Source organism: Burkholderia sp. PAMC 26561, assembly GCF_001557535.2.
Taxonomy (GTDB): Bacteria; Pseudomonadota; Gammaproteobacteria; order Burkholderiales; family Burkholderiaceae; genus Caballeronia.
Map to the genome: position 1 here is coordinate 575,252 of NZ_CP014307.1, position 227,346 is coordinate 802,597.

The 227,346-nt window shown below is 60.9% G+C and carries 215 protein-coding genes and 1 riboswitch (2 of these 216 only partly in view); of the genes, 96 read left to right on the top strand and 119 right to left on the bottom strand.

Annotated features, from left to right (window positions below; all coding sequences use genetic code 11):
- The 3 genes from AXG89_RS18250 to AXG89_RS18260 all read right to left on the bottom strand — a co-directional run.
- A protein-coding gene (locus AXG89_RS18250; protein WP_062171433.1) for an alkene reductase crosses the window boundary here: on the bottom strand, positions 1-391 show its start. Its footprint begins 671 nt before the window's first position; only the first 391 of its 1,062 coding nucleotides appear in the window; it begins with the start codon at positions 389-391; the stop codon falls past the left edge of the window.
- Positions 392-447: 56 nt separating this feature from the next.
- Positions 448-744: an ArsR/SmtB family transcription factor gene (locus AXG89_RS18255; RefSeq protein WP_062003273.1), complete on the bottom strand. Its 297-nt coding sequence runs from the start codon at positions 742-744 to the stop codon at positions 448-450.
- Between the two features lie 111 nt (positions 745-855).
- Positions 856-1,539 (bottom strand): dihydrofolate reductase family protein, encoded by a 684-nt coding sequence (locus tag AXG89_RS18260; RefSeq protein WP_062003274.1) that lies wholly within the window; start codon positions 1,537-1,539, stop codon positions 856-858.
- A gap of 218 nt (positions 1,540-1,757) precedes the next feature.
- On the opposite strand from AXG89_RS18260, the gene AXG89_RS18265 reads away from it, so the two are divergent.
- Together AXG89_RS18265 and AXG89_RS18270 are read left to right on the top strand one after the other, a co-directional pair.
- The gene (locus AXG89_RS18265; protein WP_062171435.1) at positions 1,758-2,240 is read left to right on the top strand and encodes an alpha/beta hydrolase fold domain-containing protein; all 483 of its coding nucleotides are present in this window, start codon (positions 1,758-1,760) and stop codon (positions 2,238-2,240) included.
- On the top strand, positions 2,200-3,102 hold the full coding sequence (locus AXG89_RS18270) for a LysR family transcriptional regulator (protein WP_062171437.1): 903 nt from the start codon (positions 2,200-2,202) through the stop codon (positions 3,100-3,102). Before AXG89_RS18265 ends, AXG89_RS18270 begins: the two co-directional genes overlap by 41 nt.
- A gap of 3 nt (positions 3,103-3,105) precedes the next feature.
- Here AXG89_RS18270 and AXG89_RS18275 read toward each other — a convergent pair whose 3' ends face one another.
- The 9 genes from AXG89_RS18275 to AXG89_RS18315 form a co-directional block, all read right to left on the bottom strand.
- Positions 3,106-4,479, bottom strand: coding sequence for an MFS transporter (locus AXG89_RS18275; protein ID WP_062003277.1), 1,374 nt, complete (start codon positions 4,477-4,479; stop codon positions 3,106-3,108).
- 85 nt (positions 4,480-4,564) lie between these two features.
- The gene (locus AXG89_RS18280) at positions 4,565-6,301 is read right to left on the bottom strand and encodes a GMC family oxidoreductase (protein ID WP_062171439.1); all 1,737 of its coding nucleotides are present in this window, start codon (positions 6,299-6,301) and stop codon (positions 4,565-4,567) included.
- A gap of 29 nt (positions 6,302-6,330) precedes the next feature.
- Positions 6,331-7,137: an enoyl-CoA hydratase/isomerase family protein gene (locus AXG89_RS18285; protein WP_062171441.1), complete on the bottom strand. Its 807-nt coding sequence runs from the start codon at positions 7,135-7,137 to the stop codon at positions 6,331-6,333.
- 3 nt (positions 7,138-7,140) lie between these two features.
- A complete protein-coding gene (locus tag AXG89_RS18290) occupies positions 7,141-8,691 on the bottom strand; it encodes an AMP-binding protein (RefSeq protein WP_062171443.1) in 1,551 nt (516 codons plus the stop codon).
- Complete coding sequence (locus tag AXG89_RS18295) at positions 8,684-9,214, bottom strand: (2Fe-2S)-binding protein (protein WP_062171446.1); 531 nt, start codon at positions 9,212-9,214, stop codon at positions 8,684-8,686. The genes AXG89_RS18290 and AXG89_RS18295 overlap by 8 nt, the downstream gene beginning before the upstream one ends.
- Positions 9,211-10,026 (bottom strand): FAD binding domain-containing protein, encoded by an 816-nt coding sequence (locus tag AXG89_RS18300; RefSeq protein WP_062171448.1) that lies wholly within the window; start codon positions 10,024-10,026, stop codon positions 9,211-9,213. The genes AXG89_RS18295 and AXG89_RS18300 overlap by 4 nt, the downstream gene beginning before the upstream one ends.
- Complete coding sequence (locus AXG89_RS18305; RefSeq protein ID WP_062171449.1) at positions 10,023-13,085, bottom strand: xanthine dehydrogenase family protein molybdopterin-binding subunit; 3,063 nt, start codon at positions 13,083-13,085, stop codon at positions 10,023-10,025. Before AXG89_RS18305 ends, AXG89_RS18300 begins: the two co-directional genes overlap by 4 nt.
- A complete protein-coding gene (locus AXG89_RS18310; RefSeq protein WP_062003284.1) occupies positions 13,082-13,705 on the bottom strand; it encodes a UbiX family flavin prenyltransferase in 624 nt (207 codons plus the stop codon). Before AXG89_RS18310 ends, AXG89_RS18305 begins: the two co-directional genes overlap by 4 nt.
- Positions 13,702-15,186: a UbiD family decarboxylase gene (locus AXG89_RS18315; RefSeq protein ID WP_062171451.1), complete on the bottom strand. Its 1,485-nt coding sequence runs from the start codon at positions 15,184-15,186 to the stop codon at positions 13,702-13,704. Before AXG89_RS18315 ends, AXG89_RS18310 begins: the two co-directional genes overlap by 4 nt.
- 248 nt (positions 15,187-15,434) lie before the next feature.
- On the opposite strand from AXG89_RS18315, the gene AXG89_RS18320 reads away from it, so the two are divergent.
- Complete coding sequence (locus AXG89_RS18320) at positions 15,435-16,349, top strand: LysR family transcriptional regulator (RefSeq protein ID WP_062003286.1); 915 nt, start codon at positions 15,435-15,437, stop codon at positions 16,347-16,349.
- Between the two features lie 17 nt (positions 16,350-16,366).
- Here AXG89_RS18320 and AXG89_RS18325 read toward each other — a convergent pair whose 3' ends face one another.
- Entirely contained in the window at positions 16,367-16,762 is a 396-nt protein-coding gene (locus AXG89_RS18325; protein ID WP_062171453.1) for a VOC family protein, read from the bottom strand.
- A gap of 192 nt (positions 16,763-16,954) precedes the next feature.
- Here AXG89_RS18325 and AXG89_RS18330 point away from each other — a divergent pair, with 192 nt between their 5' ends.
- Both AXG89_RS18330 and AXG89_RS18335 read left to right on the top strand, forming a co-directional pair.
- Positions 16,955-17,395, top strand: a complete 441-nt coding sequence (locus AXG89_RS18330; protein ID WP_062171455.1) for a DUF6232 family protein — start codon at positions 16,955-16,957, stop codon at positions 17,393-17,395.
- Positions 17,396-17,501: 106 nt separating this feature from the next.
- Entirely contained in the window at positions 17,502-17,858 is a 357-nt protein-coding gene (locus AXG89_RS18335) for a hypothetical protein (protein ID WP_062171457.1), read from the top strand.
- A gap of 5 nt (positions 17,859-17,863) precedes the next feature.
- Here the strand turns inward: AXG89_RS18335 and AXG89_RS18340 are convergent, their stop codons facing one another.
- From AXG89_RS18340 to phnS, 8 genes are all read right to left on the bottom strand, one after another.
- Entirely contained in the window at positions 17,864-20,320 is a 2,457-nt protein-coding gene (locus tag AXG89_RS18340; RefSeq protein WP_062171460.1) for a glycogen/starch/alpha-glucan phosphorylase, read from the bottom strand.
- Positions 20,321-20,575: 255 nt separating this feature from the next.
- The gene (locus AXG89_RS18345; protein ID WP_062171461.1) at positions 20,576-21,151 is read right to left on the bottom strand and encodes a phosphonate degradation HD-domain oxygenase; all 576 of its coding nucleotides are present in this window, start codon (positions 21,149-21,151) and stop codon (positions 20,576-20,578) included.
- Between the two features lies 1 nt (position 21,152).
- On the bottom strand, positions 21,153-22,607 hold the full coding sequence (gene phnY, locus AXG89_RS18350; RefSeq protein WP_062171464.1) for a phosphonoacetaldehyde dehydrogenase: 1,455 nt from the start codon (positions 22,605-22,607) through the stop codon (positions 21,153-21,155).
- A complete protein-coding gene (gene phnA, locus AXG89_RS18355; protein WP_062171466.1) occupies positions 22,604-23,872 on the bottom strand; it encodes a phosphonoacetate hydrolase in 1,269 nt (422 codons plus the stop codon). Before phnA ends, phnY begins: the two co-directional genes overlap by 4 nt.
- A 141-nt stretch (positions 23,873-24,013) precedes the next feature.
- Positions 24,014-24,853: a 2-aminoethylphosphonate ABC transport system, membrane component PhnV gene (gene phnV / locus AXG89_RS18360; protein WP_062171468.1), complete on the bottom strand. Its 840-nt coding sequence runs from the start codon at positions 24,851-24,853 to the stop codon at positions 24,014-24,016.
- A complete protein-coding gene (locus AXG89_RS18365) occupies positions 24,843-25,742 on the bottom strand; it encodes a 2-aminoethylphosphonate ABC transporter permease subunit (RefSeq protein ID WP_062003295.1) in 900 nt (299 codons plus the stop codon). Before AXG89_RS18365 ends, phnV begins: the two co-directional genes overlap by 11 nt.
- A complete protein-coding gene (gene phnT, locus AXG89_RS18370; RefSeq protein ID WP_062172580.1) occupies positions 25,720-26,808 on the bottom strand; it encodes a 2-aminoethylphosphonate ABC transport system ATP-binding subunit PhnT in 1,089 nt (362 codons plus the stop codon). Before phnT ends, AXG89_RS18365 begins: the two co-directional genes overlap by 23 nt.
- Before the next feature lie 39 nt (positions 26,809-26,847).
- A complete protein-coding gene (phnS, locus tag AXG89_RS18375) occupies positions 26,848-27,924 on the bottom strand; it encodes a 2-aminoethylphosphonate ABC transporter substrate-binding protein (RefSeq protein WP_062003296.1) in 1,077 nt (358 codons plus the stop codon).
- A gap of 252 nt (positions 27,925-28,176) precedes the next feature.
- Between phnS and AXG89_RS18380 the strand changes: the two genes are divergently transcribed.
- Positions 28,177-29,292, top strand: a complete 1,116-nt coding sequence (locus AXG89_RS18380; protein WP_062172581.1) for a 2-aminoethylphosphonate--pyruvate transaminase — start codon at positions 28,177-28,179, stop codon at positions 29,290-29,292.
- A gap of 18 nt (positions 29,293-29,310) precedes the next feature.
- On the opposite strand, the gene AXG89_RS18385 is transcribed toward AXG89_RS18380, so the two are convergent.
- The gene (locus AXG89_RS18385) at positions 29,311-30,066 is read right to left on the bottom strand and encodes a DeoR/GlpR family DNA-binding transcription regulator (RefSeq protein ID WP_062171470.1); all 756 of its coding nucleotides are present in this window, start codon (positions 30,064-30,066) and stop codon (positions 29,311-29,313) included.
- Positions 30,067-30,159: 93 nt separating this feature from the next.
- Between AXG89_RS18385 and AXG89_RS18390 the strand changes: the two genes are divergently transcribed.
- Both AXG89_RS18390 and AXG89_RS18395 read left to right on the top strand, forming a co-directional pair.
- Entirely contained in the window at positions 30,160-31,323 is a 1,164-nt protein-coding gene (locus AXG89_RS18390) for a TIGR03364 family FAD-dependent oxidoreductase (RefSeq protein WP_062171472.1), read from the top strand.
- A 128-nt stretch (positions 31,324-31,451) separates the two neighbouring features.
- Complete coding sequence (locus AXG89_RS18395) at positions 31,452-31,640, top strand: hypothetical protein (protein ID WP_062172582.1); 189 nt, start codon at positions 31,452-31,454, stop codon at positions 31,638-31,640.
- A gap of 9 nt (positions 31,641-31,649) precedes the next feature.
- On the opposite strand, the gene AXG89_RS18400 is transcribed toward AXG89_RS18395, so the two are convergent.
- Together AXG89_RS18400 and AXG89_RS18405 are read right to left on the bottom strand one after the other, a co-directional pair.
- The gene (locus tag AXG89_RS18400; RefSeq protein WP_062171474.1) at positions 31,650-32,150 is read right to left on the bottom strand and encodes a hypothetical protein; all 501 of its coding nucleotides are present in this window, start codon (positions 32,148-32,150) and stop codon (positions 31,650-31,652) included.
- A 136-nt stretch (positions 32,151-32,286) separates the two neighbouring features.
- Positions 32,287-35,718 carry an ATP-binding protein gene (locus tag AXG89_RS18405; RefSeq protein WP_082771541.1) on the bottom strand — a complete coding sequence of 1,144 codons (3,432 nt, stop codon included), beginning with the start codon at positions 35,716-35,718 and terminating at the stop codon, positions 32,287-32,289.
- A gap of 315 nt (positions 35,719-36,033) precedes the next feature.
- Between AXG89_RS18405 and AXG89_RS18410 the strand changes: the two genes are divergently transcribed.
- The gene (locus tag AXG89_RS18410) at positions 36,034-36,357 is read left to right on the top strand and encodes a DUF4148 domain-containing protein (RefSeq protein ID WP_062171476.1); all 324 of its coding nucleotides are present in this window, start codon (positions 36,034-36,036) and stop codon (positions 36,355-36,357) included.
- Between the two features lie 68 nt (positions 36,358-36,425).
- Here the strand turns inward: AXG89_RS18410 and katE are convergent, their stop codons facing one another.
- The 4 genes from katE to AXG89_RS18430 all read right to left on the bottom strand — a co-directional run bounded on the left by katE (position 36,426) and on the right by AXG89_RS18430 (position 42,594).
- On the bottom strand, positions 36,426-38,576 hold the full coding sequence (gene katE / locus AXG89_RS18415; protein WP_062171478.1) for a catalase HPII: 2,151 nt from the start codon (positions 38,574-38,576) through the stop codon (positions 36,426-36,428).
- A 100-nt stretch (positions 38,577-38,676) separates the two neighbouring features.
- A complete protein-coding gene (locus AXG89_RS18420; protein ID WP_062171480.1) occupies positions 38,677-40,293 on the bottom strand; it encodes a S10 family peptidase in 1,617 nt (538 codons plus the stop codon).
- Positions 40,294-40,355: 62 nt separating this feature from the next.
- The gene (locus AXG89_RS18425; RefSeq protein WP_062171482.1) at positions 40,356-41,939 is read right to left on the bottom strand and encodes a S53 family peptidase; all 1,584 of its coding nucleotides are present in this window, start codon (positions 41,937-41,939) and stop codon (positions 40,356-40,358) included.
- Between the two features lie 208 nt (positions 41,940-42,147).
- Positions 42,148-42,594 carry a GFA family protein gene (locus AXG89_RS18430; RefSeq protein ID WP_082771542.1) on the bottom strand — a complete coding sequence of 149 codons (447 nt, stop codon included), beginning with the start codon at positions 42,592-42,594 and terminating at the stop codon, positions 42,148-42,150.
- A gap of 172 nt (positions 42,595-42,766) precedes the next feature.
- On the opposite strand from AXG89_RS18430, the gene AXG89_RS18435 reads away from it, so the two are divergent.
- The 3 genes from AXG89_RS18435 (at position 42,767) to AXG89_RS18445 (ending at position 45,544) form a co-directional block, all read left to right on the top strand.
- A complete protein-coding gene (locus AXG89_RS18435; RefSeq protein ID WP_236873463.1) occupies positions 42,767-44,077 on the top strand; it encodes an inositol monophosphatase in 1,311 nt (436 codons plus the stop codon).
- A complete protein-coding gene (locus AXG89_RS18440) occupies positions 44,067-44,603 on the top strand; it encodes an isochorismatase family protein (protein WP_236873464.1) in 537 nt (178 codons plus the stop codon). Before AXG89_RS18435 ends, AXG89_RS18440 begins: the two co-directional genes overlap by 11 nt.
- Positions 44,604-44,746: 143 nt before the next feature.
- Positions 44,747-45,544 carry a transporter substrate-binding domain-containing protein gene (locus AXG89_RS18445; protein ID WP_062171486.1) on the top strand — a complete coding sequence of 266 codons (798 nt, stop codon included), beginning with the start codon at positions 44,747-44,749 and terminating at the stop codon, positions 45,542-45,544.
- 74 nt (positions 45,545-45,618) lie between these two features.
- Here AXG89_RS18445 and AXG89_RS18450 read toward each other — a convergent pair whose 3' ends face one another.
- Together AXG89_RS18450 and AXG89_RS18455 are read right to left on the bottom strand one after the other, a co-directional pair.
- Complete coding sequence (locus AXG89_RS18450; RefSeq protein ID WP_062003305.1) at positions 45,619-46,020, bottom strand: type II toxin-antitoxin system MqsA family antitoxin; 402 nt, start codon at positions 46,018-46,020, stop codon at positions 45,619-45,621.
- A gap of 2 nt (positions 46,021-46,022) precedes the next feature.
- Positions 46,023-46,319: a type II toxin-antitoxin system MqsR family toxin gene (locus AXG89_RS18455; RefSeq protein ID WP_062171488.1), complete on the bottom strand. Its 297-nt coding sequence runs from the start codon at positions 46,317-46,319 to the stop codon at positions 46,023-46,025.
- Positions 46,320-46,624: 305 nt separating this feature from the next.
- Here AXG89_RS18455 and AXG89_RS18460 point away from each other — a divergent pair, with 305 nt between their 5' ends.
- The 4 genes from AXG89_RS18460 to AXG89_RS18475 all read left to right on the top strand — a co-directional run bounded on the left by AXG89_RS18460 (position 46,625) and on the right by AXG89_RS18475 (position 51,260).
- Positions 46,625-47,323 carry a 2Fe-2S iron-sulfur cluster-binding protein gene (locus AXG89_RS18460; RefSeq protein WP_062003306.1) on the top strand — a complete coding sequence of 233 codons (699 nt, stop codon included), beginning with the start codon at positions 46,625-46,627 and terminating at the stop codon, positions 47,321-47,323.
- 9 nt (positions 47,324-47,332) lie between these two features.
- Positions 47,333-48,322 carry an FAD binding domain-containing protein gene (locus AXG89_RS18465; RefSeq protein ID WP_062171490.1) on the top strand — a complete coding sequence of 330 codons (990 nt, stop codon included), beginning with the start codon at positions 47,333-47,335 and terminating at the stop codon, positions 48,320-48,322.
- Positions 48,319-50,547, top strand: a complete 2,229-nt coding sequence (locus AXG89_RS18470; RefSeq protein ID WP_062171492.1) for a xanthine dehydrogenase family protein molybdopterin-binding subunit — start codon at positions 48,319-48,321, stop codon at positions 50,545-50,547. The genes AXG89_RS18465 and AXG89_RS18470 overlap by 4 nt, the downstream gene beginning before the upstream one ends.
- A 125-nt stretch (positions 50,548-50,672) precedes the next feature.
- Complete coding sequence (locus tag AXG89_RS18475) at positions 50,673-51,260, top strand: nucleotidyltransferase family protein (RefSeq protein WP_062171493.1); 588 nt, start codon at positions 50,673-50,675, stop codon at positions 51,258-51,260.
- A 10-nt stretch (positions 51,261-51,270) separates the two neighbouring features.
- On the opposite strand, the gene AXG89_RS18480 is transcribed toward AXG89_RS18475, so the two are convergent.
- Complete coding sequence (locus tag AXG89_RS18480; protein WP_062171495.1) at positions 51,271-51,966, bottom strand: glycosyltransferase; 696 nt, start codon at positions 51,964-51,966, stop codon at positions 51,271-51,273.
- Between the two features lie 320 nt (positions 51,967-52,286).
- On the opposite strand from AXG89_RS18480, the gene AXG89_RS18485 reads away from it, so the two are divergent.
- The 4 genes from AXG89_RS18485 (at position 52,287) to AXG89_RS42185 (ending at position 56,173) form a co-directional block, all read left to right on the top strand.
- The gene (locus AXG89_RS18485) at positions 52,287-52,784 is read left to right on the top strand and encodes a hypothetical protein (protein WP_062171497.1); all 498 of its coding nucleotides are present in this window, start codon (positions 52,287-52,289) and stop codon (positions 52,782-52,784) included.
- A gap of 189 nt (positions 52,785-52,973) precedes the next feature.
- The gene (locus tag AXG89_RS18490; RefSeq protein ID WP_062171499.1) at positions 52,974-55,265 is read left to right on the top strand and encodes an FdhF/YdeP family oxidoreductase; all 2,292 of its coding nucleotides are present in this window, start codon (positions 52,974-52,976) and stop codon (positions 55,263-55,265) included.
- A gap of 113 nt (positions 55,266-55,378) precedes the next feature.
- A complete protein-coding gene (locus AXG89_RS18495; RefSeq protein ID WP_062171501.1) occupies positions 55,379-55,963 on the top strand; it encodes a hypothetical protein in 585 nt (194 codons plus the stop codon).
- A 33-nt stretch (positions 55,964-55,996) separates the two neighbouring features.
- A complete protein-coding gene (locus AXG89_RS42185) occupies positions 55,997-56,173 on the top strand; it encodes a hypothetical protein (RefSeq protein WP_162916083.1) in 177 nt (58 codons plus the stop codon).
- 3 nt (positions 56,174-56,176) lie between these two features.
- Here the strand turns inward: AXG89_RS42185 and AXG89_RS18500 are convergent, their stop codons facing one another.
- Positions 56,177-57,478, bottom strand: a complete 1,302-nt coding sequence (locus AXG89_RS18500) for a sugar efflux transporter (protein ID WP_062171503.1) — start codon at positions 57,476-57,478, stop codon at positions 56,177-56,179.
- Between the two features lie 174 nt (positions 57,479-57,652).
- The gene (locus AXG89_RS42190; RefSeq protein ID WP_143325543.1) at positions 57,653-57,976 is read right to left on the bottom strand and encodes a hypothetical protein; all 324 of its coding nucleotides are present in this window, start codon (positions 57,974-57,976) and stop codon (positions 57,653-57,655) included.
- 5 nt (positions 57,977-57,981) lie between these two features.
- On the opposite strand from AXG89_RS42190, the gene AXG89_RS18510 reads away from it, so the two are divergent.
- Together AXG89_RS18510 and AXG89_RS18515 are read left to right on the top strand one after the other, a co-directional pair.
- On the top strand, positions 57,982-58,380 hold the full coding sequence (locus AXG89_RS18510; RefSeq protein ID WP_236873473.1) for a DUF2000 domain-containing protein: 399 nt from the start codon (positions 57,982-57,984) through the stop codon (positions 58,378-58,380).
- A 99-nt stretch (positions 58,381-58,479) separates the two neighbouring features.
- Positions 58,480-59,313: an AraC family transcriptional regulator gene (locus AXG89_RS18515; RefSeq protein ID WP_062171508.1), complete on the top strand. Its 834-nt coding sequence runs from the start codon at positions 58,480-58,482 to the stop codon at positions 59,311-59,313.
- 90 nt (positions 59,314-59,403) lie between these two features.
- On the opposite strand, the gene AXG89_RS18520 is transcribed toward AXG89_RS18515, so the two are convergent.
- The gene (locus AXG89_RS18520; RefSeq protein ID WP_062171510.1) at positions 59,404-60,576 is read right to left on the bottom strand and encodes an NAD(P)/FAD-dependent oxidoreductase; all 1,173 of its coding nucleotides are present in this window, start codon (positions 60,574-60,576) and stop codon (positions 59,404-59,406) included.
- A gap of 268 nt (positions 60,577-60,844) precedes the next feature.
- Between AXG89_RS18520 and AXG89_RS18525 the strand changes: the two genes are divergently transcribed.
- The 4 genes from AXG89_RS18525 (at position 60,845) to AXG89_RS18545 (ending at position 65,178) form a co-directional block, all read left to right on the top strand.
- The gene (locus tag AXG89_RS18525; RefSeq protein WP_062171512.1) at positions 60,845-61,453 is read left to right on the top strand and encodes a helix-turn-helix domain-containing protein; all 609 of its coding nucleotides are present in this window, start codon (positions 60,845-60,847) and stop codon (positions 61,451-61,453) included.
- Between the two features lie 27 nt (positions 61,454-61,480).
- Entirely contained in the window at positions 61,481-63,583 is a 2,103-nt protein-coding gene (locus tag AXG89_RS18530) for an FUSC family protein (RefSeq protein ID WP_082771501.1), read from the top strand.
- A gap of 405 nt (positions 63,584-63,988) precedes the next feature.
- Complete coding sequence (locus AXG89_RS18535) at positions 63,989-64,204, top strand: hypothetical protein (RefSeq protein WP_236873465.1); 216 nt, start codon at positions 63,989-63,991, stop codon at positions 64,202-64,204.
- A gap of 551 nt (positions 64,205-64,755) precedes the next feature.
- Positions 64,756-65,178: a phasin family protein gene (locus tag AXG89_RS18545; RefSeq protein WP_062003319.1), complete on the top strand. Its 423-nt coding sequence runs from the start codon at positions 64,756-64,758 to the stop codon at positions 65,176-65,178.
- A 96-nt stretch (positions 65,179-65,274) separates the two neighbouring features.
- Here AXG89_RS18545 and AXG89_RS18550 read toward each other — a convergent pair whose 3' ends face one another.
- Positions 65,275-65,748 carry an HU family DNA-binding protein gene (locus tag AXG89_RS18550; protein ID WP_062003320.1) on the bottom strand — a complete coding sequence of 158 codons (474 nt, stop codon included), beginning with the start codon at positions 65,746-65,748 and terminating at the stop codon, positions 65,275-65,277.
- Between the two features lie 392 nt (positions 65,749-66,140).
- Here AXG89_RS18550 and AXG89_RS18555 point away from each other — a divergent pair, with 392 nt between their 5' ends.
- Positions 66,141-66,764 (top strand): H-NS histone family protein, encoded by a 624-nt coding sequence (locus AXG89_RS18555; RefSeq protein WP_069638393.1) that lies wholly within the window; start codon positions 66,141-66,143, stop codon positions 66,762-66,764.
- Positions 66,765-66,894: 130 nt separating this feature from the next.
- Positions 66,895-68,151 carry an MFS transporter gene (locus tag AXG89_RS18560; RefSeq protein ID WP_062171515.1) on the top strand — a complete coding sequence of 419 codons (1,257 nt, stop codon included), beginning with the start codon at positions 66,895-66,897 and terminating at the stop codon, positions 68,149-68,151.
- Positions 68,152-68,172: 21 nt separating this feature from the next.
- Here AXG89_RS18560 and AXG89_RS18565 read toward each other — a convergent pair whose 3' ends face one another.
- Both AXG89_RS18565 and AXG89_RS18570 read right to left on the bottom strand, forming a co-directional pair.
- Entirely contained in the window at positions 68,173-69,003 is an 831-nt protein-coding gene (locus AXG89_RS18565; RefSeq protein ID WP_236873466.1) for a MipA/OmpV family protein, read from the bottom strand.
- Between the two features lie 665 nt (positions 69,004-69,668).
- On the bottom strand, positions 69,669-69,932 hold the full coding sequence (locus AXG89_RS18570; RefSeq protein ID WP_062171520.1) for a hypothetical protein: 264 nt from the start codon (positions 69,930-69,932) through the stop codon (positions 69,669-69,671).
- A gap of 599 nt (positions 69,933-70,531) precedes the next feature.
- Between AXG89_RS18570 and AXG89_RS18575 the strand changes: the two genes are divergently transcribed.
- On the top strand, positions 70,532-72,076 hold the full coding sequence (locus AXG89_RS18575) for a methyl-accepting chemotaxis protein (RefSeq protein ID WP_062003737.1): 1,545 nt from the start codon (positions 70,532-70,534) through the stop codon (positions 72,074-72,076).
- A gap of 31 nt (positions 72,077-72,107) precedes the next feature.
- Here the strand turns inward: AXG89_RS18575 and AXG89_RS18580 are convergent, their stop codons facing one another.
- Genes AXG89_RS18580 through AXG89_RS18590 form a run of 3 tightly spaced genes read right to left on the bottom strand, consistent with a single transcriptional unit; the run spans position 72,108 to position 74,073 of the window.
- Positions 72,108-72,608 carry a nucleoside deaminase gene (locus AXG89_RS18580; protein WP_062171522.1) on the bottom strand — a complete coding sequence of 167 codons (501 nt, stop codon included), beginning with the start codon at positions 72,606-72,608 and terminating at the stop codon, positions 72,108-72,110.
- Positions 72,609-72,622: 14 nt separating this feature from the next.
- Positions 72,623-73,627, bottom strand: a complete 1,005-nt coding sequence (locus AXG89_RS18585; protein WP_062171523.1) for an extracellular catalytic domain type 1 short-chain-length polyhydroxyalkanoate depolymerase — start codon at positions 73,625-73,627, stop codon at positions 72,623-72,625.
- Between the two features lie 29 nt (positions 73,628-73,656).
- Positions 73,657-74,073: a hypothetical protein gene (locus tag AXG89_RS18590; protein WP_062003328.1), complete on the bottom strand. Its 417-nt coding sequence runs from the start codon at positions 74,071-74,073 to the stop codon at positions 73,657-73,659.
- A gap of 369 nt (positions 74,074-74,442) precedes the next feature.
- Here AXG89_RS18590 and AXG89_RS18595 point away from each other — a divergent pair, with 369 nt between their 5' ends.
- Positions 74,443-75,324, top strand: a complete 882-nt coding sequence (locus tag AXG89_RS18595) for a manganese catalase family protein (protein WP_062003329.1) — start codon at positions 74,443-74,445, stop codon at positions 75,322-75,324.
- 45 nt (positions 75,325-75,369) lie between these two features.
- Here AXG89_RS18595 and AXG89_RS18600 read toward each other — a convergent pair whose 3' ends face one another.
- Entirely contained in the window at positions 75,370-76,680 is a 1,311-nt protein-coding gene (locus tag AXG89_RS18600; protein WP_236873467.1) for an MFS transporter, read from the bottom strand.
- A 167-nt stretch (positions 76,681-76,847) separates the two neighbouring features.
- On the opposite strand from AXG89_RS18600, the gene AXG89_RS18605 reads away from it, so the two are divergent.
- Both AXG89_RS18605 and AXG89_RS18610 read left to right on the top strand, forming a co-directional pair.
- The gene (locus tag AXG89_RS18605; RefSeq protein ID WP_062171524.1) at positions 76,848-77,966 is read left to right on the top strand and encodes a 3-deoxy-7-phosphoheptulonate synthase; all 1,119 of its coding nucleotides are present in this window, start codon (positions 76,848-76,850) and stop codon (positions 77,964-77,966) included.
- 284 nt (positions 77,967-78,250) lie between these two features.
- Positions 78,251-79,714 (top strand): amino acid permease, encoded by a 1,464-nt coding sequence (locus AXG89_RS18610; RefSeq protein ID WP_062171525.1) that lies wholly within the window; start codon positions 78,251-78,253, stop codon positions 79,712-79,714.
- 21 nt (positions 79,715-79,735) lie between these two features.
- Here the strand turns inward: AXG89_RS18610 and AXG89_RS18615 are convergent, their stop codons facing one another.
- Together AXG89_RS18615 and AXG89_RS18620 are read right to left on the bottom strand one after the other, a co-directional pair.
- Positions 79,736-79,939: a cold-shock protein gene (locus AXG89_RS18615; protein ID WP_060818122.1), complete on the bottom strand. Its 204-nt coding sequence runs from the start codon at positions 79,937-79,939 to the stop codon at positions 79,736-79,738.
- A gap of 192 nt (positions 79,940-80,131) precedes the next feature.
- Positions 80,132-80,818, bottom strand: a complete 687-nt coding sequence (locus tag AXG89_RS18620) for a TetR/AcrR family transcriptional regulator (RefSeq protein ID WP_062171526.1) — start codon at positions 80,816-80,818, stop codon at positions 80,132-80,134.
- 69 nt (positions 80,819-80,887) lie between these two features.
- On the opposite strand from AXG89_RS18620, the gene AXG89_RS18625 reads away from it, so the two are divergent.
- From AXG89_RS18625 to AXG89_RS18690, 14 genes are all read left to right on the top strand, one after another.
- Positions 80,888-82,387: an MDR family MFS transporter gene (locus AXG89_RS18625; RefSeq protein ID WP_062171527.1), complete on the top strand. Its 1,500-nt coding sequence runs from the start codon at positions 80,888-80,890 to the stop codon at positions 82,385-82,387.
- Between the two features lie 90 nt (positions 82,388-82,477).
- Positions 82,478-82,663 (top strand): hypothetical protein, encoded by a 186-nt coding sequence (locus AXG89_RS18630; protein ID WP_062171529.1) that lies wholly within the window; start codon positions 82,478-82,480, stop codon positions 82,661-82,663.
- A gap of 342 nt (positions 82,664-83,005) precedes the next feature.
- A complete protein-coding gene (locus AXG89_RS18635; protein ID WP_062171531.1) occupies positions 83,006-83,992 on the top strand; it encodes a CobW family GTP-binding protein in 987 nt (328 codons plus the stop codon).
- A 24-nt stretch (positions 83,993-84,016) separates the two neighbouring features.
- A complete protein-coding gene (locus AXG89_RS18640) occupies positions 84,017-84,520 on the top strand; it encodes a DUF1097 domain-containing protein (RefSeq protein ID WP_062003336.1) in 504 nt (167 codons plus the stop codon).
- A gap of 23 nt (positions 84,521-84,543) precedes the next feature.
- The gene (gene nthB, locus AXG89_RS18645; RefSeq protein ID WP_062003337.1) at positions 84,544-85,287 is read left to right on the top strand and encodes a nitrile hydratase subunit beta; all 744 of its coding nucleotides are present in this window, start codon (positions 84,544-84,546) and stop codon (positions 85,285-85,287) included.
- A gap of 30 nt (positions 85,288-85,317) precedes the next feature.
- The gene (gene nthA, locus AXG89_RS18650; RefSeq protein ID WP_062171533.1) at positions 85,318-85,959 is read left to right on the top strand and encodes a nitrile hydratase subunit alpha; all 642 of its coding nucleotides are present in this window, start codon (positions 85,318-85,320) and stop codon (positions 85,957-85,959) included.
- 2 nt (positions 85,960-85,961) lie between these two features.
- Positions 85,962-86,306 carry a nitrile hydratase accessory protein gene (locus tag AXG89_RS18655; protein WP_062003339.1) on the top strand — a complete coding sequence of 115 codons (345 nt, stop codon included), beginning with the start codon at positions 85,962-85,964 and terminating at the stop codon, positions 86,304-86,306.
- Positions 86,307-86,354: 48 nt separating this feature from the next.
- Positions 86,355-86,564 (top strand): CbtB domain-containing protein, encoded by a 210-nt coding sequence (locus AXG89_RS18660; protein WP_062003739.1) that lies wholly within the window; start codon positions 86,355-86,357, stop codon positions 86,562-86,564.
- Positions 86,565-86,577: 13 nt separating this feature from the next.
- A complete protein-coding gene (locus tag AXG89_RS18665; RefSeq protein ID WP_062003340.1) occupies positions 86,578-87,327 on the top strand; it encodes a CbtA family protein in 750 nt (249 codons plus the stop codon).
- Positions 87,328-87,349: 22 nt separating this feature from the next.
- Positions 87,350-88,369, top strand: a complete 1,020-nt coding sequence (locus AXG89_RS18670) for a GlxA family transcriptional regulator (RefSeq protein WP_062171535.1) — start codon at positions 87,350-87,352, stop codon at positions 88,367-88,369.
- Between the two features lie 96 nt (positions 88,370-88,465).
- Complete coding sequence (locus AXG89_RS18675) at positions 88,466-89,392, top strand: LysR family transcriptional regulator (RefSeq protein WP_062171536.1); 927 nt, start codon at positions 88,466-88,468, stop codon at positions 89,390-89,392.
- Positions 89,393-89,743: 351 nt separating this feature from the next.
- Complete coding sequence (locus tag AXG89_RS18680) at positions 89,744-90,841, top strand: TIGR03118 family protein (RefSeq protein ID WP_062171538.1); 1,098 nt, start codon at positions 89,744-89,746, stop codon at positions 90,839-90,841.
- Between the two features lie 288 nt (positions 90,842-91,129).
- Complete coding sequence (locus tag AXG89_RS18685) at positions 91,130-91,921, top strand: ABC transporter substrate-binding protein (RefSeq protein ID WP_062003344.1); 792 nt, start codon at positions 91,130-91,132, stop codon at positions 91,919-91,921.
- Positions 91,922-92,180: 259 nt separating this feature from the next.
- Complete coding sequence (locus AXG89_RS18690) at positions 92,181-93,296, top strand: succinylglutamate desuccinylase/aspartoacylase family protein (protein WP_062171540.1); 1,116 nt, start codon at positions 92,181-92,183, stop codon at positions 93,294-93,296.
- 144 nt (positions 93,297-93,440) lie between these two features.
- Here AXG89_RS18690 and AXG89_RS18695 read toward each other — a convergent pair whose 3' ends face one another.
- Complete coding sequence (locus AXG89_RS18695) at positions 93,441-93,800, bottom strand: hypothetical protein (protein ID WP_062003346.1); 360 nt, start codon at positions 93,798-93,800, stop codon at positions 93,441-93,443.
- A 162-nt stretch (positions 93,801-93,962) separates the two neighbouring features.
- Between AXG89_RS18695 and AXG89_RS18700 the strand changes: the two genes are divergently transcribed.
- Entirely contained in the window at positions 93,963-94,184 is a 222-nt protein-coding gene (locus AXG89_RS18700; protein ID WP_062003347.1) for a hypothetical protein, read from the top strand.
- A gap of 90 nt (positions 94,185-94,274) precedes the next feature.
- Positions 94,275-94,934 carry a GTP cyclohydrolase I FolE gene (gene folE, locus AXG89_RS18705; protein ID WP_062171542.1) on the top strand — a complete coding sequence of 220 codons (660 nt, stop codon included), beginning with the start codon at positions 94,275-94,277 and terminating at the stop codon, positions 94,932-94,934.
- A 16-nt stretch (positions 94,935-94,950) separates the two neighbouring features.
- Here the strand turns inward: folE and epsC are convergent, their stop codons facing one another.
- Positions 94,951-95,904, bottom strand: a complete 954-nt coding sequence (epsC, locus tag AXG89_RS18710) for a serine O-acetyltransferase EpsC (protein ID WP_062171544.1) — start codon at positions 95,902-95,904, stop codon at positions 94,951-94,953.
- A gap of 133 nt (positions 95,905-96,037) precedes the next feature.
- Positions 96,038-96,283: a hypothetical protein gene (locus AXG89_RS18715; protein ID WP_056363872.1), complete on the bottom strand. Its 246-nt coding sequence runs from the start codon at positions 96,281-96,283 to the stop codon at positions 96,038-96,040.
- Between the two features lie 295 nt (positions 96,284-96,578).
- On the opposite strand from AXG89_RS18715, the gene AXG89_RS18720 reads away from it, so the two are divergent.
- A complete protein-coding gene (locus AXG89_RS18720) occupies positions 96,579-97,193 on the top strand; it encodes a DUF3005 domain-containing protein (RefSeq protein ID WP_062171546.1) in 615 nt (204 codons plus the stop codon).
- A gap of 54 nt (positions 97,194-97,247) precedes the next feature.
- Here the strand turns inward: AXG89_RS18720 and AXG89_RS42195 are convergent, their stop codons facing one another.
- On the bottom strand, positions 97,248-97,421 hold the full coding sequence (locus AXG89_RS42195; protein WP_162916084.1) for a hypothetical protein: 174 nt from the start codon (positions 97,419-97,421) through the stop codon (positions 97,248-97,250).
- Between the two features lie 296 nt (positions 97,422-97,717).
- Here AXG89_RS42195 and AXG89_RS18725 point away from each other — a divergent pair, with 296 nt between their 5' ends.
- Entirely contained in the window at positions 97,718-98,146 is a 429-nt protein-coding gene (locus tag AXG89_RS18725) for a hypothetical protein (protein WP_062171548.1), read from the top strand.
- Between the two features lie 80 nt (positions 98,147-98,226).
- Positions 98,227-98,826: a short chain dehydrogenase gene (locus AXG89_RS18730; RefSeq protein WP_062171550.1), complete on the top strand. Its 600-nt coding sequence runs from the start codon at positions 98,227-98,229 to the stop codon at positions 98,824-98,826.
- 112 nt (positions 98,827-98,938) lie between these two features.
- Here AXG89_RS18730 and AXG89_RS18740 read toward each other — a convergent pair whose 3' ends face one another.
- The 5 genes from AXG89_RS18740 to AXG89_RS42200 form a co-directional block, all read right to left on the bottom strand.
- Entirely contained in the window at positions 98,939-99,868 is a 930-nt protein-coding gene (locus AXG89_RS18740) for an SMP-30/gluconolactonase/LRE family protein (protein ID WP_062171552.1), read from the bottom strand.
- A gap of 17 nt (positions 99,869-99,885) precedes the next feature.
- On the bottom strand, positions 99,886-101,463 hold the full coding sequence (locus tag AXG89_RS18745) for an aldehyde dehydrogenase (NADP(+)) (protein ID WP_062171554.1): 1,578 nt from the start codon (positions 101,461-101,463) through the stop codon (positions 99,886-99,888).
- Positions 101,464-101,554: 91 nt separating this feature from the next.
- Positions 101,555-102,367 (bottom strand): 2-oxo-tetronate isomerase, encoded by an 813-nt coding sequence (gene otnI / locus AXG89_RS18750; RefSeq protein ID WP_062003356.1) that lies wholly within the window; start codon positions 102,365-102,367, stop codon positions 101,555-101,557.
- 124 nt (positions 102,368-102,491) lie between these two features.
- Positions 102,492-102,830 (bottom strand): thioredoxin family protein, encoded by a 339-nt coding sequence (locus AXG89_RS18755; RefSeq protein WP_062171556.1) that lies wholly within the window; start codon positions 102,828-102,830, stop codon positions 102,492-102,494.
- Between the two features lie 22 nt (positions 102,831-102,852).
- Positions 102,853-103,038 carry a hypothetical protein gene (locus tag AXG89_RS42200; RefSeq protein ID WP_162916077.1) on the bottom strand — a complete coding sequence of 62 codons (186 nt, stop codon included), beginning with the start codon at positions 103,036-103,038 and terminating at the stop codon, positions 102,853-102,855.
- Between AXG89_RS42200 and AXG89_RS18760 the strand changes: the two genes are divergently transcribed.
- From AXG89_RS18760 to AXG89_RS18775, 4 genes are all read left to right on the top strand, one after another.
- The gene (locus AXG89_RS18760) at positions 103,037-104,485 is read left to right on the top strand and encodes a sensor histidine kinase (RefSeq protein WP_236873468.1); all 1,449 of its coding nucleotides are present in this window, start codon (positions 103,037-103,039) and stop codon (positions 104,483-104,485) included. The genes AXG89_RS42200 and AXG89_RS18760 overlap by 2 nt on opposite strands.
- Positions 104,470-105,888: a sigma-54-dependent transcriptional regulator gene (locus tag AXG89_RS18765; RefSeq protein WP_062171561.1), complete on the top strand. Its 1,419-nt coding sequence runs from the start codon at positions 104,470-104,472 to the stop codon at positions 105,886-105,888. The genes AXG89_RS18760 and AXG89_RS18765 overlap by 16 nt, the downstream gene beginning before the upstream one ends.
- Before the next feature lie 155 nt (positions 105,889-106,043).
- The gene (locus AXG89_RS18770) at positions 106,044-106,766 is read left to right on the top strand and encodes a hypothetical protein (protein WP_069638394.1); all 723 of its coding nucleotides are present in this window, start codon (positions 106,044-106,046) and stop codon (positions 106,764-106,766) included.
- A 28-nt stretch (positions 106,767-106,794) separates the two neighbouring features.
- Entirely contained in the window at positions 106,795-107,343 is a 549-nt protein-coding gene (locus AXG89_RS18775) for a hypothetical protein (RefSeq protein WP_062171563.1), read from the top strand.
- A 157-nt stretch (positions 107,344-107,500) separates the two neighbouring features.
- On the opposite strand, the gene AXG89_RS18780 is transcribed toward AXG89_RS18775, so the two are convergent.
- The 4 genes from AXG89_RS18780 to AXG89_RS18795 all read right to left on the bottom strand — a co-directional run bounded on the left by AXG89_RS18780 (position 107,501) and on the right by AXG89_RS18795 (position 110,055).
- Positions 107,501-108,031, bottom strand: coding sequence for a chromate transporter (locus AXG89_RS18780; RefSeq protein WP_062003361.1), 531 nt, complete (start codon positions 108,029-108,031; stop codon positions 107,501-107,503).
- Positions 108,028-108,600, bottom strand: coding sequence for a chromate transporter (locus AXG89_RS18785; RefSeq protein WP_062171565.1), 573 nt, complete (start codon positions 108,598-108,600; stop codon positions 108,028-108,030). The genes AXG89_RS18780 and AXG89_RS18785 overlap by 4 nt, the downstream gene beginning before the upstream one ends.
- A gap of 97 nt (positions 108,601-108,697) precedes the next feature.
- Positions 108,698-109,645 carry a 2-dehydropantoate 2-reductase gene (gene panE, locus AXG89_RS18790; RefSeq protein WP_062171567.1) on the bottom strand — a complete coding sequence of 316 codons (948 nt, stop codon included), beginning with the start codon at positions 109,643-109,645 and terminating at the stop codon, positions 108,698-108,700.
- A 74-nt stretch (positions 109,646-109,719) separates the two neighbouring features.
- Positions 109,720-110,055, bottom strand: coding sequence for a hypothetical protein (locus AXG89_RS18795; protein WP_062171569.1), 336 nt, complete (start codon positions 110,053-110,055; stop codon positions 109,720-109,722).
- 388 nt (positions 110,056-110,443) lie between these two features.
- Here AXG89_RS18795 and gndA point away from each other — a divergent pair, with 388 nt between their 5' ends.
- From gndA to AXG89_RS18815, 4 genes are all read left to right on the top strand, one after another.
- Complete coding sequence (gene gndA, locus AXG89_RS18800) at positions 110,444-111,850, top strand: NADP-dependent phosphogluconate dehydrogenase (RefSeq protein ID WP_062172588.1); 1,407 nt, start codon at positions 110,444-110,446, stop codon at positions 111,848-111,850.
- Between the two features lie 172 nt (positions 111,851-112,022).
- The gene (locus AXG89_RS42205; protein ID WP_062171571.1) at positions 112,023-112,295 is read left to right on the top strand and encodes a DUF4365 domain-containing protein; all 273 of its coding nucleotides are present in this window, start codon (positions 112,023-112,025) and stop codon (positions 112,293-112,295) included.
- 78 nt (positions 112,296-112,373) lie between these two features.
- Positions 112,374-112,592 carry a DUF4365 domain-containing protein gene (locus AXG89_RS18810; protein WP_236873474.1) on the top strand — a complete coding sequence of 73 codons (219 nt, stop codon included), beginning with the start codon at positions 112,374-112,376 and terminating at the stop codon, positions 112,590-112,592.
- The gene (locus tag AXG89_RS18815; RefSeq protein WP_062171575.1) at positions 112,582-113,718 is read left to right on the top strand and encodes a hypothetical protein; all 1,137 of its coding nucleotides are present in this window, start codon (positions 112,582-112,584) and stop codon (positions 113,716-113,718) included. Before AXG89_RS18810 ends, AXG89_RS18815 begins: the two co-directional genes overlap by 11 nt.
- A gap of 41 nt (positions 113,719-113,759) precedes the next feature.
- Here AXG89_RS18815 and AXG89_RS18820 read toward each other — a convergent pair whose 3' ends face one another.
- The 7 genes from AXG89_RS18820 to AXG89_RS18850 all read right to left on the bottom strand — a co-directional run bounded on the left by AXG89_RS18820 (position 113,760) and on the right by AXG89_RS18850 (position 122,550).
- Positions 113,760-114,815, bottom strand: coding sequence for a sugar phosphate isomerase/epimerase family protein (locus AXG89_RS18820; RefSeq protein WP_062171576.1), 1,056 nt, complete (start codon positions 114,813-114,815; stop codon positions 113,760-113,762).
- Between the two features lie 40 nt (positions 114,816-114,855).
- Positions 114,856-115,806 (bottom strand): substrate-binding domain-containing protein, encoded by a 951-nt coding sequence (locus tag AXG89_RS18825; RefSeq protein ID WP_062171577.1) that lies wholly within the window; start codon positions 115,804-115,806, stop codon positions 114,856-114,858.
- A gap of 62 nt (positions 115,807-115,868) precedes the next feature.
- Positions 115,869-116,891 carry an ABC transporter permease gene (locus AXG89_RS18830; RefSeq protein ID WP_062171578.1) on the bottom strand — a complete coding sequence of 341 codons (1,023 nt, stop codon included), beginning with the start codon at positions 116,889-116,891 and terminating at the stop codon, positions 115,869-115,871.
- Entirely contained in the window at positions 116,872-118,359 is a 1,488-nt protein-coding gene (locus tag AXG89_RS18835) for a sugar ABC transporter ATP-binding protein (RefSeq protein ID WP_062171579.1), read from the bottom strand. Before AXG89_RS18835 ends, AXG89_RS18830 begins: the two co-directional genes overlap by 20 nt.
- A gap of 1 nt (position 118,360) precedes the next feature.
- A complete protein-coding gene (locus AXG89_RS18840) occupies positions 118,361-119,380 on the bottom strand; it encodes a LacI family DNA-binding transcriptional regulator (protein ID WP_062171580.1) in 1,020 nt (339 codons plus the stop codon).
- 543 nt (positions 119,381-119,923) lie between these two features.
- Positions 119,924-121,273: a glucarate dehydratase gene (gene gudD / locus AXG89_RS18845; RefSeq protein ID WP_062171581.1), complete on the bottom strand. Its 1,350-nt coding sequence runs from the start codon at positions 121,271-121,273 to the stop codon at positions 119,924-119,926.
- A gap of 29 nt (positions 121,274-121,302) precedes the next feature.
- The gene (locus AXG89_RS18850) at positions 121,303-122,550 is read right to left on the bottom strand and encodes an MFS transporter (protein ID WP_236873475.1); all 1,248 of its coding nucleotides are present in this window, start codon (positions 122,548-122,550) and stop codon (positions 121,303-121,305) included.
- 360 nt (positions 122,551-122,910) lie between these two features.
- Here AXG89_RS18850 and AXG89_RS18855 point away from each other — a divergent pair, with 360 nt between their 5' ends.
- The 3 genes from AXG89_RS18855 to AXG89_RS18865 all read left to right on the top strand — a co-directional run bounded on the left by AXG89_RS18855 (position 122,911) and on the right by AXG89_RS18865 (position 125,757).
- The gene (locus AXG89_RS18855) at positions 122,911-124,239 is read left to right on the top strand and encodes an MFS transporter (RefSeq protein WP_062171585.1); all 1,329 of its coding nucleotides are present in this window, start codon (positions 122,911-122,913) and stop codon (positions 124,237-124,239) included.
- 45 nt (positions 124,240-124,284) lie between these two features.
- On the top strand, positions 124,285-124,983 hold the full coding sequence (locus AXG89_RS18860) for a FadR/GntR family transcriptional regulator (RefSeq protein ID WP_062171587.1): 699 nt from the start codon (positions 124,285-124,287) through the stop codon (positions 124,981-124,983).
- Between the two features lie 69 nt (positions 124,984-125,052).
- Positions 125,053-125,757 carry a class I SAM-dependent methyltransferase gene (locus tag AXG89_RS18865; protein WP_062003377.1) on the top strand — a complete coding sequence of 235 codons (705 nt, stop codon included), beginning with the start codon at positions 125,053-125,055 and terminating at the stop codon, positions 125,755-125,757.
- A gap of 20 nt (positions 125,758-125,777) precedes the next feature.
- On the opposite strand, the gene AXG89_RS18870 is transcribed toward AXG89_RS18865, so the two are convergent.
- The 4 genes from AXG89_RS18870 to AXG89_RS18885 form a co-directional block, all read right to left on the bottom strand.
- Positions 125,778-127,556, bottom strand: coding sequence for a cytochrome c biogenesis protein DipZ (locus tag AXG89_RS18870; protein WP_062171589.1), 1,779 nt, complete (start codon positions 127,554-127,556; stop codon positions 125,778-125,780).
- Positions 127,557-127,592: 36 nt separating this feature from the next.
- Positions 127,593-128,108 (bottom strand): peptide-methionine (R)-S-oxide reductase MsrB, encoded by a 516-nt coding sequence (gene msrB / locus AXG89_RS18875; protein ID WP_062171591.1) that lies wholly within the window; start codon positions 128,106-128,108, stop codon positions 127,593-127,595.
- A gap of 331 nt (positions 128,109-128,439) precedes the next feature.
- Entirely contained in the window at positions 128,440-128,961 is a 522-nt protein-coding gene (locus AXG89_RS18880; protein ID WP_062171594.1) for a hypothetical protein, read from the bottom strand.
- 223 nt (positions 128,962-129,184) lie between these two features.
- Entirely contained in the window at positions 129,185-130,006 is an 822-nt protein-coding gene (locus AXG89_RS18885) for an SDR family oxidoreductase (protein ID WP_062172589.1), read from the bottom strand.
- A 117-nt stretch (positions 130,007-130,123) separates the two neighbouring features.
- Here AXG89_RS18885 and AXG89_RS18890 point away from each other — a divergent pair, with 117 nt between their 5' ends.
- Positions 130,124-131,038, top strand: a complete 915-nt coding sequence (locus tag AXG89_RS18890; RefSeq protein ID WP_062171596.1) for a LysR family transcriptional regulator — start codon at positions 130,124-130,126, stop codon at positions 131,036-131,038.
- Between the two features lies 1 nt (position 131,039).
- On the opposite strand, the gene AXG89_RS18895 is transcribed toward AXG89_RS18890, so the two are convergent.
- From AXG89_RS18895 to AXG89_RS18935, 9 genes are all read right to left on the bottom strand, one after another.
- A complete protein-coding gene (locus AXG89_RS18895; protein WP_062171598.1) occupies positions 131,040-132,236 on the bottom strand; it encodes a thiolase family protein in 1,197 nt (398 codons plus the stop codon).
- Positions 132,237-132,251: 15 nt separating this feature from the next.
- Positions 132,252-132,956 carry an SDR family oxidoreductase gene (locus AXG89_RS18900; protein WP_062171600.1) on the bottom strand — a complete coding sequence of 235 codons (705 nt, stop codon included), beginning with the start codon at positions 132,954-132,956 and terminating at the stop codon, positions 132,252-132,254.
- 70 nt (positions 132,957-133,026) lie between these two features.
- On the bottom strand, positions 133,027-133,458 hold the full coding sequence (locus AXG89_RS18905) for a MarR family winged helix-turn-helix transcriptional regulator (RefSeq protein WP_062003384.1): 432 nt from the start codon (positions 133,456-133,458) through the stop codon (positions 133,027-133,029).
- Between the two features lie 69 nt (positions 133,459-133,527).
- Positions 133,528-134,568: an ABC transporter ATP-binding protein gene (locus AXG89_RS18910; protein WP_062171602.1), complete on the bottom strand. Its 1,041-nt coding sequence runs from the start codon at positions 134,566-134,568 to the stop codon at positions 133,528-133,530.
- Between the two features lie 6 nt (positions 134,569-134,574).
- Positions 134,575-136,230, bottom strand: coding sequence for an ABC transporter permease (locus AXG89_RS18915; protein ID WP_062171604.1), 1,656 nt, complete (start codon positions 136,228-136,230; stop codon positions 134,575-134,577).
- 4 nt (positions 136,231-136,234) lie between these two features.
- Positions 136,235-137,260 carry an iron ABC transporter substrate-binding protein gene (locus AXG89_RS18920; RefSeq protein WP_062003742.1) on the bottom strand — a complete coding sequence of 342 codons (1,026 nt, stop codon included), beginning with the start codon at positions 137,258-137,260 and terminating at the stop codon, positions 136,235-136,237.
- Positions 137,261-137,309: 49 nt separating this feature from the next.
- The gene (gene efeB, locus AXG89_RS18925; protein WP_062171606.1) at positions 137,310-138,581 is read right to left on the bottom strand and encodes an iron uptake transporter deferrochelatase/peroxidase subunit; all 1,272 of its coding nucleotides are present in this window, start codon (positions 138,579-138,581) and stop codon (positions 137,310-137,312) included.
- Positions 138,582-138,612: 31 nt separating this feature from the next.
- Positions 138,613-139,725: a hypothetical protein gene (locus AXG89_RS18930; RefSeq protein ID WP_086381217.1), complete on the bottom strand. Its 1,113-nt coding sequence runs from the start codon at positions 139,723-139,725 to the stop codon at positions 138,613-138,615.
- A gap of 51 nt (positions 139,726-139,776) precedes the next feature.
- A complete protein-coding gene (locus AXG89_RS18935; RefSeq protein ID WP_372237045.1) occupies positions 139,777-141,225 on the bottom strand; it encodes a carbohydrate porin in 1,449 nt (482 codons plus the stop codon).
- A gap of 787 nt (positions 141,226-142,012) precedes the next feature.
- Here AXG89_RS18935 and AXG89_RS18940 point away from each other — a divergent pair.
- A complete protein-coding gene (locus AXG89_RS18940) occupies positions 142,013-143,170 on the top strand; it encodes a branched-chain amino acid ABC transporter substrate-binding protein (RefSeq protein WP_062171610.1) in 1,158 nt (385 codons plus the stop codon).
- Positions 143,171-143,212: 42 nt separating this feature from the next.
- On the opposite strand, the gene AXG89_RS18945 is transcribed toward AXG89_RS18940, so the two are convergent.
- From AXG89_RS18945 to AXG89_RS18955, 3 genes are read right to left on the bottom strand one after another with little or no spacing between them, the layout of a single operon-like run.
- A complete protein-coding gene (locus AXG89_RS18945) occupies positions 143,213-143,692 on the bottom strand; it encodes an LEA type 2 family protein (RefSeq protein WP_062171612.1) in 480 nt (159 codons plus the stop codon).
- 55 nt (positions 143,693-143,747) lie between these two features.
- Positions 143,748-144,071 (bottom strand): HNH endonuclease, encoded by a 324-nt coding sequence (locus tag AXG89_RS18950; RefSeq protein ID WP_062171614.1) that lies wholly within the window; start codon positions 144,069-144,071, stop codon positions 143,748-143,750.
- 13 nt (positions 144,072-144,084) lie between these two features.
- Complete coding sequence (locus AXG89_RS18955; protein ID WP_062171616.1) at positions 144,085-144,999, bottom strand: LysR substrate-binding domain-containing protein; 915 nt, start codon at positions 144,997-144,999, stop codon at positions 144,085-144,087.
- A 123-nt stretch (positions 145,000-145,122) separates the two neighbouring features.
- On the opposite strand from AXG89_RS18955, the gene AXG89_RS18960 reads away from it, so the two are divergent.
- The 3 genes from AXG89_RS18960 to AXG89_RS18970 all read left to right on the top strand — a co-directional run bounded on the left by AXG89_RS18960 (position 145,123) and on the right by AXG89_RS18970 (position 148,847).
- A complete protein-coding gene (locus AXG89_RS18960) occupies positions 145,123-146,277 on the top strand; it encodes a methionine aminotransferase (RefSeq protein ID WP_062171618.1) in 1,155 nt (384 codons plus the stop codon).
- 64 nt (positions 146,278-146,341) lie between these two features.
- Positions 146,342-147,106, top strand: a complete 765-nt coding sequence (locus tag AXG89_RS18965; protein WP_062172590.1) for an ABC transporter substrate-binding protein — start codon at positions 146,342-146,344, stop codon at positions 147,104-147,106.
- Positions 147,107-147,272: 166 nt separating this feature from the next.
- A complete protein-coding gene (locus AXG89_RS18970; RefSeq protein ID WP_062003396.1) occupies positions 147,273-148,847 on the top strand; it encodes a DHA2 family efflux MFS transporter permease subunit in 1,575 nt (524 codons plus the stop codon).
- A gap of 38 nt (positions 148,848-148,885) precedes the next feature.
- Here the strand turns inward: AXG89_RS18970 and AXG89_RS18975 are convergent, their stop codons facing one another.
- Positions 148,886-150,391, bottom strand: coding sequence for an MFS transporter (locus tag AXG89_RS18975; RefSeq protein WP_062171619.1), 1,506 nt, complete (start codon positions 150,389-150,391; stop codon positions 148,886-148,888).
- Between the two features lie 236 nt (positions 150,392-150,627).
- Between AXG89_RS18975 and AXG89_RS18980 the strand changes: the two genes are divergently transcribed.
- The 3 genes from AXG89_RS18980 to AXG89_RS18990 all read left to right on the top strand — a co-directional run bounded on the left by AXG89_RS18980 (position 150,628) and on the right by AXG89_RS18990 (position 153,417).
- Complete coding sequence (locus AXG89_RS18980; RefSeq protein ID WP_062171621.1) at positions 150,628-151,107, top strand: universal stress protein; 480 nt, start codon at positions 150,628-150,630, stop codon at positions 151,105-151,107.
- A gap of 248 nt (positions 151,108-151,355) precedes the next feature.
- The gene (locus AXG89_RS18985) at positions 151,356-151,997 is read left to right on the top strand and encodes a helix-turn-helix domain-containing protein (RefSeq protein WP_236873469.1); all 642 of its coding nucleotides are present in this window, start codon (positions 151,356-151,358) and stop codon (positions 151,995-151,997) included.
- A gap of 100 nt (positions 151,998-152,097) precedes the next feature.
- On the top strand, positions 152,098-153,417 hold the full coding sequence (locus AXG89_RS18990) for an SUMF1/EgtB/PvdO family nonheme iron enzyme (protein WP_062171625.1): 1,320 nt from the start codon (positions 152,098-152,100) through the stop codon (positions 153,415-153,417).
- Positions 153,418-153,437: 20 nt separating this feature from the next.
- On the opposite strand, the gene AXG89_RS18995 is transcribed toward AXG89_RS18990, so the two are convergent.
- Positions 153,438-153,980, bottom strand: coding sequence for a glycine zipper family protein (locus AXG89_RS18995; protein WP_062003401.1), 543 nt, complete (start codon positions 153,978-153,980; stop codon positions 153,438-153,440).
- Between the two features lie 321 nt (positions 153,981-154,301).
- Here AXG89_RS18995 and AXG89_RS19000 point away from each other — a divergent pair, with 321 nt between their 5' ends.
- The 5 genes from AXG89_RS19000 to AXG89_RS19020 all read left to right on the top strand — a co-directional run bounded on the left by AXG89_RS19000 (position 154,302) and on the right by AXG89_RS19020 (position 161,277).
- Positions 154,302-155,879: a sugar ABC transporter ATP-binding protein gene (locus tag AXG89_RS19000; protein WP_062172591.1), complete on the top strand. Its 1,578-nt coding sequence runs from the start codon at positions 154,302-154,304 to the stop codon at positions 155,877-155,879.
- Complete coding sequence (locus AXG89_RS19005) at positions 155,876-156,874, top strand: ABC transporter permease (RefSeq protein WP_062003402.1); 999 nt, start codon at positions 155,876-155,878, stop codon at positions 156,872-156,874. The genes AXG89_RS19000 and AXG89_RS19005 overlap by 4 nt, the downstream gene beginning before the upstream one ends.
- A 104-nt stretch (positions 156,875-156,978) precedes the next feature.
- Complete coding sequence (locus AXG89_RS19010; RefSeq protein WP_062003403.1) at positions 156,979-158,115, top strand: substrate-binding domain-containing protein; 1,137 nt, start codon at positions 156,979-156,981, stop codon at positions 158,113-158,115.
- Positions 158,116-158,234: 119 nt separating this feature from the next.
- Positions 158,235-158,963 carry a DeoR/GlpR family DNA-binding transcription regulator gene (locus tag AXG89_RS19015; RefSeq protein ID WP_062171627.1) on the top strand — a complete coding sequence of 243 codons (729 nt, stop codon included), beginning with the start codon at positions 158,235-158,237 and terminating at the stop codon, positions 158,961-158,963.
- Between the two features lie 325 nt (positions 158,964-159,288).
- Entirely contained in the window at positions 159,289-161,277 is a 1,989-nt protein-coding gene (locus tag AXG89_RS19020) for a gamma-glutamyltransferase family protein (protein WP_062171629.1), read from the top strand.
- A gap of 61 nt (positions 161,278-161,338) precedes the next feature.
- Here AXG89_RS19020 and AXG89_RS19025 read toward each other — a convergent pair whose 3' ends face one another.
- Complete coding sequence (locus tag AXG89_RS19025) at positions 161,339-161,905, bottom strand: TetR/AcrR family transcriptional regulator (RefSeq protein WP_086386549.1); 567 nt, start codon at positions 161,903-161,905, stop codon at positions 161,339-161,341.
- Positions 161,906-162,063: 158 nt separating this feature from the next.
- Here AXG89_RS19025 and AXG89_RS19030 point away from each other — a divergent pair, with 158 nt between their 5' ends.
- Positions 162,064-162,717, top strand: coding sequence for a glutathione S-transferase family protein (locus tag AXG89_RS19030; RefSeq protein WP_062171631.1), 654 nt, complete (start codon positions 162,064-162,066; stop codon positions 162,715-162,717).
- A gap of 107 nt (positions 162,718-162,824) precedes the next feature.
- Here the strand turns inward: AXG89_RS19030 and AXG89_RS19035 are convergent, their stop codons facing one another.
- Complete coding sequence (locus tag AXG89_RS19035; protein ID WP_062003408.1) at positions 162,825-163,133, bottom strand: putative quinol monooxygenase; 309 nt, start codon at positions 163,131-163,133, stop codon at positions 162,825-162,827.
- An 80-nt stretch (positions 163,134-163,213) separates the two neighbouring features.
- Positions 163,214-163,864 carry an arylformamidase gene (gene kynB, locus AXG89_RS19040; RefSeq protein WP_062171632.1) on the bottom strand — a complete coding sequence of 217 codons (651 nt, stop codon included), beginning with the start codon at positions 163,862-163,864 and terminating at the stop codon, positions 163,214-163,216.
- 264 nt (positions 163,865-164,128) lie between these two features.
- On the opposite strand from kynB, the gene AXG89_RS19045 reads away from it, so the two are divergent.
- The gene (locus AXG89_RS19045) at positions 164,129-164,413 is read left to right on the top strand and encodes a hypothetical protein (protein WP_062003410.1); all 285 of its coding nucleotides are present in this window, start codon (positions 164,129-164,131) and stop codon (positions 164,411-164,413) included.
- 52 nt (positions 164,414-164,465) lie between these two features.
- Positions 164,466-164,936, top strand: a complete 471-nt coding sequence (locus AXG89_RS19050) for an AraC family transcriptional regulator (RefSeq protein WP_062171633.1) — start codon at positions 164,466-164,468, stop codon at positions 164,934-164,936.
- Here the strand turns inward: AXG89_RS19050 and AXG89_RS19055 are convergent.
- Entirely contained in the window at positions 164,933-165,847 is a 915-nt protein-coding gene (locus tag AXG89_RS19055; protein ID WP_062171634.1) for a LysR family transcriptional regulator, read from the bottom strand. The two genes, AXG89_RS19050 and AXG89_RS19055, sit on opposite strands and share 4 nt — an antisense overlap.
- Positions 165,848-165,988: 141 nt before the next feature.
- Here AXG89_RS19055 and AXG89_RS19060 point away from each other — a divergent pair, with 141 nt between their 5' ends.
- Both AXG89_RS19060 and AXG89_RS19065 read left to right on the top strand, forming a co-directional pair.
- Positions 165,989-167,083: a tartrate dehydrogenase gene (locus tag AXG89_RS19060; protein ID WP_062172592.1), complete on the top strand. Its 1,095-nt coding sequence runs from the start codon at positions 165,989-165,991 to the stop codon at positions 167,081-167,083.
- A gap of 150 nt (positions 167,084-167,233) precedes the next feature.
- Positions 167,234-168,019, top strand: a complete 786-nt coding sequence (locus AXG89_RS19065) for a Crp/Fnr family transcriptional regulator (protein ID WP_062171635.1) — start codon at positions 167,234-167,236, stop codon at positions 168,017-168,019.
- On the opposite strand, the gene AXG89_RS19070 is transcribed toward AXG89_RS19065, so the two are convergent.
- The 4 genes from AXG89_RS19070 to AXG89_RS19085 form a co-directional block, all read right to left on the bottom strand.
- Complete coding sequence (locus tag AXG89_RS19070) at positions 167,994-168,650, bottom strand: aspartate/glutamate racemase family protein (protein WP_062003414.1); 657 nt, start codon at positions 168,648-168,650, stop codon at positions 167,994-167,996. The genes AXG89_RS19065 and AXG89_RS19070 overlap by 26 nt on opposite strands.
- A gap of 31 nt (positions 168,651-168,681) precedes the next feature.
- Positions 168,682-170,190, bottom strand: coding sequence for a sugar ABC transporter ATP-binding protein (locus AXG89_RS19075; protein WP_062171637.1), 1,509 nt, complete (start codon positions 170,188-170,190; stop codon positions 168,682-168,684).
- Positions 170,191-170,204: 14 nt separating this feature from the next.
- A complete protein-coding gene (locus AXG89_RS19080) occupies positions 170,205-171,125 on the bottom strand; it encodes a sugar-binding protein (RefSeq protein ID WP_372237046.1) in 921 nt (306 codons plus the stop codon).
- Positions 171,126-171,206: 81 nt separating this feature from the next.
- A complete protein-coding gene (locus tag AXG89_RS19085) occupies positions 171,207-172,208 on the bottom strand; it encodes an ABC transporter permease (RefSeq protein WP_062003745.1) in 1,002 nt (333 codons plus the stop codon).
- Between the two features lie 210 nt (positions 172,209-172,418).
- Here AXG89_RS19085 and AXG89_RS19090 point away from each other — a divergent pair, with 210 nt between their 5' ends.
- Complete coding sequence (locus AXG89_RS19090) at positions 172,419-173,312, top strand: NAD-dependent epimerase/dehydratase family protein (RefSeq protein WP_062171641.1); 894 nt, start codon at positions 172,419-172,421, stop codon at positions 173,310-173,312.
- Positions 173,313-173,363: 51 nt separating this feature from the next.
- On the opposite strand, the gene denD is transcribed toward AXG89_RS19090, so the two are convergent.
- From denD to AXG89_RS44250, 9 genes are all read right to left on the bottom strand, one after another.
- A complete protein-coding gene (gene denD, locus AXG89_RS19095; protein WP_062171643.1) occupies positions 173,364-174,311 on the bottom strand; it encodes a D-erythronate dehydrogenase in 948 nt (315 codons plus the stop codon).
- An 8-nt stretch (positions 174,312-174,319) separates the two neighbouring features.
- The gene (gene otnI / locus AXG89_RS19100) at positions 174,320-175,117 is read right to left on the bottom strand and encodes a 2-oxo-tetronate isomerase (protein ID WP_062171644.1); all 798 of its coding nucleotides are present in this window, start codon (positions 175,115-175,117) and stop codon (positions 174,320-174,322) included.
- A gap of 21 nt (positions 175,118-175,138) precedes the next feature.
- Positions 175,139-176,479 carry an MFS transporter gene (locus AXG89_RS19105; RefSeq protein WP_062171646.1) on the bottom strand — a complete coding sequence of 447 codons (1,341 nt, stop codon included), beginning with the start codon at positions 176,477-176,479 and terminating at the stop codon, positions 175,139-175,141.
- Between the two features lie 42 nt (positions 176,480-176,521).
- Positions 176,522-177,175 carry a 3-oxo-tetronate 4-phosphate decarboxylase gene (gene otnC, locus AXG89_RS19110; protein WP_062171648.1) on the bottom strand — a complete coding sequence of 218 codons (654 nt, stop codon included), beginning with the start codon at positions 177,173-177,175 and terminating at the stop codon, positions 176,522-176,524.
- Positions 177,175-178,449, bottom strand: a complete 1,275-nt coding sequence (gene otnK / locus AXG89_RS19115) for a 3-oxo-tetronate kinase (RefSeq protein WP_062171650.1) — start codon at positions 178,447-178,449, stop codon at positions 177,175-177,177. The genes otnC and otnK overlap by 1 nt, the downstream gene beginning before the upstream one ends.
- The gene (gene ltnD / locus AXG89_RS19120; protein WP_062003423.1) at positions 178,449-179,351 is read right to left on the bottom strand and encodes an L-threonate dehydrogenase; all 903 of its coding nucleotides are present in this window, start codon (positions 179,349-179,351) and stop codon (positions 178,449-178,451) included. Before ltnD ends, otnK begins: the two co-directional genes overlap by 1 nt.
- A 24-nt stretch (positions 179,352-179,375) precedes the next feature.
- A complete protein-coding gene (locus AXG89_RS19125; RefSeq protein WP_062003424.1) occupies positions 179,376-180,080 on the bottom strand; it encodes a FadR/GntR family transcriptional regulator in 705 nt (234 codons plus the stop codon).
- A gap of 180 nt (positions 180,081-180,260) precedes the next feature.
- On the bottom strand, positions 180,261-180,533 hold the full coding sequence (locus tag AXG89_RS19130; RefSeq protein ID WP_062171652.1) for a DUF4148 domain-containing protein: 273 nt from the start codon (positions 180,531-180,533) through the stop codon (positions 180,261-180,263).
- Positions 180,534-180,699: 166 nt separating this feature from the next.
- Complete coding sequence (locus AXG89_RS44250) at positions 180,700-182,298, bottom strand: methyl-accepting chemotaxis protein (RefSeq protein WP_162916085.1); 1,599 nt, start codon at positions 182,296-182,298, stop codon at positions 180,700-180,702.
- A gap of 433 nt (positions 182,299-182,731) precedes the next feature.
- On the opposite strand from AXG89_RS44250, the gene AXG89_RS19140 reads away from it, so the two are divergent.
- Positions 182,732-183,580 (top strand): alpha/beta hydrolase, encoded by an 849-nt coding sequence (locus tag AXG89_RS19140; RefSeq protein WP_372237043.1) that lies wholly within the window; start codon positions 182,732-182,734, stop codon positions 183,578-183,580.
- Positions 183,581-184,016: 436 nt separating this feature from the next.
- Positions 184,017-184,205: a hypothetical protein gene (locus AXG89_RS19145; protein WP_062003427.1), complete on the top strand. Its 189-nt coding sequence runs from the start codon at positions 184,017-184,019 to the stop codon at positions 184,203-184,205.
- Positions 184,206-184,235: 30 nt separating this feature from the next.
- Here the strand turns inward: AXG89_RS19145 and AXG89_RS19150 are convergent, their stop codons facing one another.
- Positions 184,236-184,676 carry a GNAT family N-acetyltransferase gene (locus AXG89_RS19150; RefSeq protein WP_062171656.1) on the bottom strand — a complete coding sequence of 147 codons (441 nt, stop codon included), beginning with the start codon at positions 184,674-184,676 and terminating at the stop codon, positions 184,236-184,238.
- Positions 184,677-184,731: 55 nt separating this feature from the next.
- Between AXG89_RS19150 and AXG89_RS19155 the strand changes: the two genes are divergently transcribed.
- Positions 184,732-185,646 (top strand): recombination-associated protein RdgC, encoded by a 915-nt coding sequence (locus AXG89_RS19155; protein ID WP_062171658.1) that lies wholly within the window; start codon positions 184,732-184,734, stop codon positions 185,644-185,646.
- Positions 185,647-185,652: 6 nt separating this feature from the next.
- Here AXG89_RS19155 and AXG89_RS19160 read toward each other — a convergent pair whose 3' ends face one another.
- From AXG89_RS19160 to AXG89_RS19195, 8 genes are all read right to left on the bottom strand, one after another.
- Entirely contained in the window at positions 185,653-187,545 is a 1,893-nt protein-coding gene (locus AXG89_RS19160) for a DUF3857 domain-containing transglutaminase family protein (protein WP_062171660.1), read from the bottom strand.
- A 158-nt stretch (positions 187,546-187,703) separates the two neighbouring features.
- Positions 187,704-196,964 (bottom strand): autotransporter-associated beta strand repeat-containing protein, encoded by a 9,261-nt coding sequence (locus AXG89_RS19165; protein WP_062171662.1) that lies wholly within the window; start codon positions 196,962-196,964, stop codon positions 187,704-187,706.
- 742 nt (positions 196,965-197,706) lie between these two features.
- Positions 197,707-199,185, bottom strand: a complete 1,479-nt coding sequence (locus tag AXG89_RS19170) for a M81 family metallopeptidase (protein ID WP_062171664.1) — start codon at positions 199,183-199,185, stop codon at positions 197,707-197,709.
- A gap of 36 nt (positions 199,186-199,221) precedes the next feature.
- Positions 199,222-199,923, bottom strand: a complete 702-nt coding sequence (locus AXG89_RS19175; protein WP_062172594.1) for an ABC transporter ATP-binding protein — start codon at positions 199,921-199,923, stop codon at positions 199,222-199,224.
- 2 nt (positions 199,924-199,925) lie between these two features.
- Positions 199,926-200,693, bottom strand: coding sequence for an ABC transporter ATP-binding protein (locus AXG89_RS19180; protein WP_062171666.1), 768 nt, complete (start codon positions 200,691-200,693; stop codon positions 199,926-199,928).
- Complete coding sequence (locus AXG89_RS19185; RefSeq protein WP_062171668.1) at positions 200,690-201,712, bottom strand: branched-chain amino acid ABC transporter permease; 1,023 nt, start codon at positions 201,710-201,712, stop codon at positions 200,690-200,692. The genes AXG89_RS19180 and AXG89_RS19185 overlap by 4 nt, the downstream gene beginning before the upstream one ends.
- Entirely contained in the window at positions 201,709-202,569 is an 861-nt protein-coding gene (locus tag AXG89_RS19190; protein ID WP_062003435.1) for a branched-chain amino acid ABC transporter permease, read from the bottom strand. Before AXG89_RS19190 ends, AXG89_RS19185 begins: the two co-directional genes overlap by 4 nt.
- A gap of 61 nt (positions 202,570-202,630) precedes the next feature.
- Positions 202,631-203,839: an ABC transporter substrate-binding protein gene (locus tag AXG89_RS19195; protein WP_062171670.1), complete on the bottom strand. Its 1,209-nt coding sequence runs from the start codon at positions 203,837-203,839 to the stop codon at positions 202,631-202,633.
- 263 nt (positions 203,840-204,102) lie between these two features.
- Between AXG89_RS19195 and AXG89_RS19200 the strand changes: the two genes are divergently transcribed.
- On the top strand, positions 204,103-204,915 hold the full coding sequence (locus tag AXG89_RS19200; protein WP_062003437.1) for a FadR/GntR family transcriptional regulator: 813 nt from the start codon (positions 204,103-204,105) through the stop codon (positions 204,913-204,915).
- A gap of 11 nt (positions 204,916-204,926) precedes the next feature.
- Here AXG89_RS19200 and AXG89_RS19205 read toward each other — a convergent pair whose 3' ends face one another.
- Positions 204,927-205,814 carry a DUF72 domain-containing protein gene (locus AXG89_RS19205; RefSeq protein ID WP_082771504.1) on the bottom strand — a complete coding sequence of 296 codons (888 nt, stop codon included), beginning with the start codon at positions 205,812-205,814 and terminating at the stop codon, positions 204,927-204,929.
- Positions 205,815-206,150: 336 nt separating this feature from the next.
- On the opposite strand from AXG89_RS19205, the gene pqqA reads away from it, so the two are divergent.
- From pqqA to pqqE, 5 genes are all read left to right on the top strand, one after another.
- Entirely contained in the window at positions 206,151-206,225 is a 75-nt protein-coding gene (pqqA, locus tag AXG89_RS19210; RefSeq protein WP_062172596.1) for a pyrroloquinoline quinone precursor peptide PqqA, read from the top strand.
- A 198-nt stretch (positions 206,226-206,423) separates the two neighbouring features.
- Positions 206,424-207,344, top strand: a complete 921-nt coding sequence (gene pqqB, locus AXG89_RS19215) for a pyrroloquinoline quinone biosynthesis protein PqqB (protein ID WP_062171672.1) — start codon at positions 206,424-206,426, stop codon at positions 207,342-207,344.
- Between the two features lie 30 nt (positions 207,345-207,374).
- Positions 207,375-208,100: a pyrroloquinoline-quinone synthase PqqC gene (pqqC, locus tag AXG89_RS19220; RefSeq protein WP_086386328.1), complete on the top strand. Its 726-nt coding sequence runs from the start codon at positions 207,375-207,377 to the stop codon at positions 208,098-208,100.
- Entirely contained in the window at positions 208,097-208,369 is a 273-nt protein-coding gene (gene pqqD, locus AXG89_RS19225) for a pyrroloquinoline quinone biosynthesis peptide chaperone PqqD (RefSeq protein WP_062003440.1), read from the top strand. Before pqqC ends, pqqD begins: the two co-directional genes overlap by 4 nt.
- Positions 208,366-209,490 (top strand): pyrroloquinoline quinone biosynthesis protein PqqE, encoded by a 1,125-nt coding sequence (gene pqqE, locus AXG89_RS19230; RefSeq protein ID WP_236873471.1) that lies wholly within the window; start codon positions 208,366-208,368, stop codon positions 209,488-209,490. Before pqqD ends, pqqE begins: the two co-directional genes overlap by 4 nt.
- A gap of 11 nt (positions 209,491-209,501) precedes the next feature.
- Here the strand turns inward: pqqE and mntP are convergent, their stop codons facing one another.
- Positions 209,502-210,071 carry a manganese efflux pump MntP gene (gene mntP, locus AXG89_RS19235; protein WP_062003750.1) on the bottom strand — a complete coding sequence of 190 codons (570 nt, stop codon included), beginning with the start codon at positions 210,069-210,071 and terminating at the stop codon, positions 209,502-209,504.
- A gap of 15 nt (positions 210,072-210,086) precedes the next feature.
- A riboswitch (yybP-ykoY riboswitch) is annotated at positions 210,087-210,266 on the bottom strand.
- A 328-nt stretch (positions 210,267-210,594) separates the two neighbouring features.
- On the opposite strand from mntP, the gene AXG89_RS19240 reads away from it, so the two are divergent.
- The 3 genes from AXG89_RS19240 (at position 210,595) to AXG89_RS19250 (ending at position 213,456) form a co-directional block, all read left to right on the top strand.
- Positions 210,595-212,088 carry a sensor domain-containing diguanylate cyclase gene (locus AXG89_RS19240; protein ID WP_062171678.1) on the top strand — a complete coding sequence of 498 codons (1,494 nt, stop codon included), beginning with the start codon at positions 210,595-210,597 and terminating at the stop codon, positions 212,086-212,088.
- 125 nt (positions 212,089-212,213) lie between these two features.
- The gene (locus tag AXG89_RS19245; RefSeq protein WP_062171680.1) at positions 212,214-212,801 is read left to right on the top strand and encodes a transglycosylase SLT domain-containing protein; all 588 of its coding nucleotides are present in this window, start codon (positions 212,214-212,216) and stop codon (positions 212,799-212,801) included.
- Positions 212,802-213,111: 310 nt separating this feature from the next.
- The gene (locus AXG89_RS19250; RefSeq protein WP_062171682.1) at positions 213,112-213,456 is read left to right on the top strand and encodes a hypothetical protein; all 345 of its coding nucleotides are present in this window, start codon (positions 213,112-213,114) and stop codon (positions 213,454-213,456) included.
- A 9-nt stretch (positions 213,457-213,465) separates the two neighbouring features.
- On the opposite strand, the gene AXG89_RS19255 is transcribed toward AXG89_RS19250, so the two are convergent.
- From AXG89_RS19255 to AXG89_RS19270, 4 genes are all read right to left on the bottom strand, one after another.
- Positions 213,466-215,631: a hybrid sensor histidine kinase/response regulator gene (locus tag AXG89_RS19255; RefSeq protein ID WP_062171685.1), complete on the bottom strand. Its 2,166-nt coding sequence runs from the start codon at positions 215,629-215,631 to the stop codon at positions 213,466-213,468.
- 281 nt (positions 215,632-215,912) lie between these two features.
- Positions 215,913-216,266, bottom strand: coding sequence for a hypothetical protein (locus tag AXG89_RS42770; RefSeq protein WP_062171687.1), 354 nt, complete (start codon positions 216,264-216,266; stop codon positions 215,913-215,915).
- 265 nt (positions 216,267-216,531) lie between these two features.
- Positions 216,532-216,882, bottom strand: a complete 351-nt coding sequence (locus tag AXG89_RS19265; protein WP_062003447.1) for a hypothetical protein — start codon at positions 216,880-216,882, stop codon at positions 216,532-216,534.
- A 143-nt stretch (positions 216,883-217,025) separates the two neighbouring features.
- Positions 217,026-217,775 carry a response regulator gene (locus tag AXG89_RS19270; RefSeq protein WP_062171690.1) on the bottom strand — a complete coding sequence of 250 codons (750 nt, stop codon included), beginning with the start codon at positions 217,773-217,775 and terminating at the stop codon, positions 217,026-217,028.
- Between the two features lie 247 nt (positions 217,776-218,022).
- Here AXG89_RS19270 and AXG89_RS19275 point away from each other — a divergent pair, with 247 nt between their 5' ends.
- Positions 218,023-218,763, top strand: coding sequence for a response regulator (locus AXG89_RS19275; RefSeq protein ID WP_062003449.1), 741 nt, complete (start codon positions 218,023-218,025; stop codon positions 218,761-218,763).
- Between the two features lie 98 nt (positions 218,764-218,861).
- Positions 218,862-220,166 carry an ATP-binding protein gene (locus AXG89_RS19280; RefSeq protein ID WP_075358210.1) on the top strand — a complete coding sequence of 435 codons (1,305 nt, stop codon included), beginning with the start codon at positions 218,862-218,864 and terminating at the stop codon, positions 220,164-220,166.
- On the opposite strand, the gene AXG89_RS19285 is transcribed toward AXG89_RS19280, so the two are convergent.
- Positions 220,153-222,378 carry a hybrid sensor histidine kinase/response regulator gene (locus AXG89_RS19285; RefSeq protein WP_062171692.1) on the bottom strand — a complete coding sequence of 742 codons (2,226 nt, stop codon included), beginning with the start codon at positions 222,376-222,378 and terminating at the stop codon, positions 220,153-220,155. The genes AXG89_RS19280 and AXG89_RS19285 overlap by 14 nt on opposite strands.
- A gap of 503 nt (positions 222,379-222,881) precedes the next feature.
- Here AXG89_RS19285 and egtD point away from each other — a divergent pair.
- A complete protein-coding gene (gene egtD / locus AXG89_RS19290; protein ID WP_062171695.1) occupies positions 222,882-223,871 on the top strand; it encodes an L-histidine N(alpha)-methyltransferase in 990 nt (329 codons plus the stop codon).
- A 158-nt stretch (positions 223,872-224,029) separates the two neighbouring features.
- Here the strand turns inward: egtD and AXG89_RS19295 are convergent, their stop codons facing one another.
- The 5 genes from AXG89_RS19295 to AXG89_RS19315 all read right to left on the bottom strand — a co-directional run.
- Positions 224,030-224,326, bottom strand: coding sequence for an acylphosphatase (locus AXG89_RS19295; protein ID WP_062171697.1), 297 nt, complete (start codon positions 224,324-224,326; stop codon positions 224,030-224,032).
- A gap of 136 nt (positions 224,327-224,462) precedes the next feature.
- The gene (locus tag AXG89_RS19300) at positions 224,463-225,620 is read right to left on the bottom strand and encodes a hybrid sensor histidine kinase/response regulator (RefSeq protein ID WP_062171706.1); all 1,158 of its coding nucleotides are present in this window, start codon (positions 225,618-225,620) and stop codon (positions 224,463-224,465) included.
- 43 nt (positions 225,621-225,663) lie between these two features.
- On the bottom strand, positions 225,664-226,272 hold the full coding sequence (locus AXG89_RS19305; RefSeq protein ID WP_062171709.1) for a chemotaxis protein CheB: 609 nt from the start codon (positions 226,270-226,272) through the stop codon (positions 225,664-225,666).
- 3 nt (positions 226,273-226,275) lie between these two features.
- Complete coding sequence (locus AXG89_RS19310) at positions 226,276-227,118, bottom strand: CheR family methyltransferase (RefSeq protein ID WP_062171713.1); 843 nt, start codon at positions 227,116-227,118, stop codon at positions 226,276-226,278.
- 9 nt (positions 227,119-227,127) lie between these two features.
- Positions 227,128-227,346, bottom strand: partial view of a response regulator gene (locus tag AXG89_RS19315; protein ID WP_062172597.1) — the final stretch only. Its footprint extends 2,928 nt past the window's final position; only the last 219 of its 3,147 coding nucleotides appear in the window; the start codon falls outside the window, past its right edge; it ends in the stop codon at positions 227,128-227,130.

Sequence of the window (227,346 nt, forward strand, 5' to 3'; positions counted from 1 at the left end):
CGAGGCTCACGTGCCCCTTCGCGGCGATTGCGCTTGGTGCAACGGGCAGGTCGCCATTCAGGAAGATTGGGTCCGAGATACGGCCGACGTGCCAGAGTTGCAGCAGGATCGTGCCGCCTGCGTCATGCACGGCTTTCGTGACCAGCTTCCAGCCTTCGACCTGCTCGTCCGACCAGATTCCCGGCGTTTCAGCGTAACCCACGCCTTGCGGCGTGACCGAGGTCGCTTCGCTCAGGATCAGGCCGGCTGCGGCGCGATCAGCGTAGTACCGTGCCATCAACGCGTTCGGCACGCGTTCTTCACCAGCGCGCTGCCGCGTGAGCGGCGCCATCACAATACGATTGCGAAGATTGAAAGCGCCTGCTTTGAGCGGATCGAGGAGATTTGGCATTTTGAAAGCAATCCTAAATAGAGTACGGTGAATGTTCGTTGATCGACGTGTCGCGTTTAGAGCGTGCGGTGCAACTGTTCGAGAAACGCGTTGATTACCGCGTCGTCGCGCTTGAAAAAGATCCACTGGCCAACTTTTTTCGACGTGACCAGACCCGCCTTGTGAAGCGTTGCCAGATGAGCCGATACCGTGGATTGCGACATATTGCAGCGTGCATAGATCTGCCCCGCACACACGCCATTCTCCAGCAGCATGTCCTGCTCGCTGAAATAAACCCCGGGTTCGTTGAGCCACGCGAGGATCTCGCGGCGCACCGGATTGGCCAGGGCTTTGTGAATAGCGTCGATGTCCATGAGACGGCAGTAAGTACGTTAGGTCCAGCGGATGAATTCGCGATGAACCGAATTATATTTCGTAAAAACCCGAAATACAATAAAACCACTTACGCCATTAGGGGTAATCCCTTACTTCGTTTTTTGCGTGTAGCGCAGCCACACGCCATCGTTGGCCGTCTGTTCAACTGACGTCAGCGTGAGGTACGCCGGCTGTTTCCATGCGTCCATCGAAACTTCGAACGACGACGGATGTTCGGTGCGGCCATCGACGAGCGGCAAGATCAGCACGCTGACCTCATCGACAAGACCGGCATTCACGAACGCACCGCTTACATGGGAACCGCCCTCCACGATCAGCTTTTTTACGCCGAGCTCATCTGCGAGCGTTTCGATCACATGACCCAGGTCGATGTCCGTCTTGCCACCGAAAACATACGACACACCAATGGACTGAAGGTACGCAAGATAGTCGTCCGCGACCTGCTCGGTCACGACTTCGATGATGTGCGATTTGAGCGCGGTGTCCGATTTCCACTCGACCAGTCCCTTCGGATCAATAGAAATGGCGTACTGGTCGGCACCGCGTTTGGCGAAATGATTCGTGCGCGGAACGGGTTCCTCGGCGAGGCCCTTCGGATAACCGTCGCCATGCGCGATTTCCTGCATCGTGACGCGTCCGCAAATCCAGCCGTCGGCCTCGAACGTGGCAGCGGTGCTTTCGTACAAGTCGGAAGCATAGTCGAGGTGCCAGCCGTCAGTGAGACTGCGACCATCGACGGAAGACATCATGTGGCAAACAATATAGGGCTTCATGGGAGGTCCATGGTTGGGTTAGGACAATCGCATTGCAGCAAATAGTATTCCGCAGCGCTCAAAGACAAAAATACCGCATCATGCTGCTGGTCGGAAAGCGAGGATCGATGGGCATAACGCTTGCACTTCAAGTGTAAGGAACCGCCATTCGTGGAGCGGTTTCCATCAATTCTGGAGATGACATAAGCCTCGCCGATACGATCAAGGGTGTCGTGGGAATGGACCCGACCGAGCATGCCGACGCCGACATGAAGGACGTGCTCAACGCATTCGAGAGCCTGAACCCGAAGCCAATCGAAGATTGCACTCCAGACGAAGCGCGTCAGCAACCTACCGTCACCGACGCCGTGATGAAGCTGATGCAGGAACGCGGCATCACGCCACCGCCAGCCGTACAGCAGGTGCAGACACAGGACATCATGATTCCGGGCGCGGCAGGCGAAAACCCCGCACGTGTCTACAAGCCTGCGGGCGAAGGCCCGTTCCCCGTGATCCTGTATTTCCACGGCGGCGGCTTCGTGTTTGCCGACATCGACGTCTACAATGCAACGCCGCGTTCCATCGCCGCGCAGACGAATGCGTTACCTGGGGTAGATAGTCTGCTGGTATCGGGCGGCCGGTTGTGGTTTCATCGTGCTTCGACTCACTCGCCGCCCGCCCATGGACCTGAAGCAGATTCAATATTTCATCGCGCTGTTTGAAGATGGTTCGGTCACGCGCGCTGCGAGGCGGCTCAATATCGTTCAGCCCGCATTGAGCATGCAGATTTCGAAGCTCGAGGCGGAATTGAATCAGCCGCTCTTCGAACGAGGCCCGCATGGCATGACGCCGACCGACGCGGCGCGCCTCATGTACCGGCTGTATGTGCCGATCATTCGTGACATCGACCACGCGCGCGAGCAGCTCAGCAGCACGGACGTGATCGTCACGGGACGCGTGTCGCTGGGCATGGTGGCATCGGAAGCGGAAAGCGTATTGCCCGAGTCGCTCGCGACCTTCAATGCACTGTTTCCGCAAGTCGAGGTATCGGTGGCGGACGGCTTTAGCGCACAACTGATCGATGCCGTGGAAGCCGGACGGCTCGACGCCGCGGTCATCAACAAGCCGCGCGGACGTCTCACGCTCGATACCCGCGCGTTACTCGACGAAGAAATGGTTCTCGTGGTCAGTGCAACCCACGGTCGCGTTCTGCCCGACGAGATCGACCTGTCCAGGCTCGGCGACCTCGAGCTAGTGCTGCCGACGCGGCGCAACGGCTTGCGCGGCGCACTCGACGCCGCGCTTCTCAACGCGGATATCGTGATCAAGCCGAAGTTCGAGATCGACCTGTTGACCACGATCGTGCAGTTCGTGGAACAGAGCAGCGTGGCGACCATCATGCCGCGCGTGGTCGTGCAGCGCAAAGTGGACGACGGCGTGCTGCGGATTCACCGGATTGCGAACCCGGTTATCGTGCGGCAGATCGTGTGCGTCAGTCACCCGAAGCGGCCGCTTGGGTCTGCGGCGAGCGCCCTCATCGATATCATCACGGAAGACATTCGCCGCGTGACTACCGCACCCTGACGTTCAATGTACGGCTCGCGCGTTGTTCTCCAGCTTGCCGAGCGTTTCCGGAACAATGAAAGCGCCAACTAGAAAGATCACGCTGATCACACCGACAAAAATAGCCAGCGTCATGGGCAATTCACTCGGGTCCTTCGCGACGAGCGACACGGCCGTCGGCATCATCCCGCCGATTGCAAAGCCGATGTTCCACGAGAGGCCCGTTCCCGTTGCGCGGATCGCGGTGGGAAATCGTTCATTCAGGAAGATCAGGATAGGCGCATAACCCGCGCTGCCGAGCGCACTCAGTATCACGGCGTAGAGGCCGATCATCGTGATGCTTTGCGCAGTAGGCAACAACAGGAACAACGCGGGTAACGCGACGAGACGCACGAGTCCGATCCAGATGAACGCACTCTTGCGTCCAATGAAGGTGCTCAGATGGCCCGCTGCGACCGAGGCCAGCAGCACTCCCACGCTTGCGATCATCAGGATGGCCGCGGCCGCTCCGTTGGGTGCGTGGCTGACCACCTTTAGAAAGGTAGGAAGGTAGCCCGACGTGAGGTAATAGCCGCTGCCGCCGCCAATCGTGAGCAGCAGGTTCACGAAAAGAATGCCGCGATATTCGCGGGAAAACAGCGTCTTGATCGGCGATCGAATCACTTCGACCGGCACCGACGGATCACGATTCGCGGCCTTGGCCGCCTTCTCTGCCGCAAGCTTCTGCCAGAGCGGCGACTCCTCGAGCGTATTGAAAACGAACAGGCCGAGCACCGAGCTGATGATGCCGGTGAAGAACATGCAGCGCCATCCCCAGACATCGAACAGTTCGCCGGGGAAGATTGCGGACATGGTCAGGAACACAATGGACGCGAGCAGCGCACCGAGCCCTGCACCGCCGCCGCCGATCAATCCCGAGACCGCGCCTCGATACTTGGGCGCAACGGACTCCGTGCCGATGGTATGCGTGGACGCCACCACGCCACCTACGAACACGCCCTGCACGAGGCGCAACAGAAGAAAGAGGATTGGCGCGGCGAGTCCGGCTTGCGCGACCGTTGGCAACACCCCGAAAAGCGCCGTCGATATCCCCACGCCAACGACTGCGAGAATCATCGCGCCCTTGCGTCCATGACGGTCCGCATAAGAGCCGAACCATGCCGAACCGAGCGGCCGCATCAACAGGGTCACGGCAAACGACGCATATACTGCCGCCAGCGAAAGCATGGCGTGTTCGGACGGGAAGAACAGCCGGCCGACCACCGGCGCGACATACAGGAGCACGAACAGATCGAAAAGATCGAGTGCCCAACCCAGGCACGAGGCTACCACTGCACCCATGACCTGCCGCGAGTTGACCTCGGGCACGGCGGTGCTTTCCTGAGCTGCAACGGACATTTTTATCTCCTTGAAGGTCGCGGCACCGCCTTATGGAAGGCGCCGTGTACGTGGCACGTATATTGGTTCGTGCTCTTGTTGGCGTTTATGAAATCGTTGCATGCAAATAGATAGTTTTGCTGCCTGCAGCACTGGGCGGCCGTTCGCGCAGCATCGTGTCCGCGATTTTTTCCGCGATCATGATGGTCGGGATATTCGTGTTGGCCGAAGGCAGGCGCGGCATGAGCGATGCATCGACCACGCGCAGGCCTCGCGCGCCGTGCACGCGGCCCTGTGTATCCACGACAGCCTGGCGATTGCCTGCCACGCCCATCCGGCATGTTCCGCTCGCGTGCCATACGCCGAATACGTTCGCGCGAATGAACGCGTTCAGCGCGTCGTCGCTCGCAAGCATTGAGGCCATGCCCTGACCACGCGTAAAGAAACGTTCGATCAGCAATCGACGCAAGGGCGCAGGCGTATCGAGCAATGCGCCAAGCAGCGATGTCAAGATTGCATTGACCTTGCCCACGCGGCTCAACGCCTTCACGCGCGGCGAAAATGCGGCTGGGAAAAAATCACGCCTGTCTTCACCCAGGCCCGATGCTTCGACCACTTTGGCGAGCAGGCGAACGCCGATGGCAAGGCGTGCGATATCGCGTTCGTCGTCAAGCAGGTTCAGGTCCACGCGTGGTGCGATGTCGGAGTCTGCGGACACGAGTTGCACACGGCCGCGCGAATATGGCCGGTTGCACCACAAGAAAAACAAACCGAGGCGATTGCCCAGCGCATGCCATGCGGCGCGCGTTGCACTCGATAAATACAGGTCCGAGACGTCGCACCCTTCCAGGCCAGATGTGAATCGCGCGGCCGTCATGCTCGCGCGACGACGCGTGAGCGGCATGCGGAACTGCGGTTCGAGGAAATGGCAAAACGTCAGCGACGGATGGTCCTGAAGATTCCTTCCGACGCCGGGTAAATCGATCGCGCAGCGAATACCAAGTTGATCGAGCTCCTTCGAATTCCCGATACCCGCCCGCAGCAACATGGCGGGCGACTGCAGCGCGCCCGCTGCCAGGATCACTTCTCGCGCTTCGAACGTGATCTTTTCGCCATTCGCCGCTACTGCTAGAACACCATGCGCGGTCACGCCGTTCATCAGGATGCGTTCAACGCGAAGGTTCGCGAAGATCGACAGGTTCGGACGCTTGCGCGTGGCGGCATCGAGGTAAGCCGTCGCTGTCGTCACACGCCGGTCGTTGAAGTTTGAAAACGCCCCGGGAAACAGACCGTCGCCGAATTCGGCATTCTGGTCTTGCAGTGTTGCGAATCCATTGCTCTTCAAACCCTTCGCAAACGCGTGGCAAAACGGCGGCCACTCATCAGGCATGATGCGGCGAATCGCAACGGGACCGTCCTTGCCGTGCAGCGGGTCAGCGGGGAAATCTGTGTCGCTTTCCAGCTTGCGGAAGTACGGCAGGACATCGTCCCACGCCCAGCCCGGCGCGCCGTTCTCGGCCCACTCATCGTAGTCGCGCGGCAAGCCGCGATTAGCCGATTGCACGTTGATACTCGAACCGCCGCCCATTACACGGCCTTGCTCGTACACACGTTCAGCAGCTTGCCTTGTAGCCCGGGCTTTCAGTCCAGGCCAGATGTAGGTATCACCGCAAAACACAGGCATGGGATAGCTGTCTAGGATCGCTGCGGGCACGTTGCCCGGCGGCGTGTCCGCGCCCGCTTCGATCAACGCGACACGCAGCGACGGCACGGCCGATAGCCGATGCGCAAGCACGCATCCCGCCGACCCGCCGCCCACGATCACGTAGTCGAACGCCTCCATGCAAGTCCCCTGTTTGTTATGGCTAAAGGTCAGCTGCCGCGAAACACCGGCTTGCGTTTGCTATGAAACGCCTCAACGCCTTCACGGAAGTCATCCGACGTACGCAGCCGGCTGTAGGAATGCCCTTCAAGTTCGATGGCAATCGAGAGCGGCGCATCTTCCGTATCGTTGAGCAGCTTTTTTGCCGTGCGCTGTGCCAACGGCGAAAACGCGCGCAGCTCATCGACCAGCGCATCGGTCGTGGCTTCGAGTTGCGCGTCGGCCACGCACTCCACGGCGATGCCCCACTCGTATGCCTGCTTGCCTGGAATGCGGCGCGAGCGCATCACGATGTCCTTGGTCCTGCCAACGCCCACCATCTGCTGCAACCGAGCCGAGCCGCCCGAGCCGGGAATCTGCCCGAGTTTCTGTTCCGGCAGCGCGTAGAACGTGGTGTCCGTCGCGATACGGAAGTCGCACGCGAGCGACAACTCGAAGCCCACACCAAAACAAAACCCGCGATTCGCCGCGATAACAGGCTTGGAGCAGCGCGCCGGCGCCGCGATGTTCCACGCGAGTTTCGACACATGTTCCGGCGATGCTTCGAGAAAGCCCTTGATGTCGCCGCCGCTCGAGAAATGCTCACCGTTCGCGCGCACGACGATCACGCGCACGCGGTCGTCTTCATCGAGTGCTTCGAAGGCCGCGCGCAACTGGTCGCGTGCGTGCATGGAAATGACGTTCAACGGCGGACGATGCAGGATGATGTCGGCGCGCTCGCGTTGTTCATCGACTTCGATCGAGAAGCCGTCCAGGTCCTGCAACAGCGTCTGGCCGCGATGGGTCAGTTCGGTCATCGGTTACTCCTTCGTTGTTTCTTTCGGGTTGATTGATGTGTCGACTTCGTATTCGCCGGCCGAGAGCTTGCGGCGCAGGATTTTTCCGACGGGAGATTTCGGAATGTCATCGACGAAAACATAGTCGCGCGGCCGCTTGAAATTCACGAGGTCCGACTCGCGGCACCAGCCGTCGAGGATCTCGGCGTTCACGTAATCGCGGCGCTTGATGAAGGCCACCACGCGTTGGCCCCAGCGTTCGTCCTTCACGCCGGCCACCGCCACTTCGTCCACTGCGGGATGTAATGACAGGACCGATTCGATGTCGACCGGCGAGATGTTTTCACCCCCGCTGATGATCATGTCGTCAACGCGGCCGCTCACGAAGAGGTCGCCGTCCTTGTCGAAGAAGCCAGTGTCGCCGGTGAAGTACCAGCCGTCGCGCAGGGACTTCGCGTTCGCGTCCGGACGGTTCCAGTAGCCTTCGAACGCTTCGTCGCCCAGCAGGTCCGCGATGATCTGGCCTTCCTCGTTGACCGCCGCGAAGTCCGTTGGCGAGGAGGCGTCGAGCTTGACCACTCGCAATCGCGTATTGATGCCTGCGCGCCCGGCACTGCCCGGCTTGCGCATGGCATCCTGATCGATGCTGACCGTGTACACCTCGGATGATCCATAGTGGTTCACGAAGAGCTCGGGTTGGAATGCGGCGAAGAGACGTTTGAGCAAGCCGTCGCTCATGGGAGCGCCTGCAAAACCCAGCTTCGTGACCGATCTCGTCGTAGCGTCCGCAAAACCTGGCGCTGCCAGGAGATCGTGATAGAGCGTCGGCACGAGGTACAGGCACGTGAGTTCGAATTCACTGATCGATGCAAGCGCCTGCGCCGCATTCCAGCGGCGCACGCAGACGAACAAGCCGTCGACCAGTGCCATGGCGAGCAATGAACGCACGCCCATGGTGTGATAAAGCGGCATGACGCCGAGCGTGCGTTCGTTGTATCGATACAAGTTTTGCGCAACATGTGCGAGCGCTGCGGCACGTTCGTGTCGATGGCGCCGTGGCACACCCTTCGCCTTGCCGGTCGTGCCGGATGTGTAAAGGATCAGAGAGACATCGTCGGCGGAGGCTTCGGCCGTAGTGTTCGCTGCGTTTGCGTTGAGGAGCGTGTCGAAGGAGAGCGTGCCGCGCGCTTCGTCCAGTGCAATGCGCGGGATCTCCTGCGCTGCTGCGCTGCCCTGCACGGCGTCGGCGGAAACAGGCTCGAATACGATTGCTTTCGCGCCGGAATCCGTCACGCAATAATCCAGTTCTTCCGGCTTTGCACGCCAGTTCAGCGGCGTCATGACGATGCCCTCGAACTGGCAGGCCCAGTGCAGCGTCGCCATCTCCCATCGGTTTTGCAGCACGACGAGCAAACGGTCGCCGCGCTCGATGCCCACCTCGCGCAGGCCACCGGCTACACGCAGAATGACTTCGTGCCATTGCGCATAGGTCAGGCGTTTGTCGCCATCCACAAGTGCGAGCGTGTTCGGACTGCGCTCCACACTCTGCAAGAAGGTTCGGCCGAGATCAAGCATGTTCCGGCTCCTTCCTGCCCGCATTTCTTCGCGCCGCCACGTCGAGCACGGCGGCGACTATCGGCGTATAGCCAGTACATCGGCACAGATGGCCAGAGAGCATTTCGCGTACTTCGGTTTCGCTGGGGTCGGGCACGCGTTTGAGAAAGTCCGCGCACGACATCAGGATTCCTGCCGTGCAGAAGCCGCACTGCAACGCATGATGGCGTTGGAACGCTTGCTGCAAGTCCCCCAGTGTCTGATCCGCCGCAAGACCTTCGACGGTATCCACGCGGCGCCCTTCCACCTGGACCGCAAGCATCAGGCACGACCGCCCGGCGACGCCGTCCACGTGCACCGTGCACGCGCCGCATACGCCGTGCTCGCAGCCCACGTGCGTTCCGGTTGCGCCCAGTTCGTGCCGCACGAAGTCCGACAGCAAGTCGCGCGACTCGCAATATCCGCTGCGTTCACGTCCGTTTAACGTCAGCGTGATCTTCCGACGCTCGCCGCGATCCAGCCTGACCGATAACGTGTTGCTCACTTCGCCTCCTCAATGACGCGCCATCCAAGTTGCCGCACAAGATGGCGTCTGTATGTTGCGCTGACGTGCGCGTCGTCCTGCGCGTTCAGCTTCCAGCTCAGGTCGTTCAGGGCGCCGCGCAAGTCGTCGCCTTGCAGACGGGGCCACTGTTCGACCACGGGTCTGTCTGCAACGCCGCCAACCGCGATGCGGATGGCGGTGTCGGTCACGACCGTGGCGCAGCCGACCATCGCAAAGTCGCCGTGCCGTACAGAGAATTCCTCGAAGCCGTATCGTTCGCCGGGTTTCTTCAGCGGGAAGCGCACGGCTTCGAGGAGCTCATCGGGTTCGCGTGCGGTCATCAACATGCCTTGGAAGAAGTCTTCCGCCTTGAGCGTGCGTTTGCGCTTCTTCGAACGCAGCATCACATCGCCGCCCAGCAGAGACAGCACGAGCGGCAACTCCGCACTGGGATCGGCGTGCGCGATCGAGCCGCAAACCGTGCCGCGGTTGCGGATCTGAAAGTGAGAGATGTTCGGAAAAGCGAGTGCGAGCAGCGGCACTTCATCACGCAAGGATGCGCGCCATTCCACGCTGCCTTGCGTTGCTGCCGCACCCACGACCAGATGGTTCTTCTCGATGCGCACCGCTTCCAGATCGGCCGTACGCGAGATGTCGATCAACACGCGCGGTTGCGCAAGCCGCATGTTGAGCACCGCCATGAGTGACTGGCCGCCGGCGAGGATGCGCGCGTCTTCGCCTGATTGCGCGAGGGCGTCGAGCGCATCGTGCGTGTTCGCGGCGCGCAGATAATCGAATGGTGCGGGTTTCATGAACGCCTCCCGAACCGGCCGAGGATGCGGCCAAGCCACGACCCGCCATTCGACTTCACGGGCTTGCCTGCGGCCTGACGTCCCAGCGATTCGAACAGTTGCCGCAACACGACCTTCGCCGCGCCTTCGAGCATGCGGCCACCGACCGCCGCGACCTTCCCTGAGACCTGCGCCTCGTAGTCGTACGTCAGGCGCGTGCCTTTATCGATAGGCGTCAGCTCGACCAGACCGTTACCGCGCGCGCTGCCGAGCGATGACATGCCCGCACCGGCAAGCCGCAAACGATGCGGCGGATCGAGATCCGACAGCCCGATCTCCGCTTCGAAGCGCGCCTTGATCATGCCGACGCCAACCGTCACATCCGCGCGATACGTGTTTTCGCCCTTCGCCTCGAGCGCATGACAACCGGGGATGACCTTCGCGAGCGCAACCGGATCGAGCAGCACCGCGAAGATCGCTTCAGGCGATGCCGGCAGATCCACGCTGCCTTGCGCGGTCAGCGCCTTGCCGCCCGGCAGCACTGGCGTCTTTTGCTGCGCTTCGCGGAACTCGGGCCGGGACGGTTCCGGGTCATCGATACCGATCAGCCCCATCACTTTCGATGGCGTCAGCGGCAAGCGAATGTCATCGACGCCAAGTGCATCGGCAACCGCATTGGCCACGCATGGCGGCGTGCTCATGTTGTTGCCTTCGCCCAGACCCTTCGCGCCGAGCGGCGTGAATGGCGACGGCGTTTCCATATGAAGGATGATCGGATCGGGCACTTCACACGTGGTCGGCATCAGGTAGTCCGCGAGCGTGCCCGACTGAAAACTGCCGTCGGACCCGTAGCGGAATTCTTCCATCAACGCCGCGCCGAGTCCTTGCGCGAAAGCGCCGCGAATCTGGCCGTCGGCGAGTGCGGGGTTCAGCAGCTTGCCTGCATCGTGCGTGGTCACATAACGGTCGATACGCACGCGCCCCGTGGCGCGATCCACTTCCACGCCGCACATGTCGAATGCAAAACCGTAAGCCGCCGACGTATTGATGCGGTCCTGTTCATCCGGCGCATCCATGTTCGGCGGAGTCCAGAAAACAGTTTCGCGCAAGCCCGGTTCTTCGCCCGCAGGCAGTAACGCAGGCGCCCAGTGAGGCGCATTGCTCGCCACGCGCCCGAAGGGCATGGCGTGGTCTTCGTCGCCGTCCCGATAGACCCGTCCGCCTTCGAAACGGATGTCCTCAGGCTTGCATTCGAGCTGCGACGAGACGATACGCGCGAGCTTGTCGCGCACCTTGACGGCCGCGAGATGCACCGTGCCCGCGACCGCGCCTGCAAAACGGCTCGAATAATTTCCGGCTGCAACCGACCATGCATCCTTGTGGGTATCGAACTCCACGTTCACCACGATCTCATGGGGCGACAGACCGAGCGCATCGGCTACAACTTGCGCGCAAACGGTCATGTGTCCCTGCCCCGCCGGCGTGGACGCGATCGTCACGACCACGCCGCCCAGCAAGTCGACGCTGACCGTTGCGCTCGCAATCGCGCCGCTCTTGGGACCGGCTTTCTTGCGTGCATCAGCGGGCATCACGGTCGTGATGTAACCCATGTTCGATACAGAAGGCTCGACGATCGCCGCAAAGCCGATGCCGTACAGACGGCCCTCCCGGCGCGCGCTATCGCGGCGGGTTTTCAACTCCTCGTAACCGCCCTCCGCAATCGAGCGTCTCAATGCTTCCTGGTAGTTGCCCGAATCGAGCAAGGCGCCCGCTGCAGCACGATACGGGAAGGCGTTGGCCGGTACGAAATTTCGGCGATACACATCGAGCACGTCGAGCTTCAATTCAATGGCAATGCGCTGCATCAGCCGCTCGAGCGCGAAGTAGACCTGCGGTCCGCCAAAGCCGCGCACGAGGCCCGTAGGCGTCTTGTTCGTCAATACGACCCGGTTGCGCACGAGCAGGTTGGGAACGTCGTAGGCACCCGTCAAGCACCCATGCATCCGATAAAACGTGGCAGGTTCCGGCGCACGCAGATACCCGCCGCAGTCCTCGACCTGATCGTAATCGAGCGCGGTGATGCGGCCATCGGCTTCGACGGCGGCTTCGAGCGTTGTGAACCGTGCGGTAGCCGATGTCGCCGCGCTCAGATGTTCGAGCCGGTCCTCGACATACTTCACCGGCGCGTTCGCCTTGCGCGATGCGAGACACATCAGCACCACATACGGAAACACGGCTTGCTTGACCCCGAAGCTGCCACCCGAGTCACGCGGCGCCTTGTGACGCAGCCGGTTGGCCGGCACGTTCAGCGCAAGCGCCATGACGGCATGCAGCGAGAACGGACCCATGAAATTCGACGTGACGTCGTAGCCTTCGTCGCCAGAAAGAAACTCGGCGATGACCACGCCGCATTCGATCGGCGCACAGGTATTGCGCGGATAATGCGCGTCGATCTTCACGCGGTGCGGCGCATTGCTGAACGCAGCCTCAGGCTCGCCGTAACGGAAACTCCGATCACTGATTACGTTGGTCTGCACACTCGGATGCAGCACGCAGGCATCGTCCTTCAACGCGCCTTCAATCGATGTCACCGGATCGAGCGTGCGATATTCGACCTTGATCAGATCGAGCGCGTCCTCGGCAAGCGCCCGCGACTCGGCCATCACGACTGCAACCGGTTCACCCACGTAGCGCACGCGATCCATCGCGAGCGACCATTGCTCCATCTTCGATTTCACGCCGACCACGAACGGCCGCGACCACGCGCGGAGGTCATCGCGCGTCAGCACCGCGCGCACGCCTTCGGCTGTCACGGCGTTGCTCGTATCCAGCGAAACCAGCTCGGCATGCGCGTGCGGCGCGCGAAGAATCGCCGCGTGCAACGTGCCTGGCTTGATGCCGATGTCATCGCCATACCGGCCCCGGCCCGTGAGAATCGCAGGATCCTCGAAGCGTTCCACCGACTGGCCGACATGACGTTTCGGGCGCACATCGGGCGATGCGTTCGTTACGGGCGCCTCGACGACCTCAGACGCGTGCGCGTTGATTGCGGCAAAGCCGGCCTGATCACGCTGGTTCATTCGTCGGCTCCAGCATCACCGCGCGCGCTGAATTCATCGGCAAGACCGCTCCAGCGTTTTTCGATCTCTCGATGCTCGATACCGAATAAATCCAGGATGCGCCCGACGGTATGGCTTACCACGTCATCGATAGTCTGCGGATGCGCGTAGAACGCCGGCACGGGCGGCATGACGATCGCGCCCATTTCCGTCGCGAGCGTCATGTTGCGCAGATGCGCGAGATTCAGCGGTGTTTCGCGGGCGACGAGCACCAGCCGGCGGCGCTCCTTGAGCATCACGTCAGCCGCGCGCGTGAGGAGATTGTCGGAGAAACCGTTTGCCACGGCGGCGAGCGTTTTCATGGAACATGGCGCGATCACCATACCGCTCGTGACGAACGAACCGCTTGCAACCGATGCCCCCACGTCGCGGACGTTGTGAACTACATCAGCGAGCGTATCGAGATCATTGCGCCCGACGCCGAGCTCTTGCGCCGCCGTCACTGCGCCCGATGCCGACACGATCAGATGCGTTTCATGCGTGCCGATACGGCGCAGCGCTTCGAGCAGCCGCACGCCGATCATCGCGCCGCTTGCGCCAGAGATCCCGACGACAATACGCTGGGGCGTTTGCGCGTTCATCGCGATTGGCTCAGGTAGGTATCGAATCCGGTGTTGTCGGCGGCGACGAGTGTTTCCAGATCGACCGCATCGTGACCCGGAATACGCACGCGGGTGAACACATGGCCCGCATAAACGACCGGACGCGTGGCATCGAGTCCCATCTTCGTGCTGACGCCCTGAAGGTGAGATGGCGCGTCATCGGGTTGGCCCACGGTCGTCGACGGGTCCAGCGGCGATCCTTGTGCGCCGGAAATCAGCACGAGGTCGCGATCTGCCTGAAAGCGCGTCGCAATCGCCCATTCGATTTCCGAAGCATCGTGAATATCGACATCCGTATCCACCACCACCACTTGCTTGATGTCGTAATGCGCGCCGAACGCGCACAGGATCACGTTCTTCGCCTCGCCTTCCCGCTTCTTCGCAAACTGCACCCAGAGGTGATAACGGCATACGCCGCCCACTGAAAGATGCACATCGGTCACGCCAGGATGACTGCGCTGAAGATGCGACAACAGCGTCGCCTCGCGCGGAATGGCGCCGAGCAGCAAGTGCTCCATCTCGGCTGGAACGATCGTGTGATAAATCGGATTTCTGCGATGCGTTACCGCCGTCACCTCGATCACTTCGCGTGCTTCCTGCGCGCTGTAGTACTTGGGGAACTCACCGAACGGTCCTTCGGCTTCACGCACATTCGGCAGGATGCGTCCCTCGATCACGATCTCCGCGTATGCCGGCACGCGTACATCGTTGGTGACGCATTTCACGACCGGCAACGGCGCGCCATGCAATGCGCCGGCAATTTCGAGTTCATCGAAGTCGATGGGCGATATGGCTTGCGATGCGAGCATCGTCAGCGGATCGACGCTGATCGCGACGGCCACATCGAGCGCGTCCCCCGCCGCTTCCGCCTCTTTCTGGAATGCATGCAAATGACGCGGCAACAGCAGGATCGCCATGCGCTCGCGTGCGTGAACTTGGATCCGGTTGATCGACACGTTCTGCACGCCCGTGCGCGGATTGCGCGCGATGACCAGACCCGCGGTAATGTAAGGACCGTTGTCGTGTTCACTGTGCGTGGGAATGGGCAGCAGTGCATGCAGGTCGATCCCATCGGTATGTACGACCTGCTGGCAAGGGGCCTCACGGGAAGCAACTTCGCTCCACGGCAACGGGTTGTCGGCGGCATCGCGGAAACGTTTCAACAGGTCTTTCTCGGCCACGCCCATGGCTTCCGCGATCCATGCGCGCTTCGACATGAAACCACTGACCACGGGGATTGCGTGATCGCCGGGAGCAAGGAACACCGCCGCCTGCTTGCCGTCGAGGCGCTTTGCGATTGCCGCAAGTTCGTGTTTCAGCGATACATGCTTGTCGATCGTCGCCACGCGTGCGGTGGCGGAAAGATGCGCGAGCCAGCCACGCAGCGACAATGCATCGAACGGTTTATTGCCCGGTGCAATGCTTGCGCTGCCGTGCTCTGCGGCTTCATGGTGGTCCATCTCGTCTCCTCGTTGCTGATCTGAAGAGTAACGAGATCGCGATATAACTTCTAATACTGTTTTTTGATGCGGTCGATCATTCGCGGTGATATCCGTGTTTGCCCCAATGCGGTCAATCCATGGTTGGGATAACACTCAGTTGCGCCCTTGAAGCGATCATCACGTACGATGGTTCTGATAAACCCAGGCACTCTCATTAGACTTACTGATGGCCCGAGACATGGGACCAATGCCACCGAGCCGCCGACATGGACCTGAAGCAGATTCAATATTTCATCGCTTTGTTCGAGGACGGCTCGGTCACGCGTGCGGCCAAGCGGTTGAATATCGTGCAACCGGCGCTGAGCATGCAGATCGCGAAGCTCGAAGACGAACTGCATCAGCAACTTTTCGAGCGCGGCGCCCACGGCATGGCGCCGACCGCTGCCGGACGCCTCATGTACCGACTGTTCCTGCCCATCGTTCGTGACCTCGCCCACGCGCGCCAGCAACTCGTGCAGCGCGACGAAGTGGTGACCGGGCATGTGTCGATCGGGCTGATTGCATCGGTGACGGAGAGCGTGCTGGCCGATTCACTCTCGCGTTTTCATGCGCGCTATCCGCATGTGGAAGTAACCGTGGCCGACGGTTACACCGCGACGTTCATCGACTGGGTGTCGGGCGGGCAGCTCGATGCCGCGCTCATCAACAAGCCGCGCGCGCGGCTTTCGCTCGACTCGCAGCCGCTGCTGGATGAAGAGATGGTGCTCGTGACGAGCGCCGTGCACGGGCCCGACTTGCCGCATGCAATCGAACTCGCGCAGTTGCCCGATCTGGAACTGGTGTTGCCAACGAAGCGCCACGGTCTGCGGGGTGTGCTCGATACCGCCGCCCAGCACGAGGACGTGCTGCTTGCGCCGCGCTTCGAGATCGATGTGCTCAGCACCATCGTAAAGCTGGTGGAGAGCACGCGCTTCGCGACGATCCTGCCGCGCATCGTGGTCGAGCGCGCGGTCCGGCAAGGCACGTTGCGCGCCTATCCGATCCTTGCGCCGCGCATCGTGCGGCACATCGTGCGGATCAGCCATCCGCGACGTCCGCTGAGCGCGGCGGCCGAAGCGCTGATCGCGACCATCGCCGATGAATTGCGGCTCGTGTCCAGTGAATCGGCAATACACGCGTAAAGCCGCCGCTTCAGGGCCTACCTATCCGATTCGAGCACGGAAAGTACGTTTCCCGCCGGATCCCTGAACCAGGCGATGACCGGACCGCCCGACGCCCGGCATATGCCTTTGGCATCGGTTTTCAGGCGCGGCGTGTCGTAGTGTTCGAAGCGCACGCCGCGTGCGGTCAGGTCATCGACCGTGCGCTCCACATCCGCGACTGGGAAGTTGAGGATCGTATATGTCGCGGCTACGTGGTCGGGCTTGGGGTAAATCAGCACATGATTGCCGCCCGCCAGATGCAACTCGAGAACGTCCATGGAGCCGGTTGTGACATCGAGTCCGAGCGTCTCGCCGTAGAACCTCTTTGCAGCATCGAGGTCCGGCACCGCAAAGCCGCTGAAGGCGTGGCTTTCTTTCAATAGCGTAGTCATGGGTTGTCTCCAATGAGGGTCCCACCTGAACGACGAATGCCGACGGTCAGAATCGACAGCGAACGCAAATGTGAGCGTTTCGACATGTAACCACGCCCATACGCCCAAAGCCCACGGTGCGACGATGGGTGAGACGTCAAAGCGCCGCCGGTCTGTTAATCTGCGCCTTTATTTTGCTGAAGACTTAGCCACATGCAACACGATCTGCCCTTCAATGAAAGAGGAATCACGTTTGCCCGCGCGGGCTTGAGCGCTGCGGGACAGCTTTTTCCGTTGCGCGATCTGCGCGGCGCGACCGTAAAAATGATTCCGCGGCAAAAACCGTTGCCTATCGCTGTGAGTGTTATCGGCGTGATCGTTGCAGCGATCGGCGGCGTGCTGGGTTCGGGTCCGGCGCTGGTGCTCGGCATCATGATCGCGGTGGTCGGCTATCTGTCGTGGATCACGCAGGACGTGATCTATCGCATGTATGTGACGGTACCGGACGGCGAGCGTGAAGTGTTCACGACGAAAGACGAGGAGTTTGCACAACGCGTTGCAACGCTCGTGCGTGAAGCAGTCACCGCTCGGACGGCGGCTCAGGCGGATACTCAGGTACCGGCAACAACACCACCGGTTCAGGAAGGGCTTTAATACTTTCTTTACGCGGACAAGGCCGATCGATGCCCCGCGTTAATGCGCCGCTCGCTAAAGTGGTGATGTTCCCACCACCGCCCGTCGCGAGACGGCGCAACATCCGATGCTTCAGGCAAGCGTTGTTAAAGCAAGCGTTGTTCCGGCAAGCGCTCCTTCGCCGGTCCGTACTTCCCTCTCGGTAGCCCAGTCGATTGCACGGGCCACACGCAAGCTCCATACGGTAGTCGCTTTCGACGTAACCCTGCCGGGTCTCGACTCCAGCGAACCGCGCCGTGTATTGCAAAGGGCGCTCGGCGGCGAAGCACGCATGCAAGTCGTGGCGACGGATCGTCGTCACGACTGCCTTACGTTGCATGTGGAAGTGCCGTCACGTTCGCTCGCCGACGTGATCGGCATTGTCATTTCGCGCTTTGAACAGGCGACACTGGGTCGTGCTACGACCTACAGCCTGCGGCGCTAGAGACCCTACGTCGACACCTGCAGCGGCTCCACGTGCCAGATATGCTTCGCATATTCGGCAATCGTACGATCCGACGAGAAGATGCCCATGCCGGCGACGTTCTCGATCGCGCTTCGCGTCCACGCATCTTTGTCGAGGAACTTGGCATCGACCTCTGCTTGCGTGCGATCGAAGCTGTCGAAATCGGCGAGCACCATGTAGTGATCGCCCCAGTCGACGAGCGTGTGGAAGATGTCGTAGAACCGGTGCGGCTGGTCCGGCGAAAAGTGTCCGAGCCGGATCTGGTCGAGCGCCATCTTCAGTTCGGGATTCTCTTCGTAGATCTGGCGCGGCCGATACCCGGTCGCACGCAATGCATCGATCTCCTCGGTCGAATGCCCGAAGATGAACATGTTTTCGCGGCCAACGGCATCGCAGATTTCGATGTTCGCACCATCAAGCGTGCCGATGGTCAGCGCCCCGTTCAATGCGAGCTTCATGTTGCCGGTCCCTGAAGCTTCCGTGCCGGCCATTGAAATTTGCTGCGACAAATCCGCGGCGGGAATGATCAGCTCGGCAACGCTCACCCCATAGTTCGGAATGAAACCTACCTTCAACCGGTCGCCGACAAGCGGATCGTTGTTGACCATCTCGGCTACGTCGTTGATCAGCTTGATGATGGTTTTCGCCATCTTGTACGCCGATGCCGCCTTGCCAGCAAACATCACCACACGCGGCGTCCACGCCTTCTCCGGCGCCTCGCGAATCCGGTTGTAGCGCACGATCACATGCAGGATATTCAGCAGTTGCCGCTTGTATTCGTGAATGCGTTTGACCTGCAAATCGAAGAGCGCATTCGGGTCGATGATCGCGCCCGTTTCCAGCTTCGCACGCGCGGCGAGCTTCACCTTGTTGGCAAGCTTGGCTTCGTGAAAAGCCGACCTGAATTCGGGGTCGTCGCGCCATTCGCGCAAACGTGCGAGCTCGAACAAGTCGGTACGCCAGCGCGGTCCAAGGCGTTCATCGATGAGAGAAGACAGCTTCGGACTCGCTTGCGACAGCCATCGGCGCGGCGTGATGCCATTCGTCACATTCGTGAAGCGATCAGGATACATGCGCGCGAAATCCGCAAAGATATTCTGCGTCATCAGTTGCGAATGCAGCTTCGACACGCCGTTGACCGTGTGACTTGCGACGATCGCCAGATGCGCCATGCGCACGCGGCGCTGGCCGTATTCGTCCACAAGCGAAATGCGGCGGATCAGGTCCACGTCGCGGCCGAACTTCTCGCCCACTTGCTTGAGAAAATCCGCGTTGATGTCGAAGATGATTTCGAGGTGACGCGGCAGCAGGCGCGACAACATTTCCACGTCCCACGTTTCCAGCGCCTCGGGCATCAGCGTGTGGTTCGTGTACGAGAACATCTGCTGGATGAGCTTCCACGCCTTGTCCCACGGGACATGATGCGTGTCCACCAGCAGCCGCATCAATTCGGGAATGGCGAGCACCGGATGCGTGTCGTTCAGGTGAACCGCGACCTTCTCCGCAAGCCGCCCGAAATGCGTGTGCGTGCGTTGATACCGGCGGATCAGATCCTGCATGGTCGCCGATACAAAAAAGTACTCCTGACGCAGGCGCAGTTCTCGGCCGGCCTGCGTGGAGTCGTCGGGGTAGAGCAGCCGCGACACGTGTTCAGAGGTATTTTTTGCTTCAACGGAACGGCGGTAATCGCCCTGATTGAACGCCGAAAGATCGAATTCGTCCGTGGCGCGCGCCGACCACAGGCGCAGCGTGTTGGTCGCGGTCGTGGCAAAACCCGGAATCACGGTGTCGTACGCCATGGCATTCACGTGTTCCGTATCGATCCATTCGGTGCGGTCTTCATGACGAACGGTGCGACCGCCGAAGTGAATCACGTAGTTCACTTCCGGGCGCGGAAACTCCCAGGGGTTGCCGGCGCGCAGCCAGTAATCGGGCGTTTCGACCTGATTGCCGTCCACGATGGTCTGCTTGAACATGCCGTATTCGTAGCGGATTCCGTAGCCAAAGCCGGGAATGCCAACCGTCGCCATGGAATCGAGGAAGCAGGCGGCGAGACGGCCAAGGCCGCCGTTGCCGAGCGCGGCATCAGGCTCGAGGTTCTCAAGCGCGTTGATATCCACGCCCAGGCCGTTGAGCGCTTCCCGGACTTCCTCGTGAATGCCCAGCGCGAGCAACGCGTTGGTAAAGGTCCTGCCGATCAGGAATTCCATCGACAGGTAATAAACCCGCTTCACGTCCTGCTCGTATTGCTGGCGCGTGGTTTTCATCCAGCGGGCGACCAGCCGGTCGCGGACCGCCAGTTCCACCGCATGCAGCCAGTCACGTGGCTGGGCGGTAACGGCATCTTTACCGACGCCGTACATGAGACGGTTTGAAATGGAGCGCCGCAGCGCATCGACGGTGCTATTGAGTTGTTCGAACTCCAGGTCGACGGATGTCATCGAACTCTCCAGAAAGCAGTAACGCACAAAGCCCTGGGGCACATGGCCTGGACCGGCCACACCCAAGCGGGACGGGCCGGGCGAACAGGCAGATTACGCTATTTTTATTTTTTTGGTAATGCCTGTGCGCCTTTCCGGGGCAGGCGTGGAATATGCGCGACAGCCCCCGGGCGTTCAATTTCCTGTCGTATTTCCGTCATTCGCGGACGAGATGTAGCGACTTTTACGTGCCTGGTTTTAGTTCGTTTTCCTTAATTAGATGTCTGCCTGGGTCGTGGCACCATGCTGTACGGAAAGCCTTTCGATTAGCTGAATGTAGTGGTCGAGCGGGGGCGTATCGCGTTCCGGCTGCTTTGCGAGATCATCCCAGCGCCGCAAGGAAAGCGCATCTTGTGCGAAGGGTTTGCGCAGGAACTCTTCAGCTTCCGGTTCGCTGAAAACACCGCCCTGCAGCTTCAGGCTGCGTACCGAGTCGGCCGAGAGCTTTGAGAAATAATCCGCATCAATCGCGCACAAACAGCGTTTGGCATCCACATGAAGGCGGATGGGTTCAAGCACGGCGTCACTGAAAAGCGGCCGCAGAAACGGCAGTGCGAAATATTGGTGCAGGTCGTCGATACCCCGCGCGGTCGGCGTCTCGCCTTGCAGGTTCAGCAAGTGGCCCAGATCGTGCAGGAACGCCGCGCCGACGAGTGCATCTTCCGCGCCCGCGCCTTCGGCCAGCGCCGCGCTCTGCAATGCGTGCTGCAGTTGCGTCACCGGCTCGCCGCTGTAAGCCATGGCGCCGTAAGTATCGAAGAGATGACGGATGTCAGGGAGTGTCAGCGCCATATCATTCCCACGGTAACGAAAAAGTCTTGAGGCTCGTGAAGCTTTTCATCGCTTCCTGGACACCTTCCTTGTAGCCGAGGCCGGAGTCCTTTATACCGCCGAAAGGTGTCAGTTCTATGCGATAGCCGGGCACTTCCCACACGTTCACCGTGCCGACGCGCAGTTCGTTCACAAACCGCGTGATGAGGTCGGCGCGGTCCGTGCACACGCCGGATGACAAACCGAACGCGGTGCCGTTGCTGATTCGTATGGCGTCGTCGATGGTATCGAATTCAATGATAGGCGAGACCGGGCCAAAAGTTTCGTCACGCACCAAGGTCATGGAAGGATCGACCCGGTCGAGTACGGTCGGCGAATACAGCGCGCCATTGCGGCGATTGCCGCAGAGCAGGCGCGCGCCTTGCCGCACCGCTTCGTTCACGCGCGTCTCGAACGATTCCGCGGCGGCCGCGTCTATTACCGTGCCCATCTGGTTGGCGGTATCGAAGGGATCGCCGTAGCTCCATGCGTGCGTTTTTTCCAGCACGAGTTCGGTGAAGCGCGCGGCGATCCCCTTCTGAACCAGCATGCGTTTCACCGCCGTGCAGCGCTGTCCCGAGTTCTTGTACGAACCCTGTACGGCAAGCGTGGCGGCGCGTTCGACATCGGCGTCATCGAGCACGATCAGCGGATCGTTGCCGCCGAGTTCAAGCACCACTCGCCGGTACCCCGCCTTCGCGGCGATCGCTTTGCCTATCGCCACGCCGCCGGTAAAAGTGACCAGTTCTGCAAGGCGGTGCGTGACGAGTTCGTCGGCGATCTCGCGCGGATCGCCGGTCAGGACCTGCAGCATCGGGGCGGGCAAACCGGCTTCGTAGAGCACATCCGCGAAGTAATAAGCCGATAACGGCACCTTCTCCGAGGGCTTCAGGATCACGCGATTATTCGTCGCGATGGCCGGCGCAATCTTGTGCGCGACCTGGTTCATCGGATGGTTGAACGGCGTGATCGCGACAATGACGCCGGCAAGCGGTTCGCGTTGCGAAAACACGCGGCGCGCCTTGCCGTGCGGCGTGAGATCGCAGGAGAAGCTCTGGCCGTCGTCGCGCAAGGCCTCCATGGACGCAAATTTCAGCACGTCGGCGACGCGGCCGATTTCGTACCGCGAATCCTGCTTCGATAAACCCGACTCCAGCGAAATCAGGTCGGACGCTTCTTCCGTGCGTTCACGCATGATGCTAGCCGCGCGTTCGAGGATCTGCGAACGCTCGTAGCGCGTGAGCGTTGCGCGGTAGTTTGCCGCGTACTCGAAGGCGTCGCGGACATCGTCGACACTGGCCATCGGCACGGTGCCGACGCGCGTATTCGTGTACGAATCGAACACATCGAGATTGCGTGTACGCGCCGCACGCTCGCCCTTGAGCCGGAGTTTCTCCATGCGCAGCGCGTGCTGCTCGGCCGCGAGGACGGCGCTCATGATGCAAGCACCAGATGGTTGAGTGCGATGCTCAATACATCGAAATTACGCAGACGTTTGCCGTTGAGCTTCGACTCGAAGCCGTCGGTTTTCCGATTGAAGAGCAACGGCACTTCCTGCTCCGACACACCACCATGCGAGCGCAGTGGCACCGTGAGGCCCGAAAGATCGTGTTCCGCCCGACGCGTGCCAAGCGCCGTGTTGCGCCCGCTCACCACGACGAGGTCGCCCACACGATCGTTCGGCAGTTCGAAGCGTTCGCACGCCGTTGCGTTGTCCAGCACGATATCGACGCCCGGCAACTCGGCGATGCGCTTCGCCAGTGCTTTTGCATCGACGGAACGCGGCAGGTAGATCGTCGCGAACGACCCAAGCGCGCCGTGATGAACGACGTAAGGATCGGTGATGGGCAGGATGACCCGTGCGTTGGGAATGTCCAGTGTTCCGTCGAGCCAGTCCTGCAGATACACGACATTAGGCTCGCCCGTCGATGGATCGTGCTTCGCGTTCATTCCGTGGTCGGCGGTGAGCCCGATCACCGCGCCGAGCGCATTCAACTGCGCAAGGTAGCCGTCCATCATGGCGTAGAACGCGTTCGCGCCGTCCGTGCCGGGTGCGAACTTGTGCTGTACGTAATCGGTTGTCGAGAGATACATCAGGTCGATGTCGCGCGTCTCTGCCAGCCGCACGCCCGCTGCGAACACGAACTCGGAAAGCCCCGCGCTGTAGACATCGGGCACAGGTTTGCCAACGAGTTCCAGCACGTTGTCGATGCCATTTTCCGCGAGCGTGGCGGCATCGGCTTTTTCAGCCGAGAAACAAATGCCGTCGAGCTGCCAGCCAAGCAAACGCCTCAGCTTGTCCTTCGCCGTGACCACCGCGACCTTGTCGCCGCGCTGCGCCGCGGCCGCGAGAATCGTCCCGGCGCGAAGGTAGGCCGGGTCGTTCATCATGACCTCGGCGCCCTTGCCGCCGTTCGCGTCCGGATCGAAGAAATAGTTGCCGCAGATGCCGTGCACGGAAGGCGGCACACCCGTCACGATGGACAAGTTGTTCGGGTTCGTGAACGACGGGATCACACAGTCGGCACGAAAGGCGGAACCACCTTCGAGCATCGTGCCGATAAACGGCGCCACGCCCGCGGCAACCGCTGCTTCGAGATAGTCGTATTCGCAACCATCGACGCACACGACGACCGTCAACGCGCGTGCCGGGCCATAAGCGCGGCCGTTGACTTCGATAGACGTTTCAGTAGAGATGGACATGACGTTCCTTTTCGAGCGTGAACCGGCACTTTTAATTCGGCGCGATTTACATATTTTGACTTACAACGCCAATATTTGCCACATTTTTCGGCGTGAGAAATTGTCCCGCGCAAGCGGGATACACCTTGCGATAGCTTCGATTCAGGCCATGCGCCGCCGGGGAACCTTCGCCGCGATCAGCAACAGCGCAGCGAGAGACACCGCCAGCAGGATCAGCGAAAGCGCCGATGCCGGCAGGTAATAACCGCGATTCACCTGTCCCACCACGACGATCGGAACCGTAGCGAATCCCGGCGGATAAACGGTCAGCGTCGCGCCGAGTTCGCCCAGCGACAACGCGAAACCAAGCGCAAGACTCGCGCGGATTGCGGGAACGAGTTGCGGCAGGACGACACGCGAAAGGACCATCGATGGCGATGCGCCAAGGCTCGCAGCCGCTTCGCGCAGGATCGTAAGCTCAGGCCGCAGCGCAGCGGCCGCACATCGATAACAAAACGGCAGCACCAGCGCCAACTGCACCAGCACGACGATTGCCGCGGACCCTGAAATATCCAGCGGCTTCTTGTGATACGCAATCAGCACGGCCAGTCCGAGCACGACACTCGGCACGCCGTTGGGCATCATCGCGATGGTATCGACCCATGCGCCCACACCGCGCCGGTCGCGGCCTTCGAGCGCGAGCGCCAGCCAAAGACCGAGGACGGTCCCGAGGACGGCCACGCCGAAGCCGACTTCAAGGCTCGTTGTCAGCGCATCGAAGTCGCTTGAACCGAGGCGTTCGAACCAGCGCATGCTGAAGCCATCGGGGAAGATCGTTCCCGACCAGTGCGACGCCACGCTGGAAAGCGCAACCACGATCACCGGCAATACAAACAGCCAGAAGCACAGAAGCGCGGCGAAACAGGTGAAGATCCACGCGCCGACGCGCTTGAGCGAATGCGGCTTCGATGCTGCAACCGGCAGCGAAAATTCAGTTGCCATTGCGGCCTCCTGTGCGCCGGTTGACGCGCCTGTAGAGCGCGTACAACGAGAGCGACATTGCAAGCATGACAACCGCGCCGGCCGCGGCTGTCGGCAAGTCCAGATCGACCGTTGCCGAGCTGTAGATTGCCATCGGCAAGGTAATCAGATGTGCGCTTCCCAATACGAGCAAGATGCCGAATTCATTGAGCGTCAGCAGGAAACACAGGATCGTTCCCGCCGCGATACCCGGCCATGCGAGCGGCAGGATGACCTTGAACGCGACCATCCAGCCACTCGCACCCAGACTCTTCGCGGCTTCGATCAGACGCATGTCGAGCGTTGCAAACGACGCAAGCGTCGGCCGCACCACGAACGGTGCGTAGAACACGACCTCCGCGAGAATCACGCCGCCAATGCCAAACAAGAAGTCGAGCGGCGGATTCTGCAAGTTGAACAAACGCTGCAAGCCGATGCTCACCGATCCCTGCGATCCATACAGAAAGATCAGCGTGAACGCGACCAGGAACGAAGGGAACGCGACAAACAATTCGAGGAAACGCGTCACGAGTTTCGCGCCGGGAAATGGCTTGAAAAACAATATGGATGCAAGCAGGACACCGAGCAATGACGCAAGCGTTGCACTCGCGAAGAGGATGCCGAGCGTCGTGCCAATCACACCGCTGGTTTCGGGATTGGTGAAGAACGCGGTGTACGCCTGCAGGCTCAAGCCATGCTTGCCCGTCACGCTCAGCCACAACAATTGCACGAGCGGATACAGCACCAATGGTCCGAGCACGACCACCAGAATGAACCAGAGCTGCCACTGCGCACGCCGTTCGCGCCGACGCTTGGCAAGCGTGTGCGCGGGGTCGTCGACCAGGTGTTCACTCGCTGACAAGGACGACATCGTCAACCTCGTGGCGTAGGGAAACACGCGCGCCCTTCTCGGGCATCGGACCATGCGATCGTTGCATGGTGACGAGCACGGGCTGGTCGGGCAATGCATCGAGCATCACCGAGACCGAGAGCGCTGCGCCGTACCATTCAACCGAGGAGATCGTGCCGTGCAATTGCGCACTGCCCAACGGCACGATCGACAGGCACTCGGGACGGATGCACGCAAGCCTGCCGCGTTCGTCGTGCCGTGCATCGCCAACAGGAAACATGATCGATGGCGGCAACAAGTTCGCCGCGCCAAGGTAGCGCGCGACGAACGCGTCCTTGGGGTTATCGTAGAGTTCGCGCGGCGTGCCCAATTGCGCAATACGGCCGTCGCGCATCAGCAACGTGCGATCGGAGAGCACTAGGGCATCGTCCTGATCATGCGTCACACAGACAATGGTCAGGTTCGGCAGGCGCTCATGCAACGACTTCAGTTCGGTACGGACCGATGCACGCAGGTTGGCATCGAGTGCCGAGAGCGGTTCGTCGAGCAGCAGCACATCCGGCTCGATTACCAGCGCTCGCGCCAACGCCACGCGTTGCTGCATGCCGCCCGACAACTGCCCGGGCATCACGTGCCCCGCGTCGCCGAGTTGCACGAGCTTGAGTGCATCCGCCACGCGCCGCGCTATCTCTCCGGCTTTCAGACGCCGCGCCCGCAGGCCGAACGCGACGTTATCGAACACGGAAAGATGCGGGAACAGCGCATAGCTTTGAAACAGAAGCCCGAGGTTGCGCTTGAACGGCGGCACGTGCGTAAGATCACGCCCGGCCACCGTCAGCCGGCCCGCGAGCCCGTCCGCCTCCACGAATCCCGCGATGAACCGCAGCAACGTAGTCTTGCCGCAACCGCTGCGGCCGAGCACGGTAAGCAGTTCGCCGCGCTCGATAGTCAGCGAGAGGTCATCCAGCACCGTACGCGCGCCAAAGCGCACGCTCAGGCCTTCGATATGCACGCCGCCATGCGCCGGCTTGAAAGAATCGGCGGCAGCAGCTTCGCGAGTGGCCGGAGCCAGCGTCAAAGTGTTCACGGTTCGCATCCCTGAGAGCTTCGATAAGAACGCAAGCGCTTACGACTTCGGCTTGACCACGTCGAGTTGCTTGCCGGAGTTGCCGATCACGTCGTTTTTCCAGCGCGTGGTCCACGCGGCTTTCTTGTCCATGACCTGGTTCCAGTCCACCGGAATCAGCTTCACGCCCGCGATGGCCTGCTTGACCGCCTCGCCATTCTTGCCGGCAAGCGGAACGTCGGTGCGGCCCGGAATGCCGTAGATGTCCGGCACCTTCGCCTGCACTTCCTTCGACATCAGGTAGTCGACCAGCTTTTTGCCTTCAGCCTGATTCGGGCCGCCTTTGATCAGGCCGATCGCGTAGGGCAACTGGAACGTGGTCGGCGCTTCGCCGGCCTTGGCCGAGAGGAAGATCGGCTTGAGCGAAAGGCCGCCGTTGGTGGCATCGTCCAGATCCATCTGCAGGTCGCCGTTCGCGAATGAGATTTCGTTGCGCGAAAGCAGCACGTCGAGATAACCCGTGCCCTTCGTGTGGAATTTTGCGCTCTTCTCCAGATCCTTCAGGTAGTCGAACGCCTTGTCTTCGCCCATCAGCGCGCTCGTCAGGATGATCACGGCCATGCCGTCGCCGGCGGTCGCGGGATTCGAGTAAGCCACCTTGCCGCTGAAGTCCGGATGCAACAAGTCGGCAAACGTCTTCGGCGCGGTCTTCGTGACTTCGGGGTTGATCGCGAACGAGAAGTAGTTGTTCACGAAGGTCGCCCACGCACCATCGGATGCCTTCGCAATCGCCGGCACATTCGCGTAGTTCACGCTCTGGTACGGCTGCAGCAAGCCGCCTTGCGATGCTTGCTGGATGAACGGCGGCAGCGTCACGAGCACGTCGGCCTTCGGCGAATCCTTCTCCACCTGCGCCCGGTTCACCACTTCCCCGCTACCCGCCGTCACGATATTCACCTTCACACCTTCCTTCTTTTCGAAGGCCGGCAGCACATCCTTGTACAGGTTTTCAAGGCCGTCGGCGGTGTACAGCACGACTGCATCGGCGGCATGCGCCTGCATGGCCGCGACGCTTGCGAACACGGCCACGGCAAGACACGAAGCCAGACGAGCTTTGGGGAAGCGATTTTTTGTCATGTTGCAAGTTCTCCGGAAGACGGAAACTACCAGGTGGCGTGAGGATGACGCGCGGTTTTCGAAAGGCCGCTTGCGTCCGATGATTCTTTGGCGCGGAGGTTGATCTGGTATCACCCGCAGCCGGATCGAAGCATCACAGAACTCTATGACAACGCCATGACGATGCCACATTTCTACAACAAAGAACACATTTCGCCAAAATTCCGACGTAGACTATTTCATGCCTGCCTGAAAATACGAACGGAGAAGATTGTGATCAACGGAAGTGACCCGATTTTGCTGACGCCCGGCCCGCTCACCACAACGCCGGCCACGCGTCAGGCGATGTTGCGCGACTGGGGATCGTGGGATGCGGCTTTCAACCAGATGACAGACTCGATCTGCCGCGACCTGCTCTCTATCGTGTCCGGTCAAAAAGATTTTGTATGCGTGCCCATGCAGGGAAGCGGCACGTTTTCGGTCGAAGCCGCGCTCGGGTCGCTCGTGCCGCGCGATGCGGTCGTGCTCGTACCGAACAACGGCGCGTATTGCACGCGTTTGCTGAAGATCCTCGAGCGGCTCGGAATAGCGGCGATCGAATTGAAGTTGCGCGATGACGAACCGGCCGGCGTCGCGCGTATCGAGGAGATGTTCTTGCGCGAGCCGCGCATCACGCACGTGGCGCAGGTGCATCTGGAGACGAGCGCAGGTTTGCTCAATCCGCTCGATGAGATCGCCGCGTCGTGCGCGCGTTTCGACAAGCGTCTTATTGTCGATGCAATGAGTTCGTTCGGCGCGTTGCCTATCGATGTATCGAAGGGCGGCATCGATGCGGTCGTATCGGCGAGCGGCAAGTGCCTTGAAGGCGTGCCGGGGATGGGCTTCGTGATCGTGCGGCGAAGTGTGCTGGAAGCATCGGAAGGCGTTTCCCGTTCGCTCGCGCTCGACCTTTACGATCAATATGCGTACATGCAGAAGACCACGCAATGGCGCTTCACGCCGCCCACGCATGTGGTCGCCGCGTTGCGCGCGGCGCTCGATCAATACAAGGCGGAAGGCGGCCAGGCTGCGCGCGGCGCTCGATACCAGCGCAATTGCGCGGCGTTGATCGAGGGCATGGCGGCGCTTGGATTCAGGCCTTTCCTGGACGCTTCGGTGCAGGCGCCGGTGATCGTCACGTTCCATGCGCCGCGCGATCCGGCCTACGATTTCAAGCGCTTTTACGAAGCCGTGCGCGATGCAGGATACGTGCTGTACCCGGGCAAGCTGACGGAAGTGGAGACGTTTCGCGTGGGATGCATTGGCGCTATCGATGCCAACGAGATGCTGAACGCAGTGGCTGCAATCAGCCGCGCGTTGGGCATGTTGCACGTGCGGCTCGCGGCCTGATCCATGCCCGGCAAGCGGTCAGGCAATCACCAGCTCCGGCCCGCGCGAGGCGATCGCCTTGCGCAAAGCCTTGTCGGGCGTGAGTTCGGTGACCAGGTATCGCGCCTTCTCGAAGTCGCGGATGCGCACCGGCGTGACGTGACCGAACTTCGAATGATCCGCGACGATCACCGCGGCGCTCGCAGCCACGATCATCCGGCTGCGCACTTCCGCGGCGAGCCGCGAATAGTCGGTCAGGTAACCATCGGACGTGATCGCGCCCGCGCCCACAAACGCGAAGTCCACGTGATACTGCGAAAGCTGCTGCACGGTATCGAGGCCGAACGTGGCGTCCTCGTTGTCCGAAAGTTCGCCGCCGAGCAGCGTGACCTTGTTGTCATTGCGCCGGCCGAGCAGCAACGCGATGCGCCAGTCGTTGGTGTAGACCGTCAGGCGATGCCGGTCGCCAAGCGCGCGCGCCACGGCTTGCGTGGTGCTGCCCGAATCGATGATCACGGACGCGCCGTCCGGCACGAATTGCGCGGCGCGCTCGCCTATTGCGCGCTTGGCGGATGCGTTCGCCGCTTCGCGGGTATCGAGGTCGGGCTCGCGCCGGTCATTCGACAGCGCGCCGCCATGCGTAGTCGCGATCAGGCCGCGTTCGGCGAGTGCGTTGAGATCGCGGCGGACGGTTTCACGCGAGACGTCGAGCGCGCGCACGAGTTCGGCGACCGACAACGCGCCGTTCTTCGACAACTCGGACAGGATGTATTGATGACGTTGTTCGGCGAGCATCGGGGCGACCGGACATGCCGGCAATGAATGGATATCGGTTAAAAGACGTGAAACCGCGCGTATTGTAGTACGCACAACGCTTTGACAAACCCAATGACGACGACCCCCCACACAGATGTAGCCATTATTGGCGCCGGCATTCTCGGACTGGCGCATGCTCATGCGTTCGCCCGGCGTGGCTTGCGCGTCACCGTTTTCGAGCGCAGCGGCACGCCGGTTGGCGCGTCCATCCGCAACTTCGGCATGGTGCTCGTGACCGGCCAGCCGCCAGGTGCCATGCATGCGCTCGCACAGGCATCGAGGGAAATATGGCTTGGCTGGGCACGCGATGCCGGCCTCCATATGCGCCGCTCGGGCTCGCTGATGTTCGCCCGAAGCTCAGCGCAAGCGCACGTCATGGAGGCGTTCGCCGAGACGCGCGCCCGCGAGGCGGGCTACGACGCCGCCATGGTGTCACGCGCCGCGCTCAACGATCTCTACGGCGGCCGCTTCAGCAAACATCACGCCGCGTTGCATGGACGCGCCGACTTGCAGGTCTTCTCGCGCGAGGCGGTGCCAGGGTTGATCGACTATTTGCGGCGCGCGTATGGCGTGGATTTCCGCTTTGGAACGATGGTGCGCGGTATCGACAACGGCGTTCTCGACACGACGGCCGGCGAGTCGCGCGCCGAACAGGTGGTGATTTGTGCGGGGCACGATTATTTGTCGCTGCTTGCACCCGAGCTTGCCGCAATCGAGCCGCGCGTGTGCCGTTTGCAGATGCTGCGTGTGAGGCCCGCCCAACCATTCGCCCTCGATCATGCGGTGCTGACTGGTTTAAGCTGCCTGCATTACGGCGCGTTTTCGGACCTGCCCGAAGCCGCCGCGCTGCACGAAGAAGTGGCCGCGCAAGAACCCGCGTTGCTCGAGCACGGCATTCATTTGCTGGCGAGCCCGACGCCAGCGGGCGACTTGATCATCGGCGATTCGCATGATTACGGTGACGATCCGTCACCGTTCAACGCGGCATCTGTCGATGACATGCTGCTCACGCTCGCCGAAAGCACGCTCGGCGGCAAACTCGACGTGATCGAACGTTGGCAAGGCGTGTATGGCGCGCGAACCGGCACATCGGACGCGCCGTTTTCCGTGCTGCGGGCATCGCCCACCGTCACCGGCGTGTTCATGCATAGCGGCGTGGGAATGAGCGTCGGGCCTGCGCTGGGCGAGCGGGTGGTGAGCCATTTGCTCGATGGCGCCGCGCTGCCCAAACTGTGACGCGGTGTCGAAGAGGCTTTGTTTATTGAGCGACCGGCAAGAATATGTTTCCCGGTCGAGCGCCAATGCTGCCTTTGCGCGCCGGTAGACTTGATGCCTTTCTTTGCCACGACGCGGAGTTTCAAGCGATGAGCTACAAGAAAGGCATTGTGCTGGAGATCCAGTTTCCGCCCGAACGTCTGAACGATGGCGCCGGTGACCCGTACTGGATCGACCTGACACTGGACGAAGCCCGTAGGCTTTATGATCAGCTGGCGCGCCGTTTCGCAGGGGAAACGCAGGCAAACCAGCCGCTCGACACGTTCACCATTGAATGACTTCGACGCTCAGTCTCCGGTGCAACTCGAACTGGACAAATTCCGGAACTGGTTCGACCAGTCACCGCTCATGGCGGTCTGGGCCGCCGCCAACGACAAATCCCCCGTACACACACAGCGCTTCAGGAACACCGCCAGCCGTTCCTTGCGGCGCTGTCCCGCGCGGCCATCCCAGCGGCGAATGTCGAGATTGGCTGCAGACGTCGGCGAACCGCCGAGCAATACAGGCATGCGGTGATCGAGCGCATATTGCGACGCGGTCGCCGGGTCGACCTTGCGCTGCTTGAGCAACTGGTCTTTCTGACGCTGCAGGGTATCGAACGGAGGCAGCACGTCGTCGGCGTAACCCGGACGGCAAATCGTGTCCACGATGGTGGTTTGCTTCACGCGCGGATCCAGCAACTCAGGTCTCTGAGCATGCGCCGCGCTGCCGGCGGCGAGCAGGAGCCACGCGGCGGCGACCGCCAGACGAGAACCATGCCGGTGATACGAAAGAGGCCTTCTATTCATTCGGCGAGCGTGCCACGCCAGAATCAGCGAGAGCAAAATGTCGGATCGAGAGGAGGGCCTAATTAAAACACATGCGCGACTCGATAATCACAATGGACATTAATGGTGAACCCGAAGCCGGGCTCAGGCATTCGCTTCAGGCGACGTTTTGTGTTAATGCAGCGTGCTGTGTCAACGCCGCATCCAGTGCTATGGCTTCGTCGTTGAAACGCGCGTAGGCATCGCAGAGTTTCGCCATGTCGGACGGATGCTCGTCGTGCTCGATCAGGCTTTGCAGCGCGACGCAGGCATCGGCAAACGGCGTGGCCCCGATCACCAGGGATGCTCCTTTCATGCGATGCACGAGTTCATGAAGGCGCTGGAAGTCGCCCGTGTCGAGTGCCGCGCGACTGGCTTCGAGATCGACCTGGTTCGACCACTTCAGCACATCGACGAGGAGCGCCGCCTGATCTCCGTGACTGTTCAGAAGGTCGGCATCAAAGCGCGGTGCGGCAATCGCCAAGCGCTTCGTCTGATGATTTGCGTCCGCCGTGTGCGCTGTAATCACCGACTGCTGGCGAGGCGTATTGGACGGAAAAGCGTGTGTCGGGCCATAGGCCCGTTTTCCTGTAGTGCGCCTGGAAAGACGGATCGGGGCGTCGGATACCGGGAAAAACCTCGCATAGGCGTCCGGTGACGTGTGATCGGCGATTACCGGTGTTGCGGCCTCATGCACCTCCTCCGTCCTTTGCGATGCAAGCACGAGCGCATGTCGCAGCGCGTCCAGTCCCAGCGGCTTGACCAGGCACTGCGTCATGCCTGACGCGAGCGCGTGATCCACGGCCTCGCGCTGCGCGTTCGCCGTCACGCCCACGATAGGTACCCGCGTTCCCTGCCCCTCGGCCTCGCGCTTGCGGATTGCGCGGGCGAAATCCTCGCCGCTCATGACGGGCATCGAACAGTCGGTCAGGATCAGGTCGAATGGCGAACCTTCGAGTCTTTGCTGATCCCATCGCGAGAATGCGGCTGCGCCTTCGCTGGCCGTTTCGATCTCGCAGCCAAGGTTCTTCAACTGGCTTGTGAGCAGGATGAGATTGGCGGGATGATCATCGACTACAAGTATGCGCAAGCCTTCGCGCACCCGCGTTTCGGGGTCTTCCGGGACAGGCATTTGCAAGGGCGGTTCGCTCAGCGGCAAGCTCATTTTTACGGTGAACCGGCTCCCCTGCCCCGGCGTGCTCGATAACTCGATGGTGCCGTTCATCAACGTCATCAGCCGCCTGCAGATCGTCAGGCCAAGACCCGTTCCGCCGAACCTTCCCGGCTGTTCCTGACGCGCTTGCGTGAAGGGCGTGAAGAGCAAGGCCTGCTGATCGCCCGCGATCCCGAGACCAGTATCGGACACCGTGAACACGAACGCGCAGCGCGTGTTCGTCTGCGCGATCGAATAGTCGATCACGATCTCGCCGGCATCGGTGAACTTGATCGCGTTCGATAACAAATTGCCTAGCACCTGCCGCAGTCGCAATGCATCGGCCAGCACCCATGCGTGTTCGCTTTCGCCGTTCGCGCGGACCCTCAGCGCCAGGCCCTTCACGCGCGCCGCCGGCTCGTAGATCGCTGCAACGCTCTGCACCCACGCCCCGAGTTCCACGGGCGCGGGCATCAATGTAAGCCGTCCCGCTTCGATCTTCGCCATGTCGAGGATATCGTCGATCATGCCAAGCAGATCGCGCGCCGCATTGTGCGCCGTGCCGAGCGCCCTGACCGTCGATGCCCTGTCTCCCGGGCTGCGCAGCTCGAGTTCGAGGAGACCGAGGACGGCATTCATCGGCGTGCGGATCTCGTGGCTCATCGCCGCGAGGAAGACCGACTTTGCACGGTTCGCGCTCTCGGCGTCGTTCCTGGCGCGCCGCATTGCGTCCTCGGCGATGCGCCGCCGATCCACCTGCTTCTTCAGCGACCAGCCCCATCCGGCAAGCAACGCAAGCAGGGCCACCGCCAGTAACGCGCCGAAGATGACTTGCGGACGCCGCTGCTCCCACTTGCTCTCGGGATGCTCGATCAGCAGCCACCGGCGGCGGATGGCATCGAGCTCGGCGGGCTGCATGTGCGCGATCGCCTTGTTCACGATCGACAGCAACATCGGCTCGCCACGCGCGATGAGAAAGCCGTGCTGCACGGGTTGATCGATGAACGCGCCGGTGATCGCGAGCTTGCCGCGATACGGATTGCCGACGGCGTAATTCGCGAACGTCATGTCGATGACGGTCGCGTCCGCGTCGCCGTCGCGCACCGCGTCGAACTGGCCCTTGACCGGTAAAGTCTCGACGATTCGCGCCGTGGGCACGCGCTCGTGCAGCATGGCCATCAGCGCATGGTTGCGCCACAACGCGACGCGTTTTTCGGCAAGCGCGCGGGCGTCGTGAAGCGGCTCGGCGCCCGCGCGGGTCACGATCGCGAGCACGCCTTCGCCGTAGGGTTTGCTTGGCACGAACTGCGGCGGAATCTGCCCGGCGCTGAATCCATATGGGATCAAGGCCGAATTGCCGTCGAAGATATCCTGCGTGACGGCTTCGACCGAATCGCGCAAATGGCCTTCAAATGTCAGACCCGTCGCCGCGCCGATAGCCGACAACATATCGATTGCGAGTCCCGCCGGCTTGCCACTCGAATCGCGAAACGTCATGGGCGCGGCGTCCGCGTACATGGAGTAGTCGACCACGGGATGTGCCGCGACCCAGGCAAGCTCGGGGCCGCTTAATTCGAGCGGTTGGGTGAACGTCACGGCCGCGGCGACGGCCCAGCGTGCGCGTACTTCCATCAAGAAACGCGGCGGCAATGCGGCAAGCGCCGCGTCCACGCGCCGGCGCAGCGCTTCGCCGGTTGCATCGGCGGCGAATGCGAAGCTGTAGCCGGCTTCATCGAATGGAGCGAAACCGGACAGCGTGAGGTTGACCAGATCGAAATGATCGACCGCATAACCCGCTGTGACCAGATCGCCGACGAAAGCGTCCGCATCGCCCAGCGATACGGCAAGCAATGCGCTCAACGTATCGCGATAAGCAACGGGATGCATCGATGGATACGCATCCTGCAGCCGTTGTGGCGATGTCTGCGACTCGACGTATGCGATCCGTCCTGTGTGTGATCCTGCGACACGACGCTCAACATAGACCTGCTTCGTCGCAACATACGGCTTGCTGTAAAGCAACGCGACGCCGCCGTCGTTACCAGTGGCGCTGGTCGCGGCATCTATTCGATGCTGCCGCAACGCGTCGATCATTGCGCCGCGATCGGCGAAGCTCTGCCATTGAACCGGCTTCTGCAACGCTCCTGCGATTCGTTGCACAAAATCCGCCGATACACCGCGCACAGGATTCTCCGAATCATTCGGATTACTCATTTCCATGGGCGGCAACGCGCCCGGCACGACGCCCACTATCAACGGCTTTGCTTGAACCGGATTTTTTGAAACGTTCGTCCGGGCACTCACCGAAACGCAAAAAAATAGCGCGATACAAAACGACACCGCAATGCGCAGAAGCCTTGGCGGTTTTATCGTGGCGAACGTCCTTAGTGAAGCCATCAGCATTTCCCTAAAGAAACGACGCATACACGCCTGTTTTTAAGAGGATTGCCAGTGTCGCAAATTCAGGCCGCAAGGCCAATAAGGAATCGTGAAACAACACGCCGCCCGGGTCGATACAGTCCTGGCGCAAGGCTGTGCCAAGCTTCAGATAAAGCAAGCATTATTGCAACTCCCACAACACTATTTCGCTTAATTCAGCGTTAATGGAAACAGTATTGCGTGTCTACACTTCGATCTGTCACGCGTCGTCGATTCGACCATCCGGTTGTTAACGACGCTAAAAGCAACAAGGACATTCGAGGAGACACCACCATGCTCAAGGCACTCATTCCCGCAATCGTCGTAGCAGCAGCTTTAGGCGCTCCAGCTCTGGCAAGCGCGCAACAATCCGGCGACACGGTGACGCGCGCGGCAGTGAAAGCGGATCTGGCTCAGATGGAGCGGTCGGGCTATAACGTCGAAGGCGATCACACGACGTATCCCGCTCAGACCCAGGCCGCCGAGCAACGCGTGGAAACGAATCAGGGCGTGATGGCGACATCGTACGGACCGACAATGAATGGATCGTCAGCCGCTGGAACGCGGGCGCTTGTTGCCCAGCCGGACGGAACGCGCTCCACTTACTTCGGGCAATAAAGCGATTCCGCATAAAAAAAATGGCCGCCAACTTCGCGTTGGCGGCCATTCTTCGTCAGGCGTAGAGCTTACGCCGGAACGCTCTCTGCCTTCTCGGCTCGCGCCCAAACCCGATGCGCCGACATCGCTGTAATGAAGGCCTTCATCACTTTCTTCACGTCGCTGCCCACGCTTACGCCTTCATCGCCTGTCGGCAGATGTGCGGCTGCGAGCACATCCTCGCCGTCGCCCACGGCACCGATCGCCTTCAGATGCTTGAATGCTTCAAGCACGAAGTGGCGGGCGTCGCCGGACTCTGCCAGCAGCTTTGCACTCGCCGCGCCGCCGGCAATGACCACACCGTCGAACATGATCGACGGCAGCGCGAGAATGGTTGCATCCACTTCAACGCCATCACCCAACGTGCCCAGTTGCGGCGCAACGACTTTCGCATGCGCACCCTCAGCCGTGAGCGCGTCCTTGATCGCCTTGATGCTTGCAACGTCCGCGCCCTTCGCAGCAAGGATGGCGACCTTGCGCGTTTTCACCGAGGGCACCGCCTTCGCAATCAAACTCAGTGCCGGCGATTGCTCGAGAGACGACTTGCCGAGCTCTTCCGGACTCGCGCTCGCTGCCGGCGCGGGAAGACCAAGATTGTCGGCAACACGCGCACACAGCTCGCTATCGATATTCGCCAGGATTCCAAGTTGCCGTTCGCGGATGAACTTGCGCTCGACCTTGCTCAGTTCAAACGAATACGCGCCGACGATATGGTCCTTCTCCGGCTGCGTCATGCTCTTCCAGAACAGCGTGGCTTGGGAATAGTGGTCGGCGAACGATTCACTGCGTTGGCGGATCTTGACGGCATCCACGCGTTCCGGATACGTTTCGAAACCGCCGCCCATCGCGGCCGGCGCCGTTTCCTTCGGCCAGCCGCTGTCGATTGAATTCGGTTCGTACGATGCCTGCCCGCGGTTCACCGTCATCCGGTGCTTCGCATCGCGCTGATTGTTGTGCATCGGCGCGATCGTGCGGTTGATCGGAATTTCGTGAAAGTTCGGACCGCCAAGGCGGCTGATCTGGGTGTCGGTGTAGGAGAACAAACGGCCTTGCAGCAGCGGATCGTTCGAGAAATCGATACCCGGAACAATGTGTCCCGGACAGAACGCAACCTGCTCGGTCTCGGCGAAGAAGTTGTCCGGGTTGCGGTTCAGCGTGAGCTTGCCGAGCATGGTGATCGGCACGATTTCTTCCGGGATGATCTTGGTCGGATCGAGAATGTCGAAGTCGAACGAGTGCTCCTGATCCTCTTCCACGATCTGAACGCCCAATTCCCATTCCGGGTAATCGCCCATGTCGATCGCTTCCCACAGGTCGCGCCGGTGAAAGTCCGAGTCCTTGCCCGCGAGTTTTTGCGCTTCGTCCCACAAAAGTGATGCGGAACCGATGGTCGGACGCCAGTGGAACTTGACGAAGCGTCCCTTGCCCTCGGCATTCACCAGACGAAATGTATGGATGCCGAATCCTTCCATGGTACGAAGGCTGCGCGGGATTGCGCGATCCGACATGGTCCACAGGACCATATGCGCTGACTCCGGCACGAGTGAGACGAAGTCCCAGAACGTGTCATGCGCCGATCCGCCCTGCGGCATTTCGTTATGCGGTTCGGGCTTCACGGCATGCACGAAGTCCGGAAACTTGATGGCGTCCTGGATAAAAAAGACCGGCATGTTGTTGCCGACCATATCGAAGTTGCCTTCGTCCGTGTAGAACTTGACCGCGAAACCACGTACATCGCGCACCGTATCTGCTGAGCCGCGCGAACCCTGAACCGTCGAAAAACGCACGTAGACGGGCGTTTCCTTGTTCGGGTCCGACAAGAAGGCGGCCTTCGTCAGATCGGTGTGGGCCTTGTACGGCTTGAACACGCCATGCGCGGCGGAACCACGTGCATGCACGATCCGCTCGGGAATGCGCTCATGGTCGAAGTGCGTGATTTTTTCACGCATGATGAAATCTTCGAGCAGCGACGGGCCGCGCGGACCCACTTTGAGTGTGTTCTGGTTATCGGAGACCTTGACGCCTTGATTGGTCGTCAGCGCCTGGTTCGTCGCGTCCGAACGGAATTGCTCGAGGCTGTCCAGCTTGGGATTCGTATTGTTCTGCGAGGGCGTGCGCGCAACAGCGCTGGCGTTTGACTGGGGCGCAGCAGCGCTTCCATTCTTCTTCGGGGTCGGCATTGGGGAGAACTCCATTTTGCAATTGAACTGACGCATCTGACATGCGTTCGCCCTTCGTTCGCAAACCGTGTTCCCGCCAATGCCGCCGAAGCGCAAACCCCTAGTCTCTCTTGCGCTCCTGCAATGCGCGAATGCGGCTCATCGCGTTGTGATTCGCCGTCGCTGCCTCGTACATGGTCGAGAGATCCGCCTTGAGCTGCGTGCGCGATCCACCATCGAGATAAATCATGTGACCCGATGGATAAAACTTCGCGGAGAGATTCTCGCGCACGGTTTTATCGATGAGCGGCATTTGCTGCAGATCCAGCACCGTCTGGTAGAACGGCGTCACGAAGTCATAGAATCCGTTCGCCGACAACACCTTCAAGTCGATGTTCAACGCCATCACCGCTGCAAGATCCCCCGCCGTGTAGAGAATGATATTGCCCTTGGCGTCCATGCCTTTTTCCGCGCCGGTCGGGTCCTTGTGATGGAAATCCCAGTTGAGAAAGGCCTGATCGTTGAGATCGGTGAAAGACGACGTGGATGTGAACTTCAGCTTCTCGTTCAGGTACTGGTTCCACATCGCGGTGTACACGCCGGTGACTGCCGTCATGGTCGGATCGTTGCCGCCGGAATTCGGATCGATCTTTCCGGCGATGCCCGTTGATATCGCCGTCACGCGGCCATCGTAGGAACCGAGCGCCACGCCCCTCGATTTCAGCAGCGTGGTGAGAAAAAGCGAATTGCCGCGGCTGTCATACGAAGCGACATCGAGACTCCACGCAATCAGCGTGGCTTTGTCGATACCCGTGTATTCCGAGAGTTTCTCGACGGTATCGTCGTCGGTTTGCGGAAACTTGCGCAACGCCGCGATGTAATCCGTGCGCGCAAACTGCGCCACCTCTTCCGAGAATTCCAGCAGATCGGCCGGCCGCGGATGCACACCGAGCTTCTTGTGGAACCACGCATCGGCAGCAGCGGTCGGCAGTGCGCCGACCGGGTTGCCCGACTGCGTGTAATCGAGAATGGACGACTGCAACGTGATGCCGTTCAGGTCCACGCCGTCCTCATGCAGGCGGTACGCAAGCACGCAACTACGCGCCGTGCCATACGACTCTCCATACAGAAACTTGGGCGAATTCCATCGATTGTTCTTGGTCAGGAAGCGCTTGATGAATTGCTTGATTGAATCGGCATCCTGATCAACGCCCCAGAAATCGCGGTTCTTGTTCGGCGCGATCGCCGCCGAGTAGCCCGTCCCTACCGGGTTGATGAACACGAGGTCGCTCTTGTCGAGCAGGCTGTCCGGATTGTCTTCCATCTGGTACGGCGCAGGCGGCGTGAAGTCGGGTGTCGAAGTCTTGATGCGCATTGGCGCATACGAACCCAGCAACACGAACACCGACGACGACCCCGGCCCGCCGTTATAGAAGAACGTCAGCGGACGCGCTTCTTCGGTCTGGTTGTCCTGCGTGAACGCAACGTAGAAGAGTTTGGCGGTAGGCTTCGAGCTGCTTGGATCGACGATCACGAGGTGCCCGGCGGTCGCCGTATAGTTGATCGTCTTCCCGCCGATAACCGCCGAGTGATGCGTGATCGCGGCACTTTCGTCGGTCAGGGTGGCGTCAATGGCGTCATCGGGACCATTGCCGTACGGCGTCGGATCGAAATACGGCTGGTCTTTCTTGCCGGAAGATGCACTTGATGATTTCGCTGCCGCCGGTGAGTTCGTCATGTTTGCTCCTAGCTTTGTTGTTGGAGTTCTTGCCGTTTGCCTGCCTGCTTTCTTGCGTTTCCCTATTTAAGCGCCGCCGCGACTTTTGCGCCATCGGGACTGCCGAGACCCGTGCATGCATCCCATCCCGCCGATGCCTCGAAGCTCCCATTATTGCCTTGCGTGATGTCATGCCCGGCCGTTTTCGCAAGATACAGCTTCGGGTTGATGAAACCTGCCGGCTTGCCCGCCGCCGCATTGATCCGCGCGATCAATGCCGCCCAAAGCGGCGCAACCGCGCTCGTGCCGCCCACGACCGTTTCCGTGCCGCCGATCAGCACGTCGTAGCCGGTAAGCGGCGACGCGTCGCCGGCGACATCGGGTACGCCACGTTTGGCAAGCGCAGTCGTGCCGCCCTCCGTGCGCTTCACCTTCAAGCCGTTCTGCCAGACGGGCAACGCGAACACCGCGCTCACGCCGCCACCGCCGGCGCCGCCCTGGTCGCCGTCGTTCCAGACAACTTCACTGCCGATTCCGTTCGCCGATGCACTCAGATGCGTCCCGCCGCACGCGAGCACGTAAGGGCTCGATGCCGGGAAGTCGACGTGATCGCCGTTGTCGGCCACACCGTCGCTCGAGCCGCTGTCGCCCGAGGCCACGCAGACCGTCACGCCCATGACCGCGGCCGATTGCAGCACGTCGTTGAATGCGTTTTGCGATTGCGCCGTCCAGTTCGATTCCGGGCCGCCCCAACTGATGGATACAACCGAGGGTTTGTTGGCATCGTCGTGGATTGCGCGGTTCACGGCATCGACGAATCCCGCGTCGCTGTTGGTCGTGAAATACACCGCGATGCGCGCACCCGGCACGATCGCACCGACAATTTCGATATCCAGCGTCACTTCGCCGTCCGGCCCGTTCGGGTTGCCACTCGGCGCGTTATTCGCCTGATCGACGCCAACGGACACCACGTCCGGCTTCCCTACGCCGAGCTTCGAGAAATACGCGCTGAGATCGCTCTGCTTGTAGCCTCCCCCCAGTTCGATGATGCCAACGCACTGGCCGCTGCCATCGCCGGCGGGAAAGTTGTAGAGGCGTGCGAGATCGAGCGGCGTGTAGGACGTGCTCGTGCCGCCGCGCGCCGGCTTGATCGGCGGACGGAAACGGAAGTGCGGGCGTGCCTGAGGCCGGCTGTCGAGGCCCAGCACGGCGGTGACCATGTCCTTCATGTCCGATGGCACGTTCACCGGGCCCGAGCGTCCGCGATATTCACCAATGGCGTGATGTTGGAAGCGCTCCAGCTTGACGCTGAACGCGGTACTGAACTGCGCGATGGTGCCGGACAGCACGACGCTGCGCGAGTTTGCATCGGCGCGGACCACATCGAGCCCGTGCGCCTTCGCGAACGCTTCGATCCGCGTCACATCGGCCTGGGATGCGCCGAAGCGCTTGCCGAATTCATCGCGGGAAATAGGGGCGGCATCGGCGGCGCCTTTGTTGATCTTTTGCATCAACTGCTTGAATTCGCCCTCGTTTTGCCGGCGAAGCATCACCACGACTTCGATCTTTTCTTCCGGATTGCATGCGCCGAGGCACTGCGCGCCTTCGGGCTGCGATTTGTCGCTGCCTGGAACAGGATGGTCTGCGGGATGGTTTGTAACGGTCATGGTGCTCGGACTCCTTGCTGTTACGAAATTCGTGTCGCGTGGATTGGGTCTTCGAGATGACGTACGATCTGCGTTGGCCGAAGTCGCGCCTCACAGCCTTGTTCCGACATGCCGCGCTCAGCGCAGTTCCGAAACTGGCAAACGATTGCGCTCTGGCCCAGGCCTGCGCTGGAGCTGAAGCATGCGAGGACCAAATGGGAGGCGGGATTCAGGGCCGGTCCCCGGCATACTCGCGGCGGCCACCGGCGGATAACCACGGCTCGCGGCGGACGCAAAACAGCTCGTAGGTGGGTTTTAGGAAGCCGGTTTCATCGAATGCGCCGATGGGCAACTCGATTTCGTCGGTGTTCACATACGCCATGTACGCGACCGACCCGCACACGGTGCAGAAATGACGGCGGCCATCGGCGGAGCTTTGCCAGGCGCGGGTCGCACCCGACATGCTCACCTGCTCGGCGTGATAAACCGCGTACGCGCCAAATGCCGAGCCATGCACCTTGCGGCACGTCATGCAATGGCACAGCCCGACGCGATCCGGCTCCGATGAAACCACGAAGCGCCACGCACCGCACGCGCAGCCGCCTTCGTGCTTCGCTTCGCCACCTCTGACCAGTGCGGCTTCCCTGTCGCGCGCTTCATCATTAGAGTTGCTCATAAGGCGGTTCATCGCGGCTCCCTATAATCTGGTGTCGGTACTGCGCCAGGCAATGAAAATGGTGGTACCAAACAGCGTACCAGTAGCAACTCTCGCGCCGAACCGCCGGCGGCCGCAGCAAAAGGCGCCGGTTTTGCTACGATGACAACCCCAAGAGACGGAGATGGCATTCATGAAGCACGTTTCCCTGCTGGCTCTGCTCCCCACCAGCGCCTCGGCATTCGCAACGACGGCTGGTCCGAACGCAGCACCCGGCGCGACAGATCTCGCTGCCTACGTGCTTTCGCATGAACGTTACGATGCAACCGCGAACGCGCCGTCACCCCGTACGGATTACAAAACGGTGAGCGTCGCAGATGTAATGACCGACGAGTACGTGTTTCCGCTTGGAGAAACCGGCAAGTCGATCGTCTTGTCCGGCTATCAGATCGCGGCGGGCTTTCTGGCCGAACGCGCCGCGGATCAATGGCTCGAGCTCGCGCGCCAGCAGCACGCGGCAGAAGGCGGACCGGCCGATGACACCACGCGCCACGTGCCCGATCCCGCCGAAGCCGACCAGCTCATGGATCGCGCGATGGAATCGGCCGAGCGCATCCTCGCGCCGTTTTCGGGCGCGCCGGTGGCGTCGCTGTTTGAAACGCATTATCGCGGCGGACGCGAATTCCTCCGGCTGAGCTGGGAAGGTTTGCCGGAAGACCTCGTGCCAAAGTCGCGCCGGCCGGCTGCGGCCGTTGGCGGATTGCGTGCACCGGGCGAGACGGCAGCGCAGGATTACGATCCGTACGGGCTGGAAGGCACGAGCGACTATGACGTCGACAAGCCGCTCGCGTACAGGGAGAAGATCGGCCCGTTCCTGCTGACCATGACGTACCGTCATGAATATCCGCAAGTCGACGACGAACGCCTCGGCACCGCGTTCGCCGTCTTCCACGAGGCGGGAACGGATATCGTCGTGGCCGCCGTCGAATTGAAGCTGGTAAAAGTGCCGCCCATTCAGAGCAGCGCCGACCTGGTGTATGTGCTGGATACGTATTCCGGCGAAATGCTGTCTATGGCGCTCGCCGCAACCGAGGCGCTCGGGCGGGAACGTTTGTGTTCAGTGTTCAATACGCACCGGGTGGTGTTCATCGGTACGTGGGAAGTGCGCAAGAGCTGGCGCAGTCAGGGTCTGGGCGTGGCGCTTTTGCGCGAGGCGCTCGAACGCCTGCCGGCAGACCCCGATGGTCGTCCCGATGCATTGTGCGTCGCCCCCGAACCGTATCAGACCGAGGCGCGCTATCTGGAGCAATTGCCTGCGACCTTGCGTGAAGAACTCGATGCCCCTGCGCACCGCCTCACGCAACATCTGAACGGGTGGCTCGAACGCGCCAATCTGCCGAACGTGAAGACGCACTTCTTCATTCCAATGGCCAAGCACGAAGGCATTGGATCGGCGGGAGAAAACGCGCGGCTGATCGACCGGATCATGGAAAGTGAAGCCTGAATCGAAGCCCGACCGCGCGTTGATCGTGGTCGATATGCAGGCGAAGCTGATGCCGCATATCGAACACGGGGAACGCGTGTTCAGGCATTGCGCCGCGCTCATCAGGGCGGCGGATCTGCTCCATATCCCGGTACTTTTCACGGAACAAAATTCGCATGGCCTGGGTGCGACCGTGGATGGCTTGATTGGCGAGCGGCATCGATTAATAGAAAAACATACCTTCGACGCCACCCTCTGCCCCGAATTCACCGCTGCGCTACCGTCGAGGAACACCGTGTTGTTCGTGGCCGGTTGCGAAGCGCATGTCTGCGTGCTGCTGACCGTGCGCGGTTTGCTGAGGCTCGGCTATACGGTAGAACTTGTCGCCGATGCCACCGGTTCACGCGCGCCGGAGAATAAGGCAATCGCACTGGCGAGAGCCCAGCAAGACGGCGCGTTCCCCACTACCGCCGAAACCGTGATCTTCGGCTGGCTGGAAAGCTGCCGGCATCCGCGCTTCAAGGACGTCCTCGCGCTCGTCAAATAAGTGCGAGCCATGCCTGGCCGTCATGGCTGGCATGAGCAGATTTCGATTGTTACGGGATTTTGGCCTCCCTACAGTCAGTTCATGCGGGCGTTCATTCGATCCGCGAACCATCCGTTTTTCGACCTCTGCTCAAGGCCACCATCATGACCCTTCGTCTTTCCCGCCTTGCCCGGCGCATTTTCGTGGCCGCTGCTTTCGCCGCGCCGATCGCCGGGGCCTCGTTCGCCCATGCCGATGCCCTCGATACCGTGCAGAAAAGCGGCGTCGTCCGGGTCGGCGTGTTCATGGATTACCCGCCGTTCGGCTCTATCGGTCCGGATATGAAGCCGCAGGGGTATGACATCGAGATGGCCGATTACCTGGCGAAAGCGATGAAGGTCAAGGCCGAGCTCGTGCCCATCACCGGCGAAAACCGCATGGCGTACATCGCGACGGGCAAAGCCGACTTGCTGCTGAGCGTGGGGCAGACGCCCGAGCGCGACAAGGTGCTGGATTTTTCGCGACCGTATGCGCCGTATTACCTGGCGGTGTTCGGACCCAAGTCATTGCCCGTGAAAAGCGAGAAAGATCTGGCCGGCAAGACGATTTCGGTTGCACGCGGCACGCTGGAAGACCTGAGCGTGACGAAGGTCGCGCCGCCGGATGCGACCATCAAGCGTTTCGATGACCCCAACGGTGCGATCTCGGCTTTTTTGTCGGGCCAAGTCCAGTTGATGGTGGTCGGCAACGACGTCGGTGCAACGATCATCGCGCGTAACCCGCCGATCGCGCCGGAACAGAAGTTCCAGCTTTTCAGCTCGCCGGATCATGTGGCGGTGAACAAGGGCGAGACGCGCTTGCTGAAGGAAGTCGATGCAGCCGTGTTGAAGGCCAAGAACGACGGCACACTGAACAAGCTATCGACGAAGTGGCTTAAGGCGCCGTATCCGAGCGATTTGTAAGCCGGCTCAGGGGTACTGACGTAACGGCCTCTTGTAATACTGCCGCCCTTTGGGCGGCAGTTTGCGTTTGGCGATCATGCAGCTCTGACCTCTTCCAACAGATCAGGGTGGTGATCCAGAATCTTCAACAGCTTCACCAAGGCCAAAGGCGGCCTTGTCTTACCGTTTTCGTAGCGGGAAAACGCGTTCACACCACCGCCAAATATTTCGGCCGCTTCGCGTTGATCGAGAGCAAGCTTTTTGCGCACGCTTGCAATAAAAGCCGGATCGACAATCGTTGCGTTGACTTGCTTGTTGAATTCCAGCATCGCTGCATTGATGCGCAACGACTCGGTCGCATCGAAAATGGCTTCGCCACACGCCGGGCAAAAGTCGCCGGTTACGTCAGGGATCATTGTCGACTCGCCTTTGTACGCGTATGGCAAGTCGCGTGTATCACGAACGAGTTCTGCTGCGCCGCAGACTGGACACTTCATGTTCATAGCTCCTTGAAGGACACCACAAGCACGTCATCTATGACCGTCAGTTTCAAGTACACCGGCCCGGCGGATGTGGTTGGTTGGTAGACGTCCTGCCAAACGCGGTGATCGGCGTGCGTTGTCATGCTCTTATAAAAATCTTTTGGCGCCAATGCCCTGATGACTTCGATCATGTCGTTGAAGTCAAAACCCATTGCCGCCGCGCCACTCAGTGCTGACATGGTCGAGCGCACCATGCCCGCTTCGAGCAGAGCGAGAACGATCGCAAGCCGGCAGTGAGGGACGCTTTTTTCCATTTAATCATATTAACCTACTTGGTTAACATGAACAACTCCTTTCGAAAATCCCGGAAAGGCACGCGCGCATGCCTTCTCCGCTTTTACCGTTGAATGTAGCCCTTACCTGCAATCACGCGATCCCCGCCCCATGTGCAGGCGGCCCTGATCGATGGCACCGGACTTGCTCATGGCCTTTGTCTCCATTCGCCTTTTCAACATCCGCAGGGCGATTGCGGACAGCACCGCTGTTAGCCAGACGCATCGCGACATTTGAGTGCGTCGAGCCAACGCCGACCGACTCAGCGAGGAGCTTTCACATCGCCATGCCCCACACGACCGATAGCACGACCTCATCCCCAGACATAGCCAAACCCTCACGACGCCGTTTCCTGCAATCCGCTGCAGCCGCCGCAGCAGTCTCAACCGCTCCCCTGGCGCACGCCCAGCAACAACCGGTAAGCGCCGAAGCGCCCACGCCATCGACTAATCCGAGCGCCGCCGCGCCTCTGATGCCAGTGAAGCTGACAATCAATGGTCATCCTTACGAAATGCAACTCGAAGCGCGCACCACGCTGCTCGACGCGCTGCGCGAATACGCAAGCCTCACGGGAACCAAGAAAGGCTGCGACCGCGGACAATGCGGCGCGTGCACGGTGATCGCAAACGGCCGGCGCATCAACTCCTGCCTGACGCTCGCCGTCATGCACGAAGGCGAATCGATCACGACTGTCGAAGGTCTTGCAACCGCGCAGACGCTGAGCCCCATACAGGCGGCTTTCATCGAACACGATGCCTTTCAGTGCGGTTTCTGTACGCCCGGGCAACTGTGTTCGGCCACGGCCTTGCTCGATGAATTCCGCGCCGGCGATGCCAGTGCCGCCACCGCCGATGTCCGCTTCCGCCCGGCCCACCTCTCCGACGATGAAATCCGCGAACGCATGAGCGGCAATATCTGTCGATGTGGCGCGTATCCAAATATTGTCTCGGCGGTCAGAACCGTCGTCGCGATCAACAAGGCCTAGGAGCGCGACATGGATGCCATTTCCTACGAACGCGCAGCCGATGTCAGCGCGGCAATCAAGGCTGCACAACAGCCGGGCGTTGCGTTTATCGGCGGCGGGACGAATCTGCTGGACCTCATGAAAGGCGGCGTTGCAAGGCCGTCGAAGCTCGTCGATATCACGCATATCGCCGGACTCGGCGCCGTGACGCCGCTTCCCGATGGCGGTTTGCGTATCGGCGCGCTGGTTCGCAATAGCGACGCCGCGAACCATGCATGGATTCGCGAGCGATATCCGCTTTTGTCGCAGGCGTTTCTTGCGGGTGCATCGGCGCAATTGCGCAACATGGCAACCGTCGGCGGCAACCTGATGCAACGCACGCGCTGTTATTACTTCTACGACACCGGTTTCCAGCAGTGCAATAAACGCACGCCAGGCAGCGGTTGCGCAGCCCTGGAAGGCAACAATCGCATTCACGCGATCCTTGGCGCGAGCGATCAGTGCATCGCGACGAACCCCTCCGACATGAACGTGGCGCTCGCCGCGCTCGACGCCGTCGTGCGCGTGAACGGTCCGCAAGGTGAACGTGCGATTCCGTTTGCGGAGTTTCATCGTTTGCCGGGTGATCATCCGGAAGTCGATACCACGCTGAAGCCGGGCGAACTGATCACATCGGTAGACTTGCCGCCGCCCTTGTTCGCCGAGCATTCGCATTACCTGAAGGTGCGCGACCGCGCGAGTTATGCGTTCGCGCTCGTCTCGGTCGCGGCCGCCTTGCAGATGGATGGCGACACCGTGAAGACGGCGCGCATCGCGTTGGGCGGCGTCGCGCATAAACCATGGCGGGCGATGACGACGGAGCAAATGCTCGTCGGCAAGACCTTGTCGCACGACACGTTGCAACGCGCCGCCGCGCTCGCCGTGCGCGACGCGAAGGGTTATCGCGAGAACGGCTTCAAGATCGAGCTGGCTCAGCGCGCGATCGTTCGCGCCGTTTCAACCGCTGGAGGTGTCGCATGAGTGTTCTCGGACAACCGCTCGATCGCACCGACGGCCTTCTGAAGGTCACCGGCCAGGCGCGTTATTCCGCCGACAACCCCGAAGCCAAGCTCGCGCATGCAGTGCTGGTAACGAGCACGATTGCGCGTGGACGGGTGCTGTCGATGGACACCGCACGCGTGCAATCCATGCCCGGCGTGCTGCTCGTGATGACGCATGAAACCGCGATGCGCCTGCCCAATGGCGGCAAGCCGGATGCATCGCCGCCGGCCGTACGCCGGTTGACCCTGCTGCAAACCGATGAAGTCCGCTACAGCAACGAGCCCGTTGCGGTCGTGGTAGCCGATACGCTTGAACGTGCAACCGATGGCGCGCGCAAGCTGCAGGCATCGATCAAGTACGAGGCCGCCACGCCCAACGCGGATTATCAACGCGCGAAGGGCTCGGCATACAGGCCGGAAAAAATGATGGGACGGCCGATCGATACACAACGCGGCGACGTTGCCGCCGGCCTGCGCCAGGGTCCGACACGGCTCGACGTGGTCTACACCACGCCGAACGAGCACCACAATCCAATGGAACCGCACGCCACGCTGGCGCGCTGGGACGGCCCCAAGCTCACGCTCTATGATGCAACCCAGGGCGTATCGGGCGCGCGCAGCGCGGTCGCGAAGACACTGGGCATCAGCGAGGACGACGTGCGCGTGATCTGCCCGTTCGTCGGCGGCGGATTCGGCTGCAAGGGATCGGCGTGGTCGCACGTGGTGCTCGCCGCGATGGCCGCGAAGCAGACCGGCCGGCCCGTGCGGCTCGTGCTGGAACGTCCGCAAATGTTCGGCATGGTCGGCAACCGGCCGTTCACGGAACAGCACTTCCAGGTCGCCGCACGCGATGACGGCACGCTTACCGGCATGCGCCACGACGTGATATCGACGACATCCACGTTCGAGGACTGGAACGAAAGCTCCGCCATTCTCACGCGCATGTTGTACGCCACGCCGAATCAGGCAACCACGCACAAGCTCGTGAAACTCGATATCGGCACGCCGACGTTCATGCGCGCGCCGGGCGAGACGAGCGGCTCGTTCGCGCTCGAATCCGCGATGGACGAAATGGCGTACCAGTTGAACATGGACCCGCTCGCGTTGCGCCTCAAGAACTACGCCGACATGGAACCGCAGGAGAAAAAACCGTGGTCGGAGAAGTCGTTGCGCGAGTGTTACGAAAAGGGCGCCGCGAAGTTTGGCTGGTCGCGGCGCAATCCGAAACCGCGTTCCATGCAGCAAGGGAACACGTTGATCGGCTGGGGCATGGCGACCGCGACGTATCCGGCGAACCGCAGCGAGGCATCGGCGGTTGTGCGAATCTTGCCCGACGGCACGGCGATGGCGGCATCGGGCACGCAGGATCTCGGCACCGGCACGTTCACCGTGATGACGCAAGTCGCCGCCGATGCCCTCGGCTTCCCAATGGAGATGGTCACGTTCGCGCTCGGGGATTCATCGTTGCCGAAAGCGCCGGTATCGGGCGGATCGCAATCGGCGGCGAGCGTGTCGCCAGCAGTGCGTGAAGCTGCGTCTCAGGCGCGCGGCAAGTTGATCGCGATGGCCATCGCCGATTCGGGTTCGCCGCTCGCCGGCGCATCGGCCGATGACGTGACGGTCAACAACGGCTGGGTCATCAGCCGCGCGGACCCGGCGAAACGCGATCCTGCGGCGGCGATTATCGCGAGGAACGGCGGCAAGCCGATCGAAGCGACGGCGACGGTCAAGCCCGGCGACGAGAAAAAGGAGTACGCGTTCCACTCGTTCGGCGCGGTATTTGCGGAGGTTCACGTCGATGCCGATCTCGGCACGATCCGCGTAGCACGCGTGGTGAGCGTGTACGACGTGGGCAGCCTGCTCAACGAAAAAACCGCGCACAGCCAGTTGATGGGCGGCGTGGTATGGGGCATCGGCTCGGCGCTGACCGAGAAGAGCGAACTCGATCCGCGTTACGGCCGCTACACCAACGCCAATCTCGCGGAGTACCACGTGCCGGTAAACGCTGATATCAACACGATCGATATCACCGTGCTGGGCCAGACCGATCCGCATATCAATTCGCTGGGCGTGCGGGGTATCGGCGAAATTGGCATCACGGGCGTGGCCGGCGCGATCGCAAACGCGGTGTATCACGCGACCGGCGTGCGCGTGCGCGATCTGCCGATCACGCTCGACAAGGTCATGCCCAAGACGATGGTTTGATGGCTTGTACGTTCTGACACCGTGCGGCGCTGCAAAGCCGCACGGTTTTTTTCGTGCTTGCCGCGAGCGATCCGGCTTGTCAAAATCGACGCTTCTTTCTTTTACCCCTCGTCAGGACGCCGGCCATGAGTTATTCATCGAGCGCTACCGGCATCCTGCTTGCCGCCGGCTATGGTTCCCGCTTTGACCCGAGCGGCCTGCACAACAAGCTCCTCGCCACGCTGCCCGACGGCACGCCCGTCGTGTTCCAATCGGCGCGGCGGTTATTGTCGGCTGTATCGAGCGTGCTTGCCGTGGTCCGGCCGGGATCGGAAAAGCTGGCTGAAGTCTTGAACGAAGCGGGCTGCAATGTGATGTTTTGCATCGATGCCGAACGCGGCATGGGCGCGACGCTCGCCGCCGCGGTGCGCGCGACGCCCGAAGCGGAAGGATGGCTTGTGACGCTTGGCGACATGCCGTGGATCGAGCCGGGAACAGTAGAGGCGGTTGCGCGGTCGCTGGACGCGGGCGCATCGATCGTGGCGCCGTTTTATCGCGGGCAGCGTGGGCATCCGGCGGGGTTTGGCGCGATGCACCTTCAAACGCTCAGCGCGCTCGATGGCGACGCCGGGGCACGCGCGCTGTTCATGTCGGAGACGGTGGAAAAGATCGATGTCGACGATGCGAATATCTTGCGCGATGTCGATGTGCCGGGGGATTTGCGGGGGCGCTGAGGCCCGTACATCAAGCCGCCAACACCCCATCCTCATCCGACGACGCCAGGAAGTACCGCCGGCTCACGTCGACCAGCGTGGCGCCGAACCCTTTGCGTGCCCTGAAGTCCGTCCGCGCGCTCGTCACCACGCGCGGCGCCGCGCTCCATGCGATCGACGCGCCATCGGCAATCAGCGCCTCGACCAGCGCCACGTCCTCGCTATGTTCCAGCGGCGCGAAACCGCCGACCCGCAAATAAGCCGCCGCCGATACCCCCATGTTCGCGCCATGGATATGCCGATGGTCATCGGCATCGGTATAAGTCCGCGCGAAGTGTTCGCGCACCGCCGACAAATGCGGCGACCAGTCGTGAATCGCGATGACGCCGCACACCGCATCGGCGCAAAGGTCGAGCTGGCGGACGAGCCAGTCATCGGCGACGACGCTGTCGGCGTCTGTGAAAGCCAGCCACCTTGCACCCAGCGACAACGCACGCCGCGCCCCCTCCCCACGCGCAATGCCGACATTGCGCGCGTTCACTGCAAGCACGTCGGCGCCGAGGGACTCGGCGATTGCCGCCGTGTCATCCGAGCAATGGTCGGCGACAACGATCACGCGCACCTCTTCGCCAAGCAATTGATGATGGCTCGCCGCCCGTTTCGCTGCTGTTACACATGCCCCGATCTGCGCCGCTTCGTTATGAGCCGGAATAATGATGCCGATCATGTTCTTCTCTCCGTTCGCATTTTCGTTATCCGGAACGCTCCGGACAGTTGCTGAAAGCCCACAGCAATGGGCATTCCCACGAAGACGCAATGAAGAAAAGACGTGCAGAAACAGCGCTTTGCGTGGCTCTGGACTGCCCTCGCCAGTCAATCCGACCTGTGCGGATGAACAGTGCCTTCCCGCCCTCGCCTCAGAAACAATTCGAGACCTGACTGAAACAACACGTAACCGGCGTCAACTTTCCTGAAAGCTTGGCGTTAACCCGGTGACAGCGCCAATTCCTGGCGACAAACTTACCGAACTTCGAGGCAACCGACTCCATGGCCGCGCTTCCGCTTTCAGCACTCCAGCAACGCGAACAAAAACACGGTCACACGGCGCTCATTCCGCGTACTGCCGTGCAACTCAGGAAAGAACACGACCGGATCGTCGGCCGCGCGAAATTTTTCCTGTACGCGACGGTTGTGCTGGCTTTCGCAGGATTGATCGCCGTAGTGGCCATGCCGTTCTCGCCGATCCCGGCCGACTTCAGCTTCGGCGCGCAGGAAGTGGTCGCCGTAGCGGTGTTCGCCGCCTGCCTGTTCCTGCTGCACGAGCGCGCTGAATTGATGCTGCGTCTCTACAACTTCGAACTGGTCGAACAGACCACGCAGGGCGAAATGCGCGCGTTGCTGCATCGCGTGCCGGAAGGTGCGTCATACCAAAGCGCGCTGGCCGCCGAGAACCGCACGTTCGTGACAGTCGAAGTGGAAGAGATCCGCCGTCGCGCCGACGCATTCAAACCGGCACCCGAAGGCCAGCAAACTGAGGAAGCCTGACATCGGCGACTTGTAAAGAAAACGCCGCTCGACTCAGCTTCGAACATTTGAAAGCCGCCGCTCCGAACGCCCGGGCCGGCGGCTTTCATTTTTCTGACCACGCCCTGAGCCTGTTTCTTGCTGAATGAAACTCCGCCAGCGAACGCATTCGAGCCGTTCGCTTCTTGTCCATCCGCGGAGCGTCTCAGCATGAGCAATCAGCCCAACATCAAGCAGTACAACCATCCCGCAGGCGGCTGGGGATCGGTGAAAGCGGTTTCATCGATACTTCTTGAAGAGCACGTCGCCGTCAACGGCACCCGCGTTCTCTTCAAGCAGAACAAACCGGATGGCTTTGCGTGCGTGAGCTGCTCGTGGGCAAAACCCGCCGATCCGCATCTCTTCGAGTTCTGCGAGAACGGCGCGAAGGCCACTGCATGGGAGATCACGACAAAGCGCGCCACGCCCGAGTTCTTCGATCACCATACGCTCGCCGCGCTCGAAGCGTGGAGCGACATGGAGCTCGAATCGCAAGGACGGCTGACCGAGCCCATGCGCTACGACGCCGAAACCGATCGCTACTTGGCAATCCCGTGGCAGCAAGCCTTCGATGAAATCGGCGAGAAGCTGCGCGGCTACGATCCGAAGCGCGTGGTGTTCTACGCGTCAGGGCGTGCATCGCTTGAAACCTCCTATATGTATGCGCTCATGGCGCGGCTATACGGCTGCAACAACCTGCCGGACAGCTCGAACATGTGCCACGAAAGTACCTCGGTGGCGTTGCCCGAGACCATCGGCGTGCCGGTTGGAACCGTGACGCTCGAAGACTTCGAGCACACCGACTGCATGTTCTTCTTCGGCCACAACACTGGCACGAATGCGCCGCGCATGCTTCATCCGCTGCAGGAAGCGCGCAAACGCAACGCGCAGATCATCACGTTCAATCCGCTGCGCGAGCGGGGTCTGGTGAGTTTCGCCAACCCGCAGTCGCCGAAGGAGATGCTTTCCAATGAACAAACCTGCATCAGCACGCAGTATCACCAAGTGAAGATCGGCGGCGACATCGCGGCGGTTACGGGAATCTGCAAAGCGCTGATCGAAGCCGACGACAAAGCCATCGCCGGGAACACACCGCGCGTGCTGGACGCGGGTTTCATCGCCGAACATACGCATGGGTTTGAAGCATTCGCCGATGCAATGCGTGCGGCGCACTGGAAGGACATCGAACTGGAATCGGCGTTGACGCGCTCCGCGCTGGAGGCGGCCGCGACCGAATATGCTCGCGCGAAAGCCGTAATCATCCTGTACGGCATGGGGATCACGCAGCACCGGGAAGGTGTGCTCGCCGTGCAGATGCTGACCAACCTGATGCTGCTGGGCGGCAATATCGGCAAGAAAGGAGCCGGGATTTGCCCGATTCGCGGCCACTCGAACGTGCAGGGACAACGCACGGTCGGCATTACGGAAAAGCCCGAACTCGTGCCCATGGACAAGCTCACCGAGCTGTACCAGTTCGAGCCGCCCAAGGACACGGGGCTCACGACCGTCGATACCTGCGAAGCGGTGCGCGATGGCGGTATCGATGCGTTTATCGGACTCGGCGGCAATTTCGCACGTGCGATTCCGGACCAGGGCGTGCTCGATCCGGCGTGGAAGAAATTGCCGCTGACCGTGCAGATTGCGACGAAATTGAACCGTAGCCATATCGTGCACGGGCGCGCGGCTTATTTGCTGCCGTGTCTCGGGCGCATCGAAGTGGACCAGCAGGCGAGCGGCGAACAGACCGTCACGGTGGAAGACAGCACGGCGTGCATTCATGCATCGAAGGGAATGGTCGAGCCGGCGAGCAAACATCTGTTGTCCGAACCGGCCATTGTTGCGGCGCTCGCGAAGTCGATCCTGCCGCCGAATCCGAAGATCGACTGGGATGCGTGGGTAGCGGATTACGGGCTCGTGCGCAGCGCAATCGAGCGGACGTATCCCGAGCAGTTCAAGGAATTCAACGAGCGCATGTCGCAGCCGGGCGGGTTTCATCGGCCGCTTCCCGCAGCCAAACGCGAATGGAAAACCAAGACGGGCAAGGCGAATTTCATCGTGCCGGCAGGGTTTGGTGAAGACCCCGATATGCAATTCGATGGGGAGCGCACGCTGCGCCTGATGACCACGCGCGGCGACAGCCAGTTCAACACGACGGTCTACGCGCTCGATGACCGGTTTCGCGGCATCACCAAGTCGCGCGATGTCCTGTTGATGAACAAGGACGACATGATCCGTCTCGGGCTTGCCGAAGACGACACGGTGAAAGCGACCACGGTGGCCAAGGACGACGTGCTGCGCGAGCTTGGCGGCCTGCAGGTTCATGCGTACGACATCCCGGCCGGCTGCGTCATGGGCTATTACCCCGAGTGCAACCGGCTGATTCCTGTGTCGCACCATGCAAAGCGCAGCAAGGTTCCGGCGGCCAAGGCAATCCCGATACGGCTGCAAAAAACAGCGGCGTGACGCCGAGGCGGCATCGAACTGAGAAACAGGCATGAACCGTGCGGGAAGCTCCCCGGCGCGTGCAGTGCCTCGCGCAATTCCAATCGCAAGCAACAACGTTCCGGAGCCGATCCATGCTCGCCGATTCCGCCTTTCCGACGTTCGACGAACCCTTGAGTGCCGAGCTTTCCGCTTCGGGCGCCTGCGCTTTCGAACCCGCCGTGCATCCCGAGAACGACTACGCGGCGCTGCTTGCGTTTCATGGGATTGAACCGGACCGCCTGGTTCTTATCGATCCGCACGACGAAACGAGCGCCTCCAGTAATGGCCAGCTATTGGCTGATATCAGCGACACCCTCGCCGCCGATGGCTGGCAAATCGCGATAATCGGCGACGCGTCGGAATCGGAAAGCACCGGTGCGGTTCTGGGCGCGATGCAATCCGGCGCGCTTTATCTCGCCGGCGCGATGACGTCCGAGACCCAGGCCGCCCTGATAGGCAATGCCCGGCTGGTGTTGAGCGAATGCGCTGAAGGATCCGCGGTCGCGCGCATTGCGCATGAACGCGGCACTCCTTTAATTGACATCCATCGCGTGGGTTTTGGCGACCGCGCTGAAGCCATTGCCGGCGCGGCACTTGCCGAACTTCATACGCAAGGTTCCGCGCGTCCCGGGCTGCCTTTCACGCTGCATACGCCTATGCTGAAAGACGCAGCATGAACTTTCAACGCGATTGACCCCAAGAGGCGAGCCATGAATACGCAAACACTGAGTCATCACAGCTACCGGATGCAGACCAATCCGATCCCCGATCCCCTCGCCGACCCGAACCGCGACCCGGAAGCGGACCCTTTGTCGCCGCCTTCGCCGGGGCATCGGCCGGAGGAACCGCAGCAGCCCGATGCGCCGCCGGATGGTCACCCGATCTGAGCGTCACACCTTGGTCGCCGATCGCGCGTGATCGGCGACCTCAAGCGCCGTGCCAGGCGCGACCGGTAAAACAGCGGGCTCGACGGGAGGATCGATAAACACTTTCGCGCCCCGCTGATAGTTGAAGATAAACAGCACGACAGACGCTGTCGTTGCCAGCATCACGCAAAACACGAACACCGCGCGATACCCCCAAGTCGCCGCAACGAACCCCGACGCCACGCCAGCCATGACGGAACCGGTACGCATCGTGTTGAAAAACAGCGTGGTCGCGCGGGCAAGAGCGCCGGGCATCATTTCCTGAAAATACGACATCCCGAGACACGACGTCACCGCCACCACGACCGCGTTCAAGATCTGCAGCGGCACGAGAACCCAGAGGTTGGGCGCCATCGCGATTCCGGCGAAATAAACAATATGTGACAACGACGCAAACGCGATCATGTTTGACTTGTTGATCCGGCGGGACGCGCCGCCGAGCATCAGCATCATCGGGATTTCGGCGAACGCGCCGAGGCCGACCATCTGCGCCACATGTGCAGTCGTGCCGTGCAACTGGTCGACGATCAGCACCGGCAACATGATCGTCGCGATTGCCGAGCCCATTCCGATCAGCGTGAAACTCACGAGCGCCGCGTACACATGCGCGTTCTTTCCTTGCTGCGGGATCTCGCTGCTGGTTTTGTCGCCTGCTTCGAGCGCGTCGTACACCTTCGGCTCGCGCATGAACAACACGATCACGCCGGCCACGGCAAACGCGCCCGCCGCCGATAAAAACAACCCGTTGAACCCGGATACACCGAGCACGATCGCACCGGCCGCCGGCCCGAACACCCACGCGCAGGAAAGCGTCGTGCGCAGCGTAGCCATCGGCAATTCGGTGTCTTTGATGCCTTCTGCGTGCAGTCGCGCCTTGCTGAACGTGAAGAGTTGCGGAAACACCGCAGCGCCGATGCTCAGGAACACGCAACCGAAAATGGTCAGCAAGATGTAGTTGCGCGTGACGCAGAGCAGTGCGTAGCCGAGCGCCGAGCCGGCGATCGATAGCAGGACGATGCGTTTCTTATCGCTGCGTCGGTCGGCAATGCGCCCGAGATATGCGCTGACCACCACACTGCTGACGGCCGTCAGCGTCATGAAGATGCCGAGGCGCACCGGCGTCATGTGCGCCTCGGTCGCGCCGAACAGCGATGTGTAAGGCACGGCGAACGAGGACGCGATGCCCGAGAGAAACATCGCGAGAGAAATGCCGGGATAACCGGGAAGACGGATCAGCGCGAGAAAAGTCTTGAAGACGGCGTTCATTGAAATTCACATTGGCGGCCAGGGACCGTCGTTTTTGGTCGCTCTGCACGAGCGCGAAAAAAGACGTCAGCGGGCACTTAAACACGCGCGCAGGATTTTTTCAATGCATCTGAAGGATTGTTCGCGATAAACGAAGTTGCTCGACCGGAAACAGCACGCGTTTATGCCGTCCAGCTAAACGTTCTTTGGATTGAAGTCGTTCTCTTCAAAGCTTGCCGCAATCCATTCCACAAACGCCCGAGTAGCAGCGCTCGCGTTCCGTCCGCTCGCATAGACGATGGAAACAGGCAGCGGCGAACATCGCGCGTTGGTGAGGACTTCTTTCAGACGTCCTGTTTCGAGATATGGTGGGCGCGTGAAAACCTCGCGACCGCCAACTCCCATACAACGAGTAAGTCGGCTGCCGGCTAAAAGCGTTTCCGCTGCAAAATCGTCCAATACATTTGGAAAGCGTTTCCCTAGCATTGTCTTTTCCGTGTCTTCCTCAGGAGAAAGCATTGTTAGTGCAAAACGAAGCAATCGCCGCGGCCGGCGCCGAGACGCCCGGCAAGGCGTCGAACGCCGCCGCAGTGGTGGCGTTCACGCTGGGCCAGCGGCATCAGCATCTGGTTGGTGAACCGCTGCGCGAACTCGACGGAACCGCTCACCCGGGCCTCATCCCCATCGGCATTCCTGTGCTCAAGGCCACGGCCGAGCAACTGAGCGCGCTTCGCCGGAAGTCGCTTGCGAACTGCGATGTCGTCGACTTCCCTGTGCAGGGCCAGACCACGACCGACTACGCGGCCTTTCTGGGCGCCGTCAATGCGTTGCCGGGGGAAGCGCTGCAATACCTCGCAGTTGGTCTCGTCGGACCGAAGAAAAAAGTCGGCAAACTCGTGGGCGGGCTATCGCTCTTTGCGTGAGCTTCCGGTAAGTCTCATGCAAGCCTTGCCTCAGCGCCTGCAGCCCGGAAGGCCAGGACTTATCATGATGTTTTCCGCCGCTTCCACGGGCCGCACTCCATGACCGCAACCGCGCCTACCAAATCGATCAAGCTCTGGCACGCGCCCGACGTAATGGACGCCGTCATGCTCAAGGGTCGTTTCGTCGGTCACCGGTATCCGCCCCATTCGCACGATACACATTGCCTGGCCGTCATCACCGGCGGTGTGCTTGCGGTCGAGGTCCAGCAGCAGCGTCGTTTGTGCCGCCGCGGCGACGTGATTGTCATCGACGCCGATCGGGTCCACGCAGGCCTCGCCGCCGGCGACGGTCAATGGAAAATGCGCGTGGCGCATGTGCAGCCGGGCGCGCTTGCCGCGTATTGCGAGCGTCTGGGCATTGCGCGGCGCGAGCGATTCGACATGCCGAGCCCTTTCATCGCCGATACCGAACTGTCGCAGCATCTCTACGGCGTGAACTGGTGCTCGGAAGTGGACCATGATGCGTTCAAGCGCAGCGAAGTGCTGGCTACTGCCGTCACCGGTTTGTATGCGCGGCATGCGGGCCGTCCTGCCGATCTGCCCGTCGTGCGCAACGAACCCGCGCTCGTGCGCGCGGTCAAGGATCGTTTGCGTGATGACCTGCACGCGGGCCTGACTTTATCGACGCTTGCAAGAGAATTCGATGTCACCCCGTTCGTGCTGCTTCGCGCCTTTGTCCGCGAAGCAGGCCTCAGTCCGCATGCGTTTCTTCAACAAGAACGCGTGCGCAGCGCAATGCCGCTCTTGCGCGGCGGCCGGGCGATTGCCGAAGTGGGCGCACGAACCGGTTTCGCGGATCAGTCGCATTTCACGCGTGTGTTCAAGCAGCAGACTGGCGTCACGCCGAAGGTCTATCAAGCCGCGTTCTTTTAGGGCAATCGCACGAAAAAAACCCGGCATAGAGCCGGGCGCAATTGGTTTTCACCAAAGGAAAGGTTACGTGCTTCTCCTGGTCGGCGAACGTCACACGACATTCTTCTCCACGATAGGCCGGTTTTCAATCACGCGCGTCCAGCCCAGCGACGACAGATCCAGCGTCTCGTATGCCCCGCCAAGAATCAGTTCGCTGACACCGCGCCCGGTCGCCGGGCCTTGCTGCAAACCATGACCGCTGAAGCCGTTGGCAAACACGCAATTATCGATTTGCGGGTGGTAACCAATGATCGCGTTCTGATCGAGTACGTTGTACTCGTAGTAACCTGACCAGCAATTCTCTACACGCAGCGCCTCGAATTCCGGCACACGATGCGCAAGCGTCGGCCAGATGACGTCGTCGAAGATGGCGTGATCGACCTGATCCAGCGGCAAGTCGTCCGGATCGTTGTTCGCGTCCGGCGACGTACCGCAAATATACGTTTTCCCTTCAGGGCGGAAGTAGACGCCGGTCGGATCGATGAGCAGCGGACACGCGCTCAGCCGGGCCGGCGATGACACATTGAATATGCTGCGCCGGCGCGCACGCACAGGTATGTCGATACCCATCATCAGGGCAATATTGCGCGCCCATGGACCGCCAGCGTTCACAACGGTATCGCAATCGAAACGCTCGCCGCTTTGCGTGATTACGCGTATCACGCGGTTGCCCGCCAGTTCCATTTGCGCAACGTCGGCACACACATAACGCGCGCCGAGCGCCTGCGCTTTCTTCTTCAGCGCTTGCACGAGGCCATATCCGTCGAACCAGCCTTCGCCGGAATTGCCGTAGGCGCCCGCAATCAGGTCATCGGTATTGAGCCATGGAAACTTCGCGCCAAGCGATGTCTTGTCGAGCAGGGAAATATCGGCGCCCAGGCCCGTTTGCATGGCGTGGTTCTCGCGCAGCGTGGATTCGCCAGGTGGCGTTGCAAGAAAAAGATAACCGCCCTCATGCAGATCGATACACGGTTTTTCGCCATCGATCTCGAGCACCTCACCGATCCCGCGCAAGAATTCGATCCCATACAAGGACATTTGCACGGACAAGGGCGTGGAGAATTGCTGTCGAATGGAGGCAGCAGACAGTGCCGAGGAAGACCGGGCGTAAGTGGTGTCGCGTTCAATGACGGTGACGGACACGGTCGGGTCCGACGCGCGCAGGAAATAGGCCACCGAACTGCCGATAACCCCGCCGCCGACAATAACGACTTTTGAACTCACGACTGACTCCAGACGCAACGAGACGGGTAGGACGGGATGACGACCCGCAAGGCTGCCGGATCGGCTCTCAAGCTAGTTTCCGATAGGAAACTTTTGTAAGCCCGGAAACTATACTACGCGGTTTTTTTGTTGGCAATATTGCAAGAATCTTGGCACCAATATGCATCAAGGTGCGACTTGACCCTTTCTCGACCCGCCAATAAAGCGTATTTATGCCGATGGTATTATCGGAAACAGTCACGCCTATCCGCTTCTCTTCCCGCGATCCATGGACACGAATCTCTCGAGGCCAGCCGAGCAATCATCGACAGACCTTGGCCGCCGGGTCAAAGCTGCGCGTCTCCAGCAAACGCTGACGCTCGAAGTCGCGAGCCGCTTGTGCGGCGTATCGCGTTCGACTTTATCGAAGGTTGAAAACGGGCTGATGTCGCCGACCTTCGACGTGCTGCAAAGGATCGTCCATGGCCTGAAGATCGACTTGGTCGAGCTGTTCGGCTCCAGTCCCAAAGCCAATGCCGGAGGCCGCCGTGCGCTGACACGCAAGGGGCAAGGAAGCCCGCACACGGCCGGTTGCTACGAAATGGAACTGCTTGCGACCGAACTCGCGCAAAAGGCCATGTACCCGTTTCGCATTCGTATCACCGCACATTCACTCAATGCATTCGAGGAATGGGGCCGGCATGAAGGCGAGGAGTTCCTGTTCGTCCTGAGCGGCGCGGTCTGCCTTTACTCCGAGCTCTACGCGCCGACACATCTGGAAGCCGGCGACAGCATCTATTTCGACAGCCGCACGGGGCACGCGGCGGTATCGACGAGTCAGGAAGACGCCGAAGTGCTGTGGATCATCAACGAGAAACAACGCGGTCCCTCAACGTAGCGCAACACACGGACGTCCATCGAGCTTATGTCGCGCCTGCGAGATCTTCATCGCGAATCAAGGAAAGTAGCGGGACGCCACGGCAAGGCGGCATCCGGCTTGCTCGACTCCGTTGCGCGGAATCGTCCCGTGTGGATGGTGTCGTTCGCGGTCAGCCAGGCGGATTTGTCGGAAGGCTTGCGGGCCGCGTTTGCATCGACGGTCATGCTGCTGCTCGGCAACCTGCTGCACATGCCGGAGTTTTCGTGGGCGGCAATCGGCGCGTTCTGGACCTGCCTCGCGGACGCGGCCGGATCGAACCGGATGCGCTTTGCATCCATGAGCGCCTTCGCGTTGTTATCCACCGTGTGCGGAGGGCTGACGGCCTACGCGTCGGGATCGAATATTGTCGCCGCGGCTGTTGCTGTTTTTGTGTTTTCAGGACTCGGCGCGTTGGCGCGGATCTGGGGATCGGCATCGGCGCAAGTCGGCATTCTTGCCGCAACGGCGTGCGTGGTGATGGTCGATCGTCCCATTCACGGCTCATTCGAAAGCTTCAGATTTCTCGCGTTATATGCTGCCGGATGCCTGTTCGCGACTGCACTCAGCTTCACCGTCTGGCGCATTCATCCGTTCGGGTCGAGCCGCGCCGCCATGCGCTCGACCTACGCGCGACTCGCCGATATCGCCAGCGACAGCGCCCGCCTGCTCAAGCGCGAGCGCGCCGGATTCCAGGAGTGGGCGTCGCATGCGTCGCGGTATCGGGGGCAGGCGCGAGCCGCGATCGAGACGACACGCAAGGCGTTGGCGCGGGTTCCATCGGCGAAGGCAGACCGGCGCGACACCTACAACAACCTGCTTCTCGCACTCGCCGACAGCGAGCAGATCTTCGCGTATTTGATTGCCGTCACCGATGCCTGCGAGCGCGGTCATCATAGGCTGCCCAATTCGAAGCGTGCGGCGCGTGCTCTGGAGGCCTTTGCTGAAGTACTGTCAAGACTGTCGCGCGCCCTCGCCGATCAACCCTGGGAACCTACTTGGCATCAGCGCGACCGGCTTCACTCGCTTGCGCAGCAACTGGAAACCGCGCTGGGCGAAAAGATCGCAATTCGATTCGATGTCGATTTCAGCGAGCTCGAACCCGCTCCGATCGTGCAGGACGCTTGGTGGAACGCCGCGGTAACGACTCTGAAACGTGGCGTCGAAACGTTGAAGGCGAATGCGTCGGCCGATTCCATCGGCGCGCGGCATGCGGCGCGTGTTGCGGTGGCGGCGACCATCGTGTTCATTACGGTGCGCCTGCTCCACCTGCCGTTTGGATACTGGGCGACCATGGCCACGCTGCTGATCCTGCAGCCGTCCATTGCAACGAGCTGGCCACGCAGTATCGAGCGCGCGGCGGGGAGCATTGTCGGCGGCTTGCTTGCCGCCGCGATCGGTCTCGCCGTTCATTCGCCCGTGGCGATTTCGCTGGTCGTGTTCCCGCTCGTGTGCGCGACCATGGCGCTCAGACCCGTGAGCTACAGCCTTTTTGTGCTTTTCATCACGCCGACGTTCGTGCTCGTCGCGGACTTCGCGGCGCCCGGCGGTGCTGAACTTGGCTATGCCATCACGCGGCTTTCGAACAACGTGCTTGGTTGTGTCGTTGCATTGCTCGCGACTTTCCTGCTATGGCCAAGCCGTGAACCGGCCCGCTTCAATCAACGATTGATCGAGGCGATCGCGGCCAACTTCGCTTACCTTGCCGAATCGCTCGGAAGATCGAAACGCGATGAACTCGAGCTTGAGCGGTTAAGACGCGCCGCGGGTCTTGCAAGCAACAACGCGGAGGAAGTGCTCGCACGTCTACGGCTCGAGAAGCTCGATACATCCAGCGAGGACCGCACCGGCTCCACTGCGCTCGCGCTGCTGCGCCGGGTGGCGGGAACGGCGACACGCGCACGCTCGTTCGGCGCAGGGTTCGCCGCAAACGCGCCGCTTGCAGAATGGATCACGTGCGTTGGGGAGAGCATCAAGTCGGGGCTCGCCGGCGACCCGCAGCATCATCCCGAAGAGGTCTTCTCGAAGGACGGCTTGTCATTGCTCGAAGCCGATGCCGTCAACCAGGTCATGTTGCTTCGACGTTTGCTTCGCGAGGCAGGCCGCATTTAAGTGCATTGCGGCCTGCCTGTCCGTCGATCTATTGTCTTATCTGACTCAATACTGACTCAATACCCTATTAGTCGATGCCCTCCTAAAAGAGGGATTGCCTGTTGGATATCGTCGACCTATGTTTGAGTCATGCGCGGTCCTCGCCGCGCATCCGGAATCACAAGCCGCTTGGGTAAATTTTGGTGCGGCCTCACCGCGCCGTTTTGCCGCCGCACGGTTTTCATCGTGCGAATGATTCAACGCCTTCAATAAAAGCCCGGACTGTCGCGCTCGCTGCGCACGATAGCCCGGGATCCGCTTGATCCAAACATTCCATATCACCGATGTCATAAAACACGCCGCAACAGGGAGCGCATGATGCTAAGCAGACCGGTCCGGACAAGCAGGGACATTGACGGTGTGTCGATGTCGGCGGAATTTCATCGGGATACCGGGCGCCTGAGGATCATCGGCGAAGGCGGTGTGATCGCCGAATGGTTCCCGCCCCACTCGTGGTTCGTGATTGCTTCGGTCGCGGGGTACAGCACCTGGGGAACGCGTCCTAACGAGAAAGACCTCGCCATGGTGATCCAGGACTTCGTACTGCAGCGAGACGGCGCTCGCGGGCTGGTGTTCAGGTGAACGTGCGGGAGATCAACGCGTGCGGGGCATGGTCCCGGTTCTGTTCGGCGCCCTGACAAGAGGACTTTCAGTGGTCCGCGTGCCGTTGGCTCTCATGCTGCTGATAACGCCGTCTGTTCCCTTGCTCAAGCCCGTGCTCGTTTGAGGATCATTACCGGCGGCATTTCCCGTAGGAGCGGAACTGCGTGTGAGCGATGAGTTTGCGGCATCGTCCGGAGCCGCGCTTGCCTGCGCATGAACCCCCGCCGACGTGCCCGCAATCAGCACAGATATAAAAATCTTCGCTGCGACTTTCATCATTCACTCCACTCGTGCGCCGGGACACGCAACATCCCTTCAATCTTATGAGCCACTCAAACGCGCTACGTTCCCGGGTAATTGTCTCTTTAAATTACAGTGCGTCGCGCATGTCCGCGAAACTCCCGCGCGTTTTCCCTCGGATTCGGTAACGGCAGTTCCGCTGTAATATCGAATGAGCGTTGGGCGCGGAAAGTGGTACACGCAGTAGCGCCGGCGTTTTTCGAACGCTAATAAACCTATTGGAGACGCACATGGCAAAGCCCGAGTACGCCGACCCGTTTAGTCAGTTTGCCGCAATGTTCCAGCAATACAAGCTTCCCGGATTCGATGTCCAGGCAATCCTCGATGCCCGCCGCAAGGACGTCGAAGCGCTGGCGGCCGCGAATCGCGTCGCATTCGGCGGCATGGAAGCGCTACGCGACAAACAGCTCGAAATCCTCCGCCGGGCGCTAGGCGATTTCCAGACCATCGCGCAGGAGTTCGCTACGTCGCCGGCGAAAGCCGCAGCCAATCCGACCGAGGTCGTACAAAAGGCGCTGCATCAGGCGCTTGCCGACATGCAGGATATCGCGCAGAAAACGCAGCAGGCACAGACCGAAGCGTACGCGATCGTGACAAAGCGGATTGAAGAGGCGGCAAAGGAACTGAAGTCATCGATGGAGCAGTCGAAATAGCCTGCATCATCTTTCAGGCTGACAATAAAAAACGCCCCTCGGATTTTCATCGCGAGGGGCGTTCTTACTTCTGAAGACTCAACTGCCGTGCTTCGATTACAGTGCTGCGTCCTTCAGCTTCTTCAGCGGGCGCACCTTCAGGCGCACCGATGCCGGTTTCGCCGCGAACCACTTGTCTTCACCCGTGAACGGGTCCTTGCCAAAGCGCTTCTTCTTCGCCGGCACGTCTTGCGCAACGACCTTCAGCAAGCCCGGCAGCGTGAACTCCTTGGCACCTTTCTTGTGAATCGATGCGAGCAGCGTTTCTTCGAGTGCCGCGAGCAATGCCTTCGCTGCCTTCGGCTCGACGCCCGAGCGTTCTGCCAGATGAACAGTCAGCGACGCCTTGGTGAACGAGTCCTTGATGGGTTTCAGCGGCGTGGCCACAACTGCTTTCTTGGCTGCAGGCGCTGCTGCCTTCTTTGCTACCGGCGCTGCTTTCTTGCTTGCGGCCGTCACTTTCTTGGTCGCCGGCGCTGCTGCTTTCTTCGATGCCGGAGCTGCGGTTTTCTTCGTGGTGGTTGTTGCCATGAGTGCCTCGCTTATAGTCAAAAGTTGCCCAAGACCTTTGCCTTTGCGCCGTCACCGACTAACGCAAAGGTACAAATCCTCGGGTTGGGCGCCAGCGTAACAACACCGCCTTCAAGACGCAACATCTCAGACCATAAATTAAAGGGTTTTTTGCATGAAAGTCACGAATCCGGGTACCTGTACCTCACTTCATTGACTTGGATATGGAAAAACCTTGTTCAAGAGCACCCATGACGTTCTTTGGCCGCTGTCTTTAGCTCTTCTCTCAAGTCGCTTTTGAAGACTTCGTATCGATACAAAATGGTGCCTCTCGCGTGCCTCCACTTCATCGGCACTTTTGCAAATCAGGCGCTCATGGCATAGTGCGGCCACATCCATTACAGGAGGTCCCAATGCCTACAATCGAACAGCTTCGCGTCAAAATAACGAAGCTACAGGTTCAGGCTGACGCGTTGATTGCAAAAAAGATGCAAGCGGCAGTCGATCAGATTCGAAACATCATGCTTGAGCACGGCCTGACAACCGAGGACATCGAGAAGAAAGCAAAGGCCCTGCGCAATGCAAAAGCGGCCAAAGGCAGCGCGGCGAAAACACCCTTGAAAACAAGGCGGAAGACGGCACGCAGTCTGCCGGGCAAGGGCGCGGCCAAGTATCTTCATCCGAAGACCGGCGCAACCTGGACCGGACACGGGCGTGCACCCGCATGGATTGCCCAGGTCAAGGACCGTTCGAAGTTCCTGATTGCGGAAGGCGCTGCTGCGGCAGATGCCAAGGTCACGCAACCGGGCGCGGCACGCAAGAACGCCAAGGCAAAGTCTTCTGCCACGAGCGGCGCAACAGCGAAGAAAGCGGCGAAGAAAGCGGCCTTGAAACCGGCCAGGAAAGCGGCCAGGAAAGCGGCAGCAAAGAAAGGCGTCGCGAAAAAAGCCGTAGCATTGAAGAAAACCGCGCCGGCGAAAAAAGCAGCGCGCAAACGCGCGGCAGAAGCCGTGGCCGAGAGCCAGACAACGAGCTAAGCAAGTCTGCACGGCAGGCGATCGGGGGCACCAGCCCCCGTCGGTTGGTCCAGCATCGAATGCTTGCTCGCTCGACTCTCAGCTGCACGCGACGCTTTCAAATTCAAAACGCATCCCCACTGGAGCTTATATGGAAGCCGACGCAAAGGCATCCGGAAGCAGCGTGCCGACAGCGCCGAGCACCAAACTTACCGCCGATAAAAACGCGTGGAAGGCGCTCATCGCCTCGGCAACCGGCTACGCGATGGACGGCTTCGATCTGCTCATCCTCGGCTTCATGCTGCCCGCCATCGCGCTGGAATTGCATCTGAGCACGCAGCAATCCGGCGCAATGGTGACGTGGACGCTGATCGGCGCGGTCGCGGGCGGTATCGTGTTCGGCTCGCTGAGCGACCGCTATGGCCGGATTCGCATGCTGACGTGGACCATCGTGCTGTTCGCGGTCTTCACAGGACTGTGCGCGTTTGCAACGGGCTTCTGGGATCTGCTTGCGTACCGGACCATCGCGGGGATCGGGCTCGGCGGCGAGTTTGGTATTGGCATGGCATTGGCGGCCGAGGCATGGCCCGCGAAGTATCGTGCGCGGGCGTCGTCCTACGTTGCGCTGGGATGGCAGACAGGCGTCCTCGCCGCGTCCTTGCTGACGCCGCTGCTGCTGCCGCATATTGGCTGGCGCGGCATGTTCCTGCTTGGCGTGGCGCCGGCGGTCATCGCGTGGATGGTCAGGAACTCGCTGCATGAGCCTGAGGTATTCGTGCGAAGTGCGATGAAACCCGAGCGCCGCGCCAACGCTTTCAGACTGCTTGTCGCGGATGCCGACACTACGCGCGCGAGCATCGGAATAGTGATCCTGTGTTCTGTCCAGAACTTCGGCTACTACGGCATCATGATCTGGCTGCCGACCTACCTTGGAAAGACGCTCGGCTTCGGCCTGACCAAGTCGGCGTTGTGGACCTCGGTGACCATTGTCGGAATGATGATCGGCGTTTATCTCTTCGGCCAACTGGCTGACCGCATTGGCCGCAAGCCGACCTTCCTCCTCTTCCAGGCGGGTTCCGTCGTGATGGTCATCTTCTATTCGACGTTATCCACGCCGGGCGCCATGCTCTGGGCCGGTGCGGTGATGGGACTCTTCATCAACGGGATGATCGGCGGCTACGGGGCGCTGATCTCCGAGGCCTATCCGACCGCGGCTCGTGCGACAGCGCAGAACGTATTGTTCAATATCGGACGGGCGGTCGGCGGATTCGGGCCGATCATCGTGGGCGGACTGGCTGCGTCGTATTCGCTGCAAGTCGCGATTGCATCGCTCGCGGGCATATACGTGCTCGATATGCTGGCGACGGTTTTTCTCATTCCCGAGCTGAAGGGCGTGGAACTCGAATGAACCAGTGCATTATTTGAATGCTCATTTGAATGCATAAGCGACGCCTGCGCCATACGTGATCTGATTGCGATTGCCACGCTGCGTCACGATAGGACTGTCCGCCGCCGAACCCGAGATTCGCTGGCAATAGATCATCGCGCCGCCGAACCAGTGTTTGTCGAATTGATAGATTGCAGCGAGCCATCCTGTCATCTGTTCCAGTCCGCCTGAAGGACTGAACGCGGGCAGCCCGCTGCGCGCCGAATCTTCCTGTGTGACACCGAAGTAGACCTGGTTGAAGCCCTGGCTGACCCAGCTCGCGCCGACGCCCACGCCGGCGAAAACCCGCCGGTTCAGCGGCATCCAGAAGCTGCCATTCACAGAAACGCGCGCTCCTGTATAGACGATGCCCGCGTTGGTCACGACCGTCACCGACCCGCGCAGCCGGTACGGCACCGTCCCCAGATGCTCGTACTCGTAGCCGACGAACCCTCCGCCTTCGACCGTGGTGTGAACTTCGTGGACCTGGGAGACGACCGGGTCATCGACATTACTGCGCCCAAGACGAAGCGATATGGCCGGTCCATATTGCAGCCCGGTGATGCCGCCAAAATCGAATTGTGCGTACGGCCCATACAATTCGAACAAGCGCCCGCCATCGGTCACGTAGCGCACGCCCGGCACAACGCCGACAAATCGATCCTTGCCGCCCGCATAGTCGGTCGTGGAGCCGAGGCCGCCGCCAATCATGCTGGGAAGCATGCCCGGAAGATCGACGGCTGCGGCGTGGCTTGCATGCGCCACGATCAGTCCGCTAAGAAGAAAAGGAACCCGCAGGCCTGCGAGCATCGAGCGCTCGTTTCGCTTATTCATGGGCGATCCGTTGAATGAAGATCAAAGACCAGGAGAGCGCCACTTCCTGAAGCAAAGCGTGCATCGCCTTTACTTTCGTTAAGCGAGTATTTTCAATAAACGTGTTTGTGCCGTATTCGTTTCGCAACCGGAAAACCAGCGTGCGAACGGGATCGCTGACAAGTCAGTAGATCAGCAGGTCAACGTAATCCGGCTAACCTGGTCGACCGATATCAGAAAGGTGAGGCGAACGCAATTGACGTCGAACACGCCGATGCGCTGCATGGAGGAAGTAGAAATTGATGTGGCCGTCAGGCGACCGCAGCACTTACGAAACAGTATAGGAAGGCTCCAGCCGGATCATTCCGGCCGTGCTGAAGGACGCGGAGAATAACGGAATGCTTCAGGCTCGATGCGAAAAAGCACCCTTGATTCTGTTCCAGAGTGCAGCGAACCGGTGCGCCGAAGGTTCTGCCTGGGACAACGCGGCGTCGGGATAAGAAAGCCGTTCTTGAGGATGCCGCACTTGCGAAACGAGCAGGCCGATGTACATGGCGATTCTCCCAGCATGTTTTTTAGCACATGGCAAACGAAGGGCGGCCATGTGAACCGTACATCACGCGCAGTAGGCACATCCCTGTGCGTTCTTTAAACCAAGCATTCCGAACTATCTGAAGCTGATCGATTCATCCAAGCTGCGCGCGGTTCATCATCGATCGATCCGAAGGCGCCCTGTCTGACGCGGGAGGAAACACGCACCAGCAGCCATCGTCGTGACGAAAGAACAGCAGCGCGCGCAAGCCCCGCGGCAGCGCCGTTTCTACACATACATAACGCCGCCGCCCAACGCGCGTACGGCTGAATTCGGTGACGCGAACAGGTGTCGACAAACCTGGCGCAAGCCATTTTTCGACCTGGGTCCGCAGCGAATGCTCATGCGTGGATTTCATGTGCCGCTCCAACAAGCGATTCCTGCCCAACTTCGTCCGCCTCGCTTGGCACGTCCGGCGTCTTCCGCCCGGCACCTTCAAGCGAGCTTTGCATCATCGTGCTGCTGGCGGAAGAAGCTCTCAGTGCGCTACACCGCGCGAGATTCCTCAAATCCGCCAACTGAGCAACAAGCTGTCTAGCCGTTCTGCGTTTCATACGCCCTCCCGCAACGCACCACATACCTCAGAAAGCACTTTAACTCTATGCCTCCATTACCCGTCGCGGTGTGACTTAGGCAAAATCGCAACAGTTTTTAGCGAGGTAGGTTCGGGGAAGGTTCAAATCGAAGACGTGCGACAGACGCGTCCTTTGAATGTTTATCGGCAGGCAGGAACCGGGACTTGAGGGAGACGGCGAGTTCCACCGCTTCTTGCTCAACGCCAGGCGAAGCGGCGGTGTGAAAACGCGCAGAAATCCTGCTTGGCTACGGGTTATCCCACCCCTACATTCCGCCGCCGCCATGCCGTAAATGAGTCAGGCATGGCGATCGGCAGCGCCCGACGCCCCACATATTCGTACACACGGTTCAACACAGGCGACGGCGGTAGACATGAATAAGATGACGTTGAATCAAAAGCTCGGATCGATGATCGCCGTGCTTTGGCTCGGACTTGTGGCGATTGGATTCATAGGAGCGTGGCAAAGCCGTTCTGCCACACTCGATGACCGGCGCGACCAATTGAAAGCGCTGGTGGCGCAGGGCGCAAGCATGACGGCGCATTTCCAGAGCCTCGCCGCAAACAAGACGATCTCCGAAGACGAAGCGAAAAAGCGCGCGCTCGATGTCCTCGCTTCCATGCGATACGGTACCGACGGCTACATCTCGGTCAACGACTCGCGCCCCGTCATGATCATGCATCCGATCAAACCCGCGCTGAACGGCCAGAACCTGGCCAACTTCGCCGATCCCGACGGCAACAAACTGTTCGTCAATATCGTCACCGCGGGTAATTCGACGCCTGAAGGCGGTTTTATCAGTTACCTGTGGTCGAAGCCCGGCAGCGAAAAGCCAGTGCCGAAGATCAGCTTCGCCAATCACTTCGTGCCGTGGGACTGGTACATCGTGACCGGCATGTACACCGACGATATCCAGAGAGCCTTCTACGCGAGCGCATTGCGCTGGTTCGCGATCACGGCGGTGCTCGGCGTGCTGGCGTCGCTCGTCATGTTGCTGGTGTTGCGCAGTATCAAGCGTGAACTCGGCGGCGATCCGTCCATTGCGGTCAGCGCGGCGCAACGCATTGCACGCGGCGACCTGACCACGCATGTACCGCTTGCCGCAGGCGATTCACACAGCCTGATGTACGCACTGAGCGAGATGCAAAGCGGTTTGGTCGAGACCGTATCGCGGGTTCGTGCCGGAACCGAGAATATCAACGTGGGGGCATCGGAGATTGCTGCAGGCAACACCGACTTGTCGCAGCGCACCGAGCAGCAAGCCGCCGCGCTCGTGCAGACGGCATCGAGCATGGACGAGATGACGGCAAACGTGAAGCAGAACGCCGATAGCGCCACGCAAGCGGCGAAACTCGCGGGCGAAGCCGCCGATGTCGCCCAGCGCGGCAGCGGCGTGGTCGAAGAAGTGATCCACACCATGACGCGCATCACCGAAAGCTCGAAGCAGATTGGCGACATCATCGGCGTGATCGACGGCATTGCGTTCCAGACGAATATCCTCGCATTGAACGCAGCCGTTGAAGCGGCTCGGGCAGGCGAGCAAGGACGTGGCTTCGCGGTCGTGGCGGCGGAAGTGCGCAGCCTCGCGCAGCGTTCGGCGACGGCTGCGAAAGAGATCAAGGCGCTGATCGGGACGTCGACGGATACGGTGAAAGAGGGGGCGTCGCTGGTATCGAACGCGGGCGCGACGATGGGCGAGATCGTGAGCTCGGTGCGTCGCGTGAACGAGATCCTCGATGAAATCAGCCACGCTTCCAACGAGCAAAGCGCGGGCATCGAACAGGTGAACCGTGCGGTGGGCGAGATGGATCAGGTGACGCAGCAGAACGCGGCGCTGGTTGAAGAGGCAGCGGCCGCGGCGCATTCACTGAAGGATCAGGTCGATGTGCTGCGCGAAGCGATCGGAAGTTTTTCGCTGCCGGCTTGAAGGTAGTCTGGACGCGAGCTTCTGGTGCTGGTCACGTCCAGAATCCCTCGTGCACGACGGCCGCTTCATCTTCAATAAGCGGCCCGACCACGCTCACCTTCCGCTGCCCTCGCGCGAACACCTCGCGGCATGGCAGCGAGAAGGTCGGGTTTTCCGGATGAGCGCCGGTAATCTCGAGCAAACGCCGCTCGGACATTGCATACACGACACGTCCGATATTGCACCAATAGATCGCGCCCGAACACATGCAGCACGGCTCGGCATTCGTATAGAGCGTGCACTTCAGCAACTGCTCCGGCGACAGCTCCTTCGCCGCCTGCGCGGCGGCGCGCAACTCGGCATGCTGCGTGGGGTCGCCTAGCGGTGGCATGGAATTGTTGCCCGCTTGCCCGACGATCCGGCCGTGTTCGTCGGCTATGAGCGCGGCGAACGGATGCCGTCCATCACGTCTCGACTTCTCCGATAACGCGATCACCTCGCGCAGCAGCGCCATGTCCCGTTCGTTTGCGTTTGCATTTGTATTTTCGTTCATGGTGTCCTTTTCCTTTAGCCGCGTACTGGATAATCGAGGAAAAAGCGCATCATGGCCGCGCTGGCGTCAGGGCCGGTTGCATCGGTGTACGAACCTCGTGCACTTCCACCTGCCCACGCGTGCGGCGCGCCATGGATGAGCCATAGTTCGGCATCCACGCCATCGGCGGATTTCACGCGTTCCACGGTGCTCTTGCGCTTGCCCGGCTCGGCGCTTGCGGCTTCATCGAACACCACGGCCTGGCCGCCGAACGCACGCAATAATTCCGCGGCATTCGATGGATGCACGGTGGTATCGGCGTCTCCGTGAAAGACGATCATCGGCCGTTTTGGCGATTCGATATCGCGGGCGCTCACAGACTTCCCGCCGCGCATGGCCGCGAGCGCCGACGGCAGATCGTGTGCGGAACCCGCCGCAAGCCCGGAATGCACGCACGCCGCGGCGTAAAGATCGGGATATGCGCGGATCATGATCGCGGCCATTGCGCCGCCCGCCGACAAACCCGCCACATACACACGCGCCGGATCGACGGCGTACTTCGCCATCACCTCGCGCGTGATGCCCGCGATCAACGATGGCTCTCCCGAGTCGCGCCGCTGATCGGCCGGCTTGAACCAGTTCCAGCACTTCGATGCATTCGCCTGCTGCGGCTGCACGGGATACACGACGATGCACCCATCGCGCTCGGCCAGTGCGTTCATCTGCGTGCCGGCGGCGAAATCATCGGCGTCTTGCGTGCAGCCGTGGAGCATCACGACGAGCGGCATTGGTTGGCCGTTGTACTTCGTCGGCACATACAACTTGTATGTCCGCAGTCCCGCCGCGTTCGCATGGGTATGCGTGCTGAACGTGCCGGACGTTTGTGCGGGCGGCGTGTCCGCTGTGAACGCTTGCTGCGCGTGCGGTGCATGCGCTCCCAGTGCGCGCTGCAGCGCCGCGGTCGCTTCCTTCGGGCCGCGTGTGCGCAGCAACTTCATTGCATCCTGCATGGAGTGCAGGAATCCGTCGTCGAGTTTCATTATTTTTCCAGTAGTAGCTGTTGGAGCGCTCAGCCGATCCGGCCGGCCAGCGCTGCTTTCACCGCCGGCGATGCGTGGAATGCGCCAAGCACGACTATCGATGCAATCGTTTCCAGCGCGAGTTCAGGCGTGACGTCGGCGGCGATGCTCGCAAGTCCTAGCACCTGGATATCGAAACGCTCGCCCGCATCACGCGCGGCTTCCAGATCGTGTTTCGAAAAGTGCTGCATGCCGAGCACCAGCGCGCGGCGGGTAACGGTTTCGTTCACGACGTTCGCATGCGTCGCAAGCTGGTTGCGAATCGCCGTGCGAATCAGGTCCGTGCGGTTTGAATAAAAGCCTTCTTCGACCAGCAAGTCGATCTGCCCGAGGTCGATCGGGCCCAGATTGATCGTGATCTTCTCAGTCTCGCCGCCTTTCGGCCGGACCACTTCAAGTTTCTGCATTGCTCTATTTTCCTTCCCATTACCATCCCATTAGATGGTTATAGGCTGGTTTTTGCATCGCGTCAAATTTTTTCAGATTTTTAGGCGCAAAAACCGCAATGCGGTACATCGGGAACGGCCAATGCTGAAGTCAATCCCGTAGTCCTTTTCTTTACCCTCGCGGTGACGTCGCCGCGAGTTCGCCAGAGCATTGCAGATGCTTTGAGATCCGGGCGCCCTTCATTGGGTGTAACGCGTTTTGGAGTGCGTTACCGTCCGGAGCAACTCGACATGTCCGGTCTGTTTTTTCGTCGCGATGATTCGCGGGCGTAGACACGTCTGTGAAAAACACGACGCCATGCTTCGACTAACCTCAAAGGAGATTCACCCATGTTCGTACATAACAAACGCCTGCAGTACACAGTGCGCGTCGCAGCGCCGAATCCTGGTCTCGCCAACCTGATGCTCGAGCAATTCGGCGGGTCGCAAGGCGAACTCGCGGCCGCATGCCGGTACTTCACGCAAGCAGTCGGTGAAGACGATCCGGGCCGCAAGGACCTTCTGTTCGACATCGCCACTGAAGAGCTAAGCCACCTCGAGATCATCGGTTCGATCGTCGCGATGCTGAACAAAGGCGCCAAGGGCCAGCTTGCTGAAGGCGTGGAAGAGGAAGCCGAGCTTTACCGCTCGCTGACGGGCAACGGCAACGACTCGCACATCACGTCGCTGCTTTATGGCGGCGGTCCCGCGCTGACGAGTTCGGCCGGGGTTCCCTGGACGGCTGCCTATATCGACACGATTGGCGAGCCGACTGCCGATCTGCGTTCGAACATTGCAGCCGAAGCGCGCGCAAAGATCGTCTACGAACGCCTGATCAATCTCACCGACGACCCGGGCATCCGCGACACGCTCGGCTTCCTGATGACGCGCGAAATCGCGCACCAGAAGTCGTTCGAGAAGGCGTTGCACTCCATCCAGCCGAATTTCCCGCAAGGAAAGTTGCCGGGCAAGCCCGAATTCACAAGCGTGTACTACAACATGTCGCAAGGCACGGAACCGGCGTTGCGCGGACCGTGGAACGAAGGCGGCGACTGGAAGTTCGTGGAAGATCCGCAGCCGGCCGTGGACGGCGGTGACGGACTGGCAAGCGTTGGGGTATCGGAAGCAGACATCGATGTGCTGCAGGCCATGGCCGCACGCACGGCATCAGATCCGAGTTCGGATCCGACGACGGGCGCCGATCTGGGATCGGGTCAGGCGATGGTGTCGTAACGCACCAAGGCCCTTCCAGCACACACTGGAAGGGCTTTTTTTCGTCTACGCTTCGCCTCGTTCTGCCACAACGCGCTTCACCATGAACCAGTAGAACAGCGCGGAACATCCCGCTATCACGCCGCCTGAAATCAGCGCGATGGTGTACGAACCGGTTCTATCGACAATAAACCCTGCCACCACCGGCGAGAACGCACCGCCAAAATAACCGCCGAAATTCTGGATCGCGCTCACGGAGGCAACCATCGACTTGGGCGCGACATCCGACGCCAGCGCCCATGCCGCACCAATGATCGCGGCAAGGAACGCGAGGCCGAGCGTCATCAGCGTGATCGTCATTCCCAACGAGTCGACGAACGGAATCGCCACCGCCGAAATGGCAGCGCCGATCGCGCAGATCACGATCCACATGCGCTTCGCATCGATAGGCGTCGCCATGCCGCGATCGACCATTTTCTTCGTCAGATACCCGACGATGATTTCCCCCACGGCGCCGCCAATCCACGGAATGCTGGCGTAAAAACCGAGCTGTACGAACGAAATGTGGAAGCGATCGAGCAGGTACAAAGGCAGGAAAACCAGGAACAAATTCCACAACCAGATCGCGCAGAAGTAGCCGAGGATCATGCCCCAGACGCTGCGATGCGTGAACAAGCCGCGCCACTCGTGCGTAGAGTTGCTGATGGACCGTTCGCGCCCGCCGCCGCCCGCTTCTATGTACGCAAATTCCTCTTTCGAAAGCCGCTTGCTTTGCTCCGGATTGCGATAAAAAAGCAGGAAGACGATCGCGAACACAATACCGACTGCACCCGCCACGTGAAAAAGCGAGCGCCATCCGAATGCAACCATCAGCGCAACGAGCACGGCAGGCGCGAGCGCCGGTCCCCATTTAGATGACGAATCCCAGATCCCCGTCGCAAAACCACGTTCCTTGTTCGGAAACCACGCGGCCGTGATTTTTGCCGAAGTCGGCCAGCATGGCGCTTCGCCGACCGCAAGCAGCGCGCGCATCACGAGCAACCCGCTCACCGATCCCACCACGCCGGTCATGTAGGTCGCGACGCTCCACCAGATCATCGCGACTGCATACGCTTTTTTCGCGCCGAACCGGTCGATGACCCATCCCGCCGGCAACTGCATCACGGCATAGGTCCACGCGAAGACGGTGCCGAGCAGACCAATCTGCGTCCGCGACAAACCCAGTTCCCGGATCATTTCCGGCGCTGCAATGGAAAGACTTGCGCGGTCGATGTAATTGATGATGCCGCCGGCCACCAGCCAGATCAGCACGGTCCATCGGAAGTTCATGCTGGTTTTACTTGCAACGACTGCAGGGGATCCCAGCTTCTCGGCCACGTCCGGCTCCTCGTCTACGCGATTGAACGTCCTTTTTTGGGACGCGAAGAGTCACACTATATTCAGCACGCGCTTCACATTACAGCCGCGTTAACCCGCCCGGGAACGCTCGGAGACCGGCACAAATGCGATAATCGCAGGCTATGCCCAGTTTCGGAGAACCCACAATGAGCCGCCTCGACAACCCATTCCACGACCAGGAGGCCGGCCGGGCCGACGCGACCCAGGACACCACGCGCATCGACGATGTCCGCATCGGCGCCGTCCGTCCGCTGATCTCGCCCGCGCTATTGCAAGACGACCTGCCCGTGACGCCGTCCGTGCAGACGCTGGTCGAACAAAGCCGCGTCGAGATCGCCAATATCCTGCAAGGACGGGATGACCGTCTGGTCGTCGTGGTCGGACCGTGCTCCATCCACGATCACGATCAGGCGATCGCATATGCGCAACTTTTGAAAACCGCCGCCGACGCACTACGCGACGATTTGCTGATCGTCATGCGCGTGTATTTCGAAAAGCCGCGCACGACAGTAGGCTGGAAGGGTTACATCAACGACCCCTTGCTCGATGGCACTTTCCGCATCAATGAAGGCCTGCGCCGCGCGCGTCAGTTGCTGCTCGATATCGGCAACATGGGGCTGCCCACCGGCACGGAATTCCTCGACCTGCTGAGCCCGCAATACATTGCGGATCTGATCGCGTGGGGCGCAATCGGCGCGCGCACGACCGAAAGCCAGAGTCATCGGCAACTGGCATCAGGCCTGAGCTGCCCGATCGGATTCAAGAACGGCACCGACGGCGGCGTGCAGATAGCAGCAGACGCAATCGTCGCGGCCGCCGCCAGCCACGCGTTCATGGGCATGACGAAGATGGGCATGGCCGCCATCTTCGAAACGCGCGGCAACGCGGACGCACACGTCATCCTGCGCGGCGGCAAGAAAGGTCCGAACTACGATCGCGAAGGCGTGGCTGCGGCCTGCGCCGCGTTGAAGGACGTGGGCTTGCGTGAGCAGGTGATGATCGATTGCTCGCATGCAAACTCGGGCAAGTCACATCTGCGTCAGGTCGAAGTAGGCGAAGACATTGCGCGTCAATTGAACGATGGCGACAAGCGGATCATCGGTGTGATGATCGAAAGTCATCTCGAAGAGGGACGGCAGGACCTGAAGCCGGGTGTGCCGTTGCGCCGGGGTGTATCGATTACCGACGCATGTCTCGCATGGACGCAGACCGAGCCCGTTTTGCAGACGCTCGCCGCAGCGGTGCGCGAGCGTCGCAAGCACTGAAGATGCGTTGTTAATACATTGATCGAACGACGCGCCGAAACCGTTTTCGGCGCGTCGCATGCTGCAGTCCCCGATTCGTCCACCGCCCCGCTTCGTACCCTTCCCACTCGTTTCGCGCAGCGCCGCGCAAAAACGCAGCATATTTTCCAGCTTCACAAGCAAATTCATTCGGCATAGACTGGGTCACAGAGTCGTCTTGCATCAAACGTTTTTCGTAGTGATTCGCAGATCGACCGGCCACGCCGGTTGGGTTCGTATCCAACAACGTAAGCGAGGCGACACTGATGGCTGATACCAGTTACATGGCGCGCAAGTCGGTCGAAGACATCATCAAGAGTGCTGACGGCGGCGAACGCCCGCTCGCAAAAACACTCGGCGCGCTCAGCATCACTGCAATGGGCATAGGCGCAATCATCGGCGCAGGAATCTTCGTGCTGACAGGCACCGCCGCCGCTCAGTTCGCCGGGCCAGCCATCATTCTTTCGTTTGTGCTCGGCGGTGTCGCATGCGCTTTCGTCGGACTTTGTTACTCGGAGCTCGCCGCCATGCTGCCCGTTTGCGGCAGCAGCTACACCTACACGTATGCCACGCTCGGAGAAGTGTTTGCGTGGATCATCGGCTGGGACCTGATACTCGAATACGCGATGGGCGCCGCCACGGTCGCGGTCGGATGGTCGGGGTATATCGTGAGCTTGCTGCATAACCTCGGCATGACGATACCGCCGCGCTTTGCCGCCGCTCCCGGCACCATGGTCAAGCTCGCCGATGGCACATCGGTTTCCGGCCTGGTCAATCTTCCAGCCGTGTTCATCATTGCGGCACTCACGCTGATGCTGGTGATGGGCACCAAGGAATCGGCGCGCCTCAACAATGTGATGGTTGCGATCAAGTTATTCGTGGTGGTTGCGTTTCTCGCGCTCGGCGTTTTCTTCGTGCATCCCGGTAACTGGCATCCCTTCATTCCGCCCAACACCGGCGAGTTCGGCAACTTCGGCATGAGCGGAATCTTGCGCGGTTCGGCGGTGGTGTTCTTTGCGTTCATTGGCTTCGACGCCGTTTCCACCGCCGCGCAAGAAGCACGCAAGCCGCAACGTGACATGCCTATCGGCATTCTCGGGTCGCTCGTCATCTGCACGATCTTGTATATCGCCGTGGCCGGCGTGCTGACAGGTCTCGTGCCTTATGGCCAACTGAACGTGCCCGATCCGATCGCCAAGGGCGTCGACGTGATCGGCCTCACGTGGTTCTCCATCCTGATCAAGGTAGGCGCGCTGACCGGGCTGACGACCGTGATCCTCGTTTTACTCTACGGCCAGAGCCGCATCTTCTTCACGATGTCGCAAGACGGACTGCTGCCTGGACTGTTCGCGCGGGTTCACCCGCGGCTGAAGACGCCGCACCTGAGCCAGACGATGATTGGCGCGGTAGTCGCCGTCGTCGCCGCCTTTACGCCGATCAATGTGCTGGGCGAGATGGTCAGCATCGGGACGCTGTTCGCGTTCGTGCTCGTATGCGGCGCGGTGATCTACCTGCGGCGCAGCGACTCGGGCGCAAACCGGCCGTTTCGCGTGCCGGGCGTACCTATCGTGCCGATTCTCGGCATCCTCTTCTGCTTGTTGCTCATGACGGGTCTGCCGCTCGTCACGTGGATGCGGCTTGTCGTCTGGCTGGTGATCGGACTCGTGATCTACGTCTCGTACGGTCGCAATCACTCACGCCTGCGGCATCCGGAGACGCACGCCAAATAGTCAGGCGGCGCGGCGAGACACTCAGGCAGGCAGGATATTCGACGCCTGCTTGCCCTTCGGCCCCTGGCCGATATCGAAGCTGACCTTCTGGTTCTCCAGCAGCGTCTTGAACCCTTCTGTCTTGATCTCGGAGAAATGGGCGAACAATTCTTCGCTGCCATCGTCCGGCGTGATGAAACCAAAACCCTTTGCATCGCTAAACCACTTCACTCGTCCGGTCGGCATGGCCGTCTCCTGGCTGCAAAAAGTCGGAACGGTAGCACGCATCGACTGCGGGGTTTCGGTTTACTTGCGGCAAACGTTCAGCAAAAGTCGCAACAGGCGTCGACAAACATTGGGGCGATGACGATTGCCTGATTGCTCGATGCAGGCAGCGACTCGACGCCTGCGCAGTGCCGGCTCGAGAAGCCCGCGGCCTCAAATCGGCCCGATCCCCTGCATCAGCAACGCAACGGCATGGGGCGCGATGTTGTCGCGTCTCGGCTTCCATCCGCGCTCTTCGGCCCATTTGTAATTTGCGGCGAGCGGCAACAAGGTGAGCCCGAACAACGAGACGAACAACAGGGACGGCTCAAGGTGCGGATTGAGCTTGCCCTCCTTCTGCCATTTTTCGATACGTTCAATCGATGCCTTCTGGTTTTCATCGCCGAAACGTTCTGCTATCCGCTGGCGCAGCAAGCCGCCTTCACTGATCACTTCGCGAATCCACAGGGTCGCGAACCACGGGTTTTGCTCGGCCACCGTCACCAGCCCTTCTACAAAAGCGCGCAGCGCCTCAGCCGGTTCCGCATCCGAGTTGGCAAACGCGGACCCAAGCTTGGTGCGCAAAGGGACGAACCGCTCGTCGATCAGCACGTCCAGCAACTGATCCCGCGTCTTGAAGTAGTAATGAACCATGGCCGGCGTGACTCCCGCCTCGCGCGCGATCGCGCCGAGTGTGGTTTCCATGATTCCCTGACGCGCGAACAGCAACAACGCGACATCGAGCAGAAGCGTCCGTGGCTCGCCGTTTTGCCCGCCCGACGGGCGCCCGCGCCGGCGCACGGGCTTTTCGGGGTCGGCTGAAACATTACTTCGGGAAGCTTCGGTTACATTTTTAGTCATAGTCGCAATTGACCCGGGAAGAGACGTGACCTAATATTAACTTCAATGTTAATTAATTGCAGGCACTCGATGGAAACCTTCCAACCCACCGTTGCGCTTCCCGCAACAGAGCGGCCGCCCATCCGATTGTTGTTCACGGCGCTTCTGCTCGTCATGCTGCTCGGCGCGCTCGACCAGACAATTGTGTCGACAGCACTTCCGACCATCGTGGGCGAACTCGGGGGGCTTGAAAGCCTATCCTGGGTCGTGACGTCCTATTTGCTGACGTCCACTATCGTGGTGCCGCTGTACGGCAAGTTCGGCGATCTGTTCGGCCGCAAGGTCGTGATCCAGGCTGCCATCCTGATTTTTCTCGCGGGTTCGATCCTGTGCGGCGTCGCGCAGGACATGACGCAGTTGATCGTGCTGCGCGCGTTGCAGGGGCTGGGCGGCGGCGGCCTGATGGTCGTGACGATGGCCGCCATTGCCGACGTGATCCCGCCCGCGGAACGCGGCCGCTACCAGGGCCTGTTCGGCGGCGTGTTCGGCCTCGCTACCGTGCTTGGGCCCTTGCTGGGCGGGTTTATCGTCGAGCATCTGTCATGGCGCTGGATCTTCTACATCAACGTGCCGTTAGGCGTCGTGGCGCTGATCGTGATCGGGCTGGTGTTCAAGCCCCATGTGGCACATGTGAAGCATAAAATCGATTACATGGGCGCAGCGTTTTTGGCTACGTCGCTCACTTGCATCATCCTTTTCACCAGTCAGGGAGGCACATTGCTGCCCTGGAGTTCGCCGCAACTATGGTTCACGCTGGCGCTCGGGGTCATCGCGATGGGCGGTTTCATCTACGAAGAACGTCTGGCAGATGAACCAATTATGCCGCTTGGTCTCTTCAAGGAGCGCACTTTTATATTGAGCGGGATGATCGGGTTCATTATTGGCTTTTCGCTGTTCGGCGCGACCACGTTCCTGCCGCTCTATCTGCAGGTGGCGAAGGGTTCGACGCCATCGCAAGCCGGTTTGCAGATCCTGCCCATGATGGCCGGCGTGCTTTCAACGTCCATCATCAGCGGCCGGATCATCAGCAAGATTGGCAAGTACCGCTGGTTCCCGATTTGCGGCACGGCGCTGGTGGCGGTTGCGATGTTCCTGTTGTCACGGCTCGAACTCGCCACGCCGCTGCACATCATGTACCTGTACATGTTGCTGCTTGGCCTTGGACTCGGGATGGTGATGCAGGTGCTCGTGCTGGCGGTGCAGAACGCGGTGCCGTTCAAGCATATCGGCGTGGCGACATCCGGCGCGACACTGTTCCGGTCGATAGGCGGTTCAGTCGGCGTCGCCACGTTCGGCGCGATTTTCTCGAACGGCTTGCAAAGCCGGCTCGCCAATGCCCTTCCGGCGAACACCGAACTGCCGCGTTCGATGGGGCCCGCGATGGTGCATCAGTTGCCTGCGGCCATGCGCGAGGTTTATCTCAACGCCTTCGCCGGCTCCATGCATGTGGTGTTTCTGGTGGCGAGCGCCGTTGTAGTGCTGGCGTTTGCATTGTCCTGGTTCATGCAGGACCGGCCGTTGCGGAACTGATGAACTGCGAGGGTGCGTCGGCTTTGGATTCGATTCGTTTGGTATAAGCTGACGCACTTTAAATCAGTCGCAATTCAGGATATCCGCACCATGAAACTCAAGCACGTGATCATCGTCTCGACACTCGGCGCATTCGCCCTCATTTCAAGCCGCGCATTCGCCGAAACCTATCACTTCGGCGAAGGACAATCGTCCGTATCGGGCGGAAGCACGAAACATCACTCGTCTGCGCCCAAGCATCGCAAGCACAGCAAGACGCGGAATAACGCGTCGTGATCTTCGCATCGTGAGGTCACGTCGTTGATGCAATCCCCGCAGGAAAGACCTGTCAGCGAAGACCGGTTCTGTATGGATGCCGCTGGCGCTCAGTTGTGGCGCATCGCGCCACCAACGCGCCCCAGACACGGGCGCACATGCGCATTGCCGCACCACTTCTGAAGTGTCCACACTCGAGCACATGCGGACCGACTTTGTCCGTTATGAACCGCGCTGACAAATAAAGACATGAGATAAGTGCATTCGAGACATTGCACGTCTCGCAAAAGCCGCTTGTCCAAAACAGGCCTGATACTCGCTCTTTACGAGGCTGACTTCACTCAGCCCTCGTAGGTATCAGCCATGCACCAGCGCCAGGCGCAACGCAAAATCCCCGTCACCGTGATTTCCGGTTTTCTCGGCGCGGGCAAGACCACGCTCGTCAATCACCTCATGCAACAACACACGGGCGGCCGCATTGGCGTGGTCGTGAACGAGTTCGGTGAAGTCGGTATAGACGGTCAATTGATCGTCGCCGAAGAAGAGGCGCTGATAGAAATAAATAACGGCTGCGTGTGTTGCACCGTGCGCGCCGACCTCGTAGCGAGCGTGAAAGAACTCCTTGCACGATCGCATGCGGGGATCGAAAGACTGATCGTGGAAACGTCCGGGCTTGCCGACCCCGCGCCGGTGCTTCAGACCTTCCTTGCGGACCCCGACTTGCGGGAAGCAGTGGAACTCGAGTCAGTCGTGACCGTGGTCGATGGGCACCACTTCGGCCAGCAACTCAACGATGAAATCGTCCGCGAGCAAGTCGCATTCGCCGATGTGATCGTGATCAACAAGATCGATCTCATCGATCAACTCGCGTTGCAGCAACTCGAACTTCAGATTCGCTCACTCAATCCGACTGCATCCATTACTACCGCAAGTCATTCACGCGTTGCCGCTGATTCGCTGCTCGGCGTGCGGCGCTTCTCGTTGCCTGCGCTGCTCGAACTGGAACCCGATCTACTCGATGAAAACGCGCACGACCACGAGCACGATGTGTCGATTCAATCATGCGCGTTGATCGAGACCGGCGCGCTCGATCCGGACCGGTTCAATCGATGGATCAATCAGCTTGTACAGGAACGCGGGCAGCAACTCATGCGCATGAAGGGCGTGTTGCACTTTGCGTCGGAGCCGCGCCAGTTTCACTTTCATAGCGTTCATATGCTTCTGGAAGCGCGCCCCGGCCGCGTATGGCGTGCGGATGAAACGCGTGAAAACAAGTTTGTTTTCATTGGCCGCGATCTGGATATGCCACGTCTTCGGAAAGCGTTCGCAGATTGTCTTTGCCCGTCGTGAATTTCTAACCTCAAGGAGCCTGCAATGAAAAAGTCTGAAGCGTTCACGCTTAGCATCGGTGTCCTGGCTGTTGTCGACACTTATGTCACCGCCACCGTCTTTCCAGTCCCGGTATGGGTAACGTTTATCGCGTGGGCGTCGTTTTTCGTGGTCGGCGGCGGGCCAGCCGGGTTCGTTCAGAGCGTTGCATCGAACCTGGTCGGGCTTGTCATTGCATCGCTCTCGCTGCTCGCGATCGCAAGCTCGGCACAGACGCCCATCATCGCCGCTATATGCGTAGGCGTAGGCAGCGCGGCAATGGTGCAGGCATCGAAGCTCAAGTTGCTCAACGTTCTACCTGCGGTGGTGTGGGGCTTTGCATCGACGGTCGGCACCACGGTGGCAACGGGCAAGGCCATCACGACTGCGGGCATTCACAATCCTGCGCTCGTCGCCGCGGCCGCGCTGATTACCGGTGCGCTGTTCGGCATCGTCTCGGAAGTGCTCGGCGATGCCCTTACGCGCAAGCCCGAACCGCAGCTCAACTGATTTCACGGAAAGGAGAGTAGAGAATGAAACTCCAGCACAACCTCGGCGGACTCGAGAATCTCGGCCCGGTGAACGTGGAAACGAATGTGTTCGTGCAGCCATGGGAGAAACGCATCTTCGGCATCCACACCGTGATGATGGCCGAGAGCACGCACCTCGCTGACGCGCTGCCACGCTATCCCGTCGCCGAGTTGCCCACTACATTCAAGAACACGTGGACATGGGCGTCCCTGCGTACCGGCGCCGAAGGGATGCAGCCGTTCGAGTACTTCAAATATCGTTACTACGAGAAGTGGCTGATGGGCATTTCGCAGTTTTTCATCGATGAAGGTTATGTATCGGCTGACGAGCTCGACGAAAAGACTCGCCATTTCCGTGCTAATCCGCAAGCTGCACTTCCGGATCAACCCAACCCAGCGATCGCCACGCAAATCAACGCGTATCTGGTGAAAGGCGACTCGGGCTTCCACGAGTTCAAGGAGGCGCCGCGTTTCGCAACAGGCGCGCGCGTGCGCGTGGCCGACCCCGACGCGGTGGATCACACGCGGCTGCCGGGGTATTTGCGCAACAAGGAAGGAACGGTGGATCTCGTTTATCCCGGCGCATTTTCCTACTTCGTGTCGACGGGACCAGACGGAATCGGTCACGCGATGCCGGTGTATCGCGTGGCGTTCGATGCGGCGGATATTTGGGGCAAGGAGAAAAGCGAGCCCAACACGACCATCTACGCCGATCTGTTCGACGCCTATCTGCTTGCCTCCGACTGACATCTTCACCATGAGCCAGGAACCGACAACATGAGCGAACTATTCAAATACGACGATGAACGCGAAGCCGCGAGTGCAGCAAGGGTTCGCGCGCTGGAGGCGCTGCTGATCGAGAAAGGTGTGCTCGGCAGCGATTCCGTCGACACCGTGCTCGGCCATTTCGAAACGATTGCGGGACCGTTCAACGGCGCACGCATCGTGGCGCGCGCCTGGGTGGACCCGGCATTCAAGCAACTCCTGATAGACGACACACCCAAAGCCATTGCGTCCATGCAACTCCCGCAAGGCATGGATGGCGCCGAAGGCGAGCACATGGCGGCGGTCGCAAACGGCAACGGCGTGCACAACCTGATCATCTGCACGCTGTGCTCGTGTTATCCATGGCCCGTCCTCGGCTTGCCACCGTATTGGTACAAGGACCCTGTGTTCCGTGCACGCGGCGTGCGCGAACCACGTGCGGTGCTGCGCGAATTCGGCGTTCCTGTCGCGCCGGAAACGGAGGTCAAGGTCTGGGACAGCAGCGCGCAGATCCGATGGTTCGTCATACCCGAACGACCCGCCGGAACGGAAGGCATGAGCGAAGATGAACTGGCTGCCCTCATCACGCCGGAAGCGATGATGGGCGTGGCGCTCGTGCCTTCGCCATTATCCGCAGCATCGGTTGCGGCCTGATCATGTTCACGCGCTTCGAGGAATACGCCGCGTCGAGCATGCTCGGCCAACCTGATTCGCCGCCACGCCTGCAAGGCAAGTTTCTCTTCGACAAACCCTGGGAACGCGAAGTTTTCGGCCTTGCGCTGTCGTTATCGAAGGCCGGTTATTTCGAATGGGAAGCCTTCCGGCAGAACCTGATCGAATCCATTGCGCAATGGGAGGACGGCTATTGCGAGGGGCAACCGCGCTGGGACTATTACGAACGCTTTTTTGTCGCACTGAAAAAAACGCTCATAGAGACAGGCGTGCTGTCGGCTTCCGAAATGGCGCAGATCGATGCGGTATTCGCAGATGCCGGCGCCTGAGCGATCACTTATTCACATCCGGGCTCACGCCCTCTGGAGATTCACATGATGAACGAAGCTGTACTCGATCCGATTGCACTCCCCTCGCCGCTACCCGTTCGCGAACTGATGCCGTGGGCCATTTTTGGCGGCCTGATCATGCTTCTTGCCATCTACTTTGTCGGCGCGGAAGAAGGCGCTACATCGTTGGTTCCGGGAATGTACGTGCATGAATTTGTCCACGACGGCCGGCATTTGCTCGGCTTTCCCTGCCACTGACAAGGAGCGTCCCATGGTCGGTAAATTATTGGTGCGCGGCATGCTTGCGGGAATCGCCGCCGGCTTGCTGACTTTCAGTTTTGCAAAGATCGCAGGCGAGCCGCAAGTCGATCAGGCGATATCGTTCGAGCAAAAAGCGGATGAAGCCAAAGGCGAAGCGCCCGAGCCCGAACTCGTCAGCCGTCACACGCAGGCGGGCATCGGATTGCTCACGGGAGTGCTTGCGTATGGCGCGGCGATAGGCGGATTATTCGCACTAAGCTTTGCCGCGATGATCGGCCGGGTCGGCAAGCTTGGCGCGAAACCATTGTCCGCACTGATCGCGCTCGGCGGCTTCGTTGTCCTGGTCGTTGTGCCCGGGATCAAGTATCCGGCTAATCCACCATCGGTCGGGGACCCGGAGACGATCGGCTTCAGGACCGGTCTCTACTTCCTGATGATTGCCATTTCCCTGGCAGCGATGGTGTTTTCGCTTGGCGTTCGACGCGCTGCGCTAAGTCGGCTTGGCGCCTGGAACGCGTCTATTATTGGCGGTGCACTATTTGTCGTGGTCATCGCCGCCGTGCAGATTGCGATGCCCGCAATCAATGAAGTGCCAAGCGCTTTCCCCGCGGTGCTGCTCTGGAAATTTCGCCTGGCGGCCTTCGGAATGCAGGTGATCATGTGGACTGCGCTGGGGCTTTTATTCGGAGCCCTCGCAGAGCGAAGCCTGTACAGCGTGTCATCGCGGCAAGCCATGCCGCGGGCTTACTCAAACGGTTAGTCGTCGAATCCTGGAACTGCGTATGCGCAAGATCACCGTCGCTATGGTGTTGTTTCCCGGCTTTCAGTTGCTCGATATCGCAGGCCCCAAGGATGCGTTCGCCGAAGTTCGCATCCTGAGTCACGGGGAATGCGAGTACGAGATGCTGACAGTCGGGACCACTCGCGGTTCCGTACAGTCATCGAGCGGCCTCACGGTCGTCCCCGACAGGACGATCTTCGACCCGTGCCCGCAGTTCGATACGGTCATCATCCCTGGCGGCCTCGGCATCTTCGAAGTGCTGGAAGATTCCACGCTTAGCGAGTGGCTCGTCAGGCAACGCCGTCTCAGCCGCCGTATCGCCGCGATTTGCAACGGCGTCTTCGCGTTCGGTGCGGCAGGCATGATCGACAACCGTACCGTCACCACTCACTGGATGGACGCAGCGCGCCTCGCCACCATGTTCCCGAAGGCGAATGTCGAACGCGACCAGATCTATGTCAAGGACGAAGGAATTTATACGACTGCGGGCGTGACAGCGGGTATCGACCTGGCGCTGGTGATGATCGAGGAGGACTTCGGCAAAAAAATGGCGCTGGATGTCGCCAAGTATCTGATCGTGTATGTCCGGCGCGCGGGAGGTCAATCTCAGTTCAGTCCGCTGCTGGAAACCCAGGGTACGGCCGATTCGCAGATCCAGCCCGTCAGGCAGTACTTGCTCGACAATCTTCATCTGCCGCACACCATGACATCGCTTGCCGAGCGGCTGAACATGAGCGCGCGCAATCTATCACGGGTTTTCAGCAAGGAATGTGGCGTCAGCCTTATCGCGTTTCTCAACGACGCACGTATCGATGCCGCCCGGCGTTATCTCGAGAGCACGGACCACGCCGTATCCGTGATCGCGCGGCGCTGCGGCTTCGAAAACGCCGATACGCTCAGGCGCACATTCAGCAAGCGCCTGCATATCAGTCCGATGGAATACCGCCAGCGGTTCCGGTCCAACGATCTGGGCAATGCCGAAAGTGGTTCGAAAAGGGACCGGGTGTCCGAGAAGGTTTGATCCGCGGGTACGGCCACGCGGGGCGACGAGCGGCCCTGTTCCATTCATTTCGCGCTAGCATGCATTCCACTGAATTGATGACCGGAAGGCATGCCAATGAGCTTCGACGAAAAAATACTGAACGGCATGGGCGTATTGAGTGCGATCGTCAACAGCGGCAGTTTCGCCGCTGCGAGCGAGGCGCTCGACATGTCGCAGTCCGGCGTCAGCCGTTCCGTTGCGCGACTCGAAGCGCGGCTCGGCATCAGGCTCTTCGACCGGACCACGCGTTCGGTGACGCTCACCGACGAAGGCCGCCGTTTCTACGAACAAATCGTGCCGTTGCTGAGCGGGCTCGAAGAAGCGGCGGCATCGGCGTCGCTTGGCGCGAGCGCCGTGCGCGGACGCTTGCGTGTGAATATCGATCCGTTTTTCTCGCGTCTCTTTCTCGGGCCGCGGCTGGGTGCGTTCGTCGAGAAGTATCCGGAACTGCAACTCGATCTGATCACGCGCGATCAACTCGGCGATATGGTCGCCGACGGTTTCGATCTCGCCGTGCGCTTCGGCGAACCGCGCGAGTCTGCACTGATCGCAAGAAAGCTGCTCGATACACGCATCATCACGGTGGCGTCGCCAGGGTACATCAAGAAGTACGGGCGGCCACTCGCACCTGTGGACCTCGAACGCGAGCCGCATACATGCATCAACTTTCGCGACCCCGAAACGGGCCGGCCGTTTCCGTGGGAGTTTCATCGCGGGAAGAAGAAGGTCGTCATCGCAGCGCGCGGCCGGCTTAGTGTGAACGACGTCGGCACCATGCACGGCGTGTGTCTTGCGGGTCATGGCATTGCACAGGTGCTGGCACTCGGTGTCGAGCAGTTGCTCGCAAGCGGCCGGCTGATCGACCTCTTTCCCGACTGGGCCGATGAAACTTTTCCGCTTTATGCGGCTTATCCGTCGCGTCATCATTTGCCGGCGAAGGTCCGCGCGTTTTTTGATTTTCTCGTGTCACTTACCGGCGTGCCGCTCGAGGACAACGCTTAGCCACTAGAAGATCTTCCACGTCCGCCTAAGGATTTATTCCGTCTCCCGACAAAAAATATTCGCGCGATCACGGAATAATCCACAAGCTTGATCGTTTAGGTGCTCCGTCGAACACCAGTCAAGACGATTATTAGTTAGGAAACCCTATAAGATTTCGTTGGAAATACTTTGGAATAAATCATTCGATGCGCGCGTTCAGAGTGAGACGTTCGGACGCTTGAAGGAGACAGGCAACCGGCTGCGGAGGCAGACGGCGCCCGTGTCCGGCGAATCCATGTCGTCTGTCGGCCGTGCTTTCAAAAAAGAAGCGACCGGCGGACATCACTCATACTCGCCAGGAGGAAAATTCCAATGAAACTTAAGCAAAAGCTTGCCTTGTCCGTGATGCTTGGACTCACCGTTGCAACGCTCGCAGCATGTGGCGGCAGCGATTCCAACTCGAACAACAACGCGGCGGTGACGGGTCCATTCAAGACCACGTTGCTCGTCTCCGACGGCAGCACGCCGGCCGCTCATACCGACGCCAATCTGCAAAACGGCTGGGGCATCGCGTTCAATCCGACGGGTGTGATGTGGGTATCGGACAACGCCACGAGCAAGTCCACGCTGTACGACGGCAATGGCGTGCCGCAATCGCTCGTGGTCAGCATTCCGGCCGCTGCGAACGGCCGCGCGGGAGGCCCGACCGGCATCGTGTTCAACACGAGCACGGACTTCCAGATCAGCGCGAACGGCGCCACGAGCAACGCGCTGTTCATGTGGGCGACGGAAGCGGGCACCATCGCGGGCTGGTCGCCCAAGGTCCTGCCGACCACTGCTGTCATCGGCTTCGATGACGGCGCCGGCGCCGCGGTCTACAAGGGCCTCGCAATCGGCAAGAACGCGACGGGCAATTTCCTGTACGCGACCGACTTCCACAACAACAAGGTCGATGTCTTCGACAAGACTTTCAACAAGGTCCAGCTTGCCGGCAGCTTCCAGGACCCGTCGCTGCCTGCGGGTTTTGCGCCGTTCGGCATCAACGTGACGGGCACGACGGTCACCGTAACGTATGCGAAGCAAGGCACCGATGGCTCTAGACAGGTCAACGGCGCAGGCAACGGCGTGATCGATACCTTCGATACCGATGGCCACTTCATCAAGCGCATCGCCTCGGGCGGCGCGCTGAACTCGCCCTGGGGTATCGCGATGGCGCCGGCCAATTTCGGCGCGGTGAGCAACGACCTGCTGGTCGGCAACTTCGGCGACGGCACCATCAACGCGTTCGACCCGACAAGCGGCGCGTTTATCGGCGCATTGACGCAGGCGGACGGCACGCCGATCAGGCAAACGGGCATCTGGGGCATGTCGTTCGGCAATAACGCCGCAAGCCAGCCGACCAACACACTGTTCTTTGCAGCCGGTCCGAGCCCGACCGCCGGCATTTACGGCCGTATCGATGCGCAGTAGCCGAGCGGGAACCGTCGTTGCCGCCGACAACCGGCGGCAGCGATCTACCCCAAACAAATATTACCGTTTTACCTGCACAGCCTGAAAAGGCCCGTCAATCAACGGTCTTGAGATTTACTATCGGGGCTTTCACTAACTCCCATATTTTTTTGGCTTGGTAACCTGCTGCGATTCTGTTGCGGACACAATCCGCGGAATGCAAGCCGTCCGGCGGTGAGGGGCCTCGCGCCGGACGAACCTGGACACCAACCTGTCCAGGACGTACTGACCACCTTTGGAGTAAAAACAGTGAAAAAACTGCTCGCGGCTTTGACGATCTCTCTGCTTGCCGTCACATCGATCACCTCCGTCACCGCCAATGCGAAGGATTACTCGACCATCCGTTTCGGCGTCGACGCCAGCTACGCCCCGTTCGAATCGAAAGGTCCGGATGGCAAGCTGGTCGGATTCGACATCGATCTCGGCAATGAAATCTGCGCGCGCCTGAAGGCGAAGTGCGTATGGGTGGAAAACGACTTCGACGGCATGATCCCGGCGTTGAAGGCCAAGAAGTTCGATGGCGTGCTTTCGTCGATGTCCATGACGCCGCAGCGCGCCGAACAGATCGCTTTCTCGAGCAAGCTGTTCAATACGCCGACGCGCCTGATCGCGAAGAAGGGCAGCGGCATCCTGCCGACGGCTGATGGCCTGAAGGGCAAGACGGTCGGTGTGGAACAAGGCACCATCCAGGAAACCTATGCCAAGACCTACTGGGCATCGAAGGGCGTGACGGTTACGCCGTACCAGAACCAGGACGGCGTGTATGCCGACTTGCTGGCTGGTCGTCTGGACGCAGCGCTGCAGGACGCAGTGCAGGCTGACGTGGGCTTCCTGAAGACCCCGCGTGGCGCCGGTTATGACTTCGTAGGCAAGGATCTGGTCGATGAAAAGATTCTCGGCAACGGCGCGGGTATCGGCCTGCGCAAGGAAGACACCGACCTGAAGGCACAGATCGACAAAGCAATTGCTTCGATCATCAAGGACGGCACGTACAAGAAGCTTGAAAAGAAATACTTCGACTTCGACGTGTACGGCGGCTAAACAGCGCCTAAGTTGTTTTAAAGACGGGCTCCGCGATATTGCGGAGCCCGTTTTGTTTTAGCGGTCCACGCACGCTGCGTGGGGCAACGGGGCCGTTTTCAGCTAAGATCGAAGGTCCGGAGCAGGCGGCGCCGGGGTCGAACCGGGCCTGCAGCACGCGCCGCGACTTTGGGTTCACACGCCGCCCCGCTCTCCTGAACACGCCGACACAACCCATCGAAGCGCGAAGCCTTAACGGCCCGTCGCGCGTCCGACCACCATGCAAACCAAAACGCACACCCTGATTTCCCCGTCGCTTGGCACCACCCGCAATATCCTGAGCTTTCACTACGGGCCCGGCGGCGGTGAGAAGATCTACATCCAGTCCTCGCTGCACGCCGACGAGTTGCCCGGCATGCTGGTCGCATGGCGCTTGCGCCGTCAGCTTGCAGAACTGGAAACCGCCGGTAAATTGCGCGGCGAAGTGGTGATCGTGCCGGTGTCGAATCCTATCGGGCTGAACCAGAACATGCATGGCAGCTTGCTCGGCCGGTTCGAGCTCAATAGCGGTCACAACTTCAACCGTAATTTCCACGATCTCGGTGCGCTGATTGCGTCGCGTATCGAAGGCCGGCTCACGGGCGATATCCGTGAAAACAAGCTCGCCGTTCGCGAAGCCATGCGCGCCGCGCTCGACGAACAAACGCCGCAAACCGAACTCGAATCGCAACGTCTCGCGCTGCAAAAACTGTCGTATGACGCTGATGTCGTGCTCGACCTGCATTGTGATCTCGACGCCGCGCTGCACATCTATACGAACCCGGACATCTGGGAAGAAGTCGAGCCGCTCGCGCGCTACCTGGACTCGAAAGCGTCGCTGCTTGCGCTGAATTCGGTGGGCAATCCCTTCGATGAAATCCACAGCTTCTGCTGGTCGGATCTGCGCACTAAATTCGGCGAGCGTTTTCCGATCCCGAACGGCGGCATTTCGGTGACCGTGGAGCTGCGCAGCCAGCATGACGTATCGTATGAATTCGCCGATGCCGACGCTCAAGGCATCATCAATTACCTGATACATCGTGGCGTGATCGATGCGCCCGCGCCCGCCATGCCGGAGTTGTCGTACCCGGCGACGCCGCTTGCCGGGGCCGAGCCGATTGTCGCTCCTGCGAGTGGCGTGCTCGTGTTTCGCGCGAAGGTGGGCGCTATGGTGAATGCGGGTGAGGCGGTCGCAGATGTTGTTGATCCTCTTTCCGATACTGTTACCACGCTGTACAGCACCGTTTCCGGTATTTTGTATGCTCGGCAGATTGCGCGGTTTACTACTGCAGGGATGGAGGTGGCCCGGATTGCAAGTGCTACCGCGTTCCGGACGGGGTCGTTGTTATCGGCTTAGGGGTTTGCTGGCGCTGGTTTGGGGTTGGGGCAGTCGTTCTGCTTTAATGCCGGGTTGCTGCTTCTTAGGTCTTCGCCCAACGAGCAGCAACCCAACACCATCTCCGACCACTAAAAAACAACTGCCCTGCCTGCCCGCGCCAGCCTACCCCAGAGCGCCACCCCGCCCCCCACCCAAACCAGAGGCCGGCCGAATCGCGCTGCCATACGTCTCGACGATCCGCCGGTCCTGTTCCTCCGGCGAAAACTGCTCCCACTCGATACCGTTGATATCACGCGTCTTTGCAAAACCTGCCGCCGAATCGTCTTCAAAACCGATGTGCCGCAGTAATCCCACTTTCGCCGGATCGCTTGTTTCATTGATCGAAAAATTCAGCAAATCGGTGCGCCACATTGCATAGGCACCAGGTACCACCGCGGTAGGCGCCTGACCGAGACGGTGTGAATAATCCGCAATGGAAGCATCGAGGCTGCCAACGGCGAGCGCAATGTGGAATCGTTTCATGGGGCGGCTCCTCGTGGCTGAAGGTTGTTGATCGTGCAGCCACTCTAGCGCCTGAACCGCAGCACAAACAGTTGGGCGTTTATCCCGGTATGGCGTCTACCCTGCCTGCAGAAGGAACGCCGCTTGCGCGCGTCATGTTGTCACTCACCTACGGAGATCGACATGACAGACAAGCCAACCGACACTACCTACGCCGGCCGATCGCAGGAAGAACGCCGGGCACAGCGCAAAGGCGAAAAGCAGCGCGCGCAAGAGCAGCCAGGCGGTTCGATGGCCGAAAAGGGCACGGAACCCGACAAACACAACAGTTCAGGCAACTTGTCCGATGAAGGAAAAAAAGCCTGGCAAACGGGTTCAGGCATCGACGGAGGCGGCAAAACCTGAAGAACCCGACACTGCGCCGGGGTCTTGTGGTCGGGAAAACGTGGAACAATGGTGGCTTCGTGACTTCGCTACAAGCATCTGGAGCCTTTGATGAGCGCCACGCGCAACAACCCCGACGCGTCCCCGGACATCCACGCTGATCACGCCGGCGGTGCTGATCGTCCGAGCCGTGAAGAAGCAGAAGCTGCCGTTCGTGTGCTGATCAAATGGGCCGGTGACGACCCTTCGCGCGAAGGCCTGCTCGATACCCCCGCACGCGTGATCCGGTCCTACGAAGAGTTCTTCGCGGGCTACGCACAGAATCCGCGCGACATCCTCGCGCGCACGTTTTCCGAAGTGCAGGGCTACGACGAGATGATCGTGTTGAAGGACATCCGCTTCGAAAGCTATTGCGAACATCACATGGTGCCGATCATCGGCCGGGCGCACGTGGCGTATCTGCCGCGCGAACGCGTAGTGGGAATTTCGAAGCTGGCGCGGCTCGTGGATGCATTCGCGAAGCGCCTGCAAATCCAGGAAAAGATGACGGCGCAGATCGCCGATACGCTCGAAGAAGTGCTTCAGCCGCTAGGCGTGGGCGTGATCCTCGAGGCATCGCATCAATGCATGTCCACGCGTGGAGTGCATAAAGCGGGCGCGTCGATGGTGACATCGCGCATGCTCGGCACTTTCCGCGACGATCCCTCCACACGTCGCGAATTCCTCGCAATCGTCGGGCATTCGAGCGGCTTCAGCGTATCGAATAGCTGAAGCCGGGGCGTGCGCTTCAGGCGCCGGCTTCCGGTGCACCGCCCTCGCCCACTTCGCGGACCTTGCCCTGCGAGACACTGCTGCCAGGCGGCACGCTGTGGGTCAACCACACGTTGCCGCCAATCACCGACCCACGCCCGATCGTCACGCGCCCAAGAATGGTCGCGCCGGCGTAGATGACCACGTGATCTTCCACCACCGGATGCCGCGCGTTGCCCTTGACGAGGACGCCATCGTTGCCGGCCGGAAAGCTCTTCGCGCCGAGCGTCACCGCCTGATACACGCGCACGTGTTCGCCGATCACCGCCGTCTCGCCGATCACGACACCCGTCCCGTGATCGATGAAGAAGCTCGGCCCGATGGTCGCGCCCGGATGAATGTCAATACCTGTCGCCGAGTGCGCAATCTCGTTGATGAAGCGCGCAAGCAGCGGCACGCCGAGCTTGTGCAACGCATGCGCCAGCCGATGATGCGTCATGGCCCAGACGCCCGGATAGCACAGCAGGATTTCAGTGATGTGCTGCGCGGCCGGATCGCCGGTGAATGCGGCCTGGATATCGCTTACCAGCAGTGCACGGATGCCGGCCAACTGCGTGCCGAATTCCCGTGCAAGTTCGAACGCGTGCGTGCCGAGTTCGGCATCGCTGAGATCGTGATTTTCAGGAAGGAAACGCAGCGCGCGGCGAATCTGTTCAGCAAGCAGGCGTAGCGTGCTTTCGAGCGTATGACCGACGTAGTAATCCACGCTTTCGGCCGTCAGGTCAGCGGCGCCATAATGCGTGGGAAAGAGGGCGGCCCGCAAGCCGTTGACGATCTTGATGATCGCTTCACGCGACGGCAACTCTCGTATGCCGAGCGGATGTCGCGTGCGATGCAATTGCTCGCGCGACGCGCGCAGGTCGGCCACGATCTGGTCGAGGCCCCATTCGTGGGATGAAGCTGAAGCTTCGGGAAAAACGGTTTTTGGCATGTCTTGGGGCTTGAGCGGTGGACGCCGTGACGGCACGTTCTAATCGATCCCCGAGATTAACCGTTTTTTCGGCGATATGCCGGACCGGGTACACGCCCTATTCCGCCACGTCCGGTCGACGTTCCCGAAGCACTCAGGACTTTGGGTCTACCTTGACATGGCTCGCGTCGATCCACCGGACAGCCCAGTCGCGGGCATGGGCAATGGCTTCGTCGGCATTGCCGAAACGCAGGTCGGCGGGAAAAAAACGGTTGGCGACCAGTTCGCCGTCGCTCGAACGCGAGATCACTACGTACGGCTGAAAACAGCCATCGCCCTGACGCGCCGGCGCACAATTAAGCAGATATCCGCGATGTGAAAATGCATCGTCATATTGCACAGATCACCCCCATATTTTAAGTGCCTCGCTGGATTCGCGATGGTCGTCTCCTGCTCGCTCGTGCGCACATCATGGGTACGGTCTGGACCCTCCGGTACCGTGCACAGGCCCCGCGAACAACAAATCATACTCTTGCGAAATCTCATGTTCGACTGAAAAAATCGATCGCGCTTGGAACATTTACTGATGATTTATCCCGTTGGTTATTCCATATGCTCGCTGCAAGGCCCGCGTGCGTTCCGGAATACTTCTTGCGTCCTATACTTGCGTTAATCAAGTCAAGGCGGAGTGAACCATGAATAATGCGCAGAATAATGAGTCGCAGGACAAGCAAAAGGAACGCGCGGCGGACAGTCCGCTGAAGAAGCCCGAGACGGAAACTGCGCACGCCAAGACGAGCGATGTCGCCGCTGCAGCACAAAGCAATCAGGCAGGTCCGCGGCAAGACGGGGAAACACCCAAGGCATCGAAAGATGAAGGTGGCCCGATCAGCGATCTCAACATCACGCGCCACGCAATCGATGTGCTCAACGACGACACGCTCGACGACACCGTCGACGCCGACAGCAAGAACCATGATGCCGCGAGGGATGAGTTCCTGATCGAAGAGAATCCGAATGCGTTCGTTGGCGTGAACGCGTCGCTCGTCAATTCGCATTTCGAACAGGGCGATGGCCTCGGTGGTTTCGACAGCCGCCCTGCACGTAACGGCCTTGCGCTCAAACTGGAAAATGGTTTCAGCGTCGTGGATAAAGGCATGATCGCGCCCGATGCGGAAGAGGTAGAACGTCAGTACGACTTTGTTGACCGCGATGCCCGCGGCGACACCTTGCGCGGGCGCAAGCACTTCGCGGTCAATCACGTCCGCCCGTCGAGGCTGATCGAAATCCAGCGGCGCGATAAGTCCTGATCGCACCGTAACTCCCCGTCTCCAAGAAAAAACCGCGCCGAGCGCGGTTTTTGTTTATTTGGTTTTCGACTTGTCCTTGTCGCCGTCAGATTCAATGCGGGTCACGCCGCCTGTCGAAGGCGGATCGCTTGCCGGGAAGGTGTCTTCCACGGCCTTGTCGACATCCTCCTCTGCGCGCTCCGAGTGCGGGTTTTGTTCCTTGGGTTCGTTGGATTGTGCGCTGCTCATGAATGCTCCTCTGTCATCAACTTCGTTCGATCCGGTTCGCCGGGTCAGTGTGTAAAGCCTGCCATTGCGACGAACGAGCTTGCAATGAGGCAGTGCCGCCGCCGCTTTTCCGTTCTGCTGAGGCCAACGGCCGACACTTGCTTTCTTCAGGCAAATCCGCTCCCAGCGGGCTTAAAGGCACTGAAAGCAAGCGATGTTCCCAACTTGGGATGCGCCTGGCATGCCTTGTGCATCGAGAGGCCGGGGTCAAACAAAAGCTTTGAAAATTCTAGAAAAAGTACGCCACGGGACCAGACATGACTACGACCAATACCTACTCGAACGAAGCCGCGCCGCAAGGCGCGTCACGCTCGTTCGATCTGCGCGCAGCCTGGACACAGCAGGCGCTTTCGACCGCTATCGCGTGTCTGGGCATCGCCTACGTCTTCTCGTGGGCCGAAATGGGACTCGCGTTGATGGTGGGTCCGGACGAGCGTCTGGCGCCGCTGGTTGCATCGCGCATACTCGTTGGCGGCTTGTATGTCTGCGTGGCAATGCGCTTGCAGTGGGCGCGCTGGACAACCGTTGCACTTGGCCTTGCGTCGGTCGCCTTCGTGGGTCCCATGCTTGCCGCAGAGTGGAGAATGTTCCCCACGGCAGCCGTCGTTACCGGTGCGGTGCTGGTGGCAAAGCTGGCGGCATCGATCTTCCTGCTGTCGCCGGACGCATCGCGCGAACACAGCTAGCCGTTTGCGGAAGCCGCAGCTTGTTCAAGCGGCCGTGAAAACGCACAATGAGAGCCCGTTTCTTTTTCGATGAGCCTCTCATGAAAATTGCCGTCATCGGTGCAACCGGCACAGTAGGCCGTGCCGTCCTCGCCGAATTCGCCCCGCGTCATGAAGTGTTCGAGATCGGCGCCACACGCGGCGCGCATCGTGCGGACCTGACGAATCTCGATAGCGTGCACGCGCTTTTCAAAACGATCGGACAGGTCGACGCCATCGTCGCCACCGCCGGTCACGTACATTTCGGCGAGCTTTCCCAGATGACCTCGGAGCAATTCCGCATAGGCCTCGATGACAAACTCATGGGCCAGGTCAATCTCGTACTCCACGCGCAGCGCTATCTGAATGACGGCGGCTCGTTCACGCTGACGAGCGGTATCGTGGGCGATGAGCCGATCAAGTACGGCGCGAGCGCGGCTGCGGTAAACGGCGCGATTGAAGGTTTCGTGCGCGGCGCGGCGATCGAACTGCCGCGCGGTCTGCGCATCAATGTCGTCAATGCAACCATGCTGGAAGAAGCGCGCGAAGCGTTTGGCCCGTACTTCCGTGGCTTTGAAGCCGCGTCCGGCGCGCGCGTCGCGTTGGCCTATAGCCGCAGTGTGGAGGGCCTCGAAACCGGCCGCATTTACAAGGTTCGCTGATAACGGATATTCGTGAGTCGGACTTCGATGTCGTACATCGTTATCTGAGCGAAGTCCGCTACTGGTCACCGTGCGCCGCGCAAGAACGTCAGGCGCGCGGCGCCATGAAATGTCATCCGCCTTTCACGCCCTGCGTGTTGACGTAGAGTGAATAAAGGCCGTGACTTGCAGCCATGAACAAGCGGTTGCGGTGACGGCCGCCAAAACATACGTTCGCGCAACGTTCGGGCAACGCAATATGTCCGATCGCTTCGCCTTGCGGCGTAAAGACGCGCACGCCGTCGAGCTCGTCGCTGCCCATGCCCCAGCCGCACCAGAGGTTGCCGTGGATATCGACACGAAAACCATCGGGCGTACCGTCCCGTGCGTCGATCACCACGCGCGAGTCCTTGAACGAACGACCGTCGGGCGCCATTTCGTATGCAAGGATTTCGCGCGGCGATGCGCGTGAATCGACCACATAAAGTACGGACTCGTCGGGCGAAAACGCGAGTCCGTTCGGACCGGCAAGATCCGAAATCATCAGCGTGATCTCGCCGCTTTGTCCATCCACGCGATACACCCCCGGCGTCAACTCCGGCGACTTGTGCTCGCCTTCATAGAATCCATCGATACCAAATGTCGGATCGCTGAACCAGATGGAGCCATCGGACTTCACGATCAGGTCGTTGGGCGAATTGAGCGGCTTACCCTCGTATTGATCCGCGATGACCGTAATCGATCCGTCGTACTCCGTGCGCGTCACGCGGCGCGTCAGATGCTCGCACGTGACAAGCCGGCCCTCGCGGTCCCGCGTGTTGCCGTTCGCGTTGTTCGAGGGCTTGCGAAACGTGCTGACAACGCCGGTTTCCTCGTCCCACCGAAGCATGCGGTTGTTCGGAATGTCGCTCCACAACAGCGAGCGCGAGTCGCCGAACCAGACCGGGCCTTCCGACCATCGAGCGCCCTGATACAAACATTCCACCGATGCCGCCGCCACGCGCAGCTTGTTGAATCGCTCATCGAGCACGCGAACGGCGGGATCGGGATAACGGCGCTCCATCAAGATAAAGTCTCCTTTTAGTTGGGTCCAAGTTCGCCATCGCGCAAACGCCAGAGGCTCAGTGGATTGTCGTCCTGAAGTGCAAGCGGCAGCAAGGCCGCCGGCAAATCCTGATAACACACCGGCCGCAGGAAACGCTCGATTGCCATTGCGCCCACCGATGTAGCGCGGCTGTCGGAGGTCGCCGGATACGGGCCGCCGTGCACCATTGCATACGATACCTCGACGCCCGTTGGAAAGCCGTTCGCAAGAATGCGGCCGGCCTTGCGTTCCAGTATCGGCATCAGGCGGCGAGCGAAGGGCACGTCATCGTTTTCAAGTTGCAAAGTGGCCGTCAATTGCCCTTCGATACGCCGCGCCAGGTCCAGCATTTCGTCTTCGTCGCGGCAGATCACGATCAACGCAGTCGGCCCGAAGATCTCGTCCTCCAGATGCGGCGTGTCCGCAAAACGCTCGGCGTTGACGGAAAACAGCGCGGGCATTGCGGCAAAGGGCGCCTCGGTTTCGGCGCCCGTCGCAATGCGCTCGACGCCGGATTTATCGCGTTGCGCGATGCCTTCCTCATACGCCTTCGCAATCCCGGCCGTGAGCATGGTCTGAGCGCCCTTCTTTTCCAGCGCGCTCACCGCATAGTCAATAAAACCCTGCAAATGCGGCCCTTCCAGCGCAAGCACGAGCCCGGGGTTTGTACAGAACTGCCCTACACCCAGCGTGACCGAATCCACGAAGCCGTTCGCGAGCGACTCGGCACGCGCGGCCAGTGCGCCCGGCAGCACGAAGAACGGATTGATGCTGCTCATTTCCGCGAAGACGGGGATCGGTTCCCGCCGTTTCGATGCAATATCGATCAGCGCAAGACCGCCGCGCCTTGAGCCCGTGAACCCCACGGACTTGATGGCCGGATGCGCGACGAGCGCTTCGCCGATCTCGTTGCCCGCGCCCACCACGAGCGAAAACACGCCCTCCGGCAAACCCATGTCCGATACCGCTTTTTGTATCGCGCGGCCTACCATCTCGGATGTACCCAGATGCGCGGGATGCGACTTGACGACGACGGGACATCCGGCAGCGAGCGCGGCAGCCGTGTCTCCGCCGGCCACTGAAAACGCCAGCGGGAAATTGCTCGCGCCGAACACCGCAACCGGGCCTACCGGTATCTTCTGCAGACGCAGGTCGGGACGCGGCAACGGCTTGCGATCGGGCTGCGGCGAATCGAGCGTGGCGCTCAACCAGCGCCCTTCGCGCACGAGCGATGCAAACAGCTTCAACTGCCCGACCGTGCGGCCGCGCTCGCCTTCGAGTCGTGCCTTCGGCAATGCGGATTCGGCATGCGCGCGTTCGATGAGCGCATCGCCCAGCGCCACGATGTTGTCCGCGATCGCTTCGAGAAACTGCGCGCGCGTTTCGAGCGCAGTGAGCCGGTAAACATCGAAAGCGGATTCGGCAAGCTCGGCCGCGCGTGCAACTTCCTTCGCGCCGCCCCCGCCGAACGCCGGCTTAAGCTCGACGTTGCGCGCGGGATCGAAGGCGTGCAACGTTGCATCCGTTCCGCGCACTGCCGTTTTACCGATCAGCATTTCGCCCGTGATCTGCATGTGAATTCTCCTGAAAACAGCGGATAAATCGTTGACGGCTCGTCATTCAGAACTCATCTACCGACGATGGACCGCATCGCAGCGCGCTTTGTCACGTGCGCGGTGAATGACCGGAATGCCTGTAATTCGCGAGCCACCCCAAACCGTCGGACGTCCCGGCGCGCGGCCGGTATTCGCACCCGATCCAGCCGCTGTAACCAAGTGAATCGATAAGATCGAACAGGTACGGATAATTCACTTCGCCCGTATCCGGCTCGTTCCTGTACGGCACGCCCGCAATCTGAATGTGGCCGATACCCGCATTGCGCCGCTTCATGTCGCGCCGCAACTTGACGGCGAGATCGCCTTCCGTGATCTGACAGTGATAACAGTCGAACTGGACCTGCAGGTTCGACGCACCGATTTCGCTGCAGATGGCTTGCGCCTCGTCCTGCCGGTTGAGGAAAAAGCCCGGCATGTCGCGCGTGTTGATCGGTTCGATGACGATCGTCACATGGGCGGATGCCGCCATGTTGGCCGCGAGCGCGAGATTCTTCAGATACACCTCGCGATGCTGCTCGCGCGACTGCTCCGGAGCAATGAGACCAGCCATCACATGCAGCTTGTCATTGCCGAGAATGCGCGCATAGTCGAGCGCAATGTCCATGCTGCGCCTGAATTCATCCTCACGTCCCGGCAGCGAGGCAAGCCCGCGCTCACCGCCGCTCCAGTCACCCGGCGGCGCGTTGAAAAGCGCTTGTTTGAGGGCGTTATCGTCGAGTTGGGTTTTGATGTCCGACGGCGGAAATTCGTACGGGAACAAAAATTCCACGGCCTTGAAACCGTCGCGTGCCGCCGCTGAAAACCGGTCGATGAACGCGTGCTCGTTGTACATCATGGTGAGGTTGGCAGCGAAACGCGGCATGACGATCCTCCTGATGGGACAAGACGGTTGCTCACAGCGTGCAACTCTTGCGCCCGCTCTCATCGATGATATTGCGCCCCTCCACGCCGCCGAGGCTCAGTGGAAACCCTCACCGGGACGCACTTTACGCAGATGAAGCCTGGTCAAGGAGCGCAAATGCATCGCGGATTTCCGATACATCGTTTGGCCGGACCAGCCGCGCGACTTCGCGCCCGTTGTCCATGAAGATCAGCGTGGGCCAGAGCTTGACCCGAAATGACCGTCCCAGCGGCCGGCCGCTGCCGTCCTCGATCTTGAGGTGCCGCATGTCGGCGTGGTCCTTGAACGCCTCCGCTATCGCGGGCTGGGCGGCTTTGCAGTGACCGCACCAGTTGGTGCCGAACTCGATCACCGACGGGCCCGCAAAAGCATCGACATCCGCACGCGCCGGCGCGTCTGGTGTGTATTCGGTTGCCATCGCCATGAGTGTTGCTCCTTTTATCGGATCACAGACATTCTATTGGGCGGCGGGTTTGCGCGCTTGGCGTGGCTTTCTTGCGCGCGGGCGGTGGCCCGGCAAGTTTCTTGCTCCAGTGCTGCACCTCCTCGCCACGTCTGTACATGCCAGCTTCTTCCACGCGCCTGTCGTTCTCCAGCCAGCTAGCCTTCTTCTGGGCGCTTGTGGCAGTCATGTGCGCGCTGCTTTGCGCCCTCGTGCTGTTCATGGCCCAGGAAAACGCGGGACGGCGTATCGACATCGCTCGCGAGCGCAGTCTGGCCGGCTGCCAGGCGGTGGCGTCGCGCTACGATCTCTCCATCGACAGAACCGCCGGCGCCGATCATCTCGATCCGCACGCCGATCTGATGCACGCCATTCTCGATGTCGTGCTGGCGCAGATGTCCGGCGTGGAAGGCGGATTCTGGCGCAATGCAGGCACTGACCGGGGCGTGTTCGATGCGTATGCATTCCCGACCTACGAGGGCAGTGGCATCAAGCGCGATGTCCCCGACGCCGAAACGCCTTTGATCCTGCGTACGCTGCGCGCAGCGGCGATCAAACAAACGGCGCTGACGGATGTCGTCAGTGGTCAGCAAGGCGCGGTGATCGTGACGGCGTGTACGATCCCGCACCACCCGGCGCTGCTCGCATGGACGCTCACGCGCTCACAGCCGTCTCTCGGCGCCTGGGGACGCAGCCTGCTTGCGGGGCTGGCCGCGCTGCTTGCAATCATCGTCGGTAGCTCCATCGCTCTCGGTATGCGATTGCGTAGCTGGCGTGCGAACCTTGCTCACGTGGAGCGCAGCGTCGCGCAACATGCGGGAGCCGAACCGGATGGCTTGGCCATCATTGCCGAGCCGATCGGAAAGACGGGCGAGCCGGAGCTCGACCGCATCGTGGATGCATTCAACACGCACGCGGCGCGCACCGCCGCGTTGCGATCACAAGCGGCAGCGCTGAGCGCTCGCCTCGCGCAGGCGGAGCGCTTCTCCGCACTCGGCCGGCTTGCTGCGCAGATTGCGCACGAGATCCGCAATCCAGTCGGCGCAATGCGGCTCAAAGCAGAAAACGCTCTCGTCGGCGATGAAGATCGCAAGCAACGGGCGCTCGCGACGATCCTCGAGCAGATTCATCGGGTGGAGCAACAGCTTGTGGGCTTGCTGGCGCTCACTCAGCCGGTTCGCATCGACAATATGAACGTCCCGCTTCGGGCGTGGCTCGACGATCGAGTCGCGCTGCATCAGGAAGCGGCGGCACATGCGCAGGTCGCGCTTACCGTGGCGGAGGCACCGGCAGCGACGCCCGAGCACGCCGTTTTCGATCCCGTGCAACTCGCACGCGCGCTTGATAACCTCGTGCTGAACGCGATACGTCATACGCCGCCCGACGGCAGCGTGACGGTACAGGCAACGCGGACTCGCGACCTCCTGCGTTTCGAAGTGAACGACAACGGCCCTGGTGTGCCGCAAGACGATCGTGAAGAAATATTCGAACCGTTCGTCACGGGTCATGCCGCCGGTTCGGGACTGGGTCTGGCTGTGGTGCGCGAGATTGCAGCCGCGCATGGCGGCCGGGCGTTTTATGAAGCGCGCAGCACGGGCGCGTGTTTTGTCATCGAGATTCCATGGCGCACATCCTGATTGTCGACGACGATGGCGCCTTTCGCGAAAGCCTCGCCGAAACGCTCGCCGATATGAGCCACGAGACGCTCGAAGCGGCCAGCAAACGAGAAGCGCTCGCGTTGCTTGAAAGCATGGAGCCCATCGACTGCGTTTTCCTCGACCTGCGAATGCCCGACGGTGTTTCAAGAGACCCGAACGCCGGCGGCGGCCTGGAAGTGCTCGAAGAACTGCGCAACATGCCCGCACGCGCCGCCTTGCCGGTTGTCGTGCTCACTGCATTCGCCACCAGCGAGAACACTGTGCGCGCGATGCGCCTCGGCGCGTTCGACCACCTGACAAAGCCCATTGGCCGCGATCAGATCGCCGCGTTGCTGAAGAAGATCGAACTATCGCAATCGGGCTCGCGCGATGCGGCGCCGATCCAACCCAATGCTTCCTTGCTCCCCGATGAAGCCCGCGAAGCCCGCAGCGCTCCGCGCCTGCTCGGCTTCAGTGACGCGCTGCGCGATGTGCAGAAAAGCATCGGCCGAGCCGCCGCGACCGATGCCACCGTGCTGATCAATGGCGAAACCGGCACGGGCAAGGAAGTCGCCGCGCGCGTGCTGCATGATGCGTCCGACCGTCGGCAGGCGCCGTTCATTGCGGTGAACTGCGCGGCGATCCCCGCAGACCTGCTCGAAAGTGAACTCTTCGGGCATACCAAAGGCGCGTTTACGGGAGCGGTATCGGAGCGGCTCGGCCAGTTTGCGCGAGCGGACGGAGGCACACTTTTCCTCGATGAAATCGGCGACCTGCCGTGGCCTCTCCAGGCGAAACTTTTGCGCGTGCTCCAGGAACGCATCGTGACGCCGGTTGGAAGCAACGCGCAAGTCCGCATCGATGTACGGATCGTTGCCGCCACTCACCGCGACCTGCAGGCGGAGGTCGCAGCGCAGCGGTTTCGGGAAGACCTGTTTTATCGTCTGAACGTGATTCCCATTCATTTGCCGCCGCTGCGTGAGCGCCCCGCCGACATCGCTCCCCTTGCCGCGCATTTTCTTGCGATCGCAGCGACGGGCTCGACACGCCCAAAAACGCTCGGCGACGACGCTAAAAAACTGCTGCTGCAGCACGCGTGGCCCGGCAATGTCCGCGAACTGAAGAACGCGATGGAGCGCGTGTTCGCCCTGGCGCGCGGACCCGTGGTTGTAGCGAACGACCTCGCTTTTCTTTCCCGCACGCCAGGCTCCGGCGACACCACCAGCGGTTTGCCCGCGGGATGGCTCGACCTGCCGCTTCCCGATGCAGTGGAACAGCTCGAACGGCTTGCGATCGCCCACGCGCTTTCGATCACGTCAGGCAACCGCGCGGAAGCGGCACGACGGCTTGGCATCAGCCGGCAATCGCTCTACACGAAGCTCGCCGCTTACGGACTCGGATAAAGCGGATGCTGTCCAGATTAACGACATCGACTGTCATCAAACTGGACATCTATCAGCGGGGACCGCCTCAAAACCTTTGCTGGATGAGGCTTTCATGCATGGCATAGGGCTTGCAAAGTAAGGCTGCCACCACTCGCAGCTTTGCAGGAGCCAACATGAAAGCACTTACGATCGCAATTAAATCGGCCGGCCTTATGGCCATCATCACCGGCGCTGTTGCGTGCGCTGCACAGGCCGCACCGACGCCGCGTGACGTGGCGCCACCGCCGGTCATGGGCAACGCGCCGCCGCCAATGGATGCCACCGGGCCTATGGATAGCACGAGCGCGGCGAGCGTCACCACCGGCGTCATCAAGCAATACGTGATCAATCCGGAGGGCGACGTGGACGGCCTGCTTTTCAGCAACGATTCGCTTGTCCGCTTTCCGCCAAACATGGGTGCGAACGTCGCGGCAATCGCCGCTCCGGGTGACACCATTCGCGTGAGCGGCGTGCCCGAAGCGGAAGGTGCACTTCGCGCGAGAGAGATCACCAATACGCGCAACGGACAGTCGGCTGTCGAGCAACCGCCCGCTGGCAATGCTCAGCGCCTGCCGCCCTCGCTTCGTGGCGTGAGTCTCGTCAAACTCGATGCGCGCGGCCGCGTGCTGAAGGTGACGACCGCGCCGCGCGGCGAACCAGACGGCGTGCTGCTCGCCGATGGCACGGTCATCAAGCTGACGCCACCGGGCGCGCGTCAATTCCCTGCGTTGCTGCAACCGGGCGCGCTCGTTGCAGCGCACGGCTACGGCACCCGCAATCGTTTCGGGCAGTCGCTGCAGGCCACGTCCTTCGGCACCCCCGGCAATCTGACGCAGCTATACGGCCGCGCCGACTGATTCTTTTCAACTTCATAAAGGAGCACACATGCATTGGATAGATCCCGCCTGCCTGCCGGAAACGCGCGGCAAGGTCACGCAATTCCTGTTGAATCCGCACGGTGAACTCGACGGACTCGTACTGAATACCGCCGGCAGCACACTGCAAGTTCACTTCCCGCCGCATATGACGAAGCAGGTCATGAAGCACATTTCAGTGGGCAACGCCATTCGCGTACACGGCGTGAAACCGCGTGACGCGAATGTCATCGCGGCAGTATCGCTGACGAGTGCGCAAGGCGCGGAGCTCGTTGATGAAGGCCCGCAGCATCACGGTCCGAAGGCCCCGAAACCTGACGGCAAACCAATGGACGTTCAAGGCGAAGTGACCTTGTCGCTGTATGGCCCGAAGGGCGAGCTGCGCGGCGCGCTTCTCGACGACGGCACATCGCTGCGCATGCCGCCTCACGCCGCGGCCGAACTCGTGGACTATCTGAGCCCGGGCGCATGTGTTCAGGCATGGGGGAACGGCGTGAAGAACAAGTATGGCCGCACGATCGACGTCCATGACATCGCCAAGCTGGTCGATGCTGCCTGATCCCACGGCCGGAATCTTCTGAGTGGTCGCCGTCGTAATGGCGCAGGACTTGATGCGCGGGACCGGGCGGTTCGGTCTCGCGCAAGGTCTCACGGCGCCCGCGGTGCGTATTGGCGTCGCCGCTGCGCGTTGAGGCGTCGGCGGCTTGACGCTGGCCTTAGAACTGGCCGAACCCCGTCAATCCGATCAGGCTTCCCAGCGCCAGCAACCACAACGGATGCACCTTCGTCTTGAAAGACAGCACCGCGATCACCGCCGTGATGCCGCCAAGCACCCATTGCGAGTCCGACGCCTCCGCGATCAACGCGGCGCTCGCCGCAAGGAGACCTGCGGTCATCGGCACGAGGCCGAGTTGCACATATCGTCGCCACGGATGCAACCTGAAGCGCTCCCACGCGTGCATGGCCGCAATGGTCACGACGGACGAAGGCCCGAACTTCGCAATCGATGTCACGATCACGCCGGGCCATCCCGCGACGTGCCAGCCAATCAGTGTCACGATCATCATGTTCGGCCCCGGCGCAGCCTGGGCAAGCGCGAACATCGCGGAAAAATCCGCTTTCGACATCCACTGATGCACCTCGACGACTTGCCGCTGCATCTCGGGCAGGATGGAGTTGCCGCCGCCGAATGCGAGCAGCGAGAGCTGGCTGAAAATTGCGGCGAGGGAAGCGAGATCGTGGTTCATCGGTTCACCTCGCGATTCGTTCTGGATGCGATGAATATCGATATTGGCGTGAGCACGAGCATCACGGGCAGCAGCGGCAAGCGCAGCAATGCGATCGCCACGAACGCCAGCGCGGCGACGACTGCCATCGACACTTTCTTGCGCAAGGGCCACGCGACTCTTACGGCCATCGATACAAGCAGACCCGCCGCTGCAGCAGCCAGTCCGGCGAAAAGGTGGCGGATGTGTACGTCGTTATGCGTGCGCTGATAGAGCACGCCGAGCCCGATCACGATCAGAGATGGCCCGACCAGCAATCCGAGCAGCCCGGCAAGCGCGCCGGGCACGCCGCGAAATTTCATCCCGATCGCGGCCGACAAGTTGATCACGTTGCCGCCCGGCAGGAACTGGCAAAGGCCGAGCAGATCGGTGAATTCGTCGGCGTTGAGCCACTTGCGGCGCTCCACGATTTCGCGGCGTGCCAGCGGCAGCGCGCCACCGAACGCGGTCAGCCCGAGCGTCAGGAAGCCGATAAAGATATCCGCGACGGTCGGCGGCGCCGGCGGCTGTGCGTGAGCGTCTTCGTGCATTGATCGCAATGAGTGCTTTGGAAAAGCGAGAGAGGGTAACGCTTTGTTCGCGCGGATTCAAAGCGTTGACTGCGCCAGCGTATCGCTGTCCAGATCTTTAAGAGGGCTTCGCCGCGTTGCGATCCCGGCGGGATTCGTAAGCTTTCAGATGCGTATAGGCAGTCGAGAAGATCGGCGAATGTTGCTCTTGCTCCGCCACCTTGCCGCGCGCAATCAGGTCGCCCACCACGTGATCCGCTTCGATGCGCGCGCCGTTCTCGAGGTCGCGCAGCATCGAAGCGGTGATGCCGGACCCGGTTTCGGTGAGCATGGAGTGCGTGCGGGTCACAGCGGCTTCGCCCGGCGGGAAACCGTTTGCCGCGGCGATGGCGCGGGCTTCATCGAAAAGATCGAGCAACAGTTTCTGGCCGCCCGGCGCCGCGATGATATCGCCCACCGGCGCGCGCATCAGGCACGTGCCGGCTGCAAGCGTCGCGAGAAAGGTCCACTTTTCCCACATGGACTGGAGAACGTTCTGGCTTGCGAAGGCGTCGAATTGCGCGCCAGTCAGCTCGGCCGTGATCGCCTCGATGCGCGTCGAAGTTCCGCCCGCGCGCTCGCCAAACGTCAGGGAATGCAGCTTGTTCAGATGCACGACCGTGCCTTCGGCATCGAGCGTTACAGCCGCGACGCACTGGCCGCCCAGCACGCGGTCAGGGCCGAACTGTGTTTCGAGTACATCGAGATGATGCATGCCGTTGAGCAGCGGCAGGATGGCAGTGTTCGGGCCGACCGAGATTTTTATCGATTCGATGGCGCCGTCAAGATCGTAAGCCTTGCAACTAAGCACGATCAGGTCGAACGGTTCGTCCACGTCCTTGGCCAGTACGACGGGCGGATTCGGTATCGATAAATCGCCGTTCGGGCTGCGCAGGTTGAGGCCCGTTTGCGCAAGTTGCGCAGCGCGCCGTTCACGTACGAGGAACGTCACGTTCCTTCCGGCGTTAAGCAGCCGTCCGCCGAAATAACCGCCGATTGCGCCTGCGCCCACCACCAGAATCCGCATGTGCTCCTCCTTAATAGTCTGATTTTTTGCGCGTGGATTTTCATGTGACCGCGCGCCGCTCCTGATCATGCCGCTCAAGCCTGCCAGACGCCATAACCCGCTTCCCGCAAGCCAATAGCAAGTTCCACTTCCATCTCCCGAGCGCCTTCGTACGGCATCGGGTTATACAACTCGTACAGTTGCGGCAACAAGCGCAAGCCGAAATCGCGCACATAACGGTTCGACTGGATGCCGGCCTTGTGTTTATCGAAACGAACGTCAGGGTCGATACCCGTCATGCCCACATATACAAAAGGCTTGCCCAGCACGTAATCCGGGTTGGCGCGCCGGAAACGCGCTTCGTTCCAGACCGTATCGGCGAGTTCGATCACGTAGACGTGGTAATGGTGAATCTTCCTTCGAAGCGCCATGCATTTGCCTTGTTGCGCTTATTCCGCGCGCAGATCGGTCCTGGAACGGGCTGGGGACGCTTATTTTAGACCGGCGTTGAACGAGGCGCTTATCGCGCGTGCTTTCGAGGGCACTTTTTTTACCCGTCAAACGCTGGCGCACAGTGCCTGTGCGGACCGCCCGTCCACACCCCATGTCTGCCAGTTGCGTGTCAAAGTGGTAATCTCGCTCGGTCTGCGCGTGCTGCGCGGCGTTCGGCAGGCGGCGGGCCCAGTGCCCCGGCGCTCCCCACATGGTGGCGCAGAAGTCCGGCCGGAACGCCTCGCGGGCACCGCCCCCATTGACACAAACGCATCCGCAGCGTGCGCGGCCACGAACCGCAAACGCTCCGGTCATTCGGAGAGAAACATGACCAAACAAGCAATCGGCGTTGTCGGCCTCGCCGTCATGGGACGCAATCTGGCATTGAATATCGAGAGCCGCGGGCACGCGGTATCGGTCTACAACCGCAGCCGCGAAAAAACCGATGACCTGATGGCCGAGCATCCCGACAAGAAGCTCGTGCCGTCTTACACGCTGGAAGAATTCGTCGAGTCGCTGGAAAAACCGCGCCGCATCCTGCTGATGGTGAAGGCCGGCCAGGGCACGGATGCGACGATCGATTCGCTGCGCCCGCTGCTTGAAAAAGGCGACATTCTGATCGACGGCGGCAACACCCATTTCACCGATACCATCCGCCGCAATACGGACCTCGCGAAGTCGGGCCTGCATTTCATCGGCACGGGTGTATCGGGCGGTGAGGAAGGCGCGCTCAAGGGTCCCTCGATCATGCCGGGCGGCCAGAAGGAAGCCTATGATCTCGTCGCCCCGATCCTGACCGAAATCGCCGCAAAGGCGCCGGACGGCGAGCCGTGCGTGGCTTACATGGGCCCGGACGGCGCGGGACATTACGTGAAGATGGTTCACAACGGCATCGAATACGGCGACATGCAGTTGATCGCCGAAAGCTACGACGTGCTCAAGCGCGTGGCGGGTTTGTCGAACAAGGAATTGGGCGACGTTTATGTCGAGTGGAACAAGGGTGAACTGGATAGTTACCTGATCGAGATCACGTCGAAGATCTTCGCGAAGAAGGACGAAGAGACCGGCAAGGATCTCGTCGATGTCATCCTCGATCGCGCCGCGCAAAAAGGCACGGGCAAGTGGACGAGCCAGAACGCGCTCGATCTGGGCGCGCCGCTGCCGCTGATCACGGAAGCCGTGTTTGCGCGCGTGCTGTCGTCGCTGAAGGACCAGCGCGTGGAAGCGAGCAAGCAGTTGAAGGGCCCTTCGCCCAAGTTCGATGGCGATCGCGATGCGTTCGTGGAATCCGTGCGGCGCGCGTTGTTCCTCAGCAAGATCGTTTCGTATGCACAGGGTTTTGCGCAGCTGCGCGCGGCATCGGAAGAATACAAATGGGATCTGCAGTACGGTCAGATCGCGAAGATCTTCCGGGCTGGTTGCATCATCCGCGCAGGGTTCCTGCAGAAGATCACGGATGCCTACAAGACCAACGCCGATTTGCATAACCTGCTGCTCGATCCGTACTTCAGCGATATCGCCGCGAAGTATCAGGACGCGCTGCGCGACGTCGTGGTCGCCGCGGTGAAGGCAGGCGTGCCGGTGCCGGCGTTTTCATCGGCAGTCGCGTATTACGACAGCTATCGCTCGGAGACGCTGCCGGCGAATCTGGTGCAGGCACAACGTGACTTCTTCGGCGCGCATACCTTCGAGCGTGTGGACAAGAAGGGCAGCTTCCACGCTGACTGGTCGTAAGAGCCTCTCAAATAGCTGATCGATGCAGTGCAAACGCCGACGCAAACGCGTCGGCGTTTTGTTTTGCAGCCGCACAGATTTGCCAAATTTTGTCGCGGTGAAATTTTCATCAGGCGATATTTTTCAGTTGTCGCTAGCATCTCCTGTTGATGGAAACATTACCGGGGGGATCATGGCCACTGCACTTTCAGTATTAAACAGGGAATCGGAGCTGAGCTACGCTTATCTTCATGCGATCGCTTCGCACGCAGGGGTCAACTGCAAGATCAGCAACCGGCACGACGACAACGCCGGCATCGACGCCATGCTCACGGGCTGGGAACCATTCCCGAACGGCGGCCCGTTGACCGAAGTCGACGTCAAGGTCCAGTTGAAGGCAACGGTCAAGACACCGTTCGACGACGGTGAATCGCTCTCCTACTTCCTCTCCGGGACGCAACAGTAAGACGCCCTGCGCCGGGAGACGCACGCGTCGCCGCGAATACTCGCCGTACTGTTCCTCCCTCCCAACGCCGAGGACTGGCTGGAGCACTCAGAGGAGCAACTCGTGCTGCGAAAATGCGCGTACTGGGTCAGTCTGCGCGGCGCCCCGCCCACGGACAACACAGCAGGCGTCACTGTGAAGATCCCGAAGAGCCAGACGTTCGACGGAGCCGGTCTCATGCAGCTCATGGCAAGCATCTCGCGGCGCGAAATTCCTGCTTATCGAAACCTTTCTGACCAGGTGCCACATGACGCTTAGCACGCTATCTCCTTCAGGCCTGCGCGATTTCGTTCAATCGCTCGGGTGGAAATTGCTGCCTGATGGCATGGTGGATGGACTGTACGTGTTCCATCATGATTGCGCACCGCGTCGCCAGATTGTCATTCCAATGGATCAGCACGCGCTGGACTACGCGGAGGCATGCGAGCTCGCCATGTCAAAGCTCGCTGACCTGCAGGGTATGAAGCTCACAAAGCTGATTCAGCTTGCCGCGATCTCCCGTGACGATTCCATGTATTACCGGGTGACCGGGCGCGGTGCGTTCAACGAAGGCCTGCCCTTGTCGTTTGCGGCGTCGTTGCTGCTTGGCGCGGAGCAGGTTCTGCTTGCTTCGGCTTGCACGGTGTTGCGGCCGCAGGCTCATCATCCGCGTCCGCACAGAAGCGAAGCCACACAGCTTGCCAGTCATGCACGGTTCGGCCACACGGAGCGCGGCAGCTTCGTCGTGCGCGTTTCGTGCCCTGTCGATGCCATGGAAACGCCAGCCGCGCTTGCGCTCGCCAACACCAACGAATCATTTGTGCGCATGACCATGCTGAGCGCCCGTCGCGGCGTGCGCGATCTGGTTGACGCCATCGAGACAGACACGCTTACCCGCTTCGTCGACTCGCAAAAAGACGCGCGCTCGCCCGTTGTTTCTTCCAATCTGTGCGAAGCACTGACGCGTATGCATGATGAAGAAATGCAGAACAGCATCGACCTGTCGTTTCGTTGGGCAACAACCGTGGCACTACCCCAGGAGATCGCCGCGGCCGCAAGCATACGAATCGAGAGCGCTCACTTTGGGCGTATCGACGAGGTTCGCCGCGAGTTGCGTGCGGTCGAGCATGACCGCGACGACGTATTCATTGGGACAGTCGAGCATCTGAATGGGCAATTCGATCTTGAAGGCAACCGGGCGGGCGAGGTCGTCGTCGGATTGCTCCAGCATGACAAGGGAACTATCAAGGCGCGCGTTGTGCTCAATCACGATCAATATGCAAGCGCGGTTGCCGCGCATCTGGACGATCGGACTTTCGTCCGCATCGCAGGGCGGCTGCGTCCCGGGCGACAACCGCGTACGCTGGTCGACGTCACCAGCTTCACCTTGATCGGTCCGGAGTGACAAAGAGCAAGAGCGCAAGAGCGGGGCGGGGCGCAGGAAATCTACCGGCGAATCCCCAGCACCTCCCGTAAAGCCTCACCGTTCGCGCCACTTCCTGCGAAGTCATCGAAGGCACGATCTCCCACGCGAATAATATGATCGCGGACAAAGGTGGCGCCTTCGCTTGCGCCATCCTCGGGATGTTTCAACGCGCATTCCCATTCGAGCACCGCCCAACCAGGGAAATCGTATTGCGCCATCTTCGAGAAAATTGCGCTGAAGTCGATCTGTCCGTCGCCGAGAGAACGGAAGCGGCCCGCGCGGTCCACCCAGCCCGAGTAACCGCCGTACACGCCCTGTCGTCCGTTTGGCCGGAACTCCGCATCTTTCACGTGAAAGGCCTTGATGCGTTCGTGATAGATATCGATGAACTGTAGGTAATCCAGTTGTTGCAGCAGGAAGTGGCTGGGATCGAAGAGAATGTTGGCACGTGGGTGATGATCTACCGCATCCAGAAACCGGTCGAAGGTTACGCCGTCGTGCAGGTCTTCGCCCGGGTGCAACTCGTAGCACACGTCCACGCCAGCCTGATCGAAAGCGTCGAGCAAGGGACGCCACCGCTTGGAAAGCTCGCCGAACGCTGTCTCGATCAAACCCGGCGGACGCTGCGGCCACGGATACAAATACGGCCAGGCCAGCGCGCCCGAAAACGTCACGTGCGCGCTCAGGCCCAAGCGCCTGGACGCGGCCGCTGCGAATCCAACCTGTTCGATGGCCCATGCCGTGCGGGCCTCCGGATTCCCGCGAACGTGCTTGGCTGCGAAGCCATCGAAGAGTGTGTCGTACGCGGGATGAACCGCCACGAGTTGCCCCTGCAGATGCGTCGACAGCTCCGTAATGCACACGCCCGCATCCTCTACGATCCGGCGCAGATCGTCGCAATAGGCATCGCTTTTGGCCGCCTGTTCGAGATCGATCAGCCGCGGATCGCACGGAACCTGAATACCTTCGTAGCCCAGCCCCTTCGCCCAGCCTGCAAGGTGCGCGAGGTTGTCGAAGGGCAGTTCATCGCCGAGAAACTGCGCCAGAAAAATGGCCGGGCCCTTGATGGTTTTCATGATCGTCGATCCACGAACGTGTGCTCAGCTAGGATAAAACTCAGAACGGCGAGTTCGGATAATAGAACTGCTTGGCGTTTTCCTTCGTGATCAGCACCGAAGGAATGATGGTCGTGGCGGGCAGTTTTTCGCCCTTCAGGCGCGCTTCGGCTGTGAGCTTGATCGCGTCGTAGATGAACTTCGGCGAGTACGACACGTCGGCCTGCACCCGCTTGTCGCCATCCATGATCCGCTTGACCGCTTCCTTCGACCCCGCCCCGCCGAACACTTCCTTGATGTCCGTGCGCTTCGCCTGGTCGATGGCCTTCAGCACGCCGATCATCATGTCGTCGTCAGCGGCCCAGACTGCATCGATATGCTTGAAACGCGTGAGGTAGTCCTGCATCACCTTGAATGCGTCGTCGCGATTCCAGTTGGCGTATTTGGCATCGAGCACCTTCATGTCGGGATGCTGCTTGATCACAGATTCGAACGCGGTCCAGCGTTCGTTGTCGAGCGTGGTCGGGATGCCGCGCAGCGCGACAATGTCGCCCTTGCCATCCAGCGTCTTCGCCAGATACTCGGCCGGCAGCTTGCCGAAGGCCGTGTTGTCGCCGGCCACGTAGGCGTCTTGCGCGCTTGTGTCGGTCAGGCCGCGATCCACCACCGTCACATACACACCCTTCTTCTTGACCTGCGCGACCGGCTGCGTCAACGAAGCCGACTCAAACGGGAAGATCACCAGCGCGTTAATTTTGTTGACCGTCACGAGATCTTGCAACTGGTTCGCCTGTTCAGGCGCGCCACCCGCCGTTTTGACGATGATCTTCAGATCCGGATGCGCCGCCTCCAGTTCCTTTTTTGCTTCATTGGCCCACCACACGATACCGCCGGTAAAGCCATGCGTGGCGGTCGGGATGGCGACGCCGAGCGTGACTTTATCGGCCGCGATGGCCGAGACGGCGCTCGCCGCGAGCGTCAGTGCGCCGAGTGCGCGAAGAATGTTTTTCATTGCTGTGTCTCCATTGTCATGACAGGCGCCTGATAGATTTCAGGGCACGGTTCGAACAGACTTCAACGACGTCCACGCTGTAAAAACGCTACGAAGATGATCACGGCGCCCTGCACTGCCGCGTTGAGATACACACTGATGATGCTGGTGAGATTCAAGATGTTTGCGATCACGGACAAGAGGATCGCGCCGATCACGGTCCCGATCACGCGCCCTTCGCCACCTCTGAGCGCCGTGCCGCCGACCACCACGGCCGCGATCGCCTCAAGCTCCCACAGCAGGCCGGTGGTCGGCGTGGCCGACCCGAGGCGCGGCACGTACAGTACGGTCGCCACGCCCACGCAAAGACCGAGCAGCACATAGGTGACGATCTTCACGCTGTCCACGCGAATGGCGGCGTATCGCGCGACCTGTTCGTTCGATCCGATTGCCTGGACATGCCGGCCGAAGACGGTGCGGTTCAGCACGATCACGCCGCCCGCAGCGACGATCAGGAACACCCATATGGGCACCGGGATGCCAAACAGACTTGCGTAATACACGGGGCCGTATAAATCGGACAAGGTGTTGTCGAGTGTGAGCGCGCCGCCATCCGCGAGCCATGTCAGCACGGCGCGAAAAATTCCGAGCGTTCCCAGCGTCACGATGAACGGTTCTATACGTCCCTTGGTCACAAGCAAACCATGCGCCAAACCGAAAAGACCCCCTAGAACAAGGGCTAGAACAATTCCTAAGGCAATGATGGTCAGCGGCGCAAAGCTGTGGCCGCCCACGCCGTGAGCGAGCGTGTTCATCGTCCAGATCATGCTGCCGGCGATCAGCGCGGCCATCGATCCAACCGACAAATCGATACCGCCCGAGATGATCACGAACGTCATGCCCACCGCAATGATGCCAATGAACGATGTCCGCGTGAGAACGTTCATGGCGTTGTCGAAGGTGGCGAAATCGGGATTGAGCAGCGTCCCGCCCACGCACAGCGCGATCAGCCCGAGCAACGGCCCGACGCCGTGCAGCCGCCGCGCGAGTCCGCCGAGGCGGCTGCGTTTCGATACTTCAACGCCTTCAGTGTGTGCCGGTCGCATGCGCGATCAACCTCTCTTCGGTGAGACGTTCGGAGCCGAGCGTCGCGACGAGCTGGCCGCCGCGCATCACCGCCACGCGATGACACAGGCCGATCAGCTCGATCAGTTCGGATGAAATGACGATCACCGCGCGCCCTTCGGCGGCGAGCGCGTGGATGAGGAAATAGATATCGCGTTTTGCGCCGACATCGACACCGCGCGTGGGTTCATCGAGCACGACTACGCGCGGATCGGGATGCAGGAATTTCGCCAGCGCAAGTTTTTGCTGATTGCCGCCCGACAACATGCGCGCGCGGCTCGCAAGATTGCCCGTGCGGATACCGAAGTCCTGTACGGCTTTTTTGAGCGCATCGCGTTCGGCGCGGCCATCGAGCAGCGGATGCGCGTAGCGTTCGAGCGTCATCATGGTGAGGTTGTCCTTGAGCGCCATGTCGACGTGCAGGCCGCGGCCCTTGCGGTCTTCGCTCAAGTACGTGATGCCGTTTTTCATGGCTGCGCGCGGGTTGCGCGGATTGATCTGGACGCCTTCCAGTTCCATGCGTCCCGCGGTCAAACCCCGCAAACCGATGAGTCCTTCGAACAGTTCCGTACGCCCCGCGCCCACGAGTCCCGCAAAGCCGAACACCTCGCCCGCGCGCACCGAGAAGCTGACGTTCTCCGCCCAGCCGGGAACGAAGGCGTTATCGACCTTGAACGCAATGGGCGCATCCGTTGCAAGCGGCGGTTTGTCGGGGAACATGTCCGATACCTCGCGCCCGACCATCTGGTTCGCCATCTGCTGGCGCGATGTTTCGGCCGTCGGGCTGCGCGTGACGAAGCGGCCGTCGCGCATCACGATCACTTCATCTGTCACGCGCTCCACTTCGTCGAGCTTGTGCGAGATATAGACGATCGTCACGCCGTCCTCTTTAAGCCGCGCCATCAATGCAAAGAGGCGCTGCGTTTCCGAGGGCGTGAGCGTCGCGGTCGGCTCGTCCATGATCAGGAGACGTGCATCGCGCAGCATGGCTTTCGCGATTTCGACGAGCTGCTTTTCAGCGACGATCAGATCGCGCACGCGCGTGTCCGGATGCTGGTGCAGGCCGACATCGGCGAGACGCGCGCGGGCGGCCTCACGCATGGTGGGTTCATCGAGGAAAAAGCCGCGCCGCTTCTCATGGCCGAGAAACATGTTCTGCACGATGCTCAGATGATCCGCGAGATTGAGCTCCTGATGGATCAGCACGATACCTGCGGCTTCGGCGTCGCGGGAACTGTCGAACGACTGGACGACACCGTTGATCGACAGCGTGCCCGTGGTCGGACGTTCGTAGCCAGCGAGAATTTTCATGAGGGTCGACTTGCCCGCACCGTTTTCGCCGAGTAGACCATAGACGCGGCCGGGCGCGAGATCGAACGTGACGCCGTGCAGCACGCGCACGGGTCCGAACTGCTTGGCGATGTTATCGAAGCCGACAGCCAGGCTCATGTCACGCGCTCCTTCGAATCATCAGCTTGTGCGGCAGCACCACGCCGGGCACGTCTGCATGCGGATCGCGCAGGCGCTTGAGCAGCAGGTTCGCCGCTGTCTCGCCGAGCTCGCGCATGGGCTGCGCGACCGTTGTAAGCGGCGGGTCGATTTGCGCGGCGACGGCGATGTCATCGAAGCCCATCACCGCCATGTCGTCGGGGACGTGCAGGCCAGCGCTGCGCAAGCCGTTGATCACACCGATTGCCAGGGTATCCGACACGGCGAACACGGCCGTCGGACGGTTGCGTCGAAGGCGTGCGAGCGTGTGTGCGGCGGCTTCGCCCGCGGCGTAATCGAGCGTATCAAGGTCGATGTGCCATGCCGGATCGGCATCGATACCCGCCGCGCTCAATGCATCCCTGTAGCCTTCCGCGCGCTGCCGCCCGTACAGATAACCGTGGCCCGAATTGATCAGCGCAATCTTCTTGTGACCGCGGCTGAGGAGATGGCGCACGGCATCGCCGGCTGCCTTGTGATTATCGATGCCTACGTAGGGCACGCCCGCCGCCGGGTCGAACTCGCAGCATGCGACCCAGGGGAGCGCCGATGCTTCTTCGGCGAGGGCTTTTTGCACGGCGGCCGGGTCCAGGCAAATGGCGCCGTCGGCGCGGCGGCCGCGCAGCAAGTCGAAGTAGCTGCGCTCGCGGCCAGGGTCCGCACCCGTGTCGCACAGCAGCATGAAGTAGCCGTTCTGGCGCGCGATGCTGTCTATGCCTTGCACGATCGCCGAGTAGAACGGGTTGCCGAAGTCCGGGACCATGGTGAGCAGCAGGCGGCTTTCTGCAGTGCGCAGGTTGCGGGCAAGTTCGTTGACACGGTAGCCACTCGATGCGATCGCCGCCAGGACCCTTTCGCGGGTCGGCTCGCGCACGTTGGTGTGGCCGTTGAGCACGCGGGAGACCGTTGCGACGGATACGCCCGCCTTCCGCGCGACATCGGAGATCGAGATTTCATCGGCGATGCGAAACGATTCGGGCATGGGCGAGGGTTTTCGTTCGCACGATGGGGGGATGTAATGGATTACATTATTGGGCGGGGTTGGGGGGTTAGCGATAGGGACAAACGCCAAGGGTGGGGCGTTGGCACTTGGGTTTTTTGAGGGGTGGACTTGGTGCTGGGTTGCTGCTTTTTACGCTGACGCGCGGTTTATTTTGGCTGATTTCTTTAGCACTATTAGCCACTGTCCGTGGCGGGACTTCATTTCTTTTTCCAACGGCGAAAAAGAAACGAAGCAAAGAAAACGCCTCTCCACCGATGGCTCATAAGTGTCCCGAGCGTGCACATTTATCTGTTTGGTACTTCAGAAGAACGCTCGACGCCGCAATCAAGAACACTTGAAACCCTCCCCCTCCGTCAACAGCAGCCCACACGCTTCGCCACCAGTGTGGGAATCCGTTAACCAGGCTTCCGCGCTACGCGCACTGGCGCCCAAACGAAGGTTGGCGGCACTGGTTTACAGGTGCCTGTCCAAGGAAATTTATGGCCCACCCCGCGTTGAGGGCGCAATGCGGAGTGAAACTCCCTATCGCACCAGGCTCGGTTTCTTGTTGTGGAACTTCCAGTTCGGAATCAGGAACTGCATCGCTACGCCGTCATCTCTCGCCCCAAGCCCATGCTGCTCGTAAAGCGCGTTCGCCTTCGCAAGCTCATCCATGTCGAGTTCAACGCCCAAGCCCGGTTGCTCCGGTACCCTCACCTTCCCCCCAACGATTTGCAGCGGTTTGCGCGTCAGGCGCTGGCCGTCCTGCCAGATCCAATGGGTATCGATCGCCGTGATTTTTCCCGGCGCCGCCGCCGCTACTTGCGTGAACATCGCAAGCGAAATGTCGAAGTGGTTGTTCGAATGCGATCCCCATGTAAGTCCCCACTCGTTGCACATCTGCGCAACGCGAACCGAACCCTGCATCGTCCAGAAATGCGGGTCGGCAAGCGGGATATCGACGGACTGCAACTGGATCGCATGGCCCATCTGGCGCCAGTCAGTCGCAATCATGTTGGTGGCAGTCGGCAAACCCGTCGCACGGCGGAATTCGGCCATGACTTCTCGTCCCGAATAGCCGTTTTCCGCGCCACATGGGTCTTCTGCGTATGCCAGGACATGGTGCTGGTCGCGGCACAGACGGATCGCCTCGGCCAGGGACCACGCGCCGTTCGGGTCGAGCGTGACGCGTGCCTTCGGAAAGCGTTCAGCCAATGCAGTGACGGCTTCGATCTCGGCATCGCCGGAAAGGACGCCGCCCTTCAGCTTGAAATCGTTGAAACCATAACGCGCCTGCGCCGCTTCGGCGAGCCGGACAACGGCTTCGGGGGTCATCGCTTCTTCAGTGCGCAAGCGGTCCCAGTCGTCGTTGCCATCGGTGCCGCTCGCGTACGGCAGATCCGTCTTGTTGCGGTCGCCGATGTAGAACAGATAACCAAGCATCTCGACTTCGTCGCGTTGCTGGCCTTCGCCCAAAAGCGCCGCGACCGGTACACCGAGGTGCTGACCGAGCAAGTCGAGCAGCGCGGCCTCGAGTGCCGTGACGGCGTGGATCGTGGTGCGCAGGTCGAAGGTTTGCAGACCACGGCCGCCTGAATCGCGGTCGGCGAACTGGGTGCGCGCCTTGTTGAGGATCGCCTGCAAATTGCCGATGGATTGACCGACAACCAAGGGGCGTGCGTCGTCGATGGTCTTGCGGATCGACTCGCCGCCCGGCACTTCGCCTACGCCGGTGTTGCCGGCGCTATCGGTGAGGATCACGATGTTGCGCGTGAAGAACGGACCGTGCGCGCCGCTCAGGTTCATCAGCATGCTGTCGCGGCCGGCGACGGGAACGACGCGCAATTCGGTGACGGTCGGGGTGGCGTTGGGTTTGACTGAAGTCATCGACATGGTATTTAAGACCCGAAAAGGTGAAGGGATCAAAGCGCTTTGCTCGGTATGTGGCCGCCCATTTCATCGCGATTGATCCGGCGGTTACGTGTCAGGAAGCAAGCGGCGGCAGCAATCAGTGAAGCGAAGCCGAGGCCGTAGAGTCCGCCCGTGATCGAGCCGGTATGTTGCTGCAAATAACCGAAGGTAGCCGGCGCAAAAAAGCCGCCGAGATTGCCTACCGAGTTGATCAACGCAATCACGCCGGCGGCCACGCGGGCATCGAGGTAACCCTGCGGAATCGGCCAGAACAATGAAGCAGCTGCCTTGAAACCGATCGCTGAAAAACAGATCGCGACAAACGACAAAACCGGATTCCCCGACGTCGATGCAAACAGTCCGCACGCGGCTACGACCAGCGCGGCGGCAAGCCATGCTTGCTGAAAGCGCCATCTGGCGGAGAGAAGCGCGAAGCAATACATTGCGGCCATCGCGATCAGCCACGGCACCGCGTTGAACATGCCGACCTGGAAATCGCTCAGTCCGCCCATCTTTCGAATGATGGTCGGCAACCAGAACGTTGCCGCATAAATGGTCAGTTGGATTGCAAAGTAAAGCAGGCAGAAAAGCAGGATCTGCGGGTCCTTGAGAAGCTTGAGCGTGGGCAGATGGTGGCCGCCGCCCACCGCTTCGCGCTCGGCCTGTTCGTTCGCGATCGAACTTGAAAGCGCGGTTTGCTCAGCAGGACTGAGCCATTTCGCGTCGCTGATATGCGACTTGAGCAGCATCCAGCTCACGCCGCACAGCACAATCGAGAATCCGCCTTCGATCAGAAACATCCACTGCCAGCCGTGAAGCCCGAAGCCGCGAATGGAGAGAAGCGAACCGGTGATCGGACCCGACAGGACCGATGCCAGCGCCGAACCGCCGAGGAACACGGCAACGGCCTTGCCGCGCTCTTTCTGCGGAAGCCATTGCGTGAAGTAGAACACGACGCCCGGAAAGAACCCCGCTTCAGCGATACCGAGCAAGAAGCGCAGCACGTAGAACGACGTGTCGTTCCAGACAAACGCCATCGCTGCCGCGACGATGCCCCACGTCCCCATGATCCGCGTCAGCCAGACGCGTGCGCCGTATCGCTGCATCAGGACATTGGAGGGCACCTCGAAGAGCGCATAGCCGATGAAAAACAGCCCGCTTCCCAGGCCATAAGCCGCAGCCCCGATGCCGAGATCCGCCTGCATGTGCGAATTGACGAAGCCGATGTTCACCCGGTCGATGTAGTTCGCAATGAACATGATCAGGACAAGCGGCAAGACATGGCGCTTTACCTTCGATACAGCCGATTCGAGCACATGGTTTGTGGGCGTGTGTAAAGCGGGCGTCAAGATTGTCTCCAAATGTGCCGTATCGACGGCTCTGGTCTTACTCGGAACGCCGCGCGCTCGACAGCCGGTTCAAAACCAACAAGTCGTCTATATGTCGTCTGACGACAGTCTACTCTTCGGTGAAAATTCGTCCAATGTCGTGTTTACCCTATCCGGCTAACTAACAGCAACAGGGCCATAAGCAATATACTCGCTCAAACGCAAAGTTCGCCGCAGATGAACTAGGACGTCTGATGACAATTAACGTAGATGTCTTTAGCTGGAGACGACATGGAAACCCAAACGGCTGCAAGCGCCGCACAACGCAATCCCGGAACCGCAGATTCAAGCCTGACCGGTGAAAACGAGATCTACTCGTTAATCACGCGCAGACTACTGCCCGTGCTGCTGACAGCGTTCTGCATCGCCTACCTGGACCGCATCAATGTCGGTCTAGCCAAGCTCCAGATGGCCTCCGATCTCGGTTTCAGCGACGCGGTGTACGGATTCGGCGCGGGCATCTTCTACCTTGCGTACGCGATCTTCGAAGTACCGAGCAACCTGATCATGCATCGCGTGGGCGCGCGCCGGTGGATCGCTCGGATCGCGGTATCGTGGGGACTCGTCTCCATGTGCATGCTGTTCGTGCGCACGCCCGCGTCGTTCTATGCGCTGCGATTGCTGCTCGGCATGGCCGAATGCGGCCTGTTTCCAGGCATCATCCTGTACCTCACCTACTGGTATCCGGCTCACCGGCGCGGGCGCATCGTAGCCCTGTTCATGGCCGCCCTGCCCATTTCCGGACTGGTCGGCGGCCCGCTTTCAGGCTGGATCATGCAGCGCTTTGCCGGCATGTCCGGGCTGCACGGCTGGCAATGGCTCTTCTTCATCGAGGCGCTGCCGGCTGTTGCGATCGGCGTGGTCATATGGTTCGTGCTTCCTGATCGCGTGAACGACGCCAGGTGGCTGACCGACGATCAAAAGCGCGTGATCGCGCGGAATATCGCAACCGAAAATGCCGAGAAACCAAGCGCGAACACCAGCAGCGTGTTCACCAATCCGCGCATATGGCTGATGAGCCTGATGCTCTTCGCGTTTGCTACGGGAAACATGGGCATCAGCTTCTGGTTGCCGACCATCGTGCAGCGTGCAGGCCATGGGAGCTCGCTGAGCGTGGGTCTCCTGACCGCCATCCCTTACGCCTTCGCCGCAGTTGCAATGATCGCGTTGTCGATGAGCTCCGATAAACGGCGCGAACGCCGCTGGCATCTGGCGCTCCCCGCGTTTGGCGGGGCCGCGCTTCTTGCGTTGAGCACGGTCTGGAGCAACGACCTCACGATGACGATCGTCACCATGACCGCAGCCTCCATGTGCGTGTTTGCAGTCGCACCGCTGCTCTGGGCCCAACCCACTGCCTTGCTGAGCGGTAGCGCCGCGGCCGCCGGCATCGCTATGATCAGTTCGCTCGGCAACCTTGCCGGCCTGTTCTCGCCTTCGTTGTTCGGTTATCTCACCGTGCGCACGCACAGCACGTCGGCCGGCATGTTCTTGCTGGCAGGTTTCATGCTGCTGGGTGGCTTGCTGTCGCTGGTCACGCCAGCTCGTCTGGTCAACAAGTAAGTCTGGTCGAATGACTCCGTTCATCGCAAAGCTGGAGCCGCATACATGAGCATCCTCACCGAAAAAGTCATTGCAACCGTGTCCGGCGATATCCAGCGCGGCACGCTGCGCCCAGGCGACAAGGTTCCGACTGAAGTCGCGCTGATGAAGCAATTGTCGGTCAGCCGTTCAGTCGTGCGGGAAGCGATGTCGCGCCTTCAGGCTGCGAAGATAGTGGAGACGCGTCACGGGATCGGCACGTTCATCCTGGATGCGAACCAGGCGGAGACGTTGCGTTTGCCGGCATCCGACCTGTCGGACATGCTGGATGTCATGGCCATCATCGAGTTCCGCATCGATATGGAAGCCGCAGCGGCGGGTCTTGCCGCGGGCAGGCGCACGCAACAGCATCTGAAACTGATCGATGCAGCGCTCACGCGCTTCGAGGCCGAGCTCGAACGCGGCAGCACGGACGTGGTGGCACACGACGTGGAGTTCCACATCCAGATTGCACGTGCGAGCGGGAATCGTTATTTCTTCGATGTCCTAAGCCAGCTAGGCCGTGCAGTAAGTCCGCGCACGCGGCTGGGATCGACGGAAATTGCGGAGCTTGACCGTGTCGTTCATCTTCGCAGCGTCCTGGCGGAGCATCAGCAGATTTACCGGGCGATCGTGCGCCAGGATGCCGACGATGCCCGCGCCGCAATGCGGATGCACCTGAGCAACAGCCGCGAAAGACTGCGGCGGGCGCACGCGCAGATCTGAAAAACCAAATCCGCGGTGCAAACGGGAAACGGGCGCATACTACGTCCCCGCTCCCTCCCGTCCCGTTCAATGCCCGGTTATCTGACCAAGCAGCAAAACATCACCGTCACGGGCGTCGACGACCTCATCATCCGTTCGCTGCTCGACCTGCAGCAATTCTCCGACCCTTTGGGCGACGCCGAACGCATCGGCATCTCGTCCGCGATGTGGCCGCTTTTCGGCATGCTGTGGCCATCGGGCGCGCATCTGGCCGCGCGGCTCGCGCTGCGTCCCGTGCTCGCCACCGAGCGAATCCTCGAAATCGGCTGCGGCCTTGCGCTCGCGAGTCTTGTGGGGCACCGGCGAGGGGCGGATGTCACGGCAAGCGATTGCCATCCGCTGACGGCAAGTTTCCTCGATGAAAACCTGCGCCTGAACGACCTCCCGCCGATGAAATACCTGCACGGCAACTGGTCCATCCCCGAACTTGCCGGCACGCTGGCAGATACGGCGGGACGCAGTATCGTCAATGGCCGTTACGACCTGATCATGGGCAGCGACCTGCTCTACGAACGCGATGCCAACGCGACGCTTGCGGCGTTTATCGGCTTGCATGCGTTGCCTTGCGCCGAAGTCTGGATCGTGGACCCTGACCGCGGCAACCGCGCCGCGTTCAACCGGCAGATGGGCGACCGCGGCTTCCGGATGCGCGAGGAACGCCTCGATCGCGTCGCCTTCCAAGAAACGGCCGCTTACAAGGGCCGCCTGCTGATCTACCGGCTTAATGACAACTGAACTGCCGCAACGCAGCAGCCTCAGCCAAACGTGAACGCATAAGCCTCCACGCCGGCGTCGAGGAATTCGATGCTGAACGTCCGGTCCTTCACATCGCCCGGTTGCCGCACGAGCTGATACAGGCGCTGCTCGGTTACCGTGCCCGTGCCGTTCGCGGCGACGTCGGTGCCGTGGGCGTCGCCGGGAGCGGCGCCGTCTATCGATACACGGAACCTGACGGGCTTGCCGTCCTTGCCCGGCCCAAGCACGAGATGCAAGTCCCGCGCGTGGAACCGATACACGATCGTCCCGTTCGATTGCGCGAGCGAAGCCTCTTGCGCGCCCACTTTCCATGCGCCGGCGAGTCCCCAGTCATTCAACGAAAGCTCGCCGGGCGCCGCGTACGTGTGGACCTTGTCGTGCGCCTCGCCGCCGTTCCCCGCGAAGTTTTCCGCTCGCTCATAACCAACGTAGGTTTCCGGTGACCGCATGTCGGCGTTATCGGCGGATTGCTGCACGCCTTTGGCGTCCGTGTTGGTAATGGCCGGGCCGACGTCGTTATGGCCGGCTTCCTTGAGCAACTGCTGGATCACTTCTTCGGAGTGCGCATAATCGCCCTCGCCGAAGTGATGAAAGCGAACTTGTCCCTTTGCATCGATAAAATAATGCGCCGGCCAGTACTGGTTGCCAAACGCACGCCAGATCGCGTAGTTGTTATCGATAGCCACCGGATAATCGATACCCAGGTCATGCACGGAACGTTTGACGTTATCGATATTGCGTTCGAACGCGAACTCGGGCGCATGCACGCCGATCACGACGAGCCCCTTGTCGCGATACTTCTCTGCCCACGCTTTCACATACGGCAGGGAACGCAGGCAGTTGATGCACGAGTAGGTCCAGAAGTCGACGAGCACGACCTTGCCGCGCAGATCCTCCGCGCTCAACGGCGCCGAATTGAGCCATTGGACCGCGCCGGATAGCGGCGGCAACTGGCCTTCGACTGGTAGCGGGGTGTCGAAGGTGGCGCGCATCATTGCGGGCGGCTTGGCCGTATCGGCTGTGCTTGGCGCGCTTGCCGGCGCTGGCGTTGAAGCCGGCGAAAACCGATCGACCAGCTTTTGCTCCAGCCCACCCGTCGCAACGGTCGAAACCCGCGCGAGCACGCCGGTATCGAGTCCGAGCGATATCGCAACAACGCCGAGCAACATCGCAGCGCCAATGCCGCGCCGGATCCACTCGCCTGCGCCCAGCGACCGTTTCATGGCTGCAAACACGCGTCCGCCGATCAGCAACGCCACCGCAAGCGATGTCGCCGCGCCCGCCGCATACGCCGCGAGCAGCAAGGTCGTGCCGACGCTCGCGCCGCGCAGCGCGGCGCCCGTCAGAACGAGACCGAGGATGGGGCCGGCGCAAGGCGCCCACAACAATCCCGTCGCGATGCCCAGCAAAAACGATGAACCTGCGCTGACCTGCTGTCCGTCCGCCTGCGCGAATTGCGTGAGACGGTTGCCTGCGCTCACGAACGGGCGCATCACGCGTTCAGCAAAACTCGGCAGCAGCAGCGTCAGGCCGAAGATGCCGAGCAACGCGACCGCGAGCCAACGGCCATACTGGTTCGCTTGTGTGACCCAGCCGCCGCCGACGGCCGCGAGCGTCGCCACGGCTGCAAAAGTAAGCGCCATGCCGGCGAGCAACGGCAATCCGCTGCGCACGAACGGCTGGTCCGCGCGAGAAAAAACGAAAGGCAGGACAGGCAAGATGCACGGACTCAGGATAGTGAGCGCGCCGCCAAGGTAAGCCAGGATGATAAGCAACATGGGCTAAGGATCTCGAAAATTAGGACTGTGCGGCGCTCAGGCGACACTCGGTTTGAAGTTCATCGCCAGGCCGTTCATGCAGTATCGAAGGCCGGTGGGTTTGGGGCCGTCATTAAAGACATGACCGAGATGGCCGCCGCAACGCCGGCAATGAACTTCAGTGCGCGACACCCCGAACGACAGGTCCTCGTGCGTGGCGACCGCATGATCGAGCGGCGCCCAGAAGCTCGGCCAGCCGGTGTGGCTTTCGAATTTCGTGCGCGACGAAAACGCATCGAGCTGGCATCCCGCGCACGAGAACACGCCATTGCGATGCTCCGCGTTGAGCGGACTGCTATAGGGCCGCTCCGTGCCTTCGTGCCGCAACACGTTGTATTGCGCCGATGTCAGCGTGCTGCGCCACTGATCATCGGTATGAACGACCTCGAACGTCTCGTTCGCGTCGGCCGCCAAAGCCGGACTCACGCCCGGGACATCGCGTTGCCTGAACGCGGCGAAAGCGGCTGCCGCCAACGTGCTGCTCGCAAATAAAAAACGGCGTCTGGTGGTCATGGTGTGCTCCTTGACAAGACTCGCTGCTTGAGCAAATACAACGTTTGACATGCGGATAAATACGCAAACACATTTGAAGCGCGTTTAATCCCTGACCGCGTGGAAATGTATTTGACTTGAAAACAGCCCGCGTTCAGATGCTTCTGTTAGCTAATTCGTCGTCAAGGCGCGGACGGTTACATTGCAACGATCGAAATTATCAATCGCCACGTTATATTTTATTAAATACAGCGTTACGCCTGATTCGGCGATGTGTCGTGCAGGGCGGGAGCAGAAATGAATTGCGCCCGGAACCGGGCGCAATCAACAAGCAGTTAAAGACGTTGAGCGGTCACTTGACCATGTAACCGCGCTCGGTCATGCATTCGCTATATGCGCGCCAATACTGGACCATGGGCGGCTCGGGCGGAGGCAGCGCGGGCATGGGGGCATCGGTGGATGAAGAACTTGCGTTCGCGACGGCGCGTGCATCGGAGGCGACGCCCGGTCTGGCGGCCGATGCCGATGCCGATCCGGACGCCATCACCGGCGCTGAAGCCGAAGCCGAAGCCTTGCCCGTAGCGGATGCCGGGTAAACCGCGGAAGCCCCGGAAGCCATCGCCGATGGCAACGGCGCCGCCACCGCGACCTGCTTCACGGCGCCAGGCTTGGTCGCCTGCGGTTTGATCGGCACTTGTGACACCTTCGCCATGTTCACGCCCGTGTGCTGGTTGGCGTAGCCATAGCACATGGCGTTATCGATACTCACTTGCGCCGAATTTTGACTGCGCATCGGAAACGCGGGCGGCTGCTGGGCGAACGCGCTTGCGCCCACGCACAACATGGCAACGCCGGCAAACAGGGAAACTCTCATAGCTCATGCACTCCGGAAACAGGATCGGCCTTACCCGGCCAGACCGCGCCAGCCGGACAGCCGGTCGGGCGCGGTCAAACGAGCTTTCACCATACTGTCGGTGCATCGGGCCCGTGCGAAAGACTATCGCCGAAATCCGCCAAGTCTTCGCATTTCTGGCCTGTTTCGCGTGCTGGACCGCTTTTCTTCGCGCGTCGACTCATGGTCCGTTGCGTGAAAACCCTTAAACCAAGGGAAACTTCGCTCGCATGAAGTCAATGTAATCCTGATCCAGCAGGGTGCGGCGCGCTTTTACAAAACCACGCGAATCATCGCCGATGAGATAACGCAGCCGGTCCGTGCCATCGGTTGCGGCCTCGTGGATGAGCGCCGCGACATCGTCCGCGCGAATGGTGCTCGCCGCGGCCAGCGCGCCAAAAGCCGCCGCCGTGCGTTCGACAAAACCATCGTAACTGCCAGGCTTTTCTTCCTGCACATGGCTTTCCAGCGAGCGAGCGTTGAAGTTCGTGCTGGTCACACCGCCGTGCGGGATCACGAGCTTCACGCCGATTCCCTGTGACCCAAGTTCATACGACAACGCCTCCGAAAATCCTTCCAGCGCGAATTTGCTGGCGCAATAGAGCGAGATCATGGGCAAGGTGAAAATGCCCGCACCCGAACTGACGTTCACGATCACTCCGCTTTTGCGCGCCCGGAAATGCGGCAGCACCGCGCGTGTGACATCCATGACGCCGAACACGTTGACGTCGAACTGCGTCTGGATGTCTTCGCGCGACAGCGCTTCGAACAAACCGTACTGCCCGTATCCCGCGTTGTTGACGAGCGCGTCGATCCCCCCGAACCGCGCGATGCCCGCATCGACTGCAGCGTGAATGCTGCCGGTATCCTGGACATCGAGGCGCGTGACGAAGACGTTATCGGCGGCAAGCGCCGCGTCCGGCTGGCGCATTGTCGCGATGACGTTCCAGCCCTTTGCGGCAAACAAGCCCACACTCGCCCGGCCAATGCCCGACGATGCCCCGGTAATCAAAACGGTCTTGCTCATGATCGCGAATTCCCTCAGTGGATGAAAAGACGCGATCACAATAAGGTCCGGTGATCAGTGAGACAATACGCACAGCGCTGCACGGGTTGATGCAGAAAACAGCACAATGAGTTCCAAATGAGCCGAACCGGCCTGACCGAGTTGAGCGCAGTGACGGCGGTCGCCGCGCATCGAAGTTTTCGTGGCGCGGCGGCGGAACTTGGCATGTCGCCATCGGCGTTGAGCCACGCGGTCGCGGCGCTGGAGCAGCGCATGGGCGTGCGGCTGTTTCATCGGACCACGCGCAGCGTCTCGCTCACCGAGGCGGGCGAGCAGTTTCTCGCACGCGTCACCCCGGCGCTGCGCGAAATCTCGGCGGCCATGGAAGACGCAAACCTGCATCGCGAAACGCCGGCGGGAACGCTGCGCATCAATGCATCAGAAGGTGCGGCGCTGGAGCTGATGCAGCCCGTCGCCTACGCGTTTCTCGCTCGGTATCCGGATATGAAACTGGATATCGTGACCGAGGGACGGCTGGTCGATATCGTCGCGGAAGGTTTCGATGCCGGTGTCCGTGTGCTCGACATGGTGCCCCAGGACATGATCGCGGTGCCGTGCAGCCGGCCGGTGCGCTTTGCCGTGGTGGCATCGCCCGAATACTTCACGAAGACGAAGAAACGCCGCCCCAAAGTGCCCGACGACCTGCTCGCGCACGAATGCATCCGCGCGCGTTATTCAAGCGGCGGCGTGTACAAATGGGATTTCGAGAAGCGCGGCGAGCGTATCCAGATCGATGTCAAAGGCGCTCTCACGCTCGATAACCATCACCTGATGCTCGACGCCGCGCTGAACGGCGCCGGCCTCGCGTGGCTGAGCGAATGGGCGGTGGGGAAAGACATCGCTTCGGGCCGCCTTGTACGCGTGCTGGAAGACTGGTCGCCGCCGGGTCCGAGGTTGTGCTTGTATTACCCGGGGCATCGGCATGTGCCGGCGGGATTGCGCGCATTTATCGATATCATCCGCGAGTTCAATCCAGCGCCGGCACGCGCCTAGATCAAAGGCTTTCAAGCGCCAGTGCAATGCCCTGCCCGCCGCCAATACACAAGGTCACCATTGCGCGCCTGAGGCCGTCGCGTTTCATCGCGTGGACTAGGCGCGTGACCAGCACCGCGCCCGTCGCGCCGATCGCGTGTCCATGGGCGATCGCGCCGCCTTCCGGATTCACGATGTCATCGGGCAGACCGAGCGTGCGCGCAACCGCAATGGGCACGGCAGCGAACGCCTCGTTGATCTCGATGCGCTCGAGGTCGCCCAGCTTCCAGCCCGCGCGATCCAGTGCCTGCTGCACGGCCGGCACTGGTCCGAGTCCGAACATGCCGGGTTCGACTGCCGCGATGCCATAAGCCACGAGCCGCACCGATGCCGCGATCCCATTGCGATCCGCAAACGCACGGTCCGCAACAAGCATGGCCGCCGCGCCGCTGTTAAGGCCTGGCGCGTTACCCGCTGTGATCGTGCCGTCCGGACGAAATGCGGGGCGGAGCTTCGAAAGTGTCGCTAGGGTGGTGTCGGGGCGCGGTTGTTCGTCGGTATCGAATAAGACAGTTTGCTTGCCCGCCTTCACGTCCAGCCCGACGATCTCCGCTTTGAAAAACCCCTTCGCTTCAGCCGATGTGAACCGCTGCTGCGAACGCTCGGCAAAGCGGTCCTGCGCCTCGCGCGTGATGTCCATCTGCGTCACGAGGTCTTCCGTGTGCCAGCCGGAATGCTTGCCCGAAAAGGCATCGTCCAGACCGTCGCGCAGCATGCTGTCGTGGATTTCCGCGTTGCCCATGCGATATCCGAACCGACCGTTATCGAGCAAGTACGGCGCGCGGTCCATGTTCTCCATGCCGCCTGCCACCGCGAGCTGCACGAATCCCGCGCTGATTTCGTTCGCCGCCGATACCACCGCCTGCGCGCCCGATCCGCATACACGGTTCACGGTCAGCGCGGGAACGGAAACCGGCAAACCACCATTCACCGCCGCCTGTCGCGCGGGATTCATGCGATTTCCCGCCTGGATCACGTTGCCGAACGTGACTGAATCGACCTTCTCCGGCGCGACGCCCGAACGCTGCAGCGTCTCCCGGATCACGGCTGCGCCGAGGTCGGTCGCGCTCGTGCCTTTCAGCGTGCCGTTGAACGCGCCGATTGCCGTTCTGACCGGCGCGCACAACACGATCTCGCGTGACTGGCTTTGCGTACTCATGGTGGTTCTCCCGTTTTAGTGGGCGGGCGTCAGGTAGGCAGGCGTTGCGGAAGACAGCGATCCCTTCACGTTGCGGCCGACGTCATCGACGAGAATCTCCTCCTTGCCCTGCTCGATGCCTTCCAGCACTTGGCGCACGACTTCTTGCGGCGTGGTTTTGGGTGCATTGATGCCGGCGGTCATGTCAGTATCGATAAAAGCCGGGTGCACGCCGACCACCAGCGTGCCCTGGCCGCGCAGTTCGGTCCGCAGGCCGTTCGTGATCGCCCATACGGCCGATTTGGACGCGCTATAGGCACCCGTTCCATCGATAGTCAGCCAGCTCAGCACCGACAGGATATTGACCACCGCGCCGCCGCCGTTGCGCTTCAAGGCCGGCGCGAACGCCTGCGTGACGGCGAGTGGGCCGATCACATTGGTTTCGAACAATGAGCGGGCGGCATCGATGGAACCCGCGTCCAGCAGCGAGCCGCCGATGATCGCGCCCGCATTGTTGATGACGATCTGCACGTCGGTCAGCCGGTCGGCCGCGGCGGCGATGCTTTGCGCGTTCGTCACGTCGAGCTGGACGGCTTCCACGCCGGGAATCTTGATGGCGGATTTATCGCGCGCCGTTGCATAGACCTTGGATGCACCTGCTGCCAGCAGTGCCTTTGCGAACTGCTCGCCCAAGCCGCGATTCGCGCCTGTAACCAGAACTACCTTGCCTTTGATTTCCATGTCAGCTCCATCAAGTGTATATGCACTAAATGCATTAAAAAAACGCCCGGCGTTATGCCGGGCCTTCGTTTCATTCCATCGATGTCAGTTCCAGCAATGACTTCCTCAACTCCCTCGCGCGGTCCCGGCCGAATTTCTCTTCGAATTCCTTTTGCGCCTCGTGCCAGCGCAAAGCGGCTTCGCCAAGCGTTTTTTTACCGCCTTCGGTGAGATTCAGCGCCACGGCGCGCGTGCCGGCGTCTTGCTGGTCGGCCGTGACCAGACCATCGCGTTGCAAAGGCTTCAGCGCGCGAACCAGCGTGGTGCGCTCCATCACCATTGCATCAGCGAGTTCGGCCATGGTCGTCCCTGGCCGCCGGTGAATGGCGGCGAGGAGCGTGTACTGCGCGGCCGTCACGCCTGCCTGCCCGACGTGGCGCTCGTAAAGCTGCGAGACGAAGCGCGCCGCCTGGCGGATGGCGAAACAATTGCAGTCGAGATAGGACAATTCAGGGGAAGTCATACGCACAGAGTAGTTTGTGCATATGCACTTTGTCAAGCTGGCACCAATTCGATGTTTTGACGCGCGTCATCAGGTGCGCGGATAAGCCATCACATCGCCTTCCACGGACAACCCCACCCGCTCGCCCAAACGCGGATACGAATACCCCGCCACGCGGATCTGCATGCCGTGTGAACCGCCGTCCGAGCGCAGCATGACGCTGGCATCGTGGCCATAAAAGACGACTTTTTCGACGGTCGCGTGCACATCGCCGTGATCCGTAATGCGGATTTGTCCGGGGCGGATCATTACGTCGACATCGCTTGCTGCAACCGCACGCGTGATGGGCAACGTACCGAATTCGCAGCGCACGTGCATCGGATCGCCGGAAACAATCGATCCCGGCACGATCACCGCATCGCCGACAAAACTCGCCAGTTCCCGCGATACCGGCCGCCGGTACACCGCCTCCGGCGTATCCGTCTGCACCAGCCGCCCGCGCCACAGCACGGCGACCTCGCGCCCAAGCGACAAGGCTTCGGACTGGTCGTGCGTGACCAGCACGGCTGTCGCGCCGGTCGCCGCGAGTGCGTCCGTCACGGCTTCGCGCGTCTCGATACGCAGCGCGGCATCGAGCGATGAAAACGGCTCGTCGAGCATCACGAGCGATGGCGACGGCGCGAGCGCGCGCGCCAACGCCACGCGTTGCTGCTGACCGCCCGACAAGGCCTGCGGCGCACGGTCGCCATACGCAGCGGGCAGACCGACCAGCGCAAGCAGTTCATCGACTCGATACCGCGCCCGCCGCTGCGCACGTGGCAACCCGAAGACGATGTTGTCGGCGACAGAAAGGTGCGGGAACAGCGCGCCTTCCTGCGGCACGTAGCCAATCCTTCGTGCTTCCGACGGCACATGAACGCCCGGTCCGGCGACGCGCACGCCATCGATTTCCACCGTGCCGCCGTCGGCGCGTTCGAAACCGCAAAGCACCCGCAACAGCGTGGTTTTGCCGCTGCCCGAAGGTCCGAGCAGGGCCAGCAAGGTGCCTCGTTCCACCGACAGATCCACGCCATGCAGCACGGCTTGTCCATCGAAGGATTTGGTGAGGCTGGTCACGCGAAGTTCGCTCATATCGTTCTATTTGTCAGACGGCGAACCGGCTTGCACATTGATTTGAAGTCCTGCCTTGATATCGCCTGCTCGGCCCGCGACGGCGGACCGTCCGAGCAACGCGAACAACGTGCCCGATGCCAGCAGCGAAATGCCCACCAGCAACGCGGCGTATGGGGCCGCGGCGGCAAACGCGAGCGTGGAGGTGTCGATCCATACTTGCGTTGCGAGCGTGCGCGTGCCGATGGGCGACAGGAGCAGGGTGGAATTGAGTTCGGTGACGACCGAGATGAACACCATGGTCGCGCCGGCGCCGAGACCCGGACCGGCCAGCGGCAACACGACGCGACGCACGGTTTCGCGCCAGCCGAGCCCAAGCGAGCGAGCGGTCTCTTCCAGCCGCGGCTGCGCCTGCGTGAACGCTGCGCGCACGCTCACGAGCGCGAGCGGCAGGAACAAGATGGCGTAGGCCACGACCAGCAGCGTGGCGCTTTGATAGAGCGGGCGCAACGCATGCACCGCCAACGACACGATTGCGAGCGCCACCACGAGGCTGGGCAAGCCTTGCGCGAGAAAGACGGTGCGCTCGAACATGGTTGCGACACGGCTCGGAAAACGCACGAGCAAGAACGCCAGCGGCACGCATGCGAGCGTGGTGACAATTGCCGCGGCAAAACCGTAACCTAGTGACGACAACGTGGATTCGACCAGCAGCGCAGGCGACACTTCGGCCGGCGTGATCGCGGCTGCGCCGGTTTGCGTGAGCCAGAAACCGATCATGCCGATCGGCACGCCCAGCGTCACGATTGCCAGCGCGGCAAAGCCTGCGGCGACGATCCACCGCCAGTGACCGAGGTCGTAGCGCAATGCGGCGCGGCGAACGCCGCGGTCCACGCGTTCGTAACGCGCGCCGCCGCGCACGCGCATTTCCAGCGCGAGGCAAAGCAGGCACATCGCAATGAGGATGCAAGCAAATACCGAAGCACCGCTGCTGTCGAAGCTCGTACGGTATTCAGCGTAGATTTGCGTGGTGAAGGTGCGAAAGCGCAGCAGCGTGAACGCGCCAAATTCTGAAAGCACGCCGAGCGCGACAAGCAGCATTCCACCCAGCAACGCAGGCCGCAATTGCGGCAATACCACGCGAACGAACACGCCGGTACGTCCGCACCCGAGCGACCGCGCGGTTTCTTCGAGCGCCGGGTCCATGCCGCGCAGCGCCGCCGCAACGGGCAAATAAACCAGCGGAAAATAAGCGGTCGATATCACGAGCAACGCGCCCGCGAAGTCCTGCAAATCCAGGCTCAACGATACCCACGCATAACTCGTGATGAACGCAGGCATGGCAAGGGGCGCGACCGTCAGCACAGCCCAGAAGCGCCTCCCCGGCACACGCGTGCGTTCGATAAACCACGCCGTCGCCGTGCCGACCACCGCCGAAACCAGCGTCGCGCTGATCGTTATGGACAACGTATTGATCAGCAATTCGCCGACGAGCGGCCTGAAGATCAACTCGAGCGCATCGTCCCAGCCATACGTCACTGCACGATAAACCGTGAAAGCAAGCGGCATCAGCACGAGCAGCGCGCACAACCCTGCCGCCACGAGCAAACCCCGCGGCGCGCGTTTGCGGCCGCGGGGTTGGGGCGACGCCTGAATGCTTGTGGCGTTCACGACATCGCTCATGCCTTTACAACAAGCCGGCCTGACGCATCAGCTTCGCGGCCTTGCTGTCATCGCCGAGTTGTTCGATGCTCAACGACGGCGGGCTCAACTGGTCGAAAGGCTTCAACATCGGGTCAGGCGCGACGCCAGCATGCAACGGATATTCATACGCGATCTTGCCCTTCGCGATCAGTTGCTGCGCACGTTCGCTCACCAGGTACGCGAGGAATTGCTGCGCGACCTGCTGGTTCTTGCTCGACTTCAACACCGCCGCGCCCGATACGTTCACCAGTGCGCCCACATCGCCGTTGCCGAAGTGATAGATCGCGCTGCGGGTCGCGCTGTCGCCGAGTTGCGTGTGCAGGCGCGCCCAGTAGTAGTTGTTCACTACGCCCGTCGCCACGCCGCCCCGATTCACGGCCGCGACCACACCTTCGTCGTCATCGAAGAGTTGCGCGTTTTTCTTGAGACCCTTGAGCCATTGCAGCGCCTGGTCGTCGCCCTTCATTGCAATCACGGCGCTCACGACCGGCAGGAAATCGCCGTCGCTGGGCGCAATGCCGACCTTGCCTTTCCACTCCGGCTTGGCGAGATCCATCAGCGATGCCGGCAGTTGCGCCGCCTCGACCTTCTTCGTGTTGTAGACCAGCACGTTCTCACGCGCGAGCACGCCGACCCAGTCGCCCTGCGGCGAGTTGAAACGCGCCGGGATCACCGAGAGCGTGGACGCATCCGTCTTTTCCAGCATGCCCTTCTCGCCGAGCAGTACGAGTTCGGGCGAGTTCTCGGTGAAATAGACATCGGCGGGAGAAGCCGAGCCTTCGGCAACGAGTTGCGCGGCCATTGCCGGGCCTTCGCCGTTGCGGACCTTCACCGATACACCGCTTTGCGCCTCGAAATCTTTCGCAAGCGATGCCACGACCTGTTCGTGCTGCGCGTTGTACAGCGTCAGCGTGGCTGCAGCCGAACTCAACGGCAGGGCAGCCGAGGCGGACAGCACCGCGATGCCGCACAGCGCCCGCAATACGGGCATGGAGCGTGTGGTCTTCATTGCATTCTTTCCTGTTGTGTTTTTGACGTTGAGCAACTGCGACTACGGGTCAAGCTTCGAACAATCCCGCACCGATGTACGACCCCGGCCGCGCACCCGGCGGACACGCGAACACGCCGCTGCCTACGTGCGTGGTGAACTGATTCATCATGTCGAACTTCGCGAGCCGGTCGTTGATCGGAATGAAACCGGTGCGCGGATCACTCTGATGCGCGATAAAGATCAGCCCCGCGTCGTACTCGGTTTCCTGACGCCACGGCGGCCACCGTTCGATATAAAAATCCGTGCCGTCGTTGTACGAATACGAGCGTCGCAAGATTTGCGCGCCCTTGTTCGTCGCCTGGTTCGACAAGCGCACGTGCGAGTTGTCGGGGATCACAGGGTTGCCGTCTTTATCGGCGGCGTCGAGATCGAGCGCGTCGAACTCGTTCTTCTTGCCGATAGGCGCACCGCTGTATTTCTCACGGCCCATCACCTGTTCCTGGAAACCGCGTTCCATCTGGTCCCAGTGTTCAATGGTGATCCGGATACGCCGCACGACCGTGTACGTGCCGCCGTTCATCCACGGCGCGTCGGGCGCGTCGGCCCAGACAAACTGGTTCATCAGCGCGGGTTGCGCCGTCGACGGATTGTTCGTGCCGTCCTTGAAGCCCATCAGGTTGCGCGGCGTCTGTCCGCGCGGACCCGACAGGAATCCCGCCTGGCCCCAGCGCATCGCGACCATGCCATACCCCATGCGCGCGAGCTGACGTACCGCATGAAACGCGACCTGGGCATCGTTCGCGCAGGCTTGAATGAGGATGTCGCCGCCGGTTTTCTGCGGCAGCAACTGGTCGCCGTTGAAGCGCGGCAAATCGACGAGCGCAGCCGGCCGGTGCTTGGCGATGCCATAGCGATCCTTGCCCTCGTGCTCGAACATGCCCGGGCCGAAGCCGAACGTGACCGTCAGACCCGCCGCGCCGATGCCGAGGATATCGCCGGAGTCGGGCGCGGATTGATCGTCGGTGGGCAGCGGTTTCGCCGTCTCGCCGCGCGACATGCGCGCCGCCGCATCGGTCCATTGCTTGAGAAGGTTGATGACGTCGTCGCGTTTGTCGGTCGTGAGATCGAGCGCGGCCACATACGTATGACTCTGCTGCGGTGACACGATGCCCGCCTGATGCTCGCCGAAAAACGGCTCGACCACGGTCATCGGGTCGACGGGTTGCTTGAACTGCGCCTTGGTCGCTGCGTGCGCGACCGAACCCGCGCCGAACGCCGCGCCCGCCGCAACGCCCGCTTTGAGAAAGCGCCTGCGCGGTGGATCCTGATCGTTTGCCATGATGTCGCCCTGCCTTGTTACGTGTTGCGTGTTACTTCGCCAGGACCAGCGTGTTCACATCGTCCTGGACGTAATAGAAACCGTCGCCTTCCGGCGTCAGCGCAATGCCGAACAAGTCGCCGTTGCCCGGGGGCGATTGCGCCTTGTCGGTATCGATCCAGCGTGCATACAGTTGCTTGCCCGTCGCGGGATCGATCTCCACCACCTGGCCGTTCAACGCGTTCGTGACCAGCAGGTGCCCGTTGGGCGCGGTCACCATCGCGAGCGGCCGATGCAGGAAGCCGTCGGCGGTCAACTGGCGGCCGACACCCGCGCTGGTGTCGCGCGTCATGGGGTCATCGATTTCCGTTACACGGTTGCCGATGGCGTCCGACGCGTACAACAACTTCTGATCCTGAGACAACGCCAGTCCCGTCGGCCCGACCAGGAACACGCCCTTGTCCGCCTGCGCGCCGAAGCCGCTCGCGATCACGGTTTCCTGCTTCACGACGGGCGCACGGCCCTCGGGAATATCCAGGTCCAGGCGCAGGATGGTCGCCTGCTTGAAGACCGGCGGCGTGCCGTCCGCGGCGCCCACACCGAAGCCCGCGTTGCTCACGAAGAGCGTCGCGTGATCGCCGTTGTCGACCACCGCCATGTTGCCCCACGGATCGTTGATATTCGGGCTCACGATCGTCGATGCAACCTTGCCCTGGTTGTCCAGCACGATCAGGCAGCCGGCGCCCTTCGTGTTGGTCGTGCCGTCGTTGCTCGGCGTGCTGCCGACGATCACCCAGCCCGACTTGAGCATGGTCATCGCGGTCGAGAGGCCGATACCGCCCGGGCATTCCTTCAAGTCGCGCGGCACGGTGGCGAAGACGCTCAGCTCCTTGGTGTCAGGGTGATAGTTGACGATGGTGCTGCCGGTGCCCTGCAAGTTGGCGGCATTGTTGAAGTTGCCGACCAGCACGTCGCCCTGCTTGACCGTCCCGCTTGAAACCGGCGCGACCACGAGCGCATACGGATTCTGGTCGCCGTTGGACGGCACGGTGTTCACGAGCGTGGTGTTTCTATGCAGCGTTTCGAGAAAGCCGACAGGCGCTGCTTGTGCGGCGGTTCCTGCGAGGCCGCCCGCAAGCGCGATGATGCCGATAAGTTTTTTCATGCGAGTGTTCCGGGTGCGTGCATCGAGGTTCATGGTCACGAGTCCCGTCGATCAGAAAGTAATGGTGGTGCGCACGCCGACCACGAGGGTATTGCGCAAGGCCGCAGTCGGCTCGTTCGGGTTCTGGCCCGCGCCTGCGTTGAAGGTGTATTGCAGGTCGCCCTGCATGATCCACCACGGCGTGACCTGATATTGATACGTGGCTTCGACCGCGGTTTCGCTGGTGCGCACGCCGTACGGGCCGCCGCTGAACGCCGCGCTCTGCACGTCGAGATCGTGCACGTGATTGCCGACCTTGATGTACGCGAGGCCGATGCCGACGCTGTCGTTGTCGCGCCCCTTGAACGGCGCCTTCATCACGATGCCCGCGTTCGCCGAAAGGCTCACGAGGTTGCGGTCGCCCGGCGCACCCATCACGCGCGCAAACACGCCGATACTGCGCGGTTCATCCGGGTCGGGGCGCCAGATCATCTGGTCCGCGACCGCGTAGAAACTGTAGTTCCCGCGGTGCGATTGCGCGTTGCCGCTGCTCGCCGGATTGGCGAGCGACAGACCGGTATCGTCGATACCCTGGTCGTCGAAACGTTCGTTGTTGTACCAGAAGCCGATCTTGTACGTGCCCGGCAAACCGCTTTGCGGCAGGCCGACCATTTCGCCATCGGACGGCTGGTTGATCGCGTACTGCAACTCGCCTATGTACAGCGCGCCGTTATGCAGGTTGAAGTTCGTGCCACTGAGATTGCTCGGGTTGTTGCCGAGCGGATCGCCGTCGTAGACGCCCGCCAATGCCGTGATCGCCGGCGTGATCTGGCCGCGCACCCGCACACCGAGCGCGGACAGCGGATAAGCCGGACCGCCCGAGGGCATGTCGTAGGACGGCAGGCCCGGCCAGCCGAACATGGTGTTCACGAAGGTGGCCGCGTACGAGCTGACCATGAACTCCTGGTCGATACTTTGCTGGCCGACCTTCACGTCCACGCGCTTGTTCAAGAACGATTGCTGGTACCAGAGTTCCCAGAGACGCGTCGTGTCCTGCGCTTCAATGCCGCTCGCCGTGTTCAGCGTTCCAAGGTTGTACTGGCTCAGGTTGCGGCCATGGATCTGCAGCGCGCTCGCGTTGAACGTGCCGCCTTCCCAGCCGAAAGCCTTTTGCGTATCGAGGCCGAGGGTGACCGTGCTCAGGCCGTCGTAGGTGCCGCCGGTTTTCAGGCCGCCGCGCACGTTGGCCAGGTATTCCGATGTTTCCGTCGCCTGGAGCGAGACGCCGTATTTACCGAGGAACGAGCGGATGCCGCCCATGTCGCCGAGCAAGGTCGAGCGGGTCCATACACCCGTCCATTGACCGGCTTGTTGCGCCTGGATGTTCAGGTCGGCCTCGGGCGCGTCCGTGGGTGTTGCGTCCGGATTCGCCGGGTTGCCGGCTGCCATTGCCGCCGATGAAGCCAGCGCAAGCCACGCACTCAGCAAGGCACGGCGCAAGGGCGCTTTCGAAACGCGCATATCGCGTTGGACCGGGTGGACGGGTTGCATCGAAATCCTTTGTCTTTGTTGCGGCGGCTGTCGCGGCGATTGAAGCGAACGCGAGCGTCGCGTTGATTATTCTTGAGACCTTTTCGCCGGCGGTAATCGCCGGTTGCGTGGTATCGACGCATATCGAAAATCTCTTCGGAACCGTTCTCCATAAGGCACCGGCGACCGAATCGTACCGAGACGATCCCTAATCGTCAACACAAATGAGAACGATTCTCATTATAATTACACCGAGTTGAAGACCACATTACAACTAGCCGTTTTCGCAAGTCTTTCAGTGAATTGGATGAAATTAATCCGTAATGCTTTCGATATATATGATTAATTCCCAGCCTCTTGAAAGCACTCCCCCGGTCCGAGCTGATTTGTGCCGCAATCTTCAGGCGTGGGTTGACACTGCGATCCGTTGTATTGAACAAACGCGTAAATGAATCAATCCGGGCGTGCCTTGCGTCCGGCGGCCCCGTTTGGCTTCAGCTAAATCCGCTATGCCGAAATGCGCATCGCGAATGCGATGAACTGCCAAGACGCCGCTAATTTGGTTTCCTAAATTGCTGGTGGCGATGAATCGCATTTCCTCGCGGTTAAAGCCCGGTTTGGTTTAAGCAGTTATTTCGTCGACACCATAATGACGACGCGGGGAAATCCGCCTTGCCGAGGTAAATCGGCCATGGTTCATTCCTGATGTTGAACCGCGTCATCAAACCAATAAACCGTCCTGGCCGCCCGACCTGTCCAACCCGAAGGAGAAGAAAATATGCAACTTCGAACAAGTCTCAAACCGCTTGCCTGGATCATCGCGTGTGCTGCCGCCGTGGGTGCGTTGCCACTGTCCGCCGCTGCTGAAAACATCGATGTGAAGGTCGGTTTCGCCGCGCCGCTGACGGGCGCAAACGCCGGTTATGGCAAGGACTTGCAGAACGGCGTGCAGCTTGCACTCGATGAAGCCAACGCCAAGAAGATCCAGATCGGCGGCAAGACGGCCAACTTCATCATCCAGGCCGAAGACGACCAGGCCGACCCGCGCGTGGGCGTGCAGGCGGCGCAAAAGCTCGTGGATGGCGGCGTCGCCGTGGTCGTCGGCCACTTCAATTCGGGCACGACGATTCCCGCGTCGCAGGTCTATCAAAACGCGGGCATTCCCGTGATCGATCCCGCCGCAACCAATCCGACCATTACGGAACGCGGTTTCGACAACGTCTTCACCGTCATTTCCAGCGATGCCCAGAACGCCGGCAACGCCGGGACCTACGCGGTGAAGGTCACGAAGGCGAAGAAGATCGCGATCATCGATGACCGCACGGCCTTCGGCCAGGGCGAAGCTGACGAGTTCGAGAAGGCCGTAAAAGCAGCCGGCGGCTCGATCATCGCGCGTCAGTTCAGCGACAATCAAACCGTCGATTTCTCGGCGCAACTGACGGCGCTCAAGGGCGCGGGCGCGGACCTGATCTTCTTCGGCGGCCTCGACCGGCAAGCTGCGGCCGTGGCCAAGCGGATGAAGCAGTTGAGCGTCAACGCGCAGCTCGTGGGCGGCGGCGGCGTGATGGATGCTGACTTCCTGAAGCTCGCAGGCGACACAGCCGAAGGTGTGATGGCCTGGGAATACGGCAGCCCGCTTGAAAAGATGCCGCAAGGCAAGGCGTTCGCCGACAAGTTCCAGAAGCGGTTTGGCGTCGCGATCCTGTCGTACGCGCCGTTCGGCTATGACGCGGCGTGGGCGGCGATCAACTCAATGGAAAAAGCGGGATCGATCGATCCTAAGGTGTATCGGCCGGTGTTGAAAGCGATCTCGTTTCCGGGAATCACGGGAACCATCGCTTTCGATGACAAAGGTGCCTTGAAGAACGCGTCCTCTACGATGTACCAGGTCAAGAGCGGCGCCTGGGTGCCGATTGTCACGAAGAGCGGCACGTAAGCGTCATGAAGCGCGGCGGCAATCAGGCGATTGCCGCCCTCTTCAGTACCCGCCTTGCAATGAGGCGGGTACTTTGATCGTCCCGGAACTGGTAAAGCGCACGCTGCCGAACATGTTGCCCGCGAGCTTCCCGCGCACGGTGTAGGGCACGCTGCCTCGCTGCATCACGTCGGAGAGGCCGAATGCCTGCCTCGCGGCGGCGAATGCGGAAACCGTCAACGGGATATTCAACACGGTCTCGCCGAAACGCGGCAATGTTCCGCGTGCGTCGCTCACGCCGCTCGCGAATGGTTTGCCGTCGAGTTCGAGGTCCAGCGCTATGCCGTCGTAGTTGATCGGCGTTTCGTTGGGGTTCTGCACGCGCAGCTTCACGACAAACCGCAGCTCGAGCCCCTGCCCTGCAATCGGTTCGATGCCCGCCACGCTCACGCGTGGCGCATCGCGATCGAACAGACTCGCGCAACCGGCGAGGCCCAGCACCAAAAAAAGCCCGGCAAAAAACAGACGCATCGCGTGATCCATGAAGTTGAGTGTGGTCGCCCACTATAGCGGCATGGCCACACTCGCGACTCGACGCCTATCGCTTCGTGGAGCTTCGCCGGGTTCGTTCGTAGAAGCCGGGCGGCTTGGTCCTCACCCAGTCGACGAACTTGCGGACATCGTCATTGGCGAGCAACGCCTGGACGGTCGAATATTCCTTCGCGAGCTGACCTTCGCTAAAAAGCGCGTGCAATTGCCTGTGGCAGACCCGATGCAGCACCGCGACGTCCTTGCCCCCCTTCGACTTGGGCACGAGGTGATGTTCGTCGCGCTGGCTTGCCGGAACCGCCCGGCCGCATAGCGCGCAGGATCCATCGGCGGCGGGTGGTTTGTACCAGGGCTCGGGGACGCGTTTTGCCATAGCGGAAAATTATTTACGCCCGTTCCAGATACCTCGAAAGCCCCGCCCGCGTTAGCGCAGCCTCGCCTTCCACCCACTTGGCAAACTCGCTCAATACCTTCGATGCCGCCGGGCGTTCCGGATAAATCAGGTAATACGAAGCTCCGCTCGGCACGCAAAGCGAAAACGGCGTGACGATCCGTTGCGCGAGCAAATCCTCTTCGATCAACGACAAATCCCCGATCGTCACGCCCAAGCCCTGCATCGCTGATGAAATCGCAAGGTCGAGCGTGTCGAAGTGCTGCGCTTTCGCCGACGGCAATCCACGATACCCATAAGCTGCAAGCCACCTCAGCCAGTCGCGCCGGTCGCGTGTGGGATGCAGCAGGGTTTGTTCGGCGAGGTCGTCCGGCGTGATGTCTCGCGTCACGCGCTTGAGCAAACCAGGCGCGCAGACGGGCGTCAGGACTTCGTCGAAGAGATGATGCGAACTCACGCCCTTCAGCGCCGGCTGACCGAAAACGATGGCGGCATCGAATTGCTCGGCGTTGAATTCCACCCCATGGGACACCGCCGCCGTCACCTCGATCACCAGTTCCGGCCTCTCGTTCTGCAGACGGATCACGCGCGGCAAGATCCAGCGCATGGCGCACGTCGGGCATTTCACGCGCAAGGTGCCTGACTGCGCGCCGCTGCGCTCGAGCGCTTCGGTGATCTGCGCAAGCGCCTGCTGCACAGGCGCGAGCAGCATGGCGCCGTTCGGCGTGAGCGCCAGGCCGCGCGGCTGGCGCACGAAGAGCGCATACCCCAGATGCGCCTCCAGCCCGGAAATTTGCCGGCTGACGGCGCCTTGCGTGACATTGAGCAGATCGGCGGCGCGCGTAAAGTTGAGGCGCTGCGCAACGACGGCAAACGTCTTCAGGACATCGAGAGAAGGCAGCGGTTTCATTGGGGAACCTTGTGAGCCATGAGCGGCAGGCATGGCTAGTATGACAAACTTTCGATTGTCGGCGGTTAATGACTGCTGTCGAATGATCGTCGGTATATGAATTCAGTCTTACGGAGATTTGTCGTGAAAAGTGCCTGGACCCCTCAATCGAAGCTGCCCGCTGTCGGCACGACCATTTTTACCGTGATCGGCCAGCTTGCCGAGGAACATCACGCGCTGAATCTCTCGCAAGGCGCACCGAACTTCGCGCCCGATCCGAAGCTCGTGGAAAGCGCCGCGCGAGCCATGCGCGCGGGGCATAACCAGTACGCGCCCATGTCCGGCGTTCACGCGCTGCGCGACGCGCTCGCGCTGAAAACGCAAAAGCTCTACGGCGCGAGCTACGATCCGGCAAGCGAAATCACCGTGGTCGCGAGCGCGAGCGAAGGCCTGTACGCAACCATCAGCGCGCTCGTGCATCCCGGCGACGAAGTCATCTACTTCGAACCTTCCTTCGACAGCTACGGCCCGATCGTCCAGTTGCAGGGCGCGACGCCCGTTGCGATCAAACTTTCGCCGGTGGATTTTCACATCGACTGGGACGAAGTTCAGGCCGCCGTCACGCCGCGCACGCGCATGATCATCGTCAATTCGCCGCATAATCCGTCGGGCAGCGCGTTCACGAGTGTGGATATCGAGCGCCTCACCGCGCTTACGCGTGACTCGAAGATCATCGTGTTGTCGGACGAAGTGTATGAGCACGTGGTCTTCGACGGCGCCCTGCATCACAGCATGGCGCGTTATCCGGCACTGGCCGAGCGCAGCGTGATCGTGTCGTCGTTCGGCAAGTCGTATCACGTGACCGGGTGGCGCGTCGGCTTCACGCTCGCCCCGGCGGAACTGACCAACGAGATCCGCAAGGTCCATCAGTTCATGACATTTTCCGCCGATACCCCCATGCAGATCGCGTTCGCCGAAGCACTCGGCGACGAATCGAGCTATCTGGGCCTCGGCGCGTTCTATCAAAAGAAACGCGACTTGCTGGCCGAGTCGCTTGCCGGTTCGCGTTTCGAACTGCTGCCGAGCGCGGGCAGCTTTTTCCTGCTGGCCCGCTTCGGTGCGTTCTCCGATGAAACCGACAGCGACTTCGTGCTGCGCCTGATCCGTGAAACGCGTGTCGCTACAATCCCGCTATCCGCGTTCTACACCGACGGCACCGACAACCGCATCATCCGCCTGAGCTTCGCGAAGGACGACGACACGTTGCGCGAAGGCGCGCGCCGTTTGTGCGCGGTTTGAATTCATCGATACTCAAAGGGAGATACATCATATGAAGAAGCGCCTTCACGCACTGGCCGGCGCCATGCTGGTTGCGGCATCGTTGTGCACGACGGCAACCGCTTTCGCCGCCGATTCCGACACGCTGCGCTACGGCATCGAGGCGCAATATCCGCCGTTCGAATCGAAGTCGGCATCGGGTGAATTGCAGGGACTGGATATTGATATCGGCAACGCTGTGTGTGCCGCGGCCAAGATGAAATGCGCGTGGGTCGAGACCTCGTTCGACGGCCTGATTCCCGCGCTGCAAGGCCGCAAGTTCGACGCCATCAACTCCGCGATGAACGCCACCGATCAACGCCGCCAGGCCATCGACTTCACAAGTATCGTGTATCACGTGCCGACGCAACTGATCGCCAAGACGGGTAGCGGCCTCACGCCCACGCCTGAGTCGCTGAAGGGCAAGAACATCGGCGTGCTGGCGGGGTCGGTTCAGGAGACGTTTGCGAAGGCGCATTGGGCGAATGCGGGCGTGAACGTGGTGGCGTACCAGGACCAGAACCAGGCTTATACGGACCTGAAGGCCGGGCGTCTGGACGGCACGCTCGTGATGTCGGCTGCGGGTCAATCGGGCTTTTTATCGAAACCGGATGGCGCGGGTTACGCATTCGCGGGCGGTCCCGTGCACGATGAAAAAATCCTGGGCAGCGGCATTGCGTTCGGCATCCGCAAGGGCGACAAGGCGCTGAAGCAACGCCTGGACACAGCCATCGCGAAGTTGCAAGCTGACGGAACTATCGCCAGGGCAGCAAAGAAACATCTCGGCGATATCGACGTGTCGGTTAAATGAAAGCGTTTCGGATCTGAATGAAAGTATTGTGGTCAGCGCGGTTTATTGAACGCTGGCACACTAGCGGCAATTCGTTGCTATGACATTCATTGTCGTAGCATCCATTGATGCTTTAGCACCGCCGGCCGCATGGGTTCTCCGTGTGGCCGCTTTATCTGGATCTGCCATGAGCACTGCGCCTGCTGCCGCACCCGCTGCGCCTGCCCCGCCTGAACCTCTCAAAGGCGGGCAACTTGTCCTTGCGACCGTCGCCGTGGCCCTTGCCACGTTCATGAATGTGCTCGATTCATCGATTGCGAACGTCGCCATTCCGACCATATCCGGCAATCTGGGCGTGTCCGTGGACGAAGGCACGTGGGTCGTCACCGTGTTTGCCGCGGCCAATGCGGTATCGATTCCGCTGACCGGCTGGCTGACCCAGCGCATCGGGCAGATCAAGTTGTTTGTCGGCGCGATTATTTTATTCGTGATCTCTTCGTGGCTTTGCGGACTCGCGCCGACACTGCCGATCCTGCTCGCCGCCCGCGTGTTGCAAGGCGCCGTTGCCGGGCCGCTGATTCCGCTTTCGCAAGCCATCTTGCTGGGCTCTTATCCAAAGGAGAAAGCGTCCATGGCGCTTTCCCTCTGGGCGATGACCGCGGTGGTCGGCCCCATTGCGGGTCCGGCGTTAGGCGGCTGGATCACCGACAGTTACTCGTGGTCGTGGATCTTTTATATCAACATCCCGGTGGGATTATTCGCCGCAAGCGTGACGTGGTTCATCTACCGCAAACGTGAATCGGCGACGCGCAAAGCGCCTATCGATACGGTCGGATTGATGCTGCTGATCGCATGGGTGGCATGCCTGCAGATCATGCTCGACAAAGGCCGCGACCTCGACTGGTTTTCATCGCCGCTGGTCGTCTGGCTCGGGATCATCGCGATAATCGCGTTCGCGTTCTTCGTGGTCTGGGAATTGACCGAAAAAAATCCCGTGGTGGATCTGCGTTTGTTCGCGGGACGCAATTTCTTTGGCGGCACGGTTGCCATTTCCGTGGCGTATGGCGTGTTCTTCGGTAACCTCGTTTTGCTGCCGCAATGGATGCAGCAGTACCTGAATTACCGTTCCGTGGACGCCGGGCTCGTCACCGCACCTTTGGGCATTTTCGCGGTGATTCTCGCCCCGGTCATGGGCAAGGTATTGCCGCGCACCGACGCACGCGTGGTCGCGACCATGGCGTTTGTCGGCTTCGCGATCGTGTTTTATATGCGCTCGAAGTACGTGATCGAAATCGATACATGGCATCTGGTTCTGCCCACGCTGTTGCAGGGCATTCCAATGGCGCTGTTCTTCGTGCCGCTGACGTCGATCATCTTGTCGGGATTGCCGCCTTCCAAGATTCCGGCGGCGGCGGGTTTATCGAATTTCGCCCGGGTTTTTTGCGGCGCCGTAGGCACGTCGTTGTGCGGTAACGCGTGGACCGACCGGATTGCCCTTCATCACGAACGGCTGACCGAGCAGGCGAATGCCAATAATCCGGCCTTCATGGCGTCGCTTCAGGCTTCGCAGAACACATTGCATGTCAACGAAGCCCAGGCGCGTGGATTGTTCGACTTCACCGTGAACACCCAGGCCGCGATGATGGGACTCAACGACATCTTCTTTGCGTCCGCGGTGATCTTCATCCTGATCATTCCGCTGATCTGGATCACCAAGCGCGCGAAAGGCGGCGGTGGTGGCGCGGCGGCCGGCGCGCATTGAGGTTTGAGATAGGGCTCGTTGATCCATAACGAGCCCTGCTACTTTTTAAACGTGATGTGCGAAACCCGCCGCACCATCAGCACCGCCGACAAGGCAGCCACTGCAGTCAGCAGCACGCCTATATGAATCGATTGCACGAGAACTTCACGCGCGCTTTCGATCAGCGCCGGGCCGTCCAGTCCAACGGGCGCAAGATCGGCAAGAAGCTTGGAGCGCAAGGCTGTATCGATAAGAATGCGCGGATCGTTGAATCGCGGCAGCCACGCGGTACTTGCCGGCTCGCCCAACACGCGAAGCGTGCGCGTGATGACATCGCGATAATGATGCTGAACGATCGTCGCGACCACACTGGTTCCGAGCATCCCGCCGACCATGCGCGTGGATTGCAATAACGCCGTGGTAATGCCGAACCGCTCGCGCCCGGCGATTTCCTGTCCGAATACATTCAGGTTGTTCAGGATGAAACCCAGTCCGACGCCGATGCCGGCCATCGGTATCTCGATCCAGACATGCGGCGTCGATGCATTCGCAAACGAAAGCCCGATGCACGCAAACAACAGCAACGTAAAGCCGATGGAAAGGATCATGGTCGGCTTGCGCAAATGAATCACGATCCGCGTGTTGATAAAGCTGCCAATCGCGATAAACATCGCAATCGGCGTGGCGAGCAACCCGGCTTGCTGCGGCGACAAACCAAAGCCGCCCTGCAACAATAACGGCGCGAAAAAGATCAGCGAAAACATCACGAATCCGGACAGCACGGACAGCGTGAACAGGGTCACAAGTTGCGGGTCCTTGAACAGATCGAGCGGAATGATCGGATGCGTCGCGCGGCGCTCGCACATCAATAACGCTGCGGCGCCGATCACCACGCATATCGCGAGAACGATGTTGCCGGTCGTCAGTCCGCTCTTCGGCACGCCTTCAATGAATGCCTGCAATCCGCCGAGAACGAGCGCCACGAGCGCCGCTCCCATCCAGTCGATTTTCACCGCGCCCTGACGTGGCCGCCGATAGTTCGGCAAATGCGCCCAGATGAAATAAAACGCGGCGATGCCCACCGGCAAGTTGATGAGAAACGTGGAACGCCATCCCCAGTCCTCGCTCATCCAGCCGCCGAGCGACGGCCCCGCCGCCGTGCCAATGCCGTACGACGCCGCCATGACTACTTGCCAGCGCACGCGCAAACGGGCATCGGGGAAAAGATCGGGTATCGATGCAAACGCGGTACCCACCATCATGCCGCCGCCGACGCCCTGCAAGCCGCGCGCGATGACCAGGAACAACATGTCGTTCGCCACGCCGCATAGCACTGATGCCACCGTGAACGTGACCACCGCGGCGATCACGAAACGCTTGCGGCCGAAATAATCGCCAAGCCGACCGAACACCGGCACCGTCACCACCGAAGCCAGCAGATACGCGCTCGCAATCCACGCGTAGTACTCGAAGCCATGCAGTTCCGCGACGATGGACGGCAACGCCGTACTCACCACGGTCTGGTCCAGTGCAACGAGCATGTTGACGAGACCGATGCCGAGCATCGCTAAGAGGGCGTTTCGAAAAGGAAGGGGTGATGCGGTATGCGGATCGGTACTGGCGGCGGCTTGGGACACGGGCAGAAAGTGGGCAGATGATCAAAGGCGAGGGGTGAATTGTATGCCGCCATTAAGTCTTCCTCCGCGTATCGGCGCCGCGACGGCGAGTGCAGAATGGAACGATCGGCAATAAATACAGTCGGACGATTGAAAGCCACGCTTAACCGCAGAAGGAGAATCGCATGTTCACTCGAATAGTCGTCGCTATCGATGGCAGCCGTACTTCCAGCCGCGCATTTAATACCGCGCTCGAACTCGCCGTCACACATCACGCGGTGCTGCAGCCGTTCTACGTGATCGAAGAGGCCCCCATCTACTACGATGTCCCCGGCTACGATCCCTCGATCCTGCGTACCCAGCTTGCGGATCAAGGCGCCACGCTCGCCGCCGAAACCAACGCAGCGATGAAACAGCGCGGGATGGAAGGCCAGGTCCTGGTGAGTGAAGCGTCGTCAGTGGAAGATGTGGCCGAGCTCGTTCTCAAGGCCGCGACCGCATTCAACGCCGACCTCCTCGTAATGGGCACGCACGGGCGCAAGGGATTCCAGCGGCTGATTCTTGGCAGCGTGGCGGAGCGGTGTCTCCGGCAGGCAACCCTGCCGGTGCTGCTGATTCCTTCGGCAGCGGGAGGCGAAGACGTCGCAGCTCAGGTCGCGGCTTAGGCGTTGGAGCAGTCATGCGCGCGGGGCCCCGTGGCGCCGCGCCATTGCAACAAATTGTCCGCGACGTTCTGCCGCCGGATTTTGCATGGTATCAATGGGACAATTTTCCTTGTTACAGATCAAGGTTCTAAATTGTTCTTATAGCCGAGCACGCCATGCAGACCTTGCACGAGACTTCCGCATCAGCACATTCCGCCGGCCCGCGCCACGCCGCGCACTGTTCGACATGCTCGTTGCGGCAGTACTGCATGCCAGAAGGCCTGTCCGCCACCGATACCGACAAGCTGCAGTCGGTCATCGTCAATGCGCGCAACATCAGGCGCGGCGAAACGCTGTTCCGTATCGGCGATACATTCGATGCGCTTTACGCCATTCGCTCCGGTTCACTCAAGACGGTCGTGACGAGCGCGAATGGCCGCGATCAGGTCATGGGTCTGCACCTGGGCGGCGACGCGCTGGGGCTGGAAGGTTTCGAGAACGGCCATCACGCGTGCCGCGCCGTAGCGCTGGAAGACAGTTCTGTCTGCGTCGTCCCCTTGTCCGCTTTCGAACGCGCGTGCCGCGAGACCATTGCCATTCAGCGGCGGCTGCTGCAGTTGCTCAGCCGTGAAGTCGTCCGCAAATCGACACAGACCGTAATTCTCGGCACCTTGCGCGCCGACGAACGTGTCGCCGCGCTGCTTCTCGACATCTCTTCGCGCCTCACGCGCCGCGGGTACGCCGGGAACGAATTCAACCTGCGTTTTACACGCGACGACATGGGCAGTTTTCTCGGCATCACGCTGGAAACCGTCAGCAGGACCCTCTCGCGTTTTCAGGCGAAAGGCCTGCTTCGCACAGACGGCAAATTGATCCATATCCTCGACTTCGACGGACTGCGCGCCGTCTGAAGAATACCGCTCATGCGGTTCACGGGCGGTTCAAGCAGGTCGGGCATGTCCTCTGCTACGATTTATCGTTTCGCACGGCCACTGCCCGGAGAAAAGAGCGATGAATCGCGAACCCACCCCGCTGCATCCGCTGCTCGCCCGACTGCGCGAAGCGCGCCAGGCAACCGACGCGCTGTTCGCCGTCGTCAAGCCCGAATTCCTGTATGAACGGCCGATTGCCGAGCGGCATCGGATCGTGTTTTACATTGGTCACCTGGAAGCGTTCGACCGGAATCTCTTCGATCAGCGCCTGTTCGACCTGCCCAGCCCCAATGCAGAATTCGATCAGTTGTTCGCATTTGGTATCGATCCTGTCGACGGCGGCCTGCCAACCGACCAGCCGCAAGACTGGCCGACGCTGGAAGAGATCCGCGCGTATGTGCAGCGTATTCGCGATGACATCGATGCGCGCTTCGACCCCGTCGAAATTACAAACGGTGCCGACAAGGACGGCAGTTTCGTCGAGCCGGCAATCAAGCCGGAGACGTTGCTGGAAGTTGCGATCGAGCATCGGCTGATGCATGCCGAGACGCTTGCGTACATGCTGCACCAGTTGCCGCTACACCAGAAAACTGGCCCGAAGGTAACCGAGCAGGAAGCGCGGCATCCCCTCCATACCGGCTCAAAACGCGAAATGGTCCACGTGCCCGCGGGCACGGCCACGCTCGGCCTTACGCGCGAAAGCGGAACATTTGGCTGGGACAACGAGTTTGGAGAACACAAGGTGGACGTGCCGGCATTCGAGATAGACCGCAATATGGTGACGAATGCCGACTGGCTCGACTTCATCCGGGCCGATGGATATTCGAACCGCGATCTCTGGCGCGATGCCGACTGGGCGTGGATCGAGCAGGAAGGCATCGATCAACCCGCGTTCTGGGTCCGGGATTCATCGAATGCGGACGCGTGGAAACTGCGAACCATGTTCGACGAGATTGACCTTCCGGCTGACTGGCCCGTCTACGTGAGCCATGCCGAAGCCAGCGCATACGCAAAATGGGCGGGCAAGTCGTTGCCAACCGAAGCGCAATGGCAACGCGCCGCCGAAGGTGCGCCTCACGTGCAGACAGGCAACTTCGATTTCCGCCGATGGGAACCGTCTCCCGTTCAGGCGCATCCGGAAAACCGCAGCGCGGCCGGCGTGGAAGGACAGTTCGGCAATGGCTGGGAATGGACATCGACCCCGTTCGGGGCATTACCCGGGTTCGAACCGTTCTCGTTCTATCTGGGCTACTCGGCGAATTTCTACGACGACCAGCATTACGTGCTCAAAGGCGGCTCGCCACGCACGGCGGCATGCATGCTCAGACCGAGTTTTCGCAACTGGTTCCAGGCGCATTATCAGTATGTGTATGCCGGGTTCCGTTGCGTGCGCAACTGACGAGCCGTTACAAATATCAATCAATAGTACGGATACGGCGCGTAATAAACCGGCGGTGGCGGCGCGTAATACTGCGGCGGCGGTGCGTAGTAGACCGGCTGCGGCGCATAGACTTGCGGCTGCTGAATCGTGTTGCCCTTCGATGTCATGCACTGCGCGTAAGCCGCGTCGTATTGACCTTGGAGGCCTGCCGCCGAATACTGGGCGCTGTTCGCACCCGCCGCGCTTCCAAGCAACAATCCGCTGCCGGCGCCAATCGCCGCGCCCGCTCCCGCATTGCCCGCCGCCGCACCAATCAACGCACCCGCAGCCGCCCCACCGAGCGTGCCCAGCACGCTGCTGTTGACGCTGTTCGTGGTCGCCGCTTGCGCCGCACCTTGCGGATTACCTGACTGATACGCGTAATTACGGCATTCGTAGTCGTCCGCGCGAAAAGTCGCGAGCGGTTCGCCCGAACGCGGCAACGCAACAACACTCGGCCCGCTCGGCGGCACGACCGCGCAACCGCTGACCAAAACCACGCCGCCGAGCACGGCTGCGCTGAGTAACTTGCCTGAGTTCATTTCGTGACGATCCAAGGAAACTGAAGTCACGAAAATAGAGCAAATCCGGCCCGATTTGGTTACTCAATGGTTACTAATCATTTCGCCGGCGACACCGGCCGACCGCAAGCCAAAATCCGAGCAATTCAAACTAACAGGAAAGTCAGGATCTTCACATTAGAAGATGCACTTATTACATCTTCGCTCCTGCGGGCCGAGTATGTAGCCATCAAATGTTATCGACCCATCATCCGCACGATGGGAAGTTGACAACAACGCGTGCTTTTTCTCGCAACGCACAAAAAAATCGCAGGCATTGTCCTGACGAAGGAGACATGCGACATGAGTGAGCCATCCGTGGCCGCTTTATCGCCGGATATGGCCGCGCCGTTGATACGCGTGGCCGGCGTCACCAAGCGATTTGGTGGCGTGCAGGCGCTTCGCGGCGTGAATCTCGAGGTGCTTCCTGGGGAAGTCCACGCGCTGCTGGGCGAAAACGGCGCGGGAAAATCGACGCTCATCAAGATCCTGAGCGGCGTACATGCGTGCGATCAGGGCGTGATCGAGATCGACGGCGCACGCGTCGCGTTCGATTCCCCCGCGAAATCGCGCGATGCCGGCGTCGCCGTGGTCTACCAGGACCTGAGCCTCGTCGAATCGATGTCCGTCGGCGCAAATTTGATGCTCGGCCGCGAGCCGCGCACGCGCTTCGGCTTCGTCAAGAAACGCGAACTCATGGCGCACGTCGGCGAATTTCTGAAGGCGCATGGCATTCCGCTCGATCCGCGCGCGATGGTCGGATCACTGCCGTTCGCGTATCGGCAAATGACGGAAATCTGCAAGGCGCTGATGGGCGACGTGCGCGTGCTCATCCTCGATGAACCCACGTCCGCCCTCACCGGCGGCGAAGAAGAGATCCTCTTCAAGGCGATCCACACGGTGACGGATCGCGGCGTCGGCGTGATTTATGTGACGCATCGGCTCAATGAAGTGTTCCGTATTTCGCAGCGCGTCACCGTGTTCCGCGACGGCGCCAACGCGGGTTCTTACACGACCGCTCAGACGAACATGAAAGAGCTGGTCGCGGCGATCGTCGGACCGGGACATGCCGCAATGCATGCACGGGAAGTTGCAGCGGGCACGCCGCGCGTGCTCGCTTCCGGTCTCGAGGCGAAACCCGTCCTCACCATGACCAACGTCAGCAACGACCGTCTGCACGACGTCAGTCTTATGGTGCGCCAGGGCGAAATCCACGGACTCGCCGGCTTGATTGGCAGCGGCCGTACGGAAATCCTGCAGACGCTGTTCGGGCTTCGTGAAGTCACCCAGGGCACGCTTGCGATCAACGGACAGCAAGCCGGACGTTTGACGCCTGCCGCCGCCATCAAGCTTGGCGTTGCGCTCGTGCCGGAAGACCGCCACGTCGAAGGTCTCGTGCTGGACCATTCGATAGAACGGAACCTGACGTTGCCGTGGCTCTCGCTTTTTTCGCGTGCGGGCTGGCTGCAAAGCCACGCCGCGGCGCGACAGGCGAAAAGCGCGATGAAACTGCTCGCGGTAAAAGCGCCCGGCCCCAACACGCAAGTGAAATTCCTCTCCGGCGGCAACCAGCAGAAAGTCGTTTTTGCGAAATGGAACAACCCGCGCCCCACGCTGCTTTTACTCGATGAACCCACCGTCGGCGTGGATGTCGGCGCGCGCGAAGAGCTCTACGCCGTCGTCCACGACGCTGCGCGCGCGGGGACGGGCGTGCTCGTCGTGTCGTCGGATCTCGACGAACTGCTGCGCCTGTGCGACCGCATTTCGATCGTCGTGGACGGCGCCATCGTCAACACGGTCGATCGCAAAAACGTCAGCAACGCCGAGGCATTGCATCACCTGATCCAACTCCCTCGTTTCCAGGAAGAGCCCGCAACATGAACGACTCCGTCACGCCGCTCGCGTCCGACCCGCTGACCGCGCAACCGCCCAGCCGCGCGTTGCGAATCGCGCGGCTTTTGCTGCAGGGCGAACGGCCCTACATGCTGTATGTCGCCTTCGCAATCCTGCTGGTCGTGTTCAGCCTCGCGTCGCCGTGGTTTTTGTCCATCGACAACTTTCTCAATATCGGGCGGCAGACCGCGCTTGTATCGATCATCGCGATCGGCATGACTTTCGTGATCATCGCGCGGCAGATCGATCTGTCAGTCGGCTCGACGCTCGCGCTGTCCGGCATGTCCGCCGCGCTCGCAATGGCGCACCTCGGCGACAACTGGATCATCGGCGCGATTGCCGGGATCGGGACCGGCGCGATCGTGGGCGCGATCAACGGCGTGGTCGTGACGCGGCTGAACATTCCATCGTTTCTCGTGACGCTCGGCACGCTCAGCGCCGCACGTGGACTCGCCCTGCTCGTCACCACCACGAAGCCGGTCATCATCACCAACGACTCGTTCGTATCGATCTTCGGCGAAGGCGATATCTTCGGCGTGCCGGTACCCATTCTGTGGACGCTGCTTGCGGTGATCGGCGGCGTCTTGCTGCTGCATTACAGCGTCTTCGGCCGACGGGTTTATGCCGCAGGCGGCAATCCGACCGCCGCGCTCTACTCCGGCATCAACATCCGGCGCGTGACAACGATCACCTTCATCCTGACCGGCGCGCTCGCGGGTCTTGCGGCGCTCGTGCTCGCCGCGCGCTCGCATGCCGCGCGGCCCGACGTGGTGCAAGGACTCGAACTCGATGTCATCGCCTCCGTGACGCTCGGCGGCTGCAGCCTTTTCGGCGGGCGCGGCTTTGTGCTTGGAACCTTGCTGGGGAGCCTGATCATCGGCACGCTGAACAACGGTCTGGTGCTGCTCGGCGTCAGTTCGTCGCTTCAGCTCGTCATCAAGGGCGCGATCATTGTGGCGGCGGTGGCTTTCACGAAAAAATAACGAGGCACGTCGATGACTCATGATGCAGGAACCATGACAACGTTTCGCATGGTTCCGTGGTGGTGTGGTTAAAACTCAGTACACAAAATCAACGGAGACAAATCATGGATCATCGTCGTTCATCAACTTTCGCCATTGCGCTGACCGGCGTCGTGGCCGCGCTCTGCACCACATACGCGAGCGCGCAATGCGTGACCGGCTTGCCAGTGGCATCGATCGGACCGTCAACCATCGTGGGCCAGGGACCGAACGGCGAAAAGGCTGCATCGGTCGATACGGTCAAGCTCACCGCCGCCGAAACAGACAAGATCAAGGCAGGCAAATACAAGGTCGGCATTTCCATGCAGACCATGAACCTCGACTGGGCGCAATTACAGGTGGCCGGCATCACGGACACGCTCAAGAAATACAACGTGGAAGTGATCGGCGTGGCTTCGGCGGAATATCAGGTCGACAAGCAGATTGCGGATATAGAGAACACCATTCAGCGTCATCCGGACGGCATCATCTCCATCCCCGTCGATGGCACCGCGACCGCCGCCACCTATAAAAAAGTCTCGCAGGCAGGCATCAAGCTCGTGTTCATGGACAACGTGCCAACCGGTCTCAAGCATCCCGAACAATATGCCGCCATGGTTTCCGCCGACAGCGAAGGCAACGGTCAGATCGCGGCCAAGGTGCTGGCGTCGTGCGTGGCAAAGGGCGGTACGATCGGGCTGGTGAATTTTGGCGTCGATTACTTCAGCACGACAGAGCGCACGAAAGCCGTCAATGACTGGATGAAAAAGAACCGTCCGGACATCAAGATCAAGCAGGTCGCGTTCACGGATCCGTCGAAGGTCGGACAAATCGCAGGCGACTTCCTGACCGGCAATCCGGACGTGAAAGGACTCTTCGCGGTATGGGACCAGCCGGCGCTCGACACGCTCACGTCCATGCGCGCGCAAGGTGTGACGATTCCGATGACGACCGTCGACCTGGGTCTCGAATCGGCAATCGAAATTGCGAAGGGCGGACCGCTGAAGGCAACCGGCTCGCAGCGTCCCTACGATCAGGGCGTGGCCGAAGCCATGGCGATGATGAAGGCCATTCTCGGCCAGACGCCGCCTGCATGGATCGGCGTGCAGTCGTTGCCGGTCGTTCAGTCGAATGTGCTCGAAGCCTACAAGACGGTCTTCAAGAAAGACCCGCCGGCCCCGCTTGCGGACGCATGCAAGAAGGCCGCGCCCGCCTGCGGCTGATCACTTGCTGCTTGTGTTGAGAAGGGTCCCGGCAGCGCATCCAATGTGCAATGTGCTGTCGGGCGCGGTGGTCCAACCCGCCAGCGAATGGCGCGTCTTCTTTCACGCTTGATCCACGCATGACCAAGAACGAACGACTGCGCACGCTTGCCGAGACGCTGCGCGAGCAAAGCGTATTGCGCTTGCGTGAAGCCGCAACGCTGCTCGATGTATCGGAGATGACGGTACGTCGTGACATTGCCGCAAGCCCCGGCTTGTTCACCTATCTCGGCGGTTATATTGTTCGGACCTCCGACGTACCCAACCACACAAGCTACACCATCGACGAGGAAAAGGATCATTTCGCCCAGGCGAAGGCCGAAGCTTCCGCAACGGCGGTGCGAATCGTATCGGACAACGAAACAGTTTTCATAGACTGCGGCACGACGCTGACGACGCTCGCACGCATGATTCCGGAGGACCTGCATCTTACGGTGGTCTGTTATTCGCTCAATATCGCTGAAATCCTGCGCCGCAAGTCCAACGTGCGAATGATTCTGCTAGGCGGCGTCTATGCTCCGTCGTCGGATTCGTTCGCGAGCGAGGAAAGCATCGACACACTCAAGCGCATGGGGATCAACAAGGCGTTCATGTCGGCGGGCGGGGTGGATGAAACGCGCGGCGTGACGTGCTGGAACTTCCATGAAGTTGGAATCAAACAGGCTGCAATGGCGAGCGCCGTGGAAAAGCACCTCGTGATCGATACCAGCAAGATGGGCAAGGTCAAGGCCGTGCGCTTTTCACAACTTGGCGAGTTCGATTCGTTGATCACCGAACGCGGCCAGACCCGCAGACCTCTGACTGCCTGAGCAGAGCGATTCAGCATGATGTCGCGCTATTTCGCGGACATGCCTGATGGCCGTGCGCGTTTCTACTTTCGATAATCTTTGCACGATCATTAAAATAATATTTTTTTAGAGAAAATAAGTAAGGTTTCATATAACATTTTGTCGGCTTATTGCGGGCCGGCACTTCAGTTGTCGAGACCGTCCCGGTGAGCGAATGCCGACTGCAGCCAGCGGCGCCACGCCACCGTTCAAGTGTCGCGAGACCGCTCGCGCGTGCGTTGACGAACCGCCCAGGCCGCAGTTCTCTTCATAAGAACTCGACAATAAAAGGACTCGCCGGAGCACGATGAAACGCCACCCCTCCCTGACTCTCGCAACAGCCCTGTCCGCCGCCACACTTCTGCTGATCTCCTGCGGCGGTGACTCGGACGACAAACAACCGGTCTCCACAACACCCACTCAGAACACGGCGTGTCTCGCCGTGGACAGCAACGGATCGAGCGTTGTCATCGGCTCGAATCTGCCGGGTGATCCCTCGCTCCCGGAAGCGGCTTCGGGTTATCGAACAGGTCTAAAGCCGGTTTATTCCAAGACCTATATGGTCACGACATCGAACGCGTATGCGAGCGCCGCGGGTTGCGGCGTGCTCACGAAAGGGGGCACTGCGGCCGACGCCGCCGTCGCCGTTCAAGCGGTACTGGGTCTGACTGTGCCCGAAGCAACGGGACTGGGTTCGGGAGGCGTGCTGCTCTATTACGACGCGTCGAAGAAAGCGGTACAAGCGTACGACGGCCGCGAGACAGCACCTGACGCTGCCACGGAAAACTACCTTCGTTATGTCGATGACAACAGCGACCATTCCGCGCCGCAACCGAGCGCACGGGCAAGCGGCCGCTCGATCGGTACGATCGGAGTGCCTCGTCTTATCGAGGCGCTGCAGCGCGATCACGGCAAGCTCGCGTGGAAAGACTTGTTCGGCGACGCGATCTCGCTTGCGTCCAACGGGTTTCCTATCGGCGGACGGCTGGCCGGCGCGATTGCATCGAATGCAAGCAGCCTCAAGCGCGACCCCGAAGCCGCGGCCTACTTTTTCAACGCGGACGGATCGCCCAAGGCTTTGGGCACGGTGCTGAAGAATCCCGCGTATGCCGCGACGCTTCAAGCGATGGCGAACAACGGCGCAAATGCGCTGTACTCTGGCCAGATCGCACAGGACATCGTGACGAAGATCGCGGTGACTACCGGCGCCGATGGATCGAAGATCACGCCGGGCAAGACCACGCTCGCCGATCTCGCTGGTTATCAGGCAAAGGTGCGCGAGCCGATTTGCACGACGTACCGCAGCTACTGGATCTGCGGCATGCCGCCGCCGTCGTCGGGTGGCATTGCGGTTGCGTCCGCGTTGGGGATTCTCGAGAACTTCAATCTCCAGCAGCAAAAGCCGACGGCCATCGATCTTGAAGGCGGCAAGCCCACAGTTCTGGGCGTCCACCTGATCACCGAAGCCGAGCGGCTCGCGTATGCAGACCGCGACAAGTACGTGGCCGATACCGATTTCATCCCGCCACCGGGCGGCACGTGGAACACGTTGCTCAACAAGCCGTATCTGCAGAGCCGCGCTGCGTTGATCAACGTGAACAAGAGCATGGGCACCGCTGCGGCAGGCAACTTCGGCGCGGTTCCGCTTGGCGTGGATAAAACGCTGATCGAACACGGCACGAATCAGTTCACCATCGTGGACGGTAGCGGCAACATGGTGACGGCGACCACCACGGTGGAGTCAAGCATGGGCTCGTTTCACATGACCAACGGCTTCCTGCTAAACAACCAGCTCACCGATTTCTCCGCGAGCCCGACCGATACCACCGGCGCTCTCGTCGCAAATCGTGTGCAGCCTGGCAAGCGGCCGCGCAGCTCGATGGCCCCGACGCTCGTCTTCAAGATCGCCGCCGATGGATCGAAGGGCGACTTCGTGATGGCGACGGGTTCGCCCGGCGGCGGCACGATTCCGCAATATGTGGTCAAGACGGTTGTCGGCGTGCTCGACTGGGGACTGGACGCGCAGCAATCGGCGAATCTGGTCGACTTCGGCGCGAGCAATAGTCCGACTACGACGGTAGGCGGCGAGCATCCGAACATCAACACGTCGAACGGCGGCGCGAACGATCCGTTGCTCACCGGTTTGACCGCATTGGGTCATATCGTGTCCACGGCAGCCCAGGCAAGCGGCGTCAATACGATTCTGCGTACGGGCGTGAATCAGTCGAGCGTCCTGCAAGGCGGCACCGATCCGCGCCGTGAAGGTGTTGTGCTCGGAGATACGTTCACCCCGTGACCGCTTGCGCGTGCATTCTTTTTATCTCGAATGCACGCGTTTATAGATCAGGCGGAACACCTCACGGAATCAATCCGGCGGCGCGGTAGGCCGCTACCGCCTGATCAAATAACGCGATGTTTCCCCGGCCTCTAGCGACAAGCTGAGCGCCCTCGATCGCTGCGTATATCGCAAGCGCCTGATGCTGAATCGCCTCTTTGCTCGCCTTGGTTTTCCTGCGGGACAGTACTTCGGCAAGCCATGCGACATTGACACTGATGAAGCGATTCACTTCCGCGCGCACCTCGTCGGGCAAGTCGTCATGCTCCGCAGACATCAGTCCGACAAGGCACATCCGGTTCTCGTTCACTAACGCTGCCCGGAATATCCCCGCATAAGCGTCGATGCACGCGCGCACCGTCCCGGACGACGCGAGTATTTGCTCGAACGCGGCGACGCCGTCTTCCGTATAACGCTGCGCAAGCGCTGCGCCAAGATCGCCTTTCGTCGGAAAGTGATGATGGATGCTCGCGCTGGACACACCGACTTCCTTGCCGATTTCCCGAAAACTCAACGCGTTGTAGCCATTGCTCTGTACCATGAGACGGCCCACGCTCATTATTTTTTCCCGCGTGTCAGTGTTGGCCATGAGGAACATTCTCTACTTGTAATCAAGCTTAATTATATCTCTACCGATAGATAACTCGAGCTGACCCCTTATCTATCGATAGATTGTTGTTGACAGCGCGGTCGCGACGACCTAATCTTCGCTCCACACTTAACCTATCGATAGATAAGGAAACGATCATGAAAATTTACGACACCCCCGGCTTCCCTAATCCGGCACGCATTCGCATCGTCTTGGCCGAAAAAGGACTGGACCCGCAGATTGAGTTCGTCAAAGTGGATCTGTTTGCCGCCGAGCACAAGCAGGACGCCTTCCTCGCCATCAATCCGACGGGTACAGTTCCCGTACTCGAACTGGACGACGGCACATTCATCTCGGAAGGCGTTGCGATCACCGAGTATCTGGACAATCTGGACGGCAACCCTACGCTTACCGGAAAGACACCCAAGCAGAAAGCAGTGATTCACATGATGCAAAAGCGTGCGGATGATCAGTTGATCGATGCCATCGGCATTTACTTTCATCATGCAACGCCGGGGCTCGGCGATCGCTTGCTGGCTTATAAAAGCCCCGAGTGGGCGCACCGCAAAGAATGGGGCGAGCGCCATCTCGACAAGTTCGTGCGCGGCATGCGCTACTTCGACAGCGTGCTGAAAACACAGCCCTACATAGCGGGCGATGAATTTTCAATGGCCGATATCACCGCCTACGCGGCACTTTTACACGCCGGTTTTGCAAGCGTGGCCATTCCGGATGATTGCACCGCACTCTCGGCGTGGCAGGCGAAAATCTCGGAGCGGCCCAGCGTCAAGGATCGCAGCGGGCAAGCGTAAATTTCCGGCTTGAACTGTTCGGCGGTTTATCTCTCCGATCGATTCGCACTGGATCTATCGGAGATTTTGTTTTTGAAATTGCTGCGGTGCGAACCGGATATCCACGACTAAGCGACCTGCAGCACGTTGATCGCTCGCTTGGCAACAAACGACCCCGTGTTGCGACCGTACTCCGCCATATGGGCAGACGCGGCGTGAGCCTTGAGCGCGTCAATACTTTCCCAGCGTTCGATGACCAAGAAAGTATCGTCCCCCAGAGGGGTCTGGATTGCCCCGGCACCAGGTACATCGATCACGGCCTCATAACTGATACATCCTTCTTCTGCCAGGACAGCCGGCTGGTTCTTGCTGAACAACGCAAGAATGTCGGCGCGTTGACCGGGGTTCGCGGTGATGGTGGCAATGACGTGGATCATCCAATCTTCTCCGAATTAAATTAGGGCAAGCGCTGAATGATAATCCGGATCTCGCGCATGCATTCACCTATGCCCGGCGGCTAGTCCTTCGGTAAGCTCCGCAAGATCGCCCTGACCGGGCTTGCGTCGAGCGTGTTCAGCTTCAACGGCAGCGCGATCAACTCATAGGTGCCATTGGGAACATCATCGAGGATCAGACCTTCGAGGATCGCCATCTTGTGCGCGCGCACGCGGTGATGCGCGTCCATTGTCTTCGACTCTTGCGGATCGAGCGACGGGGTATCGACTCCTATCAGCCTCACGCCACGCTCAGCGAGCCAGTCGATCGCATCGGCCGAGATGGCGGCGAACTCGCTGTCCCATTCAGCCGTCGGCGCCTTTGCATAGGTCCGGATCAGTACACGTGGAGCGAGTTGCAACTGCGCGCTACGCAATGCCGATTCGATCTCTTCGACACTGACATGCGAACCCCGTGGCTTGATCGCAAGGACCAGACACTCTCCCAGATACACATCCAGACCGACTGCGCCAATGGCGGCGCCGTCCTGGTCATAGTGCAACGGCGCATCGGCGTGTGTGGCGGTGTGAGGCGAGAGCGTCATGCGTCCGACATTCACGGGTGAACCTGCCTCCATCTTCCAGACTCGTTCGAGCGTGACAGGTGTATCGCCAGGCCAGACAGGCGTGTTCGAATCGATGGAAGCGCTGATGTCGAAAAGTCGTTGAGGCATGAGTTTTATCCGTTTGTATTCATGCCAATGTTACGAGAAAGCCGCTGGTGATTGGTGTCAAAGCGAAGGTTGATAAGGAAGTCACGTCGAATAAAAATCGGTTTGCGCCAACAAACATACAAAATGATGCTTTTCTAATACGCGCTTCATCTTAGTGCGATTGAATGCCTTGCTCTGGTGCATAAGTACATGTGGTTTACTACAGCCGCTTTGTGTTGCTACACTTGATTCACTCGTGGCCGCTTCACTGGAGAGTTCGACATCATGTCTTACATCAGCGTCGAGATCAGGGCCTACGATGAAACACGCAAAGTGATCACCGTTGCGTTCAGCGAGAAGTGGCCCGTGGCATTGTCGTCAGCAGTGATCGCCGAGCTGACGCTCGAAGATTGCGACACCATCGGCCGTGATGGCGAACTCGAGCACTCCGGTTTGACCGAAGATGAAGCATGCGTCTTGCGCATGTTGTTCGAGGATGAAGGCACAATCGAAGATTGCCTGACCGATCCAAGGAGACTGATCGGGCTCGTGAACGAGATGGATGAATGAATTCATAAGAACGATGAGATAGCCGTGCATACGCTCGGCACGAGACAATCAAATGACAACATACGATGTCGTTGTTCGCGACATTCCAGCAATGACCGTAGTTTCCGTCGATCACACCGGACCTTATATCCAGATCAGCCAGGCGTTTGATTCGCTCGTCGGCTGGCTTGCAGGCCATGACCTGCTGTCGCCGGAGATCCGCATGGCGCGAATCTATTACGATAATCCGAAAGTCGTTCCGGAATCCGAACTAAGATCCAAGGCATGTGCAGTGCTGCCGCGCGAAGTCGAAGTTTCTCCGCCCGTAGGTTTGACGCAGATACGCGGCGGCCAATACGCGGTGCTGCTTCACAAGGGACCATATAGCGAGATGCATGCGGCATATGAGTGGCTGTACGGACCCTGGCTTACAGGGTCAGGACGCGAAGCCGCCGATGCCCCTTCGTTCGAAGTGTATCTGAACAGTCCGAAAGATACGGCGCCCGCTGATTGGCTCACGGAGATTTGCGTGCCGCTGCTTTAGGCATCCTTGCGCAAGGCAAGTATAAGGAAATCGATAAACGCTTTTACACGCGCCGTGGTCTGCAAGTGCTGCGGAATAACCGCATAGATGTCCGCGCCGGGCGTGCGATATTCCGGCAGCACATGCACGAGCCTGCCATCGTGCAGATAGTCCGCTATATCCCACTCCGCACGCAGCAAAATGCCGTGCCCTTCCAGCGCCCATTTCACCGCGATCTCGCCATCGTTGGTTGTCAGGTTGCCACGCACGCGGACACTCTCGGTCTTCTCGGCGGCACCGTGTCCGCTGATCAGGCGCCAGATACCGTAGCCATCGTCGCCCTGGCGTATGCCGATGCAATTGTGCTGGACCAGATCGTCAGGCGTTTGCGGAATCGGACGGTCCGCAAAATAAGCAGGCGCCGCGCACAACAACCGGCGATTGGGCGCAACCTGTCGGGCGATGACACGCGCGTCGGGCGGCTCGCCAAAGCGCACGCATACATCGAAGGCATTTTCGCTAAGCGCCGGCGGATCAACCGATAACTGCAACTGGACATCGACCTCTGGATAGGCACGTACGAATCGCGAGATTGCCGGCGCGATATGACTTCTGCCAAAACCCAGCGTTGCATTCACACGCAGTAGCCCGGTTGGCGCAGCGGAAGCGCCACCGAGCAATTGCGCAAGCTCATCCATTTCGGTCAGGATGCGGCGCGCCCGCGACACGTAAATCTCGCCTTCGGGCGTCAGGCTCATGCGCCGCGTGGTGCGGCTCACCAACGCAACGCCAGCTCGGGTTTCCATTTGCGCGAGATGTTTGCTTACCGCCGCCGTACTCAATCCTAACTCGCGGGCTGCCGCCGTCAGGCTGCCGCTGCCCGCGAGTATCGAAAAAAAGCTTAAGTCTTCTGCCTGGATTGGAGAGGTCATCGTTATTCCGCATCACTTGGCAAACCGCGAGAAGAAAAGGATTCTTAACTTCAGGTTAAGAACGATTTAAGTCTAGCAGCGTTTAGCACGCGCTTTTGCGCTTTAGGATGCGTTAGACGTTTAATCCGCCAAGAGATGAATATGAAGAATTACCGTATCGCGACCATTCCCGGAGACGGAATTGGCAAGGAAGTCGTCCCGGCCGGGCAAGAAGTCCTTGAAGCGCTAGCCGCGCGTACTAACGGATTCAAATTTGAATTCGAGAACTTCGGCTGGGGCGGGGATTACTATCGGGCACATGGCGTGATGATGCCGCCCAATGGCCTCGATGCACTTCGCGACAAGGACGCGATTCTTTTCGGTTCAGCCGGAGACCCAGACATACCCGACCACGTCACGCTGTGGGGTTTGCGTCTGAAAATTTGCCAGGGCTTCGATCAATATGCCAACGTGCGTCCAACGCGCATTCTTGCCGGTATCGATGCCCCGCTCAAACGCTGCGGGCCGAATGACCTTGACTGGGTGATCGTCAGGGAAAATTCCGAGGGCGAATATGCAGGGATTGGGGGACGTGCGCATCAGGGTCATCCAATAGAAGTAGCCACCGACGTTTCCATCATGACGCGCGCCGGCGTTGAACGCATTCTGCGTTTCGCGTTCCGCCTGGCAGCGTCACGTCCCCGCAAACTGTTGACCGTCATTACCAAGAGCAATGCGCAGCGCCACGCCATGGTGATGTGGGACGAGATCGCGCTGCAAATCTCGAAGGAGTTCCCCGAAGTAACCTGGGACAAGGAACTCGTGGATGCCGCGACCGCGCGCATGGTCAATCGCCCCGCCACGCTCGATACCATCGTGGCCACCAACCTTCACGCCGATATTCTCAGCGACCTCGCCGCAGCACTCGCTGGCAGTCTCGGCATTGCACCGACGGCCAATCTCGATCCAGAACGACGTTACCCGTCCATGTTCGAGCCCATCCATGGCTCCGCGTTCGACATCATGGGAATGGGCCTCGCCAATCCGATCGGCACGTTCTGGTCCGTCGTGATGATGCTCGAGCATCTCGGCGAAATGGACGCGGCCCGCACCGTGATGAATGCAATTGAACGCGTGATGGCCGACCCTGCGCTGCATACCGGTGACCTGGGTGGCAAGGCCACGACGCGCCAGGTGACCGATGCCGTCTGTGCCCTGCTTGCATCGCATGAAACGAATGCGCCGCAGACAGCTTGAGCCTGCGGGCGCGTAGGGGTTGACCCCTTGCGCGCAATGATCGCGAGCTCTGTGTAGACTTGATGAGTCAGGAAAATGACAGCGACCGCGTGCATTCAAACACCTCATGACCGTTCACGGTTTTCGAGGCAAAGTACAAGGAGACACCCAATGTGGTTTGTCGGAAAAAGCGAATTGCTTTCGCTCATAGAACGTCACTGTCTAGATGAGGTCATGCCTGCATTCAGCGAGCATCGGACCGTGCGAAAAAATACGACGATTTATCGCCCGGAAGATTCGAGCAATCACGTCTATTTGCTCAAGAGCGGCAGCGTGCGGCTCTTCAGGCTGACCGAGGACGGGCAGGAAATCACGCTGTCGTTCATCAAGGCAGGCATGTTGTTCGGAGACGGCGACGTGCTCAACGAAGCCAACTATTCGCATCATGCCCAGACGCTTGCGCCAAGCATGCTTTGCTATATCCGCAAGCCTGACTTCAAGCACCTGCTCGCACGCTATGACGTCATCAACCAATTTGTTTTGAAAAGTCATTACCGCCGGTGGCAGGAAGCGCAGCAGCTCATAGAGAACCTGTCGCTGCACGATGTCCGCAAGCGGCTCACGAATATCCTCGTGATGTTCGCCAACCAGATCGGCGTGGAATTCGACTATGCCGATGCGGGTGATTCGGTGCTCATCGACCTGTCGATTCCGCAGGACAAGCTCGCCGAGTTCATTGGCACATCGCGCGAATCGGTCAACCGGCATTTCAACGATCTCAAGGCCGACGGGCTCACCGCCATGCATGAACGCAAGATCGTGCTGACGCCGCTTTTCGTGGCGCGCTATCTGCCGCATAAGGCAACGCCCGCACAACACATTTCGCCGACGACATTTGCAGCGCCGCCGTCCCCGTTCAGTTCGCAATATGTCAAAGCGCCGCTAGCGCGCGTTTGACCGCCTCAACGCCGCTGCGCGGACTGGACAGAACCGGTACGCGCAACGCGCCGAGCGCAGGCACCAGACGCGCCATGGAGACCTGCGCGAGCACCACGACGTCGACCTCGTCGGCAAGCGCCGCGATCGTCTGCTTGAGGATTTCGTCGTGGCGCGTGCCATCTCCGGCGAGCAACGCCTCGAACGCGCCTTCCGCGATACGCTCGGTCACATCAACAGTACGGCCGAGTTCCTCCGCCTTGCGCCGGATGAGGCGTACAGTCGGGTCCAGCGTTGTCGATACGGTCGCCACCACGCCGATACGCCGGCCGATTGCGCTGGCTTCTTCGGCCATCGACTCGTCGATCTTGATTATTGGCGTTCGGATGAACCCCTTAAGCGAATCCGACGCCTCACCCACCGACGAACATGCGTTGAGAATGACGTCCGCGCCCATCGCCTGCGCGTTCGACATATAGCTATAGATTCGGCTCGCAACTTCCGGCGTCAGATGTCCGGCCGCGCGGACGTCGTTCAGCAAGCTGTCGTCCATGATGTTGATGATGCGGGCGCCGGCGATCAGTTCGTTGAGTTGCTCCTTGATCGGCAAGACGGTGACGGGTCCAGTATGGATCACAGCTATCGTAGTCATGGCTTTTAATGGTTGGTTCGTTAAGGAAAATTCATGCGGTGGCTGCCGCCATCACGCGTTCCTGGGTGGCTTCGGCACGCGTCATTTCGCCGTTCAGTCGCCCTTCACGCACGATCAGGATCCTGTCGCTGACGGCGAGCACTTCAAGCAAATCGGACGAGATCACAATGATCCCGATACCTTGCGAAGCGAGACGCGCGAGCAGCGCATGCACTTCCGCTTTAGCGCCTATGTCGATACCGCGCGTGGGTTCATCGACGATCAGCACCTTCGGATTGCGTGCAACCCATTTCGCGATGACGATCTTCTGCTGATTGCCGCCACTCAGGTTGACGACCTTCTGCTCGGTACTTGGGGTCTTGATGCCAAGACTTCGTACGAATTGCTTGCAGCTCTCGTCTTCCTTTGCGCGCTGCAAGAACTGGAAAGGCGAATAACGTTTGAGATGCGTGAGGCTGAAGTTTTCGCGCACGCTCATTCCGAGAACCAGTCCTTGCGCCTTGCGGTCCTCCGTCACAAAGCCGATGCCATGTTCAATCGCATCATGGGGATTGCGGATGCTCACGCTCTTGCCGTCGACGGCGATACTTCCCGTGCACGGACGAATGCCGAAGATCATCTCCATGATTTCCGTGCGCCCTGAGCCCACCAGTCCCGCAACCCCGAGAATTTCCCCACGATGCAGCGTGAAGTTGATATCCCTGATCCGCGCCTCGGCGCCCTTTGTTGCGCGCAAGGACAAATCGCGAACCTCCAGCACGGGAACCCCGGTTGCGTGCGAACTGGCTGAACCGGGATACAGGTCGCTCAGTTCTCGATCGACCATCATGCGAACCAGCGAATCGCGCGTAACTTCCGCAATGGGCGAAGTATCGACGGTACGGCCGTCGCGTAGAACGGTCACGTGGTCGGCAAGTTCGAATATCTCCTCGAGCCTGTGCGAGATATAAACCACCGCAATGTCCCGCTCGCGCAGCCGCTTGATCAGTTGCAGCAGGGTGCGTGTCTCGTGATGACTGAGCGATGCCGTCGGCTCATCCATGATGATGACTTTCGACTGATACGCGAGCGCCTTCGCAATCTCGACCATCTGCTGCTGTCCAACGCTCAATTCGCTGACACGCGTTGACGGATCGACATCCAGCTCGATGGTCTCGAGCATCGCCCTGGCCTCGCGCTCCATGCGCGGCCGGTCGAGCAACCCCACTCGGTTGAGCGGCTCGCGCGCGAGAAAAAGATTCTCAGCCACGCTCAGGTTTTCAACGACTGACAGCTCCTGATAAATGATGCCGATACCAAGCGCGCGGGCATGATTGCCATCGCGCATCTCGATCTCATTGCCTTCTATCAGGATCTTGCCGCCGGGGTCAGGGGCGTAGACGCCCGTCAGGATTTTCATGAGCGTGCTCTTGCCCGCCCCGTTCTCTCCGGCAAGCGCGAGCACTTCGCCTTGCCGGATTTGAAGGTTCACGCCATCGAGCGCCTTCACTCCGGGAAAGGTTTTGGAAATCGCGCGCATTTCCAGGAATGGCGTTGCCATGACGTTCCCTTTGCTTATTTCGTGTAACTGCCCATGTTGTCCTTCGTCACTACCGTCACGCCTGTATCGATATCTTTGGGCGCCTCGCCCTTTCCCTGGATCTGCGCGACCAGGTTATCGACAGCAAGCGAGCCCATGGTGACGGGACGCTGGACCATGATCCCTTGAATGGAACCGTCCTTGAGCGCCTTGAGCGTGTCGGGGAGATCATCGAATGCCAGGACTTCGAGCTTGCCTTTCATCGCGCCGAATTCCTTGGTGTTGAGCACCTTCGACACCGCCGGGCCGCCCACCTGACTCACCCCGAAGATTCCCTTCAACTGCGGATGCGCACGCAAGGTGGTCTCGGTAACCGAAACGCCTTTTGCAAGATCGTCTTCTGTTCCCTGCGTCTCCACGATCTTGATGCCCGGATACTTCGCCAGGCCCTTCTTGATGCCCGCAATGCGCTCGTTCAGGTTCACCGCGCCGAGTTGACCAGTGATGATCGCAACCTCGCCGTTGCCGTTCAGCGCTCGGCCCATGGTCTCAGCCATCGTCGCGCCGGCCGATTCGTTGTTCGTGCCGATGTACATGGAACGTCCGCTCTTCGGCGAATCCGAGTCGAACGTCAACACCTTGATACCACTTTGCTGTGCGCGCTTCATCACGCTTTCGACTGACTTGGGTTCGTTCACGGAAATGGCGATGCCATCCACGTGCTTCGAAATCAGGTCTTCGATGATCTTGACCTGCGTGGAGCCCTGCGTGTTTTGCGGCACGACCCATTGATACTTCACGCCCAGCTTGTCGGCGGATGTCTGCGCGCCTTTATTGCAGTCATCGAAGAAGGGAACCGCCACCTTCGGCACCACGGCGACGGAGATATCCTTTGCGTCCTTGGCGCTTGCCGATGCACCCATAGAAAGCGCAACCGTCGCCACGGCCATGCTCATCACGCTGCGAAATGCTTTATCCATTTTCGTCTCCAAAGGTCTAGTTTTTAGTGGTGAAACAAAGGTTGGGAAGCGAAGATCTCAACGTCCCTTTCGGCGCACGCGCCAGATATCGATGCTGACCGCGAGCAGGATCACACAGCCGGTAATGGCCTGCTGCGCATAGGTATCGATGTTCAAAAGCACCACGCCGTTCGTGATGATCCCGGCAAGCGCCGCGCCAATGATGGCGCCCTCCACGCTGCCCGCACCGCCGGAAAGACTCGCACCGCCAATGGCTGCTGCGGCGATCACGTCCAGCTCGGCGCCAAACCCCGAAGCCGGTTCCGCCGATACAAACCGCGAGAAGCTGACGACGCCTGCAATGGAGGCGATGAGACCCGACAATGCATAGACGATGAACTTGACGCGGAACGTACGCACGCCGCTGAGCCGCGCCGCCATTTCATTACCGCCGGTGGCATAAACATGCCGGCCGAAGCGCGTTTGCCGCATCAGCACAGAAAAGCAGAGGGTCATGACAATCATGATGATCACGGGAAACGGTACGAATCCCACATACCCCTGCCCGATGAACGTGAAACTGTCGGGAACATCGGGCGTGACCGGTACGCCCTTCGTGATCATGTACATCAGGCCACGTCCGATGCTCAACGTCCCCAGCGTGGCAATGAATGGCGGCAATTGAATCCAGGTGATCAGCAAACCGTTGAAGCAGCCAACCGCGAGTCCGACCACGAGCCCCGCGATCACCGCGACCACAGGACCCGCGCCGTGCTGGAAAGCCAGCGCAGTCACGAGCGATGAAAGCCCCATCACCGATCCCACAGACAAATCGATCCCGCCGGTGATGATCACGAGCATCATGCCTATTGCCATGATGGCGATCAGCGAGAACGACCTGAACACGCCCATCAGGTTGTTCGTAGTAAGGAAATAAGGGGAAAAGATGCTGATCAGGATTCCGACAAGCAGCAATACGGAGAAGATGTTCAGCTCGCGGATCTTGAGCAGGCCGCGCAACGTGGCGGTAAGTCCCGACGATTGCCGGTGCGGATCTTCTTTGGACGATATTGCAGCCACCGATGTCTCCTTGTTCTGATTCTGGTTTAGAAGGATCGTAGGCGGCGCAAGGTTGGCGAGTCTGTGACGGGCGTCATACATGTGCATCGGGGTTGTCCCTGATGCGCGGCATCGTGGGACTATGAAGTTCGTCACAGACGCTGCGTGCGGGCCTCTGTACCATGCTTCTCAAGGTGACGTCCCTATAAAACCAGATCAGGAGCACGAGACATGACGAAGCGAGTAATAGTGACCGGCGGCAGCGGGCTGGCCGGCAAATGGGTTGTTGAGGATCTTGTGGCACACGGCTACGAAGTGTTGAACCTCGACCGCGTGCCTATGGCAAAGCCTATTGCGCGAACGCTGATCACCGATCTGACCGACGCGGGCCAGGTGTTCAATGCGCTTGCGTCGACGACGGTGCTCAAGGAATTCGAGGACGACATCGAGCCCAAGCCCATCGATGCAATCGTCCACTTCGCTGCGATCCCGCGGATCCTGATCGTGCCCGACAACGAGGTCTTCCGCATCAACGTGATGGCGACCTACAATGTGCTCGATGCGGCGTCGAAGCTCGGCATCAAGAAAGTGATCGTGGCTTCAAGCGAGACCACGTACGGCGTAGTGTTCGCCCACAGGCATCGCAATCCGGAGTATTTCCCCTTGGACGAGGAATATCCTGTCGATCCCATGGACAGCTACGCCATGTCAAAGGTGATCAACGAAGTCACAGCAAAGGCTTTCCACGCGCGCACCGGCGCGGATATCTACTGCTTCCGGATTGGCAATGTACTGGACCCTGTCGATTATCAGAAATTCCCGACATGGCTCAAGGACCCAGGTCTGCGCAAACGCATTGCATGGAGTTATATCGATGGACGCGATCTGGCGACGGCGTGCCGGCTTGGCATCGAAAAAGACGGGCTTGGTTTTGAAGTGATGAACGTCGCGGCCGATGACGTTTCATCGGACCGGCCGACCGCCGATTTACTGAAGGAGTTTTATCCCGGCGTGCCGGTGAAGAAGCAAATGGGAGAGTTCGAGACGCTGCTTAGCAACGACAAGTTGAAGCGCCTGCTTGGCTGGCAGCAGCAATACAAATGGCGTGAGCAAGTCGCGCTTTAAGTGCGTTGGCCGGGGATCCGCACTCAAAGCGCGACCCCCGGATCACCGTTCCTAACCTTTCCTGAATGCGCGTATTACATCGGCGAAACTGTTGTCGGCGCTCAAGCCCAGTTTCTCACCGCGTGAGACGTCCCACGCGCCAGGCCAGCTTCCCACGATCTTTTCAATCTTCGGATCCGGCTTCCAGTCGATCAACGCAGCCACCTCTTCGCCTGCCACTTCCTTCAGCGCATCGACCATTTCAGTCACGCTGACCGACAAACCAGGCAGGTTGACCACGGGCCAAAGACCCAGCGCGGCCTGATCGAGTTCGCACCCTGCGATCAACGATTCAATCGCCTGTTGCGGCGACAGGAGCCACAAACGGGTATTGCCGTTCACCGGACATACCGCGCGTTCGCCATTCAGCGGCTCGCGAATGATGCCGCTCGCAAACGATGAAGCCGCGGCGTTTGGCTTGCCTGGCCGCACGCTGATGGTAGGCAGGCGCAGCACACGCCCATCGACAAAACCCCGCCGCGAGTAATCACACAGCAGCAATTCTGCGATCGCTTTCTGCGTGCCATACGATGACTGCGGATTCAGTGCAGTATCGTCGCGAACCACATCAGGCAGCACGCCGCCATATACCGCCACGGAGCTCGTGAACAACACGCGCGGCGCATGGCCGAGGGTCCGGCATACATCGAGCAGCAATCGCGACGCATCCAGATTGATGCGCATGCCAAGTTCAAAATCCGCTTCCGCTTGACCGCTGACAATCGCGGCGAGATGGAAGATCGCGTGCGTATCGGTGGTGATGCAGCGTTCCAGCACGCTTCTGTCCGCGATGTCGCCCGTCTCGGCGCGTATGCGCTTATCGTCAAAATCGGGCGCGCGTACCACGTCGAGCAACGTGAGGCTGGCAATCGGCTTGCCCATCAGCGTGCCGCGTTCGAGGAGGCCGCGTGCGAGCCGCTGGCCCAGAAAACCGGCGCCGCCGGTGATGAGAATGTTCATGGCTTCACTCACGCACGTTGCAGATAGGGTTTGATCCAGGCGAGGCCATCCGACGTAGCTGCTTTCGGCCGGTACTCGCAGCCAATCCAGCCGTCGTAGCCCAGCGAATCGATAAGATCGAAAAGATACGGATAATTCAGTTCGCCAACGTCCGGCTCATTGCGATCCGGCACCCCCGCAATTTGAATATGCCCGATGCCCGCGTTCGCACGTTTCATGTCGCGCTTGAGTTTCACGGCAAGGTCGCCTTCGACGATCTGGCAGTGATAGCAATCGAACTGCACCTGAAGGTTAGGCGCACCGACTTCAGCGCAGATCGCCTGGGCATCGTCTTGACGGTTGAGAAAAAATCCCGGGATGTCGCGTGTATTGATCGGCTCGATGACCACCTTGATACCCGCTGAACGCGCCGCGCCTGCAGCACGTTCGAGGTTCTTCAGATAGACCGCACGATGTTCTTCGCGTGGCTGCTCGGGCGTGATCAATCCGGCCATCACGTGCAGCGTCTTGTTGCCGAGCACGGTGGTGTATTCCAGGGCTTTATCGAGCGAACGCGCGAACTCTTCTTCGCGTCCAGGCAACGACGCAATCCCGCGCTCGCCTGCCGCCCAGTCACCGGGCGGCGCATTAAACAAGGCTTGTTTCAGGCCGTTTTCGTCGAGACGCGCCTTGATATCGGCGGCCGGGAAGTCATACGGGAACAGGAATTCCACAGCCTTGAAGCCATCTTTCGCCGCGGCAGCGAAGCGATCGAGGAAGGCGTGCTCGGTGTACATCATCGTGAGATTGGCGGCAAAACGGGGCATGGCAATAAACTCCTTTTCAGTTCAGCGATTCACGAGCTTGGCTGGCACGAGCCATGTGGCAATGGCGCCGATCACCAGCATGGCCGCAAGTACATACATGCCGCTCGCGGTGCTGTGCGTGAGGTCCTTGAGATAACCGATCATGTACGGGCTTGCAAAACCGGCGAGATTACCGATCGAATTGATGACCGCGATACCGGCTGCTGCCGCCGCACCTGACATGAACGCCGTAGGCAACGACCAGAACAGCGGCGCGCAGGTCAGCACGCCGGCGGCGGCGACAGACAACGCAATGATCGATATCGCTGTATTGCCTGCAAACGATGCCGCAACCGAAAAGCCAACCGCCGCTGCAAGCGCGGGCACGATCAGATGCCAGCGGCGCTCCCGGTGTTTATCGGCGCTATGGCCCAGGATATTCATCACGACGATTGCCACCAGGAACGGGATCGCGCTCAACAAGCCGATGTTGAATGCCCCGGTCACACCGGTTGATTTGATGAACGTCGGCATCCAGAACGTGAGGCCGTATTGCCCTGTCACGAATGCGAAGTAGATCAGCGACATCCACCAGGTGCGGCGATCGGCGAAAAGCGCGCGCAGCGAATGTTTGGTGCTGTCGCTTGCGTGTTGCGGCTGCGTGCTGATTTCGTGTTCCAGCAGGCGCTTTTCCGGTTCTGTCAGCCACTTCGCGCTGCGGATGTTGTTGTCGAGATAAAGAATGGTCGCAATGCCGATCAGCAACGCCGGGACCGCTTCAATGAGAAACATCCATTGCCAGCCTTCGAAGTGCCGGCTGTCGGAGAAGGTTTGCATGATCCAGCCGGACAGCGGATTGCCGAAGATGCCCGCAACCGGAATAGCCGACATGAATACCGCGATGATCTTCGCGCGCCGGTGCGATGGAAACCAGTACGTCAGATACAGGATCACGCCCGGGTAAAAACCGGCTTCAGCGAGACCCAGGAGAAAACGCAAGATGTAGAACTGCGTGGGCGTCTTGACGAACACGAAAAGCGCGGAGAGGATGCCCCACGTAATCATGATCCGCGCAATCCAGATGCGTGCGCCGATCTTGTGCATCAATATATTACTTGGCAGTTCGAACAGAAAATAGCCAAGAAAAAACACACCCGCACCCAGTCCAAATACCGTCTCGCTAAAACCGAGATCCTGGGACATCTGCAGCTTGGCGAAGCCCACGTTCACGCGATCCAGATAAGCGACCACATAACACAACATCAGAAACGGCACGATGCGCCAGAAGACTTTCTTGTAAGTGCTCGCGAGTTCCTTATCGTCGTAACGGGCTGCTGCGGACGCGCGTGTACCGCCCGGCGGCACGGCTTGTTCAGGGGTCATGCTTGTCTCCAGGATTCAAGTTGGGTGATCAGACCCGCTTCGCTACCATCGCGCGTTGAAGGTCTTGCGTAAGTCATCGATGGCCGCTTCTTCGAGCGGCTCAGGAAGAGGTGCATTGGTCGAAAGCGCCAGCATCCAGAGACGCGCGGTTTCCTCGAGTTCTTCCAGCGCATAAGACGCGTGGCTGACGGATTTTTCCCACACGACAGGGCCGAGCCGTTCCAGCAGCACGGCACGCACCTTCGATGCGAGCGCCGCGACTTCTTCCGCTACAGCCGGATCGCCCGGGCGCCGGTAAGCAATCAGCGGCACGTGTCCAACTTTCATCACGTAGTAAGGCGTGAGGGGCGGCAGCACGTCTTCGTTGCGCCAGACACCGGCGAGCGTCAATGCAACGAGATGCGTTGAATGGGTATGGACCACGCCGTGTGCGTCGCTATTGTTCTCGTAGATCTTTCTGTGCAAGGCGAGCGTCTTGGAGGGCTTGCCGCCCGACACGTGATTGCCGGCATTATCGACCTTGGCGATGTCCGCGGGGTCGAGCCGGCCGAGGCAGGCGTCGGTCGGTGTGATGAGCCAGCCGTCGTCAAGACGTGCGCTGATGTTGCCGGCGCTGCCGACGGTGTATCGACGCTCATACAGACTTGCGCCGGTCTCGCAGATCTCTTCGCGAATGCGGGTTTCACCGGTCGCCATCAAGCTGCTCCGTCCAAAGCCTTCAGCGCCTTCACGAAGAAATCCTTCGTGCCGAAGTTGCCGGATTTCAGTGCGAGGCCGATCGGTTCATCGTCGATGGATTGTGTCGCCGGCACGCCGGGATCGATCTGCGCGCCAATGCGCAATGACTTCACACCCAGCGCCTGGACCACGGCGCCCGATGTTTCTCCACCGGCGACCACGAACTTGCGCACGCCGGCATCGCGTAGCTTTGCTGCAATCGACGCCAGCGCCTGCTCGACCAGATGGCCCGCTTTGTCCACGCCGAGTTCCTTCTGCACGGCCTTCACTTCATCGGGCGTGGAGGTGGCGTAGATCAGCACGGGTTCGTCCGAACGCTCCGCGGCGAATGCGAGCGCTTGTTCGACGACGGATTCTCCACGCGATAATGCAAGCGGATCGATGCGAAAGCCCGGTTTGTTCTCGCGCCAATACGCAACTTGTTCATTGGTCGCCTTCGATGCACTCCCCGCCAGTACGACCGATCTTCCTTCGATCGACGGTAACTCGGATGCATGCGTGGCCTCAGCCAGCAGATTTGCTGCATGGAAGTTGTGCGGCAAACCGAGCGCGATGCCCGACCCGCCCGTGATCAATTTTAGCTGCGCACATGCTTCGCCGAGTACGTAGAGATCGGCGTCGGAAATAGCATCGGCGATGGCAAGACGCACGCCCTCGCTTTTCAGCGCGGTGATCTTCTCGCGCACCGCCTGCGCGCCTTTTGCGATCACGTCATACGCGATCAACCCGACCTTCGACTTTGTCTGGCGCTGCAACACACGCACGAGGTTCGGGTCCGACATGGGCGTAAGCGGATGATTCTGCATGCCCGACTCGTTCAACAGCACATCGCCGACAAACAAATTCCCGCGATAGATCGTGCGGCCGTTCTCGGGAAACGCGGGACATGCAATGGTGAAGTCGTCGCCGAGTGCGTCGAGCAATGCGTCCGCAACGGGGCCAATGTTGCCTTCATCGGTGGAATCGAAAGTCGAGCAGTACTTGAACAAGAACTTCTGGCAACCCTGGGCGCGAAGCCATTCGAGCGCGGCCAGCGACTGCGCAACTGCATCCGCTGCAGGAGTCGTGCGCGACTTCAACGCGACGATCAGCGCGTCGGCTTCGATCTCCGTATTCGATGCAGGAATGCCAATGGTCTGTACCGCGCGCATGCCGCTGCGCACGAGCATATTGGCGAGATCGGTTGCGCCGGTGAAGTCGTCGGCAATGCAGCCAAGCAGCGCTTTCGTCATTACTTCTCTCCTTTCGGAAGGTCGATGCCCGGAAAAATCCTGATGACCGCCGAGTCGTCCTCGCCGCCATGACCGGCTGTGGAAGCCATCATGAACATCTGATGCGCTGCAGCGGACAGCGGCAGCGGGAATTTGGACGCACGCGCGGTATCGAGTACGAGGCCGAGATCCTTCACGAAGATATCCACGGCGGACAGCGGCGTGTAATCGCCGGCGAGAATATGCGGCACGCGGTTCTCGAACATCCACGAGTTGCCGGCGCTATGCGTGATGACGTCGTAGAGCGCGTCAGGGTCCACGCCTTCGCGCAGGCCAAGCGCCATGGCTTCGGCGGCCGCGGCAATATGCACGCCGGCAAGCAACTGGTTGATGATCTTGACCTTCGATCCTTTGCCGTGGGTGTCACCCAGCCTGTACACCTTGCCCGCAATTGCCGCGAGCACGTCTTCGCAGGCAGCGTACGCGGCAGCGGGACCAGAGGTCATCATCGTCATCTCGCCTGAGGCGGCGCGTGCTGCGCCGCCCGACAGGGGCGCATCCAGCATCTGCAGACCGGCCGCTTCCACGCGTTTTCCAAGCTCGATTGCAAACGCGGGCGACACTGTTGCACATGCGAGCACCACGCCGCCGGGTTTCATCGATACAACCGCGCCCGGTTGCGCGTCTGTGCCGAACAACACGGTCTCGGTCTGCGCTGCGTTGACCACAACGGTGACCACGACTTCGCACTGGCTGCCCAACTCAGCAGGCGTCGCGCAGGCAATCCCGCCTTCGCCTGCGAAGGCTTCGAGCACTTGAGTGCGGACATCGCATGCATGCACCTTGAAGCCTGCGCGCAGCAGCGAGCGCGCCACGCCCAGACCCATTGCACCCAAACCGATCACGCCTACGTTTCTGGACATTTCGTTATCCTTTCGATTGATACGTCAGCAGATCCCGGCTTCCGCCAGGCGCCGAGCGGCGTTATATAGATGAGTCTGAGCGGCATTGCGCGCGGCCAGCGGATCGCGTGCGCGAATGGCGGCTGCAATGCGCGCATGTTCCTCGCGCACTTGCCGAGAAAAATCTTCACGCAACGCTTCATTGCGGCGCGTCACCAGCGTGCCCGCTTCAAGATATTGATTGAGGAAAGCGAGCGTGGTGAGAAAGTACGGATTGCCCGTGGCGCTCGCAATGGCGCGATGGAACTCAACATCCTCAGTGACGCCGTCGTCGCCTTGCTCAACGGCGACATCGATTTGCGCCAGCTTCGCTTCAATGACGTCCATTTGTTCATCGGTCCGGCGCATGGCCGCTTCCGCCGCGACTTCGGCTTCGATAGCCCGGCGCAATGCCAGTATCTGCACCACCGCGCCCGGCTCCACGGCCTGCGCGTAGTCGATGCGCAGCGGCCGGATCCCCGCCCGCTCGACAATAAACACGCCGCTACCCTGCCGCGGTTCGACCATGCCCTCGTTCTTGAGGCGGGAAATCGCTTCCCGCACGACGGTCCGGCTGACGCCGAACTCCTGCGCCAGCACGGCTTCCGTCGGCAATTTGCCGGTGCTTGTGAAGCCGCCCTTTTCGATTTGCAGAAGGAGTTGTTGTGCGACGGAGTCGCTCAGCGCCCGCGCGGGAATCTTTTCGAACATGTATGCAGCATCGTTAATTTGTTGGGTGATGTGGTCATCATACAAATTTCCAACAAATTTAAGATACTGGCAATTACCCTGATCTGCCTGGCGCTGCGAGGACGGGTGCCTAACGAGCGAGTATTGAGCGCGAGGTGCTTGTCCGCACCCCGCGCAACTCCAGTCGGCGCGTCGCTGACCCTAATTCTGAACCGCAGCCCCGTTCGCCGAACCGTTCGATACGCCGCCATAAGCGTGATCGGCGTTGAGTTTTGCCTCGGCGGCCTGAATATCCGCCGGGTAATTTATGTCGCTGCTTGCCGGGTTATACCCCGCCTGTTCGACCCGAACCAGATCGGCCCCGACCTGTGCCCGCGTGATAGGGGCGTTGCCCGAGGTATCGGCCTGAGCAAAAGCGAAGGAAGGAATCGCGATGACAGCGGCGGCGATAGTTGCGCATATCGATGCTTTCATGATGGTTGCCTCTTGAGTGGTGGAACGTCAGTGCGGCACTGCTTTCTATGAGCGATGCCTGACTGTCATTTTGCGCACCCAACCGTGGCTCCAGGCTGACGCCAGGATTACAAGCGCGTCATGTTCGCCTCATGAGCGGTGCAAGCATCAGGCGGCGTTCAAAAAATCACGCCGCAAGCATTCGCGTCCCGCGCTCACCCAGGCTTGCCACCCTGAACACCCCGACCGCTTCACGCAGACTGTTGGCCTGATCGGCCATCGCTTGCGCCGCGGCGGTGGCCTGTTCGACGAGTGCCGCATTCTGCTGCGTGACCTCATCCATCTGGCTGACAGCAACGTTGACTTGTTCTATCCCGGTGCTCTGCTCCGACGAAGCCGCCGATATCTCGGCCATGATGTCCGTCACGTGTCTCACCGACGTCAGCAAATCGTTCATGCTGCGGCCTGCATCGGCGGCGAGACTCGATCCTGTATCCACGTGACCGAGCGATTCGCCGATCTGATCCTTCACTTGCTTTGCAGCGCTTGCGCAACGTTGCGCGAGCGTGCGCACCTCTCCTGCAACCACCGCAAAACCGCGGCCTTGTTCACCTGCACGCGCCGCTTCCACCGCAGCGTTCAGCGCGAGGATATTGGTCTGGAACGCGATGCCTTCGATCAGCGTAATGATCTCGCCCACCTTCGATGAACTCGCGGAGATCTCCTGCATCTTGCTGACCACGCTCTCGACCACATGACCGCCGGCAGCCGCTGCATCCGACGCACTCTTGGCAAGCAGGTTGGCTTGTTTGGCGTTATCGGTATTTTGCTTGACCGTGGATGTCAGCTCTTCCATGCTCGACGCCGTCTCCTGCAACGATGCCGCCTGCTCTTCCGTGCGCTGCGACAAGTCCAGGTTGCCCTGCGCTATCTCGTTTGCGGCAACCGCGATCGAATCCGCCGATGTCTTGATGCCGCTGACAATGGCGCTCAACTGCGCGCGCATGGCTTCGAGCGATGCCATCAGGCTGCGGTCATCGTCACGACCGAGAACGACCGGCACGCTCAGGTTCCCGCCCGCGATCTCGCTTGCCACGCGTTGCGCTTCCCCGGGCTCCGCGCCAAGTTGCTTCAAGATGCTTCGCGTGATGACCATCGCGGCCACCACGCCGATGATCAACGCGGCCAGCGCCGCCCCGAGCGTCACCACACGAAGGCGCGCGTAACCGGCTTGCGCACGGCTTGCGTCGTCGAACATGGTTTTCTTTTCCAGCTCGATCAGCGAGCGCAATGTCCCGCGCCATTCAATCTGCCTGGGACGCACTTCCTGGATCAGCGACTGGTTTGCCGACGCCTTGTCGTTCGACAAGATCTGCTGCGCCGTGCGCGCCATCAGCGGCATGGTGGTGGCTTCGTCGGACTTGAGCTTGGTCAGGAGCGTCTGCTCGGTGTCGCTGACATGTCCGCTGGATGCAAACGTCGCGGCGAGCGCACGCGCTGCGTCGTCATAGATGCCTTCTTCATGCCTGATCTTGTCGACGTTGGCCTTGACCTCTTTCTCGTCCTCGAACAGCAGCATGTCGCGGATCGCAATGGAACGCTGGTCCAGCGAAGAACGCATGGTCTGCGCAAGCGTCATTTCCTGAGTGCTGCGATCCACGATGTTCGTCAGCGTGTCGTTGATTCTCGCCATTCCAAACAGCCCGACGAAAGCCACCACGCCGAGAAGCACCAGCAATGCACCAAAAGCCACCGAGAGGCGCGTCACAACTTTGAACTGATTCATCAACATGACCTTGTTATTTGAGTTTGAAAGGCGGGCAATACCAATGCGCATGGCAAAGCCAAAGCGAATCATTTGCAAGGCTTCCGAAATGACGATGCCTTGGCTTTCGATGCTGTAAGCCATCGCGATGACAACTGATCGTGTCGTCTCTCTGTCATGACGCCGGTTTCGGCGCCACAGGACACAAGGGGAAATCGGCTCGCATCTTGGAAAACGCGCGCGCATCCCTCTATTTGATGGCCAGACCGTGCGGGAGAAAATTTCGGTCTAGCCCGGGCTCGAAGCAAGCGTCACTTCGAAACTCCAAGGCTGATTAACGGCAAACGAGCGCCATTCTTTAACGCTGCGCCAGATTAAAAATTTTTTAGATCAAATGGAATAGGTGGGACATGACGGTGTTCGCCCCTACACACACCGCTTATATCCTGGAGTTTTGAAAATGAAGATCCATGCCAAACTGGTCCTCTCGCTCATCGCAAGCGCATTGGTTTCAACCGGCGCATTCGCTCAGCAGATACAAATGAAGATGCAACCCGCACAGGATCAGCAGGCTGCACCCGCTGCCATGATGGCGGCGCCCCCGGCTCACGGACCGATCAAGAACATCGTTCTGGTTCATGGCGCGTTTGTTGGCGGAGCCGGATGGCGGCCTGTCTATGACATCCTGACGAAAGACGGATACAACGTGAAGCTCGTGCAAGAGCCGTTGACATCGTTTGGCGAAGACGTGAGCGCAACCAAGCGCGTTCTGGATCGTGAAGACGGCCCGGTCGTGCTCGTGGGTCACAGCTATGGCGGCGCGATCATCACGGAAGCCGGCAACGATCCTCATGTGAAGGCGCTGGTCTATATCGCAGCACATGCGCTCGATGTGGGTGAAACCGAAGTCAGCAACGGCAAGAAGTATCCGAACTCGACGAAGGCCGTCGTGAAGACGCCGGACGGTTTCCTGTTCCTGAATCCGGCCGATTACCCGGCCGACTTCGCGGCCGACTTGCCGCTGAAGCAAGCTCAATTCGAAGCGAATGCGCAGATGCCGACGGCAGCATCGGTCTTCTCCGGCGAGATCCCCGACCCGGCGTGGAAGACCAAGCCGAGCTGGTACATGGTTGCCAAGTCGGACAAGATCATCAACCCGGATCTGGAGCGCATGTACGCCGCGCGTGCGCATAGTCACACTGTCGAGATCCCAGGCGCCAGCCATTCCGTTTATGAGTCGCATCCGAAAGAAGTCGCGGCGTTAATCGAACAAGCTGCGCAACACGCGCAAGATCAAAGCTGATAGTTTTGACAAACGGCACACAACGCAACGGCACTGAAGTTGCATTGCGTGCCTTTGCATTTCGATTATTCGCCAGAGAACTGCAAAACTGAATTGCCGTTTCCGGCGAATTGCCGGCGCTACATGGTATTGGGCGAAGTATGTCCCTCAGACAAACGCGATTGCCGTTGAGCAACTCGCGTTTTTGGGATAAATTAAAAACAACTCGCGTTCTCCTCGAAAGTTGTTGCCAAACATTTTCAGCGAGCCAGGGGCGGCGAGTGAGCTTGCAGCCCCGCTTCAAACACCCCGGATGATGGCGCGCATTTCGCGCCATCATCCGTTCATCGCATGGTCCCTGCGTTGCACCATTTAAAACGTGTCGTCGTCAAGCGGCACGGTGTCAGCACGCGCGTAGAATCGAACCAGCCGATATCGGCCACTCGAGGGGACGACCATGACCGTGTACGCCAGGGACGAGGCAGCAAGGAAAGCAGTCGAAATGGTGCAGGCAGCGCTCGAAGCGGGGTTGCTTAAGGAAATCGTGGCATGCAGTTTTAACAACCCGGAGAAATCGGGAAAAGAAACGGCCATGTATCTGGGCGGGATGATCAGGGAACTGACCACGCAGATTGCCGAGCTCTAGAACCTGTGCTTCAGTTGGGCGGTTCCGGTTCTACCCGCCGCCCAGCATCAATGTAGCGATTGTTGCATCATCGTCTGTCTCGACAAAACCCACCCGGCCATACCATGCATACGCGATCCTGTTGCTTCGGAAGACATGCAGGTAAAGCGGCTTGTTCAAGCTGTACGCCAACGACGCCATGTCGTTTAGCATCTCGCGTCCGATGCCTTGCCGCTGCACCGCAGGAACGACGCACAACATCCGCAGCCAGACCAGATCAGGTTCGACCTCCCAGTGCACGAACCCGCAACGCTCGTCGCCTTGCATCACGATCCTGCACGAACCCTGGCGAAGGCTTTTCGCGAATCCCGTTCGTTGAGCGTGTTCGTCCCAGCCGGTCGCTTGGGTGACGAAGCCGACCATCGTTTCTTTGTAGGTCTCGTACAACCATTCAGCGTCTGCCGATACTGCTTGCCGCATGTCGAGGTTCATTTGTGCAAACGCTTGTTCACTGTCCTATAGAATAGTGCGTTTTGCCCGGATGCCTATGTGGTTCAAGAACCTTCAGCTTCATCGTCTCCCGGCCCCTTGGGCCGTCACTCCTGAACAGATCGAAAAATGGCTTGCTCCGCACGCGTTCGTGCCGGGCGGCGGCGTGGAAATGCAGAGCCACGGCTGGGCATCGCCGCGCGATGACGGATCACTCGTCTATGCCAAGAATCGCCAGATGCTGCTCGTCGCGCGCGCGGAAAAGAAGTTGCTGCCGGCCTCGGTGGTGACGCAGTTCGTCAAGGAACGCGCCGCTGAGCTGGAAGAGCAGCAGGGATTCAAGCCTGGCCGCAAGCAAATGCGCGAACTCAAGGAACAAGTCACCGACGAACTCCTGCCGCGCGCCTTCAGCATTCGCCGCGATACACGCGTGTGGATCGATACCGTCAACGGCTGGCTCGTGATCGATGCAGCATCGCCCACGCTCGCTGACGACGTCCTCGGTCTGCTCGTGAAATCGATCGATCAATTGCCGCTTGCAAGCGTGCGTGTCGCAATGGCGCCGGTCGCGGCAATGACGGACTGGCTGCTGTCGGGAGAAGGTCCCGGTGGCTTTTCACTCGATCAGGACACGGAGCTGCGTTCGAGCGGCGAAGGCAACGCGACCGTGCGTTATGTGGGCCATGCGCTCGAGATCGACGACATGCGCCGTCATATCGAAGCGGGCAAGCAATGCATGCGTCTTGCGATGACGTGGCAGGACCGGATCTCTTTCGTGCTGACGCCGTCACTGACCATCAAGCGCATCACGCCGCTCGATGTCATCAAGGAAGCAGCCGATCCCACCGCGCACGGTGACGACGAAGTCTTCGATTCCGACTTCACGCTGATGACGGGCGAACTCGCAAAGATGCTGGCGGATATCGTCGATACGCTTGGCGGCGAGCAGGACTTTTCCAAGGCTGCCGCCTGATGTCGTTCAATTCGTCGTCGACTTGACGACGACCTGCGACTTCGTATCCCGTTCAATGCGTTTCAACGCCGGCTGCATGGCGGCGAACTCGGCGGGCGAGCACACCTGCTTGCCGAAGTTCGCCTGCAGATGACGCTCGGTCTGGAGCAGGTTGGTCGCAGGATCGAATACATAGCGAGATGAATACGTGAAGAACGTATCGCTGATATTGGTGTCCGCAGGGACGTCATTCACGCGCACGGTCTTCGGCAAGCTGAGTTGCGCGACTTCGTTGAAGTTGCCGCCAATGCACACGAACGGTTGCGTGCGAACGCGTTCGGCAAGCAGGTTCTCGACTTGCGATGCGATGCCGCCCGACAAACTCGTGAGCGCCGGTAATGCCGTGGTTCCGGTTGACCATACGACGTCATCGAGCGTGCCGCGTATTGTCGTGGTGACAGGCGTGCCGGTGGCATCCAGGTCGCTTGCCGTCAGGCTCGCAGCGCCGCGCAGCCCGGTCGCATGCAGACGGGCATCGCCGATTTGTTGACGGCGCTGGGGCGCCGCGTGCCGCAGGATCGCGCGCTCGGGTCCCGCGCTCCACCCCCCATCTTCAACTTGCGACGAAAACGCCGCTGATCCATCCGGCGCTACCGCGATCTGCAAACGCACATCGCGTGATAGCGGCTGCGTTGGCGGTGTCCGTGTGAGCGTGCCATCGCCAACGAGCAATGCCGGCCGATCCATCTCGGCAAGCGGCAGATATCCGAACTCGACGGCGGAAGCGGTGGCATCGGCGTACATATTCAAGCCCGGCAGCCACGTGATGATGTGATTGATCGCGCTCGCGCCGTAGCCCGGCACCGACGGTAACGTGTACACCGATCCGAGCGCGACCAGCGCCGGCTCGTTCTCGATTCCGGCCGCCGATAACAACGCCCCATACAGCGCCACGTAGTCCTTGCAGTCGCCATAGCGGTTCGCGAGGATCTGCGACGCCTTGTGCGGGACGGCGGGGCTTTGCCCCAGATAAAGCGATACGTAGCGAATATTGTGACGAACCCAGTCGTAGAGCGTCGCGGCTTTTTCGCGGGAGGTGGCGTTATTACGCGTCAGCGATTCAGCCAGATTGCGAATGGCGGGATCGTTTGCGGTTGGATCGATGGCGCCATCGCGATAACTCGCCGCGAAGCTTTTGTAATCGGGAAACGTCGATACCATCAGTCGATCGCCGAATTGCACGTAGCCGACCGCACCCGCTTCAACGCGGTCGTAGTGCAGCGTGCTGTATGCGAATTCGTAGCGCGTGCGGCCGTTGTGCGTGACAGGCGACAGGGCTTTGTAGCCGCGCGCATCGGCGTAAAGCGGCTTGTCTTCGGGCAGGTCGAAGACGAGCGTCTGGCTTTGAACGGGACCGCGGGCGGGCTCCACGAAATAATCGAACTGTCCGGGAATGACCGACTTCGACACCGTCTTGTGAAAACGCAGATGCACGGTCGACCCGGCATCGACGGCAGGGAAGATCACCGCCTTGAGGCGGCCGTCGGCGAAGGTCGGGGCGCCGGCGGAGCGCGGTTCCTGGATCTCGCGGATCTGGTCGGGGGCAACGTCGTGGCGGGTGCCATCGGCGCTGACGGAATAGGCGTCGCTGACCTGGACCGTCGATGTGGATTTGTCGAACCAGACATACCGCTGCGCGACATCGCCAATACCTGCGGATGTGTTGGCTTTCAGCGTGATTTCATCGTCTTCGGTGAGGGAACCATCGTCAGCGATGGTAAAGATGTGGACGTCGCTGATCGTGGTGGATGGTTGTTCGGTCTCCATGGTGTCGGCCGCGAACGCGGGGCGGAGCATGCACATCAGGAATGCGGCGAGCAGCGCAAGGGCATTGCGTGCACGGGATCGTTGCAGGTTCATGAGCCTTGGGCGCTCCGCCTCTGGATTGAGGCGTCAATCGTACAGGAGGTTTGGTTGGGCGCTTGGGCCGCCCGTTTCGTTCGTGCTGGTTTTTGGCAGTAAGCGTGGGGTTGATCGCAGCCGCTGCGATCAACCCCACGACCGCCGCACTCAACCCCTCAAAACCGCCACATCACATTTCCCTGAATCGCATTATCGCGATACCCCCCGCCGTACTGGCCGGAATACGAAATTCCCACCGTGGCGCTCTTGCCAACACTCACGTCGAGCCCGACCTCGACCACCGCCGTGTCATGCGCGATCGGCACGCCCGCCACCGAGAACGTCGTTGCACTTGCGCCGAAAGCAAGCCGCGACGTCGGCGTGACATCGCCGAATGCGTGACGCCAGCCGACCATCGCACGCGGCGTGATAGCCGTCGAGCTGCTCAGTTCCAGACGTGTAGCCGCACGAACACCCAAGGTCGAATACACGAGGTTCTGGGTATCGTTCCCGCTTTGCAATGCCGCCGCGCCGCCGCTTTCGGCAAAGCCATCGGTGTGCAGGTTCACGTACGCCAGCCCCGCGAACGGTTCCAGCGCGACGTTGCCAACGGGTATCGCGTAACCGGTTTCGCCGAAGACCTGCGCGGTCCCGGCGTTGTAGCTCGACGAGGGGTTATCGGAGAAGCCCGCGAAGCTCGCGCTGCGGTCCACGCGCACGTGATTCCACGTGTACGCCGAACCGACACGCACCGCGAGCGCGCCGAACTGGGCGCCGCCATACAGCGCGAGGTGATAGCTGTCGATCGAACTCGATGCGTCCTGCGCGCTGGTATCGAACGAGGTATGGCCAACGCCGCCGGCCGCGCCGACGCGCCAGGTGTCGTTGATGGCGGTATCGGCGCCGATCACGAAACCTGTGCTGCTGCGATCGACGCTTGCCGCGTTGCCATCGCTGCCAAGCCGGCCTTGCGAACCGAATGCCTGGCCCCAGGCCGCCGGTGACAGACGCGGCTTGAGGTTGCATGCGCCTCGCGACGTGATGTCGGCGGCCTTGTCGTTGCCATCGATGCGATCGCCGGCATCATCGAGACACGAAGCCGGCCCGGATGCGAGCGCTGCCAGCGGCCCTGTCGATGGCGCCAGCGCCTGGCGCATGCGGTCGGACACGGCATCGCGAATGTAATGGCTGTCGTCGAGCAGCACGCTTTTCGCGCTCGCGTGAATCTCGCCCGACATGTTGTTCAGCGCGATGCGCGCCGTGGGTTTGTCCTGCGTGATGAGCGCGTCGTAGATCGGCGTGCCCGGCCCCATCGCGGTGAGCGCGGTGCCAACCGCACGCTGGTTCTGCGTGGTGCCGACATCGGCAAACGAATTGCCGTTCGGCTTGAGTGTCAGGAAGACGCTGTTCGGACCATAGCCGAGTGTCGGCGTAAGGAACGCGAGGCTCGAGACCGTACTGGCGAACGTGCCGGTGACGCCGCCGCCCGCCGTAAGGATGGTGTAGGTCGTATTCGGCGCATAGGTTCCCGTCGATGGCCTGACCTGCACCGTGCCCCCGCCAAGCGCCGCGGTGCCGCTTGCATCGATGGAATTGCCTTGCTGCGGCGTGACCTGCACCTGGTACGTGGAACCCGGCGCGAAGCTGACGTTGCCGCCCACGTCGAGCGTCGTATTCGCGGCACCGGGCGCCGCGGTGCCGCCTGTGTTCACGATCAGGCCGCCGACCTTGCCGGTCCCGCCGAGCGTGCCGCCGCTGTTCACGGTGACCGTCGAATTGCCGATGGAACCATTCACCGCCAACGTACCCGCGTTCACCAGGGTCGGCCCCGAATACGTGCTTGTCCCGTTGAGGTTGAGTTGCCCCGATCCGTCCTTGACCACGCCGCCCGTGCCGCTGATCACGCCGCCATAGGTGATGGTGCCGGAATGGTTGAACGCAACCGTGCCGTTATCGACGATATTGCCGCTCACGCTGCCCGTCGTGCCGCCATTGCCGAGCTGCAAGGTGCCGGCGTTGATCGTCGTGCCGCCCGAGTAGGTGTTGTCGCCGGTCAGTGTCAGCGTATCTGCGCCACCCTTCGTGAGCGACCCGGCGCCGGTGATCGTGCCGGCGAAGTTGCCGCCGCCGTTGACCGTCAGCGCGCCCGAGCCGAGTTCGAGTGAACCGCCGCCGCTGTTGCCGTTGAGCGAGCCCAGCGTCAGGTCATTACCGTTCGCGTTCAGCGTGCCGCTGTTCAACGTGAGCGGTCCCGTACCGAGCGCCGTGCTGCTGCCGAGCGTGACGGTGCCGTTGTTGAGGGTCGTGCCGCCGCTGTAGGTATTCGATCTGCTCAGCGTCAGGTTGGCCGCGCCGTCCTTCGTCAAGCCTCCCGCGCCCGATACCGCGCCGCTCAAGGTCAGATCCGCCGTCCCGCCGACGGTCAGGCCCGTACCAAGGTTGACCGCGTTGGCAACGGTGATGGCCGTCGTGCTATCGAGCGAGGTGGGGCCGGTGACGGTCAATGCACCCGTTCCCAGCGCTGCGCCGTTGCCAAGCGTCAGCGTGCCCGCATTGAGAACGGCGCCGCCGGCAAACGTGTTCGCGCCGGCGAGCGTTTCGTTGCCGCTGCCTTGTTTCACGATCCCGCCGGTCCCGCCGATCGTGCCGCCGAAGGTCTGGTTGGTGGCGTCTCCAAGGGTGAGCGTATTGCCGCCCAATGTAACGGTGCTGCCCGCCGCGCCCGCAAGCGATCCAATGGTTTGGTTGCCGGCCGCAGCAATGTCGAAGGCCGAACCGGAAGCTGCCGTGTTCACCACGCCCGTCGATGACAGGCTACCCCCCGCGCGCAACGCCAGTGTTCCAGCGTTGATCGTGGTGCCGCCGGTGAAGGTGTTGGCTGCGGTCAGCGTTTCGGTGCCCGTCCCTTGCTTCACGATGCCACCCGCTCCGCCGATCACGCCGCCGTAGGTCTGACTGGTTGCATCGCCGAAAGTGAGCGTGTTGCCGCCAAGTGTGACCGTGCTGCCCGTCAACCCTGCCAGTGAACCGATGGTCTGATTGCCGGTCGCACTCGAGATATCGAATCCCGCACCCACGGCCGCCGTGTTCACCGCGCCCGTCGCCGACAGGCTGCCGCCCGCGCCCAGCGCCAGTGTCCCGGCATTGATCGTCGTGCCGCCGCTGAAGGTGTTCGCGCCCGTCAGCGTCTCGGTGCCCGTGCCTTGCTTGACGATGCCACCCGTTCCATTGATCGCGCCGCCGAACGTCTGGTTGGTGACGTCTCCGAGCGTCAGCGAATTGCCGCCCAACGTAACCGTGCTTCCCGCCGCGCCGGAAAGCGATCCGATGACCTGATTGCCCGCAGCGGAGATATCGAAACCGGCGCCGGAAGCTGCTGTGTTCACCGTCCCCGTCGATGACAAACTGCCGCCCGCGCCCAAGCTCAGCGTGCCGTCCTTGATCGTCGTGCCGCCGGTAAATGTATTCGTGCCTGTCAGCGTCAACGTGCCCGCACCGTCCTTCGCCAGGCCGCCCGTCCCGCTCACGATGATCCCCGTGCTCAGGTCGTTCGAATAATCGATGCCAAGCGTCCCGTTGTTCGTGATGTTGCCGATCACGCTGCCGCCCGTGCCGCCGTTGCCGAGCTGCAAGGTCCCGGCGCTGATTGTGGTACCGCCAGTGTAGGTGTTCGTGCCCGTGAGAATTTCGGTTCCGCTCCCCTGCTTCACGATACCGCCCGTGCCGCCGATCACCCCGCCAAAGGTCTGGTCGCTCGCAGCGCCAAGCGTGAGCGTGTTGCCGCCGAGCGTTACCGTGCTGCCGGTGACGCCGGCGAGTGAGCCTATCGACTGGTTGCCGCCGGCCGAGATGTCGAGACCTGCGCCGGTGCCTGCAACGCTCACCGTGCCGCTGGACGCAATGCTGCCGCCCGCGCCGAGCGCGAGCGTGCCCGCGTTGATGGTGGTATCGCCGGTGAAGGTGTTCGAGGCCGTCAGCGTTTCAGTGCCCGATCCTTGCTTCACGATGCCGCCCGTTCCGCCGATCACGCCGCCGTAGGTCTGACTGGTGGCATCGCCGAAAGTGAGCGTATTGGCGCCCAATGTGACCGCGCTTCCCGTTGCGCCCGCCAGCGATCCAATGGTCTGGTTGCCGGCCGCCGCAATGTCGAAGCCCCCGCCGGAAGCCGCCGTGTTCACCGCGCCCGTCGCCGAAAGACTGCCGCCCGCGCCCAGCGCCAGTGTCCCTGCATTGATCGTCGTGCCGCCGCTGAAGGTGTTCGCCCCAGTCAACGTTTCGGTACCCGAACCTTGTTTGACGATTCCGCCCGTCCCGTTGATCGCGCCGCCGAACGTCTGGTTGGTGGTGTCTCCAAGAGTCAGCGAATTGCCGCCCAACGCAACGGTACTCCCCGACGCTCCCGCCAGCGATCCGATGGTCTGGTTGCCGCTCGCGCCGGACATATCGAAACCTGCGCCGAGTGCGGCCGTATTCACCGCGCCCGTCGCCGATAAACTCCCGCCCGCGCCCAAGGCCAGCGTTCCGGCGTTGACCGTGGTGCCGCCGGTGAAGGTCTGGGCGGCGGTCAGCGTCTCGGTTCCCGCGCCTTCCTTCACAATCCCGCCCGTCCCGCCGATCACCCCGCCGAAGGCCAGGTTCGCACCGTTGCCGAAGGTCAGCGTATTGCCGCCCAGCGCGACCGTGCTGCCCGTTACGCCCGCCAGCGAACCGATGGTCCGGTTGCCGTTCGCGCCGGCGATATCGAAGGCCGCGCCCGCTGCCGCGACATCCACCGCGCCCGTCGATGCCAGGCTTCCGCTGCCGTTCAGCGCGAGCGTTCCGGCGTTGATCGTCGTCGCTCCGGTGTAGGTATTCACGCCCGTCAGTGTCTGCGTTCCCGTCCCTTGCTTGATCAGGCCGCCCGTTCCGCCGATGGCGCCATCGAAGGTCTGGTTGGTGGCGTCGCCCAGGGTCAGGTTGTTCGCGCCGAGCGTGATCGTGCTGCCCGCGTCGCCATGCAACGAACCGATGCTCTGCGCGCCGCCCGCCGAGAGATCGAGTCCCGCGTTCGCCCCCACGTTCACCGTCCCCGCCTGCGACAGGCTGCCGCCCGCGCCCACGACGAGCGTGCCGGCATTGATATCGGTGTCGCCGGTGTAGGTGTTCGCGCCCGTGAACGTCGCCGTGCCCGAGCCTTCCTTCACCACGCCCCCGGTCCCGCTGATCACGCCCGCGAAGGTGGTGTCGGTGCTGTCGCCGAAGGTCAGCGTATTGCCGCCGAGCGCCACCGTGCTTCCGCCGATACCCGACAGCGACCCAATGGTCTGGTTGCCGGCTGCGGTCAGATCCAGCGTCGAGCCGACGCCGGCGACATCGACGGCGCCCGACGATGCCAGGCTGCCGCCCGCGCCTATCGCAAGCGTTCCGGCGTTGATGGTCGTGCCGCCCGTGTAGGTGTTCGCGCCCGTAAGCGTTTCAGTTCCTGCACCTTGCTTGACGATACCGCCCGCGCCGCCAATTGCGCCGGCGAAAGTCTGGCTGGTAGTGTCGCCTAATGTGAGTGTGTTGGCGCCCAAGGCAACCGTGCTGCCCGCAACACCCGCCAGCGAGCCGATTGTCTGGTTGCCGCCGGCGGCAATATTGAAGGCCGCGCCGGCGCCTGCCACGTTCACCCCGCCAGTCGGCGACAGGCTGCCGCCCGCGCCGACGGCAAGCGTGCCGGCGTTGATCGTCGTGCCGCCGGTGAATGTGTTCGTACCGGTCAACGTTTCGGTGCCCGAACCTTGTTTGACGATGCCGCCCGTCCCGCCAATCGCGCCGCCGAAGGTCTGGTTCGTGGCATCGCCCAATGTGAGCGTGTTGGCGCCCAGCGCGACCGTGCCGCCTGAACCGCCGGCGAGCGAACCGATGGTTTGCGGACCAGCCGCGTTCGAGATGTCGAAGCCCGCGCCCGATCCGGCGACGTTGACCGCACCCGTCGATGCAAGGCTTCCGCCCGCACCCAGGGCCAACGTCCCCGCGTTGATCGTCGTGCCGCCACCAAAGGTATTCGCGCCCGTGAGCGTTTCCGTCCCCGCGCCTTGTCTGATCAGCGCGCCCGCGCCGCTGATCACGCCGCCGAACGTCTGGTTCGTCGAGTCGCCGAGGGTCAGCGCGTTCGCCCCCAAGGTGACCGTGCTGCCCGATGCGCCTGCCAGTGAACCGATGGTTTGCGGGCCACTTGCGCCCGAGATATCGAAGCCCGCGCCGATGCCCGCCGTGTTCACGGCACTCGTCGACGCAAGGCTCCCGCCCGCGCCCAAAGCGAGTGTCCCGGCGTTGATCGTCGCGCCGCCGGAGAAGGTGTTCGCGGCAGTGAACGTTTCGGTGCCCGCACCCTGCTTGACGATGCCGCCCGTTCCTCCAATAACGCCGCCGAACACATGATTGCCCGCGTCGCCGAGTGTCAGGGAAATGGCGCCGAGCGCGACCGCACTGCCCGCCACCCCGGATAACCCGCCGATGGTTTGCGGACCAGCAGCAGCGGAAATATCGAAGACAGTGCCGGCCGCCGCAGTGTTCACGGCACCGGTCGATGCAAGGCTTCCGCCCGTCCCCAACGCCAGCGTTCCGGTGTTGACCGTTGTCCCGCCGGTGAATGTGTTGGCGCCCGTAAGCGTTTCAGTTCCTGCACCTTGCTTGACGATACCGCCCGTTCCTCCAATCACGCCGCCGAAGGTTTGACTGGTGGCGTCGCCGAAGGTGAGCGTGTTCACGCCCAGCGTCACCGTGCTGCCGGCGCCGCCCGCCAGTGAACCGATGGTTTGCGGACCACCCGCGCCCGAGATATCGAAGCCCGCTCCGGCACCGGACGTATTGACCGCCCCCGTCGATGACAAGCTGCCGCCCGTGCCCAGCGCCAGTGTTCCGGCGTTGACCGTCGCGCCGCCCGAAAAGGTGTTTGCGCCAGTCAGCGTCTCAGTGCCGGCACCTTGCTTGACGATGCCACCCGTCCCGCCAATGACGCCGCCGAAGGTTTGACTGGTGGCATCGCCCAAAGCCAGCGTGTTTGCGCCCAGCGTGACCGTGCTGCCCGCCGCACCTGCCAGCGCGCCGATCGTCTGATTGCCGGCCGCCCCCGATATATCCAGCCCCGTTCCCGCAGCAGCGGTGTTCACGGCGCCCGTCGCGGCCATGCTGCCGCCCGCGCCCAGCGCAATCGTGCCGGCGTTGACGGTCGTGCCGCCAGTGAAGGTATTGGCCGCGGTCAGCGTTTCAGTACCTGTACCTTGCTTGACGATGCCGCCCGCGCCTCCAACCGCGCCGCCGAAGGTGTGGCTGGTGGCATCACCGAACGTCAGCGTACTTGCGCCGAGCGACACCGTGCTGCCGGCCACGCCCGTGAGTGACCCGATGGCCTGATTCGCGCCCGACGCAGCTATGTCGAAACCGGTGCCCATGCCGTTCAGATTGACGGTGCCCGTCGATGTCAAACTTCCGCCCGCGCCAATCGCGATGGTTCCCGCATTGATGTTCGTGCCGCCGGTGAAAGTATTTGCACCGCTAAGCGTTTCCGTGCCGCTTCCTTGCTTGCTGATCCCACCCGTCCCGCCAATGGCACCCGCAAACGTTTGACTGGTGGCATCGCCGAAAGCCAGCGTGTTCGCGCCCAGCGTCACCGACGTGCCGGCCACCCCGCCAAGCGACCCGATGGTCTGGTTGCCGACTGCTGTCGAGATATCGAAACTGGCGCCCGCGCCCGACAGATCCACGCCACCCGTCGCGGCGAGGCTGCCGCCCGCGCCCAGCGCGAAGCGTCCGCCGCTGATGGTCGTGCCGCCGGTGTAGGTTGCGGGCGCCGCCACCGTAACCGTCGCCGCGCCGCTTTTGATGAGACTTCCCGCACCGCTGACAGCGCCGGTCAGCGTCAGGTCGTTCGATCCCGCAAGCGTCAGCGCATCGCCCGAGCCGATGCCGATGGCATTTGTCAGTGTGAGCGGCGCCGTTGTGTCGAGCGTCGCCGCACCGCCGACAGTCACCGCGCCGCTCCCTAGCGCCTGCGCGTTCCCCGCGATGACCGATCCGCCGTTGAGCGCCGTGCCGCCGGTGTAGCCATTGGCGCCGGTCAGCGTCAGCGCGCCGGAATCGTTCTTGGTCAGGCCGCCGGCGCCGGACAGGACGCCCGACATCGTCAGGGCGTTGGTTCCCTGGACCGTCAGGCCGCCCGCTTGCAAGGTCGCATCGTTCGCGACGTTCAGGCCGCCCGAGTTCGCCTGGATCGTGCCCCCCGCCGACGTAAGCGCGCCGCTGCCGAACGACGCGTTGTCGTTGAATCCGGCGACGCCGCCGGCAAGCGTCGTGTCGGCCAGACCGCCCAAAGGGCCGTTCAATGTCCACGTGCCGCTATTGACCTTCAAATGCTGGAAGTCGATATACGTCCCGCTTGCAACCGTCCCCGTCCCAGTGGTTCCCGCGCCTGTACCCGTGGCCGCGTTCTGAAGCACGAGGGTGTTGTTGCCGCCGAGACCGCCATCGACTACGCCGGTCGCGGCGAAACCAACGTTGATGCCTACTACGCCGAGTGAAAGTCCCAAGCCACCGGACGCATTGACCGACGAACCGGTCACGGCGGTGAAGGTGTTTGTGCTGCCTGCGCCCATCGAGACGCTGCCATTGATCGTCCCTGCATTGACGAAGGTGTTTCCCGTGCCCGGCGTGCCGGAAGCCTGCAAGCCGACGCGGCCTGTGATGAGTCCGGTACTTGTATTGACCACGTTGGTCTGGCCGCCACCAAAGACCGCGATGACCGGCGCGTCCGATGGCAGCACGGCCGCATCGAGCAATGTCGATGCTCCGATGGTGCCCGAGTTACTGATATTGGTAACGCCGCCCGTGGTGTTCTGCACAGCGAGCGCCATGCCATTGAGGGTGGGCAGCGATACGTTGATCGATCCGCCCGTGCCGTTCATGTTGCCGCTATTGGTTACGTTGATCGTGCTCGCCGCACCGCCGTTTCCAATGACCGTGCCGCTCGACAGCACACCGATCAAGCCAAGCAAGCTCGGGTCGATAGTCCCCGCGTTATTGAGCGTCACGTTGCTTCCGGTGAGGCTCATCGCCGTTCCGCCGACGCCAAGCAGCACGCCCGCCGACGCGCCTGGCAACAGGTTGACCGTCAAGTTGTTCGCTGAATTGGCATACGAAATATTGGCAGCGCCAGTGCAGTTCACTGTCGCGCCTGTCGCTGTGCACGCGGCCCATGCTGCAGGATTGTCGCCAAGAAACAGGGCCGCTGTGGCCAATGCCATGACCATCGGCTTGGGAAAGCTGATACCTCTGATCTCGCCGGCCAGATTGCCTGAACCGCTTACCGATACATCTCGTGCGGAGGGTCCTTTGCAATTGCTTTTCGCCAATTCTGACGTAACGACATAAGCACCCTGGGACTTGCTCCAGACCACGCGATACACCTTGCTCATTGTTGCCTCGCTCTATTAGTTAGAGTGGATGACGCTTTTGCAGATGCAGCGCCGATCGAATCCGCAAAAAACGCAGACGACACAAAGCCGCGCATTGAATGCGCCGGTTTAAAGAAGAGATGTGCCCGTTTTTATATGGACGTGTTTATCCGCGCCGCTCATTGGCGACAGCTTCAGGCCCGGTATCGTTTTATTTTCCGGCGCTAAACGCGGATTGCTCCGCGAGCGCGCAGCATCAAGCCCGCCATACGCATCTTCGCGCGATAGACGTGACTGGCCGTACGCTTACAACAGCGATTAAATGTGACATGGCGTGAAACCCTCGGTTCTCTCTCGTTCTCATATTTGGCTTTTTCAGCCTTTGTCTGGAGAATGACAAGCTTTACAAGATATTTCAACAAATATTTGTTATCGCTTGAACCAAGCGTTCCACCGCGTGAAGGGGTCGAGCCGTAAACGGCTGATCGAAAAGGGTAAACCAGTTATTTGATTCAAACGAAGACAATTGAAAGAAGCGGATGGCAGAACGAGAACCCAGCTCAAGCAGTTAATTGAACATCGCGGCCGCGGAGTGCCAGTCATTTTTCTTTTTTGCTGCACCACAATTAAGGAAAAAACCAGTTGGCCCGAGCGGTGATTAATCTGTTCCAGCCGCAACCTAAAAAACCCGGGAATCTGGAATCTTGTTTCAAAATGCCGCGCTTCTGAGAGAAAACGCGCGGCATTACCCTTAGTTAATCGCCTACCAGCTCACATCAGCGTCCAAGGGATAAACCGGCCGCTGCACATTACCGAAATCAAACAAACTGAAATCCGAACTGGTTACGCCCCGGCTGTCGCATTCGACCAGACCCTTTGCTATCGGCACGAACACCGGACGGCAATACATCCGCGATTTAAGAATCAAGAAAGTGGCACGCCGTGGATCGATACCCACGCTTTCAAACACGCCGAGATCCCACGGTTCGTGCGTGCGCTCGGTCAGGACGATCTTCGCGACGCCGAGATCGAGCACCGCCGCCCGGCCCATATACGCGCGTTGTCCCGTGTAGGTCGGTCCGCTGATCACATACTCGCCATCGGTGAGCGCGCGCACGACGCCCGCGAGCGCCACCGGCGCATGGGGGTGCGCGGCACGCCCGGCAAGCTTGTTGCCGACGTCCAGCGTGACGGTTGCACCCACGCCAGCGGCCATCAGCTTCGCAACCGCCTCAGGATCGCATATAGGCCCCATCACGATACCCGTCATGCCCTGACGGACAGCTTCCTCATAGACGTCCATGGTGTCGCATGTGCCGCCCGACATGCAGTTGTCGCCGTGATCGAGGAGGAGGACCGGTTTGTCGGCATCTAGAGCGAGCGCCGCACCTTCCGCCACGGAATCCGCCAGCGACGGGCTGCGATAAAGAAATTCCTCGCGCTCGTCCCAGATCTGCCGGCCAATACGCTCGGCCACGCGTGCGGCCGCTTCGCGATCGCCGTCGCCGACCACGACCACGCTGATGCACGGCTTCGCAATATCAGCGAGAGAAAATCCCGCCAGTATGGAAACGGCCAGCATGCCCTCGCGTTCCGCCGCCTGCGCGGCTTCCACCGCGCGCTTCATCGCGCCGGCCGCGCTCGCGCTGCGCAGCGTATGCGTCATCAGCGGCGGCTGCGACCACGCAATCACAGGACGCGACCGTCCCTCCAGCAAATCGAAGAAAAGCCGCGCGGCATGCGCGCCGCATTCGTACATGTCCACGTGCGGATAGGTCTTGAAGCTGACCATGACGTCGGCGTTATCGATCATTTTCTGCGTCACGTTCGCGTGCAGATCGAGCGCAACCGCGATGGGCGCACCAGGCAGCGCGGCACGAACGCGTTCGAGCAGGTCGCCTTCGCCGTCGTTCGAATTCTCCGCGACCATCGCGCCATGGAGATCCAGCATGACGGCGTCGCAACCCTGCGCGGCGTCGACAATCGCATTGCAGATCGCGTCGTAGGCAGCCGCCGCGACAGGCCCGCTCGGATTCGCCGATGCCGACACCGGCGTGACGATCTGTGCGCCCGCGTTTTCAGCGGCATCGATAAACGCGGACATCGCAGTCTGCATGCCCTTGTTCTCGCGATACGCATCCTCGCCATGAACCGGACCGTTGCGGCCAAACGCCTCCAGCGGCGTAGCCACCGGCGAGAACGTGTTGGTCTCGTGATTCATTCGGGCAATCAGGATTTTCATGCGGATTCCAGTCAATTGTTTCGGATCACGAATGGTTCAGACCACGCCTACGCCGAGGTAGCGGTCCTTGATCGCATCGTCCCGGGTGAACGCGGCGTTATCGCCTTCATACACAATGCGACCCTGCTCGATGATGGTGTGGCGATCCGCCAGTTGCGTGCAGACTTCGAGGTTCTGCTCGACCAGCAGGATGGCAATGCCCGCCTCCTTGATCAGCTTCAGTTGCGCGACGATCTCCTCCACGATCACAGGCGCGAGGCCTTCCACGGGTTCATCGAGCATGAGCAGCCGCGGGTGATTCATCAGCGCCCGGCCGATCGCGAGCATCTGCTGTTCGCCGCCGGAAAGCTGCGCGCCGCCGTTGGTGCGACGCTCTTTCAGGCGCGGGAAGATGCGATAGATATCGGCGAGCTGCCACGGAGAATCGCGGCGGGCGCCGAGCTTCAGGTTCTCCTCAACGCTGAGCAAACGGAACACGCCACGGTGCTCCGGCACGAAGCACACGCCCGAGGCCGCAATCCTGTGCGATTGCGATTTGCCGATATCCGCGCCCTTGAACTTCACGCTGCCGCGCTGAGCAGCGACCACGCCCGCGATGGTTTTGAGCGTCGTGGATTTGCCCGCGCCGTTGCGGCCGAGGAGCGTGACCGTCTCACCCTCGCCTATACTCAACGACACACCCTGCAAGATATGGCTCTTGCCATAAAACGCGTGGACGTCCTGCACATCGAGGATCATGCTCATGCGCGGCCTCCGGTAATCATGTTGCCGAGATAGGCACGGCGCACGCGTTCGTCGACGCGGATATCGTCGGGTCGGCCTTCGACCAGTACGCGTCCCTGCTGCATGACCGTGATGGTGTCGGAGATGTCCATCACGATACCCATGTTGTGCTCGATCAGAACCACCGTATAGTCGTCGCGCAGGCCGCGAATGAGCTGCTTCATGTCGTCGAGATCATCGATACCCATGCCTGACGTCGGCTCATCGAGGAAGATCGCCTTGGGCCGCGCCGCGAGCGCCATGCCGACCTCGAGCCTGCGCTGCTGGCCATGCGAAAGCGCGCCGGCAAGCGTCCCCGCAAAACGCGTCAGTGCGAGACGCTCCAGGATGGGGTCGACAATGCCGGTGTGCTCGAGCGCGCCGCGCGGTGGCATCCATGCGTTGAACGCGTGATTTGAATCGACGCCCTGGACCGCCACCCGCAAATTTTCGCGCACGCTCAGGTTTGCAAACAGGCTCGTCACCTGGAACGACCGGGCGATGCCGCGCTTCACGCGCCGGTAATCCGCTTCGCGCGTAACGTCATGCCCATCGAACACGATGTTGCCGGAAGTGATCGGCAGCGTGCCCGTGAGCACGTGGAACAGCGTTGTCTTGCCCGCACCGTTCGGGCCGATCACCGAATGCACCGTGCGCGGCATGATCCTCAGCGTGACGTCGTCGAGCGCGGTGAACTTGCCGTAGCGTTTCGTCACGGCTGTTGCGTGCAGAATGGCTTCGCTCACGAGACCTCCGTATTGCTGCGCGCACCGCGTTGCCTCAGCCGCTGCACGATCCGCTCGCCCAGTCCCCACAGGCCGCGCTGCATGAAGAGGCTGACTCCAATCAAAACCAGCCCGAGCAGCAGGAGCCAGCGCGGCCACAAGGTCGAAAGCCAGTCGGAAAACAGCACATAGAATGCCGCGCCGAGCACCGAGGCAAACAGATTCCCCGTGCCGCCGATCACCGTCATCACGAGGATCATTTCGCTCGTGTGATAGTCGATGTTCGATAGCGGCGCAATGCCCGTCATCAACGCATGCAGCGCGCCGGCAAGTCCCGTGACCGCGCCTGACACGACAAACGCCGCGAGCTTAAAGCGCTTGACGTCGTAGCCGACGGCGGCGGCGCGCGCTTCGTTGTCGCGAATGGCGAGCAGCGTGCGACCGAACACCGAGTGCGACACGCGCATGAGGATCCAGAACGCCAGCAGGAACAGCACGGCGACAAACCCATAGAACTGCCAGGGCGATGCAAGCGGCACGAGCTGCTTGCCAAAGAGCGAAAGCGCGGGACGTGGAATCCCGAGCAGGCCGTTGTCGCCGCCCGTGAGGTCGGGCGACGTATAGGCGAGAAAATAAAACATCTGCCCGAACGCAAGCGTCAGCATCACGAAGTACGTACCGCGCTGGCGTATCGAGAACCAGCCGACGAGTGCAGCGGCCAGTGCGCCGACCAGCATCGCGGCGACCAAAGCGAGCGGAATCTGGAAGCCCGTTTTGGTGAGCACGAGACCGGCGCTGTAACTGCCGAGGCCAAAGAATATGCCTTGCCCGAAGGACAGCAATCCCGTTGCGCCGAGCAGCAGGTTGCAGCCGAGCGCGGCCAGCGCGTACACCAGCACTTCGGTTGCGAGCGATCCCGAACTCAATGTGAGCGGCAACAAGCAGACCACGATTGCAGCAAACAGGATGAACCGATAGTGAAACAGCGCTTCCTTGAACGAGCGCTGCGGGGCGCGGGTGTCGAGTGGTTTCGAATTCACGTGGCCCTGCCAAGCAGCCCGTTCGGGCGCAGTAAAAGGACGGCCGCCATGGCGACATAGATCATCAGACGCGCGCCTTCGGGCCACAACGTGCTCATGACGCTCTGAACGATTCCAACCAGCAAGCCACCTACCAGCGCACCAAGGAAATTCCCCATCCCGCCGATCACGACCACCACGAACGCGACGCTCAGCGCTTCGATGCCCATGAACGGATCGACCCCGCGAATCGGGGCGGCAAGCACGCCGGCAAGCGCGGCTGTCCCCGCACCGAGTGCAAACACGAGGCTGAATACTCGCAACACGTTGATGCCGAGCAGCGCCACCATCTCTGTAGATTCGCTGCCTGCACGTACCGCGCTTCCCAGGCGGGTTCCTTCGAGCAGCCACCAAAGGAGCAGCGCGAGAACCGCTGTAAAGCCGATCACGAACAAGCGGTATTTCGGGTAGATGAAACTGCCCCAGATCACCACGCCGTTCAGGATGTCAGGCACCGGCACGTTATCGCCAATGGGACCCCAGATGACGATAGTGAGCTCTTGCAGCACGAGTGCAAGGCCCACGGTCACCAGGATATGGAACTCGTGCTGCTGCGCGTAGACGTGCCGCAGGATCAGCTTCTCGACCACCCATGCAAGCACGCCGACCACCACTGGAACCACGGCGAGCGCGACCCAGAAGCTCATCGACCATTGCATGGCCTGGTAGCAGAAGTACGCACCCAGCAAATAGAAAGCGCCGTGCGCGAAATTCACGAAGCGCAGCAAGCCAAAGACAATCGACAATCCGACTGCGAGCAGGAAGTACAGCATCCCGATGCCAATGCCGTTCACGACCTGCAACAGATAAACGTTCATGGCTTTTCGTCTGAAATGAATCGATGCGAACGCGCTTGGTCGCGCGCTCGCCCGCACGCGATCAAGCCATCTTGCACTGGGTTTTATCGAGCGGCAGGAACGACTGGCCCGAACTCACGATGTCCGCGTAATCGTCCTTGTTCTTCATCTTCGCCTTCGCTTTTCCCTTGAGCAAGTAGTAGTTTTTCAGCACCTGGTGGTCGCCCTTGCGGATCTCCTCAGCGCCAGTCAGGCCTGCATACTTCATGCCCTCGAGCGCCGCGATGACCTTCTTCGGATCAGCCGTGCCCGCTTTGACAATGCCGTCCAGCAGGATCTTCGTACAGATGTACGAGCCCGCCAGACTGTAGTTCGGGTTCGCCTTGAACGCGTCGTTCGCGCGCTTCACGAGATCGGCGTTGAGCGGCGAATCGATCGAATGCCAGTATTGCGCACCGAAATACACACCCTCGCAAAGATCCGGACCCAGCGCCTCGAATTGCTCCAGGCCCGAGGCCCACGCCATCAGGATCGTGCAGTTGTTCTTCATGCCGAAGCTGACAGCCTGGCGCAAGGTATCGGAGGATTGCGAGCCGAAATTCAGGATCAGCAGCACGTCCGGCTTCGCCGCGACTGCATTGGTCAGATAGCCGCTGAATTCCTTTTCATTGAGCGAGTGGTAGCTGTTACCCACATGCTCGATACCCTTCTCCTGGAAGATCGCTTTTGCAGCCGACAACAAACCATCGCCGAAAACATATTGCGGCGTGATGGTGTACCAGCGCTTCGCTTTCGGCAGCGTCTGGATCAACGGGCGCACGGTCTGCTCGATCGCGCCGAAGGTGGGCACGGACCAGCGGAACGTTGCGCTGTTGCAGTCCTTGCCGGTGATTTCATCGGCGCCGGCGGTCGTGATGAAAATGCCGCCTGCCTTCTCGACTTCCTTGCCCATGGCAAGCGATTCGGATGACAGGATGCCGCCCGCGAAAAAGCGCGCATTCTTTTGCTGCGCGATTTCCTGCACACGGCGCACAGCCGTGGCGGGCTTGCCTTCGGTATCGAGGACCGTATAAGCCAGCGGCTGGCCAAGCACCTTTCCGTACTGCTCGATGGCGAGCTTCATGCCCAGGTCGGCGTACTTGCCGTTCGCGGCGAACGGGCCCGACATGGGAACGGGACAGGCGAACTGAATGGGACCGCTTTGCGCAAAGGCGCTACGCGTGGCGAGGGTTTGCAAGGCCCCGGGAACAGCCGACAGCGCGGCCAGCTTCAAGACATTCCGGCGATTCAAAATTGACGCTCCTCGAGAAAAGGCGAGACCCGGATGACTGGCGGGCCCGGCTAAAAAGCTTTTACAGAATGTTTGCTGGCGGCCACGCACGTCATGCGGCAGCTTTGACTGGAAACCTTTTATGTTGCTAGCCAGTGCCTATTTATCATGATAAATAGGATGAACTGGATCGTAGGTACAATAAATTCGGGTGTCAATAAGGCAAAATTCCGGGGTATCGGAATGCGCTGCAACAGCCGTCAGGAAGCGCTTTGGAGAAGGGTATGGAGCGAGGAAAAGCAGGTGCCACGATCGACATCAGGCAGCAGAAGCGCCCGGATCTGGTTGCCGAGGAAATCAAGCGGCTCATCACTGAACGGGATCTGAAACCCGGCGACAAGCTGCCGCGGGAAGTGGAATTGCAGCAGATGTTCTCGGTAAGTAAAAGCACCATCCGCGAGGCGTTGAAGTCGCTCGAGGTGCAGGGTTTGATCAAGGTGACGACCGGCCCGGGCGGCGGCGGAACCATTATTGAAGTGCCGCTGGATCGCACCCTGCAATTGCTGCAGAACTACCTGTTTTTCAAGGATGTCAGCATCGACGACATTTATACCGTGCGCAAATTGCTCGAGCCCGAACTTGCCGCCGGCGCCGTCGCGCATCTCACCGAGGCAGACTTTACAGCGCTCGATGACAGCATTGCCTGCTGTGACACGCCGTCCGCGCATCAGGATGGCGATATCGTCAAGCGCCGGCAGGAGGACGTGAATTTCCACGATATCCTCGCGGCCGCCAATCCAAATCCTTTCCTGCGTTTTAGCTGCGAACTGATCAACGAAATGATCCGGCAACTGATCGAATTCCGTAACGACACGCCGGCCGCCGAACTTGAACGCTTCGGTCAGGCCAATGTGAAAATCCACAAGGCGATCACGAAGGCCGCGCGCGAACGCGACGCCGATAAAGTCCGCGAACTCATGGTCGTTCACATGACCGAGGCGCCGCGTTACGTGAAGCGCATGAAGGGCAAGCTGCGCGGCAGGCTGATCCTCGACGCCGAGATTCGCAAGCGCGTGAAAGCTCAGCCGGAGACTTGAACGCCTGCGTCCTATTTGCTCTTCAGCCGTTCGAGCAGCGCCATGGCCGCCGCCGGGTTATGCGCCTTGAAGCCGCTGATCACATAGAGATAGACATCGCGCGGGGTATCTTTCGGCGCGGCTTTCGCGACACTTTCGAGTCCCTTCGGCGTCGCACCCTGTGCCCAATCGCGCGCCCGCTTGGTCCACAAATCCAGAGCGGCGCTGTCATAACCTTGCGCCTCACCTTCGGTCGTCCCCATGATCCGCGCATAGACGAAGGGCGCGGTGACATCGGCGATCTGGGGGTAATCCGAATCTCCCGACATCACGATCGCCACCCCGTATTTGCGTGCGAGCGCGACGAACGCTTCGTCGCGAAAACTTTCGTGCCGTACCTCGACCGCGTGACGGATCGGATGGCCTTCGACTTTGGCGGGCAAAAGCTTGAGAAAACCCTCGAAGTCTTCCGGGTCGAATTGTTTGGTTGTAGCGAACTGCCAGTTGATCGGGCCGAGCTTGTCCTGCAGTTCGAGCACGCCGCTCGCAAGAAAACGCTCGACCGATTCGCCGGCTTCCGAGAGCACGCGCCGGTTTGTCGAAAAGCGCGGCGCCTTGAGCGAGAACACAAAATCGTCAGGCGTCTCGTCTCGCCACTTGGCGAATGTCGAAGGTTTCTGCGAGCCGTAGAAGGTGCCGTTGATTTCGATGGACGTCAGCTTCCCGCTCGCGTATTCGAGTTCGCGCTTTTGCACGAGGTCTTTCGGATAGAAGAGGCCGCGCCAAGGTTCAAATGTCCATCCCCCGATACCGACGCGAATGACCCCGCCATCCTTCGCAGGCTTTGCTGTTTTTGCGGTTTTTACCGGTGCGGTCTTTTTCGCCGCCGGCGTTTTCGCCGCTGTCTTTCGCGTCGCCATGTAATCTCCCTTGCCGTGAACGGATGCGTTCCAGTGTAGCGAATCAAGGGATCGAATGCTTCAAGCCCAGCGCGCTCTTGAGACTCGCGAACATGGGGTTCACCCTGAGGCCGCAAGGGTTTGCGGCGTGGGACACTTTGCTGCATACCGCGACAGTCAGGCGCGCTTTCAGTTCTTTCGTTCCTCCGCCCTCACCCGCCGCGATGTAAGAAACGAACTTCAAACACGCAGCGTCGCTTTCGAACGCATTTCGGGCACGCTGCTTGCATCGAAGTAAGCTTGTTGGCGCATGCGTCGTGGCGCCGGCACCCGTAGGCTAACCTGATGGAGACGGCTATGAAATGGACGACCCCGAGCTACACCGATATGCGTTTTGGTTTCGAAATCACGATGTATATCGCAACGCGTTAAGCGCTGCCGCCGCCGTCGGCTGTCCATGCCGGCGCGCGGCTTTAGCAGCGCTCCTGTCTCTCCCACAGCGTTCTTCGACTATCGGCTATTCGCCGACCTCACGTTGCTCACCGATCCCATCCCCCACCCTGCCTTCTTCGCCATCACGCGTGACGTCGATCATGCTGCCGGATGTCTTTTTTTAGGGGCACGCAGGCAATGAAAATCAAAGTGCTGGGTTCATCGGCGGGAGGCGGGTTTCCGCAATGGAACTGTAATTGCCGCAATTGCGCCGGCGTGCGTAGCGGTACGCTCGATGCAAAGCGGCGCACGCAGTCGTCGATCATTGTGAGTTCAACCGGCGACGACTGGCTGCTCGTCAATGCATCGCCGGATCTGCTCGCACAGATCGCGGCCCATCCGGAGTTGCAGCCGGCGCGCCGCCCGCGCGACAGCGGCATTGCGGCGGTCATCACCATGGACGCGCAGATCGATCATGTCACCGGTCTCCTGATGCTGCGCGAACGCGATACCCCGTTGCCCCTCTATGTCACCGACGCCGTGCTGCAAGACCTGAGCACGGGCTTGCCGGTTGTATCGATACTCGCGCATTACTGCGGCGTCGAACGCCACGCGGTCCCGCTCGATGGCGGGTCGTTCAGCATTCCCGCATTACCCGGAATCCGCATTGAAGCATTGCCGTTGTCGAGCAAGGCGCCGCCCTATTCGCCGCATCGCGCGGCGCCCCAACGTGGTGACAACATCGGGCTGACGTTCATCAACGAGGCGACTGGCAAGCGCGCGTTCTACGCGCCCGGGCTCGGCGCGCTCGAACCCCACGTACTCGAAGCAATGAACGGCGCGGACCTGTTGCTGGTCGACGGCACCCTCTGGACGCCGGACGAAATGATCGAACTCGGCCTGTCGAAGAAGACCGCCGCCGACATGGGCCATCTTGCGCAAACGGGGCCGGGCGGCATGATCGAGGTGCTTGATTCGATCGAACGTACGGGCGTGCGCAAGGTCCTCATTCACATCAATAACACGAATCCCATCCTGATCGAAGACGGTCCCGAACGGCAGCGGCTCGCCGAACACGGCATCGAAGTCGCCTTCGACGGAATGGCATTCGATCTCTGAACATGCATTAGCGCTTCGCAGGAGAAACATGTGAACGGCCCGAATCACGCAGATACGCAAGACGCCGGCAAAACTGCCTGGACCCGCGAAGAATTCGAGGCGCAACTTCGCGCGAAGGGCACGGCGTACCACATTCATCATCCGTTCAACGTGAAGATGAACGAAGGTGGTTGCTCGCGCGAACAGATTCGCGGCTGGGTGGCGAACCGGTTTTATTACCAGATCAACATCCCGCTGAAGGACGCGGCGGTCATGTCGAACTGTCCCGATCGGGAAACGCGGCGGCGCTGGGTGCTGCGCATTCTCGATCACGACGGTTACGGGGATGACGAAGGCGGCATAGAAACATGGGCACGCCTGGGCGACGCAGTCGGCCTCACGCGCGACGAACTCTGGTCGCTGGAACATGTGGCGCCCGGCGTGAAATTCGCCGTCGATGCCTACGTCAACTTCGCGCGCCGTGCGCCGTGGCAAGAAGCGGTGTGTTCATCGCTGACGGAAATTTTTGCGCCGCAGATCCACAAGGACCGGCTTGCGACATGGCCCACGTGTTATCCGTGGATCGAAGCCGACGGCCTTACGTATTTCCGCTCGCGCATCTCGCTTGCACAGCGCGACGTCGAGCACGGCCTGCAAGTCACGCTAGACTACTTCAGGACACGCGAGCAGCAGGAACGCGCGCTCGAAATCCTGCAATTCAAGCTCGACATCTTGTGGTCGATGCTCGACGCCATCGAAAAGGCCTTTCCGCAATGACATCGCCAGCGCCAATGCTCAAGCTCAAGGGGATCTTCCGGCTGCAGTGGGAACCGGCGCAGGACGCGCACGTGCTGCTCTATCCTGAAGGCATGGTCAAGCTCAATCAGAGCGCCGGCGAGATCCTGAAGCGCTGCGACGGCACGCGCGATATCGACATGCTGATCGCCGACCTGGAGCAAGCGTTCAATACTCAGGATCTCGGCGGCGAAGTGAGATTGTTCATTGCCGAAGCCGAGCGTCGTGGATGGCTGGAGGAAGCGACATGACCGCAAGCGTCATTGCCCCGCCGCTGTGGCTGCTCGCGGAACTGACCTATCGATGCCCGTTGCATTGCGCGTTCTGCTACAACCCCGTCAACTACACGGACCACAGCACTGAACTCACGACCGACCAGTGGATCGGCGTGCTGCGTGAAGCGCGTGCGCTCGGCGCGGCACAACTCGGCTTCTCCGGGGGCGAACCGCTGTTGCGCGATGACCTCGAAGTGCTCGTGCGCGAAGGACGGCAACTGGGTTTCTATACGAACCTGATCACATCGGGTATCGGATTGACGGACAAGCGTCTCGACGCATTGAAGGACGCCGGCCTCGATCACATCCAGTTATCGTTCCAGGATTCCACGCAGGAGCTCAACGACTTTCTCAGCAGCACGCGCACGTTCGACCTGAAGAACCGTGTTGCAAAGTCGATCAAGGCGCATGGTTTCCCGATGGTGCTGAATTGCGTGCTCCATCGATACAACCTGCCGCACGTGGACAAGATCATCGACATGGCGCTCGCAATGGGCGCGGAATATCTGGAGCTCGCGAACACTCAATACTATGGCTGGGCGCATGCGAATCGCGCGCAACTGATGCCTACAGCCGAGCAACTAAAAGAAGCCGAAGCGGTGGTCGAGCGGTATCGGGAGAAGATCGGACATCGCTGCAAGATCTACTTCGTCGTGCCCGACTACTTCGAGACGCGGCCGAAGAAATGCATGAACGGCTGGGGTTCGGTATTCCTCGGCGTGGCGCCCGATGGGGCCGCCTTGCCGTGTCACACCGCGCGTTCGCTTCCGGGCCTGACGTTCCCGAACGTCAAGGACACGTCCGTTCGCGAGATCTGGTACGAAAGCGATGCGTTCAACCGCTTTCGCGGCTTCGACTGGATGAAGGAGCCATGCCGAAGCTGCGAAGAGAAAACGATCGATGCAGGCGGTTGCCGCTGCCAGGCCTATTTACTCACGGGCGACCCGGCCAACGCGGACCCGGTCTGCGATAAATCACCCGATCACGAAACGGTGATCAACGTGGTGCGCCAGGCTGCGGTACACCGCGAACCTGAAGAACATCCGATCATTTTCCGCAACGACAGCAACTCGCGCCGGCTGCGCTCGACCGTCTGAGAATAGACCGGTCAGCTCACATATCCGAGGTGCTCGGCCAGAATCACCGAGCCGATGGCGACCAGGATCAAGCCGCCCGCCACTTCCGCGCGCTGCCCGACCGCGCGGCCCAAAAAGCGGCCCACCATCACGCCGATGGTCACCATGATCAGCGTCGCAAGTCCGATGGTCGCAGCCGTAGAGAAAATATTCACATCGATAAAAGCGAGTCCCGCGCCCACCGCCATGGCATCGATGCTCGTTGCCAAGCCCGTCGCGGCGAGCAGCCAGAAACCGTGGCGCACGGGTTTTTCGGCCTCGGGCGTGGGCGTGCTGAAGCCAGAGCGAATCATGCGCAACCCGAGCACGAGCAAGAGCCCGAAGGCAATCCAGTGATCCCACGACATGACGTACGGGGCCGCGGCCTTGCCGAGCGCCCAGCCGACGAGCGGCGTGATCGCCTCGATGACGCCAAAGATCAGGCCGGTTCGCAGCGCCTCGCGCATACGCGGACGGCGCAACGTCGCGCCTTTGCCGACAGCGGCGGCGAAGGCGTCCGTCGACATGGCGAAGGCGAGCAGGATGGTGGAAGCGATATTCATGGGGACAATGATCGTGTTCGGGTCGGGACAGGAACATACGATGTCTCGCCGAGCCCGACCGGTCGCGGCGTTACATCGATGGTCTTGCCAACCAGAATACAGATCGGTTGCTCATGCCACGGTTCGATCGAACCAAGCGTGTTGACATGAGCGCTTCCAATGGCTGGAAGCCGGCTACTCCCCAAGGACGGACAAAGGCTATCACGTTCGAAATGAATTTGTAATCTTCTCCAGGTTTTTTTAGTGTCCGTACATCAGGCACAGCCGATGCGCCTCCGCTCTGGTTGACCACCACCACGCGTTTTCCGCGAAGTCCTGGCCCGTACGAGATGGCCAGCCCAGATCCGCGCCTTCGATCCGATACAGCCGCGATGCCAATCACGATATCCATGCTGACGACTGAAAGCCCTCCCGGCGCAAAACCGTCTGCACGCCGGACGAGGCGCGCGCCATGAGATCCGGCCTGCCACCTGGAACAGCTTCGCGAAAGCGCCGCGGCCGGTATCGATGGACAGCGCTCAGCATGGCAAATTCCCTGTCACGCTATCCGCTCCTTGCCGGGATTGCCGGAACTGCCGTTGCGGTCGTCATGGCAGGCTTGTCGATCGCCACGTTGTACCAGGGCCGCGAAGAAGCACTGAGCCACGCCCGGGAGACGTCGGCCAATCTGGTGTCGATCATTGGCGGCGATATTGCCCGCAACGTCGAAATCTACGATCTGTCGCTTCGCGCCGTGGTCGATGGCGCGCAGGACGCGAGCATCATGGTGCTTCCGCTCAATCTGCGCCGCCGGATTCTATTCGACCGCGCGACCACGGCGGCATACATAGGCGGCAGCTACGTAATCGATGCCCGCGGCCGCGTCATCATAAAAGAAAACCCCACGGCCACGCCGCCCGAAACCTTCGCCGAGCGCGAATATTTCCTTGCCCATCGAAACAACCCATCGGTCGGCCTGTTTTTCTCGCATCCCTACTTGACCCATGCAAACGGCGCGGCGATCGGCATGAGCCGGCGTATCAATGCGCCGGACGGATCGTTTGCCGGCATCGCGTTGCTGACCGTGAACCTCCAGTATTTCCGTTCGCTCCTGGACAAGATCGAAGTCGGCCCGAAGGGATCGATTTTTATCGTTCAGGACGATGGCGCGTTGATCGTACGAAAGCCCTTCCTCGGCGAGGATATCGATCGCAACGTCGCCGGCTCAGCCACGTTCGCCCGCATGAGGCATTCGAGCTCGGGGTCATACGTGGCGAAATCGCCTGTTGATGGGGTCGAGCGCATCTTCACGTTCGCGCACGTGCCGGGCACGCCGTTTATCGTGGGCGTGGCGCCCGCGCAGGAAGATGTGCTCGAAACGTGGCGCGCGCGCAGCACCGTGGTCGGCGTGCTGACGCTGCTGTTCGGGCTGAGTTTTATCGCGCTGTCGTGGCTTTTGACGCTGTCGTTACGGGAACGGGCGCGCGCGCAGGAAGAGCTCGTGCGGCTCGCGGGCACCGACGCGCTGACCGGCCTGCCCAACCGGCGCGCCTTCGACGAGCGCATGGACGAGGAATGGCGGCGCGCACGACGCAGCAACACGGCGGTATCGGTGTTGTTCATCGACGTGGATTACTTCAAGGCCTACAACGACAACTACGGCCACGCTCTCGGCGACGACGCGCTGGCGGCGGTCGCGGAATGCATCGCGCTGTCGGTGCGTCGGCCCGGCGACATTCCCGCGCGGTACGGCGGCGAAGAGTTCGTCGTCCTTCTCCCCGATACCCAGATCGACGGCGCGCTTCATCTGGCCGAGACGATCCGTGCGCGCATCAGGACGCGTTCGATCGCGCATCGGGGGAGCCTGATCGGGCGGCTGACGGTGAGCATCGGCTGCGCCACGGCCGCGCCGCCGGGGCTCGGCGGCGCTTACGGCCTGCTGAGCGACGCGGATCAACAGCTCTACGAAGCCAAGGCCGCGGGCCGCGATTGCGTCCGCCCGATGACGCTCGCGAGCGTCGAAATCGCGCAGTCGTGAAGCACGACGCGCGCCGCGCTCGTTCGGCCAATCCTCTGCGTAATTCGCCATTTCGACCAAGCGCATGATTTGCAAGGTTTTTTTCCATCGGTATAATGCGACCTTCTCTCCGATGGCGCCCCTCCATGAGCCGACTACTCTTCCTGCTGACGCTGACCTTCAGTTTGTCGCTCGGCGCGATGCACGACGCCACGGCTCAGGAACGCCCCTTGGAGACGACCGCAGCGGTCATGGATCAGAAACTCGCCGCAAGCGAAGCCGATGCCGACGCCCAGGCAAAGCACCAGGTTTCCCGTCTCATCTCGCAGAAATTCGGTGTTGCGCGTGCAAAGGCCGAGCAGATTTCGGCGGCGGTGATGTCGGCGGCATCGAAATATTCACTTCCCCCCACGCTTTTACTCGCGATCATCTCGATCGAATCCCGCTTCAAGGAAAACGCGCGCGGCGCGAATGGCGCAACCGGATTGATGCAGGTCGTGCCGTCTGCGCACAAGAAACTGGTGCGCAATATCGACCTGACGGAAGCCGATGCCAACATTGAAGCCGGGTCCGCAATTCTGCATGGTTACGTGCAGTCGGCACGCGGTGACGTGGATGCCGCGCTGAAAAGCTACGGCGGATCGAAAGCGTACGCCGAAAAAGTTGGTCTTCAGGTCAAAAAGATCTCGTCCCAGTTCGATGCCGAGCCCGCTGGCGCTCAGGCGGGATATTGATCGCACCAAATAAGCAGACGTAACACTTCATCGTTGGCAACTCCGGTCCGCCCTTTCGGACCGTTTCTTGCTGAGGCTCTCTCCTGATTCCGCTTTTTATCGAAGACTGAACGCCGCAACAGCGGCGCAGTGCCTTACGCCTTCGATTCCCCGATGCGTCAACGGTCGGCATACCGATCGCCTCATCTCAGAGGAAGACGTGACCAGACGCCCGTTCGAAGCAAACCATGAGCACTTCGCCCTTTGGAACCCTAAACGTGCGCCCCTTTTCATGGACGTGCGGCGCATCGTTATTGCCCATCGAGATCCAATGATTGGCGAGTCATTCGTGCTGCTGCTGGGCCTGAAGGGCATGGCCGCCCAACACGTGACGACTCTTGAGGCACTGGCCGGGCTGATCGATACATGGCGTCCGCAGGCGCTGATGATCGATACACGGCTGACCCTGGCTGGTAACACCGGCTTCGTTCGCACCCTCAGTCTCGACTCCGCGCACATTGGAACGTTATTGCTCGCCATGAGCAATTTCCTGCCGGAAGACGTGGTGAAGGACTTGCAGGCGGCCGGCTACGACGGCCATTGCCGGCGCCCGTGCGCAATGTGGCAAGTCTCGGAATTGCTCAGCGAATTCTTTTCATCGGCGGCCCCGCGCTGAGTTGCGGTATCAACCCTGCACGAGTTCACGCAATTCGTCGATATTGAACGGCTTCGCCAGAATGGTCACGCCCGTGTGCCGCGCGCGCTCGAATTCATCGGCATAACCGGTCATCAGCACGATCCGCTGCGCGGGCCACGTGCCGCGCACTTTCTCCGCCAGGTCGATGCCGTTGAGCCGCCCGGGCATCTGTATATCCGATAACACCAGGTCGAAGCGTCCACCTTCGTTGAGGACGTCGAAGGCTTTGTCGGCGGTGAGTTCGTGGCGCACCTCGCAGCCGAACGTGGCGAGCACCGCCGCGACGCCTGCGGCGACTTCCTCGTTGTCCTCGACCAGCAGGACCGAACCCGGGCCTTGCGTTGTCTCGGGCTTCGGCAGCGCCGGGCCGCCAGCGTCCGTGTCAGGATCATCCGGCGGCACTTGCGGCGCAATGTGCCAGCGCGGCAAATAGAGCCGCACGGTCGTCCCGCGTCCGGGAACGCTGTCGAGCCGCGCCGTGCCGCCCGCCTGCTCGCACGCCGCCAGCACTTGAGCGAGCCCGAGGCCCGTCCCCGCACCGCTCAGCTTGGTCGTGAAAAGCGGTTCGAACGCGCGGCGGGCGGTGACATCGTTCATGCCCTCGCCGGTGTCGGTAAAGGCCAGCAGCGCATATTCGCCATCGGCCAAGACGTTATCGGCCGTGACCCGCACGTTCTGGCAGCGGATTGCGAAACGGCCGCCGTGCGGCATGGCATCGCGTGCGTTGACCGCAATATTGATGATCGCGAATTCGAGCTCCGTGGCGTCGGCGCGCACGCCCCACATGTCGGGCGAAACCTGCACCTTGACCTGAATCTTCTCGCCGACCGCCGTTTCGATCAGCCCGGCCGCAGCGGGCAGCCACGTGGTGAGATCGATGGCTTCCTGCTTGAGCGGCTGCTTGCGGGCAACGCTGAGCAAACGCCGGGCGAGCGCTTCGGCGCCCGCGGTCGCGCGTTCCACCGCCAGCACTTCCCGTTCAAGCCCGTTGAAGTTCTTGCGCCGCGCCAACTCCATATTCGCCGATACCACCATCAGCAGGTTATTGAAGTCGTGCGCCACGTTCGCGACCAGATTACCGAGCGCGCCCATGCGCCGCAGTTGCCGGCTCGACGCTTCCGCCGAAAGCCGCATGGCCACTTCCGCCTGCCAACGTTCCCATGCGGATTGCTGCGAGCGCAACTGGCGCAGCGAGAACAACACGAGCAACCAGACCGCGATGCACGGCACGGCCGTGATCACCGCGATCAGCGCGTAATGCCGGCGCCAGTTCGCAAAGATGACGGACGTCGGAAAACCGCTTGCCACGTATAGCGGATAGTCGCCTACTCGCCGGAAAGCCAGGATCCGTTCGACACCGTCCACGCTCGAATTCACCCGCACGCGCCCGAACAATTCATTGCTGCGCATGGCCGACGTGAACGCTGAGTTTCGAGCGTGGGACACGTTGGAAGGACCCGGCGGTTCGCGCACGAGAATGCCGCCGTCGCGCCGGTAAAGGCCCACGGTCACGCCCGGATCGCCGTTCGATAAATCGTTGTAGAAGCTTGAGAAATATTCGCGCTTCAGCGCAATCGATACCAATCCGAGGAAATGTCCGTCGCTCGCGCTGCGCCCGACGCTCGTCGTGAATACATCGCTCTGGGCGATCTTGCCCACGAGCGGAAGCGAAAAATACGGTTCAGGACGAATGGCGCGGCCATTAACGAAGTCATCGCGTGTACCAATGGAAATTGACGGTACCGGATAAAAGCGGTTGCTCGCCAGCATGTCGCCCGTAGCGCCGAAAACGGTGATTCCGGCGACGTGCGCGAAAGATTCGCCTATCTCGCTCAGGCGTTCGTGAATCGGCTTCTGGTTTGCATGGATGCGGGCGTCGTCACTGTTGCCGAGCATCTCCACGACGCGCATCGACATCTGGCGGTTCAGGTCGAGCACCTTGCTCGCATGTTCGTCGGCGACGCGTGCGATGCGGTCGGCGATATCGTCGGCATCTTCCATGCGGCGCTGGTAATCGTAATAACCGTAGCCGAGCAGAAACGCGACCGGAAACAGAATCGATGCCGCCAGCACCATCAGCAAGATTCGCCGCGTTCCGGCGAAATTGCGCAAGGGCAAGGGCAAGTCGAGTGCCGAGGAATCCGACGAATGCAAGGCGCGAAGTCTCCAAATCGGGTAACCCGGTCGTCCGGCGAGCAGGTCGCATGAGCGTATGACCCGGCATCGGGTTACGTCAATAGCGTCCTGAAGCCGGGCGACGGAAAAGCTGGATAACCAGCCGATCGCGCGCGGGGCAAGGCTCTTGCGTGCTTTGTATTATGTGCCGGAAATAACAGGGGCGTGCGTAGGCAAACACGTTCAGCGATACGGCGGGCAAAAAAAGAGCCGGCTACATCGATCGATGCAACCGGCCACCTTCATGCCTGAGCACCTGCTTACTGCGGTTTCGACATGGCGCCGCCATTAGGCGCCGCAACGTTGCCGTTGTTGTTCGTGCTGCTGCCGTCGGCCTTCATGTTCGGCGTGGTGCCCGTTCCCGTGCCCATGCCACCGCCGGTTGCGGTGCTGCCCGGCGCTGCGCCCATGCCGGCACCGTTCGCGCCGCCCGAATTCGCGCCGCCCATGCCGCCTCCGCCGCCGACACCCGCGCCATTACCGCCGGCTCCGCCTGCAGCGCCACCGCCGCCACCGGCGCCTGCACCACCGCCGCCGCCCGCCTGAGCGTACACGCCGCCCGACAGGCCAAGGACAAGCGCCGATACCAAAATTTTCTTGGATAAATGTTTCATTGCAGCCTCCTGGAAATTCCATTGATTGCGTTGCGAAGGACAATGTCGCAACGCCCGCCCTTCCTGTACTGCAAACGGCGTGCCGCTCAAGCACTTATTTGATGGGCGGTAAGCCTTGCCAGACAGGCATCCGGGCGATTACTGAGGGCGCGGCACTTGTGACCTTGCCCTGCGTGGACAAGGTATCGTCAAAGGGCTTTAGAGGCGCAAAACAAAAACCGGGCATCGCGCCCGGTCTTCAGTCCAACATTCCAATACCCCGTTATTACCAGCCTTGTTGTTGCTGGTAGTAACCGCGCTGGGGCGGCGGAGCGCATGGCACATAGGCACCGCGATAATTGTCGTAGCACGATCCTGGCGGCGGGCCTGGCTGGGCATAAACCGGTTGCGCATAAACCGGCTGATAAGCGGGTTGAGCGTAGACCGGCGGAGCATAAACAGGCGCTGCGTACACCGGCTGCGCCGTGACGGCAGACCCGACCAGCGCACCAATCACGGCGCCACCCAGCAACGCGCCGACTACGGCGCCGCCATTTCCGCCGTGATCGTGTGCGGACGCCTGACCCGCCATTGTGAGCGTACCGGCCATCAACAAGACTGCTGCAACGCGTTTCATTTGAGTTCTCCAGATCCCGTGGTCGGGACTATGGAAATGATCTTATGCGGGCAGCGAAGAAATAACTGATGCAGTTGGTAACGGATCATTTCAGCGGATACATATAGGAATGCCCCGCTTTGCAGTCTCGCTATACAGCCTTTTCACCCTTCAGTCGATGCACGCCTTAGCGCCCGCTCGACCGCGCCGGTCTCGCCCTGCGGGACGAAGATATAACCCTGGCCCCAGACGGTCTGCACGTAGCGCGGGTCGGAGGGATCGGCTTCAAGTAGGCGGCGCAAGCGCCAGATGGATACATCCAGGCTGCGGTCGCGATAAGTCCCGGCCTGTCCGCGCAGCTTTTCGTTCAACTGCGCGCGCGTGAGAACGACCATCTCGTTCTTGACGAAGATCTTGAGTGTTGCAAATTCGCCCGATCGCAGCGGCACGCGCTGGCCGTTGTGGCGCAGCTCGCGCGCAGCGAAATCCACTTCATACGGACCGAACCGGTACGGCGGCCGGTCTTCCGGCGCGCCCGGCGACGCTGCATCACGCCGCCTCAAGACTGTTCGGATGCGTGCGAGCAATTCGCGCGGATCGAAGGGTTTGGCCAGATAATCGTCTGCGCCCAGTTCCAGGCCGATCACGCGATCGATCACATCGGAACGCGCAGTCAGGAAGATGACGGGAATATCGTCGCCGGCTGCGCGCAATTCGCGCAACGCGCTGATGCCATCCTGCTCGGGCATCATGACGTCGAGCACGACGATGGACGGCCGTTCTGCGTCGAGACGGCGCTTGAGGCCCGTACCGTCATGCATTACCGATACCGCGAGGCCATGGCCTTGCAGGAATTCCCGCACGAGGTCGCGCACTACGGGGTCGTCGTCGACGAGAAGAACGTGTTGGGTCATGCAGCGATTCTAAGACGCGCAATATGACTTTCGCGACAGGGATTCCTTTCCGCGCCTTTCATCGGATTGCACGAGGAGCGATGGCTCGCGTGCCTCAGACGAAATCGGCGAGCCGCGCCGGCCAAGCCTCCGAGCCGGCAATGCGCGCAAAACGACGGTTTTCCGGGCGGCGTCGCGTAAGAATCCGTAACCATGCAAAGGTCACGGAAAAGCTGCATTCTTGTCCTGCACAGCTAAAATTTCCCGCATGACTACATCGGTATTGATCGTCGACGACGACCCGGCAGTGTGCGACCTGCTGAGCCGTTTCCTGATTACGCGCGGGCTGGAAGTCACTGTCCTGCACGACGGCACCGCCTTGCGCCGGAGGCTGGAAGTCGAACGGCCGTCCATTGTGGTCCTTGACATCATGATGCCCGGCGTCGACGGCCTCACCGCGTTGCGCCAGGTCCGCGCCGCCGGGGACGACATTCCAGTCATCTTCGTCACTGCACGCGACAGCGTGACGGAGAAGGTGGAAGGCCTGGAACTCGGTGCCGACGATTACCTGTCCAAACCCTTCGATCCGCGCGAGTTGCTTGCCCGTATAGATACGGTCTTGCGGCGGCGCGCGCCTGCGTCCTCGGCGCGTCCCGAAACCCGCGCCAGCGAGCGTTTCGGCCGCTTCGAGCTCGACTTCGTCACGCGCGCGCTGTTGAGCGGCACCGAGCGCATTGCGTTGCGCGACAGCGAATTTGCGTTGCTCAAGGTACTGGTCAAGCATCCGTACAAGGTGTTGTCGCGCGTGCTGATTCACGATCTCGTGCATCGTGACGATGCAACCTTCAACGACCGCAGCCTCGACGTTCCCATCTGGCGCTTGCGCAGGATCATCGAAGAAGATCCGGCGAGTCCGCGCCATGTCCAGACCGTGCGTGGCCAGGGCTACGTGTTCATCCCCGATCCCGATGGAGTCCGCGACCGCCCCGATCGTGCAGCGCCGGTATGAAGATCTTCGGCTTTTCCGCCCGAGGCTTTCCCGCCCGGGGCTTTTCCGCCCGGGGCTCCTCTGCCCGGAGCAACCCGTTCAACTCGCTGTTCGGGCGCATGGCGCTCATTTCACTGGTCGTGCTCTTTGCCGTGCAGGCCTGTTGGTTCGCGGTACTGACCGTGCAGCGTCCCCATCACGATGCCGAAGGTTACGCACGCGGCCTGACGCTCGTGCTGGCCGCCGCGAACGACGACGCGCGCCAGGGCGTGCGGATCGCGCCCGCGCTGAACGCGAAGCTCGTATTGGCCGCGAATCTTCCTGAAGGCGTCGCGTTGCGCGAACCGGATCATGGTCCGATCGTGCATTTGCTGCGCGAGTTGCGCAACCTGCTGCCGCGCGGCGCACAGATTGCCGTCGATGGCCCGAATCATTCGCCGCGTCTCTGGGTGCGTTATCCCGACAATCCCAACTGGATCGTGACGCCCGTGGACTTGCCGGCGGCGCCGCCGATTCTCATCGAATCCGTGGGGATGTTGCTGGCAGCCGTGATCCTTTCGCTGGTCGCCGCATGGCAATTGCAGCGGCCGTTGTCGCGTGTCGCGCAAAGCGCGCGGCAGTTCGGAACGGGCGAGCGGCCGGTGCCCGTTGAAGAACGCGGACCGCGCGAATTGCGCGACCTGATCCGCGCATTCAACCAGATGATGCGGCAGATCAACGACGCCGACGACGAAAAAGCCGTAATGCTGGCGGGCATCGCGCACGATCTGAAAGCGCCGCTCACACGCTTGAAACTGCGGGCGAGCGTGCTTGTCGACGACGACGCCGAGCGCGCGCATTTCATCCGCGATATCGATTCGCTGACGCGGATCGTGCAGCAGTTTCTGGAGTTCGCGGCAAGCACGCCGTCGGTGGGTCCGGCGGTCGGCGTGGACGGCTTCCTGGCGGAACAATTCGCGCAGGACGAGGCCGGCGAAGACGCATTGTTCCGGCTCGAGCTGCTGGCGGGAGACGGATTCAGGCTGCCGCGAACATCGCTTGACCGGTTGGTGACGAATCTCGTGGATAACGCGCTGGAACACGGCGCACCGCCCGTCGATATCAGCACATCCCGCCGCGGCAATGAATGGGTGATCACTGTACGCGACTACGGCGGCGGCATCCCGCCGGAGCGTCTGAGCGATGCCCGCAAACCCTTCGTGCGGCTTGATCCGGCGCGCGCCGGAGACGGCCATTGCGGACTCGGCCTGGCGATAGTCGGACGCCTCGCACGCGAACTCGGCGGCCGGTGCGAGATCAGCAACGCGCCGGAACACGGACTGATGGTGCGGATCGTGGTTCCGGTCGCGGCCGGCTATTCGGATGCAGGCGGCAGCGCGCCGACGCAAACCACGCGCACGCCGCAACCCGTCATGGCTCCTTGAACACGGCCTGTTCGAGTTGATCGAAGTTGAAGGGTTTGGCCAGCAATGTCGCATCGCTCAAGTCACTGCCGAGTTCCGATGCAATGCTCGCGCCATAACCCGATGCCAGCACCACTCGCACACGCGGCTGCAATCGCCTCGCAGCGCGCGCCAAGTCGAGGCCCGACATACCGGGCATACGGACATCGGTGAGTAGGACATCGAAAGTCTGATTGCCGATCAGATCGAGCGCAGCCCGAGCGCTGTCCACCGCGTGGACCTGCGCGTCGAGCAGTTCCAGCAACTCCCGCGTGGCTTCGCGGGTGTTGATATCGTCTTCCACGACCAGGACGCGTAACGCCTGCGGGCCGGCTGGTTCCTCAGGGTGCGCCTGACTGGGCGGCTGGCTTTGTTCCGTGCGCAGCATCGAACGCACCTTGCGTGCGAGCGCATCCCGCCTGTACGGCTTGCTGATCAGCGCCACGCCTGCGTCGAACCGGCCGCCGTGGACAATCGCATTTTCCGTGTAGCCGGAAGTGAACAAGACTTCCAGCGACGGCAGCATCTCGCGCGCACGACGCGCCATATCGACGCTGCGTAGCGGTCCGGGCATTACCACGTCGCTGAATAGCAGGTCGACGTGAACGCCGCTTTCGAGCACGTTCAGCGCGCTCTGGGCATCGGCGGATTTCAGGACGTTGTAGCCGAGTTCGGTCAAGGTGTCGACAACCGTTGCGCGCACGTTCGGATCGTCTTCCACGACCAGGATCGTTTCCGTGCCGCCCGTCACCGGTTCGTGCAAGGTCTCCACGCGGTGCGCTTCTTCTTCCATCGATCGAGGGAGGTAAAGCTTGACCGTAGTGCCCTCGCCCGGTTCGCTGTAAAGCTTGATGTGGCCGCCGGTCTGTTTCATGAAACCGTACGCCATGCTCAAACCCAGTCCCGTGCCGCGGCCTTCCGGCTTGGTCGTGTAGAAGGGCTCGAAGGCCCGCGCAATAACCTCGGGCGCCATGCCGGTACCCGTGTCGGAAACAGCGATCATCACGTACTGGCCGCTGCGCAGGTCGTCGTAATGGCGCGTGTACTCGTCATCGAGCATCGCGTTGCCGGCTTCTATGGTGAGGCGCCCGGCGCCGTCCATGGCATCGCGGGCGTTGATCGCCAGGTTGACGATCACGTTCTGCAGATGATTCGGATCGGCGAGCGTATTCCACAGGCCGCCCGACACCACCGTCTCCAGTTCGATGGTCTCGCCCAGCACGCGGCGCAACATGTCGTCCGAGTTGCGCAACAACCGCGCGACGTCCAGCGCCACCGGTTCGAGCGGCTGGCGCCGCGCGAACGCCAGCAGTTGCGAAGCGAGTTTCGCGCCGCGTTCGACCGCTTCGTGTGCGGCAGCAAGCCGCCGCGTCAAGGACTCGTGACCCTCGGCGTCCTGCGCAGCAAGCTGCAGATTGCCGCCAATGACTTGCAGCACGTTGTTGAAATCGTGCGCCACGCCGCCGGTCAGCTTGCCGACTGCGTCCATTTTCTGCGACTGGGCGAGCACCGCAGCGGTCTCGCGGCGTTCGGATTCGCTTACGCGCAGCGCGGCGGTGGCTTCATCGATACGCTGTTCCAGCGTCTCTTTGTGCAGCTCAAGCGCTTCGCTGAGACGTTTTTGCTCCTGCAGCGCCGTGTCGAGCGAACGCAGGTTGAGCACGCGCGCAGTGATATCGCGGGAAATCGATACAAGCCATTCCACGCCCGTCGGCCCGTTGACGGGCGAAACCGTCACCTCCCAGTACTTCGGCGTGCCTTTGGCCGTCGGACAAAGCGCTTCGAAGCGGGAATGCCGGCCCTGCAGCGCGTTACTGATGGCATCGCTTAGCAAGACGCGCGATTCTGCCGGCCACAAGGATACCCACGACTTGCCCTTGAACGGCGCGAAGTCATCGATTTCCATCAGGCAGATGCCGTTCGCGTTCATGAACTCGAGCGTGCCGTCGGGTTTCATGATCTTGATGCAATCAGTGCTGCCGTTCAGGACGCTCAGAAAAAATCGGTCGGAATTGGGCGCGGCGTCAAGGGCCGGACCGGTCGTCGCACCGAGTTCAGGCTCCGCCGGTTGAGGACCGAGAGGAAAACCGAACGGAACGTCGGCGCGTGCAGTGGGTTCGGGCGTCGGGAAGCATTGCGCACCCGTGTCGTCAAGACGTGCGATCGCGGCATCAGGGCTAACGGGGTCGGTCATGAATCAGGCACAGGCGAGGGGGAAACAGCGATGACAGCGCGAAGTAAAACTGATAAATACGCTGGGCATGAACGATATTTGCAAGCAAGCAACGCGCCAGTCGGCAAATCATCAGCGCTTTACGCGTTGAAGGTTGTGCAGTGGACGCTCCACTGCAAGGCAGTCGTCTGCGTTTCACATGCGGCGTGTAAAAAGCGTCACGATGGCCTGTAGTTCTTGCGCGATTTTTAGTAAAGAGAGGCCCTGCCATGACCGTGCTGCCGGCAAGTTCGAACTTTAGGATCTCACGCGTTTCCCTGATGGCGATTGACTCACCCGCGCCATCTCAGCACGACTTCGAACAATACGCTTCAATAAGCGTTGGCAAGCGCGCTTCTTGCTGACTCTGTTGCGCCCTGCGAGGCATTGCATCGCGGGGCCCGATCTCATGACCGGTGCGTTCGTAGATTGCCTGTCATGCACAACTGGCCGCGTCCACCGGGCGCGACATCTGGAGACACCCCATGCCTTTGGCAACGAATCACGCCGCTAATCAATCGCGTTTTCCCTCCGCGTTCGCCGCCGCCGTTCATGACGGCCTGACACATTCGCCGCAGAAAGAATTGCCATCGATGTATCTGTATGACGAAGTCGGCTCCGCGCTTTTCGAGGTCATCACCGCATTGCCCGAATACGGCGTCACGCGCGCCGAGGAGCGCGTGCTGCTGGCGCATTCGGCGGATATCGTCGCCGAATTGCCGCGCAACGTGACCGTCGCCGAGCTGGGTAGCGGCAGCGGACGCAAGACGCGACGCATTCTGGAAGCGTTATCGAAGAAGCGGCCCAACGGTGCAACCGAATACTGTCCGATTGAAATTTCGCCTGCCGCGTTGCAATTGTGCAAGCGTGAACTTGGGGATATCGAGCGTGTTTCGATCGTCGGATATGAGCGTGATTACCTTGCCGGGCTCGCCGAAGTCAGTGCCAACCGGCGCGAGGGCGAGGTATTACTTGTGCTATTCCTGGGGAGCACGATCGGCAATTTTTCGCGGCTTGCCGCGACGCGTTTCCTGAAATCGATACGTGGCATGCTCAAACCCGGCGATGCGTTGTTGCTTGGCATGGATCTGCTCAAGCCGCTGGATACGCTGATCGCCGCTTATGACGATCCAATTGGTGTAACGGCCGCGTTCAATCTGAATCTGCTTGCGCGGATCAATCGCGAACTGGACGCCGATATTCCCCTGGATGCGTTCAAACATCTCGCGCGCTTCAATCCCGATGCACGCAGCATCGAAATGCATTTGCGCGCAACGCGCCCGGTCAAGGCGACAATTCGCGCTGCTGATCTGACCGTGGAGTTCCGCGAAGGCGAAACGATCTGGACCGAGAGCAGCCACAAGTACAGCGCGGATGAAGTGGGGCCGCTGGCATCGGACGCGGGTTTCCGTTGCGCAAGGCAATGGACGGATGATGAATGGGGCTTTGCAGAGAGTTTGCTGGTCGCGGGGTGAGCATTGATCGCCTTTCCCGCGTGTGGCGTTATTCAGAACCCGCGCACTCCTCCGACTGAATCAGTTGGGTGCTGCGGGTTTCGTCAATGCGCATGTGAAGGACTGGGGCCGACGGCCGATGACGTTACCGGTATGCTCCCGCCGACAAGCGCTTGAACCTAGTGCTGCTCGAACCGCTCGAACCGCTTTTCGATATACCGCTCCTCGCTGGTCAGGTCCGTAACCCGCGCATGCGGCGGTCCGCGCCGCAACCATTCGAGCATTAGATCGACCTGATTTGCGGGCCCCTGAATCATCGCTTCAACGGACCCATCCTCGAGATTCGCCACCCACCCGCGGACGCCCAGCGAATGCGCGCGCCGCAATGTCGCGTGACGGAAACCGACGCCCTGCACCGCGCCCCGCACACGCACGTAATACGTTTCTATTCGAGTATCGAGATCCGGACTCGGCATGTTCGCTTCTCCTGATTATTGCGCCAACCAAGGCATAAACTTTCGGGCGGCCATGAACCGGCTCACGCCCATCAGGGAGCATTCTAGACAAGACCGGCAAAACGGACAGCGCACGCGTCCGCTTCATCGTCCCCAATCAGCCAAGCCGGAACGGCTGCGCGGTCTCTCCGGAATTGCTGCTCGCGCGCCGCGCCACCGCTTCGCGCGGCACGGTGACTTCGAACACCGTGCCATTCTCGGCATCGGAGCGCACTTCCACACGGCCGCCATGCATCTGCGCAATCTCGCGCGTGATGTACAGCCCGAGCCCCAGACCACCCGTTTCCTGCTGCGGCCTGCCCGACCGGTACGGCGCGAAAATCGTCGGCAGGACATCCACGGGAATCTCGCCGGCGTTCTGCACCGTGATCGTCACTTCGTCTGCGGTCTCACCGTTTAGGCGCACGTGGATTGGCGAACTCTCGCGTCCATGCGTCAACGCATTGCCGATCAAGTTCGAAAACACCTGCGACAACAAATCGCCATCGCCCTGCAGCAACGTATCGCCGTCGCGGAAAATGAAGATGCGCCCCTTGCCCACGCGCGCTTCGTATTCCTCGACGATATTCTTCGCCAGCGTCAGCAATTCCACTGCCCGCGGCTGCAGCGTCACGCGTCCGCCGCGCAGCCGTGCGAGGTTGAGCAGCTGATCGACCATGCGCACCATCCGCATGCCGCTGCTCTTGATACGCGTGCCGATATTCGCGACGTTTTCATCGGGGACGAAACGCGCCAGATATTCCGCCGATGCAATCACCGCCGACAACGGCGTGCGCAGGTCGTGGCCGAGCACGGCCATGAGCATTTCGTTGGCATCGAGGAGATGCTGGACGGTTGCAAGCTGCGTGGCCAGTTGCTGCTTCTGCTTCTCGATCTGGATGAACACATCCACCTTCGAGTTGAGAATGCGCGAATCGTACGGCTTGTAGAGGAAGTCAACCGCGCCGGCTTCGTAGCCACGGAACGTGCGCCCGGTGTCCTGTGCGGTCGCGGTCAGGAAGATGATCGGCACGTGCGCCGTGCGCGGACTGCCGCGCATCAGTTCCGCAAGCTCGAAACCGTCCATGCCGGGCATGTTGACATCGAGAATGGCGAGCGCGACTTCATGCTTGAGCAGCAATTCGAGCGCGGCGGGACCCGATCCGGCGGCCAGCACGGAAATGTCGGGCCGCGCGAGCGAGGCTTCGAGCGCGGTGATGTTGTTCTGCACATCGTCAACGATCAGAACGTAAATCGGTTGCCTGTTGAGTTCCATTAGCGGAGTTCCATTAAGGGTGTCAGCTCCAAGTCAACCTGGGTCACGTCGCAGATCCTTGTCCGATGCCGCGCAAGCGTGCGGCCATCGCGTCGATTGTAAGAACATCATGTACTCCGCCGCGCGCAATCGCGCCCAGCGGCATTGCGGTGGACGACGCAGTCTGCGGGTCCTGCACCCAGCAGCGGCCACCGGCGTTCCTGATCGCAGCGAGGCCGCGCGCGCCATCGTCGTTCGCGCCCGACAACACAATGCCAAGCAATGCATCGCCAAAACAGAGCGCCGCCGATTCGAACAGCACATCCACCGATGGCCGCGAAAACCGCACCGGCGGATCGACCGATAACGAGATCGTGCCATCGGGCTCGACCAGCATGTGATAACCCGGCGGCGCGAGATAAATCGTGCCGCCGGTGATGGTGGCTTTATCGTCGGGTTCCACCACCGGCAAGCGGCAACGCGCGGCAAACAGCTCGGGCAACAGGCTCGGCGAGTCGGCGCGCACATGAACCACGACCAGCACTGCGGGGCGAAACCCCGCCGGCAATGCGGGCAGTAACTGATTCAACGCCTCCACGCCGCCGGCAGACGCTCCTATGACAATGGCGTCGATCCCGGCCAGCGGGCTGAACGATTCTTCCAGCGCTTTCATCGTTTAAACCTTTTGATACAGGCGCTCGCGCGCATCGAAGTCGGTAAAGCTGTCCGCGTGTTTCGAAAAGCGGATGCTTTCCTTGCTGCCCAAGCCTAAAAACCCCCGCCGCACGAGCGAATCGCTGAAGAGACCCAGCGCGCGATCCTGCAACGCGCGATCGAAATAGATCAGCACGTTGCGGCATGACACCAGATGCGCTTCCAGGAACACGCTGTCGGTGGCAAGGCTGTGATCGGCGAAAACCACGCGCGACTTGAGCGTCTGCGAAAACTTCGCCGCGCCGTAAGCCGCATGGTAGTAGTCCGAAAGCGAACGCTTGCCGCCGGCCGCCAGGTAATTCTGGCTGAAACTCGCCAGCCGATCCAGCGGATAGATGCCGCTTTCGGCCTGCCGGAGCGCGCCGGCGTTGATATCGGTAGCGTACAAAACCGTACGGTCCGCGATGTTTTCTTCTGCGAACAAAATCGCGAGCGACCAGAGTTCCTCGCCGGTGCTGCAACCCGCAACCCAGACCTTGATCGATGGATACGTCTGCAGGATCGGCACGACCTGTTCGCGAATGGCGCGGAAATACGTCGGGTCGCGAAACATTTCGCTGACTTGTACCGTGAGGTACTGGAACAGGCGCGAGAACAGGGTGGCATCGCGAAGAATGCGTTCCTGCAATTGCGAGAGCGTCGGATAGCCCAGATCGATCAACGCCTGCCCCAGCCGCCGCCGCAACGAACTCACGGAGTAATGCCGGAAGTCATGCTGGTACTTTAAATAGACGGCTTCGAGCAGCAGCTTCAACTCGATGTCGAAGATAGCTTCGTCCGGATCTTTCGAAGTTCGATTTGGCATGGCGACCCTCTACCGTTGCCGCAGCCAGACGCGACATAGCGAGACCAGCTTGTCAACGTCGATGGGCTTCGAAATGTAATCGTCCGCGCCGGCTTCCAGGCACTTCTGGCGGTCGCTCGCCATCGCCTTCGCCGTCAGCGCGATGATCGGCAGGCGCGCGTGTTCCGGGTCCTTGCGGATCTCGGTCATGGCGGTGAAGCCGTCCATCTCCGGCATCATGATGTCCAT

What these genes read in the sequence shown, in the direction of transcription:
- AXG89_RS42185 (WP_162916083.1), top strand. Translation starts at nt 55,997, where the DNA reads ATGAATACGCAAACACTGAGTCATCACAGCTACCGGATGCAGACCAAT.
- AXG89_RS18525 (WP_062171512.1), top strand. Translation starts at nt 60,845, where the DNA reads ATGGACACGAATCTCTCGAGGCCAGCCGAGCAATCATCGACAGACCTT.
- AXG89_RS18885 (WP_062172589.1), bottom strand. Translation starts at nt 130,006, where the DNA reads ATGAGCAAGACCGTTTTGATTACCGGGGCATCGTCGGGCATTGGCCGG.
- AXG89_RS19060 (WP_062172592.1), top strand. Translation starts at nt 165,989, where the DNA reads ATGAAGAATTACCGTATCGCGACCATTCCCGGAGACGGAATTGGCAAG.
- AXG89_RS18825 (WP_062171577.1), bottom strand. Translation starts at nt 115,806, where the DNA reads ATGAAAAACATTCTTCGCGCACTCGGCGCACTGACGCTCGCGGCGAGC.
- AXG89_RS18930 (WP_086381217.1), bottom strand. Translation starts at nt 139,725, where the DNA reads ATGAAAAAACTTATCGGCATCATCGCGCTTGCGGGCGGCCTCGCAGGA.
- AXG89_RS18405 (WP_082771541.1), bottom strand. Translation starts at nt 35,718, where the DNA reads ATGGCTTCACTAAGGACGTTCGCCACGATAAAACCGCCAAGGCTTCTG.
- AXG89_RS18465 (WP_062171490.1), top strand. Translation starts at nt 47,333, where the DNA reads ATGGATGCCATTTCCTACGAACGCGCAGCCGATGTCAGCGCGGCAATC.
- AXG89_RS18495 (WP_062171501.1), top strand. Translation starts at nt 55,379, where the DNA reads ATGCTCGCCGATTCCGCCTTTCCGACGTTCGACGAACCCTTGAGTGCC.
- AXG89_RS18445 (WP_062171486.1), top strand. Translation starts at nt 44,747, where the DNA reads ATGACCCTTCGTCTTTCCCGCCTTGCCCGGCGCATTTTCGTGGCCGCT.
- AXG89_RS19240 (WP_062171678.1), top strand. Translation starts at nt 210,595, where the DNA reads ATGGCAAATTCCCTGTCACGCTATCCGCTCCTTGCCGGGATTGCCGGA.
- AXG89_RS19105 (WP_062171646.1), bottom strand. Translation starts at nt 176,479, where the DNA reads ATGACCCCTGAACAAGCCGTGCCGCCGGGCGGTACACGCGCGTCCGCA.
- AXG89_RS18680 (WP_062171538.1), top strand. Translation starts at nt 89,744, where the DNA reads ATGAAACTTAAGCAAAAGCTTGCCTTGTCCGTGATGCTTGGACTCACC.
- AXG89_RS18585 (WP_062171523.1), bottom strand. Translation starts at nt 73,627, where the DNA reads ATGAAACTCGACGACGGATTCCTGCACTCCATGCAGGATGCAATGAAG.
- AXG89_RS18840 (WP_062171580.1), bottom strand. Translation starts at nt 119,380, where the DNA reads ATGCCCGAATCGTTTCGCATCGCCGATGAAATCTCGATCTCCGATGTC.
- AXG89_RS18725 (WP_062171548.1), top strand. Translation starts at nt 97,718, where the DNA reads ATGACTACGACCAATACCTACTCGAACGAAGCCGCGCCGCAAGGCGCG.
- AXG89_RS19285 (WP_062171692.1), bottom strand. Translation starts at nt 222,378, where the DNA reads ATGACCGACCCCGTTAGCCCTGATGCCGCGATCGCACGTCTTGACGAC.
- AXG89_RS42190 (WP_143325543.1), bottom strand. Translation starts at nt 57,976, where the DNA reads ATGCTTTCTCCTGAGGAAGACACGGAAAAGACAATGCTAGGGAAACGC.
- AXG89_RS18695 (WP_062003346.1), bottom strand. Translation starts at nt 93,800, where the DNA reads ATGAAACGATTCCACATTGCGCTCGCCGTTGGCAGCCTCGATGCTTCC.
- AXG89_RS18620 (WP_062171526.1), bottom strand. Translation starts at nt 80,818, where the DNA reads ATGACTAAAAATGTAACCGAAGCTTCCCGAAGTAATGTTTCAGCCGAC.
- AXG89_RS19300 (WP_062171706.1), bottom strand. Translation starts at nt 225,620, where the DNA reads ATGGAACTCAACAGGCAACCGATTTACGTTCTGATCGTTGACGATGTG.
- folE (WP_062171542.1), top strand. Translation starts at nt 94,275, where the DNA reads ATGAGCGCCACGCGCAACAACCCCGACGCGTCCCCGGACATCCACGCT.
- AXG89_RS19015 (WP_062171627.1), top strand. Translation starts at nt 158,235, where the DNA reads ATGACCAAGAACGAACGACTGCGCACGCTTGCCGAGACGCTGCGCGAG.
- AXG89_RS18640 (WP_062003336.1), top strand. Translation starts at nt 84,017, where the DNA reads ATGAAAAAGTCTGAAGCGTTCACGCTTAGCATCGGTGTCCTGGCTGTT.
- AXG89_RS18455 (WP_062171488.1), bottom strand. Translation starts at nt 46,319, where the DNA reads ATGGAAAAAAGCGTCCCTCACTGCCGGCTTGCGATCGTTCTCGCTCTG.
- AXG89_RS18775 (WP_062171563.1), top strand. Translation starts at nt 106,795, where the DNA reads ATGCATTGGATAGATCCCGCCTGCCTGCCGGAAACGCGCGGCAAGGTC.
- AXG89_RS18975 (WP_062171619.1), bottom strand. Translation starts at nt 150,391, where the DNA reads ATGCTCGGCATCGGTCTCGTCAACATGCTCGTTGCACTGGACCAGACC.
- AXG89_RS19030 (WP_062171631.1), top strand. Translation starts at nt 162,064, where the DNA reads ATGAAAATTTACGACACCCCCGGCTTCCCTAATCCGGCACGCATTCGC.
- AXG89_RS18630 (WP_062171529.1), top strand. Translation starts at nt 82,478, where the DNA reads ATGAAACTCAAGCACGTGATCATCGTCTCGACACTCGGCGCATTCGCC.
- AXG89_RS18330 (WP_062171455.1), top strand. Translation starts at nt 16,955, where the DNA reads ATGCAACACGATCTGCCCTTCAATGAAAGAGGAATCACGTTTGCCCGC.
- pqqE (WP_236873471.1), top strand. Translation starts at nt 208,366, where the DNA reads ATGACCGCAAGCGTCATTGCCCCGCCGCTGTGGCTGCTCGCGGAACTG.
- AXG89_RS19200 (WP_062003437.1), top strand. Translation starts at nt 204,103, where the DNA reads ATGGAGCGAGGAAAAGCAGGTGCCACGATCGACATCAGGCAGCAGAAG.
- AXG89_RS18780 (WP_062003361.1), bottom strand. Translation starts at nt 108,031, where the DNA reads ATGAACCACGATCTCGCTTCCCTCGCCGCAATTTTCAGCCAGCTCTCG.
- AXG89_RS19035 (WP_062003408.1), bottom strand. Translation starts at nt 163,133, where the DNA reads ATGATCCACGTCATTGCCACCATCACCGCGAACCCCGGTCAACGCGCC.
- AXG89_RS18555 (WP_069638393.1), top strand. Translation starts at nt 66,141, where the DNA reads ATGCCTACAATCGAACAGCTTCGCGTCAAAATAACGAAGCTACAGGTT.
- AXG89_RS19275 (WP_062003449.1), top strand. Translation starts at nt 218,023, where the DNA reads ATGACTACATCGGTATTGATCGTCGACGACGACCCGGCAGTGTGCGAC.
- AXG89_RS18955 (WP_062171616.1), bottom strand. Translation starts at nt 144,999, where the DNA reads ATGAAACCGCTGCCTTCTCTCGATGTCCTGAAGACGTTTGCCGTCGTT.
- AXG89_RS18595 (WP_062003329.1), top strand. Translation starts at nt 74,443, where the DNA reads ATGTTCGTACATAACAAACGCCTGCAGTACACAGTGCGCGTCGCAGCG.
- AXG89_RS19205 (WP_082771504.1), bottom strand. Translation starts at nt 205,814, where the DNA reads ATGGCGACGCGAAAGACAGCGGCGAAAACGCCGGCGGCGAAAAAGACC.
- AXG89_RS19310 (WP_062171713.1), bottom strand. Translation starts at nt 227,118, where the DNA reads ATGCCAAATCGAACTTCGAAAGATCCGGACGAAGCTATCTTCGACATC.
- AXG89_RS19070 (WP_062003414.1), bottom strand. Translation starts at nt 168,650, where the DNA reads ATGACTACGATAGCTGTGATCCATACTGGACCCGTCACCGTCTTGCCG.
- AXG89_RS18285 (WP_062171441.1), bottom strand. Translation starts at nt 7,137, where the DNA reads ATGACCGAACTGACCCATCGCGGCCAGACGCTGTTGCAGGACCTGGAC.
- AXG89_RS18335 (WP_062171457.1), top strand. Translation starts at nt 17,502, where the DNA reads ATGCTTCAGGCAAGCGTTGTTAAAGCAAGCGTTGTTCCGGCAAGCGCT.
- AXG89_RS19130 (WP_062171652.1), bottom strand. Translation starts at nt 180,533, where the DNA reads ATGAAAGCATCGATATGCGCAACTATCGCCGCCGCTGTCATCGCGATT.
- AXG89_RS18530 (WP_082771501.1), top strand. Translation starts at nt 61,481, where the DNA reads ATGTCGCGCCTGCGAGATCTTCATCGCGAATCAAGGAAAGTAGCGGGA.
- AXG89_RS18430 (WP_082771542.1), bottom strand. Translation starts at nt 42,594, where the DNA reads ATGAGCAACTCTAATGATGAAGCGCGCGACAGGGAAGCCGCACTGGTC.
- AXG89_RS18740 (WP_062171552.1), bottom strand. Translation starts at nt 99,868, where the DNA reads ATGGAGCGCCGTTATCCCGATCCCGCCGTTCGCGTGCTCGATGAGCGA.
- AXG89_RS18940 (WP_062171610.1), top strand. Translation starts at nt 142,013, where the DNA reads ATGCAACTTCGAACAAGTCTCAAACCGCTTGCCTGGATCATCGCGTGT.
- AXG89_RS18995 (WP_062003401.1), bottom strand. Translation starts at nt 153,980, where the DNA reads ATGAACTCAGGCAAGTTACTCAGCGCAGCCGTGCTCGGCGGCGTGGTT.
- AXG89_RS18275 (WP_062003277.1), bottom strand. Translation starts at nt 4,479, where the DNA reads ATGTCCGTTGCAGCTCAGGAAAGCACCGCCGTGCCCGAGGTCAACTCG.
- AXG89_RS18290 (WP_062171443.1), bottom strand. Translation starts at nt 8,691, where the DNA reads ATGCTTGATCTCGGCCGAACCTTCTTGCAGAGTGTGGAGCGCAGTCCG.
- AXG89_RS18435 (WP_236873463.1), top strand. Translation starts at nt 42,767, where the DNA reads ATGAAGCACGTTTCCCTGCTGGCTCTGCTCCCCACCAGCGCCTCGGCA.
- AXG89_RS18850 (WP_236873475.1), bottom strand. Translation starts at nt 122,550, where the DNA reads ATGTTCATTGCGAACTACATCGACCGGGTGAACATCGGCTTCGTCAAT.
- AXG89_RS19295 (WP_062171697.1), bottom strand. Translation starts at nt 224,326, where the DNA reads ATGCCGAGTCCGGATCTCGATACTCGAATAGAAACGTATTACGTGCGT.
- AXG89_RS18365 (WP_062003295.1), bottom strand. Translation starts at nt 25,742, where the DNA reads ATGTCGTCCTTGTCAGCGAGTGAACACCTGGTCGACGACCCCGCGCAC.
- AXG89_RS18590 (WP_062003328.1), bottom strand. Translation starts at nt 74,073, where the DNA reads ATGCAGAAACTTGAAGTGGTCCGGCCGAAAGGCGGCGAGACTGAGAAG.
- AXG89_RS19190 (WP_062003435.1), bottom strand. Translation starts at nt 202,569, where the DNA reads ATGAACGTTTATCTGTTGCAGGTCGTGAACGGCATTGGCATCGGGATG.
- AXG89_RS18915 (WP_062171604.1), bottom strand. Translation starts at nt 136,230, where the DNA reads ATGAGCGATGTCGTGAACGCCACAAGCATTCAGGCGTCGCCCCAACCC.
- AXG89_RS19270 (WP_062171690.1), bottom strand. Translation starts at nt 217,775, where the DNA reads ATGACCCAACACGTTCTTCTCGTCGACGACGACCCCGTAGTGCGCGAC.
- mntP (WP_062003750.1), bottom strand. Translation starts at nt 210,071, where the DNA reads ATGAATATCGCTTCCACCATCCTGCTCGCCTTCGCCATGTCGACGGAC.
- efeB (WP_062171606.1), bottom strand. Translation starts at nt 138,581, where the DNA reads ATGGCAAACGATCAGGATCCACCGCGCAGGCGCTTTCTCAAAGCGGGC.
- AXG89_RS19145 (WP_062003427.1), top strand. Translation starts at nt 184,017, where the DNA reads ATGACCGTGTACGCCAGGGACGAGGCAGCAAGGAAAGCAGTCGAAATG.
- AXG89_RS18270 (WP_062171437.1), top strand. Translation starts at nt 2,200, where the DNA reads ATGGACCTGAAGCAGATTCAATATTTCATCGCGCTGTTTGAAGATGGT.
- AXG89_RS18500 (WP_062171503.1), bottom strand. Translation starts at nt 57,478, where the DNA reads ATGAACGCCGTCTTCAAGACTTTTCTCGCGCTGATCCGTCTTCCCGGT.
- AXG89_RS18815 (WP_062171575.1), top strand. Translation starts at nt 112,582, where the DNA reads ATGACGCTTAGCACGCTATCTCCTTCAGGCCTGCGCGATTTCGTTCAA.
- AXG89_RS18770 (WP_069638394.1), top strand. Translation starts at nt 106,044, where the DNA reads ATGAAAGCACTTACGATCGCAATTAAATCGGCCGGCCTTATGGCCATC.
- AXG89_RS18690 (WP_062171540.1), top strand. Translation starts at nt 92,181, where the DNA reads ATGCAAACCAAAACGCACACCCTGATTTCCCCGTCGCTTGGCACCACC.
- AXG89_RS19155 (WP_062171658.1), top strand. Translation starts at nt 184,732, where the DNA reads ATGTGGTTCAAGAACCTTCAGCTTCATCGTCTCCCGGCCCCTTGGGCC.
- AXG89_RS44250 (WP_162916085.1), bottom strand. Translation starts at nt 182,298, where the DNA reads ATGAATCAGTTCAAAGTTGTGACGCGCCTCTCGGTGGCTTTTGGTGCA.
- AXG89_RS18390 (WP_062171472.1), top strand. Translation starts at nt 30,160, where the DNA reads ATGACGACGACCCCCCACACAGATGTAGCCATTATTGGCGCCGGCATT.
- AXG89_RS18920 (WP_062003742.1), bottom strand. Translation starts at nt 137,260, where the DNA reads ATGAAGACCACACGCTCCATGCCCGTATTGCGGGCGCTGTGCGGCATC.
- AXG89_RS18700 (WP_062003347.1), top strand. Translation starts at nt 93,963, where the DNA reads ATGACAGACAAGCCAACCGACACTACCTACGCCGGCCGATCGCAGGAA.
- AXG89_RS19250 (WP_062171682.1), top strand. Translation starts at nt 213,112, where the DNA reads ATGATTGGCGAGTCATTCGTGCTGCTGCTGGGCCTGAAGGGCATGGCC.
- AXG89_RS18990 (WP_062171625.1), top strand. Translation starts at nt 152,098, where the DNA reads ATGAATCGCGAACCCACCCCGCTGCATCCGCTGCTCGCCCGACTGCGC.
- AXG89_RS19005 (WP_062003402.1), top strand. Translation starts at nt 155,876, where the DNA reads ATGAACGACTCCGTCACGCCGCTCGCGTCCGACCCGCTGACCGCGCAA.
- AXG89_RS18890 (WP_062171596.1), top strand. Translation starts at nt 130,124, where the DNA reads ATGAGCCGAACCGGCCTGACCGAGTTGAGCGCAGTGACGGCGGTCGCC.
- gndA (WP_062172588.1), top strand. Translation starts at nt 110,444, where the DNA reads ATGACCAAACAAGCAATCGGCGTTGTCGGCCTCGCCGTCATGGGACGC.
- AXG89_RS18550 (WP_062003320.1), bottom strand. Translation starts at nt 65,748, where the DNA reads ATGGCAACAACCACCACGAAGAAAACCGCAGCTCCGGCATCGAAGAAA.
- katE (WP_062171478.1), bottom strand. Translation starts at nt 38,576, where the DNA reads ATGCCGACCCCGAAGAAGAATGGAAGCGCTGCTGCGCCCCAGTCAAAC.
- AXG89_RS42200 (WP_162916077.1), bottom strand. Translation starts at nt 103,038, where the DNA reads ATGACTGCCACAAGCGCCCAGAAGAAGGCTAGCTGGCTGGAGAACGAC.
- AXG89_RS42205 (WP_062171571.1), top strand. Translation starts at nt 112,023, where the DNA reads ATGGCCACTGCACTTTCAGTATTAAACAGGGAATCGGAGCTGAGCTAC.
- AXG89_RS18315 (WP_062171451.1), bottom strand. Translation starts at nt 15,186, where the DNA reads ATGGACCACCATGAAGCCGCAGAGCACGGCAGCGCAAGCATTGCACCG.
- AXG89_RS18420 (WP_062171480.1), bottom strand. Translation starts at nt 40,293, where the DNA reads ATGACGAACTCACCGGCGGCAGCGAAATCATCAAGTGCATCTTCCGGC.
- AXG89_RS18615 (WP_060818122.1), bottom strand. Translation starts at nt 79,939, where the DNA reads ATGCCGACCGGACGAGTGAAGTGGTTTAGCGATGCAAAGGGTTTTGGT.
- AXG89_RS18545 (WP_062003319.1), top strand. Translation starts at nt 64,756, where the DNA reads ATGGCAAAGCCCGAGTACGCCGACCCGTTTAGTCAGTTTGCCGCAATG.
- AXG89_RS18865 (WP_062003377.1), top strand. Translation starts at nt 125,053, where the DNA reads ATGCCCGGTTATCTGACCAAGCAGCAAAACATCACCGTCACGGGCGTC.
- egtD (WP_062171695.1), top strand. Translation starts at nt 222,882, where the DNA reads ATGCCTTTGGCAACGAATCACGCCGCTAATCAATCGCGTTTTCCCTCC.
- AXG89_RS19165 (WP_062171662.1), bottom strand. Translation starts at nt 196,964, where the DNA reads ATGAGCAAGGTGTATCGCGTGGTCTGGAGCAAGTCCCAGGGTGCTTAT.
- AXG89_RS42195 (WP_162916084.1), bottom strand. Translation starts at nt 97,421, where the DNA reads ATGAGCAGCGCACAATCCAACGAACCCAAGGAACAAAACCCGCACTCG.
- phnV (WP_062171468.1), bottom strand. Translation starts at nt 24,853, where the DNA reads ATGGCAACTGAATTTTCGCTGCCGGTTGCAGCATCGAAGCCGCATTCG.
- AXG89_RS19075 (WP_062171637.1), bottom strand. Translation starts at nt 170,190, where the DNA reads ATGGCAACGCCATTCCTGGAAATGCGCGCGATTTCCAAAACCTTTCCC.
- AXG89_RS18820 (WP_062171576.1), bottom strand. Translation starts at nt 114,815, where the DNA reads ATGAAAACCATCAAGGGCCCGGCCATTTTTCTGGCGCAGTTTCTCGGC.
- AXG89_RS18855 (WP_062171585.1), top strand. Translation starts at nt 122,911, where the DNA reads ATGGAAACCCAAACGGCTGCAAGCGCCGCACAACGCAATCCCGGAACC.
- gudD (WP_062171581.1), bottom strand. Translation starts at nt 121,273, where the DNA reads ATGTCGATGACTTCAGTCAAACCCAACGCCACCCCGACCGTCACCGAA.
- AXG89_RS18980 (WP_062171621.1), top strand. Translation starts at nt 150,628, where the DNA reads ATGTTCACTCGAATAGTCGTCGCTATCGATGGCAGCCGTACTTCCAGC.
- otnI (WP_062171644.1), bottom strand. Translation starts at nt 175,117, where the DNA reads ATGCCCCGTTTTGCCGCCAATCTCACGATGATGTACACCGAGCACGCC.
- AXG89_RS19000 (WP_062172591.1), top strand. Translation starts at nt 154,302, where the DNA reads ATGAGTGAGCCATCCGTGGCCGCTTTATCGCCGGATATGGCCGCGCCG.
- AXG89_RS18325 (WP_062171453.1), bottom strand. Translation starts at nt 16,762, where the DNA reads ATGACTACGCTATTGAAAGAAAGCCACGCCTTCAGCGGCTTTGCGGTG.
- AXG89_RS18795 (WP_062171569.1), bottom strand. Translation starts at nt 110,055, where the DNA reads ATGGCGCTTCGAAGGAAGATTCACCATTACCACGTCTACGTGATCGAA.
- AXG89_RS18310 (WP_062003284.1), bottom strand. Translation starts at nt 13,705, where the DNA reads ATGAACGCGCAAACGCCCCAGCGTATTGTCGTCGGGATCTCTGGCGCA.
- ltnD (WP_062003423.1), bottom strand. Translation starts at nt 179,351, where the DNA reads ATGTCCAGAAACGTAGGCGTGATCGGTTTGGGTGCAATGGGTCTGGGC.
- AXG89_RS19245 (WP_062171680.1), top strand. Translation starts at nt 212,214, where the DNA reads ATGAGCCGACTACTCTTCCTGCTGACGCTGACCTTCAGTTTGTCGCTC.
- phnY (WP_062171464.1), bottom strand. Translation starts at nt 22,607, where the DNA reads ATGAGCGCCGTCCTCGCGGCCGAGCAGCACGCGCTGCGCATGGAGAAA.
- AXG89_RS18765 (WP_062171561.1), top strand. Translation starts at nt 104,470, where the DNA reads ATGGCGCACATCCTGATTGTCGACGACGATGGCGCCTTTCGCGAAAGC.
- AXG89_RS19265 (WP_062003447.1), bottom strand. Translation starts at nt 216,882, where the DNA reads ATGAAACGCGTTGCAGCAGTCTTGTTGATGGCCGGTACGCTCACAATG.
- AXG89_RS18895 (WP_062171598.1), bottom strand. Translation starts at nt 132,236, where the DNA reads ATGAGTACGCAAAGCCAGTCACGCGAGATCGTGTTGTGCGCGCCGGTC.
- AXG89_RS18570 (WP_062171520.1), bottom strand. Translation starts at nt 69,932, where the DNA reads ATGAAATCCACGCATGAGCATTCGCTGCGGACCCAGGTCGAAAAATGG.
- AXG89_RS18480 (WP_062171495.1), bottom strand. Translation starts at nt 51,966, where the DNA reads ATGATCGGCATCATTATTCCGGCTCATAACGAAGCGGCGCAGATCGGG.
- AXG89_RS19055 (WP_062171634.1), bottom strand. Translation starts at nt 165,847, where the DNA reads ATGACCTCTCCAATCCAGGCAGAAGACTTAAGCTTTTTTTCGATACTC.
- otnK (WP_062171650.1), bottom strand. Translation starts at nt 178,449, where the DNA reads ATGACGAAAGCGCTGCTTGGCTGCATTGCCGACGACTTCACCGGCGCA.
- AXG89_RS18965 (WP_062172590.1), top strand. Translation starts at nt 146,342, where the DNA reads ATGCTGGTTGCGGCATCGTTGTGCACGACGGCAACCGCTTTCGCCGCC.
- AXG89_RS19280 (WP_075358210.1), top strand. Translation starts at nt 218,862, where the DNA reads ATGGCGCTCATTTCACTGGTCGTGCTCTTTGCCGTGCAGGCCTGTTGG.
- AXG89_RS18950 (WP_062171614.1), bottom strand. Translation starts at nt 144,071, where the DNA reads ATGGCAAAACGCGTCCCCGAGCCCTGGTACAAACCACCCGCCGCCGAT.
- AXG89_RS19080 (WP_372237046.1), bottom strand. Translation starts at nt 171,125, where the DNA reads ATGAGCATGGCCGTGGCGACGGTTGCGCTTTCTATGGGTGCATCGGCA.
- AXG89_RS18485 (WP_062171497.1), top strand. Translation starts at nt 52,287, where the DNA reads ATGGCCGCGCTTCCGCTTTCAGCACTCCAGCAACGCGAACAAAAACAC.
- AXG89_RS18385 (WP_062171470.1), bottom strand. Translation starts at nt 30,066, where the DNA reads ATGCTCGCCGAACAACGTCATCAATACATCCTGTCCGAGTTGTCGAAG.
- AXG89_RS19025 (WP_086386549.1), bottom strand. Translation starts at nt 161,905, where the DNA reads ATGGCCAACACTGACACGCGGGAAAAAATAATGAGCGTGGGCCGTCTC.
- AXG89_RS18935 (WP_372237045.1), bottom strand. Translation starts at nt 141,225, where the DNA reads ATGCGCGTTTCGAAAGCGCCCTTGCGCCGTGCCTTGCTGAGTGCGTGG.
- AXG89_RS19125 (WP_062003424.1), bottom strand. Translation starts at nt 180,080, where the DNA reads ATGTTCGAAAAGATTCCCGCGCGGGCGCTGAGCGACTCCGTCGCACAA.
- AXG89_RS18560 (WP_062171515.1), top strand. Translation starts at nt 66,895, where the DNA reads ATGGAAGCCGACGCAAAGGCATCCGGAAGCAGCGTGCCGACAGCGCCG.
- AXG89_RS19065 (WP_062171635.1), top strand. Translation starts at nt 167,234, where the DNA reads ATGTGGTTTGTCGGAAAAAGCGAATTGCTTTCGCTCATAGAACGTCAC.
- AXG89_RS18745 (WP_062171554.1), bottom strand. Translation starts at nt 101,463, where the DNA reads ATGCAGATCACGGGCGAAATGCTGATCGGTAAAACGGCAGTGCGCGGA.
- AXG89_RS18475 (WP_062171493.1), top strand. Translation starts at nt 50,673, where the DNA reads ATGAGTTATTCATCGAGCGCTACCGGCATCCTGCTTGCCGCCGGCTAT.
- AXG89_RS18425 (WP_062171482.1), bottom strand. Translation starts at nt 41,939, where the DNA reads ATGACCGTTACAAACCATCCCGCAGACCATCCTGTTCCAGGCAGCGAC.
- AXG89_RS18280 (WP_062171439.1), bottom strand. Translation starts at nt 6,301, where the DNA reads ATGGAGGCGTTCGACTACGTGATCGTGGGCGGCGGGTCGGCGGGATGC.
- AXG89_RS18255 (WP_062003273.1), bottom strand. Translation starts at nt 744, where the DNA reads ATGGACATCGACGCTATTCACAAAGCCCTGGCCAATCCGGTGCGCCGC.
- nthB (WP_062003337.1), top strand. Translation starts at nt 84,544, where the DNA reads ATGAAACTCCAGCACAACCTCGGCGGACTCGAGAATCTCGGCCCGGTG.
- AXG89_RS18265 (WP_062171435.1), top strand. Translation starts at nt 1,758, where the DNA reads ATGGACCCGACCGAGCATGCCGACGCCGACATGAAGGACGTGCTCAAC.
- msrB (WP_062171591.1), bottom strand. Translation starts at nt 128,108, where the DNA reads ATGACCACCAGACGCCGTTTTTTATTTGCGAGCAGCACGTTGGCGGCA.
- AXG89_RS18945 (WP_062171612.1), bottom strand. Translation starts at nt 143,692, where the DNA reads ATGGATCACGCGATGCGTCTGTTTTTTGCCGGGCTTTTTTTGGTGCTG.
- AXG89_RS18880 (WP_062171594.1), bottom strand. Translation starts at nt 128,961, where the DNA reads ATGAGAGTTTCCCTGTTTGCCGGCGTTGCCATGTTGTGCGTGGGCGCA.
- AXG89_RS19050 (WP_062171633.1), top strand. Translation starts at nt 164,466, where the DNA reads ATGACAACATACGATGTCGTTGTTCGCGACATTCCAGCAATGACCGTA.
- AXG89_RS19170 (WP_062171664.1), bottom strand. Translation starts at nt 199,185, where the DNA reads ATGAAAATCCTGATTGCCCGAATGAATCACGAGACCAACACGTTCTCG.
- AXG89_RS18300 (WP_062171448.1), bottom strand. Translation starts at nt 10,026, where the DNA reads ATGAAACCCGCACCATTCGATTATCTGCGCGCCGCGAACACGCACGAT.
- AXG89_RS18450 (WP_062003305.1), bottom strand. Translation starts at nt 46,020, where the DNA reads ATGAAGTGTCCAGTCTGCGGCGCAGCAGAACTCGTTCGTGATACACGC.
- AXG89_RS18635 (WP_062171531.1), top strand. Translation starts at nt 83,006, where the DNA reads ATGCACCAGCGCCAGGCGCAACGCAAAATCCCCGTCACCGTGATTTCC.
- AXG89_RS19045 (WP_062003410.1), top strand. Translation starts at nt 164,129, where the DNA reads ATGTCTTACATCAGCGTCGAGATCAGGGCCTACGATGAAACACGCAAA.
- AXG89_RS18565 (WP_236873466.1), bottom strand. Translation starts at nt 69,003, where the DNA reads ATGAATAAGCGAAACGAGCGCTCGATGCTCGCAGGCCTGCGGGTTCCT.
- AXG89_RS19010 (WP_062003403.1), top strand. Translation starts at nt 156,979, where the DNA reads ATGGATCATCGTCGTTCATCAACTTTCGCCATTGCGCTGACCGGCGTC.
- AXG89_RS18470 (WP_062171492.1), top strand. Translation starts at nt 48,319, where the DNA reads ATGAGTGTTCTCGGACAACCGCTCGATCGCACCGACGGCCTTCTGAAG.
- AXG89_RS18535 (WP_236873465.1), top strand. Translation starts at nt 63,989, where the DNA reads ATGTCGGCGGAATTTCATCGGGATACCGGGCGCCTGAGGATCATCGGC.
- AXG89_RS18605 (WP_062171524.1), top strand. Translation starts at nt 76,848, where the DNA reads ATGAGCCGCCTCGACAACCCATTCCACGACCAGGAGGCCGGCCGGGCC.
- nthA (WP_062171533.1), top strand. Translation starts at nt 85,318, where the DNA reads ATGAGCGAACTATTCAAATACGACGATGAACGCGAAGCCGCGAGTGCA.
- AXG89_RS18515 (WP_062171508.1), top strand. Translation starts at nt 58,480, where the DNA reads ATGACCGCAACCGCGCCTACCAAATCGATCAAGCTCTGGCACGCGCCC.
- otnI (WP_062003356.1), bottom strand. Translation starts at nt 102,367, where the DNA reads ATGCCGCGTTTCGCTGCCAACCTCACCATGATGTACAACGAGCACGCG.
- AXG89_RS18905 (WP_062003384.1), bottom strand. Translation starts at nt 133,458, where the DNA reads ATGACTTCCCCTGAATTGTCCTATCTCGACTGCAATTGTTTCGCCATC.
- AXG89_RS19160 (WP_062171660.1), bottom strand. Translation starts at nt 187,545, where the DNA reads ATGAACCTGCAACGATCCCGTGCACGCAATGCCCTTGCGCTGCTCGCC.
- AXG89_RS19020 (WP_062171629.1), top strand. Translation starts at nt 159,289, where the DNA reads ATGAAACGCCACCCCTCCCTGACTCTCGCAACAGCCCTGTCCGCCGCC.
- epsC (WP_062171544.1), bottom strand. Translation starts at nt 95,904, where the DNA reads ATGCCAAAAACCGTTTTTCCCGAAGCTTCAGCTTCATCCCACGAATGG.
- phnS (WP_062003296.1), bottom strand. Translation starts at nt 27,924, where the DNA reads ATGACAAAAAATCGCTTCCCCAAAGCTCGTCTGGCTTCGTGTCTTGCC.
- AXG89_RS18910 (WP_062171602.1), bottom strand. Translation starts at nt 134,568, where the DNA reads ATGAGCGAACTTCGCGTGACCAGCCTCACCAAATCCTTCGATGGACAA.
- AXG89_RS18670 (WP_062171535.1), top strand. Translation starts at nt 87,350, where the DNA reads ATGCGCAAGATCACCGTCGCTATGGTGTTGTTTCCCGGCTTTCAGTTG.
- AXG89_RS18755 (WP_062171556.1), bottom strand. Translation starts at nt 102,830, where the DNA reads ATGGCGATGGCAACCGAATACACACCAGACGCGCCGGCGCGTGCGGAT.
- AXG89_RS18760 (WP_236873468.1), top strand. Translation starts at nt 103,037, where the DNA reads ATGTGCGCGCTGCTTTGCGCCCTCGTGCTGTTCATGGCCCAGGAAAAC.
- denD (WP_062171643.1), bottom strand. Translation starts at nt 174,311, where the DNA reads ATGAACATTCTCATCACCGGCGGCGCCGGTTTTCTGGGCCAGCGGCTC.
- AXG89_RS18575 (WP_062003737.1), top strand. Translation starts at nt 70,532, where the DNA reads ATGACGTTGAATCAAAAGCTCGGATCGATGATCGCCGTGCTTTGGCTC.
- AXG89_RS18655 (WP_062003339.1), top strand. Translation starts at nt 85,962, where the DNA reads ATGTTCACGCGCTTCGAGGAATACGCCGCGTCGAGCATGCTCGGCCAA.
- phnA (WP_062171466.1), bottom strand. Translation starts at nt 23,872, where the DNA reads ATGTCCATCTCTACTGAAACGTCTATCGAAGTCAACGGCCGCGCTTAT.
- panE (WP_062171567.1), bottom strand. Translation starts at nt 109,645, where the DNA reads ATGCGGATTCTGGTGGTGGGCGCAGGCGCAATCGGCGGTTATTTCGGC.
- AXG89_RS18305 (WP_062171449.1), bottom strand. Translation starts at nt 13,085, where the DNA reads ATGAACCAGCGTGATCAGGCCGGCTTTGCCGCAATCAACGCGCACGCG.
- pqqD (WP_062003440.1), top strand. Translation starts at nt 208,097, where the DNA reads ATGACATCGCCAGCGCCAATGCTCAAGCTCAAGGGGATCTTCCGGCTG.
- AXG89_RS18830 (WP_062171578.1), bottom strand. Translation starts at nt 116,891, where the DNA reads ATGCGACCGGCACACACTGAAGGCGTTGAAGTATCGAAACGCAGCCGC.
- AXG89_RS18675 (WP_062171536.1), top strand. Translation starts at nt 88,466, where the DNA reads ATGAGCTTCGACGAAAAAATACTGAACGGCATGGGCGTATTGAGTGCG.
- AXG89_RS19090 (WP_062171641.1), top strand. Translation starts at nt 172,419, where the DNA reads ATGACGAAGCGAGTAATAGTGACCGGCGGCAGCGGGCTGGCCGGCAAA.
- kynB (WP_062171632.1), bottom strand. Translation starts at nt 163,864, where the DNA reads ATGCCTCAACGACTTTTCGACATCAGCGCTTCCATCGATTCGAACACG.
- AXG89_RS18260 (WP_062003274.1), bottom strand. Translation starts at nt 1,539, where the DNA reads ATGAAGCCCTATATTGTTTGCCACATGATGTCTTCCGTCGATGGTCGC.
- AXG89_RS18785 (WP_062171565.1), bottom strand. Translation starts at nt 108,600, where the DNA reads ATGCACGAAGACGCTCACGCACAGCCGCCGGCGCCGCCGACCGTCGCG.
- AXG89_RS18395 (WP_062172582.1), top strand. Translation starts at nt 31,452, where the DNA reads ATGAGCTACAAGAAAGGCATTGTGCTGGAGATCCAGTTTCCGCCCGAA.
- AXG89_RS18660 (WP_062003739.1), top strand. Translation starts at nt 86,355, where the DNA reads ATGAACGAAGCTGTACTCGATCCGATTGCACTCCCCTCGCCGCTACCC.
- AXG89_RS18400 (WP_062171474.1), bottom strand. Translation starts at nt 32,150, where the DNA reads ATGAATAGAAGGCCTCTTTCGTATCACCGGCATGGTTCTCGTCTGGCG.
- pqqB (WP_062171672.1), top strand. Translation starts at nt 206,424, where the DNA reads ATGAAAATCAAAGTGCTGGGTTCATCGGCGGGAGGCGGGTTTCCGCAA.
- AXG89_RS19175 (WP_062172594.1), bottom strand. Translation starts at nt 199,923, where the DNA reads ATGATCCTCGATGTGCAGGACGTCCACGCGTTTTATGGCAAGAGCCAT.
- AXG89_RS18730 (WP_062171550.1), top strand. Translation starts at nt 98,227, where the DNA reads ATGAAAATTGCCGTCATCGGTGCAACCGGCACAGTAGGCCGTGCCGTC.
- AXG89_RS18985 (WP_236873469.1), top strand. Translation starts at nt 151,356, where the DNA reads ATGCCAGAAGGCCTGTCCGCCACCGATACCGACAAGCTGCAGTCGGTC.
- AXG89_RS18835 (WP_062171579.1), bottom strand. Translation starts at nt 118,359, where the DNA reads ATGAGCCTGGCTGTCGGCTTCGATAACATCGCCAAGCAGTTCGGACCC.
- AXG89_RS18490 (WP_062171499.1), top strand. Translation starts at nt 52,974, where the DNA reads ATGAGCAATCAGCCCAACATCAAGCAGTACAACCATCCCGCAGGCGGC.
- AXG89_RS42770 (WP_062171687.1), bottom strand. Translation starts at nt 216,266, where the DNA reads ATGAAACATTTATCCAAGAAAATTTTGGTATCGGCGCTTGTCCTTGGC.
- AXG89_RS18410 (WP_062171476.1), top strand. Translation starts at nt 36,034, where the DNA reads ATGCTCAAGGCACTCATTCCCGCAATCGTCGTAGCAGCAGCTTTAGGC.
- AXG89_RS18625 (WP_062171527.1), top strand. Translation starts at nt 80,888, where the DNA reads ATGGAAACCTTCCAACCCACCGTTGCGCTTCCCGCAACAGAGCGGCCG.
- AXG89_RS18860 (WP_062171587.1), top strand. Translation starts at nt 124,285, where the DNA reads ATGAGCATCCTCACCGAAAAAGTCATTGCAACCGTGTCCGGCGATATC.
- AXG89_RS18580 (WP_062171522.1), bottom strand. Translation starts at nt 72,608, where the DNA reads ATGAACGAAAATACAAATGCAAACGCAAACGAACGGGACATGGCGCTG.
- AXG89_RS18320 (WP_062003286.1), top strand. Translation starts at nt 15,435, where the DNA reads ATGGACCTGAAGCAGATTCAATATTTCATCGCTTTGTTCGAGGACGGC.
- AXG89_RS19150 (WP_062171656.1), bottom strand. Translation starts at nt 184,676, where the DNA reads ATGAACCTCGACATGCGGCAAGCAGTATCGGCAGACGCTGAATGGTTG.
- AXG89_RS18665 (WP_062003340.1), top strand. Translation starts at nt 86,578, where the DNA reads ATGGTCGGTAAATTATTGGTGCGCGGCATGCTTGCGGGAATCGCCGCC.
- AXG89_RS18460 (WP_062003306.1), top strand. Translation starts at nt 46,625, where the DNA reads ATGCCCCACACGACCGATAGCACGACCTCATCCCCAGACATAGCCAAA.
- AXG89_RS18970 (WP_062003396.1), top strand. Translation starts at nt 147,273, where the DNA reads ATGAGCACTGCGCCTGCTGCCGCACCCGCTGCGCCTGCCCCGCCTGAA.
- AXG89_RS18870 (WP_062171589.1), bottom strand. Translation starts at nt 127,556, where the DNA reads ATGTTGCTTATCATCCTGGCTTACCTTGGCGGCGCGCTCACTATCCTG.
- AXG89_RS18345 (WP_062171461.1), bottom strand. Translation starts at nt 21,151, where the DNA reads ATGGCGCTGACACTCCCTGACATCCGTCATCTCTTCGATACTTACGGC.
- AXG89_RS18340 (WP_062171460.1), bottom strand. Translation starts at nt 20,320, where the DNA reads ATGACATCCGTCGACCTGGAGTTCGAACAACTCAATAGCACCGTCGAT.
- AXG89_RS18900 (WP_062171600.1), bottom strand. Translation starts at nt 132,956, where the DNA reads ATGGAAATCAAAGGCAAGGTAGTTCTGGTTACAGGCGCGAATCGCGGC.
- AXG89_RS18610 (WP_062171525.1), top strand. Translation starts at nt 78,251, where the DNA reads ATGGCTGATACCAGTTACATGGCGCGCAAGTCGGTCGAAGACATCATC.
- otnC (WP_062171648.1), bottom strand. Translation starts at nt 177,175, where the DNA reads ATGGCGACCGGTGAAACCCGCATTCGCGAAGAGATCTGCGAGACCGGC.
- AXG89_RS19305 (WP_062171709.1), bottom strand. Translation starts at nt 226,272, where the DNA reads ATGAAAGCGCTGGAAGAATCGTTCAGCCCGCTGGCCGGGATCGACGCC.
- AXG89_RS18720 (WP_062171546.1), top strand. Translation starts at nt 96,579, where the DNA reads ATGAATAATGCGCAGAATAATGAGTCGCAGGACAAGCAAAAGGAACGC.